The sequence below is a fragment of the Pedobacter sp. A2324 genome (genome assembly GCF_059693705.1).
In genome coordinates, this window is record NZ_JCASSK010000008.1 from 1 (window position 1) to 194,645 (window position 194,645).

At 39.9% G+C, this 194,645-nt stretch carries 159 protein-coding genes; 112 read left to right on the plus strand and 47 right to left on the minus strand.

Annotation, left to right across the window (positions count from 1 at the left end; all coding sequences use genetic code 11):
• Nucleotides 1-476: 476 nt before the first annotated feature.
• From AC570I_RS20595 to AC570I_RS20615, 5 genes are all read right to left on the minus strand, one after another.
• Nucleotides 477-1,841, minus strand: a complete 1,365-nt coding sequence (locus AC570I_RS20595; protein ID WP_497407014.1) for a DUF3526 domain-containing protein — start codon at nt 1,839-1,841, stop codon at nt 477-479.
• A 4-nt stretch (nt 1,842-1,845) separates the two neighbouring features.
• Entirely contained in the window at nt 1,846-3,291 is a 1,446-nt protein-coding gene (locus tag AC570I_RS20600; protein WP_497407015.1) for a DUF3526 domain-containing protein, read from the minus strand.
• Nucleotides 3,291-5,798 (minus strand): TonB-dependent siderophore receptor, encoded by a 2,508-nt coding sequence (locus AC570I_RS20605; RefSeq protein WP_497407016.1) that lies wholly within the window; start codon nt 5,796-5,798, stop codon nt 3,291-3,293. Before AC570I_RS20605 ends, AC570I_RS20600 begins: the two co-directional genes overlap by 1 nt.
• A gap of 11 nt (nt 5,799-5,809) precedes the next feature.
• On the minus strand, nt 5,810-6,505 hold the full coding sequence (locus AC570I_RS20610) for an ABC transporter ATP-binding protein (protein ID WP_497407017.1): 696 nt from the start codon (nt 6,503-6,505) through the stop codon (nt 5,810-5,812).
• A gap of 77 nt (nt 6,506-6,582) precedes the next feature.
• Nucleotides 6,583-6,960, minus strand: a complete 378-nt coding sequence (locus tag AC570I_RS20615; RefSeq protein ID WP_497407018.1) for a hypothetical protein — start codon at nt 6,958-6,960, stop codon at nt 6,583-6,585.
• A gap of 249 nt (nt 6,961-7,209) precedes the next feature.
• Here AC570I_RS20615 and AC570I_RS20620 point away from each other — a divergent pair, with 249 nt between their 5' ends.
• From AC570I_RS20620 to AC570I_RS20690, 15 genes are all read left to right on the plus strand, one after another.
• Entirely contained in the window at nt 7,210-11,244 is a 4,035-nt protein-coding gene (locus AC570I_RS20620) for a hybrid sensor histidine kinase/response regulator transcription factor (RefSeq protein WP_497407019.1), read from the plus strand.
• Nucleotides 11,245-11,369: 125 nt separating this feature from the next.
• Entirely contained in the window at nt 11,370-12,692 is a 1,323-nt protein-coding gene (locus AC570I_RS20625) for a BNR repeat-containing protein (protein WP_497407020.1), read from the plus strand.
• A 5-nt stretch (nt 12,693-12,697) separates the two neighbouring features.
• The gene (locus tag AC570I_RS20630; protein WP_497407021.1) at nt 12,698-14,854 is read left to right on the plus strand and encodes a glycoside hydrolase family 43 protein; all 2,157 of its coding nucleotides are present in this window, start codon (nt 12,698-12,700) and stop codon (nt 14,852-14,854) included.
• A gap of 4 nt (nt 14,855-14,858) precedes the next feature.
• Nucleotides 14,859-15,998 (plus strand): glycoside hydrolase family 88/105 protein, encoded by a 1,140-nt coding sequence (locus AC570I_RS20635; RefSeq protein WP_497407022.1) that lies wholly within the window; start codon nt 14,859-14,861, stop codon nt 15,996-15,998.
• Complete coding sequence (locus tag AC570I_RS20640) at nt 15,998-17,251, plus strand: DUF2264 domain-containing protein (RefSeq protein WP_497407023.1); 1,254 nt, start codon at nt 15,998-16,000, stop codon at nt 17,249-17,251. The genes AC570I_RS20635 and AC570I_RS20640 overlap by 1 nt, the downstream gene beginning before the upstream one ends.
• Before the next feature lie 65 nt (nt 17,252-17,316).
• Nucleotides 17,317-18,447 (plus strand): glycoside hydrolase family 43 protein, encoded by a 1,131-nt coding sequence (locus tag AC570I_RS20645; protein WP_497407024.1) that lies wholly within the window; start codon nt 17,317-17,319, stop codon nt 18,445-18,447.
• 108 nt (nt 18,448-18,555) lie between these two features.
• Nucleotides 18,556-20,385, plus strand: coding sequence for a glycoside hydrolase family 35 protein (locus AC570I_RS20650; protein ID WP_497407025.1), 1,830 nt, complete (start codon nt 18,556-18,558; stop codon nt 20,383-20,385).
• Between the two features lie 613 nt (nt 20,386-20,998).
• A complete protein-coding gene (locus tag AC570I_RS20655; RefSeq protein ID WP_497407026.1) occupies nt 20,999-22,324 on the plus strand; it encodes an IPT/TIG domain-containing protein in 1,326 nt (441 codons plus the stop codon).
• A gap of 54 nt (nt 22,325-22,378) precedes the next feature.
• Nucleotides 22,379-25,486, plus strand: a complete 3,108-nt coding sequence (locus AC570I_RS20660; RefSeq protein ID WP_497407027.1) for a SusC/RagA family TonB-linked outer membrane protein — start codon at nt 22,379-22,381, stop codon at nt 25,484-25,486.
• 13 nt (nt 25,487-25,499) lie between these two features.
• Nucleotides 25,500-27,485 (plus strand): RagB/SusD family nutrient uptake outer membrane protein, encoded by a 1,986-nt coding sequence (locus AC570I_RS20665; protein ID WP_497407028.1) that lies wholly within the window; start codon nt 25,500-25,502, stop codon nt 27,483-27,485.
• 51 nt (nt 27,486-27,536) lie between these two features.
• Complete coding sequence (locus AC570I_RS20670) at nt 27,537-28,451, plus strand: BT_3044 domain-containing protein (RefSeq protein ID WP_497407029.1); 915 nt, start codon at nt 27,537-27,539, stop codon at nt 28,449-28,451.
• 661 nt (nt 28,452-29,112) lie between these two features.
• A complete protein-coding gene (locus AC570I_RS20675; protein ID WP_497407030.1) occupies nt 29,113-32,316 on the plus strand; it encodes a SusC/RagA family TonB-linked outer membrane protein in 3,204 nt (1,067 codons plus the stop codon).
• Nucleotides 32,317-32,325: 9 nt separating this feature from the next.
• Complete coding sequence (locus AC570I_RS20680) at nt 32,326-34,320, plus strand: RagB/SusD family nutrient uptake outer membrane protein (RefSeq protein WP_497407031.1); 1,995 nt, start codon at nt 32,326-32,328, stop codon at nt 34,318-34,320.
• 54 nt (nt 34,321-34,374) lie between these two features.
• Nucleotides 34,375-37,521 carry a beta-galactosidase, LacZ type gene (gene lacZ / locus AC570I_RS20685; protein WP_497407032.1) on the plus strand — a complete coding sequence of 1,049 codons (3,147 nt, stop codon included), beginning with the start codon at nt 34,375-34,377 and terminating at the stop codon, nt 37,519-37,521.
• Complete coding sequence (locus AC570I_RS20690; RefSeq protein WP_497407033.1) at nt 37,499-38,365, plus strand: glycoside hydrolase family 16 protein; 867 nt, start codon at nt 37,499-37,501, stop codon at nt 38,363-38,365. The genes lacZ and AC570I_RS20690 overlap by 23 nt, the downstream gene beginning before the upstream one ends.
• Before the next feature lie 25 nt (nt 38,366-38,390).
• On the opposite strand, the gene AC570I_RS20695 is transcribed toward AC570I_RS20690, so the two are convergent.
• Both AC570I_RS20695 and AC570I_RS20700 read right to left on the minus strand, forming a co-directional pair.
• Complete coding sequence (locus AC570I_RS20695) at nt 38,391-39,242, minus strand: EamA family transporter (RefSeq protein WP_497407034.1); 852 nt, start codon at nt 39,240-39,242, stop codon at nt 38,391-38,393.
• 103 nt (nt 39,243-39,345) lie between these two features.
• Nucleotides 39,346-39,693 (minus strand): hypothetical protein, encoded by a 348-nt coding sequence (locus tag AC570I_RS20700; protein WP_047800921.1) that lies wholly within the window; start codon nt 39,691-39,693, stop codon nt 39,346-39,348.
• 117 nt (nt 39,694-39,810) lie between these two features.
• Here AC570I_RS20700 and AC570I_RS20705 point away from each other — a divergent pair, with 117 nt between their 5' ends.
• Together AC570I_RS20705 and AC570I_RS20710 are read left to right on the plus strand one after the other, a co-directional pair.
• The gene (locus AC570I_RS20705) at nt 39,811-40,341 is read left to right on the plus strand and encodes a superoxide dismutase family protein (RefSeq protein ID WP_497407035.1); all 531 of its coding nucleotides are present in this window, start codon (nt 39,811-39,813) and stop codon (nt 40,339-40,341) included.
• Between the two features lie 97 nt (nt 40,342-40,438).
• On the plus strand, nt 40,439-40,960 hold the full coding sequence (locus AC570I_RS20710; RefSeq protein WP_497407036.1) for a biopolymer transporter ExbD: 522 nt from the start codon (nt 40,439-40,441) through the stop codon (nt 40,958-40,960).
• Nucleotides 40,961-41,470: 510 nt separating this feature from the next.
• Here the strand turns inward: AC570I_RS20710 and metK are convergent.
• A complete protein-coding gene (gene metK, locus AC570I_RS20715; RefSeq protein ID WP_497407037.1) occupies nt 41,471-42,721 on the minus strand; it encodes a methionine adenosyltransferase in 1,251 nt (416 codons plus the stop codon).
• 226 nt (nt 42,722-42,947) lie between these two features.
• Here metK and AC570I_RS20720 point away from each other — a divergent pair, with 226 nt between their 5' ends.
• The 29 genes from AC570I_RS20720 to AC570I_RS20860 all read left to right on the plus strand — a co-directional run bounded on the left by AC570I_RS20720 (nt 42,948) and on the right by AC570I_RS20860 (nt 69,775).
• A complete protein-coding gene (locus tag AC570I_RS20720; protein WP_497407038.1) occupies nt 42,948-43,829 on the plus strand; it encodes a diacylglycerol/lipid kinase family protein in 882 nt (293 codons plus the stop codon).
• 16 nt (nt 43,830-43,845) lie between these two features.
• Complete coding sequence (locus tag AC570I_RS20725; protein WP_497407039.1) at nt 43,846-44,196, plus strand: translation initiation factor; 351 nt, start codon at nt 43,846-43,848, stop codon at nt 44,194-44,196.
• Between the two features lie 175 nt (nt 44,197-44,371).
• Nucleotides 44,372-45,967 (plus strand): phosphoenolpyruvate carboxykinase (ATP), encoded by a 1,596-nt coding sequence (gene pckA / locus AC570I_RS20730; RefSeq protein ID WP_497407040.1) that lies wholly within the window; start codon nt 44,372-44,374, stop codon nt 45,965-45,967.
• A gap of 299 nt (nt 45,968-46,266) precedes the next feature.
• The gene (locus tag AC570I_RS20735) at nt 46,267-47,097 is read left to right on the plus strand and encodes a MotA/TolQ/ExbB proton channel family protein (protein ID WP_047800914.1); all 831 of its coding nucleotides are present in this window, start codon (nt 46,267-46,269) and stop codon (nt 47,095-47,097) included.
• A 77-nt stretch (nt 47,098-47,174) separates the two neighbouring features.
• Nucleotides 47,175-47,789, plus strand: coding sequence for a biopolymer transporter ExbD (locus AC570I_RS20740; protein WP_047800913.1), 615 nt, complete (start codon nt 47,175-47,177; stop codon nt 47,787-47,789).
• A 3-nt stretch (nt 47,790-47,792) separates the two neighbouring features.
• Nucleotides 47,793-48,299: an ExbD/TolR family protein gene (locus AC570I_RS20745; RefSeq protein ID WP_047800912.1), complete on the plus strand. Its 507-nt coding sequence runs from the start codon at nt 47,793-47,795 to the stop codon at nt 48,297-48,299.
• 19 nt (nt 48,300-48,318) lie between these two features.
• Nucleotides 48,319-49,137, plus strand: coding sequence for an energy transducer TonB (locus tag AC570I_RS20750; RefSeq protein ID WP_047800911.1), 819 nt, complete (start codon nt 48,319-48,321; stop codon nt 49,135-49,137).
• A gap of 240 nt (nt 49,138-49,377) precedes the next feature.
• Nucleotides 49,378-50,274, plus strand: a complete 897-nt coding sequence (locus AC570I_RS20755; RefSeq protein ID WP_497407041.1) for a PstS family phosphate ABC transporter substrate-binding protein — start codon at nt 49,378-49,380, stop codon at nt 50,272-50,274.
• Between the two features lie 77 nt (nt 50,275-50,351).
• A complete protein-coding gene (locus AC570I_RS20760) occupies nt 50,352-52,073 on the plus strand; it encodes a tetratricopeptide repeat protein (protein ID WP_497407042.1) in 1,722 nt (573 codons plus the stop codon).
• Nucleotides 52,074-52,156: 83 nt separating this feature from the next.
• Entirely contained in the window at nt 52,157-52,528 is a 372-nt protein-coding gene (locus AC570I_RS20765; protein ID WP_497407043.1) for an NADH-quinone oxidoreductase subunit A, read from the plus strand.
• Nucleotides 52,529-52,741: 213 nt separating this feature from the next.
• Entirely contained in the window at nt 52,742-53,284 is a 543-nt protein-coding gene (locus AC570I_RS20770; protein WP_497407044.1) for an NADH-quinone oxidoreductase subunit B, read from the plus strand.
• The gene (locus tag AC570I_RS20775) at nt 53,284-53,784 is read left to right on the plus strand and encodes an NADH-quinone oxidoreductase subunit C (protein ID WP_497407045.1); all 501 of its coding nucleotides are present in this window, start codon (nt 53,284-53,286) and stop codon (nt 53,782-53,784) included. The genes AC570I_RS20770 and AC570I_RS20775 overlap by 1 nt, the downstream gene beginning before the upstream one ends.
• Before the next feature lie 6 nt (nt 53,785-53,790).
• Nucleotides 53,791-55,005, plus strand: a complete 1,215-nt coding sequence (locus AC570I_RS20780; protein WP_497407046.1) for an NADH-quinone oxidoreductase subunit D — start codon at nt 53,791-53,793, stop codon at nt 55,003-55,005.
• Complete coding sequence (locus AC570I_RS20785) at nt 54,998-55,513, plus strand: NADH-quinone oxidoreductase subunit NuoE family protein (RefSeq protein WP_497407047.1); 516 nt, start codon at nt 54,998-55,000, stop codon at nt 55,511-55,513. The genes AC570I_RS20780 and AC570I_RS20785 overlap by 8 nt, the downstream gene beginning before the upstream one ends.
• Complete coding sequence (gene nuoF / locus AC570I_RS20790) at nt 55,513-56,880, plus strand: NADH-quinone oxidoreductase subunit NuoF (RefSeq protein WP_047800902.1); 1,368 nt, start codon at nt 55,513-55,515, stop codon at nt 56,878-56,880. The genes AC570I_RS20785 and nuoF overlap by 1 nt, the downstream gene beginning before the upstream one ends.
• A 13-nt stretch (nt 56,881-56,893) precedes the next feature.
• Nucleotides 56,894-57,904, plus strand: a complete 1,011-nt coding sequence (locus AC570I_RS20795) for an NADH-quinone oxidoreductase subunit G (RefSeq protein ID WP_047800901.1) — start codon at nt 56,894-56,896, stop codon at nt 57,902-57,904.
• Nucleotides 57,904-58,941, plus strand: a complete 1,038-nt coding sequence (gene nuoH, locus AC570I_RS20800; RefSeq protein ID WP_047800900.1) for an NADH-quinone oxidoreductase subunit NuoH — start codon at nt 57,904-57,906, stop codon at nt 58,939-58,941. Before AC570I_RS20795 ends, nuoH begins: the two co-directional genes overlap by 1 nt.
• Nucleotides 58,942-58,943: 2 nt before the next feature.
• Nucleotides 58,944-59,447, plus strand: coding sequence for a NuoI/complex I 23 kDa subunit family protein (locus AC570I_RS20805; RefSeq protein ID WP_047800899.1), 504 nt, complete (start codon nt 58,944-58,946; stop codon nt 59,445-59,447).
• Nucleotides 59,448-59,558: 111 nt separating this feature from the next.
• Nucleotides 59,559-60,062 carry an NADH-quinone oxidoreductase subunit J family protein gene (locus tag AC570I_RS20810; protein ID WP_497407048.1) on the plus strand — a complete coding sequence of 168 codons (504 nt, stop codon included), beginning with the start codon at nt 59,559-59,561 and terminating at the stop codon, nt 60,060-60,062.
• Entirely contained in the window at nt 60,062-60,391 is a 330-nt protein-coding gene (gene nuoK, locus AC570I_RS20815) for an NADH-quinone oxidoreductase subunit NuoK (RefSeq protein ID WP_010601897.1), read from the plus strand. The genes AC570I_RS20810 and nuoK overlap by 1 nt, the downstream gene beginning before the upstream one ends.
• A 13-nt stretch (nt 60,392-60,404) precedes the next feature.
• The gene (nuoL, locus tag AC570I_RS20820) at nt 60,405-62,306 is read left to right on the plus strand and encodes an NADH-quinone oxidoreductase subunit L (RefSeq protein WP_497407049.1); all 1,902 of its coding nucleotides are present in this window, start codon (nt 60,405-60,407) and stop codon (nt 62,304-62,306) included.
• A gap of 20 nt (nt 62,307-62,326) precedes the next feature.
• A complete protein-coding gene (locus AC570I_RS20825) occupies nt 62,327-63,790 on the plus strand; it encodes a complex I subunit 4 family protein (RefSeq protein ID WP_497407050.1) in 1,464 nt (487 codons plus the stop codon).
• Nucleotides 63,791-63,793: 3 nt separating this feature from the next.
• Nucleotides 63,794-65,167, plus strand: coding sequence for an NADH-quinone oxidoreductase subunit N (locus tag AC570I_RS20830; RefSeq protein ID WP_497407051.1), 1,374 nt, complete (start codon nt 63,794-63,796; stop codon nt 65,165-65,167).
• Between the two features lie 47 nt (nt 65,168-65,214).
• On the plus strand, nt 65,215-65,871 hold the full coding sequence (locus AC570I_RS20835) for a DedA family protein (protein ID WP_047800894.1): 657 nt from the start codon (nt 65,215-65,217) through the stop codon (nt 65,869-65,871).
• Between the two features lie 2 nt (nt 65,872-65,873).
• Entirely contained in the window at nt 65,874-66,425 is a 552-nt protein-coding gene (locus AC570I_RS20840) for an inorganic diphosphatase (protein WP_047800893.1), read from the plus strand.
• On the plus strand, nt 66,425-67,849 hold the full coding sequence (locus tag AC570I_RS20845; protein WP_497407052.1) for a hemolysin family protein: 1,425 nt from the start codon (nt 66,425-66,427) through the stop codon (nt 67,847-67,849). The genes AC570I_RS20840 and AC570I_RS20845 overlap by 1 nt, the downstream gene beginning before the upstream one ends.
• A gap of 8 nt (nt 67,850-67,857) precedes the next feature.
• Nucleotides 67,858-68,562 (plus strand): 16S rRNA (uracil(1498)-N(3))-methyltransferase, encoded by a 705-nt coding sequence (locus AC570I_RS20850; protein ID WP_497407053.1) that lies wholly within the window; start codon nt 67,858-67,860, stop codon nt 68,560-68,562.
• Between the two features lie 125 nt (nt 68,563-68,687).
• Nucleotides 68,688-69,272: a DUF4159 domain-containing protein gene (locus AC570I_RS20855; RefSeq protein WP_497407054.1), complete on the plus strand. Its 585-nt coding sequence runs from the start codon at nt 68,688-68,690 to the stop codon at nt 69,270-69,272.
• 2 nt (nt 69,273-69,274) lie between these two features.
• A complete protein-coding gene (locus tag AC570I_RS20860; RefSeq protein ID WP_497407055.1) occupies nt 69,275-69,775 on the plus strand; it encodes an acyl-CoA carboxylase biotin carboxyl carrier protein subunit in 501 nt (166 codons plus the stop codon).
• Between the two features lie 74 nt (nt 69,776-69,849).
• Here the strand turns inward: AC570I_RS20860 and AC570I_RS20865 are convergent, their stop codons facing one another.
• Nucleotides 69,850-71,529: an SUMF1/EgtB/PvdO family nonheme iron enzyme gene (locus tag AC570I_RS20865; protein ID WP_047800890.1), complete on the minus strand. Its 1,680-nt coding sequence runs from the start codon at nt 71,527-71,529 to the stop codon at nt 69,850-69,852.
• 591 nt (nt 71,530-72,120) lie between these two features.
• Here AC570I_RS20865 and porV point away from each other — a divergent pair.
• Together porV and ispF are read left to right on the plus strand one after the other, a co-directional pair.
• Nucleotides 72,121-73,257 carry a type IX secretion system outer membrane channel protein PorV gene (gene porV, locus AC570I_RS20870; protein WP_497407056.1) on the plus strand — a complete coding sequence of 379 codons (1,137 nt, stop codon included), beginning with the start codon at nt 72,121-72,123 and terminating at the stop codon, nt 73,255-73,257.
• A 38-nt stretch (nt 73,258-73,295) separates the two neighbouring features.
• Nucleotides 73,296-73,784: a 2-C-methyl-D-erythritol 2,4-cyclodiphosphate synthase gene (gene ispF / locus AC570I_RS20875; protein ID WP_497407057.1), complete on the plus strand. Its 489-nt coding sequence runs from the start codon at nt 73,296-73,298 to the stop codon at nt 73,782-73,784.
• Nucleotides 73,785-73,862: 78 nt separating this feature from the next.
• Here the strand turns inward: ispF and AC570I_RS20880 are convergent, their stop codons facing one another.
• From AC570I_RS20880 to AC570I_RS20925, 10 genes are all read right to left on the minus strand, one after another.
• The gene (locus AC570I_RS20880) at nt 73,863-77,267 is read right to left on the minus strand and encodes a trifunctional glycoside hydrolase family 18/polysaccharide deacetylase/glycosyltransferase family 2 protein (protein WP_497407058.1); all 3,405 of its coding nucleotides are present in this window, start codon (nt 77,265-77,267) and stop codon (nt 73,863-73,865) included.
• Nucleotides 77,268-77,390: 123 nt separating this feature from the next.
• Nucleotides 77,391-78,260 carry a pirin family protein gene (locus AC570I_RS20885; RefSeq protein ID WP_497407059.1) on the minus strand — a complete coding sequence of 290 codons (870 nt, stop codon included), beginning with the start codon at nt 78,258-78,260 and terminating at the stop codon, nt 77,391-77,393.
• A gap of 75 nt (nt 78,261-78,335) precedes the next feature.
• Nucleotides 78,336-78,866 carry a YceI family protein gene (locus AC570I_RS20890; protein ID WP_047800885.1) on the minus strand — a complete coding sequence of 177 codons (531 nt, stop codon included), beginning with the start codon at nt 78,864-78,866 and terminating at the stop codon, nt 78,336-78,338.
• Between the two features lie 95 nt (nt 78,867-78,961).
• Nucleotides 78,962-79,552 carry a Crp/Fnr family transcriptional regulator gene (locus tag AC570I_RS20895; protein ID WP_047800884.1) on the minus strand — a complete coding sequence of 197 codons (591 nt, stop codon included), beginning with the start codon at nt 79,550-79,552 and terminating at the stop codon, nt 78,962-78,964.
• Between the two features lie 12 nt (nt 79,553-79,564).
• Complete coding sequence (locus AC570I_RS20900; RefSeq protein ID WP_082120733.1) at nt 79,565-79,720, minus strand: FeoB-associated Cys-rich membrane protein; 156 nt, start codon at nt 79,718-79,720, stop codon at nt 79,565-79,567.
• 95 nt (nt 79,721-79,815) lie between these two features.
• Complete coding sequence (locus AC570I_RS20905; RefSeq protein ID WP_497407060.1) at nt 79,816-81,003, minus strand: hypothetical protein; 1,188 nt, start codon at nt 81,001-81,003, stop codon at nt 79,816-79,818.
• 13 nt (nt 81,004-81,016) lie between these two features.
• On the minus strand, nt 81,017-81,838 hold the full coding sequence (locus AC570I_RS20910; protein WP_497407061.1) for a glutamine amidotransferase-related protein: 822 nt from the start codon (nt 81,836-81,838) through the stop codon (nt 81,017-81,019).
• A gap of 6 nt (nt 81,839-81,844) precedes the next feature.
• Nucleotides 81,845-82,951 (minus strand): carboxylate-amine ligase, encoded by a 1,107-nt coding sequence (locus AC570I_RS20915; RefSeq protein WP_497407062.1) that lies wholly within the window; start codon nt 82,949-82,951, stop codon nt 81,845-81,847.
• Nucleotides 82,952-82,970: 19 nt separating this feature from the next.
• Complete coding sequence (locus AC570I_RS20920) at nt 82,971-84,017, minus strand: ATP-grasp domain-containing protein (protein ID WP_047800880.1); 1,047 nt, start codon at nt 84,015-84,017, stop codon at nt 82,971-82,973.
• Nucleotides 84,018-84,094: 77 nt separating this feature from the next.
• Nucleotides 84,095-84,802 carry an esterase family protein gene (locus AC570I_RS20925; protein ID WP_497407063.1) on the minus strand — a complete coding sequence of 236 codons (708 nt, stop codon included), beginning with the start codon at nt 84,800-84,802 and terminating at the stop codon, nt 84,095-84,097.
• 169 nt (nt 84,803-84,971) lie between these two features.
• Here AC570I_RS20925 and AC570I_RS20930 point away from each other — a divergent pair, with 169 nt between their 5' ends.
• The 5 genes from AC570I_RS20930 to AC570I_RS20950 all read left to right on the plus strand — a co-directional run bounded on the left by AC570I_RS20930 (nt 84,972) and on the right by AC570I_RS20950 (nt 91,430).
• Nucleotides 84,972-85,781: an alpha/beta hydrolase gene (locus AC570I_RS20930; RefSeq protein ID WP_497407064.1), complete on the plus strand. Its 810-nt coding sequence runs from the start codon at nt 84,972-84,974 to the stop codon at nt 85,779-85,781.
• A 365-nt stretch (nt 85,782-86,146) separates the two neighbouring features.
• Nucleotides 86,147-87,952, plus strand: coding sequence for a translational GTPase TypA (typA, locus tag AC570I_RS20935; protein WP_047800877.1), 1,806 nt, complete (start codon nt 86,147-86,149; stop codon nt 87,950-87,952).
• Nucleotides 87,953-88,143: 191 nt separating this feature from the next.
• Entirely contained in the window at nt 88,144-89,043 is a 900-nt protein-coding gene (locus AC570I_RS20940) for a lysophospholipid acyltransferase family protein (RefSeq protein ID WP_497407065.1), read from the plus strand.
• Nucleotides 89,044-89,096: 53 nt separating this feature from the next.
• A complete protein-coding gene (locus AC570I_RS20945; RefSeq protein WP_497407066.1) occupies nt 89,097-90,251 on the plus strand; it encodes a serine hydrolase domain-containing protein in 1,155 nt (384 codons plus the stop codon).
• Nucleotides 90,252-90,386: 135 nt separating this feature from the next.
• Nucleotides 90,387-91,430 (plus strand): hypothetical protein, encoded by a 1,044-nt coding sequence (locus tag AC570I_RS20950; protein WP_047800874.1) that lies wholly within the window; start codon nt 90,387-90,389, stop codon nt 91,428-91,430.
• A 61-nt stretch (nt 91,431-91,491) separates the two neighbouring features.
• On the opposite strand, the gene AC570I_RS20955 is transcribed toward AC570I_RS20950, so the two are convergent.
• The 4 genes from AC570I_RS20955 to AC570I_RS20970 all read right to left on the minus strand — a co-directional run bounded on the left by AC570I_RS20955 (nt 91,492) and on the right by AC570I_RS20970 (nt 95,333).
• A complete protein-coding gene (locus AC570I_RS20955; protein ID WP_047800873.1) occupies nt 91,492-92,052 on the minus strand; it encodes a type 1 glutamine amidotransferase domain-containing protein in 561 nt (186 codons plus the stop codon).
• A 71-nt stretch (nt 92,053-92,123) separates the two neighbouring features.
• Entirely contained in the window at nt 92,124-92,870 is a 747-nt protein-coding gene (locus AC570I_RS20960) for a glycosyltransferase family 2 protein (RefSeq protein ID WP_497407067.1), read from the minus strand.
• Nucleotides 92,870-93,961 (minus strand): PDDEXK nuclease domain-containing protein, encoded by a 1,092-nt coding sequence (locus AC570I_RS20965; RefSeq protein ID WP_497407068.1) that lies wholly within the window; start codon nt 93,959-93,961, stop codon nt 92,870-92,872. Before AC570I_RS20965 ends, AC570I_RS20960 begins: the two co-directional genes overlap by 1 nt.
• Nucleotides 93,962-94,061: 100 nt before the next feature.
• The gene (locus AC570I_RS20970; RefSeq protein WP_497407069.1) at nt 94,062-95,333 is read right to left on the minus strand and encodes a glycosyltransferase; all 1,272 of its coding nucleotides are present in this window, start codon (nt 95,331-95,333) and stop codon (nt 94,062-94,064) included.
• 85 nt (nt 95,334-95,418) lie between these two features.
• Here AC570I_RS20970 and AC570I_RS20975 point away from each other — a divergent pair, with 85 nt between their 5' ends.
• The 3 genes from AC570I_RS20975 to AC570I_RS20985 all read left to right on the plus strand — a co-directional run bounded on the left by AC570I_RS20975 (nt 95,419) and on the right by AC570I_RS20985 (nt 101,025).
• On the plus strand, nt 95,419-98,604 hold the full coding sequence (locus AC570I_RS20975; RefSeq protein WP_497407070.1) for a S41 family peptidase: 3,186 nt from the start codon (nt 95,419-95,421) through the stop codon (nt 98,602-98,604).
• 126 nt (nt 98,605-98,730) lie between these two features.
• Nucleotides 98,731-99,477: a class I SAM-dependent methyltransferase gene (locus AC570I_RS20980; protein ID WP_497407071.1), complete on the plus strand. Its 747-nt coding sequence runs from the start codon at nt 98,731-98,733 to the stop codon at nt 99,475-99,477.
• A gap of 9 nt (nt 99,478-99,486) precedes the next feature.
• Nucleotides 99,487-101,025, plus strand: a complete 1,539-nt coding sequence (locus AC570I_RS20985) for a rhomboid family intramembrane serine protease (RefSeq protein ID WP_497407072.1) — start codon at nt 99,487-99,489, stop codon at nt 101,023-101,025.
• On the opposite strand, the gene AC570I_RS20990 is transcribed toward AC570I_RS20985, so the two are convergent.
• From AC570I_RS20990 to AC570I_RS21040, 11 genes are all read right to left on the minus strand, one after another.
• Entirely contained in the window at nt 101,018-102,469 is a 1,452-nt protein-coding gene (locus AC570I_RS20990; RefSeq protein ID WP_497407073.1) for an alpha-L-fucosidase, read from the minus strand. The genes AC570I_RS20985 and AC570I_RS20990 overlap by 8 nt on opposite strands.
• 42 nt (nt 102,470-102,511) lie before the next feature.
• Nucleotides 102,512-103,426, minus strand: coding sequence for a glycosyltransferase family protein (locus AC570I_RS20995; RefSeq protein ID WP_497407074.1), 915 nt, complete (start codon nt 103,424-103,426; stop codon nt 102,512-102,514).
• A 130-nt stretch (nt 103,427-103,556) separates the two neighbouring features.
• Nucleotides 103,557-104,318 carry a class I SAM-dependent methyltransferase gene (locus AC570I_RS21000; RefSeq protein WP_497407075.1) on the minus strand — a complete coding sequence of 254 codons (762 nt, stop codon included), beginning with the start codon at nt 104,316-104,318 and terminating at the stop codon, nt 103,557-103,559.
• A gap of 10 nt (nt 104,319-104,328) precedes the next feature.
• Complete coding sequence (locus AC570I_RS21005; RefSeq protein WP_047800867.1) at nt 104,329-104,976, minus strand: class I SAM-dependent methyltransferase; 648 nt, start codon at nt 104,974-104,976, stop codon at nt 104,329-104,331.
• Nucleotides 104,973-106,292, minus strand: coding sequence for a flippase (locus AC570I_RS21010; protein WP_497407076.1), 1,320 nt, complete (start codon nt 106,290-106,292; stop codon nt 104,973-104,975). The genes AC570I_RS21005 and AC570I_RS21010 overlap by 4 nt, the downstream gene beginning before the upstream one ends.
• Before the next feature lie 30 nt (nt 106,293-106,322).
• Nucleotides 106,323-107,009, minus strand: coding sequence for a hypothetical protein (locus AC570I_RS21015; protein ID WP_497407077.1), 687 nt, complete (start codon nt 107,007-107,009; stop codon nt 106,323-106,325).
• 41 nt (nt 107,010-107,050) lie between these two features.
• Entirely contained in the window at nt 107,051-107,569 is a 519-nt protein-coding gene (locus tag AC570I_RS21020) for a DinB family protein (RefSeq protein WP_047800865.1), read from the minus strand.
• A gap of 21 nt (nt 107,570-107,590) precedes the next feature.
• Nucleotides 107,591-108,289, minus strand: coding sequence for a YjjG family noncanonical pyrimidine nucleotidase (locus AC570I_RS21025; protein WP_497407078.1), 699 nt, complete (start codon nt 108,287-108,289; stop codon nt 107,591-107,593).
• 56 nt (nt 108,290-108,345) lie between these two features.
• Complete coding sequence (upp, locus tag AC570I_RS21030) at nt 108,346-108,993, minus strand: uracil phosphoribosyltransferase (RefSeq protein ID WP_497407079.1); 648 nt, start codon at nt 108,991-108,993, stop codon at nt 108,346-108,348.
• A 69-nt stretch (nt 108,994-109,062) separates the two neighbouring features.
• Entirely contained in the window at nt 109,063-110,331 is a 1,269-nt protein-coding gene (locus AC570I_RS21035) for a DUF7033 domain-containing protein (RefSeq protein WP_497407080.1), read from the minus strand.
• A 131-nt stretch (nt 110,332-110,462) separates the two neighbouring features.
• Entirely contained in the window at nt 110,463-110,975 is a 513-nt protein-coding gene (locus AC570I_RS21040) for a DUF6702 family protein (RefSeq protein ID WP_497407081.1), read from the minus strand.
• A 99-nt stretch (nt 110,976-111,074) separates the two neighbouring features.
• Between AC570I_RS21040 and AC570I_RS21045 the strand changes: the two genes are divergently transcribed.
• The 5 genes from AC570I_RS21045 to AC570I_RS21065 all read left to right on the plus strand — a co-directional run bounded on the left by AC570I_RS21045 (nt 111,075) and on the right by AC570I_RS21065 (nt 116,993).
• A complete protein-coding gene (locus tag AC570I_RS21045; RefSeq protein ID WP_047800945.1) occupies nt 111,075-111,653 on the plus strand; it encodes a HupE/UreJ family protein in 579 nt (192 codons plus the stop codon).
• 14 nt (nt 111,654-111,667) lie between these two features.
• The gene (locus tag AC570I_RS21050; protein ID WP_497407082.1) at nt 111,668-114,043 is read left to right on the plus strand and encodes a M1 family metallopeptidase; all 2,376 of its coding nucleotides are present in this window, start codon (nt 111,668-111,670) and stop codon (nt 114,041-114,043) included.
• A 249-nt stretch (nt 114,044-114,292) separates the two neighbouring features.
• Entirely contained in the window at nt 114,293-116,335 is a 2,043-nt protein-coding gene (uvrB, locus tag AC570I_RS21055; RefSeq protein ID WP_047800859.1) for an excinuclease ABC subunit UvrB, read from the plus strand.
• Nucleotides 116,336-116,418: 83 nt separating this feature from the next.
• Nucleotides 116,419-116,616 (plus strand): YwbE family protein, encoded by a 198-nt coding sequence (locus AC570I_RS21060; protein WP_047800858.1) that lies wholly within the window; start codon nt 116,419-116,421, stop codon nt 116,614-116,616.
• Between the two features lie 128 nt (nt 116,617-116,744).
• On the plus strand, nt 116,745-116,993 hold the full coding sequence (locus AC570I_RS21065; protein WP_497407083.1) for a DUF4834 family protein: 249 nt from the start codon (nt 116,745-116,747) through the stop codon (nt 116,991-116,993).
• A gap of 43 nt (nt 116,994-117,036) precedes the next feature.
• Here the strand turns inward: AC570I_RS21065 and AC570I_RS21070 are convergent, their stop codons facing one another.
• Nucleotides 117,037-117,543: a GbsR/MarR family transcriptional regulator gene (locus AC570I_RS21070; protein WP_047800856.1), complete on the minus strand. Its 507-nt coding sequence runs from the start codon at nt 117,541-117,543 to the stop codon at nt 117,037-117,039.
• A 100-nt stretch (nt 117,544-117,643) separates the two neighbouring features.
• Nucleotides 117,644-118,729, minus strand: coding sequence for an alginate lyase family protein (locus AC570I_RS21075; RefSeq protein ID WP_497407084.1), 1,086 nt, complete (start codon nt 118,727-118,729; stop codon nt 117,644-117,646).
• A gap of 130 nt (nt 118,730-118,859) precedes the next feature.
• Between AC570I_RS21075 and AC570I_RS21080 the strand changes: the two genes are divergently transcribed.
• The 15 genes from AC570I_RS21080 to rfbA all read left to right on the plus strand — a co-directional run bounded on the left by AC570I_RS21080 (nt 118,860) and on the right by rfbA (nt 135,183).
• Nucleotides 118,860-121,349 carry a YfhO family protein gene (locus AC570I_RS21080; protein WP_497407085.1) on the plus strand — a complete coding sequence of 830 codons (2,490 nt, stop codon included), beginning with the start codon at nt 118,860-118,862 and terminating at the stop codon, nt 121,347-121,349.
• Nucleotides 121,350-121,812: 463 nt separating this feature from the next.
• Nucleotides 121,813-122,667 carry a UDP-2,3-diacylglucosamine diphosphatase gene (locus tag AC570I_RS21085; RefSeq protein ID WP_497407086.1) on the plus strand — a complete coding sequence of 285 codons (855 nt, stop codon included), beginning with the start codon at nt 121,813-121,815 and terminating at the stop codon, nt 122,665-122,667.
• A gap of 21 nt (nt 122,668-122,688) precedes the next feature.
• On the plus strand, nt 122,689-123,687 hold the full coding sequence (locus AC570I_RS21090) for a glycosyltransferase family protein (RefSeq protein WP_497407087.1): 999 nt from the start codon (nt 122,689-122,691) through the stop codon (nt 123,685-123,687).
• A gap of 122 nt (nt 123,688-123,809) precedes the next feature.
• The gene (locus tag AC570I_RS21095) at nt 123,810-124,724 is read left to right on the plus strand and encodes a DUF6427 family protein (protein WP_497407088.1); all 915 of its coding nucleotides are present in this window, start codon (nt 123,810-123,812) and stop codon (nt 124,722-124,724) included.
• A gap of 125 nt (nt 124,725-124,849) precedes the next feature.
• A complete protein-coding gene (locus tag AC570I_RS21100; protein ID WP_497407089.1) occupies nt 124,850-125,584 on the plus strand; it encodes a type III pantothenate kinase in 735 nt (244 codons plus the stop codon).
• A gap of 1 nt (nt 125,585) precedes the next feature.
• On the plus strand, nt 125,586-126,881 hold the full coding sequence (gene bamG / locus AC570I_RS21105; RefSeq protein WP_053058475.1) for a BamG family beta-barrel-assembly machinery protein: 1,296 nt from the start codon (nt 125,586-125,588) through the stop codon (nt 126,879-126,881).
• On the plus strand, nt 126,881-127,456 hold the full coding sequence (locus AC570I_RS21110; RefSeq protein ID WP_497407090.1) for an LptA/OstA family protein: 576 nt from the start codon (nt 126,881-126,883) through the stop codon (nt 127,454-127,456). Before bamG ends, AC570I_RS21110 begins: the two co-directional genes overlap by 1 nt.
• A 157-nt stretch (nt 127,457-127,613) precedes the next feature.
• Nucleotides 127,614-129,692 (plus strand): peptidylprolyl isomerase, encoded by a 2,079-nt coding sequence (locus AC570I_RS21115; RefSeq protein ID WP_497407091.1) that lies wholly within the window; start codon nt 127,614-127,616, stop codon nt 129,690-129,692.
• A gap of 65 nt (nt 129,693-129,757) precedes the next feature.
• Nucleotides 129,758-130,273, plus strand: a complete 516-nt coding sequence (locus tag AC570I_RS21120) for a DUF2480 family protein (RefSeq protein WP_316801178.1) — start codon at nt 129,758-129,760, stop codon at nt 130,271-130,273.
• 69 nt (nt 130,274-130,342) lie between these two features.
• A complete protein-coding gene (locus AC570I_RS21125) occupies nt 130,343-131,116 on the plus strand; it encodes a DUF3108 domain-containing protein (RefSeq protein WP_497407092.1) in 774 nt (257 codons plus the stop codon).
• Nucleotides 131,117-131,118: 2 nt separating this feature from the next.
• Nucleotides 131,119-131,682, plus strand: a complete 564-nt coding sequence (locus tag AC570I_RS21130) for a DUF3109 family protein (RefSeq protein ID WP_497407113.1) — start codon at nt 131,119-131,121, stop codon at nt 131,680-131,682.
• Between the two features lie 156 nt (nt 131,683-131,838).
• Nucleotides 131,839-132,891 (plus strand): dTDP-glucose 4,6-dehydratase, encoded by a 1,053-nt coding sequence (rfbB, locus tag AC570I_RS21135; protein WP_497407093.1) that lies wholly within the window; start codon nt 131,839-131,841, stop codon nt 132,889-132,891.
• Nucleotides 132,891-133,439, plus strand: coding sequence for a dTDP-4-dehydrorhamnose 3,5-epimerase (rfbC, locus tag AC570I_RS21140; protein WP_047800843.1), 549 nt, complete (start codon nt 132,891-132,893; stop codon nt 133,437-133,439). The genes rfbB and rfbC overlap by 1 nt, the downstream gene beginning before the upstream one ends.
• Nucleotides 133,432-134,286, plus strand: a complete 855-nt coding sequence (gene rfbD, locus AC570I_RS21145; RefSeq protein ID WP_497407094.1) for a dTDP-4-dehydrorhamnose reductase — start codon at nt 133,432-133,434, stop codon at nt 134,284-134,286. The genes rfbC and rfbD overlap by 8 nt, the downstream gene beginning before the upstream one ends.
• A 36-nt stretch (nt 134,287-134,322) precedes the next feature.
• The gene (gene rfbA / locus AC570I_RS21150; RefSeq protein ID WP_047800841.1) at nt 134,323-135,183 is read left to right on the plus strand and encodes a glucose-1-phosphate thymidylyltransferase RfbA; all 861 of its coding nucleotides are present in this window, start codon (nt 134,323-134,325) and stop codon (nt 135,181-135,183) included.
• Nucleotides 135,184-135,230: 47 nt separating this feature from the next.
• Here the strand turns inward: rfbA and fcl are convergent, their stop codons facing one another.
• Entirely contained in the window at nt 135,231-136,157 is a 927-nt protein-coding gene (gene fcl / locus AC570I_RS21155; protein WP_047800840.1) for a GDP-L-fucose synthase, read from the minus strand.
• A 126-nt stretch (nt 136,158-136,283) separates the two neighbouring features.
• On the opposite strand from fcl, the gene AC570I_RS21160 reads away from it, so the two are divergent.
• From AC570I_RS21160 to AC570I_RS21170, 3 genes are all read left to right on the plus strand, one after another.
• Complete coding sequence (locus AC570I_RS21160) at nt 136,284-137,567, plus strand: nucleotide sugar dehydrogenase (protein WP_047800839.1); 1,284 nt, start codon at nt 136,284-136,286, stop codon at nt 137,565-137,567.
• 237 nt (nt 137,568-137,804) lie between these two features.
• Nucleotides 137,805-143,642, plus strand: coding sequence for an FG-GAP-like repeat-containing protein (locus AC570I_RS21165; protein ID WP_497407095.1), 5,838 nt, complete (start codon nt 137,805-137,807; stop codon nt 143,640-143,642).
• The gene (locus AC570I_RS21170) at nt 143,642-144,337 is read left to right on the plus strand and encodes a hypothetical protein (protein ID WP_047800837.1); all 696 of its coding nucleotides are present in this window, start codon (nt 143,642-143,644) and stop codon (nt 144,335-144,337) included. The genes AC570I_RS21165 and AC570I_RS21170 overlap by 1 nt, the downstream gene beginning before the upstream one ends.
• 376 nt (nt 144,338-144,713) lie before the next feature.
• Here AC570I_RS21170 and AC570I_RS21175 read toward each other — a convergent pair whose 3' ends face one another.
• From AC570I_RS21175 to AC570I_RS21185, 3 genes are all read right to left on the minus strand, one after another.
• The gene (locus AC570I_RS21175; protein ID WP_047800836.1) at nt 144,714-145,880 is read right to left on the minus strand and encodes a sensor histidine kinase; all 1,167 of its coding nucleotides are present in this window, start codon (nt 145,878-145,880) and stop codon (nt 144,714-144,716) included.
• 204 nt (nt 145,881-146,084) lie between these two features.
• The gene (locus AC570I_RS21180) at nt 146,085-146,816 is read right to left on the minus strand and encodes a LytR/AlgR family response regulator transcription factor (protein WP_047800834.1); all 732 of its coding nucleotides are present in this window, start codon (nt 146,814-146,816) and stop codon (nt 146,085-146,087) included.
• A 58-nt stretch (nt 146,817-146,874) separates the two neighbouring features.
• The gene (locus AC570I_RS21185) at nt 146,875-147,261 is read right to left on the minus strand and encodes a helix-turn-helix transcriptional regulator (protein WP_047800833.1); all 387 of its coding nucleotides are present in this window, start codon (nt 147,259-147,261) and stop codon (nt 146,875-146,877) included.
• Between the two features lie 614 nt (nt 147,262-147,875).
• Here AC570I_RS21185 and AC570I_RS21190 point away from each other — a divergent pair.
• Genes AC570I_RS21190 through AC570I_RS21200 form a run of 3 tightly spaced genes read left to right on the plus strand, consistent with a single transcriptional unit; the run spans nt 147,876 to nt 153,085 of the window.
• Nucleotides 147,876-148,547: a TlpA family protein disulfide reductase gene (locus AC570I_RS21190; RefSeq protein WP_497407096.1), complete on the plus strand. Its 672-nt coding sequence runs from the start codon at nt 147,876-147,878 to the stop codon at nt 148,545-148,547.
• Between the two features lie 2 nt (nt 148,548-148,549).
• Complete coding sequence (locus tag AC570I_RS21195; RefSeq protein WP_497407097.1) at nt 148,550-151,711, plus strand: SusC/RagA family TonB-linked outer membrane protein; 3,162 nt, start codon at nt 148,550-148,552, stop codon at nt 151,709-151,711.
• A 9-nt stretch (nt 151,712-151,720) separates the two neighbouring features.
• A complete protein-coding gene (locus AC570I_RS21200) occupies nt 151,721-153,085 on the plus strand; it encodes a RagB/SusD family nutrient uptake outer membrane protein (protein ID WP_497407098.1) in 1,365 nt (454 codons plus the stop codon).
• A gap of 39 nt (nt 153,086-153,124) precedes the next feature.
• On the opposite strand, the gene AC570I_RS21205 is transcribed toward AC570I_RS21200, so the two are convergent.
• From AC570I_RS21205 to AC570I_RS21215, 3 genes are all read right to left on the minus strand, one after another.
• Nucleotides 153,125-153,442, minus strand: a complete 318-nt coding sequence (locus AC570I_RS21205; protein ID WP_047800829.1) for a hypothetical protein — start codon at nt 153,440-153,442, stop codon at nt 153,125-153,127.
• A gap of 304 nt (nt 153,443-153,746) precedes the next feature.
• Complete coding sequence (locus tag AC570I_RS21210) at nt 153,747-154,322, minus strand: cyclic nucleotide-binding domain-containing protein (RefSeq protein ID WP_497407099.1); 576 nt, start codon at nt 154,320-154,322, stop codon at nt 153,747-153,749.
• Between the two features lie 162 nt (nt 154,323-154,484).
• Nucleotides 154,485-155,612, minus strand: a complete 1,128-nt coding sequence (locus tag AC570I_RS21215; protein ID WP_497407100.1) for a hypothetical protein — start codon at nt 155,610-155,612, stop codon at nt 154,485-154,487.
• Nucleotides 155,613-155,990: 378 nt separating this feature from the next.
• On the opposite strand from AC570I_RS21215, the gene AC570I_RS21220 reads away from it, so the two are divergent.
• From AC570I_RS21220 to AC570I_RS21295, 16 genes are all read left to right on the plus strand, one after another.
• Nucleotides 155,991-156,281, plus strand: a complete 291-nt coding sequence (locus AC570I_RS21220; protein ID WP_047800826.1) for a hypothetical protein — start codon at nt 155,991-155,993, stop codon at nt 156,279-156,281.
• 401 nt (nt 156,282-156,682) lie between these two features.
• On the plus strand, nt 156,683-157,327 hold the full coding sequence (locus AC570I_RS21225; RefSeq protein ID WP_156166786.1) for a DUF6266 family protein: 645 nt from the start codon (nt 156,683-156,685) through the stop codon (nt 157,325-157,327).
• A gap of 56 nt (nt 157,328-157,383) precedes the next feature.
• The gene (locus AC570I_RS21230) at nt 157,384-157,758 is read left to right on the plus strand and encodes a hypothetical protein (RefSeq protein WP_047800824.1); all 375 of its coding nucleotides are present in this window, start codon (nt 157,384-157,386) and stop codon (nt 157,756-157,758) included.
• Nucleotides 157,677-158,288, plus strand: coding sequence for a C40 family peptidase (locus AC570I_RS21235; RefSeq protein ID WP_231582714.1), 612 nt, complete (start codon nt 157,677-157,679; stop codon nt 158,286-158,288). The genes AC570I_RS21230 and AC570I_RS21235 overlap by 82 nt, the downstream gene beginning before the upstream one ends.
• 131 nt (nt 158,289-158,419) lie before the next feature.
• Nucleotides 158,420-158,746, plus strand: coding sequence for a hypothetical protein (locus AC570I_RS21240; RefSeq protein WP_497407101.1), 327 nt, complete (start codon nt 158,420-158,422; stop codon nt 158,744-158,746).
• Between the two features lie 507 nt (nt 158,747-159,253).
• Nucleotides 159,254-159,994 (plus strand): tyrosine-protein phosphatase, encoded by a 741-nt coding sequence (locus AC570I_RS21245; RefSeq protein ID WP_047800822.1) that lies wholly within the window; start codon nt 159,254-159,256, stop codon nt 159,992-159,994.
• Between the two features lie 164 nt (nt 159,995-160,158).
• On the plus strand, nt 160,159-160,965 hold the full coding sequence (locus AC570I_RS21250; RefSeq protein ID WP_047800821.1) for a polysaccharide biosynthesis/export family protein: 807 nt from the start codon (nt 160,159-160,161) through the stop codon (nt 160,963-160,965).
• A gap of 9 nt (nt 160,966-160,974) precedes the next feature.
• Nucleotides 160,975-163,326, plus strand: coding sequence for a GumC family protein (locus tag AC570I_RS21255; protein ID WP_047800820.1), 2,352 nt, complete (start codon nt 160,975-160,977; stop codon nt 163,324-163,326).
• Nucleotides 163,327-163,329: 3 nt separating this feature from the next.
• Nucleotides 163,330-164,361, plus strand: a complete 1,032-nt coding sequence (locus AC570I_RS21260) for a ferredoxin--NADP reductase (protein WP_047800819.1) — start codon at nt 163,330-163,332, stop codon at nt 164,359-164,361.
• A gap of 7 nt (nt 164,362-164,368) precedes the next feature.
• The gene (rfbF, locus tag AC570I_RS21265) at nt 164,369-165,145 is read left to right on the plus strand and encodes a glucose-1-phosphate cytidylyltransferase (protein WP_047800818.1); all 777 of its coding nucleotides are present in this window, start codon (nt 164,369-164,371) and stop codon (nt 165,143-165,145) included.
• Nucleotide 165,146: 1 nt separating this feature from the next.
• Nucleotides 165,147-166,238, plus strand: coding sequence for a CDP-glucose 4,6-dehydratase (gene rfbG, locus AC570I_RS21270; protein WP_047800817.1), 1,092 nt, complete (start codon nt 165,147-165,149; stop codon nt 166,236-166,238).
• Complete coding sequence (locus AC570I_RS21275; protein ID WP_047800816.1) at nt 166,238-166,774, plus strand: dTDP-4-dehydrorhamnose 3,5-epimerase family protein; 537 nt, start codon at nt 166,238-166,240, stop codon at nt 166,772-166,774. The genes rfbG and AC570I_RS21275 overlap by 1 nt, the downstream gene beginning before the upstream one ends.
• Nucleotides 166,775-166,776: 2 nt before the next feature.
• A complete protein-coding gene (locus AC570I_RS21280) occupies nt 166,777-167,655 on the plus strand; it encodes an SDR family oxidoreductase (RefSeq protein ID WP_053058474.1) in 879 nt (292 codons plus the stop codon).
• A complete protein-coding gene (rfbH, locus tag AC570I_RS21285) occupies nt 167,645-168,952 on the plus strand; it encodes a lipopolysaccharide biosynthesis protein RfbH (RefSeq protein WP_047800815.1) in 1,308 nt (435 codons plus the stop codon). Before AC570I_RS21280 ends, rfbH begins: the two co-directional genes overlap by 11 nt.
• Nucleotides 168,953-169,053: 101 nt before the next feature.
• On the plus strand, nt 169,054-170,409 hold the full coding sequence (gene wzx, locus AC570I_RS21290; RefSeq protein ID WP_047800814.1) for an O-unit flippase-like protein: 1,356 nt from the start codon (nt 169,054-169,056) through the stop codon (nt 170,407-170,409).
• Nucleotides 170,402-171,313 (plus strand): glycosyltransferase family 2 protein, encoded by a 912-nt coding sequence (locus AC570I_RS21295; protein ID WP_497407102.1) that lies wholly within the window; start codon nt 170,402-170,404, stop codon nt 171,311-171,313. Before wzx ends, AC570I_RS21295 begins: the two co-directional genes overlap by 8 nt.
• Nucleotides 171,314-172,067: 754 nt before the next feature.
• Here AC570I_RS21295 and AC570I_RS21300 read toward each other — a convergent pair.
• On the minus strand, nt 172,068-173,015 hold the full coding sequence (locus tag AC570I_RS21300) for a beta-1,6-N-acetylglucosaminyltransferase (protein WP_197082436.1): 948 nt from the start codon (nt 173,013-173,015) through the stop codon (nt 172,068-172,070).
• 125 nt (nt 173,016-173,140) lie between these two features.
• Between AC570I_RS21300 and AC570I_RS21305 the strand changes: the two genes are divergently transcribed.
• The 12 genes from AC570I_RS21305 to AC570I_RS21360 all read left to right on the plus strand — a co-directional run bounded on the left by AC570I_RS21305 (nt 173,141) and on the right by AC570I_RS21360 (nt 187,876).
• Nucleotides 173,141-174,289 (plus strand): glycosyltransferase family 4 protein, encoded by a 1,149-nt coding sequence (locus AC570I_RS21305; RefSeq protein ID WP_047800804.1) that lies wholly within the window; start codon nt 173,141-173,143, stop codon nt 174,287-174,289.
• Nucleotides 174,286-175,536 (plus strand): O-antigen polymerase, encoded by a 1,251-nt coding sequence (locus tag AC570I_RS21310; protein WP_047800803.1) that lies wholly within the window; start codon nt 174,286-174,288, stop codon nt 175,534-175,536. Before AC570I_RS21305 ends, AC570I_RS21310 begins: the two co-directional genes overlap by 4 nt.
• 256 nt (nt 175,537-175,792) lie before the next feature.
• Entirely contained in the window at nt 175,793-176,830 is a 1,038-nt protein-coding gene (locus tag AC570I_RS21315) for a glycosyltransferase family 4 protein (protein ID WP_497407103.1), read from the plus strand.
• A 69-nt stretch (nt 176,831-176,899) separates the two neighbouring features.
• The gene (gene gmd, locus AC570I_RS21320; RefSeq protein WP_047800801.1) at nt 176,900-178,027 is read left to right on the plus strand and encodes a GDP-mannose 4,6-dehydratase; all 1,128 of its coding nucleotides are present in this window, start codon (nt 176,900-176,902) and stop codon (nt 178,025-178,027) included.
• A 12-nt stretch (nt 178,028-178,039) separates the two neighbouring features.
• On the plus strand, nt 178,040-179,005 hold the full coding sequence (locus AC570I_RS21325) for a GDP-mannose 4,6-dehydratase (RefSeq protein ID WP_047800800.1): 966 nt from the start codon (nt 178,040-178,042) through the stop codon (nt 179,003-179,005).
• A complete protein-coding gene (locus AC570I_RS21330) occupies nt 179,005-180,120 on the plus strand; it encodes a glycosyltransferase (protein WP_047800799.1) in 1,116 nt (371 codons plus the stop codon). Before AC570I_RS21325 ends, AC570I_RS21330 begins: the two co-directional genes overlap by 1 nt.
• The gene (locus AC570I_RS21335; RefSeq protein WP_047800798.1) at nt 180,107-181,183 is read left to right on the plus strand and encodes a mannose-1-phosphate guanylyltransferase; all 1,077 of its coding nucleotides are present in this window, start codon (nt 180,107-180,109) and stop codon (nt 181,181-181,183) included. The genes AC570I_RS21330 and AC570I_RS21335 overlap by 14 nt, the downstream gene beginning before the upstream one ends.
• 309 nt (nt 181,184-181,492) lie before the next feature.
• Nucleotides 181,493-182,860 carry an undecaprenyl-phosphate glucose phosphotransferase gene (locus AC570I_RS21340; RefSeq protein WP_231582713.1) on the plus strand — a complete coding sequence of 456 codons (1,368 nt, stop codon included), beginning with the start codon at nt 181,493-181,495 and terminating at the stop codon, nt 182,858-182,860.
• Between the two features lie 3 nt (nt 182,861-182,863).
• Complete coding sequence (locus tag AC570I_RS21345) at nt 182,864-183,781, plus strand: nucleotidyltransferase family protein (RefSeq protein WP_497407104.1); 918 nt, start codon at nt 182,864-182,866, stop codon at nt 183,779-183,781.
• Nucleotides 183,782-183,923: 142 nt separating this feature from the next.
• Nucleotides 183,924-185,531 carry a gliding motility protein RemB gene (locus AC570I_RS21350; RefSeq protein WP_497407105.1) on the plus strand — a complete coding sequence of 536 codons (1,608 nt, stop codon included), beginning with the start codon at nt 183,924-183,926 and terminating at the stop codon, nt 185,529-185,531.
• A 43-nt stretch (nt 185,532-185,574) separates the two neighbouring features.
• Nucleotides 185,575-186,885, plus strand: a complete 1,311-nt coding sequence (locus AC570I_RS21355; RefSeq protein WP_497407106.1) for a UDP-glucose dehydrogenase family protein — start codon at nt 185,575-185,577, stop codon at nt 186,883-186,885.
• A 1-nt stretch (nt 186,886) separates the two neighbouring features.
• Nucleotides 186,887-187,876 (plus strand): UDP-glucuronic acid decarboxylase family protein, encoded by a 990-nt coding sequence (locus tag AC570I_RS21360; protein WP_497407107.1) that lies wholly within the window; start codon nt 186,887-186,889, stop codon nt 187,874-187,876.
• A 245-nt stretch (nt 187,877-188,121) separates the two neighbouring features.
• Here AC570I_RS21360 and dxs read toward each other — a convergent pair whose 3' ends face one another.
• Nucleotides 188,122-190,050, minus strand: a complete 1,929-nt coding sequence (gene dxs / locus AC570I_RS21365; protein WP_497407108.1) for a 1-deoxy-D-xylulose-5-phosphate synthase — start codon at nt 190,048-190,050, stop codon at nt 188,122-188,124.
• A 154-nt stretch (nt 190,051-190,204) separates the two neighbouring features.
• On the opposite strand from dxs, the gene AC570I_RS21370 reads away from it, so the two are divergent.
• On the plus strand, nt 190,205-190,945 hold the full coding sequence (locus tag AC570I_RS21370; protein WP_497407109.1) for a segregation and condensation protein A: 741 nt from the start codon (nt 190,205-190,207) through the stop codon (nt 190,943-190,945).
• 80 nt (nt 190,946-191,025) lie between these two features.
• Entirely contained in the window at nt 191,026-192,297 is a 1,272-nt protein-coding gene (glyA, locus tag AC570I_RS21375) for a serine hydroxymethyltransferase (protein ID WP_497407110.1), read from the plus strand.
• A gap of 119 nt (nt 192,298-192,416) precedes the next feature.
• On the opposite strand, the gene AC570I_RS21380 is transcribed toward glyA, so the two are convergent.
• Entirely contained in the window at nt 192,417-193,793 is a 1,377-nt protein-coding gene (locus AC570I_RS21380) for a hypothetical protein (protein WP_497407111.1), read from the minus strand.
• 46 nt (nt 193,794-193,839) lie between these two features.
• Complete coding sequence (locus AC570I_RS21385) at nt 193,840-194,538, minus strand: ComF family protein (RefSeq protein ID WP_497407112.1); 699 nt, start codon at nt 194,536-194,538, stop codon at nt 193,840-193,842.
• Nucleotides 194,539-194,645: the final 107 nt, after the last annotated feature.

Sequence of the window (194,645 nt, forward strand, 5' to 3'; positions counted from 1 at the left end):
GGTACTGCGGTAACACGTGGGAGAGTAGGTCGGTGCCAAATCTTAAACTGCCTAAAAGCAGATTAACAAGAACCCTTACAGTAACAACTGTGAGGGTTTCTTCGTTTATAACATCCGGTTATGTTTGCCTCAAAGATGTTATACCCCTGGGTTTCTTACTAAAATCGTTTCTTCTCTTATTTGTCAGCCTGTTTGATGAGTGACTGAAGGTTGAGGGGCAAATGGCAGATTAAGCAATCGTAACCGCTTTGCTCCAGGTTAACCTCACTCTTATGTTCCGACGATAGTAATCTGCTTCATCGGACGAACCTAAGGTATGGTTAATGAGCTAATAACAACTTATACAAGCAATAACTCAAAAGGAAGTATGGTATATGATCAATAGCTGCGAATGGACGAAAGAATCATAATCCAAAAAAAGAAGCCTGTGACTTGAGTTCACAGGCTTTTTACTTTATGCGTGCATCCGATTGGATTTAACGGATCAGGCGGGCTTTTCTAAAATTAAACAGACTCATTGCTATCAATAATAACGTGATGACTGCTATCGAAAGTAACCCGTTCAGATTAGATTTTTTTTGTGGTATAAACTGTTTTAGGCCAATATCTTTAAGGTTGGTTCGATGAACATCCTGTTCAAGGAATATTGCCGGATAAAAGTGTAGCCTGACTTGCTCATGGTATTTTCGGTATGATTCCTGAAACTGCAGATGTGCACTTAAATCTGTACCTGCCATTTCGTTAAGCATTAATTGTGTTTGTATGGTGGGAAAGAAGAGTGCTGCCACTTTCGTAAAATGCTGACGGGCATCCAATTTGTTTTCCATCGCTTTTTTGCTTTTTATTGCCTGGTCATCGCCCATTTGCTGCATGCCATAGTACCAGAACCAACTGAAGCTTTTATCCGATGGAAAAGGAAATTTTCTGAGCTGTGGATAGTGTGCAAAAAAAGGTTTCATTGTTACTTCCTTTGGCATGTCCCACTTTTCATGATAACCCTCCCGTTGATTAATAACATTCTGCAATGCTTCCGGAATTGGGTATTGCCTGATGAGTACCAGGTTTAGAGCGGCTGGTATCACTATGCAAATTAGTACCCAGATGGCAATAAGGGCAGAGGCATTGTAATTTGATGATTTTCCAAGGGAAATTATGCAAAATGACAAAGCAAACCAAAAGCCAAGGTATAAAAGCAACAGCAACGTAACTGTGAATAACGTTGTATCAAGCTTAATGTTGAGGTATAGTACAGCGGTAGTGAGCAAGATTAATACGGTAAACAGTATTGAAACTAACCTGACCAGCAGCTTTTGCCATATCACTGCAATGATGTGATTTGTTTGTGCTCTTAAAACAGACCATATTCCAGACTCTTTAAGTTCGGATATCAAGTTATAGGTAAAGGCGATGATGATCAGTGGAAAGAGGTATAAAAAGACAAAGCTTATATCCATATTTCCTGATAGCAGGGTGACCGGGTTGGTAATGTCTGTATCGTAAATCTGACCTTCGAGGGCGAGCATCGTTGCAGAAATTAAATAAGGGTTCACATCGCGTTGTCCGATTGTAAAACCGGCCCAGTTTCCGGGAAGATTTGCCATAGAAAATTTATTATGGAAAAATACAAGTCCGATATCTTTTCCAAAATGTTCAACATTCTTAAGCGTGTTTTCCGTTTGCAATATGCTGGCTTTTTTAATTACGCTGTGTTGATTATCAATAAAGCTTTTTCCGAAGTATAAACCGGCGAAGCCTGTGATTAACAATATGGCAATACCAATCCATGCGGTGCTTCCGGAGAGGAAAAGTTTGAATTCTAAGTTATATGTGTTTTTTCTCATGGTATTATATTGTTTTGATCCACCGGGGAGCGTATTGAAGTAGCAGCAGGGTGCAGGCCAGCCACATTATCAGGGATATCAGTGCGAGCGCTTCCCTGGTGATTACATTACCAACTGTGCTAAACATGTAGTTGAAATCGGGTTGGTGTGCCCAGTTCGATTTGCTAATGGAAAGTGGTTTATCATGCTCGCCTGGTGTAACATTATTTATTTTCTCAATCTGGAGCTTATTCATCTGCTGAGCCAACTGATAGCGATAGTCTTCTGCCTGACGCTGAAAATCAATGAACGTATCAAAATCTGAAGCTGTTAAGGCCATTGAAATTTGCTTAAGTGATAGAAAAGGATCTAACAGGCCTGCCAGCGCAGTAATGCGGTTTTGTTTGGCAAAGGTTTCATTTAACTTATGCTGATGGGCATTGTAGATGGTAGCGGTAATTTTCTCACCTTCTGCCATAATATAACCGCCGTAATTAAAAGGCAGCTTCTTTACATCATCTACATGATATGCATGAAGGAGCGAGTCTTTGATTGACGCATAATGTTTGTCGTTGGGATCATGGCTATCGCCTTGTTTGTGAATATCATGAGCCACCGCATCTGCGAATTCAATTTTTGAAGGTGACGGATAAACCTTTGCGCCGATCGATTGTGTAATTCTTGGAATGATGACGATGAATAAGATCCAGCAAGCTAGCAAAATGGTGAGTGATGCTTTCGAGCTATGCTGAAATGCCGAAACCAGCACCGTGACTGCTGTTACAATGAAGAAATAAACACAATAACTCAGGATTAATATGATCAATCGTAGGGCTGAATCTACACTGACCTGCCAATCGCTGAGAGATGCCCACAGCAGAATGGTAAGCAATATGAGGGGTATAAAAATAGAAAGGCATACAGAGATGATGCCTATGGATTTACCCCACAAAAGTTTTCTCCAGTTGACTTTCTGGCAAAGAATGATTTTGAGTGTACCAGATTCACGCTCTGCGGAAATGCTGCTGTAGCCCAGAAAGACAATGAGCAGCGGGACCAGTAACTGCAACACCATGGCCACGCTAATTTCTCCAAAGCGTAGCATGCCGTTGGAAAAGCCGGCTTCGCTGAAATTTACGGTATTTTGTTTATGTGCCTCCAGGAAGATTGATACGCCGGCAAAACTTTCAATGCCGAAATCAAAAAAGCTCAGTTCATGTTTCTCCCTGAATGCTAAGTAACCATAGTGCGCCATTCTATGCGGATGTTTATCGGGTTTGGCTAACCATTGTGCGCGTACTACCTTTTTATAGTGAACCCGTTGCTGATTTTGAGTGCGGAAGTTTTGCCATCCAACATAGGTGGCCAAACAAAGCGCAAAACCCAGGAGCAAAGTGAATATCAGTGTGGCACGGTTTGCGAATGCAGACAGATAAGTTTGCCGGGCAATTGTAAGTGTTATATTTTGCATTATATTCTATAGGTTACATTGAACATTACATTTCTTGGGGTACCCGGAAAAAGGCGGAGATAGTTTTGTGCACCGACCCAATAGGTTTTATTGAAGATATTATTGACATTCATGGATAGCTGGACTTTAGACTCAGCTGGGCGGTAATAAATGGCTGCGTCGGCAACCGTATAACCGGAAAGAACAAAATCCCTGATGTAAAGGGGAAGCTTGTTTCCGCTGTACTGCACACCTGCACCAAATCCAATTCCACTCAGTTTTCGGCTATTCAGGTCGTAGCGCATCCATAAACTTGCACTATTTTTTGGAGTGTTCTGTACCCGTTCGCCAATGTTTGCAGTACTGAAATCATCTGTTACTATAGCATCAACGTAGCTGTAACCCGCATTGAACTGCCAGTTAGGCCTGATAAATCCTGAGGCTTCAATTTCTAAACCTCTACTTCTCTGTGCGCCACGTTCAATTAACCGGTTTACATCTAAGGGATCGTTGGCATTGATCAGTAAATTTTTCTGGTTGATTTCAAATAAAGAAAGGTTAACCATGAGATTTCCGTTAAGCCATTCAGACTTAGCACCAATTTCCCTTAAATCACTTTCGAGTGGCTTAAAGTTACTTCCACTGGGTGGAGGAACAATGACTAATGAAGAGGTGTTTCCTTGCGGCTGGTAGCCTTGTAAATATGTACCATAAATATTGATGTGCTGGTTTATCGAATAGGTTAAGCCAAACCTTGGAAGAATTTTGTGCTGGCTTATTTTCTTCTCTGCAGACAATTTGTAGTTGCTAAAGTCCTCATACCACTCTTTTCTGATGCCAATGGTTAATGTGAGGTTATGGTATTTTACCTGATCCTGGAGGTAAACGGCATTTACCAGATAATAAGCCGGTGGAATTTCTACTTTTGTGAAGATGTAATCGCTGAGGTTTTTAAGAATGTAGGAAGGATTTGCCAGATTGAAATGAGCTACATTTGGAACCGGGGCGTTTATGCCGTTTACCTGACTAAACTGATACAGATCTTTTTTAGTTGCGTCATACCTTGCGGTTACTGTACCGTCCTTTAAGCGATATCCCTGCGCCGTATTCGTTCCTCCTCCTCTTAGCTTTTGTGTACTGATGTGATCGTATCCAAGCACAAGTTTATGATTTAATCCAAACGTATTGGTGTTGACTGTGAAATAGGGGCTCAAGTTATCGGTTGTGAATTTCTGCTGGCGTTGAACGGCGATCATTCCTGCCAGCGTTTTAACCGGCTGGTTGTTTTCATCCACGGCAAAGGCATTGTTTGTTCTGTGCTCCAGGAGGTCTTCATTCCAGTTTTGTTTCATGTAAGCTACGTTGAACGAAATAGCTTTGCTGATGCTATGTGAAAAATTAGCCATTAACATGAGGTCCTGAGTATTGAATTTATCATTGGAAGCACCCATGTTGAAGCTTATTGGCGTGCTGTTTAAATCGGTTACTCCGGCAGTTGCACCAAAAATGGCCTGACCACGGTCTAACCGGGAGTCGCTGTTGTTTAAAACCAGTTCTACATTGAAACTTGTTTTATCGTCGGGAATGTAGGAGAAAGAGGGGGCAATCAGATAGCCTTTTCTGAACTGTAAATCCCGAAAGCTTTTACTGTTTTCATATCCCAGATTGAGCCTGTAGAGAAGGGTTTTGTTGTCATTTAGGGGTCCGGTAAAGTCTAAAGCACCACGAACTGTACTGAAACTTCCACCAGAAATGCTGATTTCTTTTCGTTCCTGACTTAATGGTTTTTTAGTTACCAGATTAATGCTTCCTCCGGGATCGACACTGGAGAAAGTTGCACTTGCTGGCCCTTTTATTACTTCTATACGCTCCAGGTTGTTGGTTAAGGGCTGATTAAAGTAATATTGCCTGGTGCGCATGCCATTGATGATCGCACCTTCTTCATTCTGATTGATTCCTCTGATGGAAAACTGGTTGTAGAAACTACTTTGTGAAACGCTGGTTACATTTTTTACCGCATCAGTCAGGACGGCTGCCTGACGGTCGGCGATCAGTTCTTTAGATATTGAAGATATGGACTGAGGAACATCCTTGTTTAAAGTGGCTGTTTTTGTTGCGGAGAAAGAGTAGTTGCCGTAATATTTTTTTCCGTTGGTACCCATTACTTCGACGGTTTGTAATTCCTCATTTGCTGTTTCCAGCCTAAAGGGTTGAAGCTTAACTGCCGTAGTTTGTTCTATAAAATAATTGCTGCTGACCGTTTTATATCCGATTGCGGAGGCTGTGAATTTATAACTTCCTCTTCCGGGTAGTGTGATGGAAAAATTGCCTAATGAATCACTGCTCACTGACCAATCTTTTTTCCCCTCTTTGATGTGAATGGTTGCTTTATGGATACCGACCGATTGTATATCGGAAACCTGCCCACTAACGCTAATCTGCGCAAGTGCTGATGTCGAAATTCCAATAATGAGTATTAATAAACTAATAGCCCGGATAGTTATCCGGGATTGATGATGTTGAAGCATCTTTGGTTAAATTAAATGGTTTGTAAATACAGCGTTTGCAGATCTGTGGCAGATATTTCTGCTGCTTTGAGTGTATGGATGAGCTTACCCTGTTTCATAATGCCAATGTGGGTAGCAATACCAACTGCATTAAAGATATCGTGGGTAGCCATTAGGATTGATCTTCCTTCCTTTGCCAATTTTTTGACCAGTTCGCTAAATTCTGCTGTTGCTTTTGGATCCAATCCACTCGTTGGTTCATCCATCAGAATGATTTTTGCTTCTTTGGCCACCGCTATGGCGATTCCAACCTTTTGCCTCATTCCCTTGCTGAAACTACCCAGTTGCTTGTTGTGCGCGGATGTTTGTAAACCACAATTTGTAAGGAGCGTAATGAGTTCGGTTTTATTATATTGAAAGCCAGCCAGCTTCGAAAAGTAATCAAGGTTTTCGATTGCGGTGAGGTTACCATATAACATGACCACTTCCGGTATGTAGGCCAGATGCTCGCGCCGATGAGGGTCTTGTGGTGAAAGCGCTTGACTATCAATTAAAATTTCACCACTTGTGGGCTCAATAAATCCCAGAAATAAGTTAATGGTAGTGGTTTTACCTGCACCGTTTTGTCCCAACAGACAGTATACCTCTCCGGCATTAACGGTTAAATTTAACCCATCGAGGGCACAATGATCTCCATAGGTTTTGGAAAGCGAAATTGCTTGTAGCATAAGAAATTAAATAAATAAAGTGATTGCAAGGCCTGATGGCGATGCATTAGAATGAAGTGACGAGAGTTTACAGCGTTTTAGCTATAGAGAATTTGGGGCGGGCCTTTATTGGTTGCCGAGCGCATATAGGCAGCAGAATGCCCTAACAGATAATTGAAATTAGCTGGCATCGGCAAAGGCTCAGCAAGCACGGCCACGACTGGATAAGGCAAGGTGTAAAAGGTAAACTGGTGCTTAATAATTTCGCAAAGCTTACAGTTTACCTTAGTTGAATCGACATGGGCGGAATGATGAATTTGATCATACTTTGTTTGACCGTGACTTAATTTATCCTGTTCATGATGATGGAGCGTTTCGATGAGTAAAGCGCCAGAAAACAGGATCAATAACAAAAAAGCCCATACCTGGGAAAATAGTTGCCTGTTATATTGACCGTTTTTTGCTTCCAATTGCAACAAAGATACATTTAATAAAATTTTCGAGCAGTTTTTTTTAAAAAAATGTACAGTTAACCTCCAGCCCTGCGTACTGAGAGGTTAGTAATTAACTGTGAATAAGCTTGTACCATATGTTTTCGAAATTTTGCCAATTATAACCATATAATAGCATTAACATTTTCCATGGCTGAAACCGCAGCCTAATCAGGATTAAATGTGTAATTTAGCTTCATAACCAAATTACAATTATCCTTCTCTACAGAACATATGCCTAAAGCTTTACGTTTAATTACATTTCTGATATTTACGTTTATTGCTACACAGGCACAATTAAACCCCTCGGCTGTAAAGTACCTGGATGTTGAGGATGGACTTTCCAATAATGTTGTTAATTCTTTGTTTCATGATCGTTTTGGTTTCATGTGGATGGGAACTTATGATGGACTGAACCGATATGATGGGTATGATTTTAAAATCTTCCGCAACAAATGGAACGATAATCACTCACTGATCAATAATCACATTACTGCCCTGAATGGCGACAATAGTGACCGCGTTTGGATCGGAACTCAGAAAGGAGTCTCGGTATTTGATTATGCCGATAATAAGGTTCATCCGGTTATCTATCAATCTGGAGCAAAAAAGATAAAACTGGTATCACCCATAAATGGCATTGCAACTGATAAACAGGGAACCGTTTACATTGCGACAGATGAAGCGGGTTTGTTTGTGGTTCATAAAAAGCAACTGACTGCATCCCCTATTTCCCTAGGTAACCGTAAGAACTTTACTGTAAAATCAATGGGTATGGATGGAAACAATCTCTGGCTTTTCATCAAGGAGACTGGAATTTGCCTTTACAAACCAGAAACAAATCAGATCACTGTTATAAATTCAGCTATCAATTCGGTAACTGCTATTCTAAATGGTTCACCGGACCAACTATGGATAGGAACCGAAAACGGCCTATATGTGCTGGACAAAAAGGCCCGCACACTGCAACGGGTTTCTTTCAAACTCAGCAATGAAAATATTATGGGTTTGAGCCTTGATCAGGACCAAAAACTCTGGATATCGACAGATGGCGGGGGAATTACTATTTTTGATACTAAAACCAGGAGGATCGACTATCTGCGGGCTGGTAAAGAAAAAGGTTTGTTAAGCAGTAATTCTGTTGCTGTTGTTTATGAAGATAAGGAGTTAAGAAAATGGGTTGCCACTTTGCGGGGTGGGGTTGATATTATCGATCAAAAGGATAAGCAATTCAGAACCATTGAAAATGATCCCTTCCAGCGCAATACACTGGTGAACAATTTTGTGCTTTCATTTTCGGAAGATGCAGATCATAATATCTGGATCGGAACTGATGGAGGAGGTTTGAGTGTTTGGAATCCTCGTACAAACCTGTACAGAAACTATGTTCGTAATTCGGGAGATGCAACATCACTCACCAGTAATTTTGTGACCAGTATTTTAAAAGATGATGAAAATACCGTTTGGGTAGCCAGTTTTAGTGGAGGAATTGATCGTTTTGACAAAGCTACGGGGCGCTTTAAACATTATGCCTGTTATGATCCTTATAAAAAACACTATGATGCAAACCTGTGGAAGCTTTATGAAGATCAGCAACATCAGCTTTGGGCAGGAACAACAAAGGGTGGAGCACTTTACAGGTTTAACCGTATTACGGATCAGTTTGAGCTTTTCGATCCCATTTTGAAAGATATTCATGCGATCTATCAGGATCGTGAGGGCGCATTATGGGGTGGAACCTACACCCATCTGATTAAAATAGATCTGATCCATAAAAAACATCAGTTTATACCCGTTGATTTTGCAATCCGGGCAATACATCAGGATAAAGCAAACCGTTTGTGGGTTGGTACAGAAGGTGGCGGGTTGCTCAATTACAATAAGAGAACCAGGAAATTCATCAGATATATTGAAGCTAACGGGCTTCCAAGCAATTCCATTCTGAATATTCTGGAAGACAGCACCGGAGATTTGTGGTGCAGCACCTATAACGGGTTGTCGAAGTTTACACCTCAAAAAAATGAATTTAAAAATTACTTTGCCACTGACGGGCTACAAAGTAATCAATTCAATTATAATGCGGCCATCAAACTTTCATCGGGTGAATTTCTCTTTGGGGGAATCAATGGCTTCAACAAATTTTTTCCGGACAGTATCAGGGCAAATAAACGTGTTCCGAGACTGGTACTTACAGATTTCAGAATCAATAATGTTCCTGTTGATCAGGATCCGAATTATTTAGGACAATCTGTGGTGAACCTCAAAGAAATAGCTGTTCCCTATAGTGCGGCTGTGATTTCAGTAAATTTTGCCGCAATCGAGTTTTCTTTTCAGGATCAGATCAAATATGCTTATTATCTGGAGGGCTGGGATAGGAACTGGATCCATGTAGATAAACTTAATACCGCTTACTATTCCCGTTTAAACGAAGGGACTTACAAACTCCATATCAAAAGTACGGATACAGAAGGTGTATGGAGTAATAATGAGAAGATCATCGTTATTAAAGTGCTTCCTCCATGGTACCGTACCTGGTGGGCCTATGCCATTTACATCCTGTTTCTTAGCGGAATTTACTATCTGTTCTGGTTATACAGGCAGAGGCAAAACCGCTTAAAACATGAAGTAGAAATTGCCAATTTGAAAATTGAACGGGAGAAAGACCTGAATGAAAAGAAACTGAATTTTTTCACTAATATCTCTCACGAATTGCGTACGCCTTTAACCTTAATTGTTAATCCGATTAAAGATATTTTGCAGACCAAGGAATCCGGGCCCGAGAAGAATGACCTGAATGTGGTTTATCGCAATTCCCGTCGTTTACTGAGTTTAGTTGACCAGTTGCTTTTGTTCCGCAGAACGGAAAGTGAAACAGAGTCGCTAAAGGTGGTAAAAATCAATCTGAGTAAATTTGCAAAGGAGATATTTTTATGTTTCAGCTACCTGGCGAAGAATAACAATATTGATTATGTTTTTAACTGTGAGGAAGAGGATTTAAGCATTTATGCAGATCGTGAGAAGCTCGAAATTATTCTTTTCAACCTGCTTTCCAATGCATTGAAGTTTACGCCAAAAGGTGGAAGTGTTCAATTGGACATTGCGTTAGTTAATGGCCGCATTAATATACAGGTAACTGACAGTGGAATGGGGATTCCGGAGGATGTTGGAGATAAACTATTTGATAAATTCTACAAAGCAATGAATAGCGTTTCACCAAAGATTGGTTTCGGAATAGGCCTGTATCTGGTGAAGAATTTCGTGGAACTACATAAAGGGAAAATATCTTATTCGACAAGTCAGGGGCAGGGGACAACCTTTTTTATAGACCTTCCACAGGGTGAGGAAATCGAAGAAATAGCAGCAGGTGCCTTCGGAAATGAATTGTTGTACGTAAATGAACTGATTGCACAGGAAGAGGAAGAAGAGCGGGATGAGCAGGGGAAAACAGGTAATCTGGAACTGCTCATTTCTGATCTGCACTCCATCCTGGTTGTGGATGATAACGAGCAGATCATTGAATACATTGATCAGATTTTTCAACAGAAATTTAAGATTTATAAAGCTACAAATGGTATTGAGGGATTGCAGTTTAGTAAGGACTTTTTACCTGACATTATCATCTCTGATGTAAACATGGAAGGATTGAATGGAATAGAGCTTTGTAAGGCGATTAAGGCTGACTCATCATTAAGCCATATTCCTGTTATCTTGTTAACTGCTGATCCGAGCCCGGAAATGAAACTGAGGGGGATAGAGGTGGGAGCATACGATTTCATCAGCAAACCATTTGATAAGGAGCTCTTTACGGCAAAAATTAATGGCATTATCAAAAACAGGAAAGATCTACAATCATATTTCTATAATGAGATTACGCTTAAATCTGATAGTCATAAAGTTTCGCAAGAGGATAAAGGCTTTTTGCAGAAATGTATCTCCATTATTGAGGATAACCTGATGGAAGGCGAGTTTAATGTAAAATCCCTGGCTTCTGATTTGGGGATGAGTCATTCAAATCTTTATAAGAAAGTAAAGGCTACCTCCGGACTATCGATCAATAGCTTCATTCGTTTTATCAGATTAAGAAAGGCAGCGGAGTTACTCATCAATACCAATTTAAATATAAATGAAGCGGCATTCAGAGTTGGAATAAACGACATAAAATATTTCAGAGAGCAATTTCAGAAGCAGTTTAAGCTTACGCCTTCGGAATTTGTGAAAAAGCACAGGAAAACCTTCCATAAAAACTTTAGTGTAAATACAAATCATTAAATTTCGGCGTTTTGGCGGTCGTTTTATTAAAACGCCCCCCGTTATATATGATTTAGCCCCCTGTTTATAAAGGTTAAAATGATGTACTTAGGAAACCAAACAATGCAACTATTTAGCTAACCAGCATGAAAGCGAAACCGCTATTTTCTTTCCTTATGTTTTTTATGCTATGTGCCATACCGGTGTTAAGCTTTGCACAAGTACCAAAAATATATACAGTAGCAACTAATGGCTGGGCAAATAATTCGGTTAATGCGGTAATCTTCCGTAAGAATTCCCTGGTTACTTTTAAAAATACCCAATATGCTGCCTATTATGATGATGATCAGTTTGTGGTTTTGGCAAAGCGTAAGCTGGGTGAAGCAAACTGGGTAGTTAAGAGAAGTCAGTTTAAGGGCGATGCCACTGATGCACATAAATCTATCAGCATTGCTGTTGATGGCAATGGCTTTCTACACCTGACCTGGGGCCAGCATAACAACGGGTTGAATTATTCGATCAGTTTGACGGCGGGTTCACTGGAGATGGGCAACAAACAACCCATGCTTTCAAAGAAAGAAGATAAAGTGAGTTATCCGGAGTTTTATAAAATGGCTAACGGTGACCTGCTGTTTTTTTACAGAGATGGGGGTTCTGGAAATGGGAACCTGATGATTAACCGGTACGAGCTGCAATCGAAGCATTGGCTAAGGGTGCAGGATGGCTTAATTGATGGGCAAGGTAAAAGGAATGCTTACTGGCAAACTACGGTTGATGAAAAGGGAGGTCTTCACCTGTCGTGGGTATGGCGTGAAAGTCCTGATGTGGCGAGTAACCATGATATCTGTTATGCGAAATCTGCAGATGGTGGTAAAACTTGGTCAAAATCAAACGGCGAGGTTTATCAGCTTCCTATAAATGCCTCAAATGCAGAATATGCTGTTAAAATTCCACAGAAGAGTGAACTGATTAATCAGACGTCTATGATTGCACAATCTACCGGAGAGGTATTTATTGCATCGTACTGGCGAGAACAGCGTGATTCGGTGCCGCAGTATCACATTGTTTATAAAAGCACTGATTCATGGGCAGTGAACAATCTGGGGTTTCGTAAAACTCCATTTTCGCTAAGTGGGGGAGGAACGAAGCAAATCCCCATATCACGTCCTCAGATTGTAAGCTGGAAAGCCGGAGGGCGTCAGGCAGCAGCATTGATTTTTCGCGATGCAGAAAGGGGCAGCCGTGTTTCAATGGCCGTTAGTGAAAATATAAAAGCCAAAGACTGGCAAATTTCAGATTTGACCAATTTCAGTGTCGGAGATTGGGAACCGAGTTTTGATACTGAACTCTGGAATAAAAGGAATGTACTGAATTTATATGTGCAGAAGGTTGTTCAGGTGGATGGTGAGGGAAAGGCAAATACAGGACCTACTGCGGTACAGGTATTGGAGTGGAAAGCAAAATATTAACAACGATGATTAAGAGTAACCAGATAAACACCAAGTTGAAGAGGAAGACATTGTTGACGTTAGTTGCAGTTGTATTTTCGTTATGTGGCTTTGCACAACAACCAACAAAACCTTCAGCCTATTTATTTACCTATTTTACGGGTAATGCAGGCGCTGAAGAATCCATCCGCTTTGCAATCAGCAAAGATGGGTATCATTTTAATGCATTAAATGGTAATCAACCCGTGATCAGTTCGGCTGCAATAAGTTCTACGGGAGGGGTTAGGGATCCACATATTTTGCGTGGTGCGGACGGTAAGACTTTTTATATGGTGGTAACTGATATGGTATCAGCAAAAGGGTGGAATTCTAACCGGGCAATGGTTTTATTGAAGTCGACTGACCTGATTAACTGGACTTCAGCTATAGTTAATCTTCAGACTAAATACAGCGGTAATGAGAGCCTGCTTCGTGTTTGGGCTCCTCAGACCATTTATGATCAGCAGGCTAAAAAATACATGATATACTGGTCGATGAAACATGGTGAAGATCCAGATAAAATTTACTACGCCTACGCAAACCCTGAATTTACCGGCCTTGAGACTGAACCAAAGCAGTTATTTTTTAGTCCGACGAACGGTGCTGCAATAGATGGCGACATTGTTTTAGATCAAGGTAAATATCATCTGTTTTTCAAAACAGAAGGGAATGGCGCGGGTATTAAGATTGCGGTTTCTGATCAGTTAACGTCGGGATATGTGCTTCAGGACAAGTATGTGCAGCAAACGAAAGATCCGGTTGAGGGTGCAGGGGTATTTAAGTTAAATAATGGTGAAGGGTACATTCTGATGTATGATCTTTATACCAAAGGGAAATATCAGTTTACTAAAACCAAAGACCTCGAGAACTTCAGTGTGATTGACAATGAAGTAAGCATGGATTTTCATCCCCGTCATGGTACCGTATTGCCTATAACTGCTGAGGAAGCAGGGAGATTAATGCGTAAGTGGTATAATCCGGTATCTGTGTTGTCCACTCCAAAGGCGAAAGCGATAAAACAGCATAATATCATCATCGATAGCGTAAAGCATGAGGTTTACTATCCGGTGGTTAACGGAACTAATTTAAAGTCGTTTGATCCGTTGTTTGTTGATTTACCCGGACTGAAAGTTTCTCCAAAAGCTCCTTACGATCTTTCAAAAGGAAAAGTAAAACTACAGGTAAGCGTGGATGGTAAGCCTGTTGAAACATATTTGCTTAGCGCTGAAGTGAGTAATAACCCTGCTTTGGTTGGCTATTATGCTGATCCGGAGGTTCTATATTCTAATAAAACAAAGAAATATTATATCTACCCTACCAGCGATGGCTTTACGGGGTGGGGCGGAACCTATTTCAAGACCTTCTCTTCGGCTAATTTAGTTGACTGGAAGGATGAAGGCGCAATCCTGGATTTAAACAAAGATGTTTCCTGGGCAAAAAAGAATGCCTGGGCACCTACCATCACTGAAAAAAACGAGAACGGAGGCTATCAGTATTATTACTATTTCACTGCTGCCCAGAAAATTGGCGTAGCGGTAGCTGACGATCCTGCAGGTCCGTTTAAAGATTCTGGAAAGGCGTTGATTTCTGTGAGACCTAAAGGTACGCGGGGCGGGCAGGAAATCGATCCGGATGTTTTTACTGACCCAAAATCAGGGAAGAGTTATCTTTATTGGGGTAACGGGCACATGGCTGTGGCCGAATTAAATTCTGACATGGTTTCTATTGATACCAACAGCATAAAAGTAATTACACCAGATAAAAGTTTTAGAGAGGGTACGGAAGTATTCTACAGGAACGGAAAATACTACTTTCTGTGGTCGGAGGATGATACCAGAAGTGAAAATTATAGGGTGAGATATGGATACTCGGACTCACCTACAGGAAAGATCATTATTCCGGAAAACAATTTAATTCTAGCGAAAGATCCGGCAAAAGGAATATATGGAACAGGGCACAATAGTGTAATACAGGTGCCTGGCAAAGACGAGTGGTATATTGTTTACCATCGTTTTACCAGACCTAAAGGAATTACTATGGGCAGTGCCGCAGGTTACAACCGGGAAGTTTGCATTGATAAACTATTTTTTAATGCGGACGGAGCCATAAAGCCGGTAATTCCAACGATAACAGGTATAAAATAATAGTATGAGCACTTTGAAAACAATATCGTTTGTCCTTTTGACCTTCATCTGCATGCAGACTTTTGCGCAGGATTATCCGTCAAAGGGAGAAGTATTAAATATCATCAACAAAGCCAATAGTTATTGGCAAAAAAACAATAAACCCGAGGTGAGGTCTTTCTGGGATCATGCAGCCTACCACACGGGAAATATGGAGGCTTTTCAGATCACCGGAAACCGGGTGTTTCTAAAATATTCTGAAGCCTGGGCCGAGTACAATAAATGGATGGGGGCTAAATCGGCTGATAAAAGCAAATGGAAATATAAGTATGGTGAAACAGATGAATATGTATTGTTTGGAGACTGGCAGATTTGCTTTCAAACCTACATTGATTTGTATCACATCAGTAAAGAAGAGCATAAAATAGCCCGGGCAAAAGAGGTGATGGAGTACGAAATGAGTACGCCTGCAAACGACTACTGGTGGTGGGCTGATGGCTTATACATGGTAATGCCTGTGATGACCAAACTGTATAAAACAACCGGCAATCAACAATATCTTGATAAATTGTATGAGTACTTTATGTATGCCAACAGCATTATGTATGATAGCGAGGCCAGGCTTTACTACCGCGACGCGAAGTATGTTTATCCGAAACACAAAAGTGCCAATGGGCAAAAGGATTTCTGGGCAAGAGGTGATGGCTGGGTCTTCGCGGGATTGGCAAAAGTACTGAAAGACCTTCCGGTGGATGATCCGCATCGAAATGAGTATTTAGGTAAATACAAAAGTATGGCAAAGGCAATAGCTAAATCACAGCAAAAAGAGGGGTACTGGACACGCAGTATGCTTGATGCTGCACATGCCCCGGGACCAGAAACCAGTGGAACGGCTTTCTTTACCTATGGGTTTTTATGGGGTATCAACAACGGCATTTTGAACCGCAAAACTTATTTACCAATAGCACTGAAGGGCTGGAATTACCTGACAAAAACTGCTTTACAGGAGGATGGTAAGGTGGGATATGTTCAGCCGATTGGTGAAAAAGCCATCCCTGGGCAGGTAGTAGATGCGAGCTCAACTGCAAATTTTGGCGTGGGCGCTTTTCTACTGGCAAATTGTGAAATGTATAGATTTTTAGAAAAAACTGAATTTAAAAAATAATGAAAAGGATACTCCATAGGACATTAGTTGCTTTCGTGTTCCTGCTAACAATAGGCACGGGCGGAACTTTTGCGCAGAAAAAAACAGTGAAGAAGGCTATGGTTTTAAGCGACCGACAATTCTGGTTGCAACAGTTGGATAAAATGGTTCGTCCGGTATTGTACAACCTGGCGAAAGACAGTCTGAAAATTGTGATGCCCAAAGTAACCTCCATTCACATTGATAATAAAGACCATAGAATAAAAGTTCAGTATGTTGAAGTTTTAGGTCGTGTATTAAGTGGCATAGCACCATGGCTTGAGCTCGAGGGCGGCTCAAAAGAGGAGGTAGCATTGAGAGCTCAGTACCGGGAATGGGCTATTCAGGGCTTAAAGAATTCTTTAGATTCAAATGCAAAAGACTTCATGAATTATGATATTGGCGGGCAACAACTGGTTGACGCTTCATATGTGGCCTATGCTTTTGTGCGCTCGCCATGGTTATGGGAAAACCTTGGAAAAAAACATCAGGCTTTGATGGTAAAATCTATTCAGACTACCCGAAGATTTAAGCCTGTGTTTTCTAACTGGCTTTTATTTTCTGCCATGAATGAAGCTTTTTTTGCCAAATATGGATACGAATGGGATCCTATGCGGGTTGATTACGCTTTACAGCAGCTGGAGCAATGGTATGTTGGCGACGGGATGTATACCGACGGAACCAGCTTTGCTTACGATTATTACAACAGCTACGTGATTCATCCGTACCTGGCTGCCATTTCATCGGTAATAGGCAAAAAAACGAATGCCTATAACAGCATGTTTGAGAAGATTAAAAAACGAAATGACCGATATGCCATTATTCAGGAACGTTTGATTAACTCAGATGGTACTTATCCGGCTACGGGCAGGTCGATTGTGTATCGTGGGGCGGCCTTCCATCATTTAGCTGATGTAGCCTGGAGAAAAGCTTTGCCGAAGCAATTAAGTCCGGAGCAGGTACGATGTGCACTTACTGCCGTTATTAGAAAAACGCTTGAAAGTCCGTCGACTTATCAGAATGGCTGGTTAACCATTGGTTTATATGGAGAACAACCGGATTTGGGTGATTTTTACAATAATCAGGGTAGTCCGTATATCAGCAGCAATATTTTTCTACCGTTGGGATTGCCTGAAAACGACCCGTTCTGGGCAAATCCGGCCGCTAAATGGAGTGCTCAAAAGATATGGTCGGGCGCTGATTTTCCGAATGATCATAGCGTAGACTTAAGGTAATAAACAAAAGAATATAGGTAAATTTCCAGTAATTCACTTCCAAAAAACAAATTATCCTTCACAGCATGTTAAAATATAGATTTTTAAAGCCAGGCTTCATCGGCATGTTATTGGTTGCCACTATTGCAGGCACATCAGCAGCTCAGGAAACAAATCAGCCATATCAATCATTTTCACCCGGAAAAATCTGGAAAGATGATAAGGGTGTTCATATTAATGCACATGGCGGTGGCATAGTGGAATCCAAAGGTAAATACTATTGGTTTGGGGAACATAAAATAGAGGGCGAAAAGGGTAATTCGGCCCAGGTAGGGGTGCATTGTTATTCGTCGAAAGACCTTTACAACTGGAAGGATGAAGGAATTGCTTTGCCTGTATCGGATGATTCGAAAAATGATATTGCCCGGGGAAGCATTATTGAACGTCCGAAAGTAGTATATAATAAAAGTACTAAAAAGTTTGTGATGTGGTTTCACCTTGAACTTTTAGGCCAGGGATACGGTGCTGCGAGATCAGGCGTGGCCGTTGCCGACAAGGTTACAGGTCCATATAAGTTTATCAAAAGCTATCGTCCGAATCCAAAACAGATGCCTTTTTACACAACAGATGTTGCTGAGGCAGAGAAGCTGAACTGTGATCAGCCAAAAAGCAAGAGCGATGGTTTTTTCTGCAGGGATTTTCCTGGTGGACAAATGGCCAGAGACATGACGGTTTTTGTGGATGATGATGGAAAGGCTTACCATATCTTTTCTTCTGAAGAAAACTTTACGCTTCATCTTGCAGAATTAACGCCTGATTATTTAGGCCATACGGGTAAATTCATTAGAATTTATGTTGGGCAGCAAACTGAAGCACCGGCATTATTTAAAAAGGACGGGGTTTATTACATGGTTGGTTCCGGGTGTACCGGTTGGGCACCTAATCCGGCACGTTGGTTCAAGGCGGATACTATTTGGGGTCCCTGGAAATTTATGGGTAATCCATGTGAAGGCACTGGTGCTAATCTAACTTTTGGCGGCCAAAGTACACATGTGCTTCCTGTACCAGGTAAAAAGGGACAGTTTATTTTCATGGCGGACAAATGGAATCCAAAGAATGCGATTGATGGCCGTTATTTGTGGTTGCCCATCAGTTTTGAGGGTGATAAAATGAAGATTAAGTGGTATGATAGCTGGGATCTGAGTACGTTTAAATAAACAATAATAAGTTTCATGGGATACTAAAGTGAACTTCCTAAAAAGGAAGAATGGTACTTCTTATGCCCGATATTAATAGTTATAGCTCTTTTATTAAACTGATTATCAATGAATAAATACTTTTTCTGCCTTATTGCGATGGTGATTTCAATAAGCACATTTGCCCAAAAAGCAAAGCACACTTTTGCGCTAGGTGACAGTGAATTTTTGTTAGATGGAAAACCTTTCCAGATTATTTCGGGTGAGATGCATTACCCTAGAGTTCCGAAAGAGGCCTGGCGCGACCGAATGAAAATGGCTAAAGCAATGGGGCTAAATACCATAGGAACTTATGTTTTCTGGAATTTGCACGAGCCCCAGAAGGGGAAATTTGATTTTTCCGGGAATCATGATATCGCCGCATTTGTGAAAATGGCCGCAGAGGAAGGTCTATGGGTTATCCTGAGACCAAGCCCTTATGTCTGTGCCGAATGGGAGTTTGGCGGATATCCTTATTGGTTGCAGAACGAAAAAGGACTGGTAGTGCGCGGGATGGAAAAGCAATATCTTGATGAATACAGAAAGTACATCAACGCTGTTGGGAAGCAACTGGCTTCTTTGCAGGTTAACCATGGTGGTAATGTTTTAATGGTTCAGATTGAAAATGAATATGGTTCGTACGGTTCGGATAAAGAATACCTTGCCTTAAACCAAAAAATGTTTATTGAGGCTGGTTTTGACGGACTTTTATATACTTGCGATCCGGAAGCTGATATTGTTAAAGGACATTTACCAGGTTTGCTTCCTGCTATCAATGGTCAGGATAACCCTGCTAAGGTGAAAAAAATCATTAGTGAACTGCATGGGGGCAAGGGTCCGTTTTTTATTGCAGAATGGTACCCGGCATGGTTTGATTGGTGGGGTGAGGCTCATCATACAGTGCCTTTGGAACAATATACGAACAAGCTGGACTCCGTTTTAAAAGCAGGTATTTCCATTAACATGTATATGTTTCATGGTGGTACAACCAGAGGTTTCATGAATGGTGCAAACTATAAGGATACTTCACCGTACGAGCCGCAAACCAGCAGTTATGACTATGATGCTCCTTTAAACGAGGCGGGAAATGCAACGGAAAAGTTCAGAAAGTTCAGGGCCGTTATAGAAAAAAACCTTCCTGCCGGTCAAAAACTTCCTCCCATCCCAGCAGCCAAAAAAGCGATTACTATTGATCCGATAAATTTCACTTTAAGTAGTTCTGTATTTAATCATCTTCCGAATGCTATAAGCAATAAAACCCCATTAACTTTTGAAGATTTAAAGCAGGATTATGGTTATGTGCTTTACAGGACTTCGGTTACGGGGGGCGAGAAGGGAATCTTAAAAATAAAGAACCTCAGGGATTATGCACTGGTTTTCATCAATGAGCAAAGGGTAGGTATTCTGGACAGAAGGTTGAACCAGGATAGTCTGGAGATCACATTACCCAAGGGCGAAGTTCAGCTCGATATCTTTGTAGAAAATATGGGCAGGGTCAATTTTGGAAAGTATTTATTAGAAAACAAAAAGGGAATTACAGAGAAAGTTTCCTTTAAGGGGCTTGAACTTTATAATTGGTCAATGTACGGCTTACCGTTTAATGATGTGAGTAAGTTGAAGTTTGATTCGCAGATGACTCCAAATAAAAGCTTACCTATGCTTCAGAAGGCAAAGTTTGAATTGACGGAAGTTGGAGATACCTATCTTGACATGCGTAAATGGGGGAAAGGAGTGGTATGGATTAATGGGCACAACCTTGGAAAGTACTGGTCAATTGGTCCGCAGCAAACTTTATACGTTCCTAAAGAATGGTTAAAAAAGGGTGGGAATGATATCATTGTTCTAGAATTAGTCAAACCCTATCAGCGTGAGGTGGGTGGAATCTCTTCACCTATTTTGGATGAGGTTGTTAAAAATTAACGGCATCTAGAATGTGGCAGGCATAATCTTTTAATTAGCTGTAAATGAGTTAATATAAGGGTTGTGCTTGTTAATTTACGCCAATCACAAGCCTGTCGATTAAGGTATATTTATAATGTTATTATAACCTGCATACCAAACAGAATCCAATCATTATGAACGCTATTAATTATGTATCTCCAAAATCCCATAGGCAACATTATTTTTTTTTGTACCCGATTTTTAAGTGTCCCATCGACGTTTAAAAAATGAAATGCTGGTAAAATCTGCGTTTTTAGTTGAAAAGTAACATTTTAACCCCTATTAAATACCGTATTGCCCCTCCCTGGGAATGCTTTTTTAATAGTTACTTTGTTACCAACCAAATACTAAAAACTTAATTATGAGAAAATCCAGACTATCAACAGCAAAGGAAGAGTAACTAACTTCTGGCTTATTTACAAGGATCACTGGGACTTTTAAATGATGGTAAATGCTACGGCATTATCCAGCTAGAAAGTGATGATGAGCCAATCCTTGATTTCAGATTAAACAAAAAGCAGATCGAATAATCTGGCTCGAGGGCCCTGAGAATTTCTTTTGCCAAAAAACAATTAAACTAACCCAAATAAACATGATGAACAACTACTTGATCGCCGGTTTCCGAAAAACCGGTTGGGCAATGCGCCATCCGTTGCTTGCCTTTGTTTTGCTTGTATTCGCTGTTGCGTGTAAGAAAAATCAAAACTCCACGGCCGCAACTGAATATGACCCAAGCCTGCCCATAACCATTAATTCTTTTACCCCCGATTCGGGCGGTATCCGCACTAAACTTGTAATTAAAGGTTCAAATTTTGGTACTGATAAGTCGAAAGTGAAAGTCTACTTTACAGATACTGAAAAAGATAGGTCAGCTACTATCATTGGCTTAAACAATGAAACGATTTATTGTTTAGTACCTAAAGAAAATGCAGGTTTGAATGCTGTAAAAGTAATGGTGGAGGCGAAGAGTGGAGTAATTACGAAGAAATTCAAATACATAGTTGCACAAAGTGTATCAAATGTTGTGGGGCTAACAACTGTTGTGGGCTATGTAAATGGATCACTTTCGGATGCCAGGATCCAAAGAACCTTTGGTATTGCCGCGTTGGATAATGACGAACTGATATCCTTCGAGTCGATGGTCGGTAATGTGAGATATATTTCTATCAACGACAATAAAGTTACTACGCTTCAGACAGGATTTGATGGTACACAACCCGCTTTAAATAGTACGGGTACGAAATTATATTCTATAGGAAGAAACGTGCCGCATAAAGTATATTTTTATGAAAAAAGTAGTCTTTGGCAGCCGCAAATTCTTGCAGCGCAAATTCCGGGATCAACAGGTATTATATATTCTGCTTGCTTAGATGATACAGAGCAATGGCTCTATTTCAGAGATAAAGATGGCAAATTTGGACGTTTAGAAATCGCGAACCCAACGAATGTTCAGATTCTGAATACTGCCTGCGGAAATGTTGGATCCACTGAATATAGCTATATGGTATATAATAAAATAGAGAGCTGTTTCTACTTTACTGTTCAAAGCACTAATGGTGTGTACAAAGTTAGTAAAGATGGGAAAACAGTGACGGAATACGCTGGTTTTAATGGATTGGGAAAAGCGGATGGAAAACTGCTTGGCGAATCTTCCTTTACTTCACCCACCGGAATGTGCGTGGATAGTGAGGGTAATCTATACGTTGCAGATTCAAACTCAAATCTGATAAGAAAGATCAACCGTAGTACTGGTTATGTATCTACCATAGCAGGAATTGCAGGTGTTTTTGGAGGAGCCAATGGACTACCCCTTGCATCAACCTTTAATTATCCTTACTGTCTGACTATCGATAAAAACGATGTAATATTTATTGGCGAAAGCTGGGGAGTGACAATCCGTAAGCTTGCAATTGAGTAATGTTCAGATCTGCATTTGATTTAATTTATTAACAAGTTAAGCACAACAAAATTTATGAGAAAAATATTATATCTGGTTTTGATGTATGTCTTTACCATGTTTAATGCTGCGTTATATGCGCAGGATAGTGGTAAACTAACAATGTCGGGACAATTAATGGATGAGCAAGGTAAGGAGCTTATTGGCGTATCCATTTTTGTAAAAGGTAACACGAAGATTGGTACCTCATCAGATTCGGATGGAAGATTCCGTTTGGCAAATGTTCCTAAAGGGAGTACAATTGTTTTCTCCTTTATGGGGTTTGAGTCATTTGAACTCGCTGCAAATGAATCAAAAGATAAAATCAAGGTGGTACTGAAAGAAAATGTTAGCGATTTCGAAGAGGTTCAGGTGGTAAGTCTTGGTACACAACGTAAGATAACTACAACGGGGTCTATCAGCACTATTAACGTAAAGGATTTACAAGTTCCTGCAACTTCTCTGAGTAATATGCTTGGTGGAAGAGTGCCGGGTATTGTTGCTGTACAACGTAGTGGTGAGCCGGGAAGTAATTTTTCCGAATTCTGGGTTCGGGGAATCAGTACTTTCGGTGCGAGTGCTTCAGCCTTAATTTTGATTGATGGGGTAGAAGGAAATCTGGATAATATAGATCCTTCCGATATAGAAAGTTTCTCAGTTTTAAAAGATGCCTCGGCGACAGCCGTTTATGGTATCCGTGGAGCCAACGGTGTAGTTGTTGTTACCACTAAGAGAGGTAAGGCCGGTAATTTAAAATTGAATTTTAAAGCCAATTCTACCTTCACCAAATCGGCAAGGATGCCGCAATATGTAGAAGCTTATGATTACGCTTCACTGGCGAATGAAGCAAGGCTGGGGAGAGGGCAGGCTGCCATCTATAGTCCTGTAGAATTAGAGTTATTTAGAACTAATTTGGATCCGGATCTTTATCCGAATACAAATTGGAGGGATGTTATCCTAAAAGACGATACGCGTTACTCGCAATATAATTTAAACATTTCCGGAGGTGGTACTGCTGCCAGGTATTATATGAGTTTAGGTTATCTGAATCAGGAGGGTATTTTTAAGCAAGACAAGAATGTGAACCTATATGACGTAAATACCAATTACGATAAATATAATTTTAGAGCCAATATAGATGTAGACCTAACAAAAACGACCAAACTGGCCCTGAATCTTGATGATGCCATAGCGCTTCAAAACTCGCCTGCTTATGCTACTGATAATAAATTTCTTTGGGACACACAAGCTAATGTTACACCTGTAAGTATTCCGGTGAGATATTCCAATGGTCAGCTTGCTGCTTATGGCATTGGTGGCACAACGCCATCTCCCTACTACTTATTAAATTATACTGGATTTAGAAAGACCAATACTAATACTGTAAATGCTAAATTGAGTCTTGACCAGGATTTAAAATCTTTGACGCCCGGCTTAAGTGCCAGAGGGTTGTTCTCCTGGACTTATTATGGAAGTAATACCGCTAGCCACCCTAAAATGGGAGCCGAAGCATTCCAGGCTTCAGCAGTTTCGGGAAGGGCTAACGATGGAAAATTAATAACATCAAGAACAATTGCTTCCTCTGATGCCGGTTATGGGCAAGGCTCTTTAATTACCCGTCAAATGTATATAGAGGGACAAGTGAATTATAACCGCACATTTAATTCCGTACACAATTTTACAGGTCTCCTACATGTGTACAGACAGGAAGATATCACTTCTAGTCTTACTGCCTATAGCGATCCTTATATGAGTGTTATCCCGCTTAGAACACAAGCGCTTTCTGGTCGTTTAACCTATTCTTACAAAGACACCTATTTATTAGAAGGTAATGCTGGTTATTCCGGATCCGAAAACTTTAAACCAGGTGAGCAATATGGTTTTTTCCCTGCTCTATCTGCCGGATGGATCCCTACCCAATATGAATGGGTAAAAGAAAATATCAAGTTTGTAGATTATTTTAAAATCCGTGGATCATGGGGTAAAGTCGGGAACGCAAAAATTTTAAACTCCGATAACAGGTTGGTGCGTTTTCCATATCAAACTATCTTAACCTCAGGAGGTAACGATTGGGGAAATACCATTGTTGAAAGTAAGGTTGGAACAAGTGGATTAAAATGGCAAACCTCAACTAAATACGATTTAGGGTTGGACGTAAAATTCCTTAAAAGTAAATTTGATTTAACCGTGGATGCTTTCTTAACAAAAGCAGATGATATCTATCAGCAACGGGTATCAATACCAGACGAGGTAGGTGCAGCTCAAGCGCCATACCTCAATGTGGGCTCGATGAAAAGCTGGGGTATGGACGGTAATTTAACTTATTTTCAAAATCTGAGTAAGGATGTTTCCCTAACGGTTAAAGGTAATTTTACCTTTTCCAGAAATAGAGTTACACATTGGGAACAAAGTGGTTTAAACTTTCCTTACCAATCGTACAGCGATGTACCTTATGGTGTGCAAAGAGGCCTGGTTGCGTTAGGATTGTTTAAAGACAAAGCCGATATCGCAAATAGTCCGATACAAACTTTTATGGCCAACTATTTGCCTGGCGACATTAAATATAAAGACATTAACGGTGATGGTGTCATTAATACAGATGATGTTGTTCCCCTTAACTATTCCAATGTACCACGTGTAATTTATGGTTTGGCAACAGCGCTAACCTATAAAAAATGGACATTTAATGTGTTCTTTACCGGTCAGGATCAGGTTGGCTATTTTCTTGGTGGCGCAGGTTACTATCCGTTTTCAGGAGAATCAACCGGGAATGTGCTGAGTATCGTAGCTGATCCGGGCAACCGCTGGATTCCGGCCACAGTTTCAGGAAGTACGGCTACGGAGAATCCAAATGCACGTTTTCCCCGTTTAACCTATGGTGCAAATAATAACAATAATCAGGCTTCCACATTCTGGATGGCAGATGCATCTTTTCTGCGCTTAAAAAATGTTGAAGTATCTTATAAACTCGACAATAAATTCTTAAAACGTTATGGTATATCTTCAACTACATTTAGTATTGTTGGCGATAACCTTAAAGTTTGGGATAATGTTAAACTCTGGGACCCTGAACAGGCATCCAATAATGGAGCTGTATATCCGCTTCAAAGAATGTACACCCTGCAAATGTTTGTAACGTTTTAAACTAATTATTCAGATGAACACGAAACTTAAAATATTATTCGCAGTTATTATTTCCGGTGTGATAGGCACAGGATTAAGTTCCTGCAAAAAAGACTACCTTAATGTGGATGAGTATCTCTACGATATGACCAATATAGATAGTGTATTTGCTAACCAGGATAAATTACGGACTTACATTAATGGAATAGCCTCCTACCTTCCTGATGAAGAAAGATTGTGGACCAATTCATGGGCTCCTTTTCAGCAGGCAACCGACGAAAACTTTACTTCATGGAATGATGGAAGTCATGCAGGAATAAAACTCATGGTTAACGAAATTACGCCTTTTGCAGCCAACACCTATTTTAATAATTATGCTACCTGGTACAAAGGCATCCGTAAAGCAAATACTGTTATTGCAAGGATAGATGAAGCAAAAGGCCTGTCCATCACATCTAAGCGCCAATATTTAGGTGAAATGTATTTCTTTAAGGGATATTTCATGTACCTCCTTATCCAACAATACGGACCTGCTGTGATTCCTCCGGATGACTTGTCTGATTTGAATGATGATGGAGAGTCACTCTCACAAGAACGTAGCAGTTTTGATGATTGCGTGGCCTATATTGTAAAAAACATGGAGTTGGCAACAGGGTATCTGTCGGCAAATCAGGAGGCTTTAAGTGATATTTATCGTCCAACATCAGGCGCAGCGATGGCCACAATGTCACGCGTGCTACTCACTGCAGCAAGCCCGATGTTTAATGGCAACCGATCTTATGGCAATTGGTTGCGAAAAGATGGCACACCTTTTATATCCCAAACTTACAATAATGATAAATGGGGAAAAGCTGCTGCTGCCGCTAAACGTATTATGCAAACCGGTTTATACGAATTGTTTACCTATCCTAAAAGTACTGATACAGATCCTTTGGCACCAAATGTGCCAAGTGCAAATTATCCCAACGGTGCTGGAGGTATCGATCCTTACCGTTCTTATAAGTATAGTTTTATCGGAGAAATTCCCGCGAATGCCAATCGTGAAGTCATATGGTGTACAAATGTTAACCCACTAGGTAGTGGTTCTTCTTTAAACTTGTCTACTATTGCACTTTTGGGCGGTTGGAATGGTCTTAATCTAACACAAGATCTGGTGGATTCTTACAGAATGAAAGATGGAAATAGCATCAGCCGTTCAAGTACTGCTTATCCTTACCCTAGTAATTCTGAAGCCTATCTCTCCATTCCGGCAGCTAAAACCTATTCGGATGTCCAATTAACAGCCAATACCGCTCGGATGTACAACAATCGTGAGCCGCGCTTCTACGCAACAATTGGATTTAATCATTCGTATTGGAAAGGTACCTCTTACACTGGAAGCAGTCCCTATACCAATCTTGAAGTTACCTATTATTCCAATGGAAATGCTACCCCTACAATCAATAGTCCGAATGATTACAACCATACCGGCTATACTTGCATTAAGTACAATCACCACACCGATAATATACAAGCCTCATCAGCTATAAGGGCCAAGACATTTCCGATCTTTAGATATGCCGAAGTGTTGTTGAACTATGCTGAGGCGTTAAACGAAATGAACGGGTCGTATACTGATGCAGCTACAGGAACCGTAGTAACCAGAGACTTATCAGAAATACAAAATGCTTTTAACCGCGTAAGGTTTAGGGCAGGTATGCCGGGTTTATCTGCACAGGAACTGGCAAGTCAGGAAACAATAAGGGAAGCCATTAAGTTGGAGCGTAAAATAGAATTTGCCTGCGAAGGGCGCAGATACCACGATTTACGCCGTTGGCTTGATGCACCCGATGCTATGAGTAAACCTGTAGTTGGTATGAATGTGAAGGCAACAACAGGTCAGAAAGATTTGTTTTATACACGTACCACGCTTGTTGAACCTTTAACTACGCGGGTTTGGAGCTTTAAGATGTTTTTCTGGCCAATTCCGCTAAATTCCATGAATAAAAATTCCAAGCTGGTGCAAAATCCAAGTTGGTAGTAATTGAAATTAAAGAGATAATTGATTTGAGATGATAAATAATTTAAACTGATGAAGAAATTAAAATTTATATTATACTCGTTTATAACCCTTACTGTAGTGATTGGTGGTTGTAAGAAGAAAGATAATCCACTAGATAAAGAGCAGTATATCAAACAGGTTTATCTTGTGGGAGCAAATAGTTCCAATAACGAGGGACGGACAATAATAAAAGCGAATTATTTGAATGGGGCCGATGCTGAAGCTTCTTTCAATTTATCTGTGGCTACTGGCGGAAGCTTAAATATAGACAGAGATGTAACTGCAACTATTGCCGATGCAGGGCTCGCACAGATCACCAGATACAATAGCTTGTATTTATACAGGTCTACGGATATCAAGATTCGTAAACTAAATGATCTTTTTTATAGAATTCCGAGTAAAAATGTCTTGATCAAAGCAAATGAAGTAAATGGTACAACTCCCGTATACGTTAAAACGGCAGGTCTGCAACCAGATTCATTATATGCCTTTTCAGTAAAGATAGCCTCCGTATCGGAACCTGATTACATTTCAATACGAAAAACGGATACTGTATTGATGGTGTCTCTAAACCTTATTAATGCTTATTCAGATTATACTTACAAAGTGGTAGGTACCTATTATCCGCTTAATACTCCAACAAATGTTACATCTGTATCTCTTACTGCCAGACAACTAAAGGCCACAAATTACAATACGGTGCGTTTTTATCATTTGGATAATAAAGAAGAATATGCCAACATAGCTCCTTTTGGCGTTAAAATGCAGGTTGCCGTTGATAATACATTGACAATTAGTGCATGGGGAACACTGAATGTTACCGCCGGAGGTGGAACATATAACCCGGATACGAAAACATTTAATGCCTGGTATAATTACGTGGTCAGCGGGGTTACCTATCAGTTTACAGGAACATTTACGGCTACAGTACCACCAGCAGTTTAATGTCGTCGTAATGAAAAATATAGTCAATGAGAATCATTAAACCTGTTCAATTTCGTGGGCCCTATCAATAGGACCATAACCGAAACATTCACTATAACCTATCATTATAAGATGATCTAACGGTTCAGCTTTTAAGATTTAGTTAGCAACCATTAGCTGAATATTGTAAAGGGCATATAAAGTCGGAAACTTTATATGCCCTTTTTTATGAACCTATTTTTTGATTAAGATGAGGGTTGTATCTGGTAAAATTGGTTCATTCTCTACAACGGGATTCCGGTAATTTTACAGTATTGATCAGGGTTAAGGGGTGCTAATAAATAGCAAAAATGATTACGTTTTGATGATGAATTACTTTTGAATATTTAAACGTTCATTTGACGCTTTAAAAATTAAAAGAAGGGGTGAATCAACACATTTGTTACATAATTTAACAGTTTAGCCCCTTTATAATACCATATTACCCCCTGTTAAGATGGGTAGTTTAGTAGTTACTTTGTATTAATCAAGTATAAGGACTGGATAATGAGCGGTGCGGTAGGTAGCCAAAGACAGATAGATTTATGGTGTCAATGACTTTCATGTTTACCTTAAAAGGTTTACTTCACGGCTCAAATTAGTGCTTCTATAAGAAAACTAATCAACTAATAAATTCTTAAAAATGAGTCGAAATCCATTACAGATGCAAAGGTGCTTTTTAGTATTTCTCATTACCATATTTCTTTATGGTATTGGGGCACAAAAAGCAAATGCGCAAAGCAGCAAAGTAACAATCACGGGGCGTATTGCAGACAGTCAATCCAACACTATCCCTGGTGCAACAGTAAAAGAAAAGGGAACAGCTAATGTTACCATGAGTGATAATAATGGGGTTTACAAAATCTCCGTTTCCAAAGGGGCGGTGCTGGAGTTTGCTTTCATTGGTTACCAAACCAAAAGCATAGCTGTTGCAGACCAAACCCAGATTAACATCACTTTATCGGATGACGAGGCTAAAAGTTTAGATGACGTAGTGGTAGTAGGTTTCGGTAAACAAAAGAAGGTTAACCTAACCGGAGCGGTGGGTACGGTTGATGCCAAGGCTTTGGAAAGCCGTCCGGTTCAAAACGTAACCCAGGCACTTCAGGGTTTAATACCGGGATTAAATATCGGGCAGAATAATGGGTCTCTTGAAAGCACAGCAAGTATCAATATTCGTGGAACGGGCACTATCGGAAGTTCATCTTCAAGCCCTTTAATTTTGATTGATGGCATGGAGGGATCTTTGAATGCATTGAATCCACAAGATGTTGAAAGTATATCCGTTTTAAAGGATGCATCTGCTTCATCTATTTATGGTTCAAGAGCTGCTTTTGGCGTAATACTTGTAACGACAAAAAGAGGTAAAGCTGGGAAGGTTCAGGTAAATTATAATAACAGCTTTAGGATTACGAGTCCGGTTTTGTTACCTGAAATGATGGACTCTTACACCTTTGCACTTTATTTCAATGATGCTAGTGTAAATGGTGGTAATGCACCCCATTTTGATGCCGCTAAATTAAAGCGGATTAAAGATTTTCAGGACGGGAAAATCACTTCAACAATCATTCCGAGTCCAAATAATGCTTCACGCTGGGCTGATGGTTATGACTTCGGTAATGATAATAATGATTGGTATAAAGTGATGTACCGCGACAATAGCTTCTCCCAGGAGCACAACATTAGCTTAACCGGAGGAACTGAAGCGACTTCTTACTTTCTTTCTGGAAACTATCTGGATCAAACCGGAATGATGAAATTTAATCAGGATGGTTACAATCGTTATGGCGCCACTGTTAAAGTAAATACTAAAATAGCTGATCACTTAACTGCAAACTATAGTAATCGTTTTCTACGGGAAACCTATCATCGTCCCTCGGCACTAACAGATGGCTTTTACGAAGCAATAGGAAGGCAGGGATGGCCAACTTTACCATTATACGATCCTAATGGATATCTATATAGTTCACCATCTCCAGCATTAGAGATGGCAGAAGGGGGAGAGGATAATCAGGCGAAAGATTGGATGTATCAGCAAATTCAATTGGTATTTGAACCTGTTAAAGGCTGGAAGACTTTTGCAGAAGCCAACTACCGTACACAAACACAGTTCCGCCATTGGGATTCGCAACAAACCTATAATCATGATGTTAATGGTGTACCCTATTTATATAAGAGAACTTCAAATGTCTACGAATACGGATTTAAAGAAAACTACTTTAATACGAACATTTACTCTGAGTATTCAAAAAGCTTAGCTAAGCATAACTTCAAAATTATGGCTGGTTTCCAGTATGAGGATACCAGATATCGAGATTTTAGTGCCCAGCGAAATGGCATCATTGTTTCCGATATCGCCACCCTAAATACCACTTCCGGCCTTGATGCTGATGGTAAGGTAATTGCGCCTGTGGTTAATGGTCAATATCAGAATTGGGCTACAGCAGGCTTATTCAGCCGTTTAAATTACGACTATGACGGAATTTATTTATTAGAGGCAAACCTTCGCTATGATGGGTCATCGCGTTTTCGCTCCGATAAGCGTTGGGGATGGTTTCCTTCAGTATCGGCAGGGTGGAATATTGCCCGGGAGAATTTCTGGAAAGACCGGTTTGAGTTTGCCAATACTTTCAAGATACGGGCTTCTTATGGTAACTTAGGTAATCAGAATACGAACAATTGGTACCCTACCTATTTAACCATGCCAGTTGGTACTGCTAACGGTGTCTGGTTAATTGATGGTGGGAGGCCAAATACAGCTGGTGCACCTGGCATAGTAAGTTCTACTTTAACATGGGAAACCATTAAAAGTTATAACATTGGTTTAGATTTCGGGTTTCTGAAAAACAGATTGACGGGCTCATTTGACTGGTACAATCGTAAAACGCTAAACATGGTTGGCCCGGCTCCAGAGCTTCCTGTAATTCTTGGAACACCTGTTCCGCAGACCAATAACACAGATCTAAAATCATTGGGGTTCGAATTTGAAATCGGATGGAATGACCGTTTAAAAAATGGACTGGGCTATAATGTGAAATTCCTATTATCTGATTACCAAACAACCGTTACACGTTATCCAAACGCTACCATGTCGCTCAATACTTACAGAACCGGTCAGAAGCTTGGTGAGATATGGGGATATAGTACAATCGGAATTGCGAAAACTCAGGCAGAAATGAATGCCCATCTGGCAACACTAAGTAATGGTCAGTCTGTATTTGGCTCACAATGGGCTGCAGGTGATATCATGTATGCTGATTATAACAAGGATGGAAAACTAGATTGGGGAAGTTGGACACAGGGTGATTCCGGAGATGCACATCTGATTGGTAATAATACCCCACGTTACCGTGTAGGTTTAGATATCAATCTGGATTACAAAGGCTTCGACTTCAGGGCATTTTTCCAGGGTGTTTTAAAGCGGGATTACTGGCAAAGCAGCTACTTTTTCTGGGGAGCAACATCTGATAAATGGTGGTCGACAGGTTTAGTTCAACATGAGGATTATTTCAGGAACGATCCGAATAGTCCGCTTGGTTTAAACTTAGATTCTTATTATCCAAGACCAACATTCGGTTCAGGTAAAAACCAGCAAACCCAAACAGGATATCTACAGGATGCATCTTACATCAGATTGAAAAATATTCAGTTGGGCTATTCTTTGCCCAATAAGCTGATCAAAAAAATCGGCGCTCAGAAATTCAGGATTTTTGCTTCCGGGGAAAATTTAGTTACCTGGACAAATCTAGCTGAAATGTTTGATCCGGAAACGATTGATGGAGGAGCTAACGGAAGCGTATATCCGCTATCTAAAGTGCTTTCATTTGGTTTAAGTTTAACCTTTTAATCGAAAAACATGAATTTTTATAAAACTAGAATACATATTCGTTTAGCAGCTTTAGTTGCTACAATTCTTTTCTTTGGGGCTTGTAAAAAGGCATTAGATAAAGAACCTTTGTCAAACATTACCCCTGAGAAATATCTTCAGGAAGAAGGCCAGCTTGCTGCGTATGCTATCGCCCGATATCCTGATATTCTTCCTTCTCATGGAAACTGGTCATTTGGAACTTTTGGTACTGATGGAAACACCGACAATATGGTGATTCCTGCATTAGATAATAAGTTTATTCCAGGTTTATGGCGTGTAGAAGCAACCGGCGGAGACTGGAGTTTCACTAATATTTACCAAACAAATTATTTCCTTAATACAGTACTTCCTCGCTGGAAAGCAGGTCAAATTATTGGAAATGCCGATAACATTAAACAATACATTGGCGAAATTTATTTTTTGAGGGCATATGAATATTTTAAGAAGCTGCAAACCCTTGGAGATTTCCCCATAGTGAGAGGAGTGTATCCTGACGAAAAGGAAATTCTAACGCAAATTAGTAAAAGGCAACCCTGCAATGAAGTTGCAAGATTTATCATTTCCGATCTTGATTCTGCAGCTTTGCTTTTAAAAGCTTCTCCGGTATCATCAAAAAACAGAATCTCAAAGGAGTGTGCTCAACTATTGAAATCGCGTGTTGCCCTATTTGAAGGTACATGGCTAAAATATTTCAAAGGAACAGCTTTCGTGCCTAATGGACAGAACTGGCCTGGTAAAGCCAAAGATTATAATTCTAATTATCAATTTCCATCGGGAACTATTGAATCAGAAATCGAATACTTTTTAACTCAGGCCATGGCATCTGCGAAGGTTGTTGCTGACGCTATATCATTGGTTGCAAATACAGGTACCATTGAATCGCCAAATAATGAGAACCCTTATTTCAATATGTTCAGTGCTACTAACATGTCAGGTTATAGTGAGGTTTTATTATGGAGGCAATATGCTGCGGGATTAGTTACGCACAATGTACCGGTGTATGCCCAAGCGGGTAATTATGCCGTTGGATTATCAAGAAGTATGGTGGAGAGCTTCCTTATGGATAATGGCCTACCCATTTATGCTACAGGAAGTAATTACCAGGGTGACGATTACATTGCGGATGTAAGAAAAAACAGAGATGGAAGGTTAACTTTATTTTTGAAGGAACCTGGTCAAAAGAACGTATTATTAAATGCCGGTCAAGGTACACATGCAACGGCAATTGAACCTACCCCAAGGATTTATGAACCTGGTTATGAGCAGAAGTACACCACAGGTTATACCATTAGAAAAGGCTTAAGTTATGATGCTGCACAGGCAAATAACGGCCAGGGGTATACTGGCAGCATTACCTTTAGGGCCTCCGAAGCTTATCTCAATTATATTGAAGCGAGTTACGAAAAAAATGGACTGATTGATGCTGATGCAACCAGATACTGGCAGCAGCTAAGGGCGAGAGCAAAGGTGAATATTGATTTCCAACAAACGATATCTGCAACTGTGATGTCGAGAGAAACCCAGGATTGGGGTGCCTATTCAGCTAATGCACTGGTATCTCCAACGCTCTATAATATTCGCCGGGAAAGAAGGAGTGAGTTAATGGCTGAAGGGCTTCGCTCCATGGATTTAAAACGCTGGAGAGCTATGGATCAAATGATCACTACTCCTTATCATTTTGAAGGTTTCAAATTGTGGGGCCCGATGAGATCATGGTATACCGCTGCTCAGATCATTTATGGCGCGACCGATACCAAAGCAATTGTTTCGGATCCGGCATTGAGTCTGTATTTGAGGCCACAGGAAATTCGTTCAAATGCTGACTCGTATAAAGGGGCAAGATGGACGATGGCTCATTACCTTAGTCCTATTGCCACGCAGCATTTTAATATTACCTCAACAGGAGGCAATTTTGCAACTTCTCCTATTTATCAGAATCCAGGTTGGTCTACCGCAGGTGGCTCAATACCTACAGGACTTTAATATTTTCTGGCTGCAGGTTTTGTGAAACCTGTAGCCATTACAATTTTCTACACCATGAACCTTAAAAATTTTATTCCCCTCTCACTCCTTTCGTTATTGTTTATGCAGCCTCTCATGGCGCAGAAGAACGACTGGGAAAATCCTGCTTTAGTTGACCAGGGAAAGGAAAAACCGCATGTTGCCTTTATGCTTTTTGATAAGCAAAAAGATGTACTTGACGATGACTATACAAAATCTCCGTACTTTAAATCTTTAAACGGCAACTGGAAGTTCCTTTATGTAGATAAATATGCCGATAGAAGATTAGACTTTTATAAGCCTGAACTGGACGATAGTGGCTGGGCAAATTTAATTGTTCCATCGAACTGGGAGCTGAATGGTTTTGGTATTCCAATCTATACAAATATTACTTATCCACACCCAAAGAATCCACCCTTTATTGGCGAAAACAATCCGGTTGGAACTTACAGGAAAACATTTACGGTGCCCGAAAACTGGTCGGGTAAAGAAACGATAATTCATTTCGGATCAATTTCGGGTTGCGCCTTTATCTACGTAAATGGTAAAAAGGTAGGCATGACCAAGGCTTCTAAAACACCGGCAGAGTTCGATATTACCAACTTCTTAAAACCGGGCAATAACGTGCTGGCTGTTCAGGTTTTCCGCTGGTCGGATGGGAGTTACCTTGAGGATCAGGATTTCTGGCGGTTAAGTGGTATTGAGCGTAATGTATATCTGTATGCAATGCCGAAACAGACCATCTGGGATTTCTTTTTAAAGGGCGACTTAGATAAAACTTATACAGATGGCTTGTTCAGTGCGGATGTTGATATTCGCAAATTCGCCAAAAATGCGCCTTCAACAGGGGCTGTTACCGTTAGCTTGCTGGATAAAACCGGGAAAACCGTTTTCACTAGAAAGCAAACATTTAATAGTAATACAGATTCTATCCAAACCGTAAGAGTTGGCGGCACGATCAAAAATCCTTTAAAATGGAATGCTGAGCAGCCAAACCTATATGATTGTATCATCACTTTAGATGATGCAAAAGGAAAGCAGGTAAGTATAACCGGTGCAAAAGTCGGCTTCAGAAAAGTTGAAATTAAAGATGCTCAGCTTTTGATTAATGGCGTTGCTACGTATGTACACGGCGTTAACCGCCATGAACACGATGATGTAACAGGACACACCACTACTAAAGAACTGATGTTGAAAGATATCCGTTTAATGAAGGAGCTCAACATCAATGCTGTGCGCTTATCTCACTATCCTAACGATCCGCTATGGTATAAATTATGCGATGAATATGGTTTATATCTGGTGGATGAAGCGAACATTGAAACACATGGAATGGGGGCTGAATGGCAAAGCTGGTTCGATAAGGCTAAACATCCGGCATATATGCCGGAATGGGCTGCGGCACATGTGGATCGTACGGTGCGCATGGTGGAGCGGGATAAAAACCATGCTTCAATCATTATCTGGTCTTTAGGTAATGAATGCGGTAACGGTCCGGTTTTTCACGATAACTACAAATGGATTAAACAACGTGATAATAGCAGGCTGGTACAATTTGAGCAGGCTGGTGAAGACTGGAACACCGATATCGTATGCCCGATGTATCCAAGTATCGGTTCAATGAAGAAATATGCCAACGATGCTAGCAAAACCCGTCCATATATTATGTGTGAGTATGCCCATGCCATGGGAAACAGCAATGGTAATTTTCAGGAATATTTTGATATCATCAGAAGCAGTAAACACATGCAGGGTGGCTTCATCTGGGATTGGGTAGATCAGGGTATTAAAACTAAAGATGCCAATGGAAAAACTTTTTGGGCCTATGGTGGTGATTTAGGAGGGTTTTATTGGCAAAACGATGAGAATGGCGTTGCCGATGGAATGATCAGTTCGGATCGTATTCCAGATCCGGGAGCTTATGAAATCAAGAAAATATATCAGAATATTTTGTTTACTTCAGCTAAGGCTTCGAAGGGGAATGTTACGGTAGAAAACTTATTTGACTTTACTAATCTTGATCAGTATAGCTTCAAATGGGAACTGTTAAGCAATGGAAAAGTAATCAAAGAAGGAAACTTCGATGTAAACCTGGCGCCGCATAATAAAAAAGATATTAAGTTGAATCTTCCGATGTTTAAATCATTTGCCGGAACTGAATATCTCTTAAATATATATGCTTATACCAAAAAAGCTACTGCCATGCTTCCTGCGGGATTTGAAGTAGCAAAAGAGCAGTTTAACTATGCCGGTAATTTCTTTGCTAAAGAAACAAAATCTTCTGCAGATTTAAAGGTAAAAACAGAAGTGAACAAACTTTCTTTTACAAGTGGAGTGGTGAGTGGTGAGTTTGATACTAAAACCGGAAGATTTGTTCACTATAACATCAATAAAGGGAGAGATTTCAACCGATTCCCGGAACCATATTTCTGGCGGGCACCAACAGACAACGATTTTGGTAATAACATGCCTGAGCGATTAGGGATCTGGCGTTCGGCTCATGAAAGCCGCAAGCTCATTTCAGTTGACGTGGGAAAACAATCCGATAGCGGATTGGTAATCAAAGTAAATTATGTGCTGAATAGCGTTGCAGTTCCTTACGTGGTTAGTTACCAGATTAATAATGACGGATCGGTAAAGGTAAACGCTACTATGGATATGGCAGGAAGAGATTTGCCAGAACTTCCTCGTTTCGGCATGCGAACAGAGCTTCCCAAATGGTATGATCACCTCAAATACTATGGAAGAGGGCCTTATGAAAATTACAGTGACCGTAATTTTGCTTCGTTTATAGGTGTTTATGAGGATAAGGTAGAGAATCAGTATTATAAAGGATATATCCGTCCGCAGGAAAGTGGCAATAAAACGGATGTACGCTGGTTAAGCTTAACAGACGATAAAGGGAATGGAATAAAAATTGAGGGTAGTCAACCGCTTTCGTTTACGGCCATTAACCATTCTACTGAAGATTTGGATCCAGGTTTAACGAAAAAACAACAACATCCAACAGATTTACCTGTAAGAAATAATGTGTTTTTGAACATCGATCTGAAGCAACGAGGAGTTGGCGGTGATGACAGCTGGGGAGCCTATCCACACGCACAATATCGCTTAACAGATAAAAAATATACGTACAGTTATACTATTTCATTATTAGGCAATGCACAGGCAGAGGCAAAATAACATTCGCTTTCATTTCATCTTTATTAGTTTAGTTTTAGCATTACAATCCTGCGCCATCAAAAGGGCGCAGGTTGTAAATTCTGCGACTGACGGATACCAACTGGTTTGGGCTGATGAATTTGAGAAAGATGGAGTTCCGAACCCCGCCAACTGGACTTATGAGAAAGGTTTTGTGCGAAACCATGAATATCAATGGTACCAGCCAGAGAATGCTTTTTGTAAAGGTGGTTTTCTGGTGATTGAGGCCAGAAAGGAACAGAAGGCTAATCCGAACTTTGTTGCGGGGAGCCGTGACTGGCGTAAATCCAGAAAAGATATTGATTACACCTCAGCCTGCCTGATTACCCGTGGGCTCCAACATTTTCAGTATGGCCGTTTTGAAATGCGTGCGCGTATCAATATCAGTGATGGCCTTTGGCCTGCTTTTTGGACGCTGGGAGAGAAAGGGAGCTGGCCGGCCAATGGTGAGATTGATATTATGGAATATTACAAAGGTAAAATCCTGGCTAACATGGTCAGTACCGCTAAGGATGGCAAGCAAAAATGGTTTAGCAAAACTAAACCTGTAGCGGAGTTAGGAAGCGAAAAGTGGGCAAAGCAATTTCACGTTTGGCGTATGGATTGGGATGAGGAATCAATCAGTTTATTTGTTGACGATATTTTACTGAACAAGGTACAGCAGCGCGATCTCGATAACGACGACCGTGCTGGCTTGCATCCTTTTAAACAGAAGCATTATATTTTGCTGGATCTGGCCATCGGTGGTGATAATGGGGGTGACCCTACAAAGACAGATTTCCCTAATCGTTTTGAAATAGATTATGTACGGGTTTATCAGAAATAGGAAATTTGTGTCTTTCTGAGCATAGCTACAGCTTCGCTCTTCTTGCAGTCAGGGATGAACCAGCAGAAGCAATAACTACGAATGCAACGGATAAACATTCTTTCAGTGATAACCGTTCCTGCAAAAATACAAAAGCTGTAATAGAGGCAACTGCGGGTTCCAGGCTCATTAAAATACTAAAAGTCCGGGCTGGTAACTGTTTCAAAGCCCGGATTTCCAAGGTAAATGGGATGGCGCTGGAAAGTAAAGCAAGCGCCAGGCCCAAGGTAAGTAAATGGGGATTTAAGCGCGCCAGTCCACCGTCTAAAAATACAAACGGGATGATAAGCAATGAGGCAAATACCATTCCAATGGAAACGGCCTGGCCTCCACTCATAATTTTTGAGATCCGTCCACCAAGTACGATGTACGCCCCCCAAAATGCCGCCGCTAGCAAAGCCAGTAAAATTCCTATGGGATCCAGCCCATTATTGGTTAGGGGGGTAATTAAAACTATTCCTGTTGCAGCAAGCGCAACCCATAAAAAATCAACCAATTTCTTTGATCCGAATATTGCCACAACTAAGGGACCGATAAATTCCAGGGTAACGCCCAGGCCGATAGGAATACGGGCAATTGCCATGTAGAAAACCATATTCATGGCGCCCAGGCACAGACCATATAGGGTTACATATTTCCACTGTTTATGGCTCAGTTTCGATATGTTCGGCCTGAAAGCAATCAATAAAATTATGGCAGACAAACCGATCCGGAGGGATGCGGTAGCAATTGGTCCGATGCCTGGAAACAGACCTTTGGCTATGGCTGCTCCGCATTGCACACTCAAAATCGACAATAACACTGCCGGAATAGGAGGGATATTAAATCTGGTTTTCATTTGGGCTCGTTAAATGAGCGGCAAACTTACGCAAATCTAATTCCAGATTGCACAAAAAAGCGCAATGGGGTATCCATTACGCTTTAAAATTGTTTTTCACTTTTTAGCAGAACAATTCCTGTTCATCTCTATTCTCGGTAGGGATTTTCTTTAAAAAATCGTCAAATCCTGATCCGAGGTTATCAGAGTAAATGCCATAGGCATCCAGAATATATCCTATATTTTTTTCCTGATCCTCCACAAGGTACAGTACAGAATTGTCGGCAGGATCTGAATCACCTTCAAAACGATAAGTTTTCACAATCGTTAAATCTTCAGGTTTATAGATCTTGCTTAGCGTTTTGCTTTGCATCTTACCGTGATCGGTTAATTTTAACTCATTATCATTTCCTTTCAGCCTCAATTTCTCCAAAATCTGGCTCAAAGTGTTCATTGCAATTGGCTGTTCCATAGTTATATGATTTTATACTGAGTAAACAAGTGGTTTCTTAAATGGTTTTAATGTAGGTCATTAAATATCAAACCAAATGAGCATCAATGTGTTTGATATTAAACTAATTATAATCGTATGAAAAAATATCTTTTAATTTTAGCTGCTGCTGGCGTCACATTTCTTGGTGCATGTACAAAAGCGGATAAAGAGATTGCTACGGCAAACCTTGCGGAAACGGCTGACCCCACTAAATCTATTGGTACTGTTAAGTTTTACGAACTTAGCGATGGAAAAATAAAAATGGATCTGGAACTTAAGTTTGCGGCCAGGGCAGATAGCAACGTTGCTGTTCATTTTCATGAACATGGTGACTGCGGCGATATGGGCGAAAATACTCATGGGCACTGGAACCCAACAAAAGAGAACCATGGTAAATGGGGTTCAGCGGCCTACCATAGTGGCGACATCGGAAACATCATGCTCGACAATAAAGGTGAAGGAAAAATTTCTGTTACCACAGACCGGTGGAGTACTCAGGAGGGCGATATCAAAAATATTATTGGCCGTGGGATCATTGTTCATGGTGGAACAGATGATTATGTTACACAGCCAACGGGAAATTCAGGTCCGCGAGTTGGTTGCGGGGTAATTGAGGCCATAAAATAGATCGATTTAACATTGGAAAAAGGGCAGCTAAAATTTAGTTGCCCTTTTTTATGCAATTTCGTGTGGGTTGTCATCATCTCTAAAACACCTGAACATTATGGCAACTTTAAATGAATCTCAAGGCGGCAAGGCCGTTAAAGGGAGAACAAAAAAATCATCTCCACGTGTAGACCTGACAGCAATGGTGGATCTGATGTTTCTTCTTACTACATTTTTCATGCTCACGACTACATTAGGGCAATTAAATGCTGCAGACGTGGCCAAGCCTGTGGATTGCGATGACTGTAATGAACCTTATCCCGAATCAAGGACGATGACCATTTTGCTTGGTAAAAATAATCGTGCGGTATCTTACATTGGTTTGCCAGCCACGGCTAATATGAAAATTAGCGGGGTAGGGGAAATTGACCAGGAAATTAGGAAGTATAAAACTCTTGTTGCCAGTATCCAGGCCTCGAAACATCTGATTGTGATCATCAAGCCGACTAAACATTCGGTATTTAAAGATTTTGTGGACTTAGTTGATGAGATGAAGATTAACAACATTAAATCTTATACGATTGATGATAAAAATCTTCAGCCGCAGGAGGAAGCATTTTTAAAGGAAAAAGCGCTGTAACAGGTGTTGAATGGTTTTTTGATGCGAATAAAAAGAATAACAAACGCTGAAATTTCAATGAATAACTTGAATACAATTTCCCCGACTTGTTAATTTCGAGAAAATACGCCCCGGCAGTTATTTTAAGCTGTTTTTATTTTCTTTTCTAATTCGATTGAGGCATATGGATATGTTTAATACTACAAATCTATCACGGATATGGTTACATTCGTTTTAATGCCTGGCCAAGCGTGGGCCAAACTTGAAAAGCCCATCAACAGAGTAAGAACCTAAAAAGTCATAAAATTCCTATTATGAAAAGTTTAGGTTTAAAAAACCTTAACGTTCAAGAAATGAACACTACGGAAATGAGTCATGCTGATAAAATATTGTGATTGAAAAGGGGACGGTGATCGAACAGGGTAGGCATCAGGAGTTGAAATATAATTTGTGCTAATTAACAAACCTCAATCAAATGAAAAGGCCCTTCGGGTATTAACGAAAGGGCCTTAATTATTATAAGTTGAAAGATTAAATGCTGAAAGCGGTTTTAACTTGATCTACATAATCTAATTTCTCCCAGGTAAAGAGTTCTACGGTTACCGTTTTTTCTTCACCATTAGGAGTTCTGAAGGTTTTGTTAACGGTTTCAGGTGTACGGCCCATGTGTCCATAAGCTGCAGTTTCGCTGTAGATCGGATTTCTAAGCTTTAAGCGTTGCTCGATAAAATAAGGGCGCATATCGAAAACAGATTCCACAATTTTTGCGATTTCACCATCCGTTTTACCAACCTTTCCTGTTCCATAAGTATTTACATAGATACCCATTGGTTTTGCAACACCTATTGCATACGATACCTGAACAAGAATTTCTTCAGCAACGCCGGCAGCAACCAGGTTTTTTGCAATGTGGCGGGTGGCATAAGCTGCACTTCTGTCTACCTTACTTGGATCCTTACCTGAGAAAGCACCGCCACCATGTGCACCTTTACCTCCGTAAGTATCAACAATAATTTTTCTGCCTGTTAAACCGGTATCGCCGTGCGGTCCGCCAATTACAAATTTTCCGGTCGGGTTAATGTGGTATTGGATCTTATCGTTAAATAAGTGGGCATACTGCGGATTGTTTTTAATTATTCGTGGAATTAAGATATTTACTAAATCAGATTTGATTTTAGCAAGCATGGTAGCTTCCTCATCGAAATCATCATGTTGTGTAGAGATTACGATTGCGTCGATACGAACGGGTTTGTTATCATTGTTGTACTCAAGTGTTACCTGGCTTTTTGCATCAGGACGTAAGTATTTAATCTCATCATTCTCCCGTCTAAGAACAGCAAGTTCCTGCAATAATTTATGTGAAAGGTTTAATGCCAATGGCATATAGTCTTCAGTTTCGTTGGTCGCATAACCAAACATCATTCCCTGGTCGCCTGCACCTTGCTCTTCCTTGCTGCTTCTGTCTACACCCTGATTGATATCCTGCGATTGTTCATGAATTGCCGATAAAATGCCACAGGAGTTTGCTTCAAACATATACTCGCTTTTGGTGTAGCCAATTTTTTTGATTACATCACGTGCAATTTGCTGAACGTCCAGATAAGTTTTCGATTTCACTTCACCTGCTAAGATAACCTGACCAGTAGTAACCAGCGTTTCGCAAGCTACTTTCGATTCAGGATCGAATGCTAAAAAGTTGTCAATCAATGCATCCGAAATTTGATCGGCTATTTTATCTGGGTGCCCCTCAGAAACAGATTCTGATGTAAATAAATACGACATTTATTATATATTATTAGTGATTAATAAAATTATTGTAATTGCCAAACCCCTTATTGAAACAGGTAGTAAACGGGTTGAAAGGAGGTATTAGCAATTTTTTTAAGTGGTTGCAATCCGGTCCCGATGATTCGGGATAGCAAATCAATCCACTTTTAACGAATGCAAAATTAGCATATTTTCTTTATTTCAAAAATTATAGATTATTTTGTGCGTTCATTCTTACACTTTGCATACAAAGATCAATATCCTATTTATCATTAACCCCATCTCGGGTGGAAGGGGAAAGCAGGCTATTCCTGATTTCATTGATAAATATCTCGACAAAGAAAAATTTAGTCCGAATTTTGTTTTTACAGAATATCCCGGGCATGCGGGCGAACTGGCCGATGAGGCTTCGGTTAAAAACTTCGACGTTATCGTTGCTGCGGGAGGCGATGGTACGATAAATGAGGTGGCAACACAGGTTTTAAAGCACTACAAAATACTTGGTATTTTACCTCTGGGTTCAGGAAACGGACTGGCCCGCTTTTTAAAAATCCCCAATAATATTCGCTATGCCCTGAATATCATTAACAACTTCCACGTTGATCAGATTGATTCGGCCGAATTTAATGGTAAATGTTTTTTTAATCTTGCCGGTATAGGTTTTGATGCGCACCTAAGCGCTGTTTTCTCGAAAGATAAAAAAAGAGGCTTGTCCGGTTACGTAAAACTTGGGTTTCAGGAAGTATTTAATTACAAGCCCGAAAATTATGTCCTCAACATCGATGGTGTAACCATCAGACGGGAAGCCTTTGCGGTAAGCGTAGCCAATTCATCTCAGTATGGTAATAATGTTTACGTAGCACCGAATGCCTCGATAAAAGATGGTTTGCTGGATATATGCATTATCAAGCCCTTTCCAGTAATAAAACTGCCTGTTTTGGGTTATGTAATGTTAAGTGGAAAGGCTGAAACATCGGATATGATCGAGATTATAAAGGGTAAGAACATCACAATAACAAGAGAGAAAGCAGGCGCTGTACATGTTGATGGAGAACCTTTAGAAATGGGAGAAATCATCGAGGCATACATTAAACCGCTTTCATTAAATATTATCGTTCCATAAGCATAGCTTTTACGTTATGAAGCACAAAAAAAACAGTTTAAGTGATTTAGGTGGAATTATGTTTTCTACCAATCCGGATTTTGAATACGAAGAAGAAGTGGATAATACTACAACCTTACCAAATAACCAGCAGGATTTAAGGGTAATGCTCGATAAGAAGAACAGGGGCGGTAAAGCCGTGACACTTATTACTGGTTTCCGTGGGCGGTCAGAGGATCTGGATGTGCTGGGTAAAACGCTTAAAACCAAATGTGGGGTTGGCGGATCAGTGAAAGATGGCGAGATCATGATTCAGGGGGATGTAAGGGACAAGGTGATGGGAATTCTCCAGAAAGAGGGTTTTAAAGTAAAAAAGGCCGGAGGCTAAATTTACTTAGTGTATTTTTATTGATTTTAAATGTGTTAATAAATCAATTTATGTAGCTGATATTCAGTTGTTTTAATGTTAGTGTAATTGCTACAATATGTAAATTATTGTTGGTTTTTATTTGTTTTTTAGCTTTTTAAGGCGCTACATTTGTCTCACTAACTAACTTATTGTTATGAGCAAAAAGAAACTGCAAGCGCCGGATTTAGCTTACCTAAATCTTGGTGGAAATGTTGCTGTAAAGTACCAATTATCTCCTATGGAGCTAATTGATGAAGCGTTGTTGAACAAGGAGGGTATACTAGCCTCTTCGGGAGCTTTAGCGGTTGATACCGGAAAGTTTACCGGCCGTTCGCCCAAAGATAAATTCATTGTTGAAGATGCGGTTACTGCAGATTCGGTTTGGTGGGGCGATATCAACATTAAGTTGAGCCAGCAGCACTTTGAGGGCCTATTCGAAAGGATAACCGATTACCTTCGCGATCAGAAATTCTACGTGAGAGATTGCTTTGCCTGTGCACATCCGGATTATTCACTTTCATTGAGGGTAATCACCGAAACCGCTTATCAGAATCTTTTTGCAAATAACCTCTTTATCCGCCCTGAAAAGGAATCGCTGGGTTTTGTTCCGGAATGGACCGTTATTGCTGCTCCGGGCTTCAAAGCCATTCCTGCAATTGACGGTACGCGTCAGGAAAACTTCTCTGTTATTAATTTCACAAAGAAGATGATATTGATTGGTGGAACCGGTTATACAGGCGAAATTAAGAAAGGAATTTTTTCGGTATTAAACTTTATTCTCCCCATGTATAAAAATACTTTATCCATGCATTGCTCAGCTAATGTTGGTAAGAGCGGAGATACAGCTATATTTTTTGGTTTATCCGGGACAGGTAAAACCACCCTTTCGGCCGACCCGGAACGAATGCTTGTGGGCGACGATGAACATGGCTGGGCAGACGATGCTGTATTTAATTTCGAAGGCGGATGTTATGCTAAATGTGTTGATTTAACCATAGAGAAGGAACCGCAAATTTTTAATGCGATAAAATTCGGTGCACTGCTGGAAAATATTAATTTCATTCCTGGAACGAAAGATGTTGATTACAGCAATGTGGAGAAAACGGAGAATACCCGTGTGGCTTACCCGTTAGATTTTATAGACAATGCAGTTTTACCATCTGTAGCCGCAGCCCCTAAAAACATTTTCTTTCTTACCGCCGATGCCTTTGGTGTATTACCACCTATTTCAAGGTTAGATGTAGAACAGGCTATGTTTCATTTTATGAGTGGTTACACTGCGAAAGTGGCGGGCACCGAGACAGGAATTACCCAGCCTCAGGTTACTTTTTCAGCGTGCTTTGGCAAGGCCTTTTTACCGCTACATCCTACAAAGTATGCCGAACTGCTGGGGGAGAAAATGAGGAAAAACGATGTAAAGGTATGGTTGGTAAATACAGGATGGAGCGGGGGTGGTTATGGAGTTGGTTCACGTATAAAGCTAGGCTATACCCGGGCAATGATCGCCGCCGCGCTGAGTGGCGAGCTTGATCATCTTCACTATAAAAAGCACCATGTTTTTAATTTAATGATTCCTTTACATTGCCCTAACGTGCCGAAGGAAATTTTAGACCCCTCGAAAACATGGAACAGTGAAGAAGAATACTTCTTAAAAGCTTATGAGTTGCATAAGGCCTTTGCGGAGAATTTTACTCAATTTGAGAATGCCAAAGTATCAAAAAGATACGATGAAGCGTTAAAATTGTGTTAAAAGCACTTTAAAATGCATTTTTTGTGCTAAAAATTTGCAAATGGAATTTTTTTTAGTTTTTATTGTGAAAGAATTGCCTCCGGCTGAGGCAATTTTTTTGTTATATACACTAGTTGGTTACCGTAAACTAAATCTTAAGTAACGATTTGATTGTTTATCGATTTATTAATTTGTAATTTAAAATCAATTTATAAATTTGTTTTTCGCAACAATATCTGATGACAAACGTTGTGTGTAATACAAAAGAACAAAACAGCTAAAAATTAAAAACAAGAACTAAAACTAAAAATTAAAAAAAAATGGCAAACGCACCAAAACCAACAACTGTTAAAAAAGAGAGCTCGTCTAGTGCTTCAAATGTTTTCGCAACATTGGTTATTCCTATCTGCATCGTTATTGGATTTGTTATCTGGAAATTCGTATTAGGAGATCCTTCAAACTTTATCGATAACAACAACGAAAACTTACCATTACCAAACAACTATCCAGGTACAGCTTACAAAGGTGGTCCAATCGTAGCCGTTTTAATCGGTTTATTATTAACAACTATCGTTTTCTCTATTGAGCGTATTATCGTAATTGGTAAAGCGAGCGGTAAATCAAGCTTAGATACTTTTATCATTAAAGTAAAAGGATTATTAAATTCAGGTAACATCGAAGCTGCAAAAGCTGAGTGTGACAAACAACAAGGTTCAGTTGCTGCGGTAATTAAATCAGGTTTGAAAAAATATAGCGAAGTTGAAGCTGATTCTAACTTAGACGTTGAGCAATCTATCGTGGCTATCCAGAAAGAAGTTGAAGAAGCAACAGCTTTAGAAATGCCAATGTTAGAGCAAAACTTAACCATCATTGCTACTTTGGTATCAATTGGTACTTTGATTGGTTTATTGGGTACAGTAACAGGTATGATCCGTGCATTCGCCGGTTTGGCAAATTCTGGTGCTCCGGATCAGGCTGCATTAGCGGTAGGTATCTCTGAGGCGCTAATCAATACAATGACGGGTATCTCGGTATCAACTTTAGCGATCATTATGTACAACATCTTAACTTCTAAAATTGACAAGTTAACTTACGCTATCGATGAGGCTGGTTTCAGCATCGTTCAAACATACGCTAGTTCGCATAAATAAGAATTTTGAAAAAATTTTTACCGGCTTTATGGAAAACCGGAAAAAAGATCATCATTATTAAAAACTAGTAAAATATTATGCCTAGAATTAAAGTAAAAAGAACAAGTACGATAACAGATATGACGGCCATGTGCGACGTGGCGGCACTGTTGCTTACGTTCTTCATCTTAACTGCTACGGCAAGACAACCAGAACCCCTAGCTGTTGCTACCCCGTCCTCTACATATGAGTTCAAGGTGCCAGTAGAAAACAATGCAATATTAACCATTGGTCAGGGTAAAGTTTTCTTTGAAGTAGCAGGCCCAAAAGTAAGAGAAAGAACATTACAGCTTATGGGCGAACAGTATAAGTTGACATTTACACCAGAAGAGACTGTGAGATTCTCAGGAATCGGAAGCTTTGGTGTTCCTGTTCAAAGCCTGAAGCAATTAATTGCAATGAATGCGGGGGATAGGATGAAGCCAGGTGCACAACCAGGAATTCCTGCAGATTCAACCGACAACCAATTAAATGCCTGGGTACTTAATGCCCGTAAAGCAACAAAGGAAATCAACAATCAGGACATGCGCATCAGTATTAAAGGTGATGCTAAGGAAGAATATCCTGTGGTTAAAAAGATTATTGATATTCTTCAGAAACAAAGTGTTAACAAATTCTTGTTGGTAACCAACTCTGAAGCTAAAAAGAAATAAGAAATGGCAGAATTAAATACAGGCGGGAAGAAAGCCACCCCAAGGGTAGATATGACCCCGATGGTGGATCTCATGTTCTTACTGGTAACTTTCTTTATCTTAACAACAGTAATCTCTACGCCACAAGCTATGGATATTGCAAAGCCAGATAAGAATGAGAAGCTACCTGAGAACAGATTAGAACTTAAAGCGAGTAAAACGATGACCATCTTGTTGGGAAAAAACAACAAAGTGGCATGGTACATGGGAGTTGCAGGTGAAACAGCACCAACAATTGAATCTGTAGGTCAGGTAGGTGACGCAATTGTGAAAAATAGGAAGACCGCTGATGCATCAGGTGTAGCAGGTGATTTTGTTGTATTGGTTAAACCGACATCAGCATCAACCTTTCAGAATTTCGTAGATATGATGGACGAGTTGGAGATATTAAAGGTTAAAGTTCGTCAGATTGATGACGATAATATCCTTGATAATGAAAAACAAGCCATGAGAGATCAGGGAATTTTATAATCAATAAAAACCAGTAGTTATGTCGAAGTTAGATATATTAAGAAAAGAATGGCTTGAAGTGGTTTTTGATGGTAAAAACAAAAGCTATGGTGCTTACCAGTTGCGTAAAACCAACGGATCAAACACTACCCGAGCATTAATTATTGGATCTGTTTTATTTCTTGTATTATTTTTCTCTCCTAAAATCTATAGCCTTGTAAAAGGATCTATGGAACAAGAGGAAGAGCAGGTAAAAGCACAGGAAGTAATTTTAGCTCCACCACCACCGGTAAACCCGGAAACACCTCCGCCGCCACCGGTAGAGCCACCGCCACCAAAAGTGGATCAGGTAAAAATGCCACCTCCGATTGTAAAACCGGATATCGAGGTTCGTGATGAACCACCTACAGTAGAAAAACTGAAGGAAGCGGATCCAGGTCAACGTGATATTAAAGGTGATCCTACTGCTGATATTGTAATTAACGAGCCAGTGGGTGAAGGACCAAAAAGAGAAGCTGCAGTTGCTGTTGATGATAACCAGGTTTATGACTTCGTTAGTATTGAGAAACAACCAGAGTTTCCGGGAGGTTTACCTAAATTTTACAAATACCTGAGTGGTGCAATTAAATACCCACCAATGGCGCAGGAAAACAACGTTCAAGGTAAAGTATTTTTATCGTTCGTTGTGGAAAAAGATGGTAAACTAACTGATATTACTGTAACCCGTGGTTTGGGCAGTGGTACAGATGAAGAAGCTATCCGCGTACTAAAAGCGAGTCCACGCTGGAACCCAGGTATCCAGAACGGAAAGCCGGTAAGGGTAAAATATAACATCAACGTTAACTTTACATTGAACTAATTGTTAATGTTAAATTTTGATATTTTTAAGCAAAAATCGCCTAAACAGCGGTTTTTGCTCATTTTAGGCCTAGTCATGTTTGTTTTGTATCTCGTTATGGGGCTAGCATTCATGTTCTGGAAACCACTAGCGCTTCAGTTTAGCGTGATCCCAAACTGGGGAAGAATTGCAATAGGAATTTTTTTAATTATCTATGCTTTTGTTAGACTTATCAGCCTTGGAAGGCGTGACTAATCATTAATGAAAAAAATCCTCTTTATCTGCTGTATTTTCGCACTAGTTGCTTGTAAAAGAAAAAACAAGAGCAGCGAAATTAAGGAAACACGTACCAGTGGGACTTTAAAATTACTTGTTGACGAAAGTGTTAGCCCTATTGTGCAGCAACAGATTGATATTTTCAGTCTTGACTATCCACAGGCTACATTCAAAACGACCGTTAAACCTGAGGAAAAATTATTACCTGCTTTTTTGAATGATAGTATCAGGGTAATCGTATTGCCAAGGCTCTTAAGCAAGCAGGAGGAGAAATATTACAGTCAGCGAAAAATTAAAATAAACACTTCAAGATTTGCTATTGATGGCATTGCGCTAATTACAAACAAAGACAATATTGATAGTACAATTACCGTTAAAGAGGTTATAGATATTTTACAAGGTAAGAAATCAGATAAGAAATTGGTTTTTGATAACGCTTATTCCAGTACCTTTCAATATTTTAAAGACTTGGCTCATATCAGCCAATTTCCTGCCGGTGGCGTTTATTCCAAAAATTCGAGTAATGAAGTGATAAAGTTTATTGCAGAAGATAAAAATTTTATTGGTATTTTAGGCGTTAATTGGGTATCGGAACGGAACACAGAAATGGCTGCATCGCTGGCAAAGGTCAAAACTTTAGGGGTTAAGAATTTAAAAGGCCTGGTTGGTGATGATCAATTCTACAAGCCAACGCAAAACAACCTGATTAATGGCGTTTATCCCTTCTTAAGGAATATCAATATTATTGACTGCGAAGGCAGGGATGGTTTAGGCACAGGATTTGCAACATGGTTGAGAAGTCAGAGAGGTCAGTTAATTGTACTTAAATCTGGACTGGGGCCTCATAAGTTGATGCCTAGAGAGATTAATCTCACTAAGTAAAAATTAAAATAATTATAATTGAACCACGAAGTTATCTGAAGAGATACTTCATTTTTTTTAAACAAACAGAATATCCGATGAAAATTTTAAAGAAAGCAATAACCTTAAATGTAGGTTTGGTGTTGATGGGGACTGCAGTTTTTGCTCAGGATTTAAATGAAGCAAAAAAAGCCATTGACGCTGAACAGTACCAGAAAGCTTCATCAATGCTTAAATCATTGGTAAGCTCAAAAGCGAGTGATGGGGATAACTATTACAATCTTGGTTTAGTTTATCTAAAAACTGGCTACATCGATTCAGCGAGAGCTATATTTACGAAAGGGGTAGCGGCTGAACCGAAAAATAACCTGAACTTAATTGGTTTAGGTGAAGCAGACATGTTATCAAACGATCCAACCTCTGCAAAAACGAATTTTGATAAAGCAGTAGCTATCGCTCCGAAAGATTATAAAACCTATTTATATATCGGTAAAGCTTATTTAGCTCAGGACAAGCCAAGTGATGATGTATCTAAACCTGACTTCACTTCAGCTTTAGCTAACATTACAAAAGCTGATGAGCTGGATTCTAAAGACAAAGATGCTGAAGTATTTTTAGCTCAAGGTGATGCTTATGCATTGCAAAAGAAAAATTCTGAGGCATTAGGTCCGTACATGCGTGTTAATGATATTGATCCTAACAACAGAAGAGCAAAAACTCAAATTGGCCGGATGTACAAAGAGTCTAAAGCATTTGAAGAAGGTAAAAAAGAATTGGAAGATGTAATTGCTGCTGATGCAAATTACGGTCCAGCTTACCGTGAGTTAGGTGAATTATACTTGTTGTGGAGTAGTTTTGGGGTAAATAAAGAGAGAGCTGCAAAAGGGATTGAAAACTATAAAAAATATCTCGACCTAACTGACAAGTCACTCGAGTCTCAGCTACGTTACGCTCAGTTCTTATTTTATGCAAAAGATTATCCAACACTAGAGCAGGTAGCTACAAGTTTACAGGTTCCAGCTAATGATCCGAAAGGACTTGTTGTATTGCGGTTGAAAGGTTGGTCTGCTTATGAGAATAAAAACTATCCTCTGGCGCTTAAGAGCTTAGAAGAGTTTTTTGCTAAAGAGAAAGATCAAAATAAAATTCTTGGTTTGGATTACCTTTACTTAGGTAAAGCGCAATTAAAATCAGGACAGGATAGTTTAGCGCTTATCAACATTACTAAAGCCGTTGAAAAAGATTCAGCGAATACCGATGCACTAGCAGAAGTTGCGAAAGCTTATTTCGACGCGAAAAAATATGCAAAATCTGCGGAAGTTTATGACAAAGTGATTGCAGCTAATCCTAACGGAAAAGGTGTCTTATATAGCTATTTTTATGATGGTTTAGCTTATTATTTCGAATATGCAACACAATATTCTGCGAAGAAAAACCCATCAAAAGATCTATTGGTAAAAGCAGATACTGCGATTGCTAAAGTTGCGCAGCTGGCTCCTGAAACTACAGATGCTTATTTATACAGAGCACGTGTTAATAGCTTACTTGATGATGAAAAAGCACCTAAAGGTTTAATGGTTCCTCACTTTGAAGCGTTTATTGCGAAAGTAACAGCAAAACCTGAACTGGTAACTCCTAATGCTAAAAAGTTATCAGAAGCTTATGATAACCTAGGAGGTTTTTATTTCAATACTGATAAAGCTAAAGCAAAAGAGTATTTCGATAAAAGTGTAGCTGTTTACCCTACTGGTACATTCGCTGCTGCGAAGCTGAAAGAACTTTCTGCTCCTGCAACACCAGCAAAAGGAAAAGGTAAATAATCTTAAAGTTTAAATAATTTAGAAAAGGCAGAGTTTTGTTACTCTGCCTTTTTCTTTTACTTTTGCATCAGAAAATAGATATTATGCAAGCGACAAGTTCATCAGTAGATTTTTTACCCATTATATTTCAGGTATTAGTTGCTTTAGGTTTTGTGGTTACAACATTGGTGGCAACACACTTTTTGGGACCAAAACGTAAAACTGCAGATAAATTAGCAACCTTCGAGGCTGGGGTTAAATCAGTTGGTAATGCCCGCCAGCCGTTCTCCATTAAGTATTTTGTTGTTGCAATTTTGTTTGTATTGTTTGACGTGGAGGTAATTTTCATGTATCCATGGGCTGTAAATTTCAGGGCTCTGAAAATGGACGGTATGATTGAAATGTTCATTTTCATGGGAACACTTCTTTTAGGATTTATCTACGTAATCAAGAAAAAGGTCCTAGATTGGAATTAGTTTCTTTCAAAGACTCGCCGTTTTCGAATTAATTCTTCCACTGGAAAACTTTAGAATAACTGTCTTAACTTCTGGTGTATTTCTACACTTAGTTACAAGGCATTTAATTATTTAGAAAGGTTCTAAATCGAGTTCAGCTACTTTAATTGCCTTTTAAATATTGTAAATTTGTTGCTCATTCTTGAAAGGAATGAGCATTTTTCGTTTATAAACATGAGTGAAATTAATATAGTTGATGCGCCACCAGGAACCGAGGGACCTGGCTATTTCGCCACTTCTTTGGATAAGGTGATCGGGCTTGCACGATCAAATTCGTTATGGCCACTGCCATTTGCAACTTCATGTTGCGGTATCGAATTCATGGCAACAATGGGTTCTCACTACGATTTAGGGCGTTTTGGCGCTGAGCGTTTAAGCTTTTCTCCCCGTCAGGCCGATGTTTTAATGGTAATGGGCACTATCGCAAAGAAAATGGCTCCGGTATTAAAACAGGTGTACATCCAAATGGCTGAGCCACGCTGGGTGATGGCTGTAGGTGCCTGCGCAAGTAGTGGTGGTATTTTCGATACCTATTCTGTTTTGCAAGGTATTGATGAGGTTATTCCTGTGGATGTTTATGTTCCAGGTTGTCCGCCAAGACCTGAAGCTATTCTTGACGGTTTTCAGCGTATTCAGGATTTGGTTAAAAACGAATCTGGCAGAAGAAGAAACTCTGATTATTACAAAGATCTTTTAGGTCATTACGGCATTAAATAATGGAAGAAACGACGATAAATAATGACATACATGTTAAGCTGACTGAAAAGTTTGGCGAGAAAGTTACCGCTGTTTCTGAGCCTTATGGTTTACTGACTTTTGTAACCTATAAGGATGTTATCGTAAACGTGCTTTTTTATCTTAAGAATGAATTAAAGTTTAATTTCCTAACTGATATCACTGCAGTTCATTACCCTGGTAAAGATCATGGTATTGCTGTTGTTTACCATTTGAATAACATGGTTGAACGTGTAAGAATCAGAATTAAGGTCTTTATTTCTGAACAAGATCCAACTATTCCAACAGCTACAACAGTATGGAAAGGCGCTAACTGGATGGAACGCGAAACTTATGATTTATTTGGGGTTAAGTTTGAGGGGCATCCTGATTTACGACGTATTTTAAATATGGACGATTTGGGTGTTCACCCGATGTTAAAACAATATCCATTGGAAGACCCAAACAGAGTGGATAAAAAAGACGAATTTTTTGGAAGGTAAAACTATATGAATCATAACCATCCGGTATTTACAGATAATGACCCGCAAAGCGAGCTGGTAACCTTAAACTTAGGGCCAACACACCCTGCTACTCACGGCGTTTTTCAGAACGTTTTGCAGTTAGATGGGGAGCGTATTGTGAGCGGCGTTTCTACAATAGGGTATATTCACCGTGCTTTTGAAAAGATTGCCGAACATCGCCCATTTTACCAAATCACCCCTTTAACCGATCGTTTAAACTATTGCTCTTCGCCTATTAACAATATGGGGTGGCACATGACGGTTGAGAAGTTGCTAAATATTCAGATGCCTAAGCGTGTTGATTATCTTCGCGTAATCATTATGGAGCTTTCCCGAATCGCCGATCATATTATCTGTAATACGATCATTGGGCAGGATACAGGTGCAACTACGACTTTCCTATATCTTTTTCAGTTCCGTGAACATATTTACGAGATTTTCGAGGAGGTGTGTGGTGCTCGATTAACCACTAACATCGGCCGTATTGGTGGTTTCGAAAGAGATTTCAATGATATTGCCTTTACTAAAATTAATAAATTTTTAAAGGAATTTCCAATCGCGTTAAAGGAGTTTGAAAACCTTTTGACACGCAACCGGATTTTCATCGACAGAACTGCCGGTGTAGCTGAGGTAACTAAGGAAACGGCTCTGGAATATAGCTGGACTGGCCCGTTATTGCGTGCTACCGGTGTAGATTATGATGTCAGGGTAAGTGATCCATATTCTTCTTATCAGGATTTTGATTTTGAAGTACCTGTAGGAACCAGCGGGGATATTTATGACCGCTATCTTGTACGTAATGAGGAGATGTGGCAAAGTGTACGGATTATCGAGCAGGCAATGGTAAAACTGAAGACTGAGGAAAAGGGCATTTTTCATGCTGATGTTCCTGAGTTTTATCTTCCTCCAAAACAAGAGGTTTATAATAACATGGAAGCCTTGATTTATCACTTTAAAATTGTGATGGGGGAAATTGATGCACCAAAAGCAGAAGTTTATCATGCGGTAGAAGGCGGCAATGGTGAATTGGGTTTCTACCTGATTAATGACGGTGGACGTACCCCTTACCGCTTACACTTCCGCAGACCGAGTTTTGTGAATTACCAGATGTTTGCACCAATGAGCGAAGGCATGTTATTGTCTGATGCCATTATCAACATGAGTAGTATGAATATTATTGCAGGAGAATTAGATGCTTAAAGTAGAAGAACAAACACCTGTAACCTTTTCATCAGAATTGCTGGCCAAATTTGATGATATCAAAAGCCGTTATCCTGAGGGAAAACAAAAATCAGCTTTGCTGCCGTTACTACATTTGGTACAGGCAGAGTTTCTATGGGTTCCGACATCAGCTATGGACCAGGTTGCTGCATATTTGAATATTCAGCCAATCGAAGTTTATGAGGTAGCGACGTTTTATACCATGTACTTTTTGAAACCCCAAGGTAAATATGCTTTGGAGGTTTGCCGTACAGGACCTTGCTGCCTGGTTGGTGCTGAAAAGATATTGAGGCACCTGGAAACGAAGTTAGGCGTTAAAGAAGGTGAAGTTACTGCAGACGGTTTATTCAGCTTTAGAGGAGTTGAGTGTTTAGCTGCCTGTGGATTTGGTCCGGTTTTACAAATTAGTCCGGAGTACACTTTCTATGAAAACTTAACTACTGATAGCGTAGATAAATTGATTGAGGATCTCACATCTAAAAAATAATGAGTCGCAAATTATTACTTGAGCATATAAATGTACCTGGCATCAATACACTTGAGGTCTATCGCCAGAAAGGCGGGTACCGTGCTGTGGAGAAAGCACTTAAAACTTTAACACCTGAAGAGATTGTTGAAGAGGTTAAGAAGTCAGGCTTACGCGGTCGTGGTGGTGCGGGTTTCCCAACTGGAATGAAATGGAGCTTTTTGGCTAAACCTGAAGGTGTTGCACGATATCTGGTATGCAATGCTGATGAATCTGAGCCTGGCACTTTTAAAGACCGTTATTTGATGACATACATTCCACATGCATTAATTGAAGGAATGATAGTTTCGAGTTTTGCTTTGGGTGCGCATGTTTCATACATCTATGTGCGTGGTGAAATGATGCCTCAAATCCGTATTCTGGAGCGTGCAATTGCTGAAGCAAAAGCTGCCGGATGGTTAGGTAAAAATATTTTAGGATCAGGTTATGATCTGGAATTATATGTTCAGCCAGGTGGTGGTGCTTATATTTGCGGTGAAGAAACTGCATTGTTGGAGTCATTGGAAGGTAAGCGAGGCAATCCTCGGATCAAGCCACCATTTCCTGCTATTGCAGGTTTATATGGTTGTCCTACTGTAGTAAACAATGTTGAATCGATTGCTGCTGTAGTGCCAATTATCAACGATGGGGGTGATGAGTATGCTAAAATCGGTATTGGTAGAAGTACTGGTACCAAGTTAATATCTGCTTCTGGGAATCTGGTTAAACCAGGGGTTTATGAAATTGAGTTGGGTTTACCTGTTGAAGAGTTCATTTATTCTGATGAATACTGTGGTGGTATTGCAAATGGTAAACGCCTGAAAGCTACTGTTGCAGGTGGCTCATCGGTTCCGGTTTTACCAGCTAACTTAACACTAAAGTATGCGAATGGCGAACCTCGTTTGATGAGCTATGAATCACTGTCTGAGGGTGGATTTGCAACTGGAACCATGATGGGTTCTGGTGGATTTATCGCATTTGACGAAGACCAGTGTATTGTTCGCAATACCTGGAATTTTGCGCGTTTTTATCATCATGAAAGTTGTGGACAATGTTCTCCTTGCCGTGAAGGTACTGGCTGGATGGAAAAAATCCTGCATAAGATTGAGCATGGTCATGGTACAATGGACGACGTTGATTTGTTATGGGATGTGCAACGTAAAATAGAAGGTAATACCATTTGCCCGTTAGGTGACGCAGCGGCCTGGCCAGTAGCCAGTGCAATACGTCATTTCAGAGATGAATTTGAGTGGCACATTAAAGAGCCAGTAAAGAGTCAACAACAGAATTATGGTTTAGCAAATTATGCTACTCCAATTGAAAAAGCTCCGGTAACGGAAGAAAAATAGATTATCATTAACCATGAGTGAAAAAGTTAAGGTTACGATAGACGGGATAACAGTAGAGGTTGATAACGGTACAACCATCCTGAATGCTGCAAGGCAGATAGGTGGTGATATAGTTCCGCCAGCGATGTGCTATTATTCTAAGTTGGAAGGCAGTGGTGGTAAATGCCGTACCTGTATTGTTAAGGTAACAAAAGGTTCGGAAAAAGATCCACGGCCAATGCCAAAGCTGGTAGCATCATGCCGTACAACGGTGATGGATGGTATGGAGGTGTTGAATATCACTTCACCGGAAGTTTTAGAGGCACGTGCAGGTGTAGTAGAGATTCTGCTGATCAATCATCCGTTAGATTGCCCGGTTTGCGACCAGGCTGGTGAATGCGACCTGCAGAATCTGGGCTATGAGCACGGTTTACAAAAAACACGTTACGAGTTTGAGCGCCGTACTTTCGATCGTATCGATATAGGTGATAAAATCCAATTACACATGAACCGCTGTATTTTGTGTTACCGTTGTGTGTTTACAGCTGACCAGATTACAAATAAGCGTGTTCACGGTATCTTAAACCGTGGAGATCACTCTGAGATTTCTACTTACATTCAAACAGCCGTTGATAACGATTTTTCTGGAAACGTAATTGATGTATGTCCGGTTGGTGCATTAACCGATAAAACATTCCGTTTTAAAAACCGTGTGTGGTTTACTAAACCAGTAGATGCACACCGCAATTGCGATCACGAAAAATGCAACGGTAAAGTGACGCTTTGGTATAAAGGTGCAGATGTGATTCGTGTTACTGCACGTAAAGATCAGTTTGGCGAAGTTGAAGAATTCATTTGCAATACTTGCCGTTTTGATAAAAAAGCAACTGCTGACTGGACCATTGAACATCCAACACACATAGATGATACTTCTGTTATTGCATCTAACCACTACGAAACATTAAAACCGCTTCCTGTAATAAATCCAAATGCTGCATTGCAGGCTGCAAATGAAGTTGAATTTCATAAAACAGTTAAATACTAATGGATATAGCTTTTATCATTGAAAAATTTATACTGGTTGCTGTTATTTTCGGCATCAGTTTGGTAATAGCCATGTATTCTACCTATGCTGAGCGTAAGGTTGCAGCTTACCTTCAGGATCGTTTAGGTCCTGACAGAGCTGGTCCTTTTGGAATTTTGCAGCCTTTGGCTGATGGTGTGAAGATGTTCATGAAGGAGGAAATCATTCCTACAACTTCCAACAAGTGGTTGTTCATCATTGGGCCTGGTTTGGCATTATTATGTGCTTGTATCGGAACCGCGGTGATTCCATGGGGAAGTCCAATGGAGATTGGTGGTAAAATTGTTCCGTTACAGGTTACTGATATCAACGTTGGTGTGTTATATATCTTCGGCGTAGTTTCATTAGGCGTGTATGGTGTAATGATCGGTGGCTGGGCATCCAACAATAAGTATTCTTTATTGAGTGCTATCCGTGCGGCCTCACAAAATATCAGTTATGAGATTGCGATGGGATTATCCATTATCGCATTGCTTTTAATGACTAATACCCTGAGTTTAAAAGAAATTGTAAATCAACAACATGGCTGGCACTGGAACGTGTTGTATCAGCCGCTTGGTTTTATCATCTTCATGGTATGCTCATTCGCAGAAACCAACCGTGCGCCCTTTGATTTACCAGAGTGTGAAACGGAATTGATTGGTGGATACCATACAGAATATTCTTCAATGAAACTGGGTTTTTACCTTTTTGCTGAATACATCAACATGTTTGTTTCATCGGCGGTAATGGCTACACTATATTTCGGTGGGTATAATTATCCTGGAATGGATTACATGGCTACTTTACTGGGTCCAACATGGGCACCTTTATTTGGTACAGCCATTCTATTTGCGAAAATATTTTTCTTCATCTTTTTCTTCATGTGGGTTCGCTGGACAATTCCTCGTTTCCGTTATGATCAGCTGATGAATTTGGGCTGGAAAGGCTTAATACCTTTAGCCATTGCCAATATTATAATAACCGGAGTTGTGATTGCGATTATCGAGAAGTTTTAACTATGGAATCATTAAGTAATAAGAAAAAAGTACTGGAACAAAAGCCTTTGAGCTTTATGGAGCGTATGTACCTGCCTGCCATTGCTAAAGGTATGGGAATTACTATAAGTCACTTATTCAAAAAAGAGGCTACGGTAAGATATCCGGAAGTTGAACGTGAGTTTTCAACCAACTTCAGGGGAATGCATTCGCTAAAGCGTGATGAAAATGGCAAAGAGCGTTGTACAGCTTGTGGCTTATGTGCATTATCTTGCCCGGCAGAGGCCATTACCATGATTGCGGCAGAACGCAAACCAGAAGAGAAGGATTTATACCGTGAAGAAAAATATGCTGCTACATATGAAATTAACATGCTTCGCTGTATTTTTTGTGGCTTATGTGAAGAAGCCTGCCCTAAAGAAGCAATTTATTTAGATGGGCCAATTGTACCAGCTGATTATTTACGTAAGGATTTTATTTACGGAAAAGATAAACTGGTAGAAGCTCCACTGGAGATGAAAAAATAGTTTTACACAATACGTTATTGCGAGGAACGAAGCAATCCTAAAGCAATGACAATAAAAATGAGATTGCTTCGTGCCTCGCAATGACGGGGAATACAAACAAAAAACAAATTAATGAGTACACAAGTATTCTATTTCGTAGCCACATTAAGTATCCTTTTTTCGCTTTTGGTGATTTTTGCAAAAAATCCCATTCATAGCGTATTGTACTTAATTCTTACCTTTTTTACATTCACTGTACACTATGTACTGCTGAATGCTCAGTTTTTAGCTGTTGTAAACTTTATCGTTTACATGGGTGCCATTATGGTATTATTCTTATTTGTATTGATGTTACTCAACCTAAATAAGGAAACTGAGCCGGTAAAATCGCCCCTTATCAAAATTGTTGGTGTTATAGCCGGATGCTGTTTAATTGTAACCCTAATTGGTTCATTTAAAGCGGCTACCATTACAAGCCCGTTAATCCTGAAAAATCCAGGTTTAGGTTTGGTGGAGAATTTAGGAAAAGAATTATTTGGCCCTTTCTTATTACCGTTTGAATTATCATCTCTGTTACTGTTGGCAGCAATGGTTGGAGCAGTTTTATTATCTAAAAGAGATGAGGTAGAAGCATAATGGAAAATTTAACTACACAAATGGCAGGCGTACCGCTAAATCACTACATCTATTTATGTGCAATTATTTTCACAATCGGTGTAATTGGCGTATTGACCCGTAGAAATGCAATCGTAATTTTTATGTCGGTTGAGTTGATGTTGAACGCAGTGAACCTGCTTTTAACAGCCTTTTCAGTACACAGCAACGATCCATCGGGACAGGTATTCGTATTTTTTATTATGGCACTTGCTGCTGCGGAGGTTGCTGTGGGGTTAGCCATCATAGTAATGGTTTACCGAAATACGAAATCGATAGATATTAATGTTTTAAATCGCCTTAAGTGGTAAATATATATTAAGAATGAGCATAGAACAATTGATTTGGTTGGTTCCGTTACTCCCTTTTTTAGGATTTGTAATTAATGGACTGGGCAGAAAATCTTTATCTAAAGGACTTGTTGGAATGATTGGGAGTGGAGTAATCCTCGCATCGTTCATTATCAGTGTAGTTATTTTCTTTAGTTTACAGGGCGATACACAAAAATCTCACGAAGTATTTTTATTTGACTGGATTAGTGCCGGAGCACTCCATATTCCTTTATCATTCCTTGTTGATCCCTTAAGCGCTATTATGCTTTTGATCATTACAGGTATCGGATTTTTAATCCACCTGTATTCTACCAGCTATATGCACGATGATGAAGGTTTCGGAAAGTTTTTCGCTTACTTGAACCTATTTGTATTCTTCATGCTTTTATTGGTTTTGGGATCGAACTACATTGTGGTGTTTATCGGTTGGGAAGGCGTTGGTTTGTGTTCATACCTGTTAATCGGGTTCTGGTATACCAATACTGCATATGCATCGGCTGCTAAAAAAGCTTTTGTAATGAACCGTATCGGGGACCTTGGCTTCCTGTTGGGCGTATTTTTGATTTTCAGCACTTTTGGCAGTGTTGAATTTGCTAAAGTTTTCCCTCAGGCGGCAACGATGCTGCCGGGCCAGAATACATTATTTCTGATTACAGTATTACTATTTATAGGCGCCTGCGGTAAATCGGCTCAACTGCCATTATTTACCTGGTTACCTGATGCGATGGCCGGACCTACACCAGTATCTGCATTGATTCACGCAGCGACAATGGTAACTGCAGGTATCTATATGATTGCACGTTCAAGTGTATTATTTGATTTAGCTCCGCTTACGCAACACATCATTGCAATTGTGGGTATCACTACGGCGCTGGTTGCAGCGATTATTGCATTGACCCAAACGGATATTAAAAAAGTACTGGCTTATTCTACTGTTTCTCAATTGGGATATATGTTTTTAGGATTAGGCGTTGGTGCTTATACTGGTTCTTTTTTCCATGTACTGACTCACGCATTCTTTAAAGCTTTGTTGTTTTTAGGTGCCGGTTCGGTGATTCATGCGATGCACCATGAGCAGGATATGCGCCACATGGGTGGATTGAGAAAGAAACTTCCGGTAACTTTTCTAACCATGATGATCGGTACGATTGCTATTGCAGGCTTGCCGCCATTTTCAGGATTCTTTTCGAAAGACGAGATCTTAGCTAATGCTTATCAGGCTAGTCCGATTCTTTGGGGAGTTGGCGTGTTGACGGCTTTCCTGACCTCATTCTACATGTTCAGAATGATGTTCCTGACTTTCTCAGGTAAATATAGAGGAACACACCACGAAGAGAGTCATGTGCACGAGTCGCCAACAGCGATGACGCTCCCTTTAATTATCCTTGCAGTTTTAGCTGCAATTGGCGGGGCCATTAACATTCCACACGTTTTCGGTGGAAACGAATGGTTAGCACATTGGTTAAGCGGAGCAGGGGTTGCGCAACACGAGTTAGAATTAAGTCATGCTACAGAATACACTTTAATGGGTATTTCAGTAGTAGCTGCAATTGTGGCTTTACTCTATGCATATATCAGATATGTAAAGGGTGCACGTGTACCGGTTGCTGATGAAGCGCCACGCTCACCATTGGCGAAATTATCATACAATAAATTTTACCTGGATGAGATTTATGATTTTATCATCACCAAGCCTTTAGATGCTTTTTCGAGATTCTTTTACAGAATTATTGATACTAAATTCATCGATGGAATTGTAAACGGATTAGGATGGAGTACCAATGAGGCCAGTAAAGGTGTTCGTTTATTACAAAGCGGAAATGTTGGTTTCTACATATTTATGATGGTATTTGGTATCATCGCATTGCTTGCATATACATTTTATTACATATAAAAAGGGTTCAAAATTATATAATGGAACAACTTTTACTACTTATATTTCTTCCCCTGGCAGGTGCTATTATTACGGCATTTTCGGGTAAGTCGGCCAAAATAATTTCAACTGTATTCTCGGTTGCTTCTTTATTGCTGGCTTTGTTTATCGCTTGTCACTTCATTCCGAATGCCAGCACACAGTTTGAAGCCAACTTACCATGGATTGCTGATCTTGGGATCCGTTTCCATGCAGGAATTGACGGCATTAGCATGTTAGTGGTGTTGTTAACTAACTTATTAATTCCGATTATCATCTTGTCCAGCTATAAGCATGATTATCAGCATCCGTCAGCATTTTATGCACTAGTGCTATTCATGCAAACCGGATTGTTATTGGTATTTACAGCATTGGATGCTTTTCTATTCTACATTGGCTGGGAAGCTGCATTGATTCCAATTTATTTCATCTGTGCTTTCTGGGGTGGTAAAGACAGAATCCGCATCAATATGAAATTCTTTGTATACACGATTGCAGGTTCATTGTTCATGTTAATGGGTATCATTTATCTGTACCTACAAAATCCTGCTCATAATTTCGACATTCAGGCTTTTTATGCTTTAAATTTAGACAACGCACAACAAGGCTGGATTTTCTGGGCTTTCTTTATTGCATTTGCAATTAAAATGCCGATTTTTCCCTTCCACACCTGGCAGCCTGATACCTATACGGCAGCCCCTACTCAGGGAACAATGCTATTATCCGGCATTATGCTGAAAATGGGTATATACGGCGTAATCAGGTGGTTATTGCCAATCGTACCGGCAGGTGTTCAGGATTGGAAGTGTTTAGCCATGATACTTTCAATTGTTGGTATTGTTTACGCATCCATTATTGCCTTCACACAAAAAGATGCCAAGCGCTTGGTTGCCTACTCATCAATTGCCCACGTTGGATTAATTGCAGCGGGTATTTTTGCTTTAAACCAGCAAGGCTTGCAGGGCGCCATGGTTCAGATGTTAAGTCATGGGATTAATGTGGTGGGATTATTCTTTGTGCTGGATATCATTTTCTCCAGAGTTAAAACCAATAAGATTGAAGAATTAGGTGGTATTGCCAAAGTTGCACCTCAATTAGCTATTACCTTCATGATCATTGTTTTAGGAACCGTTGCTTTACCGGGTACGAATGGCTTTATCGGTGAGTTCTTATTATTAATGGGCGTTTATCAATACGGAGTCTGGGCGGCGGCGATTGCCGGATTAACCATTATTTTTGGGGCAGTATATATGTTGCGTACCTACCAGAATGTAATGCTTGGCAAAACCAATTCGCTTACCATCAATTTCACAGATATCCAGGGAACAGAAAAATTGGTTCTTTATATTATATGTGCATTAATCATTGTACTTGGAGTTTATCCAAAACCATTATTGCACTTAACAGAGGCATCTGTACAACATTTATTAGAACAGGTAAATCAAAAATTAACATCAGTAAAATAAGCAATGAATATTATAATAACTATTAGTATAACCGCTTTCATTGTGCTTTATGCAGGTTTGTTTAAAGCAAATAAAGCATTATTACCACTTACCGTTGTTGGCTTACTTACTGCATTAGGATTTACTTTTAGTGCATGGAATGGCAATGCTGTTCATTTCGGAATGATGCAGACTGATAATTTTGCTCTGGCATTTTCGGGTGTTTGTATTGTTGGAACACTTTTAATTTTCTTGTTGACACAAAACTACTTTAATTCCAAAAGTGAGAATATTGCTGAATACTATACACTGATTCTTTTTGCACTGGCTGGAATGATTATGATGGTATCTTATAAGAACATGGCGATGTTATTTGTAGGATTGGAAATCATGTCGGTAAGTTTATATATCCTAGCGGGTATTCGTAAAAAGGATTTTGCCTCTAATGAAGCATCACTTAAGTATTTTTTGATGGGTGCCTTCTCTACGGGTTTTCTCTTATTCGGGATCACCTTAATTTATGGTGCTACGGGATCATTCGATCTGGATAAAATTCAAAGTTACCTGGTGGATAATAGTACCTCAATTTCGCCGATCTTTTACCCTGGCGTAATCCTGATGATGATTGGTTTGTGTTTTAAAGTTGGTGCTGCTCCTTTTCACTTCTGGACTCCGGATGTTTATGAAGGTGCGCCTACATTAATTACCACCTTCATGAGTACAGTTGTCAAAACTGCTGGATTTGCCGCTTTCTTAAGATTATTTGGTGATGCTTTCAAACCACTTCATGATTTCTGGGTTCAGCCATTAATTGTAATTGTGTGCCTTACACTATTTATTGGTAACGTTACTGCCTTGTTTCAAAAAAACTTCAAAAGAATGCTTGCGTATTCGAGTATTTCTCATGCTGGTTATTTGTTATTTTCATTAGTGGTAGTCAGTGCACAATCTCAGAATAATGTGCTGGTATATGCTGCTGCTTACACATTCGCCTCAATTATTGCTTTTGCCGTATTAATCTTAGTTAAGCAGAAAACGGGCAGTGACAGTTTTGAGAGTTTTAATGGTTTAGGAAAGAAAAATCCTCTGGTGGCACTGGCCTTAACTGTTGCCATGCTCTCGTTAGCAGGTATACCTCTAACGGCAGGTTTCATTGGTAAATACCTGATGTTTCTAAATGTGATGGGCGAGTACCAGACACTATTGGTTGCCTTTGCGATACTAAATGCGCTGGTTGGTTTCTACTATTACTTTAAGGTTATTGTGGCTGTATGGTTCAGAGATGGAGGAGAAACAGAGCTTTCTACACCAGGGCAATACAAAATTGTTTTACTCGTTTCGGTAGCAATTACGCTGATTTTAGGTATTTATCCGGCAATTATTTTAAACCTGATATAGGTATACACTTGTTAGATAATTATTTGTAGTTTTACGAATAATTAAATATGCACGATTTTTGGACTAACCTTCAGCATCTTATTTCTCCCGAAAAGCTATTGAGGGAAGGTGGTTTCTATCTGGTCGTGTTCGTGATCTTTGCGGAGACAGGGCTTTTCTTTGGATTTTTTCTTCCGGGAGATTATCTTCTGTTTTTGGCTGGCATGTTTGTGGCAACAGGAAAGCTCGATGTAAATATCGCCCTTCTGCTTGCCGGATTATGCGTTGCAGCAATATCAGGAAACTTTACCGGCTATTGGTTTGGTAGACGGACTGGTCCGTTATTGTATACCAGGAAGGATAGTTTCTTCTTTAAAAAACGTTATCTTAAAGCTGCAGAAGCTTATTACAACAAACAAGGCGCATTTGCTTTGATTATGGGGCGTTTTGTACCAATTGTAAGAACGTTTGCACCGATTTTTGCTGGTGTAGTTAAATTAGATTTCAAACGATTTGCTTTCTACAATGTTGTAGGGGGAGTACTTTGGATCTGTTCATTAACTTTACTTGGCTATTTTTTAGGCCGAAGATTTGAAAAGCAAATTAACGATTACTTATTATATATTATTATTGGCTTTATCCTTATCACAACTATCCCTTTATTGATTACCTTTGTAAAAAGTAAAGTTAACAGCTCTGAAGAGGAAAAGACAGATTTAAATTAAAAATGATAAAAGACGATCACCACGCATGGCATAGCGTATCACCTGGTAGCAACTTACCAGAAACGGTTAATGCAATTATTGAAATTCCAAAAGGATCAAAAGCAAAATACGAGATAGATAAGGAATCTGGTTTAATTAAGTTAGACAGGGTTCTTTTCTCATCAGTAATGTATCCTGCAAACTATGGTTTTATTCCGCAAACTTATTGCGATGATAAAGACCCGTTAGACATCCTGGTACTTTGTTCTGTTGATGTTTACCCTATGACATTGATCGAAGCAAAAGTTGTTGGCGTAATGCACATGGTTGACAATGGTGAGCAGGATGATAAAATCATTGCTGTAGCCGCTCACGACATGTCAGTTAACTACATCAACGATTTGGATGAATTGCCACCGCACCAGATGAAAGAAATTGTACGTTTCTTTCAGGATTATAAAGCATTGGAAGGTAAAAACGTAACGATTGAACACTTACTTGGTGTTCGCTATGCTCACAAGGTTATTAAAGAGAGTATAGAACTTTATAATACAACATTTAGAGAATTAGCTTAATGGATTTACCCACGGTCTGTTTACTGTCGAATTTTGAACTGAGTACAATTCTGCCACAAAGTACCCTTTTGGTTGCTATACAAGATACCGACACAGAAGGAATTGGCTGGCGTTTATTTCTCGCATTATTTTTGGTGTTATTAAACGGATTTTTTGTTGCGGCAGAGTTTGCAATTGTAAAAGTCCGGGCATCGCAAATTGAAATTAAAGCAAAAACAGGAAGTCGTGTAGGTAGAATGGCCAAGTCTATCATCCATAATCTGGATGGTTATCTGGCAGCTACACAGTTGGGCATAACACTTGCTTCGCTTGGCTTAGGTTGGGTTGGTGAAGGTGTTATGCACACTATTTTTAAAAATCTTTTTGACAGCTTACAATGGGGCTTAAGTGATGCGACTATTCATACGGCCTCTACAATTGTTGCCTTCTCGCTAATTACAATTATGCACATTGTATTTGGTGAACTGGCGCCTAAGTCGTTCGCTATTCAGCGCCCTGTAGCTACAACGTTATTCATTGCTATTCCCTTACAGCTTTTTTATGTTGTATTCCGGCCTGCAATCTGGACATTAAATAGTCTTGCGGCTATTATTCTGAAACCTTTTGGCATCGATACCTCTGCAGGCCATGAGTCCATTCACAGTACCGAAGAATTACAATACCTGCTCGATCAGGGTAAAGAAAGCGGAGCACTCGATAATAATGAGCATGAGCTGATCAAAAATGTATTTGATTTTAATGAGCGTGTAGTTAAGAATATTATGGTTCCGAGAACCAAAATCTCGGGTATTGAGCTAACCTCTCCTAAAGAGGAAGTGATCGACATTATCATCAAGGAAGGATATTCCAGGCTTCCTGTTTACGATGATGTAATGGATAAAATTGTGGGTATCATCCATGCAAAAGATGTGTTGCCTTTAGTGGCCGCAGGTAATCAGGTATGGACCTTAAACGATATCATACGCAAACCATATTTTGTTACTGAAACCAAAAAGATTAACGATTTGATGAGTGAGCTGCAAAGTAACCGTATTCAGATTGCCATCGTATTGGATGAATTCGGTGGTACAGCCGGTATGGTAACTTTAGAAGATATAGTGGAAGAGCTGGTTGGTGAAATTCAGGATGAGTATGATGAGGAAAAACCATTGGTTGAAAAGGTTTCAGACACTGAATTTATTGTAAATGCATTTGCAACGGTTTATGATGTAAATGAATATTTACCACATGATTTACCAGAAGACGAAGACTTCGATACTGTTGGTGGTTTGGTATCTCACGTTTTTGAACGGATTCCCGAGGTCGGCGAAAGCAATGAATCTTACGGGTATTTGTTTACGATTTTGAAAAAGACGGAGCAGAATATTGAAACCATCAAATTAGAACTGGTTATTAATAAAGAAGATCAGGTTGATAATCACTAATTTCAACTATGCATATTTTCTACACACCTGACATTACACAAGGTACCTATACGCTTAGTGAAGAGGAGAGTAAGCATTGTGTTCGCGTTTTGCGCTTAGGTGTTGGTGCAGTGGTTAATCTGGTTGATGGGAAAGGTGGTTTCTACACTGCAGAAATTACTTCTGATAATCCCAAAAAAGTAGGATTGCTGATTACCGACGTGAAGCTTGAGTTTCATAAACGTAATCACCATCTGCATATAGCTGTAGCACCCACTAAAAATATCGATCGCATTGAGTGGTTTCTGGAAAAGGCCACTGAACTGGGGATTGATGAAATTACACCCATCATTACAGATCGCTCAGAAAGGAAAGTGGTAAAAGACGACAGATTAAATAAAGTAATCACGTCTGCAGTTAAGCAATCTATAAAGGCCTATCATCCGAAGCTGAATGAAGCCATTTCCTATCATGCTTTTATGAATCTTGCTTTTGAGGGGGATAAACTTATTGCACATTGTATAAATGGGGATGAAAAATCGTATATCACAGATCTGGTCCAACCTCAACAGAAATATTTAATATTAATCGGTCCTGAAGGAGATTTCACGCCTGATGAAGTTAATTTAGCTTTGAATAAAGGCTTTAAACCATTAACTTTAGGTGATAACAGGTTGCGTACAGAAACTGCTGCGCTCGCTGTTTGTTTTGAAATCAATTACCTTAACCGATAGTCAGTTTGAAATTTTCACTGTTTCACTTTCAGTTTTCCAGATTGTTCAGGCCTTTTTGTGTAATTGGCTTAGCTTGTTCTCTTTTTATAGGTTTTGCTTTTACCAAGGTTCCTCCATCTTACCGAATGGCTAAGCTTAAATACAATGGAGGCGGCGACTGGTATGCTGACCGCACTGCACTTGGTAATCTGATTGCTTACTGTAATACCAATCTTAAAACTAATTTCTACCCTGAAGAAAGTATTGTTGAAGTAGGTTCGAAGGAACTGTTCAATTATCCCTTTGTGTATATGACCGGCCATGGGAATGTGGTGTTTAGCGATCAGGAGGTTAAAAATCTAAGACTTTATCTAACTAAAGGAGGTTTTCTGCACATTGACGATAACTATGGCTTAGATAAGTTTATACGGCCTCAGATGAAGAAGGTTTTTCCGGAATTGAGCTTTGTTGAATTGCCGGCCAATCATGCCATTTATAACCAGAAATTTAAATTCCCAAGTGGATTACCAAAGATTCATGAACATGATAACAAGCGGCCACAAGGCTTTGCATTAATTTACAAGGGACGCGTAGTTTGTTATTATACTTATGAATGTGATTTAGGCAACGGGTGGGAGGATTTCGGAACCTATCCTGAAGATTCGCAGGATACAAGAACAAAAGCCTTGAAAATGGGCGCTAATTTAGTTCAATATGCATTAACCCGATAAATATGTATAAAGTAAAAGTTAACGGGAATTTTAGCTATGAGATTGAAAATAACAGCAATCAACTTCTCGTGGATGGCAAGGAGATTAAGATCGATTTAAGTAAAATCAGCGGGTCTTCGAAACATGTACTACATAATAAGCAATCTTTTAACACAGAGCTCGTAGAACTTAACCGTGCTGAGAAATCCTGTAAAATCAAAGTTAACGGGAACGTCTACGAAGTTTTTCTCGAGGATCGGTTTGACCAGCTATTGAAGCAGCTCGGATTGGATAACCTGGCTGCAAACAAAGTTTCAGAAGTTAAGGCGCCAATGCCGGGACTGGTATTAAAAGTGCTGATCAGTGATGGCAGTGAGGTAAAAAAGGGAGACAGTCTGGTTGTTCTTGAAGCAATGAAAATGGAAAATATCTTAAAATCACCTGCAGATGGTATTGCAAAAAAAATTAACGTTAGACCTGGAGATAAAGTGGAAAAAAATCAGGTACTGATTCAGTTCTTGTAATATTTACGCTGTCTGCATATGAACTATGGCGCATAAAAAAGTCCCAATGCAAATTGGGACTTTTTTATTGACCTTTATTTTCCTTTGCTCACCCTATAAGGTTTTGAGGGTGGGTTTTTAAAGCTTCTTTTACCAGCTGTACTGATTTCAGGAGCACCGAGCATGGTCATTGCGCAACGGAAACCAACTTCGGCAGATGATTCATCTTGTTGCATGAATCGACGGGTTGCCGGATTTAACCAGTAAGCCATATCATTCCATGAACCACCTTTATATACTCTTGATTTATCATTTACCAGGGTTACACCTTCTTCGTTAAGAATGGTATTTTGTCTATCGCGATAGCCTCGCTGATCTGCCTGATAAGCAGCTGCTGCAATCGGCGCCTGAGGATCAGTTGATTTAGAAATCGAATCACTACGTTTCGCCTGTGCCTGTTTTTCAGCCCATGTTTGTTTTCTTCCTGAATAAGCATTTTCCTTAATTGGATTACCATACTTATCTAAGGAAATTTTACCACTCTGGCTGTCTTCAAGTTTTTTATTGGTAAAGTAGTTACCGCGGTAAGGATTAAAGGCATCAGCATCAGTAAAAGTTCCGGTTCTGTAAACATCATTTACCCACTCATTAACGTTACCCGCCATATTGTATAAGCCAAAGTCGTTAGGTGTATACTGAATAACAGGAACGGTTAAATCTCCTTTATCGTTCAGTGAACCACCAACTCCCATGTAATCACCAGGCGCTCTCTTAAAGTTGGCCTGAATCATACCTCTGGTTTTCTTTTTGGCTGAACTTACACCAAGGCCGTTCCATGGATAAATTTTATTCTGATTAATATTCTCGTATTCGGTATTTCCAATTAAGCCCAATGCTGCGTATTCCCACTCTGCCTCTGTTGGCAAACGGTATGGCTGCATAATTACACCATCTTCTAAAGTTGCTGTTCTTCTTGGCTGAGCATTTCCCCTGCCACCTGCTGCTGCACCAGCGGTTGTAGTTGCTGCACCAGATTTAGTGTTATAATCAACAGGAGCATTTTTACCTTTATCATCATACTGACCGTTTAAATAAGCGTCAGTATTAAATGGATTGGTTGGTTTTGGTGTTGCAGCAGCTGTTGTGTTATTGTTTCTGCCACTGCCACCGCCTGCTAGTGTTTTATAATCAGTCAAGATTCCTTTTTCACGTAATATGAATTCGTTTGCACGGGAAGTTCTCCATTCGCAATAACGGGAAGCTTGCTCCCAGGAAACACCAACTACCGGATAATCGCGGTAGGCAGGGTGACGGAGATAGTTATCTACATATGGTTCGTTATACGATAAAGCACGGCGCCAAACCAGGGTATCAGGAAGTTCATTGTAATAAAACTCCTGGTCTTCAGGAAAATTATATCTGATCCAGTGTAAGTATTCTAACCAATCGGTGTTAGACACTTCAGTCTCATCCATATAAAATGATGGAACCGTTACTTGTCTTTTGTAATTGTAGATATTAGGTTCAACACCGGGTACCTCAATGGCGCTACCCCCAACAACTAAAACACCACCTTCAATTGGGATTAAGCCAGGGCCAGGTGCTCTCTTATATTGGGATGCAACAGCGAATGCACCAGACTGGTTCTTCTTGCTCTTCCTATCTGCATAAGGGATACCTGTTTTGCTGGAACTGTTTCCGCCTTTGGAACTGCAACCGGTGAAAATAACGGCTAAAGACAAACAAGTTAAAGAATATAGTATAAGTTTTTTCATATAAATACTTAGGGATTGCCGCCCAATGGGGTTTCAACCGATAAAATTAAACAAATTTAAATGAATATATAAATATTGTGACAATAAAATACTGAATATATTTTTAAGCCATAACGTATTATTTTATGTCGTATTGTGTCTGTTTAGTTTTTATTATTGTTTTTTGATAAAACGCTATAAATTAAGGGTCTAGTTTTTTCTTTGCGTAAAAACTAATACAGTAAATGATGCTTAACGATTTCCAATATACAGAATTTAATCACAAATTAATGAGTAATATGGTGTCGACTTCCGGGTGGATTATCAAGTTGCTATGATGGTGTACCGAAAATTTTATCAGAGAAACGTTTACGTAAATGCCTAGTATCTATAACATTAAACTTTTGCGTATTACATTCATATGTAAAAACTGTAGGTTTACTTAGTAAATTATTAGTTTATTCGTAATTTGGTAAAATATAACTTTGGGTTTTACGTTAAGACGTTAATCTCTTCGAATTAAGTTCCTGAAGTTCTAAAATTACGTACCTTTAAAGAATGAATCCCAAGTATATTAGTAAGCTTGTTTTTTCTGTATCAATTTTGGCCTTTGTGTTTGCTAAAACAAATGCACAGGTTACTATAGGCAATACTCAAACAAACGGCAGTGAATCTAATAACGTTGTTACTTCAGTCCCGTTTCTTTTAATTACTCCCGATGCACGTTCCGGATCTATGGGAGATGCAGGGGTTGCTGTTTCGGGTGATGTAAATTCATCCAGTATTAATGCATCTAAACTTGCTTTTTTAGATAAGCCTTATGGCTTTTCGGTTTCCTACAGTCCCTGGTTGAAAAGTCTGGTGCCTGATATCAACCTTGCTTACCTGAGTGGATTTTATCGTTTAGATGATCGTAATGTCATTGGTGCTTCCTTACGTTACTTTTCTTTGGGTTCAATTCAGCTAACAGACATTAATCAACAAGACCTGGGAATTTCAAATCCGAACGAATTTGCGCTCGATTTTACCTTTGCCAGAAAGTTTGGAGAAGAGTTTTCACTGGGGTCGTCTCTTAGGTATGTTTATTCCAATCTGGCATCCGGTCAGTTTGTTTCTTCAGGGCAGGTAAAAAGTGGCAATGCGGTTGCGGTAGACATATCTGGTTTGTATAAAACCAATACACACATGTTTGGAAAAGACGCTGTTTTATCAGCTGGAGCAAATATATCCAACATTGGTACAAAAATGAGTTACAGTGATGGCGGGGTAAATTATTTCCTGCCAACAAATTTTAAACTGGGCGGGGCGTCAACCATTATTGTGGATGAGTTCAGTACGTTTACCTTTGCCCTTGACTTTAATAAACTATTGGTTCCTACTCAGCCTATTTATGATTCAAATGGTCAGATTATCAGCGGCAAGGATCCTAACCGATCAGTTCCTGCGGGAATATTCGGGTCGTTTGGCGATGCACCAGGGGGCTTTAGTGAGGAATTGAAAGAGGTTGGCATTTCAACAGGTGTAGAGTATTGGTACAATCAGCAGTTTGCCGTTAGAGCAGGCTATAACTATCAAAGTCCGATGAAGGGTGACAGCCGTTATTTTACAATGGGTTTAGGACTAAAATACAACGTTTTTAATATTGATTTCTCTTATTTACTGGCTAATGCTCAAACCAGTCCCCTTGCCAATACCTTGCGGTTCGGTCTTTTGTTTAACTTTGGCGACAAGAAAATCGTAAAGAATTAACTTGCAGTTTTGTTTGCAACTCATAAAACACATTTTTCATGAAAATCAGAGTAGGCTTTGGCTTCGACGTACACCAGTTGAAAGACCAGCACCCTTTTGTAGTAGGTGGGGTAAATCTTGAACACCATAAAGGTGCCTTTGGGCATTCAGACGCGGATGTATTGCTTCATGCGATTTGTGATGCGCTGCTGGGAGCTGCAAATCTTCGTGACATTGGTTTCCACTTTAAAAATACGGATGAAAGATGGCGCGGAATCAGCAGTTTAATATTGCTTAAAGAAACGGTAAAACTGTTGTCGGGAAAAGGCTGGCAAGTTGGAAACATCGATGCAATGTTATGTCTGGAAGCCCCAAAGATCAATCCTCATATTCCTGCTATGCAGGAGAATATTGCTCATGCTATCGGTATCTCTGTTGAAGACATTTCCATCAAGGCCACCACAAATGAAACAATGGGTTTTGTGGGGCGGGAAGAGGGCGTAGTTGCCTATGCAGTTTGCCTGATTGAAAAGAATGAGATAGTTTAATATCTGCAGCGTATTTGACCGAATAAATTAAAAAAGCCCGCTCAACATTTTAAATGGTGAGCGGGCTTTTTTATGTAGCTAGGCATTAGCTTCTTTAACATTTCCAGTCCTTTTTAAAGTTCCCCATGTTTCAAGTTCACCTTTAATGGCTTTTCTAAATGAGCGAAATAATACGATATACATCAATTGTCTCCAGAAAAACCTTTGCGGAAAAATGTATAGCAGGTTTTTTAGTTTTTCATTTTCCATTCTGAACGCGATACCAGCGAAAAGCATATCTACCAGAATAAAAATAATGTAGTAAAATAATACCTGACCGAAACCATTTTGCAGGCTCAGTATTCCTGAAAAACCGGTAAGGGTCAGATTGTTTATGGTACTTAAGGAAAATAGTCCGCTGATAAGGGATAACAACATAAAGAAATCTGCAAGCGGCGAAAAGAGTGGCAAAATGATTTGATAGACCAAAATGTTCGGCATTCCCACCATTCCAAAATACCCGTATTTTTTATTCAGAAGTGTTTTACGGTTTTTCCAGAAACTTTGTAATACGCCAAAGCTCCAGCGAAAACGTTGTTTTAAAAGCATGTTAACTGTCTCAGGAGCTTCGGTGTAAGCAATTGCGGTGTCGCAATTTTTTACCCGATAACCCGCTCTCAGGATCCGCATAGTCAGATCACAGTCTTCAGCAAGGGTGTCGATGGTAAAGCCACCAACCTCGAGGATTACTGATTTTCTGAATGCGCCGATAGCTCCGGGTACAACAGTAATGGTATTGAGTAAATCAAATGCTCTCCGATCCATGTTTTGAGCGGTGATATACTCAATAGACTGCCATTTTGTAATAATGTTATTGGCGTTTCCTACTTTAACTGTGCCTGCAACAGCTGCTACCTTGTTGCTGTAAAAATAGCGCATCAGTTCGGTAACTGCATCCGTTTTAAGCTGCGTATCGGCATCTATGCAGATTACAAAATCTGAAGCGGCCTTTGCGATACCATAGTTCAATGCTGAAGCTTTTCCACCATTTTCTTTCCGGTAAACTTTTACCTGAGGATGGTCGCCGAATCTGGATTGAACCATGTCAAATGTTTTGTCCTTTGATCCGTCATCAATGAATATCAGCTCAAAATCAGGATAGGTAGTTTTAAGCAGGCTATTAATGGTTTGTACCGCTGTTACCTCTTCATTGTAGGCTGGAATAATAACGCTCACTTTTACCGATGGGTTTTCAATGAGCTGATGTGCGTATTTCTTTGCCTTTTTGCGCTGTTTAATTGCCAGATAGGCAATGAAGATTGTTCTTAAGATCGCCAGCACAATGGCCACTGTGAATACGATATCTAAAACAATATTGGCATAATAGAAGAAGCTGATGAAAAAATAATCTCCAGATCCGCTGAACCCGCTGTTCGCATCAGATTTTACAGCAGGCATCAGTTCAGCTCTTTTTTTGCCCATCAAATCTCCTACTGTTGTAAAAGTATATCCCTGTGATTTAAAGTACTTAATAATTCTGGGTAGCGCAGCAACAGTTGCTTCACGGTTTCCTCCGGCATCGTGCAACAAGAGGATATTACCGTTTTCGTGCTGTTTCACTACCTCATTAAAAATCTGATCTGCCGTTTTGCCTGGTTCCCAGTCCTCAGGATCAATGTATTCACCAATGTTAATATAGTTTTCTTTGTGGCTTTGTGCCACTGGCAAGATTTCCGAAATATTCTGAGGCTCGGCATCAGCATTAAAAGGGGCACGGAACAGAATGGTACTGTGTCCTGTTACGGCTTCGATGAGTCTTCTCGTGGCGTTCAACTCGAATTTCACCCTCCGAGGGCCTATAGCAGACATATCAGGATGAAAAAAAGTATGATTGCCAATTTCGTATCCGGAGTCATATTCCTGTCTCAGCAACTCCATGTTTTTTTCGGCCATGATGCCTACAACAAAAAAGCATCCGGGTACCTGTTCCTGTTTAAGAATATTCAGTACCTGTGGGGTATAAACCGGATCTGGCCCGTCATCAAATGTCAACGCAATTTTTTTATCAGCTTCGCCAAAACGTTTAATCACATATTGTTCCGGTAAGCGCATGTACTTTTGATCGGCAATGGTAAAGTTGTCCTTGTTAAGGGTAAATCTAACCGCCCCAAGGCGTGGTGTTGACACCAGGTCCAGAATTTCCCCATCGCCTATGTATGAAATCCCGCCCATGTTGAGGAAAGAGATTTTACGCAGGTCGAATGGTTTTTTTTGAAGCGTATCCAGACTTAAATCATTTGAGATGAAAGACCATAAGCGTTTATCTTCTGAGCCTAATCTCCACAGTGCTACCCCGGCAATATTCCAGTCATCCGCCTTGCGGATCAGGTTGAAATAAGTTGCAGCATCTGTAAAATAAACTTCATGTTTAATATCGCTACCATCATTATAACTATAATTTAAATTGGCCGAGTTGGGATCGTAGTTCACCTTACTTTTGAAGGTAACCGCAGTAGTCATGGCCTCCTCGTAAGTTACCGATTTTCCAATACTTTTATCGGGCCAATCATATCCATAACAGGCTAAAGCCAGAATTACTTTTCCAGGATCTACTTTTGCACAGATGTCATCTAATTTTTCTTCTACCCATTCCTGATGGGAAATATCGCCGGCATTACTTTGATCAGTATGCTGATCATAGGCCATTAAAACTATATAGTCGTTATATTTCTGGAGTACCTCCGGTTGATAGTCGTCATTTTCCGGAGAGATATCCTGAGAGACAATCAGGTTTTCTGTATGAAACTGATCATATAGATTTTTCATGAAAGCATTGAAACTTTGATTGTTTTCCAGATTCAATTCTTCGAAGTCGATGTTTATTCCTTTGTACCCATATTTTTTAGTAATGGATATTAAGTTGTAAATCAGTTTCTGTTGAGCAGGTTGATCGTTAAGCAAACGCTTTACCGCGTTGCCATCCCAATGGTCTTTGTTGAAGTTGGATACTACTGCAATAGCAGATTTTTTTCCTGCATGTATAACATTTAAAGCCGCGGTATCGGCCTTATCAACTATTGAGTCGCCATTTAGGAAAAAAGATTCAGTGGCAACCATATCTAAATGGCCAATATTCCTTTTTAAATCTGCGAGTGACTTATCTTTAGTTGCAGCCCAGCTTACATAAAAGGCCATGTTGATGCGTTTTTTATCTCCATGTTTGGTTAGAATACGTAGCGCTCTGTCTTTTCTGATTTTCTCAAGCCGGGATTTTTCGATTACGAATGCTTTGTACTGCTGAGATTTTTTCAGCTTATCCAACTGCTTTTGCGTAAGGGGCGAGTTGGTGTTTAGGAAAGGTAAATCTGGCTCCTGAACCGATGATAAAGTATAGGCCACGCAAAGGATTGCTACGATGAAAACTAAAAATAAGGTTCGGCTAACCCAGGTAAAAGTATACCAGCGTTTTTTAGTCTCAGTTTGAAATATTTGTTTTCCGGACATTTTTCTGTTCTGATTTTTAATCAAATTTCAGTAACGAAGGTGAAGATTGGATGAAAATCTACATATAGAAAAGCCGGCAGATTTTACATCTGCCGGCTTCAGGATTTATGTATTGAAGCTGTTCTATTCTTCTATGTAACCAAATCTTCCCTTATTATAATCTTCCAGCGCCTGGTTTATTTCTTCCTGGGTGTTCATCAAAAAAGGACCATATTGAACAACGGGTTCATCAATTGGCTCTCCGCTCAGTACGAGTATAATGCTGTCTTCCAACGCTTCTACGTCAATCTGCTCTCCCTGGTTTTTAAAGTGTACGAAACTATCGACGGGTGCAATTTCTTTCTGATTAATTTTCACTGCCCCTTCAATAACCATGAAACCAGTATTGTAGTTGGCAGGGAAGCTAAAGTTTGCCTTGCCTTGCTTATTTAATCTTACATTATACAGGTGTATTGGTGTAAATGTGTGGGCATTTCCATTTTGTCCTTTGTAATTTCCGGCAATGATTTCAATTTTCCCTCCATTGTCTGGCAGGTTAACAAAGGCCATGTCTTGTTGTTTAATGGCCTGATATCCTGGTTTACCCATTTTATCTTTTGCAGGAAGGTTTACCCATAACTGTACCATTTGAAATGGTCCCCCTCTCAGGCTGTAATTCTCTTCATGGTACTCTTTAAGGAGTATTCCCGCAGCTGCTGTCATCCATTGTACATCGCCAGGATAAATTACGCCGCTATTTCCTGAACTATCATGATGCGCGACGGCGCCGTGGTAGGCTATAGTAATCGTTTCAAAACCCCTGTGTGGATGAATCCCAACACCACGGGGGATTCTCCTGGCAGAAAATTGAATTTTTGAACCATAGTCTAGTAAAAAGAACGGACTCATATTTATGGTATATCCGCCAGGGAAAAAGTTATGTACCCTAAAGCCGTCGCCAACCATATGCGGTGCAGGTGATTTTAGCACAGCTGATACTTGTTTTGTTTCCATTACCTTTAAATTAATTGAGGCATGGGACTTTGGGCATAACATTTTTATGCCCAAAGCTCAAAGCGCTCGGCGAAATTATGCTTGTTTAACGAACTGCAATTCGCCCAATAATCGAACTTCTTCACTTACCATTACACCACCAGTTTCCAATGCTGCATTCCAGGTTAAGCCAAATTCAGAGCGGTTAATTTTACCACTTAAAGTAAAACCAGCTTTGGTGTTACCCCATGGATCGGTCGCAATGCCACCAAATTCTGCAGTCAATTTTACCGGTTTAGTTTCTCCTTTAATGGTTAGGTCACCTTTCACAATATAATCACCTCCGTCTTTTTCAACTGACGAAGATTTGAATTCAATGTGAGCAAATTTCTCTGCATCGAAAAAGTCGCCGCTTTTTAAGTGGTTATCACGATCAGTATTTCCCGTATCAATGGAAGAGATATCTCCTTTGAAAGAAATTTCTGCGTTTTCAAACTCATCACCTTCAGATGAAAGTTCTGCTGAGAAAGATTTCAAGCTACCAGTAACGGTAGTGATCATTAAGTGTTTTACTTTAAACTGCAATTCGCTGTGGGTTGGATCTAAAGTCCATTTTGTAGTTGCCATATCTTTTGTGTTTTGATTTTTAATATTTACAACACAAAAGTAACTCGCTGGTTTAGAATGAGAATTGATGTATGATAATTAATGTGGGGCTTACATTAATTTGGTTTAAAATGTTTGTTGGCCAGTTCTTTTCTAACGCGACTAAGTGACTCAGGGGTAATTCCAAGGTATGATGCGATCATCCATTGCGGCACGCGCAAAGTGAGATTAGGGTAAAGTTTGATGAAGTCGAGATACCGCTCTTCTGCTGTAGCGCTTAAAAGCATATTAATCCTTTTCTGCATAAAGCGGATAGAATTATTAAGCAGCCGGGTGTGCATAGGCTGTAAACATGGCACTTGTATCGCAGCCTGTTCCATGAAATCGTTCGGCATCAAAACAACCTCGGTAGCTTCAATGGCATCTATAAAAAATACAGACGCCTCATTGTTCATATTGTTTCTGTCAGAAATTAACCAGTTTTCTGGTGCAAACTGCAGGATGTGTTCTTTACCTTTTGAATCTATAGAGTAGGCCCTTAATAGTCCCTTGCAAACAAAAAAGCCATGTTTAGAGATATCTCCTGTATATTGTATGATTTCGTTCTTGTCGAACTTTTTGATTTTTAAGTTACCCGAAATACTATCGAATTGCTCATCCGTGATTTGTATTTTTTCTTTAAGATAATTTTTGAACTGATCATTCATAAGATGAGCGGGTTACTTTTTGGCAGAAATGTCGGAAAAATCAACACCACACTTGCAATTACCTCCACAGCCATCCTTTTTCACCTGTAAAGATTTAAAAACCAAACGGCCAACATATACCAATGCAACCGCAAAAAGTAGAAAGACTAAAATCGTTTGAGTATCCATAATACAAATATAAGCAGGTTTTGCTGTGGGGGCTTCAGTTTAATGTAAAAAGGCTTTCATTTAATGTATCGTTTTTCTGCTCTTTAAACTACATACTATTTTTCCATAAATGCAACCGTACCCCCAACCCAGTCGAAGTCGGCATTGTAGCGAACACCAATCATTTTGCCCCTGCTTAATCGGGCCAGATTCATGCAAAGTTGAGGTTCTCCATCATCAGGCCATAAGTACATCATTCTGATTTCTGCCTTTACACCTCCGGTTGGAGATTGTACCGCAGGTTCATATTGTACTTTTCGTTGTAAAATCCAGTTGTGTGGATCGGTAACGTTTTCGATATCCTTTTTAGTTACATCAATAATTACGCCCATTCCAGCAAACGAAAACAAGGGCTTCAGCACGTAGTGTTCTAAATCAGCCGGTATAGATTTTAGCTCGTGTAAAAAATGCGTTTCAGGAACAAATTCACTTTTTAAAAAGGGTATGGTGTATTTACTGATCCTATAGAACCAGTTTGGATGTGTTACCCATTCCACATCAAGCTCAGCTCTGGGATCAAAGCTGCTACCGAAAAGGTCAGTCCTATTGGCAACCTCATCGAAAATTAACCGGTTGTAAATTCTTTTGAGTTGAATCTGTTTACCGTTTTCTTCATACAACAGTTGGCGTCCAACCCGTTTAATATCTTCTAATGCTAAAATTTTAATACCCAGTAGTTTTTGAGTCACAAGAAAGTCGATAGCCGTTTTCTGGTTAGGTGCATCCACGTCCATCAGGGCTACCTCATGTACTTCATGATCACCAATAATCACTGTTTTCAAAAGGGTAACATATTGTTCCTGATCAAATCCATTTAAAAAATAGTCAACCTTGGGATCAATATCATAGCTTTTTTTAAATGTGCCAGCCAGGTGATGCTGGAAGCCGTAAAGGGAAGGAAAGCCCTGCATTTCAATAAGCATGGGCGACAATTCACCATCCTCATTTTTGCAAATGCCGAAATCAAAAGTTAAAAAATGTGGCTGCTTATTTTCATTTGGCACGTTCCATTCAGGAGGAATGGATGCTTCAGTGAGTTGCTTAAAATCCGGCTGCTTAATCACATTGATAATCTCTTCGCCCGCGGCGATGAGTTTTTCTTTCAAAGCCGCGGGTACAAAAATTGGCGTCTCTGCTACCCGAAAAGGAATTTCCGGATAGCCTTTTTGCAATTCAGCCAGGAAATTTTCGTATTGTTCCTTGCTAAATCGCTTATTAAATTTCTCCCTGAATGCTAGTATCATTTGTCAGAATTTTTTATAAATATCCTAAAGCCTGTTTCAGGAAATTGGGAAGAATCACACTTTGAGTCAACACAATCCTCGCTGGATCGTCCAGACTGTTAAGCATATCAGAATATTTCTGTTCGCCGTGTGTATCAATAATCACCTTTTTCTTTTCCTCCTGAAGTAAGTACATCTTCATTCCTACTGGATCTGCCTCCGGATGGAATTGGGTACCAATAATTTCGGGAGAAAAGCGGATAGACATCATACAGCGCTCCAGGTTAACATGCTTGCGTTCTTTCTCAATGGCCAGCAGCTTTGCTCCTTTGGCTGCAAAGGCATCAGGATCTGGTTCTATGACTTGCCAGTCCCTGTTATCTACAGAAAAGAACGGGTTGCTTATTCCGGAAAAAATCTCATCTGTCTCGCCATCACCGGTTAATGTGATAGGAAAAATTCCAAACGCGTTAGACCGCCGTTCGGTTACATTGCCCAGTTTGTACTTTCTGCAAGCCAATTGAAAAGAATGGCAAATCAGAAAGGCATATTTTTTCTCTACTTCGTGGGATGTGTTGAAAATTTCAATTTGATCCAGCAGGTTGTAAAAGTCGTTTTCCCATTTCTCTCCTTCACTTTCAATAGGGCTACCAGGGCCACCGCTTGAGATATAGGCGTGATAAGATAAGTCGGGTATTTCTCCCTTCTGTCTCAAATCAAAAATATCAAAGCTCAGGTTGATGTTATGGTCATTTTTGAAACGGAGTAAAATTTCCCCAATGCCCCGCATGCCCTGATTGGGTGCACCATTGTTCAGGTCAATAACAGCTACTCTTAAATCTCTTTTTTTATCCATTCCTAATTACTTTGCACCTATCAACGTTTGGGTGGTAATATAATCAATTACCGATTCAAAGCTGCCGGTTTGCTGGTAAACCGCCAGTTGCCGGTCGGCACCTGTGCCATGTTCCAATATCTTATGAACATAGTTAATGTCTTCCCGGCATCCAAGTTCGTCAACTACATCATCTACAAAATCAAGTAACTCCAACACAAGGTTGCGGCAGTTTACTTCCATTTCTTTTCCAAAGTCAATCAGGTTCCCGTCAATGCCATAACGGGCTGCCCGCCATTTATTTTCATTGATAAGTGCTCTTGAATAGCTGATGAAGGTCATATTTTGAAGCCTCAGTTTATAAAGTTTTGCGCAAAGTGCCTGAAAAAGCGCTGTAAAGGCCATGGTTTCATCAATTAACATCGGGCAATCACAGATGCGAAATTCTACAGTATCGAAAAACGGATGTACGCGGATGTCCCACCAGATTTTTTTTGCATTATCCATGCAGTTTGTTTTGATGAGCAGCTTTACGTAGCTGTCGTAATCTTCAATACTATTAAAGATGTCAGGAATCCCCGTTCTGGGGAATTTATCAAAGATTTTCGTACGAAAAGACTTATAACCTGTATTTCTTCCCTCCCAAAAAGGTGAATTGGTTGACAAGGCAAATACATGGGGCAGAAAATACCTCACCTGATTTGCGATGTGAATGGCCAGTTCCCTGGATTGAAAGCCTACATGAACGTGTAATCCGAAAATGAGGTTAGACCGGGCTGCTTCCTGTAATTCATTAACAATTTCATTGTAGCGTGGATGCTCTGTGATCAGTTGCTTTTCCCAGTGTGAAAAAGGATGTGTACCGGCTGCACCAATTCTTAAACCCTGTTCTCCTGCAAGTTGCGATACGGTATATCGCAACTGCGAGATCTCTTTTCTAGCCTCAGTTGTGGTCCTGCAAATACCAGTGCCTACTTCTACAACAGCCTGGTGCATTTCTGCCTTTACCTGATCTTTGTGGATTTTTTGGGCTGCTTCAACAATTTTCTGATCATGCGAGGTAAGTTCTCTGGTCACGGGATCAACTACCATATACTCTTCCTCTACACCCAAAGTAAATTCATTCATCTTCATCGTATTTATTTTAATCCCGTTATTTTTCAGGAGCCGCCTTCTTAGCTTTCGCTGCTGGTTTTGCTTTCGCTGGGGCAACAGCTTTGGCTGATTTTTTTATTACACTTTTACTTACTAAAGGCGTGCCAGCAACTGAAGCTCTGATATATTCGCCCCAGGTAAGGTTATCCTGTCCAGGTTTTTGTGCTTTTGCACGTTCAATAGCATAGTTCGCAGTCGTTTCCACTACCCATTCGAAATTCTCTGCACCCACACTTTTAATATCCGCATCGGGGGCCGGGTTGCAAAAATCAATTGCAATGGGTATACCATCTCTTACTGCAAATTCTACGGTATTAAAATCATAACCCAGATAAGTGCAAAGTTTTATGGTGTACTCTTCAACAGTTTTAAGCAATTTGGCATCAGGGGTTTTGCCATCTGTTGCATAACGCAGATGGTGTGGGTTGCGTGGTTCATATTGCATAATGCGTACATGCTTGCCGCCAATACAATAGCACCTGAAATATTCATCAAAAATAATCTCCTCTTGCAGCAGCATTACCAGTTGATCGGTTCCGCTATGCTTATCAAAGAAATCCTCTTTATCATGCAGCTTATAAACATCTCTCCAGCCGCCACCATCATAAGGCTTCATATAGGCAGGAAATCCCACGTATTCGAAAATTTCATCCCAGTTTAACGGCATGGCCAGGTTAGAAAATGATTCTGAAGTTGTACCTGTAGGATGCTGACGTGATGGAATCAGCGCAGTTTTAGGGACAGGAACACCAATTTGTTCGGCAAGTACATTGTTAAAGAATTTTTCATCTGCACTCCACCAAAAAGGATTGTTAATGATTGCCGTCCCGGTAATTGCAGCATTTTTTAACGATGCACGGTAAAATGGAACATCCTGAGAAATACGATCGATGATTACCGCATAATCCAGGGGCTGGTTTTGGAGGATCTTTTCTATTTTGACTGGTTCAGCTGTGATGTCTTTTTCTGCTTTTTCGTTAATTCGCGCTACTAGTGCTTCAGGAAAAGAACGTTCCTGGCCATACAAAATGCCTATTTTTTTCATCAGTTTTGTTTTTAAAGGTGCTATGTGTTAATGGAGTAACTGCTTAAACGGTTATTTGTTTTACCGGCTTTTTGAACCTATAACTGCGCGATATAGTTCGGAAACATTTCCCTCCAGATTGGCCAGTCGTGATCAGCGTTAGGCCTGATATCCAACCAGTGATCAATGCCTTTTTTATGGAGAATGTCCGATAACCTTTCGTTATCAGGTCTGCACATATCGCGGTCTGTTGTTCCAAGTACAATTTTCATGTAATGCAATTCGGGATTGCTATTATTCAGTACAAAGTCGACGGGATTATTAAAGTATACATCATCATTGTAAAAACCATCCAGTTGACCACTAATGTCGAATGCGCCGCTCATGCTAAACATATGACTAACCAGCCAGGGATGTCTGAATGCAAAATTTGCCGCATGATAACCACCGAAGCTGCATCCTGCTGTAATGATTTTGCTATGTCCGGTTTCGTGTCGGGCCAGCGGGGCAACCTCTTCAAGCAGGTATTTGTCATACCAGATATGATTTTTAACCCTGTCGGCAGGATGAATACCTTTATTATACCAACTCAGTTTGTCAATTGCATCAGGACAATAAATCTTGATTTTTGCTTCATTGATAAAACCTTCAACAGCATCAATCAGCTTAAAATCTTTATTTTCATAATAGCGGCCCATACTTGTGGGGAATAGCAGCACCGGAATGCCGGCATGGCCAAATATGAGCATATCGATATCCATACTCAGGTTGGGGCTGTACCACCGCTTGTATTCTTCTTTCATCATATCGAATATTTAATGCTTTAAGATAGAGATTTAATTTTAGAAAAAATGTTGGCGGATATATAAAGTTGATGTCCTGCACAAAAAATGATGTCTGATAATTAATAGTTTACCAGGATTTGTACCTTTGCCGAAATTTTTGAGGCGTTGCCGGGTGAAAGGGATTCGAATTATGTATACTACAATTTTATCTGTAAAAGTTAATACCAATAATTTCAGAATACCATCTGCTTATCTGAAGCATGAGGTTGAAATAGATATTTATGCCCCCGAGGGAATATTGGGAAATGAAAAGATTGAACTTTTGTTTCTAAATGATGGTCAGGATGTGGCTAAGATGGATTTTCCAAAAATCCTTCAGGCTGCGCATCAGCATAAACGAAATCATAGATTGGTTGTAGTGGCCATTAAAGCTTCTGAAGATCGTTTAATGGAGTATGGTGTAGCCGGAATTCCTGATTCTAAAGGGCGTGGAGCAAAGGCGGGTGCCTACACCGATTTTGTGGTTAAAGAACTTTTACCCTTTGTTAAAAAGAAGATCGCAATGCCCATAACGGGTAAAGTTGCCTATGCGGGATTTTCTTTGGGGGGCTTATCTGCGTTCGATATTGCCTGGAATTATCCTTCAGTATTCGATGCTGTAGGGGTTTTCTCCGGTGCCTTCTGGTGGCGTACCAAAGATTTAGCAGACGGTTATACGGATGCAGACCGGATTATGCATGCGTTGATCGAACGTACATCGACCAAGGCCGATATGAAGTTCTGGCTGATGACAGGTACAGAGGATGAAAAGGCAGACCGTAATAAAAATTTTATCATTGATTCGATTGATGATACAATTGATATTGTAAAAGGCCTTTTAAAGAAAGGTTACAAGCGCAATGAAAATGTTTTCTATTTTGAAAAGGTAGGGGGCAAGCACGATGTGGCCACATGGGAAAGTGTAATGCCTGCGTTTTTGAACTGGACTTTTGAAGTTTAGCCTTATCTCTTGTATTTAAAATTTGGACTGATGACCAGGCATTCACTGCTATTGGGAACTTTCCAGGATGTGCAGTACATCTATTCGGTTGCTTTTTTCAATTTTTTATAGTCAATATGCTCATGATCATCTTTTGGGTGCGACAATCTGGGTGCCGTAAGGTAATATAGAAGGTTACTGTTTATTTACCTCATAGCTAAAACTCATTTGGTAAAAAGTTAGACTGAACGAAGGCAACGTACTCCGGATTGCTTTTGGTTTAAAAATGAGATAATTAGAACATTATCATAGCATTAAATAGTTTGGGTCATAGTAGAAAATCCATTTCAAAACATTATCTTTGCGCCAAATTTGAGGCGCATTTTATGCAAAAGATTAGAAATATAGCTATTATAGCACACGTTGACCACGGTAAAACCACGTTGGTTGATAAGATTTTACACTCTTGTTCTATTTTTCGTGACAACGAACAAACAGGAGAGTTGATATTGGATAACAACGATTTAGAGCGGGAGCGTGGTATCACAATCGTGTCTAAAAACGTATCTGTTCAATACAAAGACGTAAAAATTAACATTATCGATACACCTGGTCACGCGGATTTTGGCGGTGAGGTAGAGCGTGTTTTGAAGATGGCCGATGGAGTACTTTTACTTTGCGATGCTTTTGAAGGTGCAATGCCTCAAACGCGTTTCGTAACGCAAAAAGCTTTGGCACTAGGTTTAAAGCCAATTGTGGTGGTAAATAAAGTGGATAAAGAGAACTGTCGCCCTGAAGAGGTTTATGAGCAAATTTTCGAATTGTTCTTTAACCTTGAAGCAACTGAAGAGCAACTAGATTTCCCTGTTATCTACGGTTCGTCTAAACAAGGATGGATGAGCACTGACTGGCAGAAGCCAACTACCGATATCTTTGCTCTATTAGATGCCGTTGTAGCTAACATTCCACCAGCTCCAATCAATGATGGTACTTTACAAATGCAAATCACCTCTTTAGATTATTCATCTTTCGTAGGCCGTATTGCAATCGGTCGTGTTCACCGTGGTACAATTAAAGAAAACCAGCCGGTTACTTTAATCAAACGCGATGGTAAAATCGTGAAATCAAGAGTAAAAGAACTTTATACATTCGAAGGTTTAGGTAAAGTTAAAGCTACTGAAGTAAGTTCAGGAGATATCTGTGCAGTTGTTGGTATCGATGGTTTTGATATTGGTGATACTATCGCTGATTTTGAAGCTCCGGAACAATTACCGGTAATCAGCATTGATGAGCCGACGATGAACATGTTGTTCACTATTAATAACTCACCATTCTTCGGTAAAGAAGGTAAGTTGGTTACTTCTCAACGGATCAAAGATCGTTTGATGAAAGAGATGGAGAAAAACCTTGCCCTTAAAGTTGTGGAAACTGCTTCACCTGATTCATGGTTGGTTTACGGTCGTGGTATTCTCCACTTATCTGTATTAATCGAAACAATGCGTCGTGAAGGTTATGAATTACAGGTTGGTCAGCCACAGGTTATCGTTAAAGAAATCGATGGTAAAAAACATGAGCCGGTTGAGACTTTAATTGTTGATGTACCTGGTGAAGTTTCTGGTAAAGTAATCGAATTGGTAACACAACGTAAAGGTGAGTTATTGATTATGGAGCCAAAAGGTGATTTACAGCATTTAGAATTCGAAATCCCATCCCGTGGTATCATTGGTTTACGTAATAACGTATTAACTGCTACTGCTGGTGAGGCAATCATGGCACACCGTTTCAAAGCTTACGAGCCTTGGAAAGGAACTATCCCTGGTCGTTTAAATGGTGTATTGATTTCGATGGAAAAAGGTCAGACTACTGCTTATTCAATCGATAAATTACAAGATAGAGGTCGTTTCTTTATTGATCCGGGAGTTGATGTTTATGAAGGTCAGATTATGGGTGAGCATATCCGTGACAACGACTTGGTAGTAAACGTTGTTAAAGGTAAAGCTTTAACCAACATGCGTGCGTCAGGTACTGATGATAACACCCGTATTGCGCCTGCAATTAAATTCTCACTGGAAGAGGCAATGGAGTACATCCAGGCCGATGAATATATTGAGATTACACCAGCAAGTATGCGTTTACGTAAAATCTTCTTAACTGAACAAGAACGTAAAGTTAAAGGAAAGCAATTCGCTTAACCTTCTAATAATATATTGCAAGCCCCGATGAAAGTCGGGGCTTTTTTTGTTACCGAATTCTGGCAATTATTAATCACTTGTGGTATTTTCTGTCAGCGAAAACTCAAACCGGATGTCAACCCAGAAATCTAACATTTTCATGGCATAAATTTTTTTCAGCACTTTTAATTTTGCCCATCAACTCATCCTGCATGATTAAGAAAGGCATTTCCTTCCTGGGCATATTTTTTTTGAGTGCGTTGTCACTTCTTCCTCTATCCATTCTCTATATACTTGCAGATGGTAGTTATCTATTACTATATCATATTTTCGGATATCGAAAAAAGGTAGTCAGAGGAAATCTGCTAAACTCCTTTCCTGGCAAACCACTTTCAGAAATTGTGGCAATTGAGAAACGCTATTATAAATACCTGGCTTCCTTAATTTTTGAAGTGGTAAAAATGACCACCATTTCTAAAGCGGAAATCCGTAAACGGTTTGTTTTCAGAAATACAGAACTGGCTGAACATTATTTAGAAAACGGGCAAAGCGTTTTGTTTTGCTCAGCACACTATGGAAACTGGGAGTGGGGCACCATAGGGATTGGGCTAAATTTCTCAGGCGGTCATTACCCGATATACAAACCTTTGAGTAATCCGGTATTTGATATCTGGTTCAGAAAAATCAGAAGCCGTTTTGGAAATCATATGGTGCCCATGCGCCAAACCATGAGGGCACTTACTTTAAGCAAAAATGGGCCAACAAGTTTTAGTTTCGGTAATGATCAGGCACCGGCAAAAGATGAATCACACTATTGGACCACCTTTTTAAATCAGCCAGCCGCTATACAGCTTGGTATAGAAAAGATAGCGAAGAAAACCAATCGGCCTATTTTTTATCTTAAGGTTAGGGTTTTAAAACGCGGGTATTATGACGTCGAATGCGTGCCATTATGTTTAAATCCTAATGAAACTGAACAATTCGAGATTACCGAGATGCATACCAGGTTTCTGGAGCAAATAATTCACCAGGAACCTGCATACTGGTTGTGGAGCCACCGGAGGTGGAAGCACAAACCACCGGCAGGAGCATGGGTTGCACAGGAGAATTAATTTTATATTTGCAGACTATGTCCAGCGTCATGTTTAAAAAGATTTTAACTTATTTGATAGTAGTCTTCTTATTTGGCATCATATCTTTATTTATCATTAAGCCCTATTTGGTCAGGGTTCTGTGGTACCGCACTCCTGATGCCGCCACTTATAATGCCTTCCCGCAGGATATTGTACATAAAAGTGCCAGCCCTTTTCATTTTTATCGTTCAGGTACAATAAGAAATGATATCGATACACTCATGGTTCGCGATGGAGATCAGCACATGATTAGCTTTAATAAATATTTCAAAAAAGGTAAACTGAACGTATTCCTGGTGATCAGAAATGATAGCATACTTTATGAGAAGTATAGCCCGGGTTACACCGATAGCACTTTAACGACTATATTTTCCGGCGCGAAAAGCATGGTGTCGATTATGATTGGTCAGGCTTTAGCCGCGGGAGATATTAAAAATTTAAATGATCGGGTAACAGATTATATCCCCGAACTGGCTAAAAACGCCTCATTTAAAAACATTACGATAAAAAACCTTTTGGATATGAAGTCCGGTTTAGCCTTTCAGGATGCTTTAGGCGGAGTAATGAAGGCTTTCTTTTCGGATGAGGCAAAATATTATTATACACATGATATCAAAAAAGAGCTGATGAAAGTTGGGCTCGATAACCAGCCGGGTACTGTATGGAAATATAAAAGCATTGATCCAATTTTATTGGGTTGGGTTTTGGAGCGGGCAAGCGGAAAACCTGTAGCCCGGTTCTTTGAAGAATCGGTTTGGAGGAAAATCGGTGCCCAGTATTCAGCATCCTTTGGATTAGATCAGCCGTCCGGACTGGCAAATACAGCAAGCCGGTTTCAGGTTACAGCAATCGATCTGGCAAAGATTGGCAGGCTCTATCTACACCATGGAGAATATAATCATGTTCAGGTGGTGCCAAAGCCATGGGTGGCGCAATCGATTAGCATCGGTATCGAAAAGCCGGCTTCGGCCAAAGGCTGGCAAAAATCAGCCCATCACTATATGTGGTGGATTCCGCAGGAAGGAGCAACCGGCGATTACGCTGCGGAAGGAATGCTAGGACAGAGGCTATACGTAGATCCAATAACCAATACCATTATTGTGCAGTTTGCAGATCATGGTGCAGGTGATTATCCCTACCGCAGAATAAGCAGGTATTTAGCTGGTTTGCCTTTTAATTATCCATGATTTGACGTTATTTAACCACAAAGGGCACAAAGAAATATCCGCAAAGCACACAAAGTTTACTATTTATCTCAAGGTTCATTGCGCTTGCTTTATTTTCTTTGCCGTTGAATTTTTAAAACACTACATTGCTGATACATGGAAAACGATGATGTAAAAATTCTGAAGAAAAAACCAATTTTTCCCGTTACGCCAGCTTTGCAGAAGTATTTGCGGACCTATCAGCGTGAGGCTAAATTACCTATATCCTATCAAGATCTCATGCAGTTCAATGAGGCTTTCCCGTTGATGGACAAAGCCGGAAAAGATTCTTTATGGGAAGGTCCGATTTACGCACAGGACCTGATTGAAAACCTGCACAACGGATTGAAAGAAGTCTATGCCAACTTAAAAGCATCCGGCAACCTTCGGATTGTTGAACATAAATACATCGATAAGATTGAATATTGCACCTTCGGCAATACTCATCCCTTCCGCATCAGAATCGTAAACAGATTAAATGATGTTTACGATTATTTCTATATCAAGAAGGCAGATGCCTCACGTATTTACGGACTGGAAATGGAAGAGATTTTATCTCCTAATCAAGTAAATTATCTGGTGGATGGAGATACCCTGGTGGAAGAACATATTGCCGGTATTCCTGGAGATGTTTTTACAAAAGGACAGTTGTATACCCCGGAATTTAATCCCACCCGTATTGCTAAAGAATTTGTGAAGTTTAATGAGCGTTGCCTGATTATGCTCCTGGGAGATATGAGGGCATATAATTTTGTTGTACAGATTACACCTGATTTTGATGACATTCAATTCCGCATACGTGCTATAGACTTTGATCAGCAGTTTTATGAAGGAAATCTGAAGGTTTATTTACCCCAGTTTTTTAAAGAAAATCTTCCGTATGTAAAAATGAGTATGGAGCAGCTGACAGAGAAAACAGTTTTACAGTATCAGCAGGAAGAGCGTTCATCTATTGTTCACCGGGTGAGAAGTGAGCGGCACCGGTTGACTGATTTGCGCGATGTATCAAATAAGGAAGAGCTAACCACGCCAGAAAATATTGCGGTGTTAAAGCAAAGTATGAGTGAATATTTTAAAGATAAAAACTATCTGAAATGCGGCAACATGACAGATATCATTGAGCTGAATATTAAAAACATCATCCGGCAGGTGAAGTTATAAGCAAACGGCTGACAATTTTGCCAGCCGTTTTTGAGTGAATCTAGAAAGAGCGTCCAAAACATTAAGCGTGTTGGCCCTCATGTATTCCCTCCGCAAACTCTTCTACAATTTTATCATTGAAAGCAGGTAAATCTTCAGGTGTTCTGCTGGTAACCAAACCCTGGTCCACTACTACTTCTTCATCACTCCACAAAGCCCCTGCATTGATCAAATCCTGTGAAATATTTTTTACTGAAGTTAATTTTCTTCCCTGCACCACGTCCGCATTTATCAGCGTTTGCGGACCATGGCAAATGGCTGCGACAGGCTTGCCATCTGTAAAGAAGGACTTCACAAAAGCAATGGCATCTTCATTTACCCTTAGCTGATCAGGATTAATTACGCCACCCGGTAAAAGCAATCCGTTATAATCGTCAGCATCTGCCTCTGCAATGGTTTTGTCAACATCCACTTCTATCGACCAATGATCCTGATCCCAGGCTTTAATTTTTCCACTTTTTGAGGAAATGATATGTACGGTTGCACCTTCCTCTTTTAGTCTCTTTACCGGCTCAGTTAATTCAACTTCTTCAAATCCGCTTTCTGAAAGAACAGCGATTGTGCGGTTACTCAATTGTCCCATAATCTTTCTGTTTTAAATAGGTATGTATTTAAAGACATTCATTCAGGAAATTTTGTTTTTAGAAAATGAGATTAGTCATTCGTTCTCCGGTGTTTAAGGAAATAAACAACCAGATTTCCTGCAATGATGATGTGGTTAAAAATATTAGGGATTAGCCCATAATATTTGGTAAAGATGTTAAAACGCTCCTTTAAACTCTCGCGATGTTTTTTCTTGCTCATGCCACCAACCAGATATTTGGCTACATAGCGGTGAACATTAACAATGTTTGATGCTTTTTTCGCCGCCTTTATGATCCAGTCGATATCCGAACTGTATTTGTAGCTTAAATCATATGGCGTAACAATACTCCTTCTGATGTATATCGCCTGGTGGCTGATGTTCATCCCATATTTAAAACTCGTCCAATCAAAATGCTCCGGTGCCTCGTGTCTTCTTCTTCCCAGGTTTTCCCATTTATCGTTATACATTTCGGTTTCTCCATAATAGATATCTGCACCAGGAGCCGAATCAAAAACATCCTCTACCGTATGTTCATCGTAAATCTCATCGCCCGAATTCATAAACAAAACGTAATCTCCTGTAGCCAATGCCAGCCCCTTATTCATCGCATCATAAATCCCTTTGTCAGGCTCTGAAACAATTTTAGAGACTTGGGTTTGATACTTATTAACCACTTCCAGCGTACCATCAGTTGATGCCCCATCGATTACAATGTATTCGATGCTTTTGCAGGTTTGATTGGTGATTGATTTTATCGTTCGTTCAATGTCCCGGACGTTATTATATACGATGGTGATGATGGTCAGTTTAGGCATTAGTCCATTAGTTTTTTAAAGGTTTCGGCATCAGGTATCAAGCCTTTAAATGCCTTTGGAAGTGTATTACTTGTTTTATAGGTAGAAACTCCCATTGCCTTATTGAAATCTCTGAATGAAAATTCTACGATCTTGTTTTTTTTCTCTTTACAAAGTATAATTCCAATAGATGGCTGTTCATGAGGTTGTCTCACATATTCATCCAATGCTGATAAATAAAAGTTCATTTTTCCTAAATACTCTGGTTTAAACTTTCCTGTTTTTAATTCAGATACAACTAAGCATTGCAGGCGGCGGTTGAAAAAAAACAGGTCTAAAAAATATTCTTCATCTTCAATTATCAATCGGTATTGGTTGCTAATGAATGTAAAATCGGTTCCCAGCGACATCAGGAATTTTTTGATGTTATGAACAATCCCACTTTCCAGAGCACTTTCATCCGGTTCGCACTGATCCTCGATATTGATAAAGTCTAACAGGTATTCATCTTTAAAAGATTGTAGCGCTTTATTTCTGATTTCATTATTTGGAATGGTTTGAAGAAAGTTGTTAGGCAAGCTCCCCGAATTGCTGAACGACTTATTTTTAAGATGATATTTTAAGGTGCTAACTGACCAGAATCCCGTAGCAATTTTTTGGATGTAATAGATGGTTTCTTCTATTGAATTCTTATTCTGCAACAGCTCTATATGGTGCGTGAAGCTTACATTGAAAAAAGTTTTTTGTAATTGGTCCGTCACTGACGGGCTAAATTCAAATAGTTGATTATCATCACTTTCTAATTTGACCGTCACTGACGGACTAATTGGAACATACTGGTCCCAGTATTCAAAAAAGGCCCTCATTTTTTTTATATTGGTTGACGAAAAACCTCTTAAGCCAGGAAGCTCTGCCTGCAGATCATTTGATAGTTTATCGATGATTTTGGCACCCCATCGTTCTTGTTTGATTTTTTCAGAGATGAATTTACCAACAGCAAAATATAGTAATAGAAGTTCTTTATTAACCAGTCTGGCAGCCTTATATCTGCTTAATAAAATTGCCGATTTTAAGGCTTTGATATTTTCAGGATAATTGGTTATGCTTTCCATTTGGTCAGTTTGAAACGCTATAAATTTAGCAAAGATTTGTCGGTTTGTATACCATCAAATAAATTGGAATGTAAAGATTAAATTAATCTTCAAGTCAAAACTATTTTGGTTGCAAATCAATCAGGGTTTCGTACAGGTGAATGTGTTCAGCAGCAATAACCTCTTCCGAAAAATCTGCCAGAATACTTAGTCTTGCTGCTTTTTGTATCTCTTCCTTATTCGGGCGGTGGTAAAGCCATTCAATTCCATTTGCCAAATCCCGGGCATTTTCATATTCTGCCAGGTAACCATTCTGCATGTGCTTTACCATATCGGGAATTCCACCTGTAGTAAAAGCAATTACCGGAGTGGCACAAGCCAGACTTTCCATCACCGTATTGGGTAAATTGTCTTCGAGCGACGGTGTAATAAAAGCATCCGCAGCCGAATAACATTTTGCTAAATGATCATCTTTACTTATCGTACCTAGAAATGTCGTTTTAAAAGGGAATTCAGGCATTTCCGCATTTTCTTTATTGCCAAAAATAACCAGTTCAATATTTGCTTTGTTAATTCCCGATCTTTTGGATAAGATTTCCAATGCTTCAATCAAATAAGGCGTTCCCTTATGCTTATCATTTTTTGACGGCATAAATCCACTCATCAGCACAAATTTATCCGGATTGATTTTTAATATTTTCTTCGCTTCAGCTTTAATATAAGGTTTGAAAATATTGGTTTCTATTGTATTGGGGATCACCGAAGTGTTTCGCGTACCTAATAAACTGCTAAACTTGATCGACATTGCCATCCACTTACTCGGTGCCACAATATGAAAATTAAGTTCACTATAAGCCTTTTGTTTACGTTGCCAGGTCTTGTGTGAAATATCATCATTACCACTCATTTTCAGAATCGGACAATTGCCACATTGCTGATGGAAATTTTCACAGCCATAACGCACATGGCAACCGCCTGTAAATGCATTGCTGTCGTGGAAAGTCCACACAATAGGTTTCTCCAATTCGTCAAGCTCAGCTAAAAACTTTGGAGTTAAAAACCCATGATTTACCCAATGCAAATGAATAACATCAGCATTTTTCACTTCAGGATGATTTTTGATCGATCGCCCGAACCACTGCAAACTAAAAGGAGTCTTAACGGATTTGCTCAGCCATTTGGCATAATATCTTTCCGAGAGGATATTGAAAACTGCCTTCGCTCTCTGAAAAGGAGACTTGCTGAATGTATCAATCTTTGGGTTGTTTCCAAATTTATAATATACCAGTACTTTCGACTCTATACCATTTGCATTCAATGCGTCGCTCAGGCGAAGGCAGGCTCTGCCAGCTCCGCCATTTCCATCATAGGTATTTAAGTGTACTACTTTCAAATCGACCAAAAATACATTTTATTGTTCACGAATATAAAATCTGTTGCGTAATTTCAACCTAATTTTAAGCCAACAAACCAAAATCATGATCAAAACCCTGTTAAAATCGCTCACAGCAATAGCGTTTTTGCTGCCATGTTATTCATTTGCTCAAAATCAAACTTATTTTGCTTCCTATCCAGCATTAACGCCCGATGCGCAGACTATAGTATTCAGTTATGATGGCGATATATGGAAAGTTCCGGTTAAAGGTGGGGTGGCTTCCCGGATTACCGCACTACAGGGCGAAGAAGTCAATCCAAAAGTTTCTCCTGATGGGAAATGGCTGGCATTTTCCTCCAATCAGTTTGGTAATAATGATGTATACGTAATGCCCATCAATGGAGGTGATATCAGGCAGCTAACCTTTAATGATGCTTCTGATGAAGTGGATAACTGGAGCTGGGATTCCAAAACCATCTACTTTACTTCAGGCAGGTATAACTCTTTTTCAAGTTATAAGGTAAATGTAAATGGAGGTAGCGCAATTCGTTTGTTCGACAACTACTTTAATACCACGCACCATATTGCTGAATCGCCAACCGGCGAATTGTTTTTTAACGATACCTGGGAAAGTTACCGCTTTCCGAACCGGAAGCATTATAAGGGTGCCTATAATCCAGATATTCAGTCATACAACCCTAAAACTAAAACATACAAACGTTATACGGATTACATTGGGAAAGACTTCTGGACAAGCGTTGATCAAAAGGGAAACATCTATTTTGTATCCGATGAAGGCAGCGAGGAATATAATCTTTACACCTTCACCGGTGGAAAGAAAACAGGTTTAACTAAGTTTGATACCTCTATTAAAAGACCTTTCGTAGCTGCAAACGGCACCGTTGTGGTTTTTGAAAAAGATTATCAGCTATATACTTATGATGTAAACACTAAAAAAACAGAGAAGGTGAGCATCAGTACATCAAGAAATCAGGTATTAAGTAAAGAACAGGAATATGATGTACGGGCAAGTATCTCCGCTTTTGATGCATCCACAGATGGTAAAAAAATCGTATTTGTCTCCCGCGGAGAAGTATTTGTAAGTGATGCAGACGGAAAATTTATCCGTAAAATTACCAATAGTGGCGAGCGAGCCATGGAGTGTAAATGGCTGGCTGATAATAAAACAATCCTCTTCAGCCAAACGGCAGACGGCTATCAAAATTGGTTCACCATTGCGGGTGATGGTAAAGGGACGGTTAAACAACTGACTAAAGAGAAGGCCAATAACCGGGATATCAGCCTGAATAAGAGTAAAACCATGGCCGTTTACCTGAGCGGTAGAAATGAGCTGAAATTAATGGATCTTAAAACATTTGACAGTAAAACGGTGGTCACAGATGAATTCTGGGCATTTCAGAATTCAGCGCCCGGTTTCTCTCCGAATGATGAATACCTGCTGTTCACAGTATACAGAAATTTTGAACAGGATATTGTAGTACACAACATCAAACAAAATAAAACCATCAATCTAACAAATACAGGGGTTACAGAAACGGCACCTTCCTGGTCGCCCGATGGAAAATATATATTTTTTACCAGTGCCCGTACAAAACCATCATATCCTACCGGGATGTCAAATGCGCATATCTACCGGATGGCACTGAATAACTATGATGAGCCATACCGTTCAGATAAGTTTGATGATTTGTTTAAAGAAACCAAGCCTGCAGAGGTAAAGCCTGCAGTTGATGATAAAAGTAAAAAGGGAAAAGCCGATACCAGTAAAAAGAAAGCTGAGGTAAAGCCCACTCCAAAACCAGCAAATATAATTGCCATCAATACTCAGGATATTTTAGATCGTATTGAACTTGTGGGACCTTCTTTTGGCGGACAGTACGGAACAGATGCTTTCGCAAAAGGGGATAAGACTTACGTTTTTTATACCTCGAATCACGAGGGAGGGGCACCAGGTTTGTATCGGACAACAATTGAGCCTTTTGAAGCCAATAAAACCGAAAAAGTTGCAGATGGAGGTGACTATAACATTGTTCAGGCTGGAGATAAGTTCTTTGTGCTCTCCCGTGGTGTTGTCAATAAATACAACCTGGAGGCCAACAAACTGGATAAGATCGATCACGGATATAAATTTACCCGAAACCTCAATGCTGAGTTTAATCAGATGTTCTATGAAACCTGGGTAGGGCTGGATGAAAATTTTTATGACGAGAAGTTTCACGGTGTTGACTGGGATAAAATGAGAACCCGCTATGCCGCATATCTCCCTTATGTAAACAACCGCAGTGATTTGAGGATTCTGCTAAATGATATGTTAGGGGAGCTAAATTCATCACACATGGGTTTCAATAGCACCGGCGCAGAAGAACGCAAAAATTTGAACTATGTAACCAATGAAACCGGGATTGTGTTCGATAATGAGAACCCACTGAAAATTGAACGAATCGCTGCTAAAAGTAATGCTGCGCACGCAGGTACAAATATTTTAGCCGGTGATATCTTAACTCAGGTGAACGGGATTAAGGTAGATGAAAAAATAGACCGTGATTATTATTTCAGCAAGCCATCATTGGATAAAGAGATGAGCTTAACCTTCAACCGAAATGGTAAAGAGGTATATGTGAATGTACATCCCGAAAGCGCAGGCACCCTTCGCGGAAACCTTTACGACGAATGGATTAACAATAACCGCAAAAATGTAGATAAATGGGGTAATAACCGGATTGCTTATTCGTACATGAAAAACATGAGTGGGGGCGAGCTGGAATCTTTCTTGCTGGATATGGTTGCGCAGGAAGAAAACAAGGATGCGATCATTCTCGATCTGCGTTATAACACGGGTGGCAATGTACATGATGATGTGCTGAAGTTTCTCTCACAACGTCCGTACCTGCAATGGAAATATCGTGGCGGCAAGCTTGCGCCTCAAAGTAACTTCGGTCCTGCGGCAAAACCTATCGTGCTGTTGATCAATGAACAATCTCTCAGTGATGCAGAAATGACGGCGGCAGGTTTTAAGCAATTGAAGCTGGGTAAAATTATAGGTACGGAAACCTATCGCTGGATTATTTTCACGTCAGCTAAAGGACTTGTAGACGGGTCGTCGTACCGCTTACCCTCCTGGGGTTGCTATACCATGGATGGGAAAAACCTGGAGAGTGAAGGCGTAAAACCAGATCTTTTCGTTAAAAACACCTTCGAAGATCGCCTCGCAGATAAAGATCCCCAATTGGAAAAAGCCGTGGCGGAAATTCTGAAAGACCTGAAATAAGATCAATTTTGAACTGTTTAAACGGGTTAATGGTGAAAGCAATGATGCTATCACAATTAACCCGTTCATCATTTTATACAGTTAAACAAATTTTCCGTTTCTTTGAACCTGTATTCAATTTAAAACATGGCAAATTTATTAACCGACAGGGCTTTTTGGGTAAGTTATTGGGAAAGTAAAAAAGGGCTAGCGGTTCAGTTACCTGCAAATTATTTGTTTCATCGCCAGCTGGCTGAAATTGTAGATAAAGGAAATGTTCAAACCGCGATTGAACTCGGCGGTTTCCCCGGTTATTATGCTGTGTTTTTAAAGAAATATCTAAAACTTGACGTAACACTTTTAGATTATTTCGTCCATCCGCCAGTAGTTCAGGCACTTTTGAAGAAAAATGATTTGAAACCTGATGATATACACGTTATCGAAACAGATCTATTTAATTATCATCCCGCTGAACAATATGATCTGGTACTCAGCTGCGGTTTGATTGAGCATTTCAATGACACCGCAGATATCATCCACAGACATATTTCTTTTGTGAAACCAGGTGGAACATTATTTATTACCCTGCCTAACTTTAAAGCGGTTAACGGATGGTTCCAGAAGCAGTTTGATAAGGACAACTACAATAAGCACAATATTGATAGTATGGACCCGGAGCTATTGAAATCTATTTGTGAAAAAGCGGGTTTAAAAGAAGTAACATCTGGTTACTTCGGACGCTTCAGCGTTTGGCTGGAGAATGAAGATCAAAAGTCTGCAGGCGTTCGTTTATTGAAAAAAACAATCTGGTTAGCTGGTAAAGTTTTTACTAAAATTATTCCTTTTGAGAGCAAAAATTTATCGCCATATATTATCTTAGTAGCGAAAAAATAATTACGCTCTATGGCAATCAGTTGGGGATACTCGCCAAAAATTGAAAAGTTTATTCCGCTTGGCGATTTTGCTGCGGATAAGTACTTAATCGTTGCACAACAAGCGATTGAAAATTTGGGATGGAAGCTTAGTCACATTTCCCAAACCGGACTCATCGCTTATACCAGTATCTCTTTTCAGTCCTACAGCGAAGAAATTTCCATCCGGATTCATAATAATTTCGCGGTAATCAAAAGCGAATGCGTGGGTATTCAGATGCTGTTTAACGATTATGGTAAGAACGACCAGAACCTGGAGAAGTTCTTTCATGAATTCGAGTATGTTGAATTTCACCTGAAAGATGTGTGGGATGATCGCTTAGCCAAATTCCATTCGCTGATCAATAAGCAAGACGATCACTACTTTGAGAAAGCCCCACTGGCAACCAAGAATAAAATCAAGAACGTATTATACCTATTTTTCCCACAGAAAGGCTATACGGTAACGCCAATTCTGGTGCTGGTGAATATCATCTGTTTTTTTGCCATTTCTGTCCTATACGTGATATATTTCCGGTATCTCCTGATTACTCAGGGCAGAATCACCGATAGTTACACGCTTAGTTTAAAGGCAAAAGCTTTTAAAAACATACTCAGTCTGGATTACCGCAATACCATATTCAATGGGCAGCTTTGGCGCCTGATCAGCTATCAGTTCAGTCACGGGTCAATATCACATCTCTTATTTAACATGTACGCCCTTATTTATCTGGGCCTGATGATTGAAAATAAACTGGGCTGGAAAAAATTTATTTTTATTTACCTGTTAAGTGGTGTTTGTGGCGGACTGATGAGTTTGTGGTTTCATCCAGACCAATTTATTCTGGGTGCGTCTGGTCCGATTATGGGATTATTTGGTGCATTCCTTGCCCTACTCATCAATAAAACATTCGAAAAAAAGGCTACACAGGCATTATTGATCAGTACGGTAATCGTTTCCGTATTTGTGTTGATTAATGGCGCATTTGGAAAGCGGGTTGATAATGCAGCGCACATTGGTGGGTTTATCTCTGGTTTTGCATTTTGTTGCCTGTTTAGCTTTAAACCGACGCATGAAGACGCGTTGAAAGACTGGGCAAGGTACGCTGTAAATTTTGTTGTTTTCGCATTGTTTTTCAGCGCAGTATTAACATTTATTCCCAGATACCAGACAGAAGACTTTAAAGCATTAAATGAGAAATTCAACAGCAATATGGATTACCTTAATGCAATCACCCGCTTAAAAATTGATTTGCCGAAGGATTCAAAGTTAAAATCAATTAAAGAAGATGGTATTATCCCTATGGAGCGAAATCTCCAGATCATTAAACAGATGGATGCTTTAGTGCTGAAGAGTGAGGATTCAAAACAGCGTGATAAAAAAGTAAGGCTCGGCAAGATATCTTACCGAGCAGTTATGCTGATGTATAGGGATATAAAAGGAGATAGTACCTATCGCTATAGCAAAGAAACGTCGAAAGCACTGGGTAGTGTTTTCAGGATCCTTTACGATCGCGAGGAGACTAAATAGCTTTTTTATAAAAACCTATTTCACTAAGGGTAATACAAACCGGAGATTTGGTAATATTGATTCTCACTTGATTGGTCGTAACCGGCTGGTCAAGTTGAATCAACCTTTTGGCGCCGATGCTTCTGCCATCAAAAACTTTATTCCAATGCTTATCCTGCAGAACCTCGATAGTGTATGCCTCGATTCTTTGCCCTAAAGGAATGTATTCCTGAAGGCTTATAATGTCGAAAGTTTTTTCAGTTTTCAGGTCGATTTCAATATTGGCTTTATGGGTATTGTCTTGTGTTGCCCAATAACTTTCCTTCTTTCCATCCAATACATTTTTGGCGGCGAAAGTTTTACTACGAACATTGCTGGCGGTAATCTGAGCGCCTTTGGCAAGATTATTTGCAAAGGTGTGTTTCACTATATTGCCAAATTCGGTTAAAGCCTTTACGTCATCATCATGCAACTGTCCTCTGGTATCGGGTGCTAAACCCAGGTCCAGTCCTGCTCCACGGCCTACACTTTTCAAATACAGGTCAAATAAAACCTCCGGAGTTTTGGGTTTTTCCGTCGGATGGTAAAACCAGCCTTTACGCAAAGGAACATCACACTCTGCTGGCATCCAGAACTTTCCGTTCCTGATACCGGCAGGGCTCTGCGGGTAGTTAGCCTGCCCAGGTACTGCAACATTTTTTCCATCAGGTGCCATTGGTGTAAAAGTAGCCCAGCTGGTTTCTGCCGCATGGCCATCTTCATTACCCACCCAGCGAATGTCCAGGCCAATATCACTAAATATGTTTGCTGTAGGTTGCAATTTTCTGGTAATGCCCCAGGTATTATTCCAGTCGTAATATGTGGTATTATCTATTGATCTTTTTTCCCTAGCACCACCATAGTAGCCGTCGCCGCCGTTTGCGCCATCATGCCAGCTCATAAATAACGGTCCATAATCGGAATATAGTTCTGTAAGTTGGGCCTGGTATATGGCGAGATACTTATCGGTTCCGTACAAGGCATTATTCCTGTCCCATGGCGAGCAGTAAACGCCAAATTTTAAACCATTTTTGCGTGCAGCCGATTCCACCTCTTTCACCAGGTTTCCTTTCCCGTTTCTGAAAGGACTTTTGCTAATATTATATTCAGTGGTTTTGGTCGGCCATAGTGCAAAGCCATCATGGTGTTTGGCTACCAGTATAATGCCCTTCAAACCACCTGCTTTTGCTGCCTGAATAATCTGTGTGGCATTGAAATCGCTTGGGTTAAATGTCTTAGGATCTGCGTCGCCAAAGCCCCATTCTTTGTTCTCGAAAGTAGTTGGAGTGAAATGAATTAAACCATAAACCTCAATGTCATGCCATGCCAGCTGTCGTTTTGAGGGTACTGCGCCATACGGTTCTGGGGCGTTTTGTGCTAAGACATTACACGAAAGAAATAGCAGTAAGATAAAAAAGGACTTCATAATTTGTTGCTTAGTAAAGCCAAATTACAAAGAATAATCAATTTACTTTGAAAAATATTGTGCAAGTTTTTCTCTGGCAAAGCGCTTAATTCTGATCATCATATTCCCTTTACGATGGGTGAGGAAACTTTTTATCGCTTTAAAAGCCTGCTTGTTTTCTTCGATGCTGTCTGGAAATTCGGTAATAGGCTTTGGGTTAATGATGACATTGTAAATGTCGTTAATCCCCGAATGGACACCTGTGCCATCGTGACCGATATTGTTCACCAGTGATTGAGCAGGATTTAATGTGAGACCTCCTTTAAGAAAAATTGACGCATACCAGCGAATGGCCCAGCTGTTATTCTTACCTTTCTTAAACTCCTGCATCTGTTTCCAGAAGTTCATTTTATGATCAATAGAAAAGGCTGCCCTTTTCTTTTTATCAAACTGTTTGATCAGGATATCAATATCGGGTTCAAAGTTCTTCCATGCCCTTTCCCACGTAGCCCAGCCCCAGCTCGTGGCCGCGCGGTAGAAAAATGCCTCGGGTAAGTCTACTGCTGTTAAGGGGTACATGTAGGCCCCAATGTGCATTACTTTTTCTTCCTCACGATAGCGGTTCAATGCATCGTTAAAATAAGCCAAAGTGTGTGGCGAGCTTACCAGGTCGTCTTCAAACACAATAACCTGCCCGTAATCAGAAATCAGCTCACTCACGCCAGCGATTACTGAATTGGCTAACCCAGCGTTTTCTTTGCGTGCAATTATCTTAACGGATTTAAATCCGTGTACCTTATTAATAATGGCTCTTACTTCCGCTACTTTTTCTTCATCTGCTTTGGTTTTGGCCCCATCAGAAAAAATATATAGTCTGCTTTTTCCAGCCAGTTCATTCAGCTGTAAAAATTGAAGCGTCCGCTCTGTGTGCTGCGGACGGTTGTAAACAAAAAGGGCTATGGGGGCAAGGTTCTGCATGTATATGTTACCGGTTGAGTTATTGAATTAAATAGCTTAAGTCACGCTCAATAAACCATTAAACTCAAGGCGAAATTGCGAACCAAGCTAATAATCTATGCAGAGTTAGTGAGTTAATCTTATTTAACGGCTAAAATATATGTAAATTCTGATCAGATTTTTTTGTCAGCACTGTATAGGCATTTGCAAACTGCTCCTGCTTCTTCCGCCCAAGCAATCCTCCCAGTGTTTTTTTGATGTTGTATTCCAATTCGATTTTCAGGTTGCTGATAAAAGACTTCGGCGCTCTCTTGTTTACAAACTCATTAAACTTAACAGTTTCAGTCGCCGTCATGGAAACCTTATCTTCCATAATTTCCAGGCCCTCGCTTTGCAAAAGAAAACGTAGTGAAGTAGGTGTGTACATATTGATATGGCCATAATCCAGAAAGTGCTTCATCCGGTTGTCAACGCCATAACGATAATCTTTAGGTACTTCTACCACAATGTATTTGGCTACCCTTTTTAGCTCACGAATCAGTATGCGTTCATGCTCTACATGTTCCAGTACGTGAGCCAGAATGATCAAATCAAAGCTATCATCAGCGTATGGGATTTTATAGCCATCAAAGCTTTGTACTTCTTTTAGCAGCGATAAATTTCGTTTTTTAATCAGGTCAACCCCACTTTCAGCAATTTCAAGGGCATAAAGCTCCGGCGCAAAATTCCAGTCGTTTAAAAAATGAAGAATACTTCCATCACCTGCGCCCACCTCCAGTACCGTTTTTGGCTTGATGGCTGCGCAAACATCTACAATATTTTTCGCTTTATATTTAGCGCCCAGCATCCGCCATTCCACATCGCTATTGGTGTAGAAATTATCATAAGCAGTTTTTACCTCTTCGCTTAACATATTGATGAAGTTAGATGTCTAAACAGTTATTGGCTTTGTAAAAAACCGATGTAGCCTTTTCATAAAATAGGCCAGGGGAGATGCCGCTAAAGCTGATTTCCTTAAAACCCTGTTCCTTTAATAATACCCTCGCCGGTTCATAAACATCACGTTCGCTATCATCTAAAATGACTACTCCATTTTCAGATAAAGCGGCTAAGCTATACCGGCAGCAACGTACCCTGTCGCGACCATCAACAATGATGATATCGAACTTTTTATTCAGTAATGTTGCTTTCCTGGCGTATTCGCCGTCGCGTTGTAGCTCACAAAATATCATCTCGGCATTAGCAGGGCTGGTGCCTTTTACTTTATTGTACCAATTTCTGTCGTGTTCAACAGAAGTAACCGAAGCCGCCTTTTGTGCATAGAAGATGGTAGAGTTTCCAGAACCATATTCAAAGATATGATGTGACCGATTAATGCGGTCCCTGATGAAATCAATAAAGGAGTAGGTAACCCAGGGTAAGGCTTTACCCTGCCCGTCCACTGCCTGTTTCTGATCGAAGGCGGTAAACCAGCCGATGCTGTTTAGGTAGCCTTTGTGCCCGTATGATAGTAGCGCTTTTAGTCTACCTGGCTTCCCGATTAATGTAGTTAATGCTTTTAAGGTACTCAACGTTTGAATATTTTTTGAAATGCTGTGACCAAAAATAATGATTTTAGCATCATTATTCCCTGTTGGCGCGTTTTCGGGATTAATAAAAGATAAAATGTTGAAACAAAGCATGCTATTAATGTTGCAATTGACGCACCAACACCTGCATACTTTGGAATTAACCACAGGTTTAATAATATATTGACCAGCGCCCCGCAAGCTGTCCTGTAGAATGAAATCCTGGTGTATCCTTCGGCGATGAGGTATTGAGAGCTCGCACTTCCCAAAAAGACAAATATCCCTGACCAGATATGAATCGATAGCATTGCGCCCGCCCCTTCAAACTGATTAGAATATAGTAGGTGAATAATAAAATCGGCAGTAAAGCTGATGAAAATCCCAACTGGTAAGCAAATATATACCAGTAAATCATACAAGTTTCCCAATCTCTTGCGATATCGCGCTATGTCAGTTTTTCTGGCATTTATTAGCGCAGGGAATACCGAGGTAACAATGGCAACCGGAATAAAATACCATGCCTCGCTTAAATTAGCTGCAGCACTGTAAATCCCCACGGCTTTACTTCCAACTTCTTTTAGCATTACCACATCTATTTTCATGTAAATGGAAACCATTACCGCTGAAAGGATGAGGGGAGAGGACTGCTTTAATAACGATTTTGCTCTTGCCCCATCATAACGCCATTGAAAGATGCTAAACCCCTGTTTTTGATAGACAATGATCAGGCCGATAGCAAGGGTCAGACCGTCGAAGACTAATGCCATTACAATATATATCAACGGAAGGCCTAAATAGATCAGAATTAGCTTAAGCGCTGCCGAAATGATCAGGCATATATTTTGAACCTGAACAACATACTTGGACTGTACCTGCGATTGAAAGTAGGCATCAATTACGTTGAAGGACTTAAAAAAAGAGGCGAGGGCTAACAAGCCAACCATTATCGTCAACGGTTCGCCCGGATTTTTCGATGTCTCGTGACTAATATAGTATATGCCCATGGCCACGGGAATGGCTGCGGCATTCGTCAATAATCTAAGCCAAAGGGAAGTACCGAGTATCTCATCTCGCTTTTTTGGTTCTTTTATAATTTCCCTGATGATAAAGGTGTCGAGGCCCAACGCGCCAACGGCGGCCAGTATCGCAACAAGGGACAAGCCAAAACTAAGATCTCCAAATAGGCCTGGTCCAAGGTATCTGGCGATAAGTAAGCCCACTAATAAGCTTAACACCTTGCCAAACATTAGCCATCCTGTATTCTTTAAATACTTATTAAATGCCTCCTCATCAAAACCTTTTATACCGGGTAATTTCATTAACGCAAAGATGTAAAAAATGTGCGGTAATTAGGTAAGTGGTGCGCCCACCGCAATATCGCAGCGATGACCTGGCTCTCCATGTTTGGGATTCAACTTTACTCCGTTTTTAGCCTCAAGAGATCCTGCATCTGCCGCAGGCTGTGCAGGGGGTTGCGAAACAGCAGTCGTTTTAACTGCAACGGGCTTCGAGTTCAGTGGCGCGCCCACGGCAATATCGCAACGGTGGTTGGGTTGTCCGTGCGGTGGGTTCATGCCTTTTGCCACTTTCACAGTCGACACCTGAGTGACTACCGGTTGTGGCGTTGTGGCCTGGGCAACCTGCACAGGTCTTGAATCTAAAGGTGCACCTACGGCAATGTCACACCTGTGGCCGGGTTCGCCATGCTTGGGATTTAGTTTTTTCCCTTTTGCATCCACTGTCGCTGGTACAACAGGAGGTGGCGGTGTAGCGTTTGGAGTTACTTGTGCCTGCGCAGGTGCACTTTGGTTCAGCGGAGCACCAACAGCTAAAGCGCAGGTATGTCCGGGCTGGCCATGAGGGGGATTAAAAATCAGGTTACTTTTAGTTGTAGCAGTTTGGGGCGTTGGATTAGCAACTTGTTGCAGGCCTTGCAATCCGCCGGGTGTGGCAATTAAACTTTGTGAAGTTTCTTTTTTCTCACCCTTGCAGCTGCAAAACAGCACTAATGCCAGGAGGTAGGTAAACTGCTTCATAAGCGTAGGTTTTAGATTTAATCAAATATGGCGAAATAATTTTAACCTTTAAAACTTTGCTCAATACGGTTCAGCTGCTTGAGATGATGTTTCAGATGGATCTCGATAAACCGAAACCATTGCTTAGCATTTAAATAACCCAGGCGTGGATGTGGCGTTTTAATATGCTTGTTTGCTTTACTTACATTTGGATAGGCATGCTCAAGTGCCTTTTCAAATTCTAAGATAAAATCCAGTGCTTCAGTTTTTGATATTTTTTTGACACGGTCAATCAACCGTTTAGGCACTTTATATTTTTGAGCAGGTGGAAAAGCTCCAAAAAACAAAATCACTTTTACCGCAAAATGTGTGGGCTTATCTTCGCCTTTCCCTTTGATGCAATTTTCGAGGGCAATTAGCGATAGCAAACTGGAATCGAAAATATGAGAATATACTTCACTATAACTCCATCCATCTATCGGCGGGGTAAGTTGGAAAATATCCTCAGGATAAGAGGATAGCTTTGCTTTATACGCTTTAACGATGTGATGTAAAGATGCCCGGATTTTTGCAGCTGTCATTTAATAAATATAGCGTATTTATTAGAATAGCCACAAAAGTTCCCTTAAATGGGAGATTTCACTTTCCACATCCGCTGGTTTATCTTTCCTCAAGGGATTAAAAAATATGGTATCCATACCAAATCCCATCGCACCGTAAACGTCCGCTTCCAGACTGTCGCCAATCATAATGCTCTCTGATTTGCGGGCTTGTGCTTTATCCAGTGCGTATTCGAAAATCAGCGGATTCGGTTTATTCACCCCCACATCTTCAGATATGATCACGTGCTCGAAGTAAGGGTTCAGATTTGAAAGATCCATTTTAGTCAATGTGGTCTCTTTAAAACCATTTGAAATGATATGTAGCGTATATTTTTGCTGAAGATAGCCTAAAACCTCTTCTGCGCCTTCAAACAGATTCGTTTTTGTAGGAGAGATATTAACATAATCATTCTCGAACTGATGCGGAACCTTTTCCGGCTGAATACCGAGCTGGATAAAAGTTTTGCTAAATCTTTCTGATCTCAGAAAGTCTTTGGTAATTTTTCCCAGATGATAGTCTGCCCACAGCTGATGATTGTTTTTCGTATAAGTAGTAATAAAATCAGCACAAGAGTTCAGTCCAAGAGAACACAAATCGTAAGTATGGTAAAGCTCATTTAAAGTCTCTTCAGCGTTGCGGTCAAAATCCCAGATGGTATGATCCAGGTCAAAGAAAATATGTTTTTTTTGGTGATACATAGTCACAAAGGTAGGGCGATTCACAAATATAGATCAACTTTATCCACACAAATTCATTAAACCTTTGTGCCATAGGCCAAATCTCCGGCATCACCCAACCCGGGAACGATGTAAGATTTACTGGTCATCTCCTCATCTATGGCGCCAACCCATAACTTTGCTTTTGGTAAATTAGCCCTTACGTGTGCAACCCCCTCTGTGCTGGCAATTGCAGCAACAATGTGAAGCTCTGCAATTTTGTAGCGGTTAATTAATTCCTTACAACACATCACCATGCTCCGGCCCGTTGCCAGCATCGGATCTGCCATAATCAATATGCGCCCGTCCAGATCGGGCGTAGATACATAATCCATCTGGATGTTAAAGTCGCCGTTTTTCTCCGTTTTGCGGAATGCCGAAATAAAGCAACAGCCCGACTGATCAAAAATATTAAGCAACCCTTGCTGTAAAGGTAAGCCTGCCCTTAAAATTGTTGCCAATACAGGTTGCTGAGCTAAAACCTCACATGTCGAAACGCCGAGCGGAGTGGTTACGTCTTTTTGAATATAGTGCAGTGATTTGCTAATCTCATAAGCGAAAAACTCACCAATGCGCTCCAGGTTTTTACGAAAACGCATCGCATCCTTCTGGATGTTTTCATCGCGAAGCTCAGCGATAAATGTATTGGCAATAGATTTTGTTTTACTAAGGTCAAAAATCGTCATTTGTTCTTTAGCTTGTTACGAGCTGTCTAAATTAACAATTAATGGCCGAACATCTTTTAAAAAACCTATTTAATCCGCCGTCTCGGTTAATAGCAGGTTGAACATCGTATTTAGCTTTCTATACTTTGGATTAGTCGAAAGGCTTTTTAAGTTCCAGGAGGAAAGGAAATTCCCATTAACAACCTTTACTGCTTTGATGTAGCTATCGATTTCAGTCTTAGCCTCCGCCGGATTCAGGTACTGTAGCTGGGTATCTGCAATGCAGTAAGAATGAACCACCAGTGAGGTAACTTTCTCCAGCTGCAGATCGTACCAGTTGAAAGGTGTTGCCGTACCAGCCCTAAAACCTGAATTATTTTGATACCCCATGGAATAATCTTCCACGATACCCAAGTTTAAAATGTTTAAATAGCATATTGGAAATTTCAAAGGTTCCATTTGCTGACTAATCGAAATAATCTGTTCAGGGAAAGTTTCCTTTAGTAAAGCCAGGTCATTTTTAATGACGTTGGTTTTTTCTTTATCACTTGCGCAGGGGCGAAGCAATCCTACCGGTGCTTTACCAAGACTTTCTGAAATGGGCACTCTATGAATATAATCTGATGGAATATGAGGAAAGCTGATAAAGAATACCGGCTTTACGTTTTTTTTTGCAAAGCTGGTTTTCAATTGTTCAAGCACCGTTTCATCTTTTACCCTTACTCCGGTAAGTTCATCAAACCTGGCGCTGAGGTAATTGTTTTCTTTTTGAAAAAGACTGCTGAAAACAAATTTTGTTTTATTTAGAAAGCCGTTCGGAATACCCGCTGTAAGGTGAAAGTGTAGTGCAGTCTGCGAAGAGAAGCTTTTTTCATGAAATTTAAAATCCGGGTATTTCTTTTTGAGAAGACTTTTTACAATTAATGCCCATTCATCTATAATTGGCCTCTCCAGAATTTTCCATTTATTTTGAAGGCTCATTGATGCCCTAAACTCATCTTCAGTTTTCTTTTGATGGAGGTATTCTTCATATCTCGTAACAAGAAAGAAAGATGCCGCGAATACATCAAAAGGTAATGCTGAATCTTCAACCGGAAAAGGTGCTTTATATCCACCAAATTCAGTGCTTTTTACCTTTACTTCCTCCAGCCTGTTAGAAAACAGCAGCGAAGTACTTTTAAAAAACAATTCATCCGCCAGTGGCATATCTCCATAGCTTATTTTGCACTGCTGGCTTTGTAAAAAATGTTGTGCATTGCCTGTAAATTCGACTTCGGACTTTAAAATATCTTTAAATATAAAATTGAAGATATATTTTATCCTTGGGGTGAGTAGCTTGGAAAAAACGATCAGGTGCATAACTTAATAATCAAAGTAACTTAAAAGAGATACAACAATATTCTTCAGCCTATATTATCTCAATGTAATATCTGAATAATAAATTTAACAGTATTTTAATGCTAACCTGATATCTATTACAAAAATTACACTCAAAAGTTTGCCGAAAACTTCTTATCCGGGTAAAGGATTTTAGTGCTTTTTCTCACATTTCCTTTTACTAAATGAACAATACTCATCTGGTCGTCGAACATATCATAAAGAATGGTATTGGTTACTTCCATCGATTTTACCGCTGGTACTTTCTCTACTTCCAGGTAAATGTTCGTGGCTTCGTGGTCCATTTCAAAACCCAGGTAACTCATTTTTACTGACTTGCGGTTTGCATTAACCGAAAGGTGAGTTAAAATATATTTCTTCACCAGCTCGTCCATTGCAGCTTTCATAGCAGGGTTAGATAAATCTGTTTTCTGTTTATAGCTCTTCGCCAGGATAGATTCAAAATCATCAGAAAAAACCCTGCAGCTAATTTCCAGACTTTTCTCTTTCGCGTTAAAATTTACCTCAGTAGTGCTCACATGCAAGGGGTGTTTGTCGCTTTTAGCCAATCCGAAAAACAGGAAAGTGATAATAATGGTAACAAATTTGGTGTTTAACACGTGCATTTGATTTGATTTTATACGTTTTTATAATTAAAACTCTAATTTTAAGCTTTCAAAAGTAACTAAAAGCAAAATACAAACGCTCATTTGTTTATAATGCCGATGCAGGATTTTATTTTTTACTTCAAACTGGGGTGGGAGCACATTATTAGTGCCGATGCTTTAGATCATCAGCTTTTTATTCTGGCGCTTGTTGCCATTTACAGCTATACCAATCTAAAGCAGGTATTAATCTTAGTCACTGCATTTACCATAGGTCACTCTGCCACGCTGCTGTTAAGCGTGCTGGATATAATCAGGTTTGAAAGTAAATGGGTAGAATTTTTAATTCCCTGTACCATTGTGATTACTGCGCTGAGTAACTTGCTGAGAAAGAATTTTTCTTTGAAGTCGGTAAAGATCAATTACTTTTTTGCACTTGGATTCGGTTTAATCCACGGAATGGGCTTTGCAAACTCCATCCGGATGATGCTGGCCAAAGATCAGCATTTGGGTTGGGGACTGTTTGGCTTCAACTTAGGCCTGGAAGCCGGACAGATTTTTGTCGTGTTGATTATTCTGCTGATTACTTTTGTTATATTTAACTATACAAGAATTAAACGCATGAGCTGGGTATTGTTTATATCGGCCGGCGTATTTTCCCTCGCACTAAAAATGGCTTTAGAGCGCATCCCTTTTTAACTAACTAAGAACAAATGAATAAATTATTTACAATCACCACTAGTCTGCTGCTCCTTTCGGGTGGCATGGCTATGGCTCAGAACATTCAAAACAATCCAGGCAGCAACCATGGAAATAAGTTTGAGCAGCTGGGCACCATTTTACCAACACCGAATGAACAGCGTACAGCCAGTGGTGCACCAGGAGTTAAATACTGGCAGCAACGTGCCGATTATAACATCAAATGTGAGCTGGATGAGAAAAACCTGTTGTTAACAGGATCTGAAACGGTAACTTATACCAACAATTCACCTGATCCTTTAACCTATATCTGGTTGCAGTTAGATGAGAACGAACACAGCACCAGCAAAAGCTCCAATTATCAGGATGCCACTAAAATGCCTGTTGCAGGCACCGTCCAGTCTCTGGATCAGTTAAGTGCCAAAACAGATAATGGCAACGGAATTAACATTAACAAACTCACCGATGCTACCGGTAAGAGCCTGAAATATACCGTCAACAAAACCATGATGAGGGTCGATTTGCCTGTGGCTTTAAGAACAGGTCAGAAATTCATCTTCAATATCGACTGGAACTATAAAATTACCGACAGGATGAGCGTTGGCGGCCGTGGGGGGTATGAATTTTTCCCTGCCGATGGCAATTATTTGTTCACCATGACACAATGGTACCCACGTTTATGTGTGTATAGCGATTTCCAGGGCTGGCAAAATCATCAGTTTACCGGAAGGGGAGAGTTTGCTTTAACCTTTGGTGATTTCAAAGTACAAATGACCGTTCCTGCCGATCACCTGGTTGGTTCAACAGGAGAGTGTATTAACTATAGTGCTGTATTATCTCCAACACAATTAAGCCGTTATAACACCGCGAAAACGGCTTCTGCTCCGGTAGAAATCCAGACTTTAGCCGAAGCTAAACTTGCTGAAGCTAAAAAATCAACAGCTAAAAAAACCTGGGTATTCAATGCCAACAACGTTCGTGACTTTGCATGGACATCATCCCGCAAATTCATCTGGGATGCAATGCCTCAAAAAATACAAGCCAACAATAACACCGTAATGTGTATGAGTTTCTATGGTAAAGAAGCCTATAACTTATATAGCAAGTTCTCTACCCGCGCAGTAGCCCATACCATTAAAACGTATTCTGATTTCACTATTCCTTATCCTTATCCTGTTGCGCAGAGTATCGAAGCAGCCAACGGCATGGAATATCCGATGATCTGTTTCAACTATGGCCGTACCGATGCTGACGGAACTTATAGCGAAAGCACCAAAAACGGCATGTTGGGGGTAATTATTCATGAGGTTGGTCACAACTTTTTCCCGATGATTGTAAATAGTGATGAACGCCAGTGGACCTGGATGGATGAAGGTTTGAACTCTTTTGTTGAATACTTAACAGAAGAACTTTGGGATAATAAATTCCCAAGTAAAAAAGGCCCTGCTTATACCATTGTTGATTACATGAAATTACCAAAGGACGAGCTGGAGCCGATCATGACCAACTCAGAAAACATTGCACGTTTCGGTCCGAATGCCTATTCAAAACCTGCCACTGGTTTAAATATCCTCCGTGAAACCATTATGGGAAGAGAGTTATTTGATTATGCTTTTAAAGAATACGCCAGAAGATGGGCTTTCAAACACCCTGAACCTGCAGATTTATTCCGTACCATGGAAGATGCCAGTGGTGAGGATTTAGATTGGTTCTGGAGAGGGTGGTTCTATGGAACTGAGCCTTGTGATATCGCTCTGGACAGCGTAAAATTTGCAAAAGCAGATTTTCCTAAAGATGTTCCTGCCGCCAGGTCAAGAATGGTAAAAATCGATAAACCTGCTGTGAATGCGTTTGAAGACATTTCAAAAATCAGAAACCGTGAAGATAAGAAGATCGGTTTTTATGTTGACAAAAACACAGCCGCACAGGATTTCTATTACAAATACGACAGGGGAATGGTCAGCATTGATACGAACATCACGAATAAAGTAGAGATGGGTATGCCTTTTGAGGTTGTACCTGAGAGTGACCAGGCAAAATATAAAGACAAATTCCTGTATGAGTTAAATTTTAGCAATAGGGGCGGTTTAGTGATGCCGGTTATTGTAGAGTTTACCTATAAAGATGGTACTAAGGAAATCGACCGTATCCCTGCACAAATCTGGAGACATAATGAACTGAAAACTTCAAAGTTTTATGTTAAAGATAAAGAGGTAGAATCTATTTTGGTTGATCCGCTTCGTGAAACTGCCGATATTGATACCACCAACAATACCTGGGGCGGTAAAGCCAAAGAAAGCAAGTTCAGGGCCTTCAAAGCCAAAACAGGTGGTGCCGTTAGAGGCCAGTCTGTTGGAGCCAACCCAATGAAAGTTGCAGGAAGCAAATAATTACTGAAGTTAAAATTTTAGATCCCTCGCTGAAGACAAATCAGCGGGGGATTTTTATTTGTATGGCTTCCATCTATGCCAGGAAAATTGTATCGCTATTTTGAAATTACATAACCTCTATTTTGAAATTACATAGCTTTTATTTTGAAATTACATAGATTTTGTATTACGATGCAACAGGTGTGTTAAACTATCCTGACTTTAATCTGTTATCACCTCTGTTCTTTAAATCGTATATTTGATACAACGATGAAATTCAAAATCACTTCAGAATACAAACCAACAGGTGATCAGCCTACGGCAATAAAACAACTGGTAGATGGTGTCAATGCAAATGAGCACTATCAAACACTGCTGGGCGTTACCGGTTCAGGGAAAACTTTTACTGTAGCCAACGTAATTGAGCAAACACAGAAGCCTACACTGATTTTAAGTCACAATAAAACACTAGCAGCACAATTGTATGGTGAGTTCAAGAATTTCTTTCCCGAAAATTCGGTCAATTACTTTGTATCCTATTACGATTACTATCAGCCTGAAGCCTTTATCGCTTCAAGCAATACCTATATAGAGAAAGATTTAAGTATCAATGAGGAAATCGAAAAACTACGTTTAAGGACCACTTCTTCTCTCATGAGCGGCAGAAGGGATATCATTGTGGTTTCTTCTATTTCATGTATATATGGTATGGGTAATCCGGAAGACTTTTCCCGAATGGTTTTCCGTTTTGCTGTGGGACTAAGAATATCGAGAAATGCCTTTTTACATAGTCTCGTTGAGATTTTATATTCCCGAACCACTACCGAATTTAAACGCGGTACCTTCAGGGTCAAAGGCGATACCGTTGATATTTATCCGGCCTACCTGGATCATGCCTACCGGATATCTTTCTTTGGTGATGATATTGAAGAACTTTCAGCCATTGATCCGGTAACCGGAAAAACACTGGAAAAACTGGAAAACATGGCCATTTATCCGGCCAATCTCTTCGTTACTCCAAAAGATCGTTTTAACCAGTCTATATGGGGTATTCAGGAGGAACTGGAAGTGAGGAAGAATCAGCTGATTGGCGATAAACATTTACTTGAAGCGAAGCGCCTGGAAGAACGAACCAATTTTGATATCGAAATGATGAAAGAGCTGGGTTATTGTTCCGGTATCGAAAACTATTCGCGCTTTTTTGATGGCCGACAACCTGGTATGCGCCCATTCTGCCTGCTCGATTATTTCCCTGATGATTACCTGATGGTGATTGACGAGAGCCACGTAACGGTTCCGCAAATCAGGGCCATGTACGGCGGAGACAGGTCGCGGAAATTATCACTCGTGGAATATGGCTTCCGTTTACCTGCAGCATTAGATAACCGTCCGTTAAACTTCAATGAGTTCGAAGCCCTGGCACCGCAAACGATATATGTAAGTGCCACACCAGCGGAATACGAACTGGAAAAATCTGAAGGTGTAGTGGTTGAGCAGGTGATCCGGCCAACCGGTTTGTTAGATCCCATCATTGAAATCCGACCGGCAATAAATCAGGTTGATGATCTGTTAGATGAGATCGATCTGACCATTAAAGATGGAGGGCGTATCCTGGTGACCACCCTCACCAAACGCATGGCAGAAGAATTAACCAAATACCTCGACCGCTTGAATATTAAAACCCGGTACATCCACTCCGAAATCAAAACGCTGGAAAGGGTAGAGATCCTTCGTGGACTGCGCCTGGGTGAATTTGATGTTCTGGTAGGGATCAACCTGCTTAGAGAGGGACTGGATTTACCTGAAGTTACATTGGTGGCCATCCTCGATGCGGATAAAGAAGGGTTTCTCCGCTCAGAAAAGTCGTTGATTCAAACCATCGGTCGAGCCGCCCGTAACGATCGGGGAAGGGTAATTATGTACGCCGACGGGATAACAGATAGTATGGAGAAAACCATCGACGAAACCAACCGCCGCAGGGAAAAGCAAATTGCCTATAACCTGGAACATGGCATTACCCCTAAAACGGTCGGAAAATCGAGGGAAGCCATCCTGGAACAAACTTCAGTACTCGACTTCTCACAAAAAGCCAGTGATAATAAAGCAAGGGCATATATTGAGAATGCGGAAATCAGTATCGCGGCCGATCCTATTGTGCAATATATGGGTAAAGCCGAACTGCAAAAAGCCATCGACAATACCCGGAAAGATATGCAGAAAGCAGCCAAAGGAATGGACTTTTTACAAGCCGCAAAGCTGCGTGATGAAATGTTTGCTTTGGAGAAAATGTATAATGAGAAGTTCGCGAAATAAGTGTAAAACTTCATCCGGATTACCCGGAGTTGTTGTCATTGAAATAAAATTCTGATCTTTGCCCATTATTAAAACATTGCATTATGAATGGTCAAAACAGAAAAGATATTTACCCGGGACTCGAAGTAGGAATTATATTGAAGAAAGATCAGCGGTCAGGCGTAATTACTTACGGTGTAGTTCAAAATCTGTTAACTTCATCCGCCTTTCATTCGAGGGGTATTAAAGTCAGACTCGAGGATGGACAGATCGGGAGGGTAGCTGAGATTGTTGAAGATTGAAGGCCAGCAATGGTAGCTAATACAGCTCGATTACGTAACATTTTGTAATGAAAAAGCAATTAAAGGCCCAAAAAGTAACAAAATAAAAATTGCGACGTCTATATTTGTATTAACAGTAATTAAAAGAAATGGGATTAATTAAATTCATATTCATCGCTATATTGGTACTTTGGATCATCAGAATGCTGATCAAACTGATATTGCCGATGCTTTTCAGTAACCTTGTCAGTAAAGCCCAGCAACAGGCCGGCGGACAAGGACAGCAACAAAAACGTACAAAGCCTGAAGGTTCTATATCAATCGATTACATGCCGCCCCAGCAAACAGGTAAAACCGATAAACTCGGTGATTTTGTAGATTACGAAGAGGTTAAATAATTTTATAATAGGAGTATCAGGTATACATACCTGATACTTAACGCTACTTAAATACCTTCAAAACCGATCCCCAGAACCAGCTTTCTTCTGCTTTCAGCATCGCCTCAAAGGTCTTATCAACATTCACAGCCAGTTTATTGATGTCAGTAATCGACTTTTTAAAAGTGGTATAGTTCGGATCCTTTTCATCACCCTCCACAGCCGATAGTTCACCGAGAATCTTCAGTACAGGCTCCAGCTCACGTTTTTTACGTTCTTTGGCCACCTGACGGGAGATGTTCCACACATCTTTGTCCGCAAAGAAATATTCTTTCCGCTCTCCGGCTTTGTGTTGCTTTTCAATCAAACCCCAGCCAATTAAATCGCGAAGGGTCATATTGGCATTGCCCCTGGAAATACTCAAACTTTCCATAATGTCTTCCGTGGTAAGCGCCTCCGGAGAGATCAGCAGCAGTGCATGCACCTGTGCCATGGTGCGGTTGATTCCCCATTCGGAGCCCAGCTTTCCCCAGGCTTCTATAAATTTAAGTTTCGCTGCTGCTAATTCCATATCTAAAGATAACCCATAATTTTTATGTTTTCAAAAATTATTGAAAGTTTATCTATCTCAGATATTTCTGCTTAAAACACCTGATCTTCTCCTGTTGAAACTACCTGATGCTTTCCCGCTGAATCTGATTGGTCAGAGACTGCATTGATTCGCCGTTACTCAATTCTTGCAGCAATTTTTTCTGACTGGCATCAAAATAAACCGATAGCTCCACCACGGGTAGCGCCATTTTAGGCTCGAACATGGTACCGGCTGCAAAACCAGGCTCATTATTTTTTGCCCGGTCGCGGTCGAACTGAACCGTGGTATGCACATACTCTTCATGCTGTTTTTTGCCTTCCATATAAGGAAGCAACCAATCAACAGATTTCTTGATCGAGGCGCCTTTAGGCGATTCGTAGGTATAAAAGTTTGATCCCTTTGCCCGGTCGATGATGATGGCAAGCTTAAGCATGGGCTGCAGGTCGTAGATATGATAATGCATAGCATCACGCTCCTTAAAATCAAGGCTCGTTCCATCAGCATATAAGTTGATGTTGATGTGGCTTTTCAGGTTGTCAATGGTCCATTGAATCAGCTCCCGGCTATCTATGGCATAAGCAATCTCCCCGACAACTTTTAACCGGTGGGCATTCCAGTTATTGATGGCGGTAGCCCTTCCTGGTTTCATCCGCACACTGTTCACCTCTGCCCACGCCGTTTCAGCAAGCCATTTCGTAATCACCTCACGATCTTTGACTGCAAGATTATCTTTAATCAGGTCATAAGCTTCAACAGCCTTATCCACATTGGTATCATCAATCGGATTGCCATTCGGGCGGTTTATTTTTGCCCATGACAGCAGAAAAGAGGTGCTTTTATCCAGGTATTTTGGATCACCTGTTAACCGGTAGAGCAATGCAAGGGTATACATTTTATCCATATCCTTGAACCCCAGCCATGTTTTTATCTTTTTTGGATTTCCTTTTAACAAACCTTCAGTCCTGATCGTATCCAAAGGATTGGGTGCTTCATTCAGGTATTTCAGCCCGTCCTGCTCAAACTGCGCATAGGTATTTTTAGCTGCTGCATCTTGTTTAATCCATGCTTTCAGCTTTTTAATTTCTTTTGCGTTCAAACTTACCGTCTGACTGTAAGCAACAAAATTGATTCCCGTAAGGAGACAGATCAAAGCAAAAATTCTCATTATAAATGGCTTAAATTTGATTATACTATATACAAAACTAATTATTTATTCGACGTGCATTTAATTTATTCCTTTTTTATACCGCCCAAATTTTTATTTTTGACCTTCGTTTAAACTTAAACAAACCTTAATGAATAACTGGTTCAATAGAAATGGCATCCACCTTGCCATTATAGCGTTTTTTGTAGTCATTACTTTTGCCTACTTCAGTCCTGTGTTACAGGGGAAGGCACCTCAGCAGGGCGATGTTTTGCAGGCCAAAGCCATGCAGAAAGAAATTATGGATGTGAAGGAAGCCACTGGAAAAGGTCCGCTATGGACTAACCAGATGTTTGGCGGGATGCCGGCCTACCAGATCTGGGTGCAGTATCCGCTTAACATTACCACCTATGGTATTGATGTAATTAAAGGTGTTTTTCCCGATCCGGTTGGAACCGTTTTAGTATACCTTCTTGGCGCTTATCTATTGTTCTGTGTACTCAGAATCAACCCCTGGCTGGCTGCGGCAGGAGCCATTGCGTTTGCATTTACTTCCTATAACTTCATTATTATCGCCGCAGGTCACAGCAATAAAGCGCTGGCGATCGGCTTTTTTGCGCCGATTCTGGCCGCTATTATCCTTACATTAAGAGGCCGTTATCTGGTTGGCGGAAGTTTACTCGCCTTGTTCATGGCACTGGAAATCCGTTCTAACCACATCCAGATGACCTATTATCTGTTCATCGCGTTATTCATCCTGGCCTGTATCGAACTTTACCATGCCATCAAAGCAAAACAGCTGGCCACATTTGGTAAGTCTATTGCCTATATCGTTGCAGGTCTTTTCCTTGCCGTTCTGGTAAATGCAGGTACCTTGTGGACAACCTATGAATATGGAAAAGAAACCATCCGTGGAAAGTCTAATTTAACCACTGATAAAGCTGAGCCTGCGAACGGTTTAGATAAAGATTATGCTTATCAATGGAGCCAGGGTGTTGGCGAAAGCTTCTCTTTTCTGATTCCCGATATTTATGGCGGTGCCAGCAGCATCGATGAAATGATCAAGCCGGAGAGCAATACCTATAAAGCGGTTGAGAAAAACCTTCAGGGAGTAGATCCTCGTCAGGCTATTGGTTATGTGGCGCAAAACTTCGGTACCAACCAGTACTGGGGAAACAAACCCGGTACCTCTGGGCCATATTATTTCGGTGCCATTATCTGTATGCTCTTTGTATTCGGATTATTCATTGTAAAGCACCGCTGGAAATGGTGGATTTTAGGAACCAGTATTTTACTGATGTTCCTTTCCTTCGGTTCAAACTTCCCGTTAATCTCCGATATCTTCTTCGATTACCTGCCCGGGTACAATAAATTCCGTGCGGTAGAATCGATCCTGGCCGTTGTAGGCTTTCTGGTTCCTTTATTGGCTATTCTGGCAATTAAGGAAGCACAGGAAGGTCAGTACGATCAGAAATACCTGGTTAAACGCCTGACCTGGTCGGCCGCCATTACCGGAGGTTTTGCACTTATCGTAGCCGTACTGCCTACCGCGTTTTTCAGTTTTACCCAGGCCAATCAGGCGCAGATATTAGATGCCCTGGCACAAACCTTACAAAATAACCGGGGTGCTGCTATCGAAATATTAAATGGCGTAGTGGCCGACCGTGTCGCTTTGGCGCGTGCAGATGCTTTGCGTACCTTATTGTTTATTGCCCTGGGCTTTGGTATCACCTGGGCATTCATTACCAAAAAAATGAACATGCAACTGGCCTTCGGACTACTGGCATTTTTCATCCTGGTAGATTTATGGCAGGTAGATCGCCGTTACTTAAACAATCAGAATTTCGTAAGCAAATCGGACCTGGCTAACCACTATCAGCCAAGAGATATCGATCCGCTGATCTCGGCAGATAAAGATCCTAACTTCAGGGTATTCGATTTATCACTGGGCGATCCGTTTAAAAGTGCTGAAACCTCTTACTTCCACAAAACAGTTGGTGGTTTCCACTCTGCGCGTTTAAAACGTTTTCAGGAACTGGTGGATAATCAGTTAACCAAAAGCATCAATCAGGATGTACTGGATATGTTGAATACCAAATACATCATTACTCAGGATCCTCAAAACGGTTCTTACAAAATGCAGCGTAACCAAACGGCTGCGGGTAATGCCTGGTTTGTACAAAGTGTGCAGTTTGCGAAGAATTCTGATGAGGAAATGAAAGCCATCAGCAGTTTCGACGCCAAAAAAGAAGCTATTGTAGATGAGAGCTATAAAGGCTTAATCGATACCAAACGTTTGGGTACAGGTGTGGAAGGTTTTATCAAGTTGACCACCTACACTCCAGATCATTTAACCTATGAGTATTCATCATCAAAAGATGTGATCGCTGTGTTCTCGGAGATTTATTACAACAAAGGCTGGAAAATGTATATCGATGGTGTAGAAAAGCCGTATTTCAGGGCCGACTACGTGTTACGTGCCGCTCAACTGGAAGGTGGTAACCATAAACTGGAATTCATTTTCCACCCAACCTCATACTATGCAGGAGAAAAAATCTCACTTGCCGGATCCATCTTATTGCTTGCCGGTTTAGGTTTCGGATTTTATTCAGAAAACAAAAAGAAGAAAAAGGCAGCTTAATTTTTAGCCAAAAATCCTTATTTTCATACGGAGTCCTGAGCAGAAGTGTCATATTCGACACCTCAGCTCAGGATTCTTTGTTTTCATTAATCTTTATTGTTGTGCGCTAAAGTTACGTTTGCCCGGCTTTCCACCTGTAACCTTTCTGCTCCTGGATGGTTATCCCTCCGCTCGCCGCTGTCTCCCTTCTGCATTGCACTTTCCAACCCCTTTAACTTTCCTGCTAAAAATTTAACAGTCCCGTAACATTTGTTTGATATTCAATGTCTTACTTTTGTATTGTTAAATCAGATGTTATGCTGGAATCCTTTTTCGCCATTTGTTTATTGATTGTTATCCTTTATTTCTTTAGTCCTTTTGAGGTAAAACTTGATGAGGAAGAAGAGTGGTAAACATCCCCGTTTTAAATTAAACTGCTTGCTGCAAGCGGTATCAAAATCTTTGCCCCTAAAAAATCCCGGTTATGAGTAAAAGAAATGTTGATGTAGTCGTAATTTCCGATGTGCATCTGGGCACCTATGGTTGCCACGCCAAAGAATTGCTGAAGTATCTCAAAAGCATCAGGCCCAAAACATTAATACTCAACGGTGATATTATCGATATCTGGCAGTTTAGTAAAAGCTACTGGCCGGAGTCGCACATGAAAGTGATCCGCAAGCTGATGAAATTTGTTTCAGAAGGTGTGCAGGTACATTATTTGACAGGTAACCATGATGAAATGCTGCGCAAATTCGATGGCATGGAAATGGGTGGGTTCTACCTGCAAAATAAACTAATCCTCAACCTGGACGGCAAAAAGGGGTGGTTTTTCCATGGCGACGTGTTCGACGTGACCATGCAGCATTCTAAATGGCTGGCTAAAATGGGAGCGGTAGGCTATGATACCCTGATTCTGCTCAACAGTGTGGTCAATTGGGTACTCACCAAAGCCGGCCGCGAGAAGATGAGTTTTTCAAAAAAGATAAAGGCCAAGTTTAAAGATGCCGTTAAGTTTATCAATAGCTTCGAACAAACAGCAGCCGAACTGGCTATCGAAAAAGGCTACGATTACGTAGTTTGCGGACATATCCACCAGGCTGAAATGCGCGAAATTTCTACCGATGAGGGAAAAGTAACCTATCTCAACAGCGGCGACTGGGTGGAAAGTTTAACGGCACTGGAGTATCACGACCAGCAATGGACGGTATTTAAATACAATCATGCGGATTTTATTAAAGATGAAACAGAAGAGGGAATCTTGTCTGATGCTGATGATTTAAAAAGTAAACTGGATATAAATATTCTTTTACAGAATATAAAATATGAAATTGCCCAATAAATTTAGATATTGGAGCATTAAATGAAAATACTTTACGCAATTCAGGGTACAGGCAACGGGCATGTGAGCCGCGCACGGGAGATTATTCCATTACTTCAGCAGTATGGTGAACTTGACATCCTGGTAAGTGGCACCCAGGCCGATGTGAAATTGAGTCAGCCGATCAAATACCAGCTTCATGGTTTCAGCTTTATTTTTGGTAAAAAAGGCGGGGTAGATCATTTTAAAACCTGGCTGAACATGAACCTTTTCCGCTTCAGGAAAGACATGAAACAACTTCCGCTTAAAGAATACGACCTGATTGTTAACGATTTCGAACCCGTTAGCGCCTGGGCCTGTAAGTTGCAGGGGATCGATTGCGTATCGCTGAGTCACCAGGCTGCTTTTAAATCAAAGAAAGTCCCCCGCCCGCGTTCATTGGACTGGGGTAAACTGATCCTGAGCAGGTATGCACCTACTAAATACCATATCGGCTTTCATTTCGATCGCTATGATACCTTTATCCATACGCCGGTTATCCGTTCTGAAATCAGGTCCCTGCAGAATAAAAACCTGGGGCATTATACCGTGTATCTGCCGGCTATTGATGATAAAAGACTCGTTAAATTATTTATCCAGCTTCCTGAGGTGCAATGGCAGGTATTTTCCAAGCATACCAAAGTCGCCTATCAGCATGGAAACGTACTGGTAGAGCCCGTGAATAACGAAAAGTTCAATACCAGCCTCGCCACCTGCGAAGGTTTGTTTACCGGTGGCGGTTTTGAAGGCCCGTCTGAAGCCCTGTATCTGAAGAAAAAGTTACTGGTCGCGCCAATGCGTTTCCAGTTTGAGCAGCAATGCAATGCCTATGCCTTGAAGCAGTTTGGCCTCCCGGTGATCTGGGGAAGTACCCGAAACTGGTTGCCGATTGTGAAAAACTGGGTAGCGCAACCACAAAAACATGAATTCGATTTCCCGGATGAAACCGCGAAGATTATTGATGACATGGTGAAGAAGTATGCGAGAAAAGGTGAGAAGTGATACTTACTTGTCACTTTCAGCTTTTTATCTTTACTTTGCTTCCTCTTTAAAAAAGCATGATCAATCAGTTTAGAAAGCTCAACCCCATTAACATATTGCTGCTGTTTGCATATACAATTTTTATGCGAATAGCCATTTTTTATGAGGTGCCGCCACAGCTGAATTTTGACTTTCTGGAGCCCTTTGCCCGGCTGCTCATCAATATCGATCTCGACAATGCTTTTAACCCATCTACCAACATTGCCATTGCGTCTATGCTGGTTTTTATTCAGGCATTAACTTTCAATTATGTCGTAAACAACCACAACTTACTGGCAAAGCCCAGCTTTCTGCCGGCGCTAATGTTTGTTACCGGAACCAGTCTCTTCATGCCCTTTATGATTTTGAGCCCGGCACTGGTGAGCAATTTTCTGCTGATCTGGATCATTGATAAATTCCTGAAACTGGGGAAGAGTGCTAATTCCATTACTACGGTATTTGATATCGGAATGATCATCGGCTTGGGCACGCTGGTTTATTTCCCTTTCATGGTCATGATGGTGATGATTTTTCTGGCATTGCTGCTGTTCCGGGCGTTCAGCTGGCGCGAGTGGGTTGCCGGCGTGACCGGTTTTCTGACCGTCTTTTTCTTTCTGGCCGTTTTTTACTACTGGAATGATAACCTAAGCCTGTTTTACCAGATCTGGAAACCACTGGGTAATAAATTTCCATCCGTTTTCAAAATCAATTATAACGATTATCTGGTGCTGATCCCTGTGGCCATCATCATCATTCTGGCATCATTACAGCTTCGCGAAAACTTCTTCCGCAGTTTTATCAGTACCCGGAAAGCCTTCCAGCTCCTGTTCTTCATGTTCATCGTGGCAGCAGCCAGTTTTTACCTCAAGCCTGATTTCCGGACCTGGCATTTTTTACTGTGCGTACCACCGGGCGCAGTGCTGTTAGCCTATTATTTTTCCAATGCCAAAAAGCGGTGGTTTTACGAAACGCTGTTCCTGTTGTTCGTGCTTTCGGTGCAGTACTTTCTTTTTGTTTAACCTTTTTTAACAAAAAACCAGGACGAAACTTGAAGAAGATTGATAGCTTTGTGCCATGAAGTTTGGTTATGCTGTGTTTTTTCTAAATTTCTAATGATTTAATAATTAGCAGACAGGGATATTAAGTGCATAAATTAAGCATCGATATTGGGAATTCATCAGCGAAGGTTGCCATTTTTAAGCATCGCGAAGTGGTACACCATCAACGTTTAACTAAACTGGGTATTCTTGATCTGGCACAACTAATCGAGAAGTTCTCTCCTCAAAAATCAATCATTAGCAGTGTGAATCAGGACATTAAACCCCTGGAAGAGTATTTGAAAAAACACACACTTTATACCCGGTTTTCCACACAGCTTAGCAACGGCGTAGAGAATAAATACCTTACACCGGCCACACTGGGATTAGACAGGTGGGCAGCTGTTTTAGCGGCCCATAGCTTGTATCCCAATTCGGCCAGTTTGGTTGTCGATGCCGGAACCTGCATTACCTACGATTTGCTGGGCAGCAGTAAAGCCTACTTCGGGGGGAGCATTAGTCCCGGTATTGCCATGCGCTTTAAAGCCATGCACGAATTTACCGGCAGGCTGCCTTTGGTAGAGTGGAGTGAAAGAGACCAGATTGAGGCCGGAACAGATACCGCTTCGGCCATGAAAAACGGGGTATTGCAAGGGGTAATAAATGAAATTGAAGGCTTCATCGCCCTAAATAATAGAAAAGAAAGTACTTTAAAGGTGATTTTAACAGGTGGCGACGCTAAATTTTTGTATAAGCAATTACAAAACAGCATCTTTGCCCCGCAAATTATTAATGATCCCTACTTAGTATTAAAAGGATTAAATGAAGCTATTGCAGATTAAAATGTACAGAAGAATAAATTATATTGCAGCCATACTCGTTTTAGTTTGTGGTTTAGGTGCTCATGCACAGGTTACCACATCATCACCATATTCAAGATATGGATTAGGAAATATCAAAGGTTCATTGCTTCCCCAGTTAAGGGCAATGGGCGGAATTTCTACTGCAGTAAATAAGGTAAGTGGTTTTAACTACATCAATATGCAAAACCCGTCATCCTATGCGGGCATTACCTTAACCACCATCGATATCGGTATGAATGCCAGTCTTACTAACCTGCAAAAAGGCAGTCTGAGTGAGAACAGCTTTAACTCTACATTTAGTCACCTGGCATTTGCTACACCGGTAAGCAGGCACTCGGCCATTAGTTTTGGTATCCTGCCATACTCTGATCTGGGTTACTCTTACCGCAACAGAACCAAGGTTGATACTTCCACTGTAGACCAGATTTACGAAGGCGAAGGTGGTTTATCTAAAGCTTACTTCGGTTACGGTCACCGCATTGGCGATCACTTCAGGATCGGTGCAAACATCGAGTATATCTTCGGTAACCTGCAAACCACCAGGGCTACAGAATACCCTTACGATGCCACTTCCGTATATGCTAAATTGCAAAATAAAAACAGCGTGGGCGGTATCAACTATTCATACGGACTTCAATACGATTTCAATGTAGGTAAAAAGACCCTCGTTACTTTAGGTTATTCAGGAAGCTACAAAGGTAAAATCAATACCACCCAGAATTTCTATGCTACCCGTTACCTGAGAGATGCGAGCGGAAACGAGCAAACGGCAATTGATACCCTGAGCAGCGTGGATAAAGGATCATCAAACATCACTTTACCATTAACACATAACTTTGGTATTTCCATTCAGCAAAATGATAAATGGATGGTGGGTGCCGATTTCAGAATGAGCAAATGGTCAGCCACTTCTATTAATGGTACAAACCAAGGCTTACAAAACAGTTGGGGTGCATCGCTAGGTGGACAATTTACGCCTGATGCCTATTCGTATAACAATTATATGAAAAGGGTAGATTACCGTTTAGGGGTATCTTACGATAAAACATATATTCAAATCAACAATCAGGATATTAAGCAAATGGGTGCTTCATTAGGTTTTGGTTTCCCGTTGCCATCAGCAAACGGGGGTACTGCCTTTTATAAAATCAACTTCACTACAGAAGTTGGTCAACGCGGTACTTTAAACAATAACCTGGTTAAAGAACAGTACATCAATTTCCATTTAGGTTTTACACTTAACGATACCTGGTTCCGCAGATACAGGGTAGATTAATGATCAGAAAGGCTTTTTTATATGGTTTAATCTTTGCCCTGCCTTTATTTCTGGCATCGTGTGGAGATGATGATTTAAAAAAAGCCGATGCTGTTGCTTCTTCCAAAAAAGTTAATGTTGCGCGCGACAGGACGCTGGGTGTTGATATCATTTACAGTGATTCGGCAAGGGTAAAAGCGCAGGGCTACGCACCCGTGCTTGATAAGGTAACTCCGGTTAATGCAGCCATCTACCAGGAAATGCCCAAAGGGGTAAAGATCGACTTCTATAATGAGAACGGCCAGATTGATGGTAACCTCGTGTGCGACTACGCCATCCGTAAAGACCAGGAACTCAAAACCGAATTCCGTAAAAACGTAGTGGTGAAGAGCGCCAAAGGCGATACCTTCACTTCAGAAGAACTCATCTGGGACGAGCAGAAAAAAATCTTTTATTCCAATCAAAGGGTATTTGTAAAAGGTGTTGACGGAAATGTCGGTAATGGCATCAACTTCAAAGCACCCCAGGATTTCAGTACCTATGAAATGGAAACAGGTAGCGGGGAGCTGAACATGAAAGAGGGTGTAGCGCCTTAGTCCGAATCCAGTTCTGATACCTGATTCTGGCTACCTGATACTCCTGAAAACTAAGCTCTTGATAAATAAAATTTTGTATTTTCTTTTTTAAGGCAAATTTGTATCTTGCGCCCTCTTAAAAAAACTAAATAAATTTATACAGTACAATATGGGATTAATGACATTTTTGCGTAACCGTGCAGGCTATATCCTGGTCTTTGCGATAGGTTTTGCAATTGTTGCATTTTTAGTAGGCGATGCAATTAACGTGGGTAAGCCTTTCTGGTCGGCAAATCAGAAAGTTGTGGGGTCTATCGATGGCAACGATATCAGTATCGATGACTTCGGACCGAAAGTAGATCAGGGTGTTAACCAGATGAAACAACAGTATGGCGGTAGTGCGAATGCACAAATGACTGCTATGGCTGTAGATCAGGCCTGGAATGCTGAATTGGGTAAAGTATTGTTAACAAAAGAATACGAGCGTTTAGGATTAACTGTTTCTGAAGATGAATTACTTGATTTATTGCAAGGTTCAAACCCAAGCCCTTTAATCAAACAATATTTCTCTAACCCTCAAACCGGACAGATTGATCGCGTTACGCTGATGAACTTCTTAAAATCAAAAGAAGCACAAGCGATACAGCAATCGAACATGTTACAACAAGAGGTAACCAACCAGGCTTTGCAAACCAAATACAGCAACCTGATTAAAAACTCTGTGTATGTAACTTCATTAGAAGCTACCGATGAGTACAACAACCGTAATAAGCTGGCTAACTTCAAATATGTAAGCCTTGATTATACTTCTATTCCTGATGCTTCTGTAAAACTAACAGATGCAGATTACAGTGAGTATTACGATCAGAACAAAGCACGTTTCAACAATCCAACTGAAACACGCGCTTTTGAATATGTTGCTTTCAGCATCAATCCAACCAAAGAAGATTCACTGGCTGCAAAAGCACAGGTAGATAAATTGGCTGCAGATTTCCAGGTGGCTAAAAACGATTCACTGTTCGCAGCCATCAACTCTGATGTTAAGGTTCCTTTCACTTACCTTTCAAAAGGTAAATTAGGCGATCCGGCATTAGATTCAGCAGTATTCAATTTACCTGCAGGCAGCTTCTACGGTCCGAAATTATCAGGTAACTCTTATAAAATTGTTAAAGTGGTTCAAACGCGTTTCTCTCCTGATTCGGTTAAAGCGAGCCATATTTTATTAGATGCAGCTAAATTAGGTGGTGAAGATAAAGCCATCAAACTGGCCGATTCATTAAAAGGCTTAATCGCTAAAGGCGGTAACTTTGCTGAACTGGCAAAACAATACAGTGTAGATGGTTCTAAAGATAAAGGTGGTGAGCTGGGTACTTTTGCCCGTGGCGCTATGGTTCCTGAATTTGAGAATGCTGCTTTTGATGGCCAGGTTGGCGATGTTAAAGTGGTAAAATCTCAGTTTGGTGTACACATCCTTAAAATTGAAAAACAAATCGGTTCTTCTAAAGTAGCTAAGCTGGCTTACGTTGAGAAAGCACTTACTGCAAGCAGCAAAACCAAAGATGCCGCTTATAAAGCAGCAAGTAACTTCTTAAACGATGTTAAAGGAAGTGATTTTGCTAAAGTGGCAGGTGCTAAGAAATTAAAAGTGGCTCTGGCCGACCGCGTTACCGCTACTCAGGGCTTCGCTGCAGGTTTAGATAACCCACGTAAATTAATCCAGGATGCTTACGCAGCCGATAAAGGTGATGTATTACCTGAAATCTACAGCATGAGCGATTCATATGTTGTGGCACACTTAACAGGTGTGAGTCCGAAAGGTACTTTATCATTGGCTGATGTGAAAAACGATATCAAACCGATGGTGCTCAACAATGTAAAAGCTAAAACTTTAAAAGAGAAATTAGCTGCTGCCGGAAAAGGAAACTTAGATCAGATTGCAGCGAAAGTTGCGCGTCAGGTAAGTCCGGTATCGAACATTGTATTTGCTAACCCGGTAATTCCAGGTGTGGCACAGGAAAATGCATTGGTTGGTAGCGTATTCGGTTCGCAGCCAGGTAAAGTATCTGCACCGGTACAAGGCGAGCGTGGTGTATATGTGTTCTCGGTAGATGGATTCACTAATCCTGCACCAATTGCCAACATGTACAAACAAAAAGAAGGCATGTTGTTAAGCTTAGGTCAGCGTTCATTAGGCGCAGCTTTCCAGGCTTTACAGGATAATGCCAAGATAAAAGACAATCGTGTGAAATTCTATTAGACAGAAAATACGTAATTTTGTAACCGTTTCGAAGATCTTCGGAACGGTTTTTTTATTTACAGGCCATGGACATTCAGGAAAACATCATCAACAAAGTAGCTAACAGTGGTTTAATCACTTTAAACCTCGAAGACTTTTATCATAAAGGCGAGCGTGTACTTTACGATATCAAGGATAATCTTTTCCATGGTTTAATGCTGCGCGAAAAGGATTTCCGCGAGTTCATCAAAACCCACGACTGGAGCCAGTACCAGGATAAAAATGTTGCCATCTTCTGCTCAGCCGATGCTATCGTACCTACCTGGGCCTATATGCTGCTGGCCAATAAAATGAAACCTTATGCTAACGAAGTGGTATTCGGCACCCTTGATACCCTCGAAGCTGTTCTGGCCACCAAGGCCTTATCTAAAATCGATCCTCAAGCCTACGCCAACGAAAGGGTAGTGGTAAAAGGGTGTGGCGACATCGATGTACCGGTTTCTGCTTATGTAGAAATTACGAATCTGCTTACACCGGTAGTGAAGAGCATCATGTTTGGAGAGCCATGCTCTACCGTGCCGGTCTTCAAAAGGAAGGATTAGCCTGAGTTTGTTCATGCTGTTTGGAATTTGGTTTACTTTTTGCATATCTTCATGCAAACACACACGCAAATGAAACCAATACTATTCATCTTCACCGGGATTCTCCTTAGCCTGACGAGTCTGGCGCAGGAGCTCCCCATTAAAAAGGAACCTGTATTTCAGGAAGGGGAGGTACTCAAGTACAAACTCCGCTACGGCTTCATTACCGCGGCCGAGGGTACACTGAAAGTGACCAACTCCGATCTGAAGTTCGACGGCAGGCCCACTTATAAACTCACGGTAGATGCGGAAACCTCCGGCACCTTTGATGTCTTTTACAAAATCAGGGACCATTACGACTCCTATATCGATAGAACTGATTTGTTGCCCTACTTTTACCAGGAGAACATCCGTGAAGCCAGCTATAAACGCCAGGATAAGGCACGCTTTAATCAGGACGGCAAAAAGGTAGTCTCCAACCGGGGTACCTTTACCACCCCAACCACGCAGACCTTTGATCTGGTATCGGCCTATTATTTTGCCCGCAGTCTGGACATCAGCAAGCTCAAAGTGGGCGACAAGTTTAAGCTGAACTATTTCCTGCAGGATGAAATCTCTGCGCTCGAAGTGGAATATGTTGGTAAAGAAACCGTTAAAAGTAAGCTGGGAAACATCCGGTGTTTAAAATTTAGTCCATCTATTAAGCCTGGACGTATTTTTAAAAAGGATAGTCGTTTGTATCTTTGGGTCACCGATGATGGGAACCGTGTTCCGGTGAAAGCGCAGGTCGAAATCCTGGTGGGTGCGGTTACAATGGAGTTGAAATCGGCCGATGGGCTTAAATATGCTTTAGCAAAAGAATAATGATGATAGAAGTGGAACAGGTGCTGGTGCACGAAGACGTTTTAAAAGAAAACTTTGTATGTAATTTAAGCAAGTGTAAGGGCATTTGTTGTGTGGAGGGCGATTCAGGGGCACCATTGGATCATGATGAAACCGCAATACTCGAAGAAATCTATCCTAAAATCAAACACCTGCTCAACGAAAAGGGCATCAAAGCCATTGAAGAACAAGGGACCTATGTGGTAGATGAAGACGGCGACTTAACCACCCCTTGCGTAGATAAAAACAAAGAGTGCGCCTATGTTTTATTTGAAGGCGGCATTACCAAATGTGCGATTGAGAAAGCTTATGAACAAGGCATTGTAGACTGGCAAAAACCGATCTCCTGCCATTTATACCCCATCCGCATCACCAAATATCCGGAGTTTGATGTGCTGAACTACGACCGGTGGCACATCTGCCATGATGCCTGTACCTTTGGCCGCGAGCTGAAAGTACCGGTATACAGTTTCCTTAAAGGACCACTTATCCGTAAGTATGGCGAAGCCTGGTATCAGGAACTGGAAAGTTCGGTTGCCGCGATGTAGATACTTTATTGTTTACTCTATTCATTTTACCTGTTAATTGAGCCTTTTCAGTTCTTAATCTGGCGAAATAGGGCTATTCGACCATCTATCCAGCCAAAAACATTGACTTTTAGCATTATCTGTGTTAATTTAGCCACCTGAAACTCAAATAATATAGTGAAAAAAATTCTCATAACAGGTGGTGCAGGCTTTATTGGCTCTCACGTCGTTCGTCGTTTTGTAAACAACTACCCGCAATACGAAATTGTTAATTTAGATGCGCTTACCTATGCCGGTAACCTCGCCAACTTAACCGATATCGAAAATAAACCAAACTACCGTTTTGTTAAAGAAGATATCACTGATGCCAGTGCCATTTTCGAATTATTCAAAAACGAAAACTTTGATGCAGTCATTCACCTCGCTGCCGAAAGTCATGTAGACCGTTCTATTGCAGATCCTACTGCTTTCGTAATGACCAACGTGATTGGTACGGTAAACTTATTAAATGCAGCACGTGAGTCGTGGAAAGGTGCTTACGACCAGAAACGTTTCTACCATGTGAGTACGGATGAGGTATATGGCGCACTGGGTGAAGAGGGCATGTTCACGGAAACTACTGCTTATGATCCACATAGTCCGTATTCCGCCTCCAAAGCCAGCTCCGATCACTTTGTAAGGGCATACCATGATACTTATGGTATGGACTGTGTGATTTCAAACTGTTCAAACAACTATGGTTCACATCACTTTCCTGAAAAGCTGATTCCGTTAGCCATCAACAATATTAAAAATAACAAACTGGTACCGGTTTACGGTAAAGGTGAAAACGTACGCGACTGGCTATGGGTGGAAGACCATGCACGTGCCATCGACGTGATTTTCCACAATGCAAAAACCGGTGATACTTATAACATCGGCGGACACAACGAATGGAAAAATATCGACCTGATCAATTTGCTATGCACCATCATGGACCAGAAACTGGGCCGTGAAGCTGGCGAATCCGCTAAGCTGATTACTTATGTAACCGACAGGGCCGGACATGATTTGCGTTATGCTATCGATTCGAGCAAATTGCAAAATCAGTTAGACTGGGTACCCAGCTTACAGTTCGAAGAAGGTTTAGCGAAAACGGTAGACTGGTATTTACAAAACGAAGACTGGTTAAACAACGTAACTTCAGGAAACTATCAATCTTACTACGAGCAACAGTACAGCGCTAAATAATGGAAATTACTGAAACAGGAATAAAAGACTGTCTGATTTTAAAGCCAAGGGTTTTTGATGATGCACGTGGTTATTTTTTCGAAAGCTTTAATCAACAAACGTTTGAAGATAAAACGGGGCTTTCCGGTGCCTTTGTACAAGACAATCAATCTTATTCATCTTACGGTGTCATCCGTGGTTTACATGCCCAAACCGGTGCTTTTGCACAAGCCAAACTGGTGCGTGTAACCAAAGGAGAAGTATTGGATGTAGCGGTTGATGTTCGTCCGGGTTCTCCGACTTACGGACAGCATGTGGCCGTACGTTTGAGTGCCGAAAACAAATTGCAGTTGTATATCCCTCGTGGATTTGTTCATGGCTTTTCCGTATTAAGTGAAACTGTGGAGTTCCTTTACAAATGCGACAACTTTTACAATAAAGCTTCAGAGACCGGTGTCATTTATAATGATAGGGATTTGAATATAGACTGGCTGATTCCAGCCGGAATGGAGTCGATCTCCGAAAAAGACATGCTTTTAAAACCATTTGCTGAATTACAACATGGGTAAAATATTAGTGATTGGTGCCGGCGGGCAATTGGGCCAATGTTTAAAAACCGTTGCCGAACGCAGAGGCATTAGCGAAATGATATTTCCTGCTGAAGCAGATGCCAATATCCTGGATCAGGAAGCCTTAAACAGCCTGCTTGAAAAAGAGAAACCAGCTTTCGTCATCAATTGTGCCGCTTATACCGCCGTAGATAAAGCAGAAGATGAAGTGGAACTGGCCAAAGCAGTGAATGAAACCGGTGCCGCTAATCTGGCCCTGGCTTGTGCTGCGCATCAGTCTACTTTAGTGCACATTTCCACTGACTTCGTGTTTGCCGGAAATGAGGTCAAGCTATTGAAGGAAGATGACGAAGCACTGCCAATTAGTGTATACGGACAAACCAAACTGGATGGCGAAAAAGCGGTGATGGCCTTATTGCCGCAGCATTTCATTTTACGTACCAGCTGGCTGTATTCAGAATACGCCAACAACTTCGTAAAAACGATGCTAAAGCTCGGTGCCGAGCGCGATGAATTGAACATCATTGCTGATCAGGTGGGTACACCCACTTATGCCATCGACCTGGCTAATGCCATTTTCGATATCATTGCTTCCGGCTCAACCGCTTACGGTTTGTACCATTACAGCAACGAAGGGGTAACCAGCTGGTTTGATTTTGCAAAAGCCATCTTTGATATCAGCAACACACAGGTAAAAGCCAATCCCATTCCCGGTTCGGCTTACCCTACTAAAGCCACACGCCCTCCTTTTTCGGTAATGGATAAAAGCAAAATCAAAAGTACTTTTAATATCAGCATTCCATACTGGAGAGATAGCCTTGTGGCTTGTATCGATAAACTTTCTTAAATTTTACATCTAGTGTCTCAAATCTAATTTCCATATATGAAAGGTATAATCTTAGCTGGCGGTAGCGGTACGCGCCTGCATCCACTCACCCTTGCCTGCAGCAAGCAAATGATGCCGGTTTACGATAAACCGATGATCTACTATCCACTGTCTACTTTAATGCTTGCGGGTATTAAAGAGATTCTGATTATTTCTACGCCCCATGATCTGCCTAACTTCGAAAAGTTACTGGGAGATGGTGCATCGCTGGGCTGTAAATTCAGCTATGCGGTACAAGCAGAACCCAACGGACTGGCACAAGCCTTTGTGATCGGTGCTGATTTCATCGGAACGGATAAAGTAGCTTTGGTATTGGGCGATAACATTTTCTACGGAGATGGGATGTCGAAATTATTGCAGGAAAGTGCTGATCCGGAAGGCGGCGTGGTATTTGCCTATCAGGTAGCTGATCCGGAGCGTTATGGCGTAGTGGAGTTTGATGAAAACAAACAAGCGATTTCCATAGAAGAGAAACCGGAGCAACCTAAATCAGATTATGCTGTTCCGGGATTATATTTCTACGACAATGAAGTGGTTGAAATTGCCAAAAATGTGAAACCTTCCCCTCGTGGCGAATATGAAATTACCGATGTGAACCGTGTGTATCTGGAACGTGGTAAACTGAAGGTTGGTGTGCTGAGCCGTGGCACGGCCTGGTTGGATACCGGAACCTTCGCCTCCTTGATGCAGGCTGGTGAGTTTGTGCGCATCATTGAAGAGCGCCAGGGCTTAAAAATCGGCTGCATCGAAGAGGTTGCCTACCGCATGGGTTTTATCGATGCGGAACAACTTAAAGCAATTGCTACACCGTTGCTTAAGAGTGGTTATGGTGCCTATATCTTAAAGCAAATTAAATAGCATAAAAAAATCCCGAATCATTCGGGATTTTTTGTTTTTTATTATGCTTAGTATCTGCTTTCGAAATCCTGATAAGCCAGGGCAATGCCTTCGCGCAGGTCTATTTTATGTTTCCAGCCTAACGCATGCAATTTGCTTACATCCATCAGTTTTCTTGGCGTTCCATCCGGTTTGCTGGCATCAAATACCAGTTCGCCTTCATAACCCAATACATCCTTGATGAGTAAAGCCAGGTCTTTAATCGTCAGGTCCTCTCCGGTACCAATATTAATTAGGTTGGGCTCGTTGTAATTTTCCATTAAGAAATAGCAAGCTTCTGCCAAATCATCGGCAAAGAGGAATTCCCGCATCGGCGATCCTGAACCCCAAACCACAATTTCTTTTTGGTTATTTAACTTGGCTTCATGTACTTTTCGAATTAGTGCTGGAAGTACGTGCGAATTTTCCGGGTGGTAATTATCATTGGTGCCGTATAGGTTGCTTGGCATTACTGAAATGAAGTTACAGCCGTATTGGTCGCGGTATGCATCACACATTTTAATACCTGCAATTTTCGCAATGGCATATGCCTCATTGGTGCTTTCTAAAGAGCCGGTTAATAGATATTCTTCTTTCAAGGGTTGAGGCGCCATTTTAGGATAGATACAGCTGGATCCTAAAAACATCAATTTTTCAACATTGTGAACGAAGGAGCTGTGGATCACATTACTTTGAATAGCCAGATTTTCAAATAAGAAGTCAGCTCTGTATATGTCGTTGGCAATAATACCGCCTACCTTTGCCGCAGCCAGAAATACATACTCTGGTTTTTCTTTTGTGAAGAAATCCTCAACAGCCTGTTGATTACGTAAGTCTAGTTCAGAAGAACTTCTTGTGATCAAATTAGTATAGCCTTCTCTCTGTAACTTTCTGCAAATAGCCGAGCCAACCATACCTCTATGTCCGGCAACGTAAATTTTGGCGCTTTTTTCCAATGTTATATTTTTAATGGACACAAAAGTACATAGATTTAATAAATAATTTGGAAATGAAATCATTCTATTTCCATCCCTCAGTACCCGTTTCACCCTTCATGCCTTTTTATATATATTTGCGCATCTATGAACAAGGGAAAGCAAATCGCAGTTATTGGTTTAGGCTATGTTGGTTTACCATTGGCCATTGAATTTGCTAAACATTATTCCGTTTATGGCTTCGATATCAATGCTAAACGGGTAGACGAATTGAGTCGTTTGGAAGATGCCACGCACGAAGCTGATCTCCATGCGCTTGCTCAGGTGTTGCAGCCCAAGGCAGCAACAATGGGGCTAACCCTTACTGCCAGACTCGATGAAATTGCCAATTGTTCCATCTACATCGTCACCGTACCTACACCGATCGATCAGCAGAAAAGCCCTGATTTAAAGCCCTTGCTGGAAGCCAGTAAAATGATCGGAGAAGTAATCAAAAAGGGAGATATCGTGATTTACGAATCTACTGTATATCCAGGCTGCACCGAAGAAGACTGTGTGCCTGTGCTTGAACAAGTATCAGGGTTAACATACAATGTTGATTTTTTCTGCGGTTATTCGCCGGAAAGGATTAACCCGGGTGATAAAGTGAATACCCTTACTAAAATTAAAAAAGTTACTTCTGGCTCCACGCCAGAAATCGCTGTTGTAATAAACGAACTTTATTCTTCTATTATTACAGCCGGAACGCATTTAGCGCCGAGCATCAAAGTTGCCGAAGCTTCAAAAGCCATTGAGAATGCGCAACGCGATGTGAACATCTCCTTTGTTAATGAGCTGGCGCTGATCTTCGATCGGATGGAGATTGACACCACGGATGTACTGGCGGCTGCCGCAACCAAATGGAATTTTCTGAATTACAAGCCAGGTTTGGTAGGCGGTCACTGTATCGGGGTAGATCCTTATTACCTGGCCCATAAATCTGAATCGCTGGGTTATAAACCTGAAGTGATTCTGTCGGGCAGAAGGGTAAACGATAATATGGGAATGTTTGTGGCGAACAAGGTCATCAAAATGATGGTGGCTAAAAATAAAGTGATCAATGGCGCACGTGTATTAATATTGGGTTTTGCCTTCAAAGAAAACTGTCCGGATACCCGCAATACCCGTGTAATCGATATCTATAAAGAATTAAAATCTTTCAGTTTAAATGTTGAGGTTTATGACCCTTGGGCCAATGCGACAGAAGTTAAAACAGAATATGGATTCAATTTGATCCCAGCCGCGGCAATCAAAAGCTATGACGCGGTGATCCTGGCTGTGGCACATCAGCAGTTTCTGGAAATTGATTACGGAAAGTTTAAACAGGAAGGTGCTGTGATTTTTGATACCAAATCTTTTGTTCCAAGAGAATTGGTTGATGCCAGGTTGTAAATTGCTTACCACGCATGGGTAGCTAGTTCTTGTTTTTATCTGGTTAATCTATACACTGAGCTATCTACTCCTTTTAATGTCCGAAATCAAATCTAAACACTTATGGTACCTAGGGATTTAGAACGGGCAAATGATCCAATGGAATTTTATTCGATGTGTGAAAAGATAAATATTTTCCATTATCTTTAGGCATGGGTAATTCCAAATTCCCTATATAAACCAACTGAATTAAATTTAATGCTTTCAAATCTATTAAGATCTATTAAATCAGGTCTGCTGCCGCTTTATCTGCTCTTTTTTTTAATTCCTACAATTGGCTTTTGTCAAGCGCCTATCATTGAATCGTTTAGTCCGGAGAAAGGGGCGCCAGGTACCGTAGTGAATGTTGCTGGAAAAAACTTTAATTCTTCAGTAGACAAAAATGTCGTCTATTTTTCAGGCGTAAAAGTCCAGTTAAAAGCCGCCACAGAAACACAGCTTAGCTTTATCATCCCACCAACAGGAGGAACCGGTTCGTTTAACATACTCAATACCGTCACTGGTTTATCAGTCAAATCATCAAAGTATTTTATTTCCACCTACCCGCGTGAAGATAAGATGTTTGCTTCTGATTTCGATATCGAAACCTCCAGAAATGGTGGTTCGGCAAATTCTGCTATATCGGCTGGAGATTTAGACGGCGACGGTAGGAAGGATTTGGTTTACGTGAATTTGGGTTCAAATATTTTATACATCTGTCCTAATATGGGACGAACTGAGCTGTTGAATAACAATTCTTTTACCACTACAATCAGCTTACAAACAAAATCCGGGTCTGAAAATGTGGCAATAGCAGATATGGATGGAGACGGTAAGCAAGATATCATCGTATTGGAAAGTGGTTTAATATCTATTTATAAAAATAATTTAACATCAGGTTTTAGAGCGGATGCGTTTACCCGGGTAGAAATACCTCTTGGACAATCTGGTGGAAAACTGGCCATTGGCGACATGGATGGAGATGGAAAGCCCGACATTGTGTTAGGTTTTCTAAATCTTCAAATTTATAAAAATGAATGCTCCCCAAATCAGATCCTTCCAGCTTCATTCTCGAATATCACCACCATACCTGCGTTTGGTAGTTTCAATCGAATTACAATCGAAGATATGAATAATGATGGCAGGCCAGAAATTATTGCCGGAGGGAATTCTAATTCCTTTGTAAGCATCTTTTCAAATCAGGTAATAAATAATATACTCTCCAGTACCTCATTCCCTATTACCAAGCTGGAAGTGGGAAGTTCTTCTATGCTCGCTATTGGAGACGTAGACCAGGACGGTTTAAAAGATCTTATCACAATTTCTGGCACTACAAAATATCTGAATGTTTATAAACAAAATTCTGGTTCTACTAATTTTACCAATAGCTCCCTCCAACTTATTTCTAAACACTACATCGGAGCAGACCCCAAAGATGTTCTTGCCAATGATATTGATGGAGATGGCAGGGTTGATTTCGTAACTGTGAGTAAAAGTGACAATCGCGTATCGGTTTTCAAAAATGATTTTAGTTTTTCAGTTGCTAACAATAGCTGGTTCAAAATCATCACCCTATATCAGTTCGCTCAAACACCTTATGCTTTACTCGCTGAAGATCTAAATAATGACGGTATTCCAGACCTAATTTCCCTTAATGCCGACAATACGATCACCTTTAGGAAAAACAAGGAATCCCTTATACCTACGATTAAGTCGGTTGAACCTTTGATTGCTTCGATGGGAGCAACTGTTACTATTCAGGGAAATAACTTTGGCAAAAGCGCCAATGATAATCTGGTTTTAGTGGGTGGTAAAAAAGTACAAATCCTATCAGCCTCCGCAACACAGTTAAAAATCAAAATTCCCACAGGTGCAGCGTCAGCTATCGTTAGCGTTCAGAATAAAGTTTCCCGTCGCACGGCAAGATTTTCTCAGCCTTTCCGATATATCTATGAAAAGGCAGTACCCATCTCTGCGGCAGATTATCGATTCGCTATACGCATGGACCGACCCGGTGAAGGAACAAACAAATTGAAGTTTATCGACTTTGACAACGATGGTTTTCCGGATATGGCAAGTGTCGACTTCAAACAAAACTTAACTATTCTCAGAAACAGTGCCAGTGGTGCGTTGGATTGTTCCACCTTCGCGGAGAAGATGGTTTTGACTTCGAATAGCAAAGGTGATGCAACTTATGAAGATCTGGACGATGATGGTTTAGTAGATATTCTTGTTGCTGGCGATAGTGAAACTCAATATTTTAAAAATATTTCTACACCAGGAAAAATAATGTTTAATCCACCTGTTGGCATACCCCTCACCGGAGGTTTAGGGGCTGATATCGACGGAGATGGCAAGATTGATTTTTTTCCAATGCGTAATGTCACCACCGAAAATTCGACCCGGCCAACTTTCGTAAAGGTCAGTTCAAAACAAGCGAACATGATAGATATTACAAATGATGGAAAGCCTGAATTACATTTATCAGAAGGGAGTATTTACAAAATCTATAAAAATTACTGCCAGCCAGGTATGGTAAGCGACAGTCTGTTTGTTCATGTACCCGCACTTTCTCCCCCCATAAATGTGCGCTATCAGGACCTCAATAATGATGGTTTGCCAGACATGATTTATGGTGAATATTATTATAGAAACAATAGCTTGGGCACAGATGTTAATTTTGGGCAGCAACAAACCCTTATCGGGTATCCGGTAAATAAAAGTTATACTTTTAATACATCTTTTATTGATTATGCAGATTTCAATGGTGATGGGTTAGAAGATGCTATCAGAGGTAGAAATGGTTTTTCGGCTGCCAATCAAGATACCTTATATGTCTATCAGAATTTGATGTCTGGTGTGCAGGATCCGGTTTACCAGGATTACGTAAAGTTTAACGCCCGGAATGAAAATCCTGGTGATAATATCATAGCAACACCTGGTCTGGAGGGGTTTATAGATTTAAACAATGATGGAAAAGCAGACATTGTGCTCAGGACATTCCAGAATAACTATTTAGTTATTTTTGAGAATACCACACATCCTGAGACTGATACCCCACCTGTAATTAGCTCCTTTGCCCCAGCTAAAGGAACCATTAAATCTAAGCTTTTAATTAAGGGAAATCATTTCAATCCGGTTTTGGAGAAAAATATGATTTACTTCGGCGATGTGCGTGCACGTTTACTTTCCGGAAGTAGCAGTGAGTTAGTAGTTGAGGTACCGCCAGGTGCTGTTTATTCCTTCATTAGTGTACTCGATATCGAAACCAAATTGCGGGCCACAACAACCCAGTATTTTAGTGTACAATCAGGTGATGGCAAAGGAACGGATTTTGATTCCTCCGCCTTTAAACTTCAGGAAAACTATGTCAATAATCCCGGTTCTTCTGGTCTCGCAGCCGTGGATTTAGATAACGATGGTATTCCTGAAGTCATCATCGGCGAAACAAGAAATACATCGAAGTTAAAGATATTCAAAGCCGCATCGCGTGATGAAACGAGTTTACCCAAAAACTTTGTTAGCGCCAAAGAGATGGAGACCAACAAAAACGGTTCACTGGTTCAGATAGCCGATCTTGATGGAGATGGGAAGCCGGAAATTCTGGCGCTTTCGTCCACAATACTCATTTTCGAAAATGCCTGCACTAAAGATTGCAGCTTATCTTTTCTTTCGGATATACTGGATGAGGAGACCAGGTTTTACAGGTTTTTTCTAGCAGACATCAATCAGGACGGTAAGATTGATATTATTGCACCCGATGTTGGCTCAGCACTACGCATTTACCTTAACAACTCAAAAAGAGGAAGCATAAGTTTTGATCCCTATACCAGAGTTGTTTTAGATATTGACGCATCTTATTCCAGTAATCTGGGATATGAGCTTGCCGATCTTGATAATGATGGGATGATAGACTTGGTGGTTAGTGGTTCACACGGGACCAAACGCCTGTGTATATTCCGGAATACCAGTACCCCCAGGGCGAGTACCGTTTCATTTGCCAACCCATTCTACCGGGCAGTACCTTCGTATGTGGGGCATATTTCAGCAAGAGATTTTGATGGAGATAGTAAAACTGATTTGATTATCTCGCAGTATAATTCCATAATCTTTATGCGCAATATTTCAACCAAAGGCAGTATTAACTTCGCTGAAAGTAAAACCGTTGTTAACAATCTGGCAGTCAGGTTTATCGAGTCGGCTGATTTTGATGGTGATGGAAAGCCCGATCTTGCCCTGGCTGGTGAAGATGAATCCAAGCCTGCCATATATTTATTCAGGAATATAGCTATACCAGGAATTCTTGATGAGTCATCTTTTAATAAACCAATAACGGTTACGTTGCCTAATATGTTCAGGGTAGCTGCTGTTACGGATTTCAATTTAGATGGCAGGGCCGATTTGCTTCTTGCTCCTTATACCAACATTTCGAATCTTGTATCGCCGGCAATATTGATCAACCAGTTAGGTGCTCTTGATCTCGAACTAGCTACATCCCCGGGGTTCTCCAGCTACACCAGCAGGCTTACAGCTGTTGCATTAGATCCCGAAATAAAAATTATCAGTAAAGGAAATGATATCATGAGCAGTTGTAATGTAGTGATCGAAGAAGGCCTCCATTCCGCAGATATCCTCTCATTTAAAAATGATGGAGGAATGGGGAATATTGCGGGGACTTACGATTCAGCAAACGGAGCGCTCGTGTTAAGTTCTGCAGGCAATTCCGCATCGGTTACAGAGTGGCAAAATGCTCTTAGAAAAGTTAATTATTCAAATACCGTAAATTTAAGCGGAGACAGGACGATTATATTCTCTGCCACGTTGAGTTCAGGTAAGGTTTCGCACGCCACCCGACTATTACAAATTACAGCACTTCCTGTTCCGGTAATAACAGGATTTACACCAAAAATTGCTACAAAAGATATGGAGATCACCATTTCGGGTTCTAACTTTGATCACCTCCAATCAATAACATTTGGTAATGTAGCAGCAAAGTCGTTTACCGCTACATCAACTGAAATCAAAACCTTTCCGGGTGAGGGCGCCACTGGTACTGTTTCGGTCAGTACACTGGCCGGGTTAGTGGCTATGGATGGGTTTATTTACGTTCCTACACCTGTAATTAGCGCTGACGGGCCTATTGTGTTTTCGCAGGGCGGGTCTGTAATGCTTTCTACAAATATTCAAAAAGGAATAGACAAAAAATGGATGAGAGATGGAGTAGTAATCGATGGGGCTTCGGACGATCACTTCAAAGTGACAAGCCCTGGAAGCTATCGATTACAAATTAGCGATCATGGATTATCAGTTTTGTCTAACCCGATTGTAGTTGAAACCATTTTTACCCTACCGAGCTCAAACTTCATGATTGCCACCACCTCATTAAGTTGTAGGGGAAGCAAGAACGGTACTTTGAAAATTACAGCTGCTACTAACCTGAATTATGTTGCTACCTTAAATGTCAATGGAATAGCTTCAATACATAAATTCTCTACAATACTCGAGCTCCCGAATCTCGATGCAGGCAATTATAATTTATGCATTACCATACCTGATCAACCAAACTATAAGCAATGTTATGATGTGGTGATTTCGGAACCTAAAGAGCTAAGCCTATACACGAATATCAGTACAACGAGCCCAACAGTTACCATCAGCTTGTCTGGAGCAAACACCTATTTTGTTGATCTCAATGGCAAAACCTATCAAACCACTAACAGTGAACTTAAGCTGCCTTTAGCTTCAGGGATTAACAAACTCATGGTAAGCTCTGATCTGCCTTGTCAGGGCGTCATTAAAAAGACTTTAGCAATGGCGGCAAAAGCTTCATTTTCTCCTAATCCGGTCGAAAAAATATTAACCATTGGTATGGGTGATAATACCTCTCCGGAAGCTGATATTGAGCTATTTAGCTTGGGTGGTCAACGTGTTTTCCGTGCTAAAAGAGCAAATGAAGGTTACATTGAAATTGACATTGAGCACCTGATTCCCGGAATGTATGTCATTAAGATTTCGACAGCAACAGGGACTATAACCTCTAAAATTTTGAAAAAATAATGAAAATAAAATATTTATTGATAGGTGTGATGCTGTTGGTGGGGTGTGGAAAAGACGAGGAGGTAACGCCAGATGGTGTTGTACCCGCTCCAACGGCTGCAGTATTAGTAAGCCCCCTTCAAAACGAAGTCTGTACTACCGGAACGATTTTATCCGATACAGAGAGTCAGATTACTTTTGTATGGAAAGCGGCTGAAAATGCAGACAGTTATGAACTGAATTATAAAAATCTCGAAACAGGTAGCGCTACCGTAGTCACTTCTACAAGTACCACTGCAACAATCAAAATGTTACGAAATACCCCATATTCATGGAAAGTAATCACCAAATCTTCCAAAACCAATACCATTGCTACTAGTGAAGTATGGAAATTTTATAATGCCGGAAATGGGGTAGTATCTTATGCTCCATATCCTGCAGAAATTGTTTCCCCTTTGCTTGGGAGTACGGTTACCCCGGTTTCAGGTAAAATCTCACTAACCTGGAAAGGGACCGATCCTGATGGAGATATAACTTCGTATCAAGTTTATTTTGGTACGGCAACAAATCCGCCTCTTTACAAAAACGATCTTAGTGTGAATAGCTTATCCGATATACCTGTTAACAATAATTCAACTTATTATTGGATTGTGGTTACAAAAGATTCAAAAGGAAATACGTCAACTTCAGGTATATCTCAATTTAGGACAAACTAAACGCAACCCTTACACTTCATTCAGGGTAAATATCAATTTACTATGTATTATAGCTTTGAGAACTTTTGATTTATCTGCAATGTTTTTTATATTTGATCATATTAACCTACTACCTTTCAGATAGGTTACTTAACTGGCTACTATCCCTTCGCATCATCCCAGCGACAGCCCGTTTTAACACAGCTTAAAAACATCCCATATTGTTGGTCATTATGAATGACCATTTGAATTTATTGTGTATACGCAAGAAGATATCCCTGCGATAGGGGGAATCCTGTGCTACCTGTACTGTTCAGAGAATAGGGATATGAGGACAGTCAGGTACCAGGTTTTCTTGAGGAAGGTAGTTTTGCTAGTTAGTGAAATACGTTAATTCTTACAAATTAACCTCCAGTTTTACCTCAAACCAGTTTTCTTCCACGATGCCGAAGTTAAAACTAAATGCATCTTTGTATTCCAAGGCTAGTCTGTGTCTGATGTTTTTCATTCCCAGATTTGTGCCCGATGAATGTATTCCGGTATTCAACATATTCCGGGTGTAAATCCGGAATTTATGGGTAGTCTTTTCGATGAGCAGATATCCCGGGTGCAGTTCTTTACTCAGGTTACCATGCTTGAAAATATTCTCTACCAAAGTAATCACCACAATAGGTAGAAATTCAAAGTCATCAAGTTGACCTTTGTATTCTGCATTCAGGTGTAACCGCCCTCCCTTTCTTAGTCCCATTACATAAATGAGGTTTTGAACCTGTTTTAATTCTGTGCTAAGTTTCACAAGATGTTCAGCAGTGTTTGTTTCGTCGATACTGTATCGCATGATTTCCGCCAGCTTCATGACGCCTTCAGCTAATTCATCATCATATTTTCTGGCCTTATCGTAAATAAAATTTAAGGTATTATAAAGTAAGTGGGGGTTGATTTGCGCGCGTAAATAATTGCTTTGCGCAAGGTATAACTCGCTCTCAATGCTCTTGATCTGTAAGTCATGCTGAAGTTGTTGTTTTTCTGCCGCCTCTATTTTCTTTTGATTTGCCTGATATGAAAGGAATAAGTAGTAAAAGCATGAAAAGCCTATAAACTGTAAACAACGCCACAAATTTGATAGCAAATCTTTACGGTCATTAAAGGAAGATATAAAAGACTCATGCTTAACCAGGATGAGATAGGGTTGAAAATGATTATCTGGTGAATTGTCCAATATGAAGCTAATGGCCATCTTTATAAAGACGAAGGCTACAATCTGTAAAGCCATCAGACTAATAAAAACCAATAGCTTTTTACCTTTTTTCCCGAAGTTTTTAAGAAGCACCCAGTGGGCGCTGATATAAAACCATATGATGTTCAGCGCGTAATGCCAGGTATAGTTTAGTGGTTTACCAAATTCATGGGCATAGCCCACGAGCGTAGTCTCTAAAACTATGTATAAGCTCCATCCGAGAAAGTGAATTCTGTTGATTTTTACCCATTTCCATATTTTGATCATCATGTCTGATGTGCCTTTTGTGTAGCCTCGGATTATAGCGGTGTAAAAAGTTTTTTCCATAGGAATAAATGAGGGTCTTTTGATTTCATCATGAAAGAACCCCGTAGAAAATTAAGTAAGAAAACTGTGTTTATTTTTAAATCGAAATCCAACATCCCATTGGTGTCGACGGATCCAACCACATCCAGCGTAATTATCATAACCAATGAAACCATAGTCAATCTGAAAATTCACTAAAGGTTGGTTTAAGTAATCTGGCCGGTTTTACCGGTCAGATCTTAAAGTGTTGCGATCAAGGTAAATCAGATAATTGTCTCTGAAAGCCTTACTCAGTCCGATCTTGATTTCCCCAATATAGACGAGGTTTCCTGTAGTTTCCAAGACCTTTTCAGCATTAATAATGTAAGAATTGTGTATCCTGAAAAAGGGATTTCCACCCAAACCGGTTTCTGTTTCCTTCATCGTTAAATACACCAGCTCTGTGTTTTCATTTGTGACAATTTTGACAAAGTTTCCACAACCCTCAATGTAAAGGATATCTTCTTTTTTAATTCTGCTACGGCTATTTCTTTCTCCGTTTGCTACAAAAAAAGAGTTTGGATCTTCTCGTTTGGATATTTCAACTATTTTGCGTTCATGGTCTAGAGTATCAGCTATCACCTGGGTGAACTGGACTTTTGAAATTGGTTTGAGCAGGTAGCCCGAAGCATTCAGGGCAATAGCCTGAATAGCGTGCTGGTTAAAGGCTGTAACAAAAACAATAAACCTGACCTTATTCCATAGCCGTTTCGCCAGATCAATCCCGGTAATATCAGGCATGTCAATGTCGACAAAAAGAAAATCTACCTGGTCTTTTACGCTAATGTCTGCCAGGGCAGATGTAGGATCAGTAAAGGTCTTGTGGAGGACAAGCCTGGGATGCACTCCAATGTAATCAGTCAGGATTGAAATGGCGGAATCGTCATCATCAATCACTACGCATTTATAAGGTAACATATTTCAAAGTTTAAATTGTTTAGTCGCTTTGGACTTTGCAATCATCTTCGCATACGTATCAGGGCTGTTTGGCCTTGATCGGTTCAATTCCTATCACTTCAGTAATTTTTTTGGCGGATAGGGAACCGTCCTTATTAATTTTGTTGGTGCGCTTTAGTGTCAACCTCACCATATCATGTGTAGGTCTTTCTAAAGGAAGAATTTCCTGTATGCTGCAATTAAATGCCTCAGCCAGTAAAAAAAAGTGTCTTACATTATATTTTTCTCTGTTGGTCAGGAGCTCTACTTTTCCTACAAAACCTTCAGATAAATGCATTTTCTGTGATAGCGCAACTTGAGAAATTTCTCTTGCCAACCTAAGTTGCTTCACATTTTCAATCAACAAATAGTCCAAATGCGAAATCACAATATTAATGTTTTCTTCTTCTGGATTTTGGTTCTGCATTATGCATGCAAGGAACAATAAAAGAAAAAAATTATCACAGGTACATAGCGAGGTAGAGATAAAATCTTTATATTAGTCCTAACAAAATATTTTAATTTAAAAGACTATAAATACATAATATTCATTCGTAGAATGGAGTAATTACTGAAAGAATTTGTGACGAGAAGTAGGACGTTCGAACACAAGTGGTAGGTAAAAACTCAATTCCTATGCTATCTTTGCGTAGCATACGGATTTGGGTCACCTGCTATATCTGTGTTCAGCCGCTGCAAAGTGGTGGTGGTCCTACACCTTCGTCGCAGATACAGCGTAAAGGTGGCCCTTTTCCGTTTGTCTTTCGGTTAAATATATTAACCATGAAAGCACTACAATCACAATTTGATTATTCTCTAACAAGAACCTGGCTACCTAAACGAACTTGTATCATCTACAATTCAACCCAATTTTCAACTCGTGAATGGGCTGAAATTATCTTATTGAGCCTTATCATCTGTTCTCCTGAATAATTATTATTAAAGCAGTTTAGGCGAAACATCCAATGTTTCTTAAGATCCTGCTGAGTTCAAAGCATCCCTATAGCTAACGTTTATTTTTATTTACCAACCAAACAAACAATGAAAAAATTAAAGCTTTTTATTGACCGGGCATTGCTATGCCTGAATTTTCGAAAGTTTATGGATGCTACTTTCGATATCAAAAAATCAAATCTCACTTACTTAAGTGCTGTGTTCTTTTGCGCTATTCCAATGGTTTCAGAAGCACAAATTTTAACTGAAACAACAGTCCCGATACAAGTCGGGCAAAAGTTGGGAACCGATTTCTGGAATAGAAACCATGAAATTTTCGATAACGGTAAACTCATCGTTTCCAATCTTTCAGGGGATAAAGGCAAATTTATCATCATTGATTTCTGGGCCTCCTGGTGTACTACCTGCATTAAAAAAATACCCTTGTTAGATAGCTTCCAGAAAGCAAATTCAAAACTTTTTAAAGTGGTGCTGGTAAATCCCAAAAGGTCACGCGATTCGCTTACCAATATCACCAGGACATTTTCCAATATCCGTACAGAAGTCCCTGACATTAACGCAACTTCTATTATTAACGACGTATATCTCGCAAATGCATTTCCTTATCACTACATCCCACATTATATATGGATTAACGCTCAGGGCGTTGTGGTCGCTATTACAGGTTATGATCTTCTGACCATTGCGAACCTGAATGCCGTATTAGGGAGGGCGCAAAGGTATATAGCGAAACATCCTTCAACACCAAAAAAGCCTTAATCATGAAAGCAATACTATTTACCTTATTATGCGCGCTTACAGGAATAGCCGCATGCGCACAAGAGCTGAGCGGAAGGATTTTGGATGCCGCGAATAAAACATCCTTGTTGAGGGTCAGTGTAAAAGTAAATGACCGTCAGACCTATTCTGACAGTCTTGGCTTTTTCAAAATGCAAATCCCTAAGGGCGATTACGAAGTCATCATCAGCCATCTCGGATATGCAATGTTTAAAGGGAAGGTCAGCTTACCTCAGCGCAAAATTTTTGAAGTGTACTTACAAACTGAGAGCCGTCAGCTCGAAGATGTTATAGTAAGCACAGGATACCAGGATATACCTAAAGAACGTGCGACAGGAAGTTTTAGCAGTGTTAGCAAAAATACATTCAACCAACAGGTTACCACCGGAATTCTGGAGAGGTTAGAAGGAATCACACCTGCATTGACCGTAGACAGAAGAACAAATTCAGCTTCCATCATGGTGCGCGGATTAAGTACCTTACGGTCTGACCGCAGTCCTTTGATTGTTGTAGATCAGTTCCCTTACCAGGGCGATATCAATAACATCAACCCTAACGATGTCGAAAATATTACGATTTTAAAAGATGCTGCTGCCGCCTCAATATGGGGGGCGAAAGCCGGAAACGGGGTAATTGTAATTACGACGAAAAAGGGTAAATACAATCAAAAATTTAATGTCCAGTTTAATGCAGCTACCAGCGTATTAAGTGACCCGGATTTAACTTATAGCCAACGCATATCGGCCAGAGATCAGATTGCTGTAGAGCAAATGTTGTTTTCGAAAGGTTATTACACCAGCTCTGAAAATGCAAGTACGCATCCGGTACTCTCACCGGTGATCGAACTATTAATAGCAGCAAGGGATAGTAAAATCAGTACCCAGCAATTGGAAGACAACCTGAGTGTATTGCGTACTCAGGATATTAATCAGAACTACGCCGGTGCTTTCTTCAAAACAGGTATAAACAACCAGTATAGCTTATCCATGCAGGGCGGCATGGCCAATCACAACTGGCTGGTTACTGCTGGTTACGACCATAATACAAGTGCGCTTTCAGCTAAATATTCCAGGCTTAACCTGAAGGTAGAAAATAACTGGAAGCCGGTTAAAAATCTGGATTTGGGTTTTGCGATCTCGTATAGCCAGATCAATAATGCCAGTGGATTGCCTGGTTTATCCTCGCTGACGACAGCAACTGGAGTATTACCATCTTACACCAGGTTTTTAAATAACAACGGCGAAGGGGCGGAGGTTATGAAAACTTACACTAGCCGGTACACTACTACCGCGGGGAGTGGCAACTTGTTAGACTGGAAATACTATCCGATTTCTGATGCGCAACATTCTGCTACCTCAAATACTACAAAAGATTTACTTGCCAATTTAAAAATAGGTTATGAAATGTTCAAAGGCCTTAAATTGGGTATCAACTATCAGTACGAAAACCAAAAAATCGATGGAAACACGATTAACGATATATCAAGTTATTATACACGGAATCTGATTAACCAGTTTACACAGCTGTCGGGTACCACAGTAACCAGACCAATACCTTTAGGCAGTATCGTTGATGAAAATCTTCAAGACCTCAATGTACATAATCTTCGCGGCCAGGTAAATTTTAATAAACAAATTAATGATTTATCTCTCGATTTTCTGGCTGGTGGTGAAATGCGGGAAGCAAGGGGTGTGAGCAGGACATTCAGGAGTTATGGGGTAGATGCCGAAACAGGTACATCTATACCCGTAGATTATGTAAATAGCTATAGGAATTTTGTCACCGGATCATCCGGGTACATTAGTGATTTCACCAGTCACAACAGTTCGCTTACCCGTTACGTGTCAGCTTATGCCAATGGTGCATTATCCTTTAAAAACCGGTATACCCTTTCAGGCAGTGCACGAAGGGACGCCTCAAATCTTTTTGGTGTATCTACAAATAATCTCTGGCACCCATTATGGTCGGCTGGGATGGCATGGATTGTATCACAGGAGCCTTTCGCCAATAATTGGCCTTATCTGCGTTTGCGTGTTACTTATGGAAGTAGCGGAAATTCTGATTCCAGAAACGCAGCACTAACCACGATCAGTTATAGCGGAATTTCGAGCTATACCCGAACCGCAATGTCGATCATATTTAATTATGCCAATCCAGACTTAAAATGGGAACTCACCAGGACACTAAATGCCGGGCTCGATTTTAGTTTTTTTAACAAGCGTTTATCAGGAAGTGTTGAATATTATATTAAAAAATCTACTGACCTCATTGGAACTGAGCCGATAGATTATACGATTGGTGTGGGTACAACGGTTACCCGAAACGTAGCCGCCATTAGCGCCAGAGGCATCGATGTGGAGATGCGATCATTGAATACGGTGGGCAAGCTACGTTGGACAACAGATTTTTTCTTGAATTATTACCGGGACAGGGTAGATGATTACTACTTATCCAGTAACCTGGGGAGTAATTTTGTTAATGGAAACCTCAATATAGGCGGGGTAGTTGGGAAGCCGGTATACGCAGTTTATTCTTATAAATGGGCCGGTCTGAATCCAGCCAACGGGAATCCACGGGGATATCTGAACGGGGTGTATTCAGAAAACTATACCGCATTGACAGGTAGCGGAATAACTATCGATGATCTGGCTTACCGCGGCCCCGCATTTCCGGTAGTGACCGGGGCGCTGGGTAATACTATCGCCTGGAGGGGTTTTAATTTCAATTTTCGGATCAGTTATAAGTTTGGCAGTTATTTCAGGAGACCAGCCCTCAGTTATAGCAGTTTGTACTCAAATCGTAGCGGACTCAGTGAATATTCCAATCGATGGCAAATCCCTGGGGATGAGTTAAACACCGTTGTTCCTTCCCAAATATATCCTGCAATAGGAGCCAGAGATGATTTCTATGGTTATTCTGAAGCCACGGTGCTGAGTGGTGATTTGATCCGTTTTCAGTATGCAGGGGTGGGATATGAGTTCAATAAAACGGATTTCAAAAACCTTCCATTTCATAGTGTGGCAGTTCAGATTACGGCTAATAACCTGGGCTTATTATGGTCAGATAATGATTACAAGCTTGATCCGGACTATCCAACGGGCGCGCCTCAGAGAATCTATTCATTCAATTTAAGATTTAACCTTTAAAATATGATCATGAATTATAAATACCAATTTGTGTTATTGCAACTTTTTATCCTGGTATTGCTGGCAGCTAGTGGCTGTAAAAAGTTTCTGGAAGAAAAGCCGCTAGATAGCCTGGCCATTCCCACAACGTTGAAAGATTACCAGTCATTGTTAGATAAATACAGTTCAATTAATGAAGTAGATGCCAGTTCGGGCGAAGTAAGCGCAGCCGAAACTTACCTTTCTGACGCCGATTATAATGCCAGGGATGAAGTGGACCGCAGGATGTATACCTGGCAAAACAGCAATATATTTATTTCCCAGAACAATGACTGGTCAAATGTTTATGGAAAGAACTTTACCTTGAATACGGTAATTGATGGGTTGCCAAAGGTTGAAAAAACTGCTTTAAATTCAATGGAATGGAACAGCGTGATGGGCCAGGCTCATTTTATCAAGGCAAGAAATCTGTTGCAGGCAGCCGGAATCTGGTGCCTGGCTTACGACGAAAGTACCGCCGACACTGAACCAGGTCTACCTGTTATTGATGGCACAAATTTTAATCTGAGGTCAACCCGAAGTACGCTCAGGGAAACGTATAATGATATCATCAATGAGTTTAAATTAGCTGCCGCACTATTGCCTAATCAGGAAATCCATGTGATGCGCCCCTCAAAGCCTGCCGCCTTTGCGCTTTTGGCCCGCACCTATCTTTGGATGCGAAAATACGAGCAGGCGCAGCTTTATGCAGATTCCTGCCTTAAAATCAAAAGCAGCTTGCTGGATTATAATTCGTTAACTGCAACAGCTAGCTATCCATTTCCTCAATTTAATACTGAAGTGTTATATGCTGCGGTATTTAAATCGTTAACCACAATTGCTGCTGCAAGGGCGAAAATTGTTCCAGAGGTTTATAGCTTATACGACCCTAAAGATTTGAGAAAGACATTGTACTTTAAAGATAACGGTAATGGCACTTACGCCTTTAAGGGCAGTTACGATAATTCCGTCACCGCGTTTAGTGGGGTGGCCATAGATGAAGTATACCTTACGAGGGCCGAATGCGCTGCAAGACTGAATCAAACCGGCTTGGCCTTGTCTGATCTAAATGCATTACTGGTCACGCGTTATGCGAAAGGATTTTATGTCCCGTATACCGGATTGAGCGGGGAAGTCTTAGTGCAAATTATATTAAAGGAAAGGAGGAAGCAGTTGCTCATCCGCGGGCTTAGATGGATGGATGTTAAGAGATTAAATAAGGAGGGTGCCGGGATATCATTAAGCAGAACGGTTAATAATATTACTTATAACCTGCCTGCAAATAGCAGGCGCTTTGCATTACCCATTCCGGAAGAGGTGATCACCTTAAGTGATATTGTACAAAATACCTATTAAAAACGTAAGGGAGCAGGTGTGCCTGCTCCCTTGCTATACCTAATCTTTCCTCGAAGTAACGAAATCATCATCGTCTACCAACGCAGGCGTATTATGCACGGCCAGGTATGCCGAGATATTTGCGTATTGCGTATCCTGGAATTCAAGAGTACATGGAATGCTTTCGCCATCACATTCCGAAGGAATTGGGTCATTCGAGATATCTACCCACTTTGATGGGTCGGTGGTATCTGAATAACTAGTTCCGGTAAATTGGTATCTTAAGGCAGCCGATTTTTCTTCGGTAAAAGCACTTAAGCCTATCACGCCGAACCCGAAAAGGGCTACAAGGCCGATAGAGATTTTTTTTAAATTCATGATTTTAAAAATTAAATTAAAGACTCTGTTTAAGCACTTGAGGATGGCGATCCGAAAGCGGTTTTACACGATATTGTAAAACACTTTCTTGTTGACTCTCCTGAACGGCCTACCCGTAAACACAGCCATTAATTCCGGGAAATAAATGGCCGATCCCGCGAATGCGAAGCCATTTTTAAGATATGTAATTGTATTTATCATTTCCCGAAATCCTGACATAAATTTCGTGAGAATGCATCGAAGCGTATGCACGCAAATGTCACCAGTTCACTATTAAATAGGCGGTGGGGAGTGACAAATGTCACTACTCTTTTGTCCGGATGCGACTGAGTGTTTTTTGATCTATCCCAAGATATGAAGCAATGTCATTAACTGAAAGTCTTTTGCCGGTTTTCGGGTTATCTTTGAGCATGAGCTGATACCGTTGGGTAGCGAGGTGATAGTTTCTGATAAAAAGCTGATTTAAGACTGCCTCAAAATGAAACATATTGTATTTAATATCAAGGTGGTAGGCATCTCCATAAAGCTTCAATACATTTCCGTAGTGTACTTCCTCAATATACATTAGTTCAGCATCTTCCAGGAAAACTAAAACAATCTCTACATCCGGGTTGATTACACAGCTGGTGGCATGGAAAAGAAATTCCCTGTCAAAATAGAAATAAAGATTGATCCGCTCGCCTGACTCCCGGTGGACAGCCAGTAACTTTGCCGCCCCCGTAAACATCAAGGGGTAAAACATCTGATTATCGACCTCATAGTCTATATGCTGCCCCTTTAAATAAGTTTTGCTTTTTACTACACTCTTTAAGTACAATGTAAGCCCATCAGGCAAAGCGTGTACGGTGTTCAGCATTTCAATGTAATCCGCATTTTCCATAACCTTTTTTGATGGTAAATAAAGTGGTAATATAGTTTCTGTCAAGTTGCATAATTTTGCAACCCCCAGTTGTATAGATTTTCTTTCGATACGAATGAAAAGGAAACCATTGTGTGTTCATGATTAAGGATTGATCATGCTTCAATATCAGGTCCAGCCTGATTAATATTTTCCTTTCGCCAGCTCCAACATTTCAGTAAGCTTGACAATTACCTTTTTAATATCTTCACCTGCGTGATTATACAAAGCATTACGGACACTTTTTTCGGAGATGGATTCCCTTTCAATTGTACTGTAATGATGCGAGACATATTGAGGGGCAAACTTTGCCCTTCTCCAAAGGATGATACCTGTCTCCATTTGAAGGTGAATAAAAAATGCAAGCTGTTTAACTGAGAAAGATACCTTGTATTGCGAGTTCATCATTTGTGCATCTTCCGAATTATCTTTGACGAATTTTAATAATTCCAGGAACCTGATTTTCTGTTTTAATATTGTATTAATTAATTTCCTGCTACTTTTATTGTCTGAATATTGTTTTTCAGGACGTTTTCTACACGAGCATTTGAAATCTTCTCTGAAGTGGCGGAGCATGGTGATCTGATCATCTATCAGTGGCATCCCATCAGTGGCATTTGCGATAAACTTCGCGACGTACGAAAAAAAGACATCATGATTTGCTCCCGTTTCTATCATGAGTTTAATGATTTCATACTCATCGGTTTTAAGATTTTCAAGAATTTTTTTGTGGATGATATCGTATAGATCCAGCCAGAAATAAATATCCGTAAAGCTTATCACATAGCTTACATCCGTCGCCTTCTTAAACATGGTGATGAAGTCTTCACTAAAATCAAGCTGTTTAAATTTTTCAGTGAGCATTTCCTGCTGGTTTTTGATGTTAGCCAAAGACTGGGTCATGAAATAAATGGGGGCTTTGTAGCTGAAATCGAAATATTTGCGAAGTTCCACACTTAACCATTCCAAAAGATCCCGAATGTATGAATACAAAATGTTTAAAAGTGATTTGTTAGGGTGTTCAATGTCTGACGTGATCGCTTTTTCTATTGCGTCTGCCAGGGCCGTGAGTACTTGCTGATGCATATAGACATACCTCTTTATCTCGGAGTTTTTCCCGGCCTTAAACACCAGGTTTCTGAACATGTATATTAGTCGCTCATATTCCCGATCAACATTTTTTTCGAAATCAGTTTTATACTTTCTGGAAAAGGTGTTATTCGAGATCAGTTCCCGAAAATTTTCTTCAAATGGGGTTAGTTCAAATTGCATAATGGTTTTTTTTCCGGTAAATTATCGGCAATTTTTCCTGGAATAAAACTTTTTACACCGTTGAGATCTGTGGCTCCGCGAAAACCGCTTATAATGTGACGAACGCATTTGAGTACCAGCTATATTTATTCAATTCCTAATTTTTTACCAGGTCATTTTCTTTTAGGGATGCAGGGTTGCAATAATCATCAACCTATCATCAACTTGATGATAAACAGGTAATTGTTGAATTTGTAGAGGTATTGATTGTATAACTTTCAGTATGCTCATCTAAAATTATCGTTATGTTTAGTAAAATTTTCTTTCGCTTAAAAGAGATTCTGGACTCTGTAAACGAAGTCCGTAATTTGTTGATTCAGCAACAACCTATTGTTCAAAATGAAGAATGGTTTGACACCGCCGGACTCATGGCAAAACTTAACATCAGTAGCCGAACCATTTACCGTTTGCGGAAAAACGGCGCTGTATCTTCAAAACAGCTTTCAGGGAAGTGGTATTACAAAATTCCGGATTTTCCAGTTCAACCTGCAAACAAGAAATAACTCACTTACAACATCGAACATCGTTGCGATTGGGATGGCTATTAGCGCCAGCCGCGAAGCATCATTTCTCCGGAATGATATTGATTTCTTTGTAGCTGAGCCAACATTCTTCGGGAACCTTTTCTAATGGCTTCGTGTATCCTTCGAGGTGGCTTCGACTCCTCTTTGGGAAAGTATTGCCTCAGATTCGGGAAGCGTTCGGGAAGGCTTCGGGAACGGGTTGGGATCAACACGATCAAATTCCAATGAATTGGCAACCGCAAGGCATTTGTTAACCTAAACTGATACCTCTCAGGTTGCCATCTTTTCCAACCGGCTGCCTTAAGTGAGGACAATATTTAGGTTTAATTATTTGTTCAGTAATGTTTTCTGGCAGGCTATGAAGGAGACAAATTAAGCCAAATCAAGACAAGTTAAGCCACACTACGCTGAATATTAGGATTTTATATTTTTCGCATTTAATATTGTGCCAGGCAAAGCTATACCGGCCGGATAGTGATGCTGTTAAAAATTTTAAATCCATTCATTATGGGAACAATCAGAAACGGAGCCAATGGAGGCTTCTCCGGCAAGGCCGGAAGTGTTATCGGCAGTAGCTGGAACAATATCAGCTACATTAAGGGCTTGCCAAAGCTAAGCAACAAACCTGCCAGTGAGGCTCAGCTTATGCAGCGGGCTCGCTTCGGTGCGGTGATGACCTACCTGGGGCCTATCAAAGATGTATTGATGCTCGGGTACAAAGGGCAGACCTCGAATCGGGCAACGGGATTTAACATGGGTGTACAACATGCACTTAACAATGCGGTCACCGGAGTCTATCCGTATTTTAGCGTTGATAAGTCAATTATTCAGATCAGCAAAGGAACTTTACAGGCACCTGCAGACGTAACCCTGGTATCTACAACGCCGGAAGATCTGGTGTTGAGCTGGATGCCTCAGATTAATGACCTGACAGCATTTGTTGATGACCGGGTATATGTATTGATTTACAACGCCCCGCAAAATCTGTTTATGATCTACACTGCGATCGCTACACGAACTGAGGGGACTACTACGATTACCCTACCTGCAAGCTTTTCGGGCCAGGAAATTCATGTTTACATGTTTTACCAATCCCGGGATGGTGGGAGACAGTCAAATAGTGTTTACAAAGGGCCGTTTACAGTTGCCTAATTTTTAACCGATGAGTGTGTTGCCCTCGGCAGCACACTCATCTTAAACTTAAAATCATGAAAACTTTAATATTAAATTTAAAAAGGGGATTTAACCTTTATCCTATCCTATTAATCGTAGCAGTGGTGCTGGGATTATATCTATGCTGGCAGCTTTTGCCCATGTTCCTGACGATTGGCAATGCAACTGTGGGATTGGTTGACGCCGGTATCTGGCAATTATTACTTTTCGGACTAATTACCTGGATATTGCTCCTGTTCTTGTCGGTTAGTCTTCTTGGGCTTTTTCTCCGAAAACTGGCATTACCTTCAATTTCAAACATGGTTTTACAATTTAACGATCTATCATCATGGTATCAGTTAGGCTTTTATTGGGCATCGTTTGCGCTTTTGCTGTTAGCGGGAGTGGGATGCTTAGCGGCAGTGTTTTAAAAAGTAAAGTATCGGGAGCAAGTTTCGCTGGTTTATCATCTTTCTTTCAGGAGCGCACTGTTTCTCGTAAATCATCCTCCGAACACGCTAGACAACGAGTCATTCAGATTGCACAGGCCCAACTTCGTGTCCGTGAAGCGACAGGTAATAACGATGGAATTGCAGTAGAAAATTATCTCCATTATACTGGACATGTAAAAGGCGACCCATGGTGCGCAGCATTTGTAAGTTGGGTTTATGGACAGTCAGGGTATAAGTTCCCGTCCACTGCCTGGAGTCCGGCTTTATTTCCTGCTAGCCGAAGAGTAGACAACCCACAACCCGCCGATGTGTTTGGAATTTACTTTTCCAGCCTGAAGCGAATAGCGCATTGTGGTTTAGTAAAATCACAACGTGGCTCATGGTTAATTACCATTGAAGGTAATACCAACATGACGGGCAGCAGGGAAGGAGATGGCGTATACACTAAATACCGGCACAAGAGAACCATTATGTATTATGCGGATTGGCTGAAGGGAGGTGGAATATGAAAAGGTTTTTGATCGTGGTACTATTCTGTTCCTGCAGCGTGCTGCGGAAGGAAAGTGCTTCCAACACCAATCATCTCCAGGAAGCGCAACGTCTTAATTCCAGTTTGTCAAGCCATCAATCCTGGACTATTTTGAGCAATGATAGTTTGTCAAATGAAACCTTTTGGCGTATTTGGCCCAAAGGAGCAGTACGCTATTCCAATGATAGTGGTTTCAAAGGTGAAGCTGCGCTAATCGAGATACAACAAAAAGAGATACGAAAGGTTAATGGGGAGGCAAAGGGGACAGATTCTACAAGTTTAAATGAACAGCTCAATATTGAAACAAAGCAGATGCAAAGTGCCGAAAGTCATGTGCAGGTTGGAAATAGAAATTGGTATTGGGTTGTTGGTATTGGTCTGGTCTTATTAATCTTATTATGGTGGCTACGGAGGTTATTGCAAAATTCTCTTAGTTGATATTTATGATTTGCTTCGTGCCCGCTCAAAATCAGTGCGTGGTACGAAGCAATCTCTGCTTATACTTCACTACTTGACTCCAGTGGAAGCCCTCAATTAATTTTAAAGTTTTTAAAACCTTTTCATCTTTGCTTTGTTATGTGGCTGTCTTATTCTTAATCATATGAGTAGTTATATTGAATCAATTGGCTGGGTAGCTCTAATCATTTCTAATGTTGTGGCATACATTTCCATTAAACGACTAAAAAAATCAGAACAGCGGCGTTTGGATAGTAAAATGCGTTTTCCGAAAGCTTTCGTATAGTTTACTCACGTAAAATCAGGTTAAATTTGCCTTAATTTGGTATTTGTTCTGGTCCCCCTCTACTTTTGGTCTGTTTTAATCTACTTAAGTTTGGATAACTGGATTATTGCATCTATTTTTAGAAAAAAATTGGTTATAATGCGGTATATCTTCAGATTTAAGTTGGTCTTTCCTTTTCTACGCAAAAGCATCCTTCATTAGTTATGTTTAATTTTTTTTCAAAAAAAAATAAGGTTACAGACATTTCCTGGCTCGGAGTCGATATGCATTCCCATATTTTACCCGGTATAGACGATGGGTCACCTGATGTGCCGACTTCCATTCGTTTTGTTAAGGCCCTGCAGGAATTAGGTTTTAATAAATTGATCGCTACGCCCCACATATATAAGGAGCTTTATCCTAACACGCAGGAAACCATTGGTGCGGCGAAAGATGCACTGCAAGCGGAAATGGATAATCAGAATATTTCGTTGACGTTAGGTGCTGCAGCAGAATATATGGTCGATCAGGATTTTACGATGGATAAGCCTTTATGCAAATTGGACGAAAAACATGTGTTAATTGAAATGTCTTATTTGAATGAGAGTCCAGGTATAAGCCAAACTGTTTTTGATATAGAAATTAAAGGTTATAAGCCAATTCTTGCTCATCCAGAACGATATACATTTTATTTCAAGGATAAAACCCGGTTGAAAAGATTTAAAGAGAAAGGTTGTTTATTTCAATTAAATTTACTCTCTGTTCTGGGCTACTATGGGAAAGAAGTTAAGCTAATGGCAGACGTTTTATTAAAGGAGAAAATGTATGATTTGGCAGGAACTGATTTACACCATGAAAGGCATTTGAATACATTGACAGAGTCGGTTCTTTCAGGAAGATTACATGAATTAATAGGTAATTACCACTTTCGAAACCAAGATGTATTCGGGCATGACAGTATTTAAAATAGTGTATGTGACGAATAAAATTGTTTTAAATTGAAATACTAAACTAAAATTGAGCTTACTTCATATATTATCTAGATCAGCATTTCTAGATATTACAATTAAATGATTAAGTTTGTAACCTGCTCGTTGTGTCAATTCCATTTCTTGCAGATATAATATTTATGAATAAACAAAATAATATGAGTAAGGGGGTTGTATTCGTTGCAACTCTACTGGTTATATCGTTAACCTCATCATGTATAAGCAACAAGAAAATTGCTTATTTTCAAGACATCCAATCGGTAAATCAAGCCAAGTTAGATAGTGCAGTGGTTTTTTCTGAACCAATAATACAATCTGATGATATATTAAGTATAAACATATTTACTCTCAATCAACAAAGTGGGGCAATTGTAAATCAAGCTGCGTCTACGCCATCTTTGGGAGGAAACTCTAATAGTAGTTTGGCAACGCAAAATACTGGTTTTTTGGTTGATAGAAATGGCGAGATTGAACTGTCGTTAATTGGAAAAGTTAAAGTTGCGGGCCTTACCTCGTATCAGGCGAGAGAATTAATTCGAGAGAAAGCTGCCAATATCTATCAGCAACCTAATGTTCAGTTAAGGTTTGCTAACTTTAAAGTGAGTGTTTTAGGAGAAGTTAACGCTCCGTCAACATATACGCTTCCAAATGAAAAAGTGAGCATCTTAGATGCGTTAAGTCTAGCTGGCGATTTAACAATATACGGTAAACGTGAGAATGTTTTAATTGTTAGAGACAATAACGGAATAAAGGAGTTTGCCAGACTTGATCTAAACTCATCTGACATCTTCAATAGTCCGTTCTACTATTTAAAGCAAAATGACGTAATTTATGTCGAGCCAAATAAACGTAAAGTCTCAGCATCAAATTCAGCACAAATACAAACTATTGGCGTAATAGCCTCTGTTATTTCAGTAATAGTTTTAGCGATCTCTAGTTTTAAATAATTTGCCTCAATGAATAATATAGTAAATAACAATACCAACCCGAATGGTGAAGAAGATATTATCAACCTAAAGGATGTTTTCAGTAAGCTTGTTGATAAGTGGTTATGGTTTTTAATAAGTATTTTGATCTGTTTATTACTTTCATTTTTTTATGCAAAATACACTGCCCCACTTTACCAGATAAGAGCTAAAATTCTGGTAAATGATGACGAAAAAGGCGGGGGTTTAGGTAAACAAGCCGGCGCTTTAATGGACCTAGGTGGGTTAATGGGGGCTAAAAATTCCGTTGATAACGAAGTCGAAATTCTTAGGACGAGGTTTTTGATGGAGCAAGTCGTAAGAGAGATGCAGCTTAATGTCATATATTCACGAAAGATAGATTTTTTAACAAGAGAAGTTTACAATTCGCCATTTAAGTTAAGTATTCTCAAGGGATTAGATACTATTAAAACTACTAACATAGAAGTATCAGTAATAGACAATCAAAATCTAAGATTAAAAAAAAATAACGAGGTAAGAAACATAAAATGGGGGAGTGAATTTAAACTTGATGGTGTTGGTATCGTAAAATTAGATCTTTTGTCTCCTTCTAGGACTGAAAGTGGTGAATATTCTGTACGTATTCTATCCATAGACCAACGAGTATCAAATTTGTTAGCACAACTTTCTGTTGGGGTTTCTAATAAACAAGTCTCTATTATTGATCTTGGGCTATCTTATACTTTACAACAAAAAGGCGAAGATATTCTTAATACTTTAATTGATAAGTACACCCAGGCAAATTTAAGAGATAAAAATTCCATCGCTGATAGTACATATTTATTTATTAAAGAACGAATAAATAAAATTGCTTCGGAGCTTGGGGATGTCGAAAACAAAGTTGAATCTTTTAAACAACAAAACCAGTTATCAGACATGAGTGAACAAGGTAAGTTGTTGGTTCAGAATACAGGTGAATTTTCAACTGAACTTGCTAAAGCAGAAACACAGGTATCAGTATTGAATGATTTGGAACGTTATCTAAAAGATAATACAGATAGTAAGAGGGTGTTTCCCTCATCATTAATTCCTTCAGATCTGGTTTTTTCGAATTTAATGGGGCAATACAATGCACTTCTCCTGGAGCGTGAAAAACAATTATTAAGTGTAACGGAAGAAAGTCCATTTATTAAAAATATCGATAAACAAATTGAGGGGCTAAGAAGCGATATTCTTTCTAATGTTCAAATCACAAAAAATTCATATGTAGCTAATCGTAATAAGCTTCGAAATCAATTAAAATCAGCAGAGGGACAGATTTCCGGTGTTCCACAAATTGAGAAGAATTATTTGAAATTGGCACGGAATCAGCAGATCAAACAAGAACTATATATCTTTCTAATGCAGAAAGCTGAAGAGACCGCTATATCGAAGACATCAAATATTTCGATTGCTAAAACAATTGATCCTCCAAAAGCTGAAGTTGCTCCAATTAGTCCGAAGAAAAACCTAATATATCTTGTGGGATTAGTGGCAGGACTGATTTTACCAGTTATTGTAATATTTGGTTCAGAGCTGTTGAACAATAGTATAAAAACTAAGGAAGAGATTAATTCTTTGACACAAGTTCCGGTAATAGGAGAAATAAGCCATAATTCATCTGATGATAATCTCGTGGTTGCAAATCAAAGCCGATCCGCGATATCAGAACAGTTCAGAGCCTTAAGAACTAACTTATCGTTTTATCTTCGGAATAATGATGAAAAAATAATTTTACTTACATCAAGTATGAGTGGTGAAGGGAAGTCATTTACGGCAATTAATTTAGGAAATATATTGGCATTAGCGGGAAAGAAAGTCTTATTAATGGAGCTGGATTTACGAAAACCAGGTTTATCAGCGAAGTTAAATGTTGATAATTCATTGGGATATAGTAATTATACCATTAAGAATGATTTGACAGCAACCAACTTAATTAAACCACTTCATATTAATAAAAATATGTTCATTATTTCTTCAGGTCCGCTCCCTCCAAATCCCGCAGAAACACTGATGAATGAACGAATGCCACTTTTGATGGAAGAGCTGAAAAAACAATTTGACTACATAATTTTAGATGCGCCTCCTATTGGTATTATATCAGATGCTCAGTTACTGGCTCCGTACGCAGATGTTACTTTGTTTTTGGTGAGACAGAAGGTTACACAGAAAGACCAACTTAGAATTGTTGAGGAACTCTACAGAAGTGGAAAAATGAAGAGCTTAGGGATCGTCGTAAATGATATAGTTAATAAATATTATGGTTACGGTTACGGTTATGGAGCTTACGGAGAGAATGAGACGCAACCTTGGTATAAGAAAATGTTTAAATTGAGATCATAGTCTATGAATTATACATTAAAAGTTGCTGAAATAAGAAAGGAAACCGAAGATACTGTCACACTTTGTTTCAAGCAACCCGGATTAAAAAAAATTAAGTATATAGCCGGACAATACCTTACTTTGATCTTTAGGATTAATGGAAGACGTTATATTCGTCCGTATTCATTTTCGTCCTGTCCCGGTGTTGATACATTTTTGGAAATTACAGTCAAACGGGTCGAAAATGGTTTAATATCAAATCACATCAACGATGTAGTACAGGTAGGTGATTCAATTGAGGTAATGCCTCCAATGGGCGATTTTATTTTTGAAGAGGGCCATGGATTTAAAGATGTATATTTTTGGGGTGTGGGAAGCGGTATAACGCCACTGCTATCTATCATAAAATATATTTTGTCGGAAAAAACGGAAGTTAAAGTACATCTTAACTATGGTAACCGAAGTCATGAATCTACAATATTTAAAAACCAAATAGATCAACTTAAAGAGAGATATGGTGATCGCCTTACAATTAGGCATTTTCACACAAAATTAGTTATTGATGAGGCAAATCCATATCTGATACAAGGTAGGATTGATCAAGACAAAGCCTTAAAGATATTGAGTGATCAAAGCGAACATAACGGTGTTGCACACTATATCTGTGGCCCCGCCGGTTTAAAGGAATCCGTAAAGAATGCAGTTCAAGCCAAGTTCGGTAATCTTGACCATGTTTATTCCGAAGATTTTGAATTGGTTAAAGATCCAAAAGATTTCGAAGATGTGCATACTCAAAACGTTTCTCTAAATTTTCAGGGCGAAAAATATACCGTTGAGGTTGTTAAAGGAAAAAGTATTTTGGAAGCAGCTTTAAGCGCTGACATTGAATTGCCTTATTCTTGCCAAACGGGAAATTGTAGTACTTGCAAGGGTTCAATGATCATTGGCGAAGCCAAGATGATCGGGTTAACGAAAGTACGCGATGATTTATCAGCAAATGAATATTTACTTTGCTGCACACATCCTCTAACAGATAATGTACATATAGAAATATAAATAAAATATGAAGGTAGTAATACTTGCAGGTGGTTTAGGTACCCGCTTAATGGAAGAGACAGAAGCTCGTCCAAAGCCAATGGTTGAAATAGGTGGAAAACCTATATTATGGCATATTATGAAGATTTATGAAGCTTATGGCTACAATGACTTCGTATTATGCTTAGGTTATAAAGCCCAATCTATTAAAGAATATTTTCTGAATTATTATTTATATAACTCAGATGTTTCTATCGATATCGAAAAGAATAAAGTGGATGTCCATTTTTCTAATTCAGAGTCATTCAAAGTGACTCTAGTTGATACTGGATTGAAAACAAATACTGCTGGCCGAATCAAGAAAATTCAGAAATATGTGGATGGTGAGACTTTCATGCTTACATATGGAGATGGAGTAGCAGATATTGATATCAATGCTCTCGTTGATTTTCATAATAGCCATGATAAGTTAGCAACATTAACTAGTATACAAACGCCAGGTCGTTTCGGAAATATTGAAATGGATGAGGATGGTGCTGTACAACATTTCGTAGAGAAACCTCAGGGAGATGGAATGTGGATTAATGGAGGTTTCTTTGTTTTAAATCCAGGGATATTTAAATACCTAGAGGGTGACGTTGAAGACGTTCAATGGGAAAACAAACCTTTGAAAGAAATTGCCAATGATGGTCAACTAGCAGCATTTAAACATTCTGGTTTTTGGAAACCAATGGATGCTTTGAGAGATCGTATTGAGTTGGAACAACTTTGGTCTAGTGGGGAAGCAAAATGGAAAATCTGGTAGTATGAGCTTTCAAAATATTTATCAAGGGAAAAAAGTCCTTTTAACTGGCCATACAGGTTTTAAGGGTTCTTGGATGGCAATCTGGCTAAAAGAACTAGGTGCAGAGGTTTATGGATATGCTTTAGCTCCTCAATCCGATATGGATAATTTCGTGATCTGTAACTTAAAAGATCATATTAATCATTATGAAGGTGACGTTAGAGATGGAGAAAAATTAAAACGTTATTTTCAGGACGTTCAACCTGATTTTGCCTTTCACTTAGCTGCTCAACCGTTAGTATTATTATCTTATCAAGATCCATTAGGTACTTTTGACACTAACTTGATGGGCACAGTAAATTTCTGGGAAGCGGTAAGGTCTACAGCCTCGGTCCAAGCAGCCGTGAATGTAACTACAGATAAATGTTACGATAATAAAGAATGGGTTTGGGGTTATAGGGAAAATGATCCAATGGGAGGTAAAGATCCGTATAGTGCTTCCAAAGGCTGTTCGGAACTTATTACCAGTTCATATCTAGAATCTTTCTTCAAAGCTGAGGGCACGTGTAATATTGCGTCTGCAAGGGCAGGTAACGTAATTGGGGGCGGAGATTGGGCGTTAGATAGAATAATACCAGACTATTTCAGGGCATTCAAAAAAGAAGAGAAGCTGGAAGTTCGTAATCCTTATGCAACAAGACCTTGGCAACATGTGTTAGAGCCATTAAGTGGTTATCTAAATTTAGGAGCGGAATTATTCATAAACGGCAAGGGATTTAGTGGAGGATGGAATTTTGGGCCTGAAGATGTAACCAATTATTCTGTAAAGGAATTAATTGATGAGATTTTGATTTTAGACAGTAGAGGTGGTTATACCATACCGGAAGGTACTGTCAAACTTCATGAAGCAGTATTATTAAAGTTAGACATCTCTAAAGCAGCAAATTTCCTAAAATGGAAACCAGTTTTAAGCTTTAAGGAAACAGTTGATTTCACTCTAAAAGGTTACATGGACGATTTGGAAGGTGGAAGTAACATTTTATCTTTAAGGACAAACCAGATAAATCAGTATACTAAGGCGGCATTAGGCAAGGCCATAAACTGGGCATTATAATGGAAATAAAAGAAACTCCCTTCCACGATTTATTTATCATGGATTATAAAAGTTTTGTTGATAACAGGGGTGAATTTGTAAAGACAATCCACAAAGAAACATTTCAGGCTAAAAATTTGGATTATAACTTTACCGAAAGTTTCTATTCTGTCTCTAATAAAGATGTAATCCGGGGAATGCATTATCAAGTTCCTCCTGAAGATCATTCAAAACTAGTATACGTTGTTACTGGTGCAATCATAGATGTCGTTTTAGATATTCGTAAGAATTCTGAAACCTTTGGAAGTTTTTTTTTCGCAGAACTTTCAGCGAAAAATAGAAAGGGGATATATATTGGGAAGGGATTTGCACATGGATTCCTTTCACTAGAAGACAATACCACTGTAGAATACCATACTTCTACTTCTCAAAGCAGAGAATGTGAAGCAGGGATTAAATTTGATTCTTTTGGATATGACTGGGACGTTCAGACCCCAATTTTATCAGATCGGGATCTGAGTTTCGAAACATTTTCTAATATAAAAAGCCCTTTTTAAATATGAAAGCCTTTATCGTTGGAGCTTCAGGACTAGTAGGTTCTCACTGCATGTCTGTGTTTAAAGACCATAACTGGGAAGTCTTAGGTTCACATTTAAGTTTTGCAACCGAACACACAGTTCCTTTCAATTTCTTGGAAGATGATTTAGAAAAACTGTTTGCTACACACAGTTTTTATCCAGATGTGATTATTCACTGCGCCGCTTTAACAAACGTTGATTATTGTGAAAATAATGTGGATGAAAGCTACGAAAAAACTGTTTTACCAACTGAAAAAATAGTTGACTACTGCCGGCTGAAAAATGTGGGATTAGCATTTATTTCGACGGACTATGTTTTTGACGGCACGAGTGGACCATATCGTGAAGATGCCAAAGTTAATCCGTTAAATGTTTATGGAAAACATAAATTAGAATGTGAAAGATTAGTCTCTACATTGGATACCAACCTTGTCTTACGTGTGACGAATGTTTATGGTGAAGAGGCTAGGTCAAAAAACTTTATCGCAAGACTAATTTCAGATTTACAGAATAACGTTTCTAAAGAACTAAATTTACCCTTTGATCAGTTTGCCACGCCGATATATGCCGGCGATATTGCCAAAATGACTTTAATGCTAATTGAGGATAACAAAAAGGGAATCTATCACTTAGCAGGAAATGACTATTACAACAGATATCAGTTAGCGGCAAAAGTTGGTAGTTATTTTAGCCATAACAAGCTTCATCTGACACCCGTTAAAACTTCTCAATCGAATCAAGCAGCGGTTAGACCATTAAACGGAGGATTATTAAATATTAAATTTTTAGGAGAATATCCAAAATTTACATTTGAAAATGTAGATTCTTTTATTTTTAAAGTAACAAAACATGAATTATAAACACTTTAACGGAGCGTTACAGGAAGAATTGTCTGCAATAGCTGCCAAAAATGCAAAACGGGAAATCATCCCCGGTCAAGATTACATCGCTGTAACCGGCAAAGTAATGGACGCAGATGATTTACTATTAGGAGTGGACTCTATGCTAGATGGATGGTTAACTGCCGGACGTTTTGCAGCGGAATTTGAATCTGAATTCGCCAGATATTTTGGTGCAGTTAAGGCACTTTTGGTAAACTCAGGCTCATCTGCTAACTTAGTTGCCTTTTATACTTTAACCTCTCCTAAACTAGGTGACAGGGCTATTAAGCCAGGCGACGAAGTAATCACTGTGGCAGCTGGTTTTCCTACGACCGTAAATCCAATTGTACAAGCGGGTGCAGTTCCAGTTTTCATTGATGTTGATATCGCCACACATAACGTAAAGGCCGATATGATAGAAGCAGCTGTTTCTCCTAAAACGAAAGCAATCATGATAGCCCATTCATTGGGTAATCCTTTTGACTTGGATGAGGTGATGAGAGTTGCAAAAAAATATAATCTGTGGGTGATAGAAGACGATTGTGACTCACTGGGGGCAACTTATAAGGGCAAAAAAACCGGTACTTTCGGTGATTTATCGACTTTTTCTTTTTACCCTGCTCACCATATCACAATGGGTGAAGGTGGCGCGGTAGTTGTTAACAATCCTGAATTGGCTAAAATTGCTGAAAGTTTTAGAGATTGGGGTAGGGATTGCTACTGTTTGCCGGGTAAAGATGATACATGCGGCTGTAGATTTAGCCAACAATTAGGTTCTTTACCTTACGGATATGACCATAAGTATACATATTCTCATGTTGGATTTAATCTGAAGGTTACAGATATGCAGGCGGCATTAGGAGTATCGCAGCTTAAGAAGGTAGATCATTTTATTCAACGAAGAAAAGAAAATTACGCCGCATTGTATTCTCGTATGAAGGAATTTGAAGACATTTTCATTTTGCCTGAGCCTACGCCAGAATCCGATCCATCCTGGTTTGGATTTTTGATGACATTAAGGGAAGGAGATGCAAACGACAGGCATATGTTGGTTCAGCATTTGGAGCAAAACAAAATTGGAACAAGATTACTTTTTGCTGGGAATTTGTTAAGACAGCCAGCTTATGCTGATGTTACACACAGAGTAGTAGGTGACTTGACAAATACTGATATCATCATGAATCAATCATTCTGGCTTGGTGTATGGCCAGGTCTTACGGAAGATCATTATGATTATATCGCAGATGTAATTCGCAAATATATTAATGATTTGTAATTTATATTTCAGGGCGATAAAATTGTTTATCGCCTTGAAAATTTTCTTTAATGTTGGTGAATATGTTTTACCAACTTTTAACTTCAACAGAATTTACTTTTATGGATATTAGTATAAGTAAAAAGGATGTTTTTTGGAGTTATGTAGCGCAAGCTTTGAATTATGGGTCAAGTGTTCTTTTGCTACCAATAATATTAAAAACACTACCAGAACATCAAATTGGTATTTGGTACATCTTCTCGAGTATAACCTCACTTGTTTTATTACTAGATTTCGGGTTTCTACCAAACATTACAAGAATTGTATCTTATGTATATAGCGGGGCGCAAAAACTAAAAAAAGAAGGCTTAGATGATATTACTACCAGTAACGAAATCAATTATGATTTACTAAAAACAATCATACACGTTATTAAAAAAATATACATGTTAATAACGGGTCTTTTGGTTTTTTTATTGATTTTTGGTGGATATTGGTATTTGAGAAATATAATTTCACCGGAGGAACACACTCTTTGGATTGCATTTTACATTTTTTGCATCGCAATATCGATGAATTTTTTCTACTCATATTATGATGCACTTCTATTAGGAAGAGGTAAAGTAAAAAATGCGAATCAAGCTATATCTTATGCTAAATTACTGAACCTGATCTTAGCAGCAACTGGCCTATTCTTGGGATATGGTCTTTTGAGCATATCTATAGCGCTACTTTTAAGTAATATAGTTTGCCGATTCTTGTACCACAGAGCTTTCTATGATTTCGACACGGTTACGAAATTGGATAGAGCTAATGTTGAGAATCCAAAGGATGTTTTCAATAGTATATGGTTTAATTCAAAAAAGTTGGGGTTAGTTTCTGTGGGAACTTTTCTGATATTTCAAGCAAATATGCTCATTGCCGGTCAATTTTTTTCTTTAAGTGAGGTCGCATCTTACGGACTCGTAGTTCAGTTGTTTTCTCTTTTAGCGATTTTTTCCCGGTTGTATTTTACATCTCATTTGCCAAGATTTAATAGCCTTTGGATGGGAAATAACGTGTCCAAACTCAAAGGAGAATTCATCAAAAGCATGAAAATAGGCTGGGCACTTTATGCTTTGGGGAGCTTAGTGATAATTTTTGCTGGAAGGTATATTTTACAAATAATCGGCAGTAATACAAATTTGCCAAATTTGTCGATGATTCTAATGTTTGGATTTATCTATCTTATGGAAATTACGCATGGAAATAGCGGAATATTCCTGACAACAAAAAATACTGTGCCATATGTTTTACCCACTATTGTTTCAGGGGTAGCAATCTTTTGCGCGAACTTAATTCTTATATTTTACTTTCATTTGAGGTTAGAGGCATTTGGTATTTCTACCATATTTATACAGTTGTCATATAATGCTTGGAAATGGCCTTTGGAAGTAATAAAAGAATTAAAAATTAAATTCAAAGATCTTTATGCCTAATACACTTAGAAAAATCACCATAGCTATCCCCGTTTATGAACGTTATGAATATTTCGAGGATGCGATCTACAGCGCCATTAACCAGACTGTAAGCGCAAACATACTTGTAGTAGATAATAATTCAAGTCATGCAAGGTTTAAAGATTTTGTTGATTCCCTTAAAAACCCGCAGGTGTCGTATATAAGAAATTCGGAAAATGTTGGAATGGTGGAAAATTGGAATGTTTGTATTGACAAAACCGAAACGGAGTGGGTTACTATTCTACATTCAGACGACATGCTTTCACCAGTCTATATTGCGAATATGTTAGCATACATTGAAAAATTTCCTTCTTTGATTTCGGTAGCATCTGATACACATTTCGGTACAGCTGTGAGGCCAGATTTTAATGATCCTAAAAAGAATATTGTTTTTCCGTTCAATAGAATTAAGCCAAATCATTTTTTACTAGGAAATCCTATCCCTTTTCCAGGGGTACTGTTTAATAAGAGAAAGATAAATACAAAGTTCAAGAAAGATATGTATCCAATTGCCGATTACTCTTTCTGGTACGAACTATCTTTAATTTCCCCACTGCATTTTGTAAATAAAAAACTGGCTTTCTATAGAATATCTCCCCAACAAGAAACAAGCGAGGTATATTTAGAAATCGTAGAAAAAGCATATAGGTTCAAAAATACTATCACCGCTAGGAATTTATTAGAGATATTTCTATCCAAACTGGATACTTATGTTGGATTCAAAAATTATTCTAAAACCCATAATGGAGAGGATAACCTGCTAAATGATAGCAAGTATTCTTGTAGACACTTGATTGAAAGTTATAGTAAGATTCCTATTCCTTTGTTTATGCAGCGTATTTTTGTCAGAATTGCGAAGCGAATTTATATATCATTGACTTAATATGTTAATAGCACTATGTGTCTTTGAAGTTTAAAAGCTTTGGGGAGAGATCTTTATTAAATGATTAATTGACAATAAAAAAATGCAAATCTGTTTTAATTTTATCTCCTCGGGATTTTGCAAATAAAATTTTAGCTGAGGATCAGTAGGGTAAATTCAAACTCTAGACAGACTTCAAAAACTGAATTGAAGTGGTTCATCTGCTCCAAAATACCATTTTAGAGCAATTTAATTAATTTATTAGATTTTTATTATTCCTCGAAAGCTCGTTAAGCATGATGTATTTCATGATAACATGGTAGTTCTCTCATCATGCCTGCTGCCTGCGTTATACTTCTTAAATTTTTTAAAATAAATAAGGGGATATGAAGTGATCACGGAACAAAATCGTCTAGATTGGACATGTTAATAGTATGTGAGATTCTACAATTTGTGTAAGATTGTGATAAATAATAGTGACCTAACATGTAGTAAACTATTAGGAACAACTATCTACGAAGATGCGATTTCGTTTGAGAAGGAATGCAATCGCGTCGTTGTCAGGTACCTCTAATGAAATGGGAAATGATGGAGTAGAAGGTTTTCTCTTAGAAGGGGATAATCAAAAGGCGCTCCAAAATTATTTGCGCTAATTGTTCAGTACTACAAATTTCGCAACCATCCAGTCAATTGCAATAGAAACGGCGATGTTTAAATTTTTTATTAAGAACTATAGTAATCTTTTATAACTAATACCAGAAAAGTTAACAGGTAGTTAAGCTTTTTTAAAATCTTCCGTTAAAATGTCAAGAAGTTTTGCTGAAATCGGGAGAATAAATTTTCTAGCAAATAATGCGTTCGAATTTTTAATGACTTGAAAATCATTTTCATCTAAAATTGCAGGCCTGCTACCATTTTTCCAATTCCAATCAATGTACCGCAAGTTATTGTTAACGACGTTACTCTTAAAATGTGAGTTCATTATCACAGTTTGGAATAGAATTTCCTCTGGTATTTTTGTATAATTAAATCGCTCGTAAAAAGCGGGATTTTCATCTATATATCTTAAAACATAAGCAATACATTCCTTGCTTAATGTCCACCAAGTACCGCCTCCAAATAATTTAAGCCCGCCCCATCCTGACCTTCTTAAATGTAATATTTTCTGTAATGTAAATACTAATCTCAGGATATATCTGCCACTGCGTTTGGTGCTGCTGACGAAATCGTTGAGGTGAAAAAAATTAATTCGATCTAGTCCATAGCCTTCATCCTTCCATACATCTGCAGGGAATTCAAAATGCTCTAAAAATTCCTTCCCCTTATTTTCGCGAAGAAAATCTTTGATTTTCTCACCAGACATTGCGGGGAAATCCTGGCCACTTATAAGATGCAAATAGCTTATATCAAAATCAAGTGCAACCGAACACAGATGTAATATAGCTTTTAGATGGTTAAAACTCCCCCAATGCGTATTATATTTTTGTACTACTATCTTAACATTTTCCATGTCAGTGAGCGTTTTCAGTTCATTACCCGTAAAAACTGATTTCTTATTCAGGTGTATAAAGAAAATATAGTCATTTGGATTAAAAAACGTTATCAACTTTTTAAGATAGTCGATGTCCTTATACGCGACAATTAGTATGGCTTGCTTCATTTGTTTCAAAAATAATAAACTTGGAGAATTTTTATTGCCAAAATGCTTTTTTATTTTAATCAAAGAATGTGATATATAAAATCAATTTATTATTAACATATTTGCGTTATAGTAAGAGTCTTGAAGGATGTTGGTAATAAATAGTGTTTAAATAATACTTTTACCTTGAATTAAAAAACACTACTTAAGTGAAAGATATATTATATGTTTACGGGGGTGAAAAGGCCTCCGGCGCAGAGATTGTTATCTCTAGACTTCTTGGGAAAAACACTAAAGTCAAGCCGCATCTTTTGATAGCGCCAGGTGAATACGCTTCGAAATTGAAGCAGCAAATTGACTATCCAATTGTAATTTTGCCAGAATTGAAAAAACTAAATCGAAGTAAAGAAAAAAGCTTATCATTTTATGTTAGAGCATTAACTAACTACTTCAGAATCTCTAAATTTGTCTTTAAATATATAAAATCGAATAATATACATGTAATTCATGCAAATACAATAGTGCCCGCATCCTATCTATTGCCAGTTATAATTTACACCAAAATTTTTAAGAGAAATATCAAATGGATTTGGAGTGATCATGACTTGAAATATTATTCCGGTTTAGATGCAATGATGTCGAGAGCATGTAACAAGTTATATAATGCAACATTGGTAGTATCAGAAGCTGTAAGACAAAAGTTCTCTGACAAAAGTAAAACTTTTGTTCTCTACAATGGCCTGTCTACTAATTTTTTTACCAACGACGAGACAATAAGGGCTAGGCAAAGAAACTTTTTAAAAATTGATGCAGATTGCATAGTAATTGGCATAGCCGCTGTCATTGCCCCTCGAAAGGGTCAATTAGAGCTGTTACAGTCCCTAGAGAATTTAAATTTACCCTGTAAATTCAAGGTGTTTGTCGCTGGAAAGTTTGCGGATGATCATCCCGAATATGGAAAAGAAGTTATTGATATAATAAATTCGAAGGGAAATTTCTTTTACCTCGGTGATATTCATGACATGAAAGAGTTTTACAATACTTGTGATATAGTTATAAATAATAGTTCAAAAATAGGTAGCGAACCATTGGGAACTACTATTTATGAAGCAATGTCATGTGAGAAAATTGTGTTGGCGAGTAATACAGGTGGGTCTTCAGAAATTATTGAAAATAATATTGATGGTTTTCTCTTTATACCGGATGATAATGATGATTTACGTAAAAAAATTGCATGGATTATCGAAAATTTTAAAGACCTAGAGCAAGTTCGTAAAAATGCTCGTATTAAAGTATTAAGGAAATTTAATATTGATGTGATGGTCGAGCGGTACAATTCCATTATCAATAATATATGAATAGCTTAATTATTTTTCTTGCGCTCGCTATCTTTATTTCTCCAGGGTATTTAGTTTGGCCTAGCAGATATAATATTATAGCCCATCTGTCTTTAGGAGGAAACTTTATATCTACTTTCGTTCCTGCCATTATTTTAGGCGTTCATAATAATTTTGCTGAGGCAGTAGTCGATTTGTATTCAAACATATTGTTAGTCGGTGCTATTTCATTCGCAATAGGGCTGTTTGTTGGGTATAGATCCAAGCCAGACTTAAAAAGATTTAGCTATGAGGTTCTTGACAGTGAAGTTTATTTAGCAAGAGTAATGTCTTTTACTAAATGGCTGATGATAGTAAGTATTGTAATGTTAGTTTTGAGTTACGCTGGAATGGGATTTATTCCTGCATTTGCTGCGGATCCATTTCTAGCTAAGTTTTTTCGAGGGCCTTATCAGGCTCCATATATGCGCGTTGCAATCTTTTTTAGAACATCATTCTATATTCTGTCTACAATTATACCCATATCAGCAGTTATTTGGTATCAAACGAAAAGAAGTTTCTTTCTTTACAGTACAATACTAGCGGTAGCGCTTATGGCATTGTCCTTGTCTAGGAGTCCAGCTTTTTCGGGACTTGTTCTTGCTTTTGGGATTATTATGGTTTTTAAAAGCCGGTTTCATTTTATATTACTTTTACTTTCTGTAATAGGATTATATGTCTTTAGTTCTGTATTTTACTTTATTATTGGGGCCCGGGAACTCGATTATTCAAATTATAACACAGAGCATCCGTATTGGGAAATCATTGCATCTGGCTCTCCGGATATTGCAGATCAACTATTGTTTATGGAAAAGTTTGTCCAACACCCCAACTTAACCTATGGGCAAACAATTTATGGTGGCTTGATTCCTGGGCACTATGAATGGAATCCCGGTGTTTATACTCTAAAGGTGTTAACAAACGGTGATGATTTAGAAGAGATTGTATCCGGAGGTCTGAGGCTACCGGCTCCAATATGGGGTTATGTATCGTTCGGTTGGTTCGGAATCATTGGTTTTTGCTTAATATCAGGATACTTTTATGGGTATTTTACAAAATATTTGAAGAAGAAGCTTATGGGTTCAGATTCATTAATAATAAAGACAATTATTATAGTCAGCTTTAACGTGGTATTTGCTAATTTTTATACATTCTATACATTATCGATTTATCTACTACCTCCAACCTTTGTCATGCTTTTTTATTTGTACAGATTTAAAATAGATTGATTTTTCATAAATGAATTTATCTAACAAAATGTGTTAAAAATAAATTGAAAGTTTAATAATTATGATCACGATAATCAATGGACTAAATAAGTTCTCTAATACTAAGAATCTTTGAATTATCATAAAGTTCGAAAATAAATGTGTTACTTTAAAATTTTTCTCTGTTTATAAATAATTACACTATTTTTACGAACTTTCAAATTATTAATTGATGAAATGCTATTACATAATCGTTATGTAGAAGTTGAATAACATTATGTTTTATATTAACGGAAAATTTTTAACCCAACCAACAACCGGAGTTCAGCGTTTTGCGCGGGAGATTCTTAATGAGCTTATTAAGCAGCCAATTAGTTTCATAGTTTTATGCCCTCCCAATACATCTCCCAAAGAGATGGTTTTACCAGAGCGGTTCAAAACCATTGGTAAAAATCAAGGCGTTAAATGGGAGCAAATTGATTTGCCGTCTTACCTAAATACGAAAGAAAAACCTGTTTTGCTTAATTTATGCAATAGCGCTCCATTGTTATATAAGAATCAAGTGGTCACTTTACATGACCTTGCTTTCTTCGTTAATCCTGGATGGTTTTCAAAACCATTTTCGCTTTGGTATAGGTTTATTATTCCTATTTTAGCCAGAAGATCAAGGAAAATTTTAACAGTGAGTATGTTTTCAAAAGGAGAAATCATCAAAATTCTCAAGCAACCGGCTGAAAAGATAATTGTTGTATACAACTCTTCCTCTCAATTGAATTCAGGACATTCTGAACCAGTAACGTATGGGGAATATTTGTTATTTGTTGGTTCCTTGGATCCCCGAAAGAATCTGATCACTCTAGTAAATGCTTTCAAATCTGCTAACCAAGCGAATTTAAAACTTGTAATCGCAGGGATGGTTAACAAAAACTTTGGTTTGGTAGATTTAGACTATAGTGAAAATATTATATACTTAGGTAAAGTAAGTGATGCTCATTTGGCAGCTTTGTACAAAAATGCTGTAGCATTCGTTTACCCAAGCTTGTACGAAGGATTTGGAATACCACCTCTAGAGGCCATGCAGCACGGCTGTCCGGTATTAGTTAGCGAGAGCAGTAGTTTACCTGAAGTATGTGGCGACGCAGCAATTTATTTCAACCCTCACAATACCGAAGAACTAGCTGAAAAAATAAAACTTATAAGCGAGAATGAAAAGCTTCGGACTCAACTAAAACAGAAAGGATTAAAACGTGTTACGGAGTTCTCCTGGTCTAATTCAGCAAATATTATCAAAAATGTTATTAATGATTTAAATTAGCTATTGCGTGAATATGTCAGCAATAGTTAAATAAATGAAAATATTAAATAAAAGTAAGCAATATTGAAAATGAAAACAGCATTAATTACAGGCATCACTGGCCAAGACGGTGCCTATCTTCTAGAACTTCTCTTGGAAAAAGGTTATGAAGTTCATGGAATAAAAAGAAGAAGTTCTTTGTTTAATACGGATCGCATTGATCACTTATATCAAGACCCACATTCTGACAATGTAAGATTCAAATTGCATTACGGAGATTTAACTGATTCGACTAACCTAATCAGAATTGTTCAGGAAGTACAGCCAGATGAAATTTATAATCTTGGCGCAATGAGTCATGTTAAAGTTTCTTTTGATTCTCCTGAATATGTAGCCAATGTCGACGGGATAGGAACTTTGAGGATATTGGAGGCAGTAAGGATTCTAGGCTTGGAAAAAAAGACTAAAGTTTACCAAGCATCTACATCTGAATTATATGGCGGTATGCCAGAAAATAAAAATGAAAAAGGATTTTACGATGAAAATTCGCCTTTTTATCCACGCTCACCATATGGTGTAGCCAAAATTTATGGTTTTTGGATAACTAAAAATTATCGGGAAGCTTATGGTATGTTTGCATGTAATGGGATTTTATTTAACCATGAAAGCCCGCTCAGAGGTGAAACCTTTGTTACCCGTAAGATAACAAGAGCTGTTGCCAAAATTGCTCAAGGACTGCAGTCAAAACTATATTTAGGGAATTTAGATGCTCAACGAGATTGGGGACATGCTAAAGACTACGTAGAAGCAATGTGGAGAATTTTGCAGCAGGATGTACCTGAAGACTATGTAATTGCGACAGGGGTTACTACAAGAGTTAGGGAGTTTGTGAGATTGGCCTTTGAAGAAGTTGGAATCGTGGTTGGCTTCGAAGGAGAAGGAGTCGACGAGATTGGAAAAGTAATTTCTTGTTCGAAACCTGAATTCCAGGTTGCGATTGGAACAACCGTTGTCGCAGTGGATTCATCATATTTTAGGCCGACAGAAGTTGATCTACTGATTGGTGATCCAACGAAATCAAAAACTAAATTAGGGTGGGAACCCAAGTATGATTTGGCTGGACTGGTTAAAGAAATGGTAGCAACTGACGTTGATCATTTCAAAAAAGAAAAATTGCTTAAGGAAAACGGATATTATATCAAAAGCCAGTTTGAATAATATTCTTGACGCATGAAAAAGAAAATAGCAATTATTTCAGGAATAACGGGCCAAGATGGTGCTTACTTAGCACAGTTATTGTCCCGTGAAAATTATACTATCGTTGGCCTAACCCGAAGTAGCCATAATTTTAGCACAAAAAATTTCAAGTACTTAGATATTAAAGCTGAAATTTTAATTGAGGAATGTGATCTATTAGATTTTTCAAGCATTATAAAAGTATTATTGAAATACCAGCCTGACGAGTTTTATAATCTAGCCGCTCAAAGTTCAGTAGGGATTTCATTCGAACAGCCGATTGGTACGATCAATTATAATACACAGTCCGTGCTCAATATATTGGAGAGTGTTCGTCTTTTGCAACTGGAGACAAAAATTTACCAGGCGAGTAGTAGTGAAATGTTTGGGCAGGTAAAATCATTGCCTGTGACGGAATCCACGCCAATGCACCCCTTGAGTCCTTATGCCATTTCGAAAGCTTCGGGCTTTTGGATTGGCGTAAATTATCGGGAGTCTTATAAAGTATTTTGCGTGAATGGTATCTTATTTAACCATGAGTCATATCTTCGCAGTCCAAATTTTTTTGTAAAAAAGGTGATTAGAACATCATTGGAAATAAAAAAAGGTTTGCGGGACGAACTGAGGGTGGGAAATATTGATGTTAAGCGTGATTTCGGTTATGCTCCAGACTATGTTACCGCAATGTGGCTTTCCTTACAACAAAATAAAGCTGACGATTATTTGATATGTTCTGGGACGTCCATTTACTTGAGAGATATCATAACGTATACGATGGATTATCTTAAGATTTCTAAAAATAAGTTAGTGGAGGATCCTACGTTGTTTAGACCTACAGAAATGGAAGATATGTATGGAGATAACAAAAAGGCAAAAACAGTATTAGGTTGGGAATACGATAAATCATTTTTCGACGTTCTCGAAATTTTAATTAACGAAGAAGATAAGAATTTTATATAATGAAGGTAGCAATTGTACATGATGAGTTAATGCGTAGGGGAGGTGCAGAGCAAGTGGTGATGACAATGCTTCAGGCATTTCCAGAAGCAGACGTATTTACGCTGGCTTATAACCCTGATGGTACTTACCCAGAATATCGGGACTACAAGATTACCACTTCCAAATTACAATTTCTTTCCAAAAGTGTAAAGTGGATGCAGAGGTTGTACTTTCCATTCGGAGTAATGGCTATGAAGGCATTAGATGTGCATGGGTACGACGTGGTGCTTATTTCGAATACCCATAGCGCAAAGTATGTAAATATAGACTCTAAAGCATTAGTTTTCATTTACACTTATACCCCTTTCAGACTAGCATGGAATCCAACCTCTTACAGTCAATATAATAATTCTAAAGGACTGTCTCGATGGGTGTTCGATAAGGTTGTGAGTATACTGAGAAAGATCGATAAAGAAGCTGCGCAGAGAGGGGATTATTTCCTTGGAATGACAGAGGAAACTGCCCAGCGCATTCGCGATGCTTATGGGGTAAAGGATATCAAACTTATACCTCCAGATGTTAAAACCAGAAATTTCCATCTTTCAGATAAACCCAAAGATTACTATCTTTTGGTTTCGCGACTTGAGTATTATAAGAAGGCGGATTTGGCCATAGAGGCTTTTAATAAGCTTGGTCTGAATTTGATAGTTGTTGGTAATGGTACTAAGGCACAGGAACTAAAGCAACTTGCAAAGGATAATATCACATTCAGGAAAGGTCTATCAAGTGAAGAGTTAGCTGAATTGTATGCAAATTGCAAAGCACTTATATTTCCACAGCACGAAGATTATGGCATTACGCCGCTGGAAGCCAATGCATCTGGAAGACCAGTAATTGCTTATGGCGTTGGTGGCGTGTTAGAAACAATGATTCCTTACATAAATGATGCAGCCAAATCAACTGCCATATTTTTTGATGAACAAACAGTTGAAAGCCTTATCAAAGCAGTTCAACTATCCGAGTCTCTTGATTTCGACACTAATTTTATAAGGTTGAATGCAGAAAGATTTGATGAGACTGTCTTTAAAGATGAGATAAAAAAATTCGTATTAGAAAAGTATAATGAGCAAAGATAATTATGTACTAATTATGGCGGGTGGGGTAGGTTCCCGCTTTTGGCCAAAAAGTCGCAACCAGTTTCCAAAACAGTTTATTGACATTTTAGGAATAGGAAAATCGCTACTTCAGCTTACGTATGAAAGGTTTCTTAAGATATGCCCTAATAGCCAGATTTATGTATTAACCAACGAAGCTTATTCAGAACTTGTTACTCAGCAGTTACCAGATGTGTTGAAAGATAACATTCTCTTGGAACCTAGCCGTAACAATACGGCTCCTTGCATTGCTTATGCAGCCTACAAAATTGGGAAAACAAATCCTGATGCCAATATCGTAGTTGCACCATCTGACCACTTAATTTTAAAAGAGGATGTTTTCCTTGAGAAAATAAAAGTTGCTTTAGGTTTCAGCTCAGAAAATGATGCCTTGCTTACGTTGGGTATTAGCCCCACCCGGCCAGACACTGGGTATGGTTACATCAGATATCAGGATGGCAATGAAGACGTAAAAAAGGTTGATGCGTTCATGGAAAAACCAGAACTGGCCAAGGCACAGGAATACTTGAAAAGTGGTGATTATGTTTGGAATGCGGGCATTTTTATATGGTCGGCAGAATCACTTAAGAAGGCATTTGAAAAATATTCACCTGAAATAGCGAGATTATTCGAAAGTGGTCTATCTTGCTATAACACGGATCAGGAAACTGAATTCATCAATTCCAAATATCCAACTAGCCCTAATATCTCAATTGATTATGCGATTTTAGAAAAAGCGGATAATGTCTATACGATTCCAGCTGATATCGGTTGGTCTGACTTAGGTACCTGGGCTTCGCTATATGTAGTAGGAGACAAGGATGAAAAAAATAACATGGTGAATCTAGATAAAGTTCACTTGCAGGAAACAGCCAATTGCATTATTCAATTACCTAAAGACAAAGCTGCAGTAATTAGGGGGCTGGATAATTATATTGTAGTGGATGACGGGAAGGTTTTATTAATATACCCTAAATCAGAAGAACAGGAAATTAAGCAAGTGGCGAAAGGAATGGTGGAGAAATATGGTGAAGATTATGCATAGTCCTTATTAGCGATTAATAAATGATGAATTTAGAAGGCTTACCTAAAGGGTTAAGCCTTTTTTGCTATCTACTGATTTACTTTAGTGTTCTACTGTTCATTCATGTTCAGTGACTAATTTTGAATCGGCAATGTTTTAAGCTGTATATTGCTTAATAATTAACAATTTTTATATTGATAATCATTAATTAACTTTGTCATGGTGATTTGGGCATTAATTTTGTTCATATCTAAAGACTTTCAAACAAAAAATTAAATTGTCTGTTATACAGCGCACTCATAGCCTATGCAAACACGTTACTTATTTATATTGAAATACATATTACCAGTTACCGATCTTTTAATGGTCAATCTGGTGTATTTTTTAGCGTTCCAATTTACAGGTTATCTTGGAAAATCCTTAAGTTCCGAATTGCAATGGCATTATGTAGTGGTTTGCAATTTAATTTGGATTGTAAGTACCACTAGTTTTGGTTTATATACCGAATATGGATCAAGACGTATCGAGAGAATTTATCGTGGAACCTGGAAAAGTGTAGTTTTACATGCGGTTCTATTTGCTGTCTATCTATTCTTTTCAAAGCAAAATGAATTCTCCAGGTCATTCTTAGTGGTCTTTTATGGAATGCTTGGCATATTGTTCCTGGTGAATCGCTTCATAGGGACTTCTTTTCAGTTTCTATTATTTAATCATCTGAGAGGGGTTAAGTCTGTCGCAATTATGGGGAATAATGCGACTGGTTTACAATTGGCAGGTTATTTTGAAAAACAGCGCTATATTGAATTTCATGGTTTTATCAACGATGTGCCTGAAGAATATCGCGATCGGGATGGACACCTTTCCGAAGCCGTAGGTCGACAGTTTAAACAAGCCGTAGACAAAGGGATTAAAGACATTTATGTGACCATCGCACCAGAGCGTATGGGAGATATGTTATTATTAACGGAGGAGGCGGAACGTCAGTGTGTAAGGTTGAAATTCATTCCCGATATCAGCGGCGCCCTTTTATCACCTTACACGGTGAGTTATTTAGGGAATGAATTTCCGGTAATTTCACTTCGTTCCGAACCCTTAGAGAAAATTCACAACCGTTTCAAGAAACGTGTCATTGATGTAGTTTTTAGTGGACTAGTGATTCTGTTTGTCTTAAGCTGGTTATATCCAATCATTGCACTATTGATTAAGTTACAGAGTAAAGGGCCAGTGCTGTTTAAGCAGTTGCGTAGTGGTCGGGATGATGAGCCTTTCTGGTGTTTCAAATTTAGAAGTATGCGCATGAATGCCGATAGTGATAAAAGACAAGCGAGTAAGAATGATGACCGCATTACGCCAATTGGCAAATTTTTAAGGAAATCAAGTCTTGACGAACTGCCACAATTTTTCAATGTTTTCATGGGGCACATGAGTGTTGTCGGACCACGCCCACATATGTTAAGCCATACGGAACAGTATAAAGGAATCGTAGACCAATTTATGGTACGTCACTTTCTTAAGCCAGGTATTACGGGTTGGGCGCAGGTAAACGGTTACCGTGGTGAAACCAAAGAAGATTATAAGATGGTGAAGAGGGTGGAACACGATATCTGGTACCTGGAAAACTGGTCGGCTATGCTGGATGTGAAGATTATCTTCATGACCGTGATCAACATGGTAAAAGGCGAGGAGAATGCATTTTAAAATATGACAAGACCAACATTAGTAATACTGGCTGCAGGAATGGCGAGCCGATATGGAGGGAATAAGCAGACAGAGTCTTTTGGGCCAAATGGGGAAACCATTATGGAATACTCTATTTATGATGCCATCAAAGCCGGATTCGGTAAAGTAATTTTCATCATTAGGGAAGAATTTCATAAGGCTTTTGCAAAATCAATGGAAGCGAAGTTAAACGGTAAGATAGAGCTCGACTATGTATTTCAATCGTTAGATAGCTTTAGCAATGGGATTCAATTTAATCAGGATCGTGTCAAACCGTTCGGCACAGCTCATGCATTGCTCTGTTGCAAAGGTAAAGTGAATGAGCCATTTGCAGTAATTAATGCAGATGATTTTTATGGTTTTGACGCCTTTCAACAGGCTTATCAATTTTTGACAACAAAAATTGCTGACGGCAAATACGCATGCCTGGGTTATGCACTAAAAAATACGGTAAGTGAATTTGGTGCGGTCACCAGGGGTGAAATTAAAACCAATACTCATAACGAAATTGTTTCCATCAAAGAAAGAAGAGAAATCATTTTAAAAGATGGCAAAATCGTAAGTCTTGAAAATGATCACCAGGAAATCCTGGATCAGGATACGCAGGTAAGCATGAACTTTTTCTGTTTTGATCCAACATTTATTAATTGGATGGAAAAACAATACTATCAGTTTTTGGAAGAAAATAAGAATGAGCTTAAAGCAGAATTCTTAATCCCGGAAGTAGCAGATCAGATGCTCAAAAGTGGAAACGCCGCAATCTCAGTAATTCCTACGGATGCGAAATGGTTTGGGGTAACGTTTAAGGATGATGCGCCAATAGTAAAAGAAGAGTTGTTGAAACTGACACATGAGGGAGTTTATCCTGAAGTTCTTTGGAAAGAAGCATTAGTTAATTAAGTTTGCTTTTTAAGTCGTTAAACATATATAGTATTAATCCTGCGCAAGCGGGATTTTTGCGTAAACAGCCAGGCCTGATGATCGAATTTTCCGTTTCCCGTATAATTTCCGTTCTTTTGTAACCGGTACATAAACAATATCCATGAAAAAAATCTTACTACTCGTTCTTTTGGCTATCTCAATCAGCCGGTTAAGTGCACAATCGCAGTATCAGCCTTATTCTTATCAGTTTTACCAGAAGTTAGGCGCAGAAATCTACAATCCAGAAACGCGTTTTCATAGTTCTCTAAAGCCTTTCTTTATTGATGACAGTTTGATCGTGAAGAAAGCGAGTATGTTATTGAGTTATAACGGAGATTCGAGCCGCAAATCATGGGGTGGCCGTAAGCTTTGGCAGGAACATTTATTAGATATCAAGAAAGAAGACTTTACGGTATACGCAGACTTCCTTCCTGATTTCCAGATTGGGAAAGACTTCTCCGGTAAACAGAATGTTTGGCTAAATACCAGGGGATACCAGGTGGGTGGAACAGTAGGAAAGAAGTTCTCCTTCTACACCAGCGGTTATGAGAACCAGGGACAGTTTTCTCAATATTATAACAACTATGTAAATAGCACCGGAGTAGTACCAGGGCAATCCTACAATCGCGCGTATGGTTTCAACGGCGGCAAAAGCTCGCTTGACTGGTCATACGTTACCGCGACTTTATCTTATACACCGATTAAATATCTAAACATTACTGCTGGTTACGATAAAACCTTTATTGGTGATGGTTATCGCTCGATGCTATTATCTGATTTTTCATCGCCAGCACCATTATTGCGTTTAACGGCTAACCTGGGAAATGTGCAATATATGGCCATGTGGACATCTATGCAAGATCCTGGGGCACCTAAATTATCATACGATGCCGGAAACAGAAAGAAGGGTGGGGTATTTCATTATTTAGACTGGAATGTGAACAATCGTTTATCAATCGGTTTCTTTGATTCAATCGTTTGGTCGCAATATGATGATGAAGGTAACAAACGTGGGTTCGACTGGGGCTACGCCAGTCCGGTTATATTTTTGCGTCCTGTAGAAGCTTCAAGTGGCTCACCGGATAATGCTTTAATCGGTTTTACCAGTAAATATAAATTCTCAAAAGAACTGGTGGCTTATGGCCAATTTTCTTTAGATGAATTTGAAGCTAAGAATTTCTTTTCTTCATCAGGTAGCTCCCGTAATAAATATGGCTGGCAGTTAGGGGTGAGAGGGGCAGATGTATTTAAAGTTGCTGGTTTGAATTACCTATTGGAATATAATACCGCCAAACCCTATACTTATTCGTCAAGAACACGGATCGGCAATTATGCCAACTACAATGAACCTTTAGCGCATCCACTGGGTGCAAACTTCAGGGAAGTAGTGGGCTTGTTAAACTATTCATACAAACGTTTTGATTTCAGTGGCGAGTTGATGTATGCGAAATATGGTTTGGATGCTACCGGTCAGAATTATGGCAAGAACATCTTCGAGCCCTACACCGATGTAGTACAACCGAATGGCAACTATACCACACAAGGCGTAAGAACGGATCTGGTTTACGCGGAGGGTAGAGTTGCTTACGTAGTGAATCCTAAATATAACCTGCGTTTAGAACTAGGTGGTATTGTAAGAAGGGAAAGCAATATGCTGGGTAAACAAAATACCGGCATCATCACTTTCGGTTTACGCAGTTCGTTTAGAAACTTGTATACCGACTTTTAATCCCCTTTTACATTCAACATTTTATCAATCATTTAATAGCAATATGAAAATAGCCGTAATAGGTACAGGATATGTAGGTTTGGTTACAGGAACCTGCCTTGCAGAGACTGGTAACGACGTGATTTGTGTAGACATTAACGAAAGTAAGGTGAAAAAGATGCAGGATGGGGAAGTGCCCATTTATGAACCTGGTTTGGATTTACTTTTTCACCGCAACATTGCGCAGGGCAGGCTTACTTTTACTACCAACCTGGCTGATGCGGTAGCGGCTGCACAGATTATTTTCATGGCATTGCCAACGCCTCCGGGTGGGGATGGTGCAGCAGATTTGTCTTTTATATTGGGTGCTGCCAAAGACATTTCAAAACTGATTACAGAATATAAAATTATCGTAAACAAATCGACAGTTCCGGTGGGGACTGCAGATAAAGTAAAAGCGGTATTTGAAGCCCACAGCAACATTGAAGTGGATGTGGTATCGAATCCGGAGTTCTTGCGCGAAGGGGTAGCTGTGGATGACTTCATGAAACCTGATCGCGTGGTGTTGGGCACCAGAAGTGAAAAAGCCAAAAAGCTGATGACTGAACTTTACGGTCCTTATGTGCGCCAGGGAAACCCAATCCTGTTTATGGATGAACGTTCTTCAGAGCTGACCAAATATGCAGCAAACTCATTCCTGGCTACAAAAATTACCTTTATGAATGAGGTGGCCAACTTATGCGAACTGGTAGGGGCGGATGTCGACGCGGTGAGAAAAGGCATTGGTTCGGATGAGCGCATTGGCAAAAGGTTCCTTTTCCCGGGCGTAGGTTACGGAGGCTCCTGTTTTCCTAAAGATGTGCAGGCACTGGTAAAATCATCTGATGATTATGAATATGATTTCCAGATCCTGAAATCGGTGATGGAAGTGAACGAACGACAAAAGACCATATTGGTGGATAAGGTTTTAAAATATTATAAAGGCAACGTACAGGGTAAACATTTTGCGCTTTGGGGACTGGCATTTAAACCGGAAACCGACGATATCCGTGAGGCTCCTGCCTTATACATCATTGATGCACTGGTGAAAAACGGCGCTACGGTTACGGTATTTGATCCGGAAGCCATGGAGAACGTTCAGGCGGTGATTGGTGATAAAGTAAACTATTCGCAAAGCCAGTATGAAGCACTTGAAGGTGCCGATGCGCTTTTGATCGCTACCGAATGGTCGGTATTCCGCAATCCGGATTTCGAAAAGATCCATCAGATTTTAAAAAATAAGGTGATTTTTGATGGCCGTAATTTATACGATTTACAGAAGATGATTGCCCTGGGTTATTATTACAATAGCATTGGCCGTAAACTGATTGATTAACATGGCGCGCAAAAGAATATTAATAACTGGAGCTGCAGGATTTTTAGGCTCGCACCTGTGCGACCGCTTTATTGCGGAGGACTACCATGTGATTGGAATGGATAACCTGATTACAGGCGATCTGGCCAATATTGAGCATTTGTTTAAACTGGAGAATTTCGAGTTTTATAACCACGATGTTTCCAAGTTTGTACACATCCCCGGAAACTTAGATTATATCCTTCATTTTGCTTCACCTGCAAGTCCGATTGATTACCTTAAAATTCCGATTCAGACCCTGAAGGTAGGTTCTTTAGGCACGCATAATTTGCTCGGTTTAGCGAGAGCCAAGAAAGCGAGAATGCTGATTGCTTCCACTTCAGAAATTTATGGCGATCCAAATGTAAACCCTCAGCCAGAGGAATACTGGGGCAATGTGAATCCGGTTGGTCCGCGTGGGGTATATGATGAAGCCAAACGTTTCCAGGAAGCCATTACGATGGCCTACCATACTTTCCACGGCGTAGAAACCCGTATCGTGAGGATCTTTAACACCTATGGCCCGCGCATGCGTTTAAACGATGGTCGGGTATTGCCTGCCTTTATCGGTCAGGCTTTAAGAGGTGAAGATTTAACGGTATTCGGCGATGGCAGTCAGACCAGATCCTTCTGCTATGTAGATGATTTGATTGAGGGCATTTTCCGCCTCCTGATGAGCGACTATGCACAACCGGTAAACATCGGTAACCCGGATGAGATTACGATCCAGCAGTTCTGCGAGGAGATCATCAAGCTCACCGGTACCAACCAGAAGATTGTGTACAAAGAACTTCCACAGGATGACCCTAAACAACGCAGACCAGACATTACCAAAGCGAAAGCCATTCTGGGCTGGGCGCCTAAGGTAGGCCGTGCCGAGGGACTGAAAATTACCTATGATTATTTCAGGTCTTTACCTGCTGAAGCCCTGGAGAAAATAGAGCATAAAGACTTCACCACTTTTAATAAGTAATTGCCTCATTCCCGGGCAACCGGGAATGATTATGCTTCACTGCCTCCCCAGGTAAACGGGATAATGATATAGGTAATTTGTGTATATCGAATTGGGTATATCGAACTCATATGTCCCTACATTCCTTATATGGTGAAAGTTAGGAAGCATAGCTACCCAGGTATCCCTAAAAATAGATTTTGGAAAGTGATTATAATATCTCAGGTGTTCTAAAATGTCTGAGGTGGTAAAAACCACCACAACCCTTACCCCACCAACGTATTCGTTACCCTTTTTGTCCCTACTTTCTTAACCGCACTCACAATCGCATCTTTATCGTAACCACACTCTGCCCATAGCTCCGGTTGCTCACCATGCTCAATAAACTGATCGGGGATACCCAAACGCACCACATTGGCGCTGTAATGGTGATCGGCCATAAACTCAATTACTGCTGAGCCCATACCACCTGGCAATGAACCATCTTCTACAGTGATTACATGTTTAAATTTAGAGAAAACCTCATGAAGCATTTGCTCATCTAAAGGTTTCACGAAACGCATATCATAATGTGCCGGGTATAAACCTTCGCTGTTTAATTCAGCGGTAGCTTCTACGGCAAAGTTTCCTACGTGACCAAGAGTCAGGATAGCGACTTCTTCACCATCCGATATTTTGCGGCCTTTACCGATTTCCAGCGCTTTGAAAGGACGTTTCCAGTCGGGCATCACACCATTACCACGAGGGTAGCGGATTACGAATGGGCCGATGTTATCCTGCTGGGCAGTATACATCAGGTTCCGCAGCTCTTCCTCGTTCATGGGAGAAGAAACAATCAGGTTCGGGATGCAGCGCATATAAGAAATGTCGTATGCACCATGGTGGGTTGCACCATCGGCACCTGCTAAACCTGCACGGTCTAAACAGAACACCACGTTCAGCTTTTGAATGGCTACATCATGGATCACCTGATCATAGGCGCGTTGCATAAAGCTGGAGTAAATATTACAGAAAGGTACCAGCCCCTGCGTGGCTAAACCAGCAGAAAAAGTGACAGCATGCTGCTCGGCAATACCCACATCAAATGCCCGCTTAGGCATGGCCTTCATCATGATATTTAAAGAAGACCCTGAGGGCATTGCAGGGGTAATCCCTACAATTTTAGCATTGGCTTCGGCAAGCTCCACCATCGTATGGCCAAATACATCCTGGTATTTAGGCGGCTGAGGCTTATCGGGAATGCTTTTCTTGATTTCGCCGGTAATTTTATCGAACAAACCTGGGGCGTGCCAAATGGTCTGGTCTTTTTCAGCAAGTGCGAATCCTTTTCCTTTTACCGTTACGCAGTGTAACAGTTTCGGTCCTGGTATCGCAGATAAATCTTTGATGGTTTGCGCCAGGCGTTTGACATCGTGCCCGTCAACCGGACCGAAATAACGGAAATTAAGCGCTTCGAAGAGGTTACTTTGTTTAAGTAAAGTCCCTTTGATGCTTTTTTCTATTTTCTTCACGTACTTATGTGCATTGGGGCCAAGTTTAGAAAGACCTGCAAGTACGGTGGAGATATCATCCCTGAACCGGTTATAAGATTTAGAGATGGTAATGCTGGTTAAATATTCTTTCAAGGCACCTACGTTAGGGTCGATAGACATGCAGTTATCATTTAAGATTACGAGCACATTACTGTTTTCGATCCCGGCGTGGTTGAGTCCTTCAAATGCAAGTCCGGCAGTCATGGCACCATCGCCAATGATGGCTACATGCTGCCTGTCGGTTTCGCCTTTAAGCTGAGACGCCACAGCCATACCCAGCGCAGCCGAGATGGAAGTAGAAGAGTGACCTACACCAAAGGTATCATATTCACTCTCAGAAATTTTCGGGAAACCACTGATACCTTTGTAAACGCGGTTGGTATGGAACAAATCGCGTCGGCCGGTCAGGATTTTGTGTCCATAGGCCTGGTGACCAACGTCCCACACTACTTTATCGTAAGGGGTGTTTAATGCATAGTGTAAGGCTACCGTTAGCTCCACAACACCTAAGCTGGCACCAAAATGGCCGCCATTCACACTCACGATATCAATAATGTATTGACGTAACTCTTGGCTAATTTGCACTAAGTCTTCTTCACTATACTGCTTTAAATCAGCGGGATAGTTAATGGTAGATAATAGGGGGCCAGCTTTAACTTGCATTCAGTATTATAGTAAAAAACAAGATACAAAGTAAGGTATTTTTATGTCAAGTATCAAGTATTAAGTAGCGAGTATAAAGCTGAGCAGAAAACGACTTTGAGCAGCCAAAATATAATATTGTTAATCCTTAACACTATTGCTATTTTTGTTTTGCATGCCAAACTCCAATTTTGAAATCAAACTTCCTGTTTTTGAAGGCCCCTTCGACTTGCTCTTATTCTTTATTGAGCGGGATGAGCTGAACATTCAGGATGTGGAGATTGCCAAGATCACAAATGATTTCCTTGCTTATATTCATCAGCTCCTTTCCCTCAACGTGGAAGTTGCCAGTGAATTTATATTGGTAGCGGCAACCCTGATGCGCATCAAATCGAAAATGCTGTTGCCACGCATGGAGATTGATGAAGCGGGTAACGAGATTAACCCGGAGCAAGACCTGATTGCCCGGCTGATCGCCTACAAGCAGTTTAAGTCGGCAGCGGAAGAGATGAAGGTTTTTGAAGAAGCGCGCTTGCAACAGGAGCGCCGCGGAAACATTGAATATGATTTAACGCTGGCTGCGGAGTCATCTTCCCATCAGGATGAGTTGCTTTCGCTGGATTTGTATAAGTTGCTCACCGTATACCACCGTACCATGCAGAAGTATGAGTTGCGGAGTGAGGAAGTGAAGCACACCGTAGTGCAGTACCCTTACACCATTGAACAGCAGAAACATTTTATTGCCAACCTGCTCGACATCAACAAACAAATCGACTTCGCTCTGGTGCTGAAGAACTCTGAGAACAAAGTGCATTTCGTTTATAACTTCCTGGCGATTTTAGAGATGCTGCAACAGCAGATTGTGGAGATCAAGATCGGGAGTGGGTACAATAACTTTTTAGTATCAGGTGTCTAGTATCAAGTAGCAAGTTGGTTTGCTGAGTCTAAAATAAAATGCCTACTTTTGCGAAAATAATACAAACCTTATATAATAGGATGACACGCGACACCAAAATTTTTGACCTAATTGATCAGGAGCTAAACCGCCAGGAGCATGGTTTAGAGCTTATCGCATCAGAAAACTTCGTAAGCAAGCAAGTAATGGAAGCTGCTGGTTCAGTACTCACCAACAAGTATGCTGAAGGCTTACCTGGAAAGCGCTATTATGGCGGCTGTCAGGTAGTGGATGTGGTAGAGCAGATTGCTATTGACAGGGCAAAAGAATTATTTGGTGCTGCATGGGTGAATGTTCAGCCTCACTCAGGTGCACAGGCGAATGCAGCCGTAATGTTAGCTGTTTTACAACCGGGAGATAAAATTTTAGGTTTTGATCTTTCTCATGGTGGTCACTTAACCCACGGTTCTCCGGTAAACTTTTCGGGTAAAACTTATCAGCCGTTATTTTATGGTGTAGACAGGGAAACCGGATTAATTGATTATAAAAAACTGGAAGAGGTGGCTTTGGCAGAAAAACCGAAGTTGATTATTTGCGGTGCATCTGCTTATTCACGTGAGTGGGACTATGCTTTCATCCGTTCAGTAGCGGATCAGATCGGTGCTTTGGTACTGGCTGATATTTCTCACCCTGCAGGTTTAATTGCTAAAGGATTGTTGGCTAACCCGCTTCCACATTGCCATATTGTTACCACAACTACACATAAAACTTTACGTGGACCTCGTGGTGGTATGATTATGATGGGACAGGATTTCGAGAACCCATGGGGATTAAAAACGCCAAAAGGCGAGGTTCGTTTGATGAGCAGCGTATTGGATATGGCAGTTTTCCCGGGTACGCAAGGCGGACCACTAGAGCATATTATTGCTGCAAAAGCCATTGCTTTTGGTGAAGCTTTAAGTGAAGAATACGGAACATATATTAAACAGGTAGCGGCTAATGCGCAGGCAATGGCGAAAGCTTTTGTTGCTAAAGGATACGGAATCATTTCTGGTGGTACGGATAACCACTTGATGTTAATTGATTTACGTAATAAAAACATCACAGGTAAACTGGCAGAAAACGCTTTGGAAAAAGCTGAAATCACGGTGAACAAAAACATGGTGCCTTTTGATGATAAATCACCGTTTGTAACCTCAGGTATCCGTGTGGGTACCGCGGCGATCACTACTCGTGGTTTAAAAGAAGCGGAAATGGAACAAATCGTTGATTTAATCGATCAGGTGTTGACCAATCCGGAAGATGAGGCAAACTTAAATGCAGTAAAAGCTGAGGTGGTTAAACTGGTAAGTGCATTTCCTTTATATAAATAGCATAAAAAGTAAAGGGCCGATACTCTTTGAAGAAATATCGACCCTTACCATCTAAATTAACGCTCTCAATTATATAAACGAAAACTAAAGAGATTTTGTTTTCATAAAATGAAAAAAAATTAATATTTCTGATAACAGCCTAAAGATGAAGGGAAAATCCTGTCAGCCCCATTGATGTCTTTATTCAAATAAGTGCTGAAATAATAATCGCCCGATAGATTAGTGCCTTTTTTAAGGGCCGCGCTGGTGCTTAAAAGGTTGAAGTTCCCCGAAACAGGACTGATAAACTGCGGATCGGTATTGATCATATTATTGTTTGTGTTTAGCCCTGTATTGGTTGTGCGGATTAAATTGTTCATGATGACCGGTTGAACAACGGCGTTACTCTTTTTCTGAATGTCTAATTCATTGCTGAGGGATCCCCAGATAATATTATTGGTCAGGTTGATTTGGAGGTTGTTATAGGCATTGGCCGATAGGTAATCAGAAAAGGTCAACGCGGCATTTTTTCTCGGAAAATCGGGATTGTATCCTGCAAAGCTGTTCTGTTTTAGGTTATAATTGCCTCCGCCAACGGCGTACAGGATATAATTTCCACAGTTATACATGAGGCAATTGAATGCGTTAAGTTCGGAGTGATAACCGATGTAAGCTGCTACCTGCATGTTTTTAATGATCGTGTTAGCTAGAATAAGCTTAGCATTGGTGTTTTGCGACAAAGAATCGGACGTGATGCCAACCGATGCATTTTTAATCACTGCATTTTTAATCAGCGCATTGCCTGATGGTCTTAGATGAATGCCTTGCCACTGACCAGGCTGTTCGCTATATATACTTTCAAGCCGGTCGCTGCAAAACATTATAGGCGCGGCAGTGGACCCGTTTACATTTAAGACCCCTTCCACATTCAGCGTGGCGTCTTTATGAAAGTAAATTTTAGCACCGGCTGAAACATTTAGCTGGCTTCCTTTTGTAAGTGTCGGACTTCCACTGATCACGTATGGGAGGGTGTTTGTCCAGTTTACATTGCCGCTTAACGTTCCGCCATTGATAAAAACAGCGTTTTGTCCGTAAGCCAGCAGTTGCAATGCCTTTTTATTCCCGTTATAATTAATGATGATCGAATCCTGTACGAGAAAGGGCAAGGCCGTTGATTTGGGGTCGATGGTTACTTTCACAAAGATGTTGATGGAGTCGCCACCGTTGATGATCAGGTTTTGTTTCAGATTAGTTGATTCACCATTAATGTTCAGGTGATAGGAAGATGATGTTCCGCCGGAGAGTTTGATTTGTCCAATGTTTAGTGCGCTTCTGTTGGGATTTGCGATTTTGATTCTTTTAGTTATTGAGCCGATTGTTGTAAACAGGGTGTCGAATAACAGGCTGTCGTTCGCAAAGGTCAGCATTGCATTGGGATCGGTTGTAATGCGTTCATCTTTCCTGCAGGAAGCAAGGAAAAAGATAGTGATGATCCAGGTGCAAATGAGCAGACGCATATTCCAAACTTATGTATTTGTTCTATGTATTGCAATAGGTAGATGCTTATTCTGCAAAAGCGATTGCTGCAACACTTACCTTTGCAGCACCATGGCTTAACATCAGGCTGGCACAGGCTTCTAAAGTTGCTCCTGTGGTAATCACATCATCCACCAATAAAATGTGTTTGTTTAAAAACAGGCTGGAATCTTTAGTGGTAAAAACCGAGAGCATATTTTCATAACGGTTATACCTGCTTTTTTTAGTCTGACTTTCAGTAGCGACGTCCCTGATCAGTGCATTTTCACAAACGCTAACATTTAATGCGGCTGAAATTCCCTGAGCGATGAATGTACTTTGGTTATAACCCCTGCTCCGGAGTTTTTTTGCATGAAGTGGTACGGGTACGATCAGGTCGATATCTGCATACAGTTGATTTGCCTTAAGCCGATCGCCGATTAAAGTTCCCATCACTGTGCCTACTTCTGTTTTGGCGTTATATTTCAGGGCATGAATCAGGTTTTGTGCTTTTGATCCTTTTCTGAAATAAAGCATGGCCATGGCAGCATTTAAGGGAACCCGGCCCCAGAACTGCTTTGCGACCCGGTTTTCGTTGTACAGGTGATAGTCGGTATAAGGCAGGTTGTAAAGGCACTTGGTGCAAATCACATTTTCGTTATGATAAAGGGGGATTCCGCATGCATTACACAGATTCGGAAACAATAGGTTAAATAAGTCTGAGCTCCAGCGCTTTATTGCTAACATGTAACTAATTTAAGGTTTTAACCCTAAAGGTGCAATAGGTGTTTGGTTCGTGTTTCGCAGTACCATGGCACTTAACAGATAGGTACCACAAAGGAACAAGGTAGGAA

Coding starts and splice junctions, on each gene's coding strand:
- AC570I_RS20595 (WP_497407014.1), bottom strand. CDS start 1,841: ATGAGAAAAAACACATATAACTTAGAATTCAAACTTTTCCTCTCCGGA.
- AC570I_RS20600 (WP_497407015.1), bottom strand. CDS start 3,291: ATGCAAAATATAACACTTACAATTGCCCGGCAAACTTATCTGTCTGCA.
- AC570I_RS20605 (WP_497407016.1), bottom strand. CDS start 5,798: ATGCTTCAACATCATCAATCCCGGATAACTATCCGGGCTATTAGTTTA.
- AC570I_RS20610 (WP_497407017.1), bottom strand. CDS start 6,505: ATGCTACAAGCAATTTCGCTTTCCAAAACCTATGGAGATCATTGTGCC.
- AC570I_RS20620 (WP_497407019.1), top strand. CDS start 7,210: ATGCCTAAAGCTTTACGTTTAATTACATTTCTGATATTTACGTTTATT.
- AC570I_RS20625 (WP_497407020.1), top strand. CDS start 11,370: ATGAAAGCGAAACCGCTATTTTCTTTCCTTATGTTTTTTATGCTATGT.
- AC570I_RS20630 (WP_497407021.1), top strand. CDS start 12,698: ATGATTAAGAGTAACCAGATAAACACCAAGTTGAAGAGGAAGACATTG.
- AC570I_RS20635 (WP_497407022.1), top strand. CDS start 14,859: ATGAGCACTTTGAAAACAATATCGTTTGTCCTTTTGACCTTCATCTGC.
- AC570I_RS20640 (WP_497407023.1), top strand. CDS start 15,998: ATGAAAAGGATACTCCATAGGACATTAGTTGCTTTCGTGTTCCTGCTA.
- AC570I_RS20645 (WP_497407024.1), top strand. CDS start 17,317: ATGTTAAAATATAGATTTTTAAAGCCAGGCTTCATCGGCATGTTATTG.
- AC570I_RS20650 (WP_497407025.1), top strand. CDS start 18,556: ATGAATAAATACTTTTTCTGCCTTATTGCGATGGTGATTTCAATAAGC.
- AC570I_RS20655 (WP_497407026.1), top strand. CDS start 20,999: ATGATGAACAACTACTTGATCGCCGGTTTCCGAAAAACCGGTTGGGCA.
- AC570I_RS20660 (WP_497407027.1), top strand. CDS start 22,379: ATGAGAAAAATATTATATCTGGTTTTGATGTATGTCTTTACCATGTTT.
- AC570I_RS20665 (WP_497407028.1), top strand. CDS start 25,500: ATGAACACGAAACTTAAAATATTATTCGCAGTTATTATTTCCGGTGTG.
- AC570I_RS20670 (WP_497407029.1), top strand. CDS start 27,537: ATGAAGAAATTAAAATTTATATTATACTCGTTTATAACCCTTACTGTA.
- AC570I_RS20675 (WP_497407030.1), top strand. CDS start 29,113: ATGAGTCGAAATCCATTACAGATGCAAAGGTGCTTTTTAGTATTTCTC.
- AC570I_RS20680 (WP_497407031.1), top strand. CDS start 32,326: ATGAATTTTTATAAAACTAGAATACATATTCGTTTAGCAGCTTTAGTT.
- lacZ (WP_497407032.1), top strand. CDS start 34,375: ATGAACCTTAAAAATTTTATTCCCCTCTCACTCCTTTCGTTATTGTTT.
- AC570I_RS20690 (WP_497407033.1), top strand. CDS start 37,499: ATGCACAGGCAGAGGCAAAATAACATTCGCTTTCATTTCATCTTTATT.
- AC570I_RS20695 (WP_497407034.1), bottom strand. CDS start 39,242: ATGAAAACCAGATTTAATATCCCTCCTATTCCGGCAGTGTTATTGTCG.
- AC570I_RS20700 (WP_047800921.1), bottom strand. CDS start 39,693: ATGGAACAGCCAATTGCAATGAACACTTTGAGCCAGATTTTGGAGAAA.
- AC570I_RS20705 (WP_497407035.1), top strand. CDS start 39,811: ATGAAAAAATATCTTTTAATTTTAGCTGCTGCTGGCGTCACATTTCTT.
- AC570I_RS20710 (WP_497407036.1), top strand. CDS start 40,439: ATGGCAACTTTAAATGAATCTCAAGGCGGCAAGGCCGTTAAAGGGAGA.
- metK (WP_497407037.1), bottom strand. CDS start 42,721: ATGTCGTATTTATTTACATCAGAATCTGTTTCTGAGGGGCACCCAGAT.
- AC570I_RS20725 (WP_497407039.1), top strand. CDS start 43,846: ATGAAGCACAAAAAAAACAGTTTAAGTGATTTAGGTGGAATTATGTTT.
- pckA (WP_497407040.1), top strand. CDS start 44,372: ATGAGCAAAAAGAAACTGCAAGCGCCGGATTTAGCTTACCTAAATCTT.
- AC570I_RS20735 (WP_047800914.1), top strand. CDS start 46,267: ATGGCAAACGCACCAAAACCAACAACTGTTAAAAAAGAGAGCTCGTCT.
- AC570I_RS20740 (WP_047800913.1), top strand. CDS start 47,175: ATGCCTAGAATTAAAGTAAAAAGAACAAGTACGATAACAGATATGACG.
- AC570I_RS20745 (WP_047800912.1), top strand. CDS start 47,793: ATGGCAGAATTAAATACAGGCGGGAAGAAAGCCACCCCAAGGGTAGAT.
- AC570I_RS20750 (WP_047800911.1), top strand. CDS start 48,319: ATGTCGAAGTTAGATATATTAAGAAAAGAATGGCTTGAAGTGGTTTTT.
- AC570I_RS20755 (WP_497407041.1), top strand. CDS start 49,378: ATGAAAAAAATCCTCTTTATCTGCTGTATTTTCGCACTAGTTGCTTGT.
- AC570I_RS20760 (WP_497407042.1), top strand. CDS start 50,352: ATGAAAATTTTAAAGAAAGCAATAACCTTAAATGTAGGTTTGGTGTTG.
- AC570I_RS20765 (WP_497407043.1), top strand. CDS start 52,157: ATGCAAGCGACAAGTTCATCAGTAGATTTTTTACCCATTATATTTCAG.
- AC570I_RS20770 (WP_497407044.1), top strand. CDS start 52,742: ATGAGTGAAATTAATATAGTTGATGCGCCACCAGGAACCGAGGGACCT.
- AC570I_RS20775 (WP_497407045.1), top strand. CDS start 53,284: ATGGAAGAAACGACGATAAATAATGACATACATGTTAAGCTGACTGAA.
- AC570I_RS20780 (WP_497407046.1), top strand. CDS start 53,791: ATGAATCATAACCATCCGGTATTTACAGATAATGACCCGCAAAGCGAG.
- AC570I_RS20785 (WP_497407047.1), top strand. CDS start 54,998: ATGCTTAAAGTAGAAGAACAAACACCTGTAACCTTTTCATCAGAATTG.
- nuoF (WP_047800902.1), top strand. CDS start 55,513: ATGAGTCGCAAATTATTACTTGAGCATATAAATGTACCTGGCATCAAT.
- AC570I_RS20795 (WP_047800901.1), top strand. CDS start 56,894: ATGAGTGAAAAAGTTAAGGTTACGATAGACGGGATAACAGTAGAGGTT.
- nuoH (WP_047800900.1), top strand. CDS start 57,904: ATGGATATAGCTTTTATCATTGAAAAATTTATACTGGTTGCTGTTATT.
- AC570I_RS20805 (WP_047800899.1), top strand. CDS start 58,944: ATGGAATCATTAAGTAATAAGAAAAAAGTACTGGAACAAAAGCCTTTG.
- AC570I_RS20810 (WP_497407048.1), top strand. CDS start 59,559: ATGAGTACACAAGTATTCTATTTCGTAGCCACATTAAGTATCCTTTTT.
- nuoK (WP_010601897.1), top strand. CDS start 60,062: ATGGAAAATTTAACTACACAAATGGCAGGCGTACCGCTAAATCACTAC.
- nuoL (WP_497407049.1), top strand. CDS start 60,405: ATGAGCATAGAACAATTGATTTGGTTGGTTCCGTTACTCCCTTTTTTA.
- AC570I_RS20825 (WP_497407050.1), top strand. CDS start 62,327: ATGGAACAACTTTTACTACTTATATTTCTTCCCCTGGCAGGTGCTATT.
- AC570I_RS20830 (WP_497407051.1), top strand. CDS start 63,794: ATGAATATTATAATAACTATTAGTATAACCGCTTTCATTGTGCTTTAT.
- AC570I_RS20835 (WP_047800894.1), top strand. CDS start 65,215: ATGCACGATTTTTGGACTAACCTTCAGCATCTTATTTCTCCCGAAAAG.
- AC570I_RS20840 (WP_047800893.1), top strand. CDS start 65,874: ATGATAAAAGACGATCACCACGCATGGCATAGCGTATCACCTGGTAGC.
- AC570I_RS20845 (WP_497407052.1), top strand. CDS start 66,425: ATGGATTTACCCACGGTCTGTTTACTGTCGAATTTTGAACTGAGTACA.
- AC570I_RS20850 (WP_497407053.1), top strand. CDS start 67,858: ATGCATATTTTCTACACACCTGACATTACACAAGGTACCTATACGCTT.
- AC570I_RS20855 (WP_497407054.1), top strand. CDS start 68,688: ATGGCTAAGCTTAAATACAATGGAGGCGGCGACTGGTATGCTGACCGC.
- AC570I_RS20860 (WP_497407055.1), top strand. CDS start 69,275: ATGTATAAAGTAAAAGTTAACGGGAATTTTAGCTATGAGATTGAAAAT.
- AC570I_RS20865 (WP_047800890.1), bottom strand. CDS start 71,529: ATGAAAAAACTTATACTATATTCTTTAACTTGTTTGTCTTTAGCCGTT.
- ispF (WP_497407057.1), top strand. CDS start 73,296: ATGAAAATCAGAGTAGGCTTTGGCTTCGACGTACACCAGTTGAAAGAC.
- AC570I_RS20880 (WP_497407058.1), bottom strand. CDS start 77,267: ATGTCCGGAAAACAAATATTTCAAACTGAGACTAAAAAACGCTGGTAT.
- AC570I_RS20885 (WP_497407059.1), bottom strand. CDS start 78,260: ATGGAAACAAAACAAGTATCAGCTGTGCTAAAATCACCTGCACCGCAT.
- AC570I_RS20890 (WP_047800885.1), bottom strand. CDS start 78,866: ATGGCAACTACAAAATGGACTTTAGATCCAACCCACAGCGAATTGCAG.
- AC570I_RS20895 (WP_047800884.1), bottom strand. CDS start 79,552: ATGAATGATCAGTTCAAAAATTATCTTAAAGAAAAAATACAAATCACG.
- AC570I_RS20900 (WP_082120733.1), bottom strand. CDS start 79,720: ATGGATACTCAAACGATTTTAGTCTTTCTACTTTTTGCGGTTGCATTG.
- AC570I_RS20905 (WP_497407060.1), bottom strand. CDS start 81,003: ATGATACTAGCATTCAGGGAGAAATTTAATAAGCGATTTAGCAAGGAA.
- AC570I_RS20910 (WP_497407061.1), bottom strand. CDS start 81,838: ATGGATAAAAAAAGAGATTTAAGAGTAGCTGTTATTGACCTGAACAAT.
- AC570I_RS20915 (WP_497407062.1), bottom strand. CDS start 82,951: ATGAAGATGAATGAATTTACTTTGGGTGTAGAGGAAGAGTATATGGTA.
- AC570I_RS20920 (WP_047800880.1), bottom strand. CDS start 84,017: ATGAAAAAAATAGGCATTTTGTATGGCCAGGAACGTTCTTTTCCTGAA.
- AC570I_RS20925 (WP_497407063.1), bottom strand. CDS start 84,802: ATGATGAAAGAAGAATACAAGCGGTGGTACAGCCCCAACCTGAGTATG.
- AC570I_RS20930 (WP_497407064.1), top strand. CDS start 84,972: ATGTATACTACAATTTTATCTGTAAAAGTTAATACCAATAATTTCAGA.
- typA (WP_047800877.1), top strand. CDS start 86,147: ATGCAAAAGATTAGAAATATAGCTATTATAGCACACGTTGACCACGGT.
- AC570I_RS20940 (WP_497407065.1), top strand. CDS start 88,144: ATGATTAAGAAAGGCATTTCCTTCCTGGGCATATTTTTTTTGAGTGCG.
- AC570I_RS20950 (WP_047800874.1), top strand. CDS start 90,387: ATGGAAAACGATGATGTAAAAATTCTGAAGAAAAAACCAATTTTTCCC.
- AC570I_RS20955 (WP_047800873.1), bottom strand. CDS start 92,052: ATGGGACAATTGAGTAACCGCACAATCGCTGTTCTTTCAGAAAGCGGA.
- AC570I_RS20960 (WP_497407067.1), bottom strand. CDS start 92,870: ATGCCTAAACTGACCATCATCACCATCGTATATAATAACGTCCGGGAC.
- AC570I_RS20965 (WP_497407068.1), bottom strand. CDS start 93,961: ATGGAAAGCATAACCAATTATCCTGAAAATATCAAAGCCTTAAAATCG.
- AC570I_RS20975 (WP_497407070.1), top strand. CDS start 95,419: ATGATCAAAACCCTGTTAAAATCGCTCACAGCAATAGCGTTTTTGCTG.
- AC570I_RS20980 (WP_497407071.1), top strand. CDS start 98,731: ATGGCAAATTTATTAACCGACAGGGCTTTTTGGGTAAGTTATTGGGAA.
- AC570I_RS20985 (WP_497407072.1), top strand. CDS start 99,487: ATGGCAATCAGTTGGGGATACTCGCCAAAAATTGAAAAGTTTATTCCG.
- AC570I_RS20990 (WP_497407073.1), bottom strand. CDS start 102,469: ATGAAGTCCTTTTTTATCTTACTGCTATTTCTTTCGTGTAATGTCTTA.
- AC570I_RS20995 (WP_497407074.1), bottom strand. CDS start 103,426: ATGCAGAACCTTGCCCCCATAGCCCTTTTTGTTTACAACCGTCCGCAG.
- AC570I_RS21000 (WP_497407075.1), bottom strand. CDS start 104,318: ATGTTAAGCGAAGAGGTAAAAACTGCTTATGATAATTTCTACACCAAT.
- AC570I_RS21010 (WP_497407076.1), bottom strand. CDS start 106,292: ATGAAATTACCCGGTATAAAAGGTTTTGATGAGGAGGCATTTAATAAG.
- AC570I_RS21015 (WP_497407077.1), bottom strand. CDS start 107,009: ATGAAGCAGTTTACCTACCTCCTGGCATTAGTGCTGTTTTGCAGCTGC.
- AC570I_RS21020 (WP_047800865.1), bottom strand. CDS start 107,569: ATGACAGCTGCAAAAATCCGGGCATCTTTACATCACATCGTTAAAGCG.
- AC570I_RS21025 (WP_497407078.1), bottom strand. CDS start 108,289: ATGTATCACCAAAAAAAACATATTTTCTTTGACCTGGATCATACCATC.
- upp (WP_497407079.1), bottom strand. CDS start 108,993: ATGACGATTTTTGACCTTAGTAAAACAAAATCTATTGCCAATACATTT.
- AC570I_RS21035 (WP_497407080.1), bottom strand. CDS start 110,331: ATGCACCTGATCGTTTTTTCCAAGCTACTCACCCCAAGGATAAAATAT.
- AC570I_RS21040 (WP_497407081.1), bottom strand. CDS start 110,975: ATGCACGTGTTAAACACCAAATTTGTTACCATTATTATCACTTTCCTG.
- AC570I_RS21045 (WP_047800945.1), top strand. CDS start 111,075: ATGCAGGATTTTATTTTTTACTTCAAACTGGGGTGGGAGCACATTATT.
- AC570I_RS21050 (WP_497407082.1), top strand. CDS start 111,668: ATGAATAAATTATTTACAATCACCACTAGTCTGCTGCTCCTTTCGGGT.
- uvrB (WP_047800859.1), top strand. CDS start 114,293: ATGAAATTCAAAATCACTTCAGAATACAAACCAACAGGTGATCAGCCT.
- AC570I_RS21060 (WP_047800858.1), top strand. CDS start 116,419: ATGAATGGTCAAAACAGAAAAGATATTTACCCGGGACTCGAAGTAGGA.
- AC570I_RS21065 (WP_497407083.1), top strand. CDS start 116,745: ATGGGATTAATTAAATTCATATTCATCGCTATATTGGTACTTTGGATC.
- AC570I_RS21070 (WP_047800856.1), bottom strand. CDS start 117,543: ATGGAATTAGCAGCAGCGAAACTTAAATTTATAGAAGCCTGGGGAAAG.
- AC570I_RS21075 (WP_497407084.1), bottom strand. CDS start 118,729: ATGAGAATTTTTGCTTTGATCTGTCTCCTTACGGGAATCAATTTTGTT.
- AC570I_RS21080 (WP_497407085.1), top strand. CDS start 118,860: ATGAATAACTGGTTCAATAGAAATGGCATCCACCTTGCCATTATAGCG.
- AC570I_RS21085 (WP_497407086.1), top strand. CDS start 121,813: ATGAGTAAAAGAAATGTTGATGTAGTCGTAATTTCCGATGTGCATCTG.
- AC570I_RS21090 (WP_497407087.1), top strand. CDS start 122,689: ATGAAAATACTTTACGCAATTCAGGGTACAGGCAACGGGCATGTGAGC.
- AC570I_RS21095 (WP_497407088.1), top strand. CDS start 123,810: ATGCGAATAGCCATTTTTTATGAGGTGCCGCCACAGCTGAATTTTGAC.
- bamG (WP_053058475.1), top strand. CDS start 125,586: ATGTACAGAAGAATAAATTATATTGCAGCCATACTCGTTTTAGTTTGT.
- AC570I_RS21110 (WP_497407090.1), top strand. CDS start 126,881: ATGATCAGAAAGGCTTTTTTATATGGTTTAATCTTTGCCCTGCCTTTA.
- AC570I_RS21115 (WP_497407091.1), top strand. CDS start 127,614: ATGACATTTTTGCGTAACCGTGCAGGCTATATCCTGGTCTTTGCGATA.
- AC570I_RS21120 (WP_316801178.1), top strand. CDS start 129,758: ATGGACATTCAGGAAAACATCATCAACAAAGTAGCTAACAGTGGTTTA.
- AC570I_RS21125 (WP_497407092.1), top strand. CDS start 130,343: ATGAAACCAATACTATTCATCTTCACCGGGATTCTCCTTAGCCTGACG.
- AC570I_RS21130 (WP_497407113.1), top strand. CDS start 131,119: ATGATAGAAGTGGAACAGGTGCTGGTGCACGAAGACGTTTTAAAAGAA.
- rfbC (WP_047800843.1), top strand. CDS start 132,891: ATGGAAATTACTGAAACAGGAATAAAAGACTGTCTGATTTTAAAGCCA.
- rfbD (WP_497407094.1), top strand. CDS start 133,432: ATGGGTAAAATATTAGTGATTGGTGCCGGCGGGCAATTGGGCCAATGT.
- rfbA (WP_047800841.1), top strand. CDS start 134,323: ATGAAAGGTATAATCTTAGCTGGCGGTAGCGGTACGCGCCTGCATCCA.
- AC570I_RS21160 (WP_047800839.1), top strand. CDS start 136,284: ATGAACAAGGGAAAGCAAATCGCAGTTATTGGTTTAGGCTATGTTGGT.
- AC570I_RS21165 (WP_497407095.1), top strand. CDS start 137,805: ATGCTTTCAAATCTATTAAGATCTATTAAATCAGGTCTGCTGCCGCTT.
- AC570I_RS21170 (WP_047800837.1), top strand. CDS start 143,642: ATGAAAATAAAATATTTATTGATAGGTGTGATGCTGTTGGTGGGGTGT.
- AC570I_RS21175 (WP_047800836.1), bottom strand. CDS start 145,880: ATGGAAAAAACTTTTTACACCGCTATAATCCGAGGCTACACAAAAGGC.
- AC570I_RS21180 (WP_047800834.1), bottom strand. CDS start 146,816: ATGTTACCTTATAAATGCGTAGTGATTGATGATGACGATTCCGCCATT.
- AC570I_RS21185 (WP_047800833.1), bottom strand. CDS start 147,261: ATGCAGAACCAAAATCCAGAAGAAGAAAACATTAATATTGTGATTTCG.
- AC570I_RS21190 (WP_497407096.1), top strand. CDS start 147,876: ATGAAAAAATTAAAGCTTTTTATTGACCGGGCATTGCTATGCCTGAAT.
- AC570I_RS21195 (WP_497407097.1), top strand. CDS start 148,550: ATGAAAGCAATACTATTTACCTTATTATGCGCGCTTACAGGAATAGCC.
- AC570I_RS21200 (WP_497407098.1), top strand. CDS start 151,721: ATGAATTATAAATACCAATTTGTGTTATTGCAACTTTTTATCCTGGTA.
- AC570I_RS21205 (WP_047800829.1), bottom strand. CDS start 153,442: ATGAATTTAAAAAAAATCTCTATCGGCCTTGTAGCCCTTTTCGGGTTC.
- AC570I_RS21210 (WP_497407099.1), bottom strand. CDS start 154,322: ATGGAAAATGCGGATTACATTGAAATGCTGAACACCGTACACGCTTTG.
- AC570I_RS21215 (WP_497407100.1), bottom strand. CDS start 155,612: ATGCAATTTGAACTAACCCCATTTGAAGAAAATTTTCGGGAACTGATC.
- AC570I_RS21220 (WP_047800826.1), top strand. CDS start 155,991: ATGAAGAATGGTTTGACACCGCCGGACTCATGGCAAAACTTAACATCA.
- AC570I_RS21225 (WP_156166786.1), top strand. CDS start 156,683: ATGGGAACAATCAGAAACGGAGCCAATGGAGGCTTCTCCGGCAAGGCC.
- AC570I_RS21230 (WP_047800824.1), top strand. CDS start 157,384: ATGAAAACTTTAATATTAAATTTAAAAAGGGGATTTAACCTTTATCCT.
- AC570I_RS21235 (WP_231582714.1), top strand. CDS start 157,677: ATGGTATCAGTTAGGCTTTTATTGGGCATCGTTTGCGCTTTTGCTGTT.
- AC570I_RS21245 (WP_047800822.1), top strand. CDS start 159,254: ATGTTTAATTTTTTTTCAAAAAAAAATAAGGTTACAGACATTTCCTGG.
- AC570I_RS21250 (WP_047800821.1), top strand. CDS start 160,159: ATGAATAAACAAAATAATATGAGTAAGGGGGTTGTATTCGTTGCAACT.
- AC570I_RS21255 (WP_047800820.1), top strand. CDS start 160,975: ATGAATAATATAGTAAATAACAATACCAACCCGAATGGTGAAGAAGAT.
- AC570I_RS21260 (WP_047800819.1), top strand. CDS start 163,330: ATGAATTATACATTAAAAGTTGCTGAAATAAGAAAGGAAACCGAAGAT.
- rfbF (WP_047800818.1), top strand. CDS start 164,369: ATGAAGGTAGTAATACTTGCAGGTGGTTTAGGTACCCGCTTAATGGAA.
- rfbG (WP_047800817.1), top strand. CDS start 165,147: ATGAGCTTTCAAAATATTTATCAAGGGAAAAAAGTCCTTTTAACTGGC.
- AC570I_RS21275 (WP_047800816.1), top strand. CDS start 166,238: ATGGAAATAAAAGAAACTCCCTTCCACGATTTATTTATCATGGATTAT.
- AC570I_RS21280 (WP_053058474.1), top strand. CDS start 166,777: ATGAAAGCCTTTATCGTTGGAGCTTCAGGACTAGTAGGTTCTCACTGC.
- rfbH (WP_047800815.1), top strand. CDS start 167,645: ATGAATTATAAACACTTTAACGGAGCGTTACAGGAAGAATTGTCTGCA.
- wzx (WP_047800814.1), top strand. CDS start 169,054: ATGGATATTAGTATAAGTAAAAAGGATGTTTTTTGGAGTTATGTAGCG.
- AC570I_RS21295 (WP_497407102.1), top strand. CDS start 170,402: ATGCCTAATACACTTAGAAAAATCACCATAGCTATCCCCGTTTATGAA.
- AC570I_RS21310 (WP_047800803.1), top strand. CDS start 174,286: ATGAATAGCTTAATTATTTTTCTTGCGCTCGCTATCTTTATTTCTCCA.
- AC570I_RS21315 (WP_497407103.1), top strand. CDS start 175,793: ATGTTTTATATTAACGGAAAATTTTTAACCCAACCAACAACCGGAGTT.
- gmd (WP_047800801.1), top strand. CDS start 176,900: ATGAAAACAGCATTAATTACAGGCATCACTGGCCAAGACGGTGCCTAT.
- AC570I_RS21325 (WP_047800800.1), top strand. CDS start 178,040: ATGAAAAAGAAAATAGCAATTATTTCAGGAATAACGGGCCAAGATGGT.
- AC570I_RS21330 (WP_047800799.1), top strand. CDS start 179,005: ATGAAGGTAGCAATTGTACATGATGAGTTAATGCGTAGGGGAGGTGCA.
- AC570I_RS21335 (WP_047800798.1), top strand. CDS start 180,107: ATGAGCAAAGATAATTATGTACTAATTATGGCGGGTGGGGTAGGTTCC.
- AC570I_RS21345 (WP_497407104.1), top strand. CDS start 182,864: ATGACAAGACCAACATTAGTAATACTGGCTGCAGGAATGGCGAGCCGA.
- AC570I_RS21350 (WP_497407105.1), top strand. CDS start 183,924: ATGAAAAAAATCTTACTACTCGTTCTTTTGGCTATCTCAATCAGCCGG.
- AC570I_RS21355 (WP_497407106.1), top strand. CDS start 185,575: ATGAAAATAGCCGTAATAGGTACAGGATATGTAGGTTTGGTTACAGGA.
- AC570I_RS21360 (WP_497407107.1), top strand. CDS start 186,887: ATGGCGCGCAAAAGAATATTAATAACTGGAGCTGCAGGATTTTTAGGC.
- dxs (WP_497407108.1), bottom strand. CDS start 190,050: ATGCAAGTTAAAGCTGGCCCCCTATTATCTACCATTAACTATCCCGCT.
- AC570I_RS21370 (WP_497407109.1), top strand. CDS start 190,205: ATGCCAAACTCCAATTTTGAAATCAAACTTCCTGTTTTTGAAGGCCCC.
- glyA (WP_497407110.1), top strand. CDS start 191,026: ATGACACGCGACACCAAAATTTTTGACCTAATTGATCAGGAGCTAAAC.
- AC570I_RS21380 (WP_497407111.1), bottom strand. CDS start 193,793: ATGCGTCTGCTCATTTGCACCTGGATCATCACTATCTTTTTCCTTGCT.
- AC570I_RS21385 (WP_497407112.1), bottom strand. CDS start 194,538: ATGTTAGCAATAAAGCGCTGGAGCTCAGACTTATTTAACCTATTGTTT.